General features: G+C 72.1%; 205 protein-coding genes, 1 tRNA gene, 3 pseudogenes and 1 riboswitch (1 of these 210 cut by a window edge). Of the genes and pseudogenes, 120 read left to right on the plus strand and 89 right to left on the minus strand.

Annotated features, from left to right (window positions below):
- Positions 1–666, minus strand: a pseudogene (locus tag APR04_RS03535) (HNH endonuclease); the annotation flags it as partial.
- Between the two features lie 288 nt (positions 667–954).
- On the opposite strand from APR04_RS03535, the gene APR04_RS03540 reads away from it, so the two are divergent.
- Entirely contained in the window at positions 955–2,856 is a 1,902-nt protein-coding gene (locus tag APR04_RS03540; protein ID WP_253868025.1) for a glycoside hydrolase family 76 protein, read from the plus strand.
- Positions 2,857–3,052: 196 nt separating this feature from the next.
- Here the strand turns inward: APR04_RS03540 and APR04_RS03545 are convergent, their stop codons facing one another.
- A complete protein-coding gene (locus tag APR04_RS03545) occupies positions 3,053–3,430 on the minus strand; it encodes an ANTAR domain-containing protein (protein ID WP_253868027.1) in 378 nt (125 codons plus the stop codon).
- Between the two features lie 126 nt (positions 3,431–3,556).
- Here APR04_RS03545 and APR04_RS03550 point away from each other — a divergent pair, with 126 nt between their 5' ends.
- Positions 3,557–4,045, plus strand: a complete 489-nt coding sequence (locus APR04_RS03550) for a heme-degrading domain-containing protein (protein ID WP_253868028.1) — start codon at positions 3,557–3,559, stop codon at positions 4,043–4,045.
- 47 nt (positions 4,046–4,092) lie between these two features.
- Here APR04_RS03550 and APR04_RS03555 read toward each other — a convergent pair whose 3' ends face one another.
- The 3 genes from APR04_RS03555 to APR04_RS03565 form a co-directional block, all read right to left on the minus strand.
- Positions 4,093–7,767, minus strand: coding sequence for a glycoside hydrolase family 97 N-terminal domain-containing protein (locus tag APR04_RS03555; RefSeq protein ID WP_253868029.1), 3,675 nt, complete (start codon positions 7,765–7,767; stop codon positions 4,093–4,095).
- A gap of 150 nt (positions 7,768–7,917) precedes the next feature.
- Positions 7,918–8,580 carry an RICIN domain-containing protein gene (locus APR04_RS30915; protein WP_253868030.1) on the minus strand — a complete coding sequence of 221 codons (663 nt, stop codon included), beginning with the start codon at positions 8,578–8,580 and terminating at the stop codon, positions 7,918–7,920.
- 84 nt (positions 8,581–8,664) lie between these two features.
- Positions 8,665–9,309 (minus strand): hypothetical protein, encoded by a 645-nt coding sequence (locus APR04_RS03565; RefSeq protein WP_253868031.1) that lies wholly within the window; start codon positions 9,307–9,309, stop codon positions 8,665–8,667.
- Between the two features lie 88 nt (positions 9,310–9,397).
- On the opposite strand from APR04_RS03565, the gene APR04_RS03570 reads away from it, so the two are divergent.
- Entirely contained in the window at positions 9,398–10,663 is a 1,266-nt protein-coding gene (locus APR04_RS03570; protein ID WP_253868032.1) for a hypothetical protein, read from the plus strand.
- A 96-nt stretch (positions 10,664–10,759) separates the two neighbouring features.
- Here the strand turns inward: APR04_RS03570 and recQ are convergent, their stop codons facing one another.
- Entirely contained in the window at positions 10,760–12,610 is a 1,851-nt protein-coding gene (recQ, locus tag APR04_RS03575; RefSeq protein WP_253868033.1) for a DNA helicase RecQ, read from the minus strand.
- A 103-nt stretch (positions 12,611–12,713) separates the two neighbouring features.
- Between recQ and APR04_RS03580 the strand changes: the two genes are divergently transcribed.
- Positions 12,714–15,302, plus strand: coding sequence for a DUF1963 domain-containing protein (locus tag APR04_RS03580; protein ID WP_253868034.1), 2,589 nt, complete (start codon positions 12,714–12,716; stop codon positions 15,300–15,302).
- Between the two features lie 5 nt (positions 15,303–15,307).
- On the opposite strand, the gene APR04_RS03585 is transcribed toward APR04_RS03580, so the two are convergent.
- Positions 15,308–16,825, minus strand: a complete 1,518-nt coding sequence (locus tag APR04_RS03585) for a serine hydrolase domain-containing protein (RefSeq protein ID WP_253868035.1) — start codon at positions 16,823–16,825, stop codon at positions 15,308–15,310.
- Positions 16,826–17,189: 364 nt separating this feature from the next.
- Here APR04_RS03585 and APR04_RS03590 point away from each other — a divergent pair, with 364 nt between their 5' ends.
- Entirely contained in the window at positions 17,190–17,897 is a 708-nt protein-coding gene (locus APR04_RS03590) for a helix-turn-helix transcriptional regulator (RefSeq protein ID WP_253868036.1), read from the plus strand.
- 143 nt (positions 17,898–18,040) lie between these two features.
- A complete protein-coding gene (locus APR04_RS03595; protein ID WP_253868037.1) occupies positions 18,041–19,390 on the plus strand; it encodes an MFS transporter in 1,350 nt (449 codons plus the stop codon).
- Positions 19,391–19,447: 57 nt separating this feature from the next.
- On the opposite strand, the gene APR04_RS03600 is transcribed toward APR04_RS03595, so the two are convergent.
- From APR04_RS03600 to APR04_RS03610, 3 genes are all read right to left on the minus strand, one after another.
- The gene (locus tag APR04_RS03600) at positions 19,448–20,710 is read right to left on the minus strand and encodes a prolyl oligopeptidase family serine peptidase (RefSeq protein ID WP_253868038.1); all 1,263 of its coding nucleotides are present in this window, start codon (positions 20,708–20,710) and stop codon (positions 19,448–19,450) included.
- Positions 20,711–20,826: 116 nt separating this feature from the next.
- The gene (locus tag APR04_RS03605; protein ID WP_253868039.1) at positions 20,827–22,842 is read right to left on the minus strand and encodes an MDR family MFS transporter; all 2,016 of its coding nucleotides are present in this window, start codon (positions 22,840–22,842) and stop codon (positions 20,827–20,829) included.
- Between the two features lie 200 nt (positions 22,843–23,042).
- Positions 23,043–24,122 carry an NADH:flavin oxidoreductase/NADH oxidase gene (locus APR04_RS03610; RefSeq protein ID WP_253868040.1) on the minus strand — a complete coding sequence of 360 codons (1,080 nt, stop codon included), beginning with the start codon at positions 24,120–24,122 and terminating at the stop codon, positions 23,043–23,045.
- A gap of 178 nt (positions 24,123–24,300) precedes the next feature.
- Here APR04_RS03610 and APR04_RS03615 point away from each other — a divergent pair, with 178 nt between their 5' ends.
- Positions 24,301–24,606: an ArsR/SmtB family transcription factor gene (locus APR04_RS03615; RefSeq protein ID WP_253868041.1), complete on the plus strand. Its 306-nt coding sequence runs from the start codon at positions 24,301–24,303 to the stop codon at positions 24,604–24,606.
- A 138-nt stretch (positions 24,607–24,744) separates the two neighbouring features.
- Here APR04_RS03615 and APR04_RS03620 read toward each other — a convergent pair.
- A tRNA-Leu gene (locus APR04_RS03620) sits at positions 24,745–24,829 on the minus strand.
- A gap of 180 nt (positions 24,830–25,009) precedes the next feature.
- Between APR04_RS03620 and APR04_RS03625 the strand changes: the two genes are divergently transcribed.
- The 3 genes from APR04_RS03625 (at position 25,010) to APR04_RS03635 (ending at position 28,010) form a co-directional block, all read left to right on the plus strand.
- Positions 25,010–25,576, plus strand: coding sequence for a GNAT family N-acetyltransferase (locus APR04_RS03625; RefSeq protein ID WP_253868042.1), 567 nt, complete (start codon positions 25,010–25,012; stop codon positions 25,574–25,576).
- 84 nt (positions 25,577–25,660) lie between these two features.
- A complete protein-coding gene (locus tag APR04_RS03630) occupies positions 25,661–26,845 on the plus strand; it encodes an AI-2E family transporter (RefSeq protein WP_253868043.1) in 1,185 nt (394 codons plus the stop codon).
- Positions 26,846–26,849: 4 nt separating this feature from the next.
- Positions 26,850–28,010, plus strand: coding sequence for an AI-2E family transporter (locus tag APR04_RS03635; protein WP_253868044.1), 1,161 nt, complete (start codon positions 26,850–26,852; stop codon positions 28,008–28,010).
- Between the two features lie 27 nt (positions 28,011–28,037).
- Here APR04_RS03635 and APR04_RS03640 read toward each other — a convergent pair whose 3' ends face one another.
- Complete coding sequence (locus tag APR04_RS03640; RefSeq protein WP_253868045.1) at positions 28,038–30,338, minus strand: MMPL family transporter; 2,301 nt, start codon at positions 30,336–30,338, stop codon at positions 28,038–28,040.
- A 131-nt stretch (positions 30,339–30,469) separates the two neighbouring features.
- Between APR04_RS03640 and APR04_RS03645 the strand changes: the two genes are divergently transcribed.
- From APR04_RS03645 to aroB, 12 genes are all read left to right on the plus strand, one after another.
- Positions 30,470–31,867, plus strand: a complete 1,398-nt coding sequence (locus APR04_RS03645) for a replication-associated recombination protein A (RefSeq protein ID WP_253868489.1) — start codon at positions 30,470–30,472, stop codon at positions 31,865–31,867.
- 212 nt (positions 31,868–32,079) lie between these two features.
- Positions 32,080–32,706 carry a 30S ribosomal protein S4 gene (gene rpsD, locus APR04_RS03650; RefSeq protein ID WP_253868046.1) on the plus strand — a complete coding sequence of 209 codons (627 nt, stop codon included), beginning with the start codon at positions 32,080–32,082 and terminating at the stop codon, positions 32,704–32,706.
- A gap of 261 nt (positions 32,707–32,967) precedes the next feature.
- Positions 32,968–33,378, plus strand: a complete 411-nt coding sequence (locus tag APR04_RS03655) for a DUF948 domain-containing protein (RefSeq protein ID WP_253868047.1) — start codon at positions 32,968–32,970, stop codon at positions 33,376–33,378.
- Positions 33,375–33,629: a hypothetical protein gene (locus APR04_RS03660; protein ID WP_253868048.1), complete on the plus strand. Its 255-nt coding sequence runs from the start codon at positions 33,375–33,377 to the stop codon at positions 33,627–33,629. The genes APR04_RS03655 and APR04_RS03660 overlap by 4 nt, the downstream gene beginning before the upstream one ends.
- Before the next feature lie 169 nt (positions 33,630–33,798).
- On the plus strand, positions 33,799–36,513 hold the full coding sequence (gene alaS / locus APR04_RS03665) for an alanine--tRNA ligase (RefSeq protein ID WP_253868049.1): 2,715 nt from the start codon (positions 33,799–33,801) through the stop codon (positions 36,511–36,513).
- A gap of 5 nt (positions 36,514–36,518) precedes the next feature.
- Positions 36,519–37,064 carry a Holliday junction resolvase RuvX gene (gene ruvX / locus APR04_RS03670; RefSeq protein ID WP_308292318.1) on the plus strand — a complete coding sequence of 182 codons (546 nt, stop codon included), beginning with the start codon at positions 36,519–36,521 and terminating at the stop codon, positions 37,062–37,064.
- A gap of 36 nt (positions 37,065–37,100) precedes the next feature.
- A complete protein-coding gene (mltG, locus tag APR04_RS03675; RefSeq protein WP_253868050.1) occupies positions 37,101–38,237 on the plus strand; it encodes an endolytic transglycosylase MltG in 1,137 nt (378 codons plus the stop codon).
- A 284-nt stretch (positions 38,238–38,521) separates the two neighbouring features.
- Complete coding sequence (gene mltG / locus APR04_RS03680) at positions 38,522–39,622, plus strand: endolytic transglycosylase MltG (RefSeq protein WP_253868051.1); 1,101 nt, start codon at positions 38,522–38,524, stop codon at positions 39,620–39,622.
- Positions 39,623–39,764: 142 nt separating this feature from the next.
- Positions 39,765–40,631: a shikimate dehydrogenase gene (locus tag APR04_RS03685; RefSeq protein WP_253868052.1), complete on the plus strand. Its 867-nt coding sequence runs from the start codon at positions 39,765–39,767 to the stop codon at positions 40,629–40,631.
- A 101-nt stretch (positions 40,632–40,732) separates the two neighbouring features.
- Positions 40,733–41,968 carry a chorismate synthase gene (aroC, locus tag APR04_RS03690; protein WP_253868053.1) on the plus strand — a complete coding sequence of 412 codons (1,236 nt, stop codon included), beginning with the start codon at positions 40,733–40,735 and terminating at the stop codon, positions 41,966–41,968.
- Positions 41,969–41,985: 17 nt separating this feature from the next.
- Positions 41,986–42,555 carry a shikimate kinase gene (locus APR04_RS03695; RefSeq protein WP_253868491.1) on the plus strand — a complete coding sequence of 190 codons (570 nt, stop codon included), beginning with the start codon at positions 41,986–41,988 and terminating at the stop codon, positions 42,553–42,555.
- Complete coding sequence (gene aroB, locus APR04_RS03700; RefSeq protein ID WP_253868054.1) at positions 42,552–43,709, plus strand: 3-dehydroquinate synthase; 1,158 nt, start codon at positions 42,552–42,554, stop codon at positions 43,707–43,709. Before APR04_RS03695 ends, aroB begins: the two co-directional genes overlap by 4 nt.
- A 26-nt stretch (positions 43,710–43,735) precedes the next feature.
- Here aroB and APR04_RS03705 read toward each other — a convergent pair whose 3' ends face one another.
- From APR04_RS03705 to APR04_RS03715, 3 genes are all read right to left on the minus strand, one after another.
- Positions 43,736–44,452, minus strand: a complete 717-nt coding sequence (locus tag APR04_RS03705) for a hypothetical protein (protein ID WP_253868055.1) — start codon at positions 44,450–44,452, stop codon at positions 43,736–43,738.
- Positions 44,453–44,513: 61 nt separating this feature from the next.
- Positions 44,514–45,287, minus strand: a complete 774-nt coding sequence (locus tag APR04_RS03710; protein ID WP_253868056.1) for a glycerophosphodiester phosphodiesterase family protein — start codon at positions 45,285–45,287, stop codon at positions 44,514–44,516.
- Between the two features lie 22 nt (positions 45,288–45,309).
- Positions 45,310–46,320, minus strand: coding sequence for an alpha/beta hydrolase (locus tag APR04_RS03715; RefSeq protein ID WP_253868057.1), 1,011 nt, complete (start codon positions 46,318–46,320; stop codon positions 45,310–45,312).
- Positions 46,321–46,419: 99 nt separating this feature from the next.
- Here APR04_RS03715 and APR04_RS03720 point away from each other — a divergent pair, with 99 nt between their 5' ends.
- Together APR04_RS03720 and APR04_RS03725 are read left to right on the plus strand one after the other, a co-directional pair.
- Positions 46,420–47,757, plus strand: a complete 1,338-nt coding sequence (locus APR04_RS03720) for an alpha-hydroxy-acid oxidizing protein (protein ID WP_253868058.1) — start codon at positions 46,420–46,422, stop codon at positions 47,755–47,757.
- Between the two features lie 82 nt (positions 47,758–47,839).
- Entirely contained in the window at positions 47,840–49,249 is a 1,410-nt protein-coding gene (locus tag APR04_RS03725) for an MFS transporter (protein ID WP_253868059.1), read from the plus strand.
- 48 nt (positions 49,250–49,297) lie between these two features.
- Here the strand turns inward: APR04_RS03725 and APR04_RS03730 are convergent, their stop codons facing one another.
- Positions 49,298–50,407, minus strand: a complete 1,110-nt coding sequence (locus tag APR04_RS03730) for a sigma-70 family RNA polymerase sigma factor (protein WP_253868060.1) — start codon at positions 50,405–50,407, stop codon at positions 49,298–49,300.
- 130 nt (positions 50,408–50,537) lie between these two features.
- Between APR04_RS03730 and APR04_RS03735 the strand changes: the two genes are divergently transcribed.
- Positions 50,538–50,894, plus strand: a complete 357-nt coding sequence (locus APR04_RS03735; RefSeq protein WP_253868061.1) for a YrdB family protein — start codon at positions 50,538–50,540, stop codon at positions 50,892–50,894.
- Positions 50,895–50,982: 88 nt separating this feature from the next.
- Here APR04_RS03735 and APR04_RS03740 read toward each other — a convergent pair whose 3' ends face one another.
- On the minus strand, positions 50,983–52,173 hold the full coding sequence (locus APR04_RS03740; protein ID WP_253868062.1) for an alcohol dehydrogenase catalytic domain-containing protein: 1,191 nt from the start codon (positions 52,171–52,173) through the stop codon (positions 50,983–50,985).
- 112 nt (positions 52,174–52,285) lie between these two features.
- On the opposite strand from APR04_RS03740, the gene soxR reads away from it, so the two are divergent.
- Both soxR and APR04_RS03750 read left to right on the plus strand, forming a co-directional pair.
- Positions 52,286–52,774 carry a redox-sensitive transcriptional activator SoxR gene (soxR, locus tag APR04_RS03745; RefSeq protein WP_253868063.1) on the plus strand — a complete coding sequence of 163 codons (489 nt, stop codon included), beginning with the start codon at positions 52,286–52,288 and terminating at the stop codon, positions 52,772–52,774.
- Positions 52,775–52,810: 36 nt separating this feature from the next.
- The gene (locus APR04_RS03750; RefSeq protein WP_308292319.1) at positions 52,811–53,269 is read left to right on the plus strand and encodes a type II 3-dehydroquinate dehydratase; all 459 of its coding nucleotides are present in this window, start codon (positions 52,811–52,813) and stop codon (positions 53,267–53,269) included.
- Between the two features lie 38 nt (positions 53,270–53,307).
- On the opposite strand, the gene APR04_RS03755 is transcribed toward APR04_RS03750, so the two are convergent.
- The gene (locus tag APR04_RS03755; protein ID WP_301312085.1) at positions 53,308–53,766 is read right to left on the minus strand and encodes a Pycsar system effector family protein; all 459 of its coding nucleotides are present in this window, start codon (positions 53,764–53,766) and stop codon (positions 53,308–53,310) included.
- Between the two features lie 368 nt (positions 53,767–54,134).
- Between APR04_RS03755 and APR04_RS03760 the strand changes: the two genes are divergently transcribed.
- The 14 genes from APR04_RS03760 to pyrF all read left to right on the plus strand — a co-directional run bounded on the left by APR04_RS03760 (position 54,135) and on the right by pyrF (position 68,185).
- A complete protein-coding gene (locus APR04_RS03760; protein WP_253868065.1) occupies positions 54,135–54,914 on the plus strand; it encodes a hypothetical protein in 780 nt (259 codons plus the stop codon).
- 16 nt (positions 54,915–54,930) lie between these two features.
- Positions 54,931–55,452 (plus strand): hypothetical protein, encoded by a 522-nt coding sequence (locus APR04_RS03765; protein WP_308292320.1) that lies wholly within the window; start codon positions 54,931–54,933, stop codon positions 55,450–55,452.
- A 134-nt stretch (positions 55,453–55,586) separates the two neighbouring features.
- Complete coding sequence (efp, locus tag APR04_RS03770; protein ID WP_253868066.1) at positions 55,587–56,150, plus strand: elongation factor P; 564 nt, start codon at positions 55,587–55,589, stop codon at positions 56,148–56,150.
- 56 nt (positions 56,151–56,206) lie between these two features.
- Positions 56,207–56,623: a transcription antitermination factor NusB gene (gene nusB / locus APR04_RS03775; protein ID WP_253868067.1), complete on the plus strand. Its 417-nt coding sequence runs from the start codon at positions 56,207–56,209 to the stop codon at positions 56,621–56,623.
- 24 nt (positions 56,624–56,647) lie between these two features.
- On the plus strand, positions 56,648–57,913 hold the full coding sequence (locus APR04_RS03780; protein WP_253868068.1) for an MFS transporter: 1,266 nt from the start codon (positions 56,648–56,650) through the stop codon (positions 57,911–57,913).
- Between the two features lie 134 nt (positions 57,914–58,047).
- On the plus strand, positions 58,048–58,521 hold the full coding sequence (locus APR04_RS03785) for an SRPBCC domain-containing protein (protein ID WP_253868069.1): 474 nt from the start codon (positions 58,048–58,050) through the stop codon (positions 58,519–58,521).
- The gene (locus APR04_RS03790) at positions 58,515–58,862 is read left to right on the plus strand and encodes an ArsR/SmtB family transcription factor (RefSeq protein ID WP_253868070.1); all 348 of its coding nucleotides are present in this window, start codon (positions 58,515–58,517) and stop codon (positions 58,860–58,862) included. Before APR04_RS03785 ends, APR04_RS03790 begins: the two co-directional genes overlap by 7 nt.
- Positions 58,863–59,014: 152 nt before the next feature.
- Positions 59,015–59,632 (plus strand): bifunctional pyr operon transcriptional regulator/uracil phosphoribosyltransferase PyrR, encoded by a 618-nt coding sequence (pyrR, locus tag APR04_RS03795; RefSeq protein WP_253868071.1) that lies wholly within the window; start codon positions 59,015–59,017, stop codon positions 59,630–59,632.
- Positions 59,629–60,681, plus strand: a complete 1,053-nt coding sequence (locus tag APR04_RS03800) for an aspartate carbamoyltransferase catalytic subunit (RefSeq protein WP_253868072.1) — start codon at positions 59,629–59,631, stop codon at positions 60,679–60,681. The genes pyrR and APR04_RS03800 overlap by 4 nt, the downstream gene beginning before the upstream one ends.
- The gene (locus APR04_RS03805; RefSeq protein WP_253868073.1) at positions 60,678–62,036 is read left to right on the plus strand and encodes a dihydroorotase; all 1,359 of its coding nucleotides are present in this window, start codon (positions 60,678–60,680) and stop codon (positions 62,034–62,036) included. The genes APR04_RS03800 and APR04_RS03805 overlap by 4 nt, the downstream gene beginning before the upstream one ends.
- The gene (locus tag APR04_RS03810) at positions 62,033–62,644 is read left to right on the plus strand and encodes a PH-like domain-containing protein (RefSeq protein WP_253868074.1); all 612 of its coding nucleotides are present in this window, start codon (positions 62,033–62,035) and stop codon (positions 62,642–62,644) included. Before APR04_RS03805 ends, APR04_RS03810 begins: the two co-directional genes overlap by 4 nt.
- An 8-nt stretch (positions 62,645–62,652) precedes the next feature.
- Complete coding sequence (gene carA, locus APR04_RS03815) at positions 62,653–63,903, plus strand: glutamine-hydrolyzing carbamoyl-phosphate synthase small subunit (RefSeq protein WP_253868494.1); 1,251 nt, start codon at positions 62,653–62,655, stop codon at positions 63,901–63,903.
- The gene (carB, locus tag APR04_RS03820; RefSeq protein ID WP_253868075.1) at positions 63,903–67,277 is read left to right on the plus strand and encodes a carbamoyl-phosphate synthase large subunit; all 3,375 of its coding nucleotides are present in this window, start codon (positions 63,903–63,905) and stop codon (positions 67,275–67,277) included. Before carA ends, carB begins: the two co-directional genes overlap by 1 nt.
- Positions 67,274–68,185, plus strand: coding sequence for an orotidine-5'-phosphate decarboxylase (pyrF, locus tag APR04_RS03825; RefSeq protein WP_253868076.1), 912 nt, complete (start codon positions 67,274–67,276; stop codon positions 68,183–68,185). The genes carB and pyrF overlap by 4 nt, the downstream gene beginning before the upstream one ends.
- An 81-nt stretch (positions 68,186–68,266) precedes the next feature.
- On the opposite strand, the gene APR04_RS03830 is transcribed toward pyrF, so the two are convergent.
- Positions 68,267–70,438 (minus strand): SGNH/GDSL hydrolase family protein, encoded by a 2,172-nt coding sequence (locus APR04_RS03830; RefSeq protein ID WP_253868077.1) that lies wholly within the window; start codon positions 70,436–70,438, stop codon positions 68,267–68,269.
- 472 nt (positions 70,439–70,910) lie between these two features.
- On the opposite strand from APR04_RS03830, the gene mihF reads away from it, so the two are divergent.
- The 7 genes from mihF (at position 70,911) to APR04_RS03865 (ending at position 77,891) form a co-directional block, all read left to right on the plus strand.
- Positions 70,911–71,222 carry an integration host factor, actinobacterial type gene (gene mihF, locus APR04_RS03835; RefSeq protein WP_253868078.1) on the plus strand — a complete coding sequence of 104 codons (312 nt, stop codon included), beginning with the start codon at positions 70,911–70,913 and terminating at the stop codon, positions 71,220–71,222.
- Between the two features lies 1 nt (position 71,223).
- Positions 71,224–71,823, plus strand: a complete 600-nt coding sequence (gmk, locus tag APR04_RS03840) for a guanylate kinase (RefSeq protein WP_372496066.1) — start codon at positions 71,224–71,226, stop codon at positions 71,821–71,823.
- A gap of 95 nt (positions 71,824–71,918) precedes the next feature.
- Complete coding sequence (rpoZ, locus tag APR04_RS03845) at positions 71,919–72,254, plus strand: DNA-directed RNA polymerase subunit omega (protein ID WP_129788923.1); 336 nt, start codon at positions 71,919–71,921, stop codon at positions 72,252–72,254.
- Between the two features lie 71 nt (positions 72,255–72,325).
- Positions 72,326–73,561, plus strand: a complete 1,236-nt coding sequence (coaBC, locus tag APR04_RS03850) for a bifunctional phosphopantothenoylcysteine decarboxylase/phosphopantothenate--cysteine ligase CoaBC (RefSeq protein ID WP_253868080.1) — start codon at positions 72,326–72,328, stop codon at positions 73,559–73,561.
- A gap of 76 nt (positions 73,562–73,637) precedes the next feature.
- Positions 73,638–74,828, plus strand: a complete 1,191-nt coding sequence (gene metK, locus APR04_RS03855; protein WP_253868081.1) for a methionine adenosyltransferase — start codon at positions 73,638–73,640, stop codon at positions 74,826–74,828.
- Positions 74,829–75,006: 178 nt separating this feature from the next.
- Positions 75,007–77,244, plus strand: a complete 2,238-nt coding sequence (locus APR04_RS03860) for a primosomal protein N' (protein ID WP_301312120.1) — start codon at positions 75,007–75,009, stop codon at positions 77,242–77,244.
- Positions 77,241–77,891 carry an HAD family hydrolase gene (locus APR04_RS03865; protein ID WP_253868082.1) on the plus strand — a complete coding sequence of 217 codons (651 nt, stop codon included), beginning with the start codon at positions 77,241–77,243 and terminating at the stop codon, positions 77,889–77,891. The genes APR04_RS03860 and APR04_RS03865 overlap by 4 nt, the downstream gene beginning before the upstream one ends.
- Before the next feature lie 19 nt (positions 77,892–77,910).
- Here the strand turns inward: APR04_RS03865 and APR04_RS03870 are convergent, their stop codons facing one another.
- Positions 77,911–78,648: a hypothetical protein gene (locus APR04_RS03870; protein WP_253868083.1), complete on the minus strand. Its 738-nt coding sequence runs from the start codon at positions 78,646–78,648 to the stop codon at positions 77,911–77,913.
- Between the two features lie 120 nt (positions 78,649–78,768).
- On the opposite strand from APR04_RS03870, the gene fmt reads away from it, so the two are divergent.
- Both fmt and APR04_RS03880 read left to right on the plus strand, forming a co-directional pair.
- Complete coding sequence (fmt, locus tag APR04_RS03875) at positions 78,769–79,737, plus strand: methionyl-tRNA formyltransferase (RefSeq protein WP_253868084.1); 969 nt, start codon at positions 78,769–78,771, stop codon at positions 79,735–79,737.
- Positions 79,734–81,314 carry an RsmB/NOP family class I SAM-dependent RNA methyltransferase gene (locus APR04_RS03880; RefSeq protein WP_253868085.1) on the plus strand — a complete coding sequence of 527 codons (1,581 nt, stop codon included), beginning with the start codon at positions 79,734–79,736 and terminating at the stop codon, positions 81,312–81,314. The genes fmt and APR04_RS03880 overlap by 4 nt, the downstream gene beginning before the upstream one ends.
- A gap of 13 nt (positions 81,315–81,327) precedes the next feature.
- Here the strand turns inward: APR04_RS03880 and APR04_RS03885 are convergent, their stop codons facing one another.
- The 3 genes from APR04_RS03885 to APR04_RS03895 all read right to left on the minus strand — a co-directional run bounded on the left by APR04_RS03885 (position 81,328) and on the right by APR04_RS03895 (position 83,215).
- Positions 81,328–81,621: a hypothetical protein gene (locus APR04_RS03885; RefSeq protein ID WP_253868086.1), complete on the minus strand. Its 294-nt coding sequence runs from the start codon at positions 81,619–81,621 to the stop codon at positions 81,328–81,330.
- A 28-nt stretch (positions 81,622–81,649) separates the two neighbouring features.
- Entirely contained in the window at positions 81,650–82,636 is a 987-nt protein-coding gene (locus APR04_RS03890; RefSeq protein ID WP_253868087.1) for a DUF3592 domain-containing protein, read from the minus strand.
- A 150-nt stretch (positions 82,637–82,786) separates the two neighbouring features.
- Positions 82,787–83,215, minus strand: coding sequence for a DUF1761 domain-containing protein (locus tag APR04_RS03895; RefSeq protein ID WP_253868088.1), 429 nt, complete (start codon positions 83,213–83,215; stop codon positions 82,787–82,789).
- 67 nt (positions 83,216–83,282) lie between these two features.
- On the opposite strand from APR04_RS03895, the gene rpe reads away from it, so the two are divergent.
- The 11 genes from rpe to APR04_RS03950 all read left to right on the plus strand — a co-directional run bounded on the left by rpe (position 83,283) and on the right by APR04_RS03950 (position 92,765).
- Positions 83,283–83,945 carry a ribulose-phosphate 3-epimerase gene (rpe, locus tag APR04_RS03900; RefSeq protein ID WP_253868089.1) on the plus strand — a complete coding sequence of 221 codons (663 nt, stop codon included), beginning with the start codon at positions 83,283–83,285 and terminating at the stop codon, positions 83,943–83,945.
- A 144-nt stretch (positions 83,946–84,089) separates the two neighbouring features.
- Complete coding sequence (locus APR04_RS03905; protein WP_253868090.1) at positions 84,090–85,391, plus strand: sensor histidine kinase; 1,302 nt, start codon at positions 84,090–84,092, stop codon at positions 85,389–85,391.
- Entirely contained in the window at positions 85,388–86,098 is a 711-nt protein-coding gene (locus APR04_RS03910; protein WP_372496060.1) for a response regulator, read from the plus strand. The genes APR04_RS03905 and APR04_RS03910 overlap by 4 nt, the downstream gene beginning before the upstream one ends.
- A gap of 88 nt (positions 86,099–86,186) precedes the next feature.
- On the plus strand, positions 86,187–86,855 hold the full coding sequence (locus tag APR04_RS03915; protein WP_253868091.1) for a DUF2306 domain-containing protein: 669 nt from the start codon (positions 86,187–86,189) through the stop codon (positions 86,853–86,855).
- Between the two features lie 69 nt (positions 86,856–86,924).
- Positions 86,925–87,059: riboswitch (FMN riboswitch) on the plus strand.
- 119 nt (positions 87,060–87,178) lie between these two features.
- Positions 87,179–88,336, plus strand: a complete 1,158-nt coding sequence (gene ribD, locus APR04_RS03920) for a bifunctional diaminohydroxyphosphoribosylaminopyrimidine deaminase/5-amino-6-(5-phosphoribosylamino)uracil reductase RibD (RefSeq protein ID WP_372496061.1) — start codon at positions 87,179–87,181, stop codon at positions 88,334–88,336.
- Positions 88,336–88,977, plus strand: coding sequence for a riboflavin synthase (locus tag APR04_RS03925; protein WP_253868092.1), 642 nt, complete (start codon positions 88,336–88,338; stop codon positions 88,975–88,977). The genes ribD and APR04_RS03925 overlap by 1 nt, the downstream gene beginning before the upstream one ends.
- The gene (ribB, locus tag APR04_RS03930) at positions 88,974–90,401 is read left to right on the plus strand and encodes a 3,4-dihydroxy-2-butanone-4-phosphate synthase (protein WP_253868093.1); all 1,428 of its coding nucleotides are present in this window, start codon (positions 88,974–88,976) and stop codon (positions 90,399–90,401) included. Before APR04_RS03925 ends, ribB begins: the two co-directional genes overlap by 4 nt.
- On the plus strand, positions 90,398–90,877 hold the full coding sequence (gene ribH, locus APR04_RS03935; protein ID WP_253868094.1) for a 6,7-dimethyl-8-ribityllumazine synthase: 480 nt from the start codon (positions 90,398–90,400) through the stop codon (positions 90,875–90,877). Before ribB ends, ribH begins: the two co-directional genes overlap by 4 nt.
- 202 nt (positions 90,878–91,079) lie before the next feature.
- The gene (locus APR04_RS03940) at positions 91,080–91,343 is read left to right on the plus strand and encodes a phosphoribosyl-ATP diphosphatase (protein ID WP_253868095.1); all 264 of its coding nucleotides are present in this window, start codon (positions 91,080–91,082) and stop codon (positions 91,341–91,343) included.
- A gap of 55 nt (positions 91,344–91,398) precedes the next feature.
- On the plus strand, positions 91,399–92,262 hold the full coding sequence (gene hisG / locus APR04_RS03945; protein WP_253868096.1) for an ATP phosphoribosyltransferase: 864 nt from the start codon (positions 91,399–91,401) through the stop codon (positions 92,260–92,262).
- 5 nt (positions 92,263–92,267) lie between these two features.
- Positions 92,268–92,765, plus strand: coding sequence for a PH domain-containing protein (locus APR04_RS03950; RefSeq protein ID WP_253868097.1), 498 nt, complete (start codon positions 92,268–92,270; stop codon positions 92,763–92,765).
- A 122-nt stretch (positions 92,766–92,887) separates the two neighbouring features.
- On the opposite strand, the gene APR04_RS03955 is transcribed toward APR04_RS03950, so the two are convergent.
- Complete coding sequence (locus APR04_RS03955; RefSeq protein ID WP_253868098.1) at positions 92,888–94,891, minus strand: DEAD/DEAH box helicase; 2,004 nt, start codon at positions 94,889–94,891, stop codon at positions 92,888–92,890.
- 362 nt (positions 94,892–95,253) lie between these two features.
- On the opposite strand from APR04_RS03955, the gene clsA reads away from it, so the two are divergent.
- The 10 genes from clsA to APR04_RS30920 all read left to right on the plus strand — a co-directional run bounded on the left by clsA (position 95,254) and on the right by APR04_RS30920 (position 102,663).
- Entirely contained in the window at positions 95,254–95,808 is a 555-nt protein-coding gene (gene clsA / locus APR04_RS03960) for a cardiolipin synthase ClsA (protein WP_253868099.1), read from the plus strand.
- Positions 95,805–96,689 carry a DUF881 domain-containing protein gene (locus tag APR04_RS03965; RefSeq protein ID WP_253868100.1) on the plus strand — a complete coding sequence of 295 codons (885 nt, stop codon included), beginning with the start codon at positions 95,805–95,807 and terminating at the stop codon, positions 96,687–96,689. Before clsA ends, APR04_RS03965 begins: the two co-directional genes overlap by 4 nt.
- The gene (locus tag APR04_RS03970) at positions 96,686–97,018 is read left to right on the plus strand and encodes a small basic family protein (RefSeq protein WP_253868101.1); all 333 of its coding nucleotides are present in this window, start codon (positions 96,686–96,688) and stop codon (positions 97,016–97,018) included. Before APR04_RS03965 ends, APR04_RS03970 begins: the two co-directional genes overlap by 4 nt.
- A gap of 2 nt (positions 97,019–97,020) precedes the next feature.
- Entirely contained in the window at positions 97,021–97,848 is an 828-nt protein-coding gene (locus APR04_RS03975) for a DUF881 domain-containing protein (RefSeq protein ID WP_253868102.1), read from the plus strand.
- A 222-nt stretch (positions 97,849–98,070) separates the two neighbouring features.
- Positions 98,071–98,544, plus strand: a complete 474-nt coding sequence (locus APR04_RS03980; RefSeq protein ID WP_253868103.1) for an FHA domain-containing protein — start codon at positions 98,071–98,073, stop codon at positions 98,542–98,544.
- Complete coding sequence (gene ftsR / locus APR04_RS03985; RefSeq protein ID WP_253868104.1) at positions 98,541–99,335, plus strand: transcriptional regulator FtsR; 795 nt, start codon at positions 98,541–98,543, stop codon at positions 99,333–99,335. The genes APR04_RS03980 and ftsR overlap by 4 nt, the downstream gene beginning before the upstream one ends.
- A 146-nt stretch (positions 99,336–99,481) precedes the next feature.
- Positions 99,482–99,985 carry a bifunctional nuclease family protein gene (locus APR04_RS03990; protein WP_253868498.1) on the plus strand — a complete coding sequence of 168 codons (504 nt, stop codon included), beginning with the start codon at positions 99,482–99,484 and terminating at the stop codon, positions 99,983–99,985.
- Positions 99,986–100,084: 99 nt separating this feature from the next.
- Entirely contained in the window at positions 100,085–100,675 is a 591-nt protein-coding gene (locus APR04_RS03995; RefSeq protein ID WP_253868105.1) for a MerR family transcriptional regulator, read from the plus strand.
- Positions 100,676–100,791: 116 nt separating this feature from the next.
- Positions 100,792–101,472 carry an MBL fold metallo-hydrolase gene (locus APR04_RS04000; protein ID WP_253868106.1) on the plus strand — a complete coding sequence of 227 codons (681 nt, stop codon included), beginning with the start codon at positions 100,792–100,794 and terminating at the stop codon, positions 101,470–101,472.
- A 105-nt stretch (positions 101,473–101,577) separates the two neighbouring features.
- Positions 101,578–102,663: a mechanosensitive ion channel family protein gene (locus APR04_RS30920; protein ID WP_253868107.1), complete on the plus strand. Its 1,086-nt coding sequence runs from the start codon at positions 101,578–101,580 to the stop codon at positions 102,661–102,663.
- A gap of 4 nt (positions 102,664–102,667) precedes the next feature.
- Here APR04_RS30920 and APR04_RS04010 read toward each other — a convergent pair whose 3' ends face one another.
- The 3 genes from APR04_RS04010 to APR04_RS04020 form a co-directional block, all read right to left on the minus strand.
- The gene (locus tag APR04_RS04010; protein ID WP_253868108.1) at positions 102,668–103,978 is read right to left on the minus strand and encodes a phospholipase D-like domain-containing protein; all 1,311 of its coding nucleotides are present in this window, start codon (positions 103,976–103,978) and stop codon (positions 102,668–102,670) included.
- Positions 103,979–104,020: 42 nt separating this feature from the next.
- On the minus strand, positions 104,021–105,061 hold the full coding sequence (locus APR04_RS04015) for a tyrosine-type recombinase/integrase (RefSeq protein ID WP_253868109.1): 1,041 nt from the start codon (positions 105,059–105,061) through the stop codon (positions 104,021–104,023).
- Between the two features lie 225 nt (positions 105,062–105,286).
- The gene (locus APR04_RS04020) at positions 105,287–105,859 is read right to left on the minus strand and encodes a TetR/AcrR family transcriptional regulator (RefSeq protein ID WP_253868110.1); all 573 of its coding nucleotides are present in this window, start codon (positions 105,857–105,859) and stop codon (positions 105,287–105,289) included.
- Positions 105,860–105,913: 54 nt separating this feature from the next.
- Here APR04_RS04020 and APR04_RS04025 point away from each other — a divergent pair, with 54 nt between their 5' ends.
- Together APR04_RS04025 and APR04_RS04030 are read left to right on the plus strand one after the other, a co-directional pair.
- On the plus strand, positions 105,914–107,032 hold the full coding sequence (locus tag APR04_RS04025) for an FAD-dependent oxidoreductase (protein WP_253868111.1): 1,119 nt from the start codon (positions 105,914–105,916) through the stop codon (positions 107,030–107,032).
- Positions 107,033–107,105: 73 nt separating this feature from the next.
- On the plus strand, positions 107,106–108,152 hold the full coding sequence (locus APR04_RS04030; RefSeq protein ID WP_253868112.1) for an alcohol dehydrogenase catalytic domain-containing protein: 1,047 nt from the start codon (positions 107,106–107,108) through the stop codon (positions 108,150–108,152).
- Between the two features lie 615 nt (positions 108,153–108,767).
- Here the strand turns inward: APR04_RS04030 and APR04_RS04035 are convergent.
- Positions 108,768–109,346: a TOPRIM nucleotidyl transferase/hydrolase domain-containing protein gene (locus APR04_RS04035; RefSeq protein WP_253868113.1), complete on the minus strand. Its 579-nt coding sequence runs from the start codon at positions 109,344–109,346 to the stop codon at positions 108,768–108,770.
- Between the two features lie 565 nt (positions 109,347–109,911).
- On the opposite strand from APR04_RS04035, the gene APR04_RS04040 reads away from it, so the two are divergent.
- Complete coding sequence (locus tag APR04_RS04040; RefSeq protein ID WP_253868114.1) at positions 109,912–110,859, plus strand: NAD(P)-dependent oxidoreductase; 948 nt, start codon at positions 109,912–109,914, stop codon at positions 110,857–110,859.
- 52 nt (positions 110,860–110,911) lie between these two features.
- On the opposite strand, the gene APR04_RS04045 is transcribed toward APR04_RS04040, so the two are convergent.
- Positions 110,912–111,295, minus strand: a complete 384-nt coding sequence (locus tag APR04_RS04045) for an MmcQ/YjbR family DNA-binding protein (protein WP_253868115.1) — start codon at positions 111,293–111,295, stop codon at positions 110,912–110,914.
- A 109-nt stretch (positions 111,296–111,404) separates the two neighbouring features.
- Between APR04_RS04045 and APR04_RS04050 the strand changes: the two genes are divergently transcribed.
- Positions 111,405–112,736: an ATP-binding protein gene (locus APR04_RS04050; protein ID WP_253868116.1), complete on the plus strand. Its 1,332-nt coding sequence runs from the start codon at positions 111,405–111,407 to the stop codon at positions 112,734–112,736.
- The gene (locus APR04_RS04055) at positions 112,733–114,796 is read left to right on the plus strand and encodes a CocE/NonD family hydrolase (RefSeq protein ID WP_253868117.1); all 2,064 of its coding nucleotides are present in this window, start codon (positions 112,733–112,735) and stop codon (positions 114,794–114,796) included. Before APR04_RS04050 ends, APR04_RS04055 begins: the two co-directional genes overlap by 4 nt.
- Here APR04_RS04055 and APR04_RS04060 read toward each other — a convergent pair.
- On the minus strand, positions 114,793–115,452 hold the full coding sequence (locus APR04_RS04060) for a DNA-binding response regulator (RefSeq protein WP_253868118.1): 660 nt from the start codon (positions 115,450–115,452) through the stop codon (positions 114,793–114,795). The genes APR04_RS04055 and APR04_RS04060 overlap by 4 nt on opposite strands.
- Before the next feature lie 96 nt (positions 115,453–115,548).
- Between APR04_RS04060 and APR04_RS04065 the strand changes: the two genes are divergently transcribed.
- Both APR04_RS04065 and APR04_RS04070 read left to right on the plus strand, forming a co-directional pair.
- Positions 115,549–116,508 (plus strand): oxidoreductase, encoded by a 960-nt coding sequence (locus APR04_RS04065; protein WP_253868119.1) that lies wholly within the window; start codon positions 115,549–115,551, stop codon positions 116,506–116,508.
- 72 nt (positions 116,509–116,580) lie between these two features.
- Positions 116,581–117,477, plus strand: coding sequence for an NmrA family NAD(P)-binding protein (locus APR04_RS04070; RefSeq protein WP_253868120.1), 897 nt, complete (start codon positions 116,581–116,583; stop codon positions 117,475–117,477).
- A 20-nt stretch (positions 117,478–117,497) separates the two neighbouring features.
- Here the strand turns inward: APR04_RS04070 and APR04_RS04075 are convergent, their stop codons facing one another.
- Positions 117,498–118,586, minus strand: coding sequence for a fatty acid desaturase family protein (locus APR04_RS04075; RefSeq protein WP_253868121.1), 1,089 nt, complete (start codon positions 118,584–118,586; stop codon positions 117,498–117,500).
- A gap of 62 nt (positions 118,587–118,648) precedes the next feature.
- Positions 118,649–119,953, minus strand: a complete 1,305-nt coding sequence (locus APR04_RS04080) for an ATP-binding protein (protein WP_253868122.1) — start codon at positions 119,951–119,953, stop codon at positions 118,649–118,651.
- A 92-nt stretch (positions 119,954–120,045) separates the two neighbouring features.
- Here APR04_RS04080 and APR04_RS04085 point away from each other — a divergent pair, with 92 nt between their 5' ends.
- Positions 120,046–120,735: a response regulator gene (locus APR04_RS04085; RefSeq protein WP_253868123.1), complete on the plus strand. Its 690-nt coding sequence runs from the start codon at positions 120,046–120,048 to the stop codon at positions 120,733–120,735.
- A 21-nt stretch (positions 120,736–120,756) separates the two neighbouring features.
- On the opposite strand, the gene APR04_RS04090 is transcribed toward APR04_RS04085, so the two are convergent.
- The 3 genes from APR04_RS04090 to APR04_RS04100 form a co-directional block, all read right to left on the minus strand.
- Positions 120,757–123,213, minus strand: a complete 2,457-nt coding sequence (locus APR04_RS04090) for an ATP-binding cassette domain-containing protein (protein ID WP_253868124.1) — start codon at positions 123,211–123,213, stop codon at positions 120,757–120,759.
- 219 nt (positions 123,214–123,432) lie between these two features.
- Positions 123,433–123,852, minus strand: coding sequence for a VOC family protein (locus APR04_RS04095; protein ID WP_253868125.1), 420 nt, complete (start codon positions 123,850–123,852; stop codon positions 123,433–123,435).
- Between the two features lie 10 nt (positions 123,853–123,862).
- Positions 123,863–124,342 (minus strand): helix-turn-helix transcriptional regulator, encoded by a 480-nt coding sequence (locus APR04_RS04100; protein ID WP_372496062.1) that lies wholly within the window; start codon positions 124,340–124,342, stop codon positions 123,863–123,865.
- A 303-nt stretch (positions 124,343–124,645) separates the two neighbouring features.
- Here APR04_RS04100 and APR04_RS04105 point away from each other — a divergent pair, with 303 nt between their 5' ends.
- Positions 124,646–125,350, plus strand: a complete 705-nt coding sequence (locus tag APR04_RS04105) for an AAA family ATPase (RefSeq protein ID WP_253868126.1) — start codon at positions 124,646–124,648, stop codon at positions 125,348–125,350.
- On the opposite strand, the gene APR04_RS04110 is transcribed toward APR04_RS04105, so the two are convergent.
- Complete coding sequence (locus APR04_RS04110; RefSeq protein ID WP_253868127.1) at positions 125,347–126,135, minus strand: GAF and ANTAR domain-containing protein; 789 nt, start codon at positions 126,133–126,135, stop codon at positions 125,347–125,349. The genes APR04_RS04105 and APR04_RS04110 overlap by 4 nt on opposite strands.
- 111 nt (positions 126,136–126,246) lie before the next feature.
- Here APR04_RS04110 and APR04_RS04115 point away from each other — a divergent pair, with 111 nt between their 5' ends.
- Positions 126,247–126,423 carry a hypothetical protein gene (locus APR04_RS04115; protein WP_253868128.1) on the plus strand — a complete coding sequence of 59 codons (177 nt, stop codon included), beginning with the start codon at positions 126,247–126,249 and terminating at the stop codon, positions 126,421–126,423.
- Between the two features lie 146 nt (positions 126,424–126,569).
- Here the strand turns inward: APR04_RS04115 and APR04_RS04120 are convergent, their stop codons facing one another.
- Entirely contained in the window at positions 126,570–127,946 is a 1,377-nt protein-coding gene (locus tag APR04_RS04120) for an NAD-dependent malic enzyme (protein WP_253868129.1), read from the minus strand.
- A gap of 126 nt (positions 127,947–128,072) precedes the next feature.
- Between APR04_RS04120 and APR04_RS04125 the strand changes: the two genes are divergently transcribed.
- Positions 128,073–128,645: a GNAT family N-acetyltransferase gene (locus tag APR04_RS04125; protein WP_253868130.1), complete on the plus strand. Its 573-nt coding sequence runs from the start codon at positions 128,073–128,075 to the stop codon at positions 128,643–128,645.
- On the opposite strand, the gene APR04_RS04130 is transcribed toward APR04_RS04125, so the two are convergent.
- The 3 genes from APR04_RS04130 to APR04_RS04140 form a co-directional block, all read right to left on the minus strand.
- Positions 128,617–129,369: a tyrosine-protein phosphatase gene (locus APR04_RS04130; RefSeq protein ID WP_253868131.1), complete on the minus strand. Its 753-nt coding sequence runs from the start codon at positions 129,367–129,369 to the stop codon at positions 128,617–128,619. The two genes, APR04_RS04125 and APR04_RS04130, sit on opposite strands and share 29 nt — an antisense overlap.
- A gap of 255 nt (positions 129,370–129,624) precedes the next feature.
- A complete protein-coding gene (locus APR04_RS04135; protein WP_253868132.1) occupies positions 129,625–130,587 on the minus strand; it encodes a ribonuclease Z in 963 nt (320 codons plus the stop codon).
- An 80-nt stretch (positions 130,588–130,667) separates the two neighbouring features.
- The gene (locus APR04_RS04140; protein ID WP_253868133.1) at positions 130,668–131,006 is read right to left on the minus strand and encodes a hypothetical protein; all 339 of its coding nucleotides are present in this window, start codon (positions 131,004–131,006) and stop codon (positions 130,668–130,670) included.
- Between the two features lie 205 nt (positions 131,007–131,211).
- Between APR04_RS04140 and APR04_RS04145 the strand changes: the two genes are divergently transcribed.
- A complete protein-coding gene (locus APR04_RS04145; protein WP_253868134.1) occupies positions 131,212–132,474 on the plus strand; it encodes a hypothetical protein in 1,263 nt (420 codons plus the stop codon).
- 43 nt (positions 132,475–132,517) lie between these two features.
- Here the strand turns inward: APR04_RS04145 and galE are convergent, their stop codons facing one another.
- Positions 132,518–133,540, minus strand: coding sequence for a UDP-glucose 4-epimerase GalE (gene galE / locus APR04_RS04150; protein ID WP_253868135.1), 1,023 nt, complete (start codon positions 133,538–133,540; stop codon positions 132,518–132,520).
- Between the two features lie 96 nt (positions 133,541–133,636).
- On the opposite strand from galE, the gene APR04_RS04155 reads away from it, so the two are divergent.
- From APR04_RS04155 to APR04_RS04170, 4 genes are all read left to right on the plus strand, one after another.
- The gene (locus tag APR04_RS04155; RefSeq protein WP_253868136.1) at positions 133,637–134,311 is read left to right on the plus strand and encodes a LysE family translocator; all 675 of its coding nucleotides are present in this window, start codon (positions 133,637–133,639) and stop codon (positions 134,309–134,311) included.
- A 105-nt stretch (positions 134,312–134,416) separates the two neighbouring features.
- Positions 134,417–135,937 (plus strand): tyrosine-type recombinase/integrase, encoded by a 1,521-nt coding sequence (locus tag APR04_RS04160; RefSeq protein WP_253868137.1) that lies wholly within the window; start codon positions 134,417–134,419, stop codon positions 135,935–135,937.
- A 151-nt stretch (positions 135,938–136,088) separates the two neighbouring features.
- A complete protein-coding gene (locus APR04_RS04165) occupies positions 136,089–136,505 on the plus strand; it encodes a YciI family protein (RefSeq protein ID WP_253868138.1) in 417 nt (138 codons plus the stop codon).
- 34 nt (positions 136,506–136,539) lie between these two features.
- Positions 136,540–137,724: an RNA polymerase sigma factor gene (locus APR04_RS04170; RefSeq protein ID WP_253868139.1), complete on the plus strand. Its 1,185-nt coding sequence runs from the start codon at positions 136,540–136,542 to the stop codon at positions 137,722–137,724.
- 20 nt (positions 137,725–137,744) lie between these two features.
- Here APR04_RS04170 and APR04_RS04175 read toward each other — a convergent pair whose 3' ends face one another.
- The gene (locus tag APR04_RS04175; RefSeq protein WP_253868140.1) at positions 137,745–138,554 is read right to left on the minus strand and encodes a MerR family transcriptional regulator; all 810 of its coding nucleotides are present in this window, start codon (positions 138,552–138,554) and stop codon (positions 137,745–137,747) included.
- A gap of 72 nt (positions 138,555–138,626) precedes the next feature.
- Between APR04_RS04175 and APR04_RS04180 the strand changes: the two genes are divergently transcribed.
- Entirely contained in the window at positions 138,627–139,880 is a 1,254-nt protein-coding gene (locus APR04_RS04180; protein WP_253868141.1) for an erythromycin esterase family protein, read from the plus strand.
- Here the strand turns inward: APR04_RS04180 and APR04_RS04185 are convergent.
- Entirely contained in the window at positions 139,816–140,817 is a 1,002-nt protein-coding gene (locus tag APR04_RS04185) for an AraC family transcriptional regulator (RefSeq protein ID WP_253868142.1), read from the minus strand. The genes APR04_RS04180 and APR04_RS04185 overlap by 65 nt on opposite strands.
- A gap of 82 nt (positions 140,818–140,899) precedes the next feature.
- On the opposite strand from APR04_RS04185, the gene APR04_RS04190 reads away from it, so the two are divergent.
- Complete coding sequence (locus APR04_RS04190) at positions 140,900–141,736, plus strand: NAD(P)H-binding protein (protein ID WP_253868143.1); 837 nt, start codon at positions 140,900–140,902, stop codon at positions 141,734–141,736.
- A 48-nt stretch (positions 141,737–141,784) separates the two neighbouring features.
- Here the strand turns inward: APR04_RS04190 and APR04_RS04195 are convergent, their stop codons facing one another.
- Both APR04_RS04195 and APR04_RS04200 read right to left on the minus strand, forming a co-directional pair.
- On the minus strand, positions 141,785–142,528 hold the full coding sequence (locus tag APR04_RS04195; protein ID WP_253868144.1) for a class I SAM-dependent DNA methyltransferase: 744 nt from the start codon (positions 142,526–142,528) through the stop codon (positions 141,785–141,787).
- Positions 142,529–142,603: 75 nt separating this feature from the next.
- The gene (locus APR04_RS04200; RefSeq protein ID WP_253868145.1) at positions 142,604–143,776 is read right to left on the minus strand and encodes an epoxide hydrolase family protein; all 1,173 of its coding nucleotides are present in this window, start codon (positions 143,774–143,776) and stop codon (positions 142,604–142,606) included.
- Between the two features lie 102 nt (positions 143,777–143,878).
- Here APR04_RS04200 and APR04_RS04205 point away from each other — a divergent pair, with 102 nt between their 5' ends.
- Positions 143,879–144,454 (plus strand): CGNR zinc finger domain-containing protein, encoded by a 576-nt coding sequence (locus APR04_RS04205; protein ID WP_253868146.1) that lies wholly within the window; start codon positions 143,879–143,881, stop codon positions 144,452–144,454.
- 28 nt (positions 144,455–144,482) lie between these two features.
- Here APR04_RS04205 and APR04_RS04210 read toward each other — a convergent pair whose 3' ends face one another.
- Complete coding sequence (locus APR04_RS04210) at positions 144,483–145,568, minus strand: DUF5937 family protein (RefSeq protein WP_253868147.1); 1,086 nt, start codon at positions 145,566–145,568, stop codon at positions 144,483–144,485.
- A gap of 100 nt (positions 145,569–145,668) precedes the next feature.
- Between APR04_RS04210 and APR04_RS04215 the strand changes: the two are divergent.
- Positions 145,669–146,841: pseudogene (locus tag APR04_RS04215) on the plus strand (MFS transporter); the annotation flags it as partial.
- A 33-nt stretch (positions 146,842–146,874) separates the two neighbouring features.
- Here the strand turns inward: APR04_RS04215 and APR04_RS31245 are convergent.
- Complete coding sequence (locus APR04_RS31245) at positions 146,875–147,312, minus strand: DUF6463 family protein (RefSeq protein WP_372496067.1); 438 nt, start codon at positions 147,310–147,312, stop codon at positions 146,875–146,877.
- Between the two features lie 251 nt (positions 147,313–147,563).
- Here APR04_RS31245 and APR04_RS04220 point away from each other — a divergent pair, with 251 nt between their 5' ends.
- The 4 genes from APR04_RS04220 to APR04_RS04235 all read left to right on the plus strand — a co-directional run bounded on the left by APR04_RS04220 (position 147,564) and on the right by APR04_RS04235 (position 151,044).
- Entirely contained in the window at positions 147,564–148,412 is an 849-nt protein-coding gene (locus APR04_RS04220) for an oxidoreductase (RefSeq protein ID WP_253868149.1), read from the plus strand.
- Positions 148,412–149,053, plus strand: coding sequence for a TetR/AcrR family transcriptional regulator (locus APR04_RS04225; RefSeq protein WP_301312087.1), 642 nt, complete (start codon positions 148,412–148,414; stop codon positions 149,051–149,053). Before APR04_RS04220 ends, APR04_RS04225 begins: the two co-directional genes overlap by 1 nt.
- 550 nt (positions 149,054–149,603) lie before the next feature.
- Positions 149,604–150,557, plus strand: a complete 954-nt coding sequence (locus tag APR04_RS04230; protein WP_253868151.1) for a DNA-binding protein — start codon at positions 149,604–149,606, stop codon at positions 150,555–150,557.
- Positions 150,558–150,624: 67 nt separating this feature from the next.
- Positions 150,625–151,044, plus strand: coding sequence for a VOC family protein (locus APR04_RS04235; RefSeq protein ID WP_253868152.1), 420 nt, complete (start codon positions 150,625–150,627; stop codon positions 151,042–151,044).
- A 102-nt stretch (positions 151,045–151,146) separates the two neighbouring features.
- Here the strand turns inward: APR04_RS04235 and APR04_RS04240 are convergent, their stop codons facing one another.
- The gene (locus APR04_RS04240) at positions 151,147–151,941 is read right to left on the minus strand and encodes a helix-turn-helix transcriptional regulator (RefSeq protein WP_253868153.1); all 795 of its coding nucleotides are present in this window, start codon (positions 151,939–151,941) and stop codon (positions 151,147–151,149) included.
- 147 nt (positions 151,942–152,088) lie between these two features.
- Here APR04_RS04240 and APR04_RS04245 point away from each other — a divergent pair, with 147 nt between their 5' ends.
- A complete protein-coding gene (locus tag APR04_RS04245) occupies positions 152,089–152,637 on the plus strand; it encodes a nuclear transport factor 2 family protein (protein ID WP_253868154.1) in 549 nt (182 codons plus the stop codon).
- 143 nt (positions 152,638–152,780) lie between these two features.
- Here the strand turns inward: APR04_RS04245 and APR04_RS04250 are convergent, their stop codons facing one another.
- The 4 genes from APR04_RS04250 to APR04_RS04265 all read right to left on the minus strand — a co-directional run bounded on the left by APR04_RS04250 (position 152,781) and on the right by APR04_RS04265 (position 156,277).
- Complete coding sequence (locus APR04_RS04250; RefSeq protein ID WP_253868155.1) at positions 152,781–153,326, minus strand: hypothetical protein; 546 nt, start codon at positions 153,324–153,326, stop codon at positions 152,781–152,783.
- A gap of 310 nt (positions 153,327–153,636) precedes the next feature.
- Positions 153,637–154,326: a hypothetical protein gene (locus APR04_RS04255; RefSeq protein WP_253868156.1), complete on the minus strand. Its 690-nt coding sequence runs from the start codon at positions 154,324–154,326 to the stop codon at positions 153,637–153,639.
- Positions 154,327–154,463: 137 nt separating this feature from the next.
- Positions 154,464–155,123, minus strand: coding sequence for an FMN reductase (locus APR04_RS04260; RefSeq protein WP_253868157.1), 660 nt, complete (start codon positions 155,121–155,123; stop codon positions 154,464–154,466).
- Positions 155,120–156,277 carry an LLM class flavin-dependent oxidoreductase gene (locus APR04_RS04265; RefSeq protein ID WP_253868158.1) on the minus strand — a complete coding sequence of 386 codons (1,158 nt, stop codon included), beginning with the start codon at positions 156,275–156,277 and terminating at the stop codon, positions 155,120–155,122. Before APR04_RS04265 ends, APR04_RS04260 begins: the two co-directional genes overlap by 4 nt.
- A 338-nt stretch (positions 156,278–156,615) precedes the next feature.
- Between APR04_RS04265 and APR04_RS04270 the strand changes: the two genes are divergently transcribed.
- Complete coding sequence (locus APR04_RS04270; RefSeq protein WP_253868159.1) at positions 156,616–156,960, plus strand: RNA polymerase-binding protein RbpA; 345 nt, start codon at positions 156,616–156,618, stop codon at positions 156,958–156,960.
- Positions 156,961–157,065: 105 nt separating this feature from the next.
- Here APR04_RS04270 and lnt read toward each other — a convergent pair whose 3' ends face one another.
- The 8 genes from lnt to APR04_RS04310 all read right to left on the minus strand — a co-directional run bounded on the left by lnt (position 157,066) and on the right by APR04_RS04310 (position 167,503).
- Positions 157,066–158,766, minus strand: a complete 1,701-nt coding sequence (gene lnt / locus APR04_RS04275) for an apolipoprotein N-acyltransferase (protein WP_253868160.1) — start codon at positions 158,764–158,766, stop codon at positions 157,066–157,068.
- 62 nt (positions 158,767–158,828) lie between these two features.
- Entirely contained in the window at positions 158,829–160,652 is a 1,824-nt protein-coding gene (locus tag APR04_RS04280) for an amidohydrolase (protein WP_253868161.1), read from the minus strand.
- Positions 160,653–160,707: 55 nt separating this feature from the next.
- Positions 160,708–163,722 carry a DEAD/DEAH box helicase gene (locus tag APR04_RS04285; protein ID WP_253868162.1) on the minus strand — a complete coding sequence of 1,005 codons (3,015 nt, stop codon included), beginning with the start codon at positions 163,720–163,722 and terminating at the stop codon, positions 160,708–160,710.
- A gap of 73 nt (positions 163,723–163,795) precedes the next feature.
- Complete coding sequence (gene tatC, locus APR04_RS04290; RefSeq protein ID WP_253868163.1) at positions 163,796–164,536, minus strand: twin-arginine translocase subunit TatC; 741 nt, start codon at positions 164,534–164,536, stop codon at positions 163,796–163,798.
- 37 nt (positions 164,537–164,573) lie between these two features.
- On the minus strand, positions 164,574–164,882 hold the full coding sequence (gene tatA, locus APR04_RS04295; RefSeq protein WP_253868164.1) for a Sec-independent protein translocase subunit TatA: 309 nt from the start codon (positions 164,880–164,882) through the stop codon (positions 164,574–164,576).
- A gap of 183 nt (positions 164,883–165,065) precedes the next feature.
- A complete protein-coding gene (locus APR04_RS04300) occupies positions 165,066–165,398 on the minus strand; it encodes a hypothetical protein (protein WP_253868165.1) in 333 nt (110 codons plus the stop codon).
- Between the two features lie 46 nt (positions 165,399–165,444).
- Entirely contained in the window at positions 165,445–166,437 is a 993-nt protein-coding gene (locus APR04_RS04305) for a helix-turn-helix transcriptional regulator (RefSeq protein ID WP_253868166.1), read from the minus strand.
- Positions 166,430–167,503 carry a helix-turn-helix transcriptional regulator gene (locus APR04_RS04310; RefSeq protein WP_253868167.1) on the minus strand — a complete coding sequence of 358 codons (1,074 nt, stop codon included), beginning with the start codon at positions 167,501–167,503 and terminating at the stop codon, positions 166,430–166,432. The genes APR04_RS04305 and APR04_RS04310 overlap by 8 nt, the downstream gene beginning before the upstream one ends.
- A gap of 34 nt (positions 167,504–167,537) precedes the next feature.
- Here APR04_RS04310 and APR04_RS04315 point away from each other — a divergent pair, with 34 nt between their 5' ends.
- The 7 genes from APR04_RS04315 to APR04_RS04345 are packed head-to-tail and all read left to right on the plus strand — an operon-like array spanning position 167,538 to position 173,501.
- Complete coding sequence (locus APR04_RS04315) at positions 167,538–168,758, plus strand: DUF3866 family protein (RefSeq protein ID WP_253868168.1); 1,221 nt, start codon at positions 167,538–167,540, stop codon at positions 168,756–168,758.
- Positions 168,755–169,498: a DUF4129 domain-containing protein gene (locus APR04_RS04320; protein ID WP_253868169.1), complete on the plus strand. Its 744-nt coding sequence runs from the start codon at positions 168,755–168,757 to the stop codon at positions 169,496–169,498. Before APR04_RS04315 ends, APR04_RS04320 begins: the two co-directional genes overlap by 4 nt.
- Entirely contained in the window at positions 169,495–170,004 is a 510-nt protein-coding gene (locus APR04_RS30350; protein WP_301312089.1) for a hypothetical protein, read from the plus strand. Before APR04_RS04320 ends, APR04_RS30350 begins: the two co-directional genes overlap by 4 nt.
- Positions 169,997–170,983, plus strand: coding sequence for an AAA family ATPase (locus APR04_RS04330; protein ID WP_253868170.1), 987 nt, complete (start codon positions 169,997–169,999; stop codon positions 170,981–170,983). The genes APR04_RS30350 and APR04_RS04330 overlap by 8 nt, the downstream gene beginning before the upstream one ends.
- Positions 170,980–172,341 carry a DUF58 domain-containing protein gene (locus APR04_RS04335; protein WP_253868171.1) on the plus strand — a complete coding sequence of 454 codons (1,362 nt, stop codon included), beginning with the start codon at positions 170,980–170,982 and terminating at the stop codon, positions 172,339–172,341. Before APR04_RS04330 ends, APR04_RS04335 begins: the two co-directional genes overlap by 4 nt.
- Complete coding sequence (locus tag APR04_RS04340; RefSeq protein WP_253868172.1) at positions 172,338–172,949, plus strand: hypothetical protein; 612 nt, start codon at positions 172,338–172,340, stop codon at positions 172,947–172,949. The genes APR04_RS04335 and APR04_RS04340 overlap by 4 nt, the downstream gene beginning before the upstream one ends.
- Positions 172,950–172,988: 39 nt before the next feature.
- Positions 172,989–173,501 (plus strand): Dps family protein, encoded by a 513-nt coding sequence (locus APR04_RS04345; RefSeq protein ID WP_253868173.1) that lies wholly within the window; start codon positions 172,989–172,991, stop codon positions 173,499–173,501.
- 80 nt (positions 173,502–173,581) lie between these two features.
- Here APR04_RS04345 and thpD read toward each other — a convergent pair whose 3' ends face one another.
- The 4 genes from thpD to ectA all read right to left on the minus strand — a co-directional run bounded on the left by thpD (position 173,582) and on the right by ectA (position 176,947).
- On the minus strand, positions 173,582–174,511 hold the full coding sequence (gene thpD / locus APR04_RS04350) for an ectoine hydroxylase (RefSeq protein ID WP_253868174.1): 930 nt from the start codon (positions 174,509–174,511) through the stop codon (positions 173,582–173,584).
- Positions 174,508–174,909 (minus strand): ectoine synthase, encoded by a 402-nt coding sequence (locus APR04_RS04355; RefSeq protein ID WP_253868175.1) that lies wholly within the window; start codon positions 174,907–174,909, stop codon positions 174,508–174,510. The genes thpD and APR04_RS04355 overlap by 4 nt, the downstream gene beginning before the upstream one ends.
- Before the next feature lie 117 nt (positions 174,910–175,026).
- A complete protein-coding gene (gene ectB, locus APR04_RS04360; RefSeq protein WP_253868176.1) occupies positions 175,027–176,310 on the minus strand; it encodes a diaminobutyrate--2-oxoglutarate transaminase in 1,284 nt (427 codons plus the stop codon).
- A 118-nt stretch (positions 176,311–176,428) separates the two neighbouring features.
- Complete coding sequence (ectA, locus tag APR04_RS04365; protein ID WP_253868177.1) at positions 176,429–176,947, minus strand: diaminobutyrate acetyltransferase; 519 nt, start codon at positions 176,945–176,947, stop codon at positions 176,429–176,431.
- Between the two features lie 220 nt (positions 176,948–177,167).
- On the opposite strand from ectA, the gene APR04_RS04370 reads away from it, so the two are divergent.
- Complete coding sequence (locus APR04_RS04370; protein WP_253868178.1) at positions 177,168–177,809, plus strand: GNAT family N-acetyltransferase; 642 nt, start codon at positions 177,168–177,170, stop codon at positions 177,807–177,809.
- On the opposite strand, the gene APR04_RS04375 is transcribed toward APR04_RS04370, so the two are convergent.
- Positions 177,806–178,411, minus strand: a complete 606-nt coding sequence (locus APR04_RS04375; RefSeq protein WP_253868179.1) for a tyrosine-type recombinase/integrase — start codon at positions 178,409–178,411, stop codon at positions 177,806–177,808. The two genes, APR04_RS04370 and APR04_RS04375, sit on opposite strands and share 4 nt — an antisense overlap.
- 61 nt (positions 178,412–178,472) lie before the next feature.
- On the opposite strand from APR04_RS04375, the gene APR04_RS04380 reads away from it, so the two are divergent.
- From APR04_RS04380 to APR04_RS04405, 6 genes are all read left to right on the plus strand, one after another.
- On the plus strand, positions 178,473–179,132 hold the full coding sequence (locus APR04_RS04380) for an IMPACT family protein (RefSeq protein ID WP_253868180.1): 660 nt from the start codon (positions 178,473–178,475) through the stop codon (positions 179,130–179,132).
- 129 nt (positions 179,133–179,261) lie between these two features.
- Positions 179,262–180,698, plus strand: a complete 1,437-nt coding sequence (locus APR04_RS04385) for an ABC transporter substrate-binding protein (RefSeq protein WP_253868181.1) — start codon at positions 179,262–179,264, stop codon at positions 180,696–180,698.
- Entirely contained in the window at positions 180,695–181,618 is a 924-nt protein-coding gene (locus APR04_RS04390) for a carbohydrate ABC transporter permease (protein WP_253868182.1), read from the plus strand. Before APR04_RS04385 ends, APR04_RS04390 begins: the two co-directional genes overlap by 4 nt.
- A gap of 10 nt (positions 181,619–181,628) precedes the next feature.
- A complete protein-coding gene (locus APR04_RS04395; protein WP_253868183.1) occupies positions 181,629–182,477 on the plus strand; it encodes a carbohydrate ABC transporter permease in 849 nt (282 codons plus the stop codon).
- Positions 182,474–183,907 (plus strand): Gfo/Idh/MocA family protein, encoded by a 1,434-nt coding sequence (locus APR04_RS04400; RefSeq protein WP_253868184.1) that lies wholly within the window; start codon positions 182,474–182,476, stop codon positions 183,905–183,907. Before APR04_RS04395 ends, APR04_RS04400 begins: the two co-directional genes overlap by 4 nt.
- A complete protein-coding gene (locus APR04_RS04405; protein WP_253868185.1) occupies positions 183,904–186,285 on the plus strand; it encodes an alpha-N-acetylglucosaminidase TIM-barrel domain-containing protein in 2,382 nt (793 codons plus the stop codon). Before APR04_RS04400 ends, APR04_RS04405 begins: the two co-directional genes overlap by 4 nt.
- Positions 186,286–186,362: 77 nt before the next feature.
- Here APR04_RS04405 and APR04_RS04410 read toward each other — a convergent pair whose 3' ends face one another.
- From APR04_RS04410 to APR04_RS04420, 3 genes are read right to left on the minus strand one after another with little or no spacing between them, the layout of a single operon-like run.
- Positions 186,363–187,784: a UTP--glucose-1-phosphate uridylyltransferase gene (locus APR04_RS04410; RefSeq protein ID WP_253868186.1), complete on the minus strand. Its 1,422-nt coding sequence runs from the start codon at positions 187,782–187,784 to the stop codon at positions 186,363–186,365.
- A gap of 57 nt (positions 187,785–187,841) precedes the next feature.
- Positions 187,842–188,462, minus strand: a complete 621-nt coding sequence (locus tag APR04_RS04415; protein WP_253868187.1) for an L-threonylcarbamoyladenylate synthase — start codon at positions 188,460–188,462, stop codon at positions 187,842–187,844.
- A gap of 10 nt (positions 188,463–188,472) precedes the next feature.
- Positions 188,473–189,474, minus strand: a complete 1,002-nt coding sequence (locus tag APR04_RS04420) for a threonine ammonia-lyase (RefSeq protein ID WP_253868188.1) — start codon at positions 189,472–189,474, stop codon at positions 188,473–188,475.
- 95 nt (positions 189,475–189,569) lie between these two features.
- Between APR04_RS04420 and APR04_RS04425 the strand changes: the two genes are divergently transcribed.
- Positions 189,570–190,490, plus strand: a complete 921-nt coding sequence (locus APR04_RS04425) for a LysR family transcriptional regulator (RefSeq protein ID WP_253868189.1) — start codon at positions 189,570–189,572, stop codon at positions 190,488–190,490.
- Between the two features lie 48 nt (positions 190,491–190,538).
- Entirely contained in the window at positions 190,539–190,997 is a 459-nt protein-coding gene (locus APR04_RS04430) for a hypothetical protein (protein ID WP_253868190.1), read from the plus strand.
- A 3-nt stretch (positions 190,998–191,000) separates the two neighbouring features.
- On the opposite strand, the gene APR04_RS04435 is transcribed toward APR04_RS04430, so the two are convergent.
- The gene (locus APR04_RS04435; RefSeq protein ID WP_253868191.1) at positions 191,001–191,564 is read right to left on the minus strand and encodes a DinB family protein; all 564 of its coding nucleotides are present in this window, start codon (positions 191,562–191,564) and stop codon (positions 191,001–191,003) included.
- Positions 191,561–192,466: a class I SAM-dependent methyltransferase gene (locus tag APR04_RS04440; RefSeq protein WP_253868192.1), complete on the minus strand. Its 906-nt coding sequence runs from the start codon at positions 192,464–192,466 to the stop codon at positions 191,561–191,563. The genes APR04_RS04435 and APR04_RS04440 overlap by 4 nt, the downstream gene beginning before the upstream one ends.
- 131 nt (positions 192,467–192,597) lie before the next feature.
- Between APR04_RS04440 and APR04_RS04445 the strand changes: the two genes are divergently transcribed.
- Entirely contained in the window at positions 192,598–193,608 is a 1,011-nt protein-coding gene (locus tag APR04_RS04445; protein WP_253868193.1) for a DUF1851 domain-containing protein, read from the plus strand.
- 23 nt (positions 193,609–193,631) lie between these two features.
- Here APR04_RS04445 and APR04_RS04450 read toward each other — a convergent pair whose 3' ends face one another.
- On the minus strand, positions 193,632–193,946 hold the full coding sequence (locus tag APR04_RS04450) for a DMT family transporter (RefSeq protein ID WP_253868194.1): 315 nt from the start codon (positions 193,944–193,946) through the stop codon (positions 193,632–193,634).
- A gap of 304 nt (positions 193,947–194,250) precedes the next feature.
- Here APR04_RS04450 and APR04_RS04455 point away from each other — a divergent pair, with 304 nt between their 5' ends.
- Entirely contained in the window at positions 194,251–196,227 is a 1,977-nt protein-coding gene (locus APR04_RS04455; RefSeq protein WP_253868195.1) for an HNH endonuclease signature motif containing protein, read from the plus strand.
- 151 nt (positions 196,228–196,378) lie between these two features.
- On the opposite strand, the gene APR04_RS04460 is transcribed toward APR04_RS04455, so the two are convergent.
- On the minus strand, positions 196,379–197,059 hold the full coding sequence (locus APR04_RS04460; RefSeq protein ID WP_253868196.1) for a pyridoxamine 5'-phosphate oxidase family protein: 681 nt from the start codon (positions 197,057–197,059) through the stop codon (positions 196,379–196,381).
- A 91-nt stretch (positions 197,060–197,150) separates the two neighbouring features.
- On the opposite strand from APR04_RS04460, the gene pdxR reads away from it, so the two are divergent.
- Complete coding sequence (gene pdxR, locus APR04_RS04465) at positions 197,151–198,500, plus strand: MocR-like pyridoxine biosynthesis transcription factor PdxR (protein ID WP_253868197.1); 1,350 nt, start codon at positions 197,151–197,153, stop codon at positions 198,498–198,500.
- On the opposite strand, the gene APR04_RS04470 is transcribed toward pdxR, so the two are convergent.
- The 7 genes from APR04_RS04470 to APR04_RS04500 are packed head-to-tail and all read right to left on the minus strand — an operon-like array spanning position 198,489 to position 211,271.
- Entirely contained in the window at positions 198,489–200,348 is a 1,860-nt protein-coding gene (locus APR04_RS04470) for an ABC transporter ATP-binding protein (protein WP_253868198.1), read from the minus strand. The two genes, pdxR and APR04_RS04470, sit on opposite strands and share 12 nt — an antisense overlap.
- Complete coding sequence (locus tag APR04_RS04475; protein ID WP_253868199.1) at positions 200,345–202,219, minus strand: ABC transporter ATP-binding protein; 1,875 nt, start codon at positions 202,217–202,219, stop codon at positions 200,345–200,347. The genes APR04_RS04470 and APR04_RS04475 overlap by 4 nt, the downstream gene beginning before the upstream one ends.
- A gap of 58 nt (positions 202,220–202,277) precedes the next feature.
- Positions 202,278–203,057: a dimethylargininase gene (ddaH, locus tag APR04_RS04480; protein WP_253868200.1), complete on the minus strand. Its 780-nt coding sequence runs from the start codon at positions 203,055–203,057 to the stop codon at positions 202,278–202,280.
- Between the two features lie 9 nt (positions 203,058–203,066).
- Positions 203,067–205,730 carry a GNAT family N-acetyltransferase gene (locus APR04_RS04485; RefSeq protein WP_253868201.1) on the minus strand — a complete coding sequence of 888 codons (2,664 nt, stop codon included), beginning with the start codon at positions 205,728–205,730 and terminating at the stop codon, positions 203,067–203,069.
- A gap of 44 nt (positions 205,731–205,774) precedes the next feature.
- The gene (locus APR04_RS04490) at positions 205,775–208,282 is read right to left on the minus strand and encodes a GNAT family N-acetyltransferase (RefSeq protein ID WP_253868202.1); all 2,508 of its coding nucleotides are present in this window, start codon (positions 208,280–208,282) and stop codon (positions 205,775–205,777) included.
- The gene (locus APR04_RS04495; RefSeq protein ID WP_253868203.1) at positions 208,279–209,685 is read right to left on the minus strand and encodes a lysine N(6)-hydroxylase/L-ornithine N(5)-oxygenase family protein; all 1,407 of its coding nucleotides are present in this window, start codon (positions 209,683–209,685) and stop codon (positions 208,279–208,281) included. Before APR04_RS04495 ends, APR04_RS04490 begins: the two co-directional genes overlap by 4 nt.
- On the minus strand, positions 209,682–211,271 hold the full coding sequence (locus tag APR04_RS04500; protein ID WP_253868204.1) for a pyridoxal phosphate-dependent decarboxylase family protein: 1,590 nt from the start codon (positions 211,269–211,271) through the stop codon (positions 209,682–209,684). The genes APR04_RS04495 and APR04_RS04500 overlap by 4 nt, the downstream gene beginning before the upstream one ends.
- 279 nt (positions 211,272–211,550) lie before the next feature.
- On the opposite strand from APR04_RS04500, the gene APR04_RS04505 reads away from it, so the two are divergent.
- Positions 211,551–212,051 carry a hypothetical protein gene (locus APR04_RS04505; protein ID WP_253868205.1) on the plus strand — a complete coding sequence of 167 codons (501 nt, stop codon included), beginning with the start codon at positions 211,551–211,553 and terminating at the stop codon, positions 212,049–212,051.
- Positions 212,052–212,087: 36 nt separating this feature from the next.
- Here the strand turns inward: APR04_RS04505 and APR04_RS04510 are convergent, their stop codons facing one another.
- A complete protein-coding gene (locus APR04_RS04510; RefSeq protein ID WP_253868206.1) occupies positions 212,088–213,512 on the minus strand; it encodes an Nramp family divalent metal transporter in 1,425 nt (474 codons plus the stop codon).
- 79 nt (positions 213,513–213,591) lie between these two features.
- Positions 213,592–215,064: a serine hydrolase domain-containing protein gene (locus tag APR04_RS04515; RefSeq protein WP_253868207.1), complete on the minus strand. Its 1,473-nt coding sequence runs from the start codon at positions 215,062–215,064 to the stop codon at positions 213,592–213,594.
- Positions 215,065–215,156: 92 nt separating this feature from the next.
- Between APR04_RS04515 and APR04_RS04520 the strand changes: the two genes are divergently transcribed.
- Positions 215,157–216,044 (plus strand): tetratricopeptide repeat protein, encoded by an 888-nt coding sequence (locus APR04_RS04520; protein WP_253868208.1) that lies wholly within the window; start codon positions 215,157–215,159, stop codon positions 216,042–216,044.
- Positions 216,045–216,248: 204 nt separating this feature from the next.
- Entirely contained in the window at positions 216,249–217,556 is a 1,308-nt protein-coding gene (locus tag APR04_RS04525) for a DUF4241 domain-containing protein (RefSeq protein WP_253868209.1), read from the plus strand.
- A 116-nt stretch (positions 217,557–217,672) separates the two neighbouring features.
- Here APR04_RS04525 and APR04_RS04530 read toward each other — a convergent pair whose 3' ends face one another.
- Entirely contained in the window at positions 217,673–218,191 is a 519-nt protein-coding gene (locus APR04_RS04530) for a DUF1877 family protein (protein ID WP_253868210.1), read from the minus strand.
- Between the two features lie 333 nt (positions 218,192–218,524).
- A complete protein-coding gene (locus tag APR04_RS04535) occupies positions 218,525–219,715 on the minus strand; it encodes a transposase (RefSeq protein WP_253868211.1) in 1,191 nt (396 codons plus the stop codon).
- A 148-nt stretch (positions 219,716–219,863) separates the two neighbouring features.
- Between APR04_RS04535 and APR04_RS04540 the strand changes: the two are divergent.
- Positions 219,864–220,004: pseudogene (locus APR04_RS04540) on the plus strand (IS5/IS1182 family transposase); the annotation flags it as partial.
- A gap of 205 nt (positions 220,005–220,209) precedes the next feature.
- Here the strand turns inward: APR04_RS04540 and APR04_RS31425 are convergent.
- The 6 genes in view from APR04_RS31425 to recC are tightly spaced (at most 36 nt apart) and all read right to left on the minus strand, a layout consistent with a single transcriptional unit that may run on beyond the window.
- Positions 220,210–220,689, minus strand: coding sequence for a hypothetical protein (locus APR04_RS31425; RefSeq protein WP_504967642.1), 480 nt, complete (start codon positions 220,687–220,689; stop codon positions 220,210–220,212).
- A 10-nt stretch (positions 220,690–220,699) separates the two neighbouring features.
- A complete protein-coding gene (locus tag APR04_RS04545; RefSeq protein ID WP_253868212.1) occupies positions 220,700–221,749 on the minus strand; it encodes a hypothetical protein in 1,050 nt (349 codons plus the stop codon).
- The gene (locus tag APR04_RS04550) at positions 221,701–222,354 is read right to left on the minus strand and encodes a hypothetical protein (RefSeq protein WP_253868213.1); all 654 of its coding nucleotides are present in this window, start codon (positions 222,352–222,354) and stop codon (positions 221,701–221,703) included. Before APR04_RS04550 ends, APR04_RS04545 begins: the two co-directional genes overlap by 49 nt.
- Positions 222,355–222,390: 36 nt before the next feature.
- On the minus strand, positions 222,391–224,217 hold the full coding sequence (gene recD, locus APR04_RS04555; RefSeq protein ID WP_253868214.1) for an exodeoxyribonuclease V subunit alpha: 1,827 nt from the start codon (positions 224,215–224,217) through the stop codon (positions 222,391–222,393).
- Entirely contained in the window at positions 224,214–227,597 is a 3,384-nt protein-coding gene (locus APR04_RS04560; RefSeq protein WP_253868215.1) for a UvrD-helicase domain-containing protein, read from the minus strand. Before APR04_RS04560 ends, recD begins: the two co-directional genes overlap by 4 nt.
- Positions 227,597–228,676, minus strand: partial view of an exodeoxyribonuclease V subunit gamma gene (gene recC, locus APR04_RS04565; protein ID WP_253868216.1) — the 3' end only. Its footprint extends 2,283 nt past the window's final position; the window shows 1,080 of its 3,363 coding nt (coding positions 2,284–3,363); its start codon lies off the right edge, out of view; the stop codon is at positions 227,597–227,599. Before recC ends, APR04_RS04560 begins: the two co-directional genes overlap by 1 nt.

Below are 228,676 nucleotides of genomic sequence, written 5' to 3' on the forward strand. Positions count from 1 at the left end.
GAATGCGAGCATCCGGGTCTGCAGCCACTTCCACGTCCGGCGGGGTGCCTGGGGAAGGAACCGCTCGATCGCCTCGGCCCGCTCGGCCAAGGTCAGCTGCGACGCCGAGCGCAGCAGGGTGTGCGCTTTACGGACATCGATACGGCCGGTGATCAGTGCGGTGATCACGGTGGGGTGCTGGGCACCGGACTCCCCGCGGATCACGACCTCGGCGGCCTCGCTCTCGGTGATCACGAGCTCGCTGGTGACCTGTCCGACCAGCGAGGCGTGCGCGAGCGCGTGGGACTCCCGGGCGGCGCGTTCGGCCACGACCCGGGCCTGCACGCCTGCGGCCCAGGACTGCAGCCGCCCACACGCCGTGACCAGATCACCCAACGCGTCATCGGGCAGGTCGGCCAGGAGATCGGGGTCCATCTCGGTGGCCCGGTCCGTGGCTTCGGCGACGATCCGGGCCAGCTGCGCGCCCGGCGCACCGGTCAGTGCCTGCTGAAGGACCTCTACCGGCCACAAGATGACCGGCACGACGGAAGGCGGCCAGTCCGGTCCTGCGCTGGGCTCGAAGTCGGGCGGCGGGCCGCCCGCCAGGTCGGTCTCCAGCTCGGCCGGCAGGTCACCCGGTGCAGCGCCGTCAGGCATCCCGCGGCCGTAGGACCGTCCTGCGTACATGCCAACCACCCCCGTCTTCCTGTCACCAGTGCGACCAGTGCTAACCCTGCGGACCTGTGTTCGACTCTAGCCGCCACCACTGACACGACACCCAGCAATCTGCCCACCGCAGAAGAGCGAGCGGAAGTGGGAGTCGACCGGTATCGAGCCCCCGGCCCGACGGCCTGAGCGATCATCGCTGAGGTCCGCGTGAGGTCTCCGCACAGGTGGGTGCATTTCACCCTTTTGTAATGTAAGTTTTGTCCTGAATCCGGGATGCAACGTCGCGCCCGGGGGAGGAGCTCATCGATGACGATGCTGCGTCGCATCCGCCTTGTCCTGCTCAGCCTCGTCGTGCTCGTCGGCCTGCAGCCGGTGGTCGCGGTCCAGGCGGCCCCACCTCCACAGAATTCAGCGTCCGCCGGGGCGACCGAGGTCGCCCGTGCACGGGTCGCCACCGAGGTCCTGCTGGACTCCTACGACGAGGAGAAGGCCTGGTTCCCGTCGAGCTGGTGGAACTCCGCGGTCGCACTGCAGACCATCGGCGACTACATGAAGCGCACGGGCGACCGGAGCTATGTCGACGAGCTGGACCACAGCTTCGAGACCAACAAGGGCCCGTTCCCGGCCGGCGAGCGGTCCACGGACGAGATCTACGGCAACTTCACGAGCCGGGCCATCGACGACGCCGGCTGGTGGGCGCTGAACTGGGTCACCGCCTACGACCTGACGGGTGACCAGAAGTACCTCGACATGGCGGGCACCATCGCCGACTTCATGCACGGCTTCTGGGACCCGAGCACCTGCGGCGGCGGCATTTGGTGGAACGAGGAGCGTACGTACAAGAACGCCGTCACGAACGGTCAGTGGGTCCGCCTCACGGCCGAGCTGCACAACCGGATCCCCGGCGACACCGCTTGGCTGGAGCGGTCCCAGGAGGCCTGGGACTGGTATGTCGGCAGCGGGATGATCAACGCGGAGGGCCTGGTCAACGACGGCCTGACCGACGACTGCGCCAGCAACGGCGACACGGTCTGGAGCTACAACCAGGGACTGGCGATCGGCGCCCCCCTTGAGCTGTGGCGGGCGACCGGTGACCCGGAGCTGCTGGCCGCCGCGCAGCGGTTGGCCGACGCCGCGCTCGAGTCGGACGAGCTGGTCACCGACGGCGTGCTGACCGAGTCGTGCGACCCGCTGGGCCGGACGTGCGACGACAACCAGAAGCAGTTCAAGGGCATCTTCATGCGCTACTTCACGGAGCTTGCCGACACCACCGGTGCGCCGCGCTACGAGGAGTTCGTGGACCGTCAGGCCGAGACCATCTGGGCGAACGACCGCGACTCCTCCGAGCGGCTCGGCCTGCGCTGGACCGGGGCGAGCAGCGAGGCGTCCCCGAACGTCTTCGACTGGCGCACCCAGGCCAGCGCGCTCAGCGCACTGATCGCCGACGTCCCGCAGGAGACGCCTCGCCGGTCCCTGTCGGCGACCATGTCACCGACGCAGCTGGTCATGATGCCCAGCCCGGGCGTCGAGTCGTCCGTGCGCACCGAGGTCCAGGTGGCGGCGACGTCCCCGGGCCGGCGGCCGGTCCGCGTGGACGTGCGCGCCAGCGGTCCGGACGGCTGGACCGTGGACCCGGTGCGGGACAGGGTCGTCCTGGATCCGGCAGGCGACAGCACCCCCGCCAGGACGAGCGTCCCGCTGGACGTCTCGGTGCCTCCGGACACCGAGGACGGCAGCTATCCGGTGACCGTGACGGTCACCGCGAGGCCTGGGCTCAGCTACACCACCCGGGCCACGATCCAGGTGGCGAGCGCCATCGACTTCGACGCCGGGTCGACGCAGGAGCTCGCGTGGCTCTGGGACGCAGGCGGTTCGGGCCTGAGCCACGTCGGCAGCCGGTTCGCCGACGGCACCAGCCACTTCGTCTACAAGTTCCCGTTCCCCGCTGAGGCCACCTCGGCCGAGGCGACCCTGACCATCGACAACCAGTACGTGGTCGACGTCGGGCCGGACGGGGAGAGCTGGACCACGGTCCTGGCCGAGGACGAGCAGATCCGGGACAGCTCCAACAAGGCCGACCACACCCTTGACCTGACGCCCTACCTCGGGCCCGACAACGCGGTCTACCTCCGCATGACCGACGCCTTCACGGAGGACGGCTGGGGCGGCGGGGTCTATCACGTCTCGGCCCGGTTCGGGACGTCCTGACCCGGCGTCCTGACCAGGGCCGGCCGGCGCCGCCGCGCGGTGCCCGGTAGGTTCCTGCTCATGCGACTCGAGGGCAGGCCGGTACTGGTCGACCGCCGTCGACCCCGCGCCCGACGGATGGGTCGAGCCGATCCCGCTCGGCAGGTACGGCCGGAGCGACGAGGTCGCCGAAGCCGCGGTGTAGCTTTCGGTCCGGTCAGGCGGCCTGGTCGGTCGACGGTCCACTCGGCAGCGGGTCCTGGCCTCGCGGGCCTTCCACGGGCCGGACTGAGCCCAGCGCGTGTGCCAGCGAGTCCTGCGTGATGCCTGCGCGGTCGTCGTCGGCCTGCAGCGCGCTCATGACCTGGTCGGCGGCCATCCGCACCGGGATGTGGGCCTTGCTGGCGGCGTCGAGCAGAATCTGTGCGGCCTGGTCCTCGTCGCACCGCCGGGCCACGACCACAACGGTCTTGGCCCGTTCGATCATCGTCTCGCCAAGGAGCGCCGGGGACACGGCCTCGTCCGCCTGGTGGGCGCCGATGGCACCTGGGGGGTCGTCCGCGGATACGCCCCGAGGCTGGTAGATGGATGGCACGTGAACCTCCCAGATCCGTTACGGACCTGGAGCCGCTTCCTGACTCCCCGAATTTCTGAGTCTAAAGCAGTTCGGACGATTCGGACAGGCCCTCCTTCGATCGTTCAGTCCGGGCAGGATGGGCGCATGAGCGAATCCGATGTCACCGCAGCCGTCTCCGAGGTCGAGGCCCAGGAGGCCGAGCTCGTCCTGACCGCGTTCACGCACGACCAGGCCTGGCACCTCGGCGTGCGGCTGGTCGAGCTGGCGACCGAGCGCGACCTCCCCGTCGCCGTCGACATCCGCAAGGGCACGCAGCAGGTCTTCCACGCCGCACGGCCAGGCACGACGCCTGACAACGACTCGTGGATCGAGCGCAAGGTGCGGGTCGTCTACCGGTTCGGAGCGTCGTCGTACCTGGTGGGCCTCCGTGCGCGGGCCAAGGGCCGCGACTTCAACGCCGACCACGGCCTTGCGTTCCAGGAGTACTCCGCACATGGCGGAGCCTTTCCCGTGCGCGTCTCGGGGGTGGGAATCGTGGGCGTCGTCACCGTCTCGGGTCTGGCCCAGCAGGACGACCATGCCCTGGTGGTCGAGGCGCTTCGCGAGCTGGCCGGGTCGCAGCCCGCAAGATAGCCCGTCGCTACGGGCATGACCCGTAGCGACGGGCGTCCCCGGTGGCGTCAGCCGACCGGCCGCCAGGGGCCGTCGGCGCCGCCGGGTTCCTGGTGCCGGGTCCACCACCTCGCCTCGTACAGCGCACCGTCGTGCAGCACGAAGTCGCCGTCGTCGAAGATCCGCGACGGCGTCCACACAGCGGTGCCGTCGAAGGTCTCGGTGATTTCTTGCCACGGCCCGTCCGCCGAGCCGCCAGGCGCCTGGTCTCGCGTCCACCACGACGCGTCCCAGAGCGAGCCGTCGAACGAGACCAGGTCGCCCGCGGTGTAGGCCGTTCCGGCCGCCCAGGCCTCGACCTTGCCGTTCGGCAGGACTCCCGGCGTCGCCGTGACCCGCAGATGGTCGAGGTTGACGTGGCCGGTGTCGCCGGCGGCGTGGTGCAGCAAGATCTCGTGCCGGCCGGGCTCCAACGTCATCGGCAGGCCGGGGGAGTAGGCCCAGCGACGCCACCGGTCGGCGTCCTGCCCCAGGTTCGGGAACGCGACCTGCCGCGCAGCTCCGCCGTCGACGGATACGGAGAGCTGCCGGTCGAGCGGGGCGACGACCATCCCGTTGGCGTACCGGAACGAAAGCTCGACGGTCGTCGGCACGGCCGCCTCGTACGTGAACCGCACGCCGGCGCCCGCTCGGGTGAGGTCCCGGACGAACCCGGTGCCCGTGTACCCGGGGTGTTCGGTGGTCGTCCGAGCGCCCCCCACGAGCGCGCCGGCCTCGGCCTCGCCGACGTGCTCCGCGCTCTGGGCCTCGACGGCCGCGAGCAGCGTCGCGAGAGTCTCCTCGTCCCCCTCGGCGGTCTCGATCCGGCTCGCCAGGTCCTGGAGGGCCGCGGCCAGAGCCGCGGAGTCCCCGGTGCGTGCGTGGGTCGCCGCCGCTGCGGCGGGCTCGCGCAGCGCTGCCGCGACAGCTTCGTCGACGGCGCCGGCGCGCTCGGCGTCGCGGACCAGGCTCAGGATGCCGAACAGTCCAGCGGCCTCGCCGAGGAACGGTTCGACCGCTCCCTCGATCTCGGTAGCAGGCTCCACAGGGACGTCATCGGCGCTCGACGTCAGCGTGACGTGGCGGATCGCCTGCATCGCCCGGCGGGTCGCGGGGAAGTCGCCCTCCTCTGCCGCGGCGAGGGCCTGCTCTGCGTGCTCCACGAGGAGGGCTGCCCTGGCGGGCGCCAGGTGCCGGGTCTGGCGCTCCAGCAGGTCGAGCAGCTGGCCGTCGGGGCGGGGAAGCAGCTCGGCCGTGGTGGAGCCGCCGGAGTTCCCGTCGGCATCGACGACGCTCAGCTCGTTCGCGCCCCGGTAAGGGACCGCGTCGGCCGGCATGTCGAACGTGGACGTCCCGGTTCGGCCGCCGCCGATGCGTGCGGTGGCTTCCGGCACGACGTCACCGTCCACGGCGACAGCGGCCTGGCCCACGGTCGTCCCGTCGTTGCGGACGGTGACCGTGACGGTCACGGTGTCGGCGACCGGGTCGTAGGAGACCTCGGGCGTCCCGTCGAGCGCGAAGGACGAGGCAGCGTAGTCGGGCAGCTCCTCAAGGTCTGCCGCGGTCGCCTTCCGCAGCTTCACCGCCTGCCCGCCGGCACCGACCATGGAGGCTTCGAGCGTGTCGGCGGAGTCGACCAGAGCGTGCGTCACCTCGACGGCGGTCGGGTTCCCCTTCCATGAGGTGTCCGCGGCGTCGGAGTAGATGTCGGCGACGTAGGTGGTACGGCGGTCCAGGAAGGTGAGCGGAACCCGCACGGTACGGTTCTGCTCGTCGGTGATCGAGCCGAGGTACCAGGTGCTCCCGTTCCGGCGGGCCGTCACGATGTGATCCCCGATCGCGGCGTCGAGCACGTGGGACTCGTCCCACCGGGTGGGCATGTCCTTGAGGTAGGCGAAGGCCTCGGCGTGCTCGGCGTAGTTCTCCGGCGTGTCGGCGAGCATCTGGAGCGGGCTGGAGAACGTCGGGTAGAGCGCGAGCTGGTTCGTCGTCGTCGACTGCACACGGGTACCGAGGTCGGCGGGATCCCACGTGACGGCGAGAACGCCGGGGGTGTAGTCGGCAGGGCCGCCGATCCAGCGTGTGAAGGGCAGGATCGTCGCCTGCTCGGGCGGGTTGCCGTTCGCCCCCTTGTAGTTGTGCTGCTCCATGCCTGCGACGCCCTCGCCCGTCATCATGTTCGGGTAGGTGCGCGACAGGCCGGTCGGCTTGATGGACTCGTGGGCGTTGATCGTGATCTTGTGCCGGGCTGCGGTCTCGATCACCCGCTGGTAGTGCTGCACCGCCTCCTGGTCGTAGTGGCTGCGGCCAACGCCCCCGAGCTCGAACCGGGTCGCGTACCCGGTCTTGATCGCGTGGATTCCCCACTCCTCGTACTGGGCGAAGATCTCGTCCATGTGCTCGTCGTAGTAGTCGACGTAGCCGCGGGTCTCGTTGTGCGCCATGAAGCCGACACCGTTCTCCGCGGCGTAGGCCAGCACCTCGTCGAGGTCGACGTCGGCCTGGGGCGTGACGAAGTCCTGGTTGGTCCAGCTGCCGCCGGCGTTCTCGTTCCAGCCCTCGGCGAGGACGTACTTCGCGCCTGCCTCGACGGCCAGGTCGACGTACTCCTTGATGCGTTCCGTCGTCGCGCCGTGCCTCGGCCCCGCGTCCCAGGTCGTGTGCCGGCGCTGGAGCTCCCACCACACACCGACGTACGTCCCGGGATCGATCCAGCCGGTGGTGTCCGCCGTGCCGTCGCCGTCGCCGTCGACGTCGCAGAGGGCGCACGGGTCGTTGAGGTTCTCGACGAGATGGGACTCCGCGAGGGCGCCCGCGCTCCGCCCGACGGTGACGGTGCGCCACGGTGTGCTGAAGCCGTCGGCGCCGACGTCGATCACCGCCTTGTCCCCGTTCGGCAGAGCGATGAGGTCGGCGACCAGCGTGCCGGGCGCGCCCTGGCCGCGCAGGGTCATGCTGGGAAAGTCGGTGAGGTCGGCCTCGTGCACCGCCAGGAAAAGGTCGTCCGGGGTGCGCGAGAGGGTGATCGGGGTCTGTGCGGAGGCGACGTCGGGCAGCGGCTGGGTGCGGTAGTGCCTCTCGTCCGCGTTCTGCGCGGTGCCCGCCGGGATCGAGTACGCGGCGAGGTCCGTGGGCAGGGCGAACTCCGTGGTCTCGTCCGCCACGACCACGTCGTCGCCGAGGGCATCCTGCCCGGGGAAGTGGTACCGGAAGCCGACGCCGTCGTCGAACACCCGGAACACCACGTCGAGCTCGACGCCCGACGCCTGGTGCTCGGCGTGCACGGTGAGCTCGTTGGCGTGGTTGCGGATCCGCGCGTCGTCGCCCCAGGCGGGCGTCCAGGTCTCGTCGACGACGCTGCGCTCGACGGACGTGATGGTCAGGCCCGTCGTCAGGTCGAGCGCGGGCTCGCGCAGGCGGAACCCCAGGCCCGACGGCTCGAGCACCGTCGTCCTCCCGTCGCGCACCACCTCGTACGTCAGGGTCCCGTCGACCGCCTCGACACCGACCTCGATCGACCGGTCCGGCGAGGCCACCTGGTAGCCGTCGAGGGCCGCTGCCGGCTCCTGCGCATGAGCGGGGGAGCCGCCGGTCACGGCGGCCGGGACGAGCAGCACGACGGCGGTGGCCGCTGCGGTCAGCGCCGACCCCCGTCCACGCCGGACCCGTGGCCCGTCGGTGTGGGCGCGCGTACGTCGAATCACAGTTCCTCCTGGACGTCGTTGTCGCTGCTGTCGACGAGTATCAACCCCGCGGATGGGGCATGGGCGCACCGTCCACGGGTCGGGAGTACCTGGTACGCCACGCCGGTGGCTCGTCGTCACCGACGCCGACCCAGTACTCCACCGACGAGATCACGAGGCCGACCACCTCTGGTTGTCCCCGGCATGGCAGTCGTACACGAGCACCGGCGTCGCGTTGTCGGTGGCCACTCCCGAGACGTCCAGGCACAGCCCCGTGGCCGCGTTGCGCACGGTGCCGTCGGCCTGCGGTGCCCACTGCTGGTTCGCGCCACCGTGGCAGGTCCAGATGCTGGCCGGCGCGCCGGACTCTCCGCCGCTCGGGTCGTCGAGGCACATCGTCCCCAGCGTGCGCAGCTCTCCGGAAGCGGACGCGGTCCACTGCTGGCCTGCGGCCCCCGTGCAGTCGTAGATCTGCAGCGCAGCACCATCGACAGCCGCACCACCGGGCACGTCGAGACATCGCCCGGAGGCGGCACCCCGCAGGGCGACGACGGTCGGCGGTGCCGGTGCCGGCGTCGGCGTCGGTGTGGGGGAGGCGGACGGGGAGTCCGTCGTCGGCGACGGGTCCGGGTCGGCAGGGGCGCTCACCCGGCTCGCCTCGGGTGTCCCCGCGGCCGGCGGAGTGCTCTGCCCGGCCTGTGCCTGCGAGCCGGACAGGTCGCGGGTCAGCACCCAGCCCGTGCCGACCACTGCGGCGAGCGCCAGCAGGACGGCCAGCGCCCACACGAAGATGCTGAGCGGCGAGCGCCGGCTTGACGTGACCTGGTCGTACACCCTTGCGATTCCCTTCGTGCCCGACGGCGACGGCGCGTGCGAACCGCACCCTACCGGTGGACCTGCCACCCCTCCCGTCCGGGGTCAGCCCTCCGCGCCCGCCACGACGTCCCGCACCCACGCGGAACCCTCGGGACGGAAGCCGACGCCGCGCAGGTAGGCGCGGTCGCTCCCGCCCGCCTGCGGTACGACGACGCGGTCGAACCCCTTCGCCGCGAAGATCCCGCTGCGGCGGTGCACGAACTCGCCGGGCGTGAAGTCGCGGAACCGCTTGGTCACCCAGTCGAGCTCGACGACGCCCCCCCCGTCCCCGGCGTCGCGCACCTCCACCACGCCAACGGTCTCGTCGCCGCGCTGCACCAGGAACGCCGAACGCTCCTCGCCGGGCTCGGGCACCGGCGCGAACCGCGGGGCAAACGTCGCGATGTCCGCGGCGTGGGTGCGCAGCACGTGCAGCAGGTACGCGTCGTCGGGAGCTACCTCGACCACCTCGTACACGGCGGCGTCGTGGCGCTCGCGGTTCAGCCGCCACAGCCAGTAGGTGTTGATGAGGCTGATCGCGGCGTTCATGGCGACGAACGGCCAGATCCCGAGGATCGCGTTGTAGGCGGTCGCGACGAGGGAACCGGTGAGGTTGAGCCAGCGGAAACGGAGCACACGCGCCTGCGTGAGGGAGAGCACGATGAGGGCGGAACCTAGCCACCCTCCGATCTCGAGCCAGGGGAACATGCCCTGACCTTATGGCTCCTGGTGCGAGCCACCATAGAACTGTGGATAAAGCCGCCTGTTCGTGTTGATGATGTCGGATGATCATCGTATGGAATCCACGACCGAAGAGACACGACCTGAGCTGCGCCACGCGTCGGAGCTGTACGCGAGGCTCCTGGAGTACGCGACGAGCCCGCCGTTCGCGGAGCGCACCGCTGCCAACGTGCGCCGCCTGGCCCAGATGCACGGGCCTCGCGAACCCGGGACGTGCACGCACCATCACGGCGACCGACGGGTGCTCCAGGCCGTGGCACAGATCGTCTTCGACGTGCCGCCGTACGGGATGCGCCTGATCGACCGCTACGCCGACTGGTCCGCAGACCTGACCGATCAGGATCGGCGCCTGCTCGAGGCGTGGCGCACAGGTGGTGCCCACTGCGTGTTCGAGATCCTGCGCCGCACCGGTGCAGGAGTACGGGCACGCTGTCTCGGGGACGACCTGGAGTACACGCTGTACGCCGACCCGAGGACGCCGCTGGGCCGCGCGGACCTGCGGACGGGGCGGTACGTCGCCGGACACGTCCTCCCGGTCGGCGACGCGTGGATGCTGGCGGGTGACATCGACGTGTACGCGGCACGAGAGCGGCAGGCGATGCTCGGCCTGATGGCCGAGCTGGTGCGCGGCGCGCCGGCTCTGCCGTTCCGCAATCCGGCGATCGTCGAGCAGGCACGCGCGACGCTCCAGGTACAGCACCGGAAGTTTCTGCGCCTGTTCGGGCGGAACGGCGCGCCCGTGTCCGGCGCCCGGCTGGTCGATCTCCTCGACGAGCTCTGGGAGTCGTCGGAGCTCTGGGACGCCTGGTGGCCCGGTCTGTCGCTGGAGCGTGACCTGTGTGACCTGCGTGAGGCCCTGGACCAGCCATGGCCGGACGGCGAGCCACGGCCCGACGGCGGGACGTGGTATCCCGTGCACGACCCGGTCCACGGACTGCGCCTTCTCGCGGCTCCGTACGGGATGCTCGGGAAGCTGCACCGGTCGACGGCACCGGTCGACGCGTCGGCGGTGCGCGAGGTGTCCGCGCTCCTGGACGCGGGACAGGTGCCGGACTTCGCTCTCCGGGACCTTGCGGAACGGCACCCGGTTCGCGCGGGCGAGATCTATCGTGCGGCCCTCGGACGGCCGGGTTTCACCTGGGTGGGGGAGGGTGCCGCCTGGCTCAAGGACCGGGCCGGCGACGGCCCCGTGCACCCGGCACTGGTGTGGCTACCTGGGCGCACGGCTCCCGCCGGGTCCGGGAAACCAGACCGCTCGATCCTGGTGCCGCACCCCCTGGTGGTGACGTTCCCGCCGCTGCCGGCCATGCCAGGGACCTGACGCGGCAGGACCACGACACCGGGCGGGCCGAGGTGGCGTTGCGGGCGCCGGCCGCCGCCACCTCCGCCACCGCCTCCGTGACGACCGATGCCGTGGTCACTCCTGAGCGTGCAGCGCCGCCAGGATGCCCTCGCCGTACCGGTCCAGCTTGGCCTGGCCGACGCCGCTGATCCCGCTCAGGGCGTCCAGGTCCGCCGGACGCTCCGCGGCCACGGTCCGCAGCGTCGCGTCGTGGAACACCACGTAGGCGGGCACGCCCTGCTCCTTGGCGGCCGAGGCCCGCCAGGCCCGCAGCCGCTCGAAGACCGGCTGGTCGGCGTCCGACAGCGGTGCCGCCTCCGGGCGGGTGCCGCCGGAACGTGCGGGCTTGCGTGCGCTACGTGTCGTCGGGGCCGGGTCACGCCGCAGCCGCACCTCGCGCTGCCGGCCCAGGACCTCCGTGCTGGCCTCCGTGAGCAGCAGCGTCCCGTGGTTCGAGTCCACCTCCAGCAGGCCCAGCGCCAGCAGCTGGCGGGCCACGGACCGCCACTCGGCCTCCGACAGGTCCTCGCCGACACCGAACACGGTCAGGTTGTCATGCGCCCACTGGGTGACCTTGGGCGTGGCCTTCCCGCGCAGGATGTCGACCACGTGCCCCACGCCGAACCGCTGGTTGCGCTCGCGGTCCAGCCGGAACACCGCGGACAGGAGCTTCTGTGCCGGGACGGTGCCGTCCCAGGCCTCGGGCGGGTTCTGGCAGGTGTCGCAGGCGCCGCAGCTGCCGGGGTGGTCCTGGTCGAAGTAGCGCAGGAGCTGGGCGCGGCGGCACTCGACGGTCTCGCACAGCGCCAGCATGGCGTCCAGGTGGGAGGAGAGCCTGCGGCGGTGGGTGGGGTCGCCGTCGGACTCGGCGATCATCTTGCGCTGCTGGACGACGTCGGCCAGGCCGTAGGCGAGCCACGCCGTGGACGGCAGGCCGTCCCGCCCGGCGCGACCGGTCTCCTGGTAGTAGCCCTCGACCGACTTGGGCAGGTCGAGGTGGGCGACGAACCGGACATCGGGCTTGTCGATGCCCATGCCGAACGCGATGGTCGCGACCATGATCACGCCGTCCTCGCGCAGGAACGTGGACTGGTTGGCCGCCCGCACGTGGGCGGGCAGGCCCGCGTGGTACGGCAGGGCACGGATGCCCTGGTCGGTCAGCTGCTGGGCGGTCTTCTCCACCGACGCGCGGGACAGGCAGTACACGATTCCGGCGTCACCCGGGTGCTCCGTGCGCAGCAGGTCCAGCAGCTGCCTGCCAGGGTTGTCCTTGGGGGCCACCCGGTAGGTGATGTTGGGCCGGTCGAAGCTGGCGACGAAGCGCCGGGCCTCGGTCAGGCCCAGGCGGACGGCGATCTCCTCGCGCGTGTGCTGGGTCGCTGTGGCGGTCAGCGCGATGCGCGGCACGCCGGGCCAGCGCTCGGCCAGCTCGCCCAGCCGCAGGTAGTCGGGGCGGAAGTCGTGACCCCACTGGGACACGCAGTGCGCCTCGTCGATCGCGAACAGGGCGATGGTGCCCTGGTCGAGCAGCCGGGCGGTGGACTCGACCCCGAGCCGTTCCGGGGCGAGGTACAGCAGGTCGAGCTCGCCCGACCGGTAGGCCTGCTCCACCGCGCGGCGCTGGTCCGGGTCCTGCGTGGAGTTGAGGAACCCGGCCCGCACGCCGAGCGCGTCCAGCGCGTCCACCTGGTCCTGCATGAGCGCGATCAGCGGCGAGATCACCACGCCCGTGCCGTGCCGGACGAGCGCAGGGATCTGGTAGCACAACGACTTGCCGCCACCGGTGGGCATGAGCACGAGGGCGTCACCGCCGTCGGCGACCGTCTCGATGATCTCCTGCTGGTCGCCGCGGAACGCGTCGTAGCCGAAGACCTCACGGAGCACGTCGAGGGCGGGCGCGGTCAGGGCGGCGTCCGGGATCGTCATGGCGGCCAGTGTGCCAGGGGTCGGTGACACGGGCCGTCCGCCAGGCCTGCCGGCGTCCGCGAGGCCGGACGGACGTGTCAGACGCTGTCCATAGAATCCCGGTATGTACCAATCTGACGACGAGAGAACTGATCGCGGCGACACCACGGAGCGCCCGCCCCTGGTGGCGGCGATGCGGGAATGTCTCGCACCGCTGCGGCTGTCGGACGTCTTCGAGCCGGCGGTCGAGCACGTGCTGCGCGGCACCCGGCCGGAGGTCCTGGCGACGCTGCGCGCGCAGCCCCACGGCGCCGAGGCGGTCGCCGGACCGGACGGCTACTGGTCGACCAGGCTTGCCGACGCCGTCGCCGGCCTGCATCCCGGATGGACCCGGCCGGGCGCCGACGCCGCCCGCCGCACCGTCTACGGGACCGCGCCGGTCGACGTGCTCGCCCGGTTCGGACAGCTGCTGCACGCGGCCTCCGGCCGAGCCCCTGAGCAGGCGCAGCCGTCGTGGCTCCTCGTGCTGGCCGACGACGTGGCGCGGGCGAGCGACGCCGACGACACCGACGCCGACGACACCGACGCCGACGACACCGACGACACCGACGCCGACGACACCGACGCCGACGGCGCCGAGTCCGGCCGGCGGTGGAGCCCCGACGTCCTCATGGAGGTCGCCCGAGCCGGCGACGCTCCCGGACGGAGCGTCGTGCACGCCACCCTGACGGCCCTGCTGCACGCGGACAACAGCTACCCGGCGCACCGCAGGCGCCGGCTCCTGGAGACCGACGCGGGCGTCGCGTTCCTCGCCCGGTACGCCGACGAGCTGGCGGCAGTGGCTCCCGGGCTCGAGTTCTACGTCCGAAAGTACGTCGCGCTCGCGTGCGCGCGCAGCCCCGAAGCGCATGCGGGACTCGCTGCCGAGCTGGCGGTCGACGCCGACGGCGGGGTCCGCGCCGACGCGCTGGCCGCGCTGTCCCGGCTGGACGGGCCCGGGCAGGTCGCCGTGCTGCGTCAGCACCTGCGGACCGCGTCGCCCGACCGTCTGCTGGACGCCCTGGCCCGCCTGGCCGACCTCGACGGCGGCGCCGTGGCGATCGAGGAGACCCTGGCCGACGGCGACGGCGACGGCGGGCCGCTCGGCCCCGAACGCGAGCGGCTGCTGCGCCGGGTGGTGTTCCGGGTACGCGTGCTGCGCTCGGTGGAGACCGCCGTCCCCGCGCCTCCCGTCGCGATGCCCCATGACGCGGACCTCGCGGAGGAGCTGCGGGCACTGCGGACCCTGCGGCCGGGTAGCGGGCCCGAGGTGGACCGTACCTGGAGCATCGCCGAGTCTCGGGTGACGCGGCTTCCGGACGTGCGCGCCCTGCGGGACGTGCGCCGGGCAGCGGGTGCGGCCGACGCGGACCGGTGGACCGCCGGGCTCCTCGTCACCTGCACGACCTCCAGGTATCGGAAGATCGGTGCCGTCCTGACGCCGCAGGACGCCGAGCGCTGGTGGCCGCTGTTCGCCGAACGCCCCGACCTCGCGGACGAGTACCTCGACGGAGGCGACGGGAAGCGGCACCCGGACCAGTACGCCGTCGACACGCGGACGATGATCCTGACCATCCTCGAACGGTTCCCGGCAGTCCCTGAGGCGCTGGTCCCGCGGCTGACCGCGCTCGCGCTCGGCGCGAACCGCCACCGTCTGTCGGCCCGGCGGGTGCTCGGTGACCACCCGGGCGCCCGTGCCGCCGCGCTGGACGCACTGGTCGGTCTCGACGATACGGCACGCTCGTCCGCGGCGGAGTGGCTCGCAGACCTCGGCGAGCCGGAGGTGGTCGGGCCGGAGCCGGGATGGGAGTTCGGTGCGGGCGTGCTGCACCCGTCGGCCCGGACCTTGCCCGCGTCGACGCTGTGGTGGTTGGACCGGTTCCGGGAGCAGGCGCTCGACCAGGGCATCCCGACGGACGACGTCGACCGGTGGCTCGGTCTGGCCCGCCCCACCCTGCGCACGGCGGCCGACGGCGGCGGCCCCGTCGTCGGCCGGCTCGGCAGCCCGCTGATGCTCCCGCCGGACATGCCCACCCCTGCCGCGACGTACGACCACTACGACCCCGACGACCCCTATGAGTACCAGCTCATCGTGACGCTCGACCTGGCGGCGATCCCGCCTGGCGCCACGGACCTGCCGTTGCCGCCCGACGGTCACGTGCTCCTGTTCGCGAACATCGAGCTGGAGGACGTGCTCCTGCCGGGCGGCGCCGTGTACGTCCCCGCGGGGACGCCGGTCGAGGAGCGGGAGGTCTCCCTGGACTACGAGCCCTACGGGTACGACTCGCCCGAGGCCCTGGACGAGGACCTGCGGCACACCGGTGACCTGCGGCTGGTCCCCGGTGTGTCGCTGCCTTCCTGCGCGCTCGACGACGAGACCCGTGCCGAGCATCCGCACGCACGAGCGCTGCAGGAGGTGTGGTCCGAGCAGTCCGACGAGGGCGGTCGGTGGCAGCTGGGCGGCTACGCCTACGACTTCGACGGCTACGGGGACCCGGCACGGGCCTCGGCGGTCCCGGAGCCGGGCGAGATGTTCTCCCGCCCGGAGGACGGGGCGGTGCTCGCCCAGTGGGTAGGGGTCCCGATGGGGATCCTGTACTGGACGATCAACCGCCAGGACCTCCAGGCGCGGCGCTTCGACCGCGTCGTCGTGCAGATGTTCGCCAACCCCTGATCGGCTCAGCGCGCTGGCGCGCGGCCCACCGCGTAGAGGCGGGCCGCGCGCAGCGCCACGACGGCGATACCCGTGGCCGCGTACAGGCCGAGCCAGACGACGGCGACGGGGCTCACGTGGAACAGGAGCTCGTACGGCGCCGTCCGCCCCGTCGCCCAGACCTGCAGGGCCGGGAGTCCGGCGAACACGGCGGCGGGCAGGAGCCACGGCAGCATCCGGAGCACGGTGAGGACGCCGGACCGGCCCGAACGGCGTCGTGCCCAGTGCCGCGCCCGGGCCAGTGCCACGACGCCGAGGCCCACGGTGACCAGCGCGACGCCCGTGAGTATCCAGTCGGTGCGGCCGCGGTCGGCGCCCGAGGTCAGAGGCGGGATCACGGGGTCGACGTCGTGCAGCAGGTTCTGCGCGACGACGCCTGGGTCGGGCGAGGTGAGCCCAGCGCCGCTGTTGATCAGGACGACGACGGCGTAGCCGGAGTCGACGAAGATGCCCTGGTAGGCGCCGAAGCCCGCCCCGGCGCCGGAGTGCGAGATGCGCACGGGCGGCCCTTCAGCGGACTCGGCCCGATACCACCCGAACCCGTAGTCGTCGGTGTGCTCGCCCGGGGTGTGCATCGCAGCGACGGACTCCGGCGTCACCACCCGGGTGCCGTCCATGGCGGTGCCACCCGACTGCTGCATCGCTATCCAGCGGGCCATGTCCGCAGCGGTGCTGACGACTCCGCCGGATCCCTCGGTGAAGTAGTCGGGCCCGGTGGCGGCGAACGGCCGGCCCCACGCCAGGAGGTGCCCCGCGGCCATCTCCGGTACCCGGGCCCCGGCGGTCGGGACCGAGCTGGTGTCGGCCATGCCGAGCGGGTCGAGGACCTGCTGGTCCAGGTACTGGCTGAACGGCTGGCCGCTCACTACCTCGACGAGCCGGCCTGCCACGTGGTAGTTCGGGTTGTGGTAGGCAGCCGCGGTACCCGGGTCGGTGGCGAGCGTCGCCGGTTCCAGGCGTTCCACGGCGTCCTCGAGCGTCCGGACGTGCTCCTCGTAGAGGGACGGGGCAGTGGGGTCCGTCATCCCGGACGTGTGGTACAGCAGCTCCCGCAGCGTGATCGCGGTGGCCCGGGTGTCGTCGAGCGTGAGCTCAGGTAGCTGGTCGACGACCGGCTCGTCCAGGTCCAGCTTGCCGGCCTCCACGAGCTGTAGCACCGCGAGTGCGGTGAACGACTTGGACAGCGACTCGACCCGCATGGGCGTCGCTGTCGTCATGGCTCCGCCGTTGCCGTCCGACCCCGCCGCGGCGAGCGCGAGCAGCTCGCCGTCGCGCAGCACCGCTGCCTGGATCCCGGGCGTCCCGTGCTCCGCGACGAACCGGTCGAGCGACTCCTGGACCGTTGACTGCGCCGGGCTGGTCGGCGGCGTCGGTGCTCCGACGCCGGACGCGGACGCCGTCGGGCCCGTGCACATCGCTGTCGCAGCGGTGAGCAGGAGCAACGGGGCCAGACGGCGCATCAGGACAGGGGGAGCCGTGAACATGGTCGACACCCTGTCAAGCACGGTGACGCAGCACCATGGGGCATCGACCTGAACAGACCCTGAGCGCCGGCCTGACGGCTCGGGGTAGGCTTGACCACATACTTCCGGCGCCCGCGGGTGCCGGCGGGTCCGAATGAGACAGCGGACTGCGAGCGGCTTCCCACATCCACAGCGGGGAGCCGCTCGTGCTGTCCGTCCGAACGAGGGTGGACACCGTGGTTCCTCTGGTTGCGGGCAGTCAGGCACCGGTGCAGACTCGACGGCGGGTCCCGCGCCCGCAAGGCCGAACGCCTTGTCGGTCGCGGGACTCGCCACGAGACCGGGCCACGTAGGATCTCGCACGGTACGACCGGGCGGAGCGCTGATGGCAGGCACGGAGGACGCGGACGATCGGTTCCGCGCAGTGGTGACGGAGGGCCGTTTCGAGAGCATCGAAGCGGCTCATCTGGTGCTGGACCCGGTCATGCGCGCCATCGCGTCCGCGGTCGGCGAGCACTGCGAGGTCGTGCTGCACGACCTCAGCCAGCGCGACCTTGACCACACCATCTACGCGATCATCAACGGCCATGTCACCGGACGGACGGTCGGCGGGCCGTCCACGAATCTTGGCCTCGAGGCGGTGCGGGACGAGGACGCGGAGCACAACGAGTTCGGCTACTCGGGTCGCACGGCGGACGGTCGTGAGCTGCACTGCTCGTCGGTCTACTACCGGGACGCGTCGGGGCGGATCGTCGCCGCGCTCTGCATCAACGTCGACCTGACGCCGCTGCAGACCGCGCAGAACCTCCTCAGTACCCTGCTGCCGTCGGCGGCCCCGGAGAAACGCGACCGCGAGCTCCACACGCACGACATCGCGGGGCTGCTCGACACCATGATCACCGACGCCGTCTCGGCGGTCGGTCGTCCGGTGGCGATGATGGACAAGCCCGACCGGATCGCCGTGCTGCGGATCCTCGACGGACTGGGCGCCTTCCACGTCAAGCGTTCGGTCGAGACGGTGGCGAAGCGCCTGGGGATCTCCAAGGTCACCGCCTACGCCTATCTGGACCAGATGCGGTCGGAACGGGGCTGACCCCGTCCTCCAGGGCATGCCCCGCGACGGCTTCGCCGGCGGGAGCCAGGTTTAACTTGAACGAAACGTCTGAGGCATAGACGTTGTGTTCAGTCTGTCGTCAGACTGTGCCGGACCGTCGATCTGACTATCCGGAGGTTCTCGTGGCTGGGACGGCTACAACGCCGCTGAGCGGCACACAGAAGCGCACGATCGCCGGTGGCGCGATCGGGACGCTCATGGAGTACTACGACTACTACCTGTACGGCCTGGCGTCCGCCGCGATCTTCCCCGTGGTGTTCTTCACCGGCGAGGACCCGATCGTCGCGCAGCTCTCGTCGTTCGCGACGTTCGCGGTCGGCTTCTTCCTCCGCCCGGTCGGCGGCCTGGTGTTCGGCCCCATCGGCGACCGCGTCGGACGCAAGACGGCGCTGATGATCACGGTGGTCGGCATGGGCATCGCCACCGCAGGCATCGGGCTGATCCCCCCGGAGGCGTCGATCGGCATCGCCGCCCCGCTGCTGCTGATCTTCTTCCGCATGTGCCAGGGCTTCTTCGTCGGCGGCGAGATGGGCGGAGCCGCGACGATGGTCGTCGAGCACGCCCCGGTCGGCAGGCGCGGCATGTACGGCGCGTTCCTCATCAGCGGTGCGGGCATCGCGAACGTGGCGTCCGCGGGCCTGATGGCCGGTCTGGGCCTCGGTCCGGAGTCCTGGTTCCTGACCTGGGGCTGGCGCATCCCGTTCGTGCTCGGCCTCGTGCTCGCCATCATCGCGCTCGTGCTGCGCAGCAAGCTCGAGGAGTCGCAGGAGTTCAAGGACGTCAAGCAGGCGCAGGCGGACGCCGGTGTGAAGAGCAACCCGATCAAGGAGGTCTTCCGCCACCCGAAGAACGCGATCATGGGCATCCTCATCGGACTGCCGCAGAGCATCGCCGGATACGTCGTCCTCACGTTCGGCATCGCCTACATGGTCAACCAGAACGACATCCCCGCCTGGCAGGGCTTCGCAGGCACCATGATCGTCGGCGTCCTGCAGATCTTCGTCGCCCCCGCCTACGGCCTGCTGTCCGACCGGATCGGCCGTCGGAAGGTGTACATCGCGGGCTGTATCGGCTTCGCGCTGCTGGTCTGGCCGACGTTCCTGCTGTTCGGCACGAGCAACCTGCTCCTGATCTGGGCCGGCATGATCCTGGGCTTCGTGATCCCCGGCGTCGCCATGCAGGCGACGCTGCAGACCATGCTGGCCGAGATGTTCGACCCGGAGGCCCGCACCACCGGTGTGAACATCGGCTACCAGATCTCCAACACCCTCGGCGGCGGGCTCGCGCCCTTCATCTGCACCGCGCTGGTCGCGCTGGTCGGCGGCCAGATCTGGCCCGTGGTCGTGTACTGCGCGGTGATCTGCGTGATCGGTGCGATCGCGACCGCCACCGCGAACATCAGTACCGACGGCTCACGCCTGCACGAGCTGAAGACCGTGCCGGGCGCGAGCCGCCTGACCCGTAGGGCATGAGGGCTCGATCTCCTACCTGCCCCGCGTGCGCGCGGGGCAGGTTCCCTCTCGCGCGGCTCAGCGCTTCGTGGTCGCCATCCACTCCCAGACGCTCGCGCCGTCGTGCTGCGGGTCGTTGCGCGCGACGTAGATCCACGACCAGTGCCCCGGGTAGGTGATCCCGTCCCAGGTGACGTTGTCGTACAGGCTCATGATCGAGCCGTTGATGCGCTCGTGGGCGTGGACGGTGTTGGCCTGGGCATCCAGCGTCGTGTCGTCGGCCGAGTGCACGAGCCACGTCGGCGTCGTCATCGCCGCGAGCTCGTCGTCCGAGACGAAGTAGGTGTCGGAGCCGTCGCGGGCGCCGATCCCGCAGCAGATCGGCACGGAGCTCGCGAACGTCTCGGGGTGCTCGGCGACCATCTTCAGCGACATGTACCCGCCGTTCGAGCAGCCGACGACGTGGATCCTGCTTACGTCGATCCGGTGCGCCGCGACGACCTCCTCGATCGCCTCCAGGACGAGCGGCGCGAAGCCGTCGCCGTCGAGCATCCAGGCGGAGGTCGCCTGCGGCGCGAGCACGTAGGCGCCACCGAACAGGTCCTGCGCCTCCGGCGTGGCGAACCCGAGCGCGCCACGGTTGGCCCGCAGCTGCGCCTCGTTGTCGTAGTAGGCGTACCCGTCGGTCAGCAGACCGCCCTCACCACCGCCGTGCAGCCAGACGACGAGCGCTGCCCCCTCACGCCCCCGCCCCCGCTCACGCCCGGGGGAGAACAGCCGGTAGTTCAGGCCCGACGCGGACGTGTGGTGGGCGAACGCGTCGACCTCCGGATCGGACAGCCGGCCCTGCCGGAACGAGTCGAGCACGACCGCGCCGGACCCACCCCTGCCGCGCAGGGGCTCGACCTGCGTGATCACGTAGTCGAGGTCCAGGACCACGTTGCGCCCGTGCTCGCCCATGTACTGCAGGGTGCCGCCGCCGTCCACGCCCCACCCGTGCTCGAGCTCCAGGGCGATCGCGCCGCGGCGCGTCCAGCTCGCCGCGGTCACCAGACGATCCTGCTCGTAGGCGACCTCGCCGCTGAGCGGGTTGGTGGCAGTGACGTGCACGGTGAACGTCGACGCGGTGAGCGACGACCGCTCCACGCGGCCCAGAGCACGGGCGGACAGCACGAGCGAGGTCACCTGCTCACCGCCGTCGAGGACCTCGGCGATCGGCGTCACCAGTACGTCGCCGTGCTCGACGGCATCGGCGCTCGCGGCCGGTACGCCCAGCAGGGCCGAGGCGCCGACGGTGGCGCCGGAGACGAGCAGGGTGCGGCGGGTGATCGGGGTGGGCATGGCGGAACTCCTTCGTTCGGGGCCAAGAGGCCGGCACGTGCGAAGAAGCGCAGCACCAGCCACCCGGAGGCTAGTGAAAACTAGCCTGGTCGCGCCAGCCTCGGCGACCGTACGTGTCACAGCCTCTCGGCGTGGTCGATCTCGTCGACCAGCAGGTCGTGCGCCACCTGGTCCACGAGCTGGGCGACCTCCGGCTCGTCGCCGTCGGGCCACTGTGCGACGTAGCGCCGCAACCGCTCTCGCTCCGCCTCCCGGATCGACTCGGCGACGGCGTCCGCGGTGGGCAGGGCTCGCACCGTATCGCCGTCGACCTCCACGAGGCCTCGGGCCGCGAGGGATGCCGCTACCCCCTGCACGGTGCCCTCCGGGCTCGCGGTGCGCTCAGCCATGAGGCGAACGGAACGGGTGCGCTTGAGCGAGACGCGAGTGACCATCCACGCCTCCTCGGGAGACAGGCCGACGTCCTGCCCCACGACCTCGTAGACCCGCAACGGGTCCCGCTTGCCCACGCGGCGCCACAGCACCATGCGCAGCTCCTCGAGCGAGGTGCGCGACGACGGGAGGGCGAACGATTCCCCGGCCGCGTGCCCCGCCGTGGCGCCGTCGCCGCCACGGGTCGCGGTGCGCAGCTCGATCTCGGGCAGCAGCCAGGTCAGGAGGAAGGCCAGCACCGCCACCGGCACCGCCCCCAGGAAGACGACGTGCAGGGCGCCGGCGTAGGCGTCGAGGAACCAGTCCTGGACCTCGGGCGGGCACTGCGCGAGCGCCTGGCCGGCCGCCCCGAGCGAGCCCGGCCCGCACGGACCCTGGGCGGAGTCCGGGACGCCGGTCGCCAGCTCGCCCGTGAGGCGGTTGGCGAAGACCGTGCCGAAGACGGCGACGCCCACCGACGAGCCGATGGTGCGGAAGTACGTGGTGCCCGACGTCGCGGTGCCGAGGGCGCGATAGCTCACGGCGTTCTGCACCGCGATGACCAGCACCTGGGTGACCATGCCGAGCCCCGCACCGAGCACGAACATGCTCAGTCCGGACTGGAGCGTCGTGGTGTCCCGGTCCATGAGGGAGAGCAGGTAGAGCCCGACGGCGGTGACCGCCGTGCCGAGGATCGGGAAGATCTTGTAGCGCCCCGTGCGGGAGATGAGCTGCCCCGACCCGATGGACGTGATGAGCAGCCCGAGCATCATCGGCGTCATCTCGAGCCCGGACTCGGTCGGCGTCGAGCCCTTGACCGTCTGCAGGTACAGCGGCAGGTAGGTGATGGCGCCGAACATCGCGAAGCCGACGGCGAAGCCGATGACCGCCGCGACGGAGAAGACCTTGTTGCGGAACAGGGACAGCGGCAGCACCGGCTCGGGGGCGCGCCGCTCGACCATGACGAAGGCCACCAGGGACGCTGCCGCGAGCGCGACCATGGCGTAGACGGGTCCCGAGCTCCACGCCCACGTGGTGCCGCCCAGGCTGGTGACCAGCACGATCGCCGTGGAGATGGTGGCGAGCAGGATGATGCCTGCGTAGTCGATGCGCGGCTTGGTTCCCGCCTCGATGTGCGGCAGCACGGAGGCGACGACGATCAGCGCGACGACCCCGACGGGGATGTTGATGTAGAAGACCCAGCGCCAGTCGAAGTTGTCGACGAAGAAGCCGCCGAGCAGCGGGCCGGCGACCGAGGCGACACCGAAGACCGCGCCGAACAGGCCCTGGTACCTGCCGCGCTCACGCGGGGGTACGACGTCGCCGATGATCGCCTGCGAGAGCACCATGAGCCCGCCGCCCCCGACGCCCTGCACGGCACGCCAGGCGATGAGCTGGCCCATCGTCTGGGACGTGCCGGACAGGATCGACCCGACGAGGAAGATCAGGATGCAGGCGATGAACAGTGCCTTGCGCCCGTAGAGGTCGCCGAGCTTGCCCCAGAGCACCGTGGTGGCGGTGCTCGCCAGCATGTACGCCGTCACGATCCAGGACAGGTGCTCCGCGCCGCCGAGGTCGGAGACGATGGTGGGCAGCGCGGTGGCGACGATCGTCTGGTCGAGGGCCGCGAGCAGCATCGCGAGCATGAGCCCGGCGAAGACAGCCCAGACCTTGCCCTGTGGTAGCGCCTGCGGTGCGGCCTCTGCGCTCGGTGTGGACATGCGGCGCCTCCCGGCGTCCGGCGGACGATGAGGTCTGCGCGGTCGTGCACGCGTCCCGTGAGGACACTTTCACGGCCCGTTCAGGTCGGCACGGGGAACCCCGCCCGACCCCATCGCCGAGCGGGATCCCGAACGGGCTGGCCGGCTGGCCGGCGGCCATGCGCGCACGGCGCATCCACCTCGTCGGCCGACGGTCCGGGTCAGCGGTACGCGCGCTCGTACTGGGCGGGTTTGTACGGCAGGTCGTAGCGGAGGGCCTCGGCTGCGCGGATCGGGAAGTTGGGATCGCGCAGCGACTCACGGCCGACGAGGACGACGTCTGCCTGCCCGAGCGCGACGATCTGCTCCGCCTGGAACGGGTTGTCGATCATCCCGACCGCGGCGACCGGTAGCCCGGTCGTCTGCTTGATCGAGGTCGCGAACGGAAGCTGGTAGCCGGGTCCGACCGGGATCCGGGCGTCGGCGACGTTCCCGCCGGTCGAGACCGAGATGAGGTCGGTGCCGTGCTCGCCGAGCCACGCTGTCAGACGTTCGGTCTGCGGCAGGTCCCAGCCGCCCTCGACCCAGTCGGTGGCGGAGAGGCGAACGACGAGCGGGACGTCTTGCCCCACCTCGGCACGGACGGCGTCGACGGTCTCGAGGAGCACGCGGGAGCGGTTCTCGAGCGACCCGCCGTACTCGTCGGCGCGCTGGTTCGACAGCGGGGAGAGGAACTCGTGCAGCAGGTAGCCGTGAGCGCCGTGGATCTCGAGGATGTCGAACCCGGCGTCGACGGCGCGGCGTGCCGCCGCGGCGAAGGCATCGACGACCTCTCGGATGCCGTCGGTCGTGAGCTCGGTGGGTACGGCGAGCCCGCTGAATGCGATGGGGGAGGGGCCGACGGGCTGCCAGCCGCCGTGCTCGGCGGGGACGTTTCCGTCGGTGCGCGGGCCCCACTCGCGCCCGGTGGACGCCTTTCGGCCGGCGTGCGCGAGCTGGATGCCGGCCTTGGCGCCCTGGGAGTGGATCAAGTCGGTGACGCGCTGGAACGCGTCGCGCTGGGTGTCGTTCCACAGGCCGAGGTCCTGGGGGCTGATGCGCCCCTCGGGGACGACGCCGGTGGCCTCGACGATGACGGCGCCCGCGCCTCCGCGAGCGAGTGATCCGAGGTGCATGAGGTGCCAGTCGGTGGGGATGCCGTCTTGCGCGTCGACGGCGTACTGGCACATCGGCGGGATCCAGATCCGGTTGCGGACCTCGAGTCCGCGGATGGTGATCGGGTCGAAGAGTGCGCGAGTCATGTGCTGCTTCCTGGTTGCGGTGGGGGGTGCTCGACGAACGGGTCGCGCGGTGCAACTCACGGTCGCGCACAGGGATCGTCGGTCGGCCGACTTGTACGGCAGTAGCCGTAGTACGTTAGATGTCGTAGTACGATAGGTACCATACCAAGGAACCTTTCGGCGAACTGAGGAGGACATGGTGGTTCGGAGCCTGGAGCACCCCGAGCGCGACGCGATCACGATCGACGGCGTGCTGTCCGCCCTTGCCGACCCTGTCCGGCGCTCGATCGTGTCGCAGCTCGCCGACGGGCACTCCGAGCAAGCGTGTATCGCGTTCGATCTGCCCGTGACGAAATCGACGTCCACCCACCACTTCCGGGTCCTGCGCGAGGCGGGGGTCATCACACAGCGCTACCGCGGCACGGCGATTCACAATGGCCTGAGAAGGGAAGACCTCGACTGGCGGTTCCCTGGACTCCTCGACTCGGTGCTCATGGCGGGCTGAGCGCACGGACGCCCGGCGGGTGCACGGCAGGTCGAGAGCCGCGGAGAGATCCTGCGGTTCGGGCAGGCGCATCGCATCAAGCTCAGAAAAAAAAATCGTCACGCCCCCCGGGTATCCCGAGGGGCGTGACGATAAGAGTGTCCGGAGGGGGACTTGAACCCCCACGCCCGATAAAGGGCACTAGCACCTCAAGCTAGCGCGTCTGCCATTCCGCCACCCGGACAGGTGGACCGATCCCGGCGTTCCCGCCGTTCCGGTGCGGGGAAAAACATAACACGCACGACGGGCCGATTCCGAATCGAAAACCGTGTGACCTGGGTCGCGGGCTCGGCGGGTCGCCCCGGCGCGCCAGCCCGCCACCGCACGTGTCCCCGCCCACGAGCGGCTGGCACACTCGTGAAGCGTGACGACCCCGCACTGGCCCCTGACCACCGAACGGCTCGAGCTGCGTCCGGTCACCCCCGAAGACGCCGCCGCGTTCCTCGTCTGGCGCTCGCGGCCGGAGGTGGCTCGCTACATGTTCCAGCCCCCATGGACGCGCGAGCTCGCCGAGCGCAAGCTGGTCGACTGGTCGGGCGCCCCGTTCACCATGTCTGGCGACGTGCTCGTGCTCGCGGTGGTCGACCGCGCAGGCCGTCAGGTGATCGGCGAGGTGCTCCTGAAGTGGGCGCCCGGCACCGGGCAGGCAGAGGTGGGCTACGGGTTCCGCCCGGACGTGGCGGGCGCCGGGTACGCCACCGAGGCGGTCCGCGCAGCGCTCGGCCTCGCGTTCGGCACCTACGGCTTCCACCGGGTGTTCGCACGCCTCGACGAGGAGAACACGCCGTCGGCCCGGGTGTGCGAGCGCCTCGGCATGCGGCTGGAGGCACGCCTGGTCGAGAGCGACATCCGGCCCGACGACGACGCGTGGGCCACCGAGCTGAACTACGCGATCCTGGCGAGCGAGCTCGGCTCCGGCTCGTGGACGTAGGCTCCGGTCGCGCGCCAGTTGTCGTGAGCCGCGACCTGCCGCTAACGTCCGCTTGGACAATTCGCCCAAAACAATAGTGGGAGCATGGCGATGACTGCTGACGCGCCGACGGTAGCGCCGACGACAACGGCGGAGTCGCCGACCACCACCCAGCCGGCGGTGCCCGATCCGGGAGCCCCGCAGGTCTCGCCGGGGACCACCTTCGGCGCACCCTGGATCCGGTCCACCGGTGACCTGGCGTGGCGGCTCGTCGGCATCGCGGCCGCCGTGGCCGTGGTGTTCTACGTGGTGGGCCTGGTCCAGCTCGTGTTCGTCGCGCTGTTCCTCGCCCTGGTCTTCACGACCGTGCTGCTGCCGCTCGGGGACCTGTACGACCGCGTGATGCCCCGCGGGCTCGCCATGGCCGCCTCCCTGCTGACCGCGGTGCTCGCCGTGGGCGGGCTGGTGACGTACGTGGTCTCGTCGGTGGTGAGCCGCTGGGACGAGCTCGCCACCCAGTTCGGCACCGGCCTCACCGACCTCGCCGGGCTGCTCACCGACATCCCGGCCCTGGCCGGCCTGGGCGGGCCCGAGGAGTGGCTCGCCGACGGCGGCGCCTGGCTCCAGGAGAACGGCGGAGCCTACGCGGGCACCGCCGCCGAGAGCGCCGGATCGATAGCAGAGGGCGCCACCGCCGTCGTGCTCGCGATCTTCTGCACGGTGTTCTTCCTGACCCAGGGCAGCCGGATGTGGCAGTGGGTGCTGTCCATGGTCCCCACCGACCGGCACGACCGCTGGCAGACCGCGGCGACCGCCGGCTGGACGGCGTTCTCCGGGTTCACGCGCGGCATGTTCTTCGTCGCGCTGGCCGACGGCGCCATGGCCGGGATCTTCCTGAGCGTCGTGGGCGTGCCGCTCGCGCTCCCGCTGTCCGTGGTCGTGTTCCTGGGGGCGTTCGTCCCGATGATCGGCCCCGTCGCCGCGATAGTGGTCAGCGTGCTCGTCGCTCTGGCCGCCAAGGGTCCGGTGCTGGCGCTGGTGGTGCTGATCGGCATGGTGGTGGTGGCGCAGATCGACGCGAACGTGCTCCAGCCGCTGATCACCGGCAAGCAGGTCTCGCTGCACCCCGTGGTGATGGCACTCGTCGTCGCGGGCGGCTCGGTGCTGGGCGGCCTGCTCGGCGCCGTCGTCGCCGTGCCGCTCACCGCGGTCACCTGGGCCGTGTTCAGCACGCTCCGCAGGACGACGGCCGCAGCGCAGGGCACAGCGGTCACCCATGGGGCAGACTGACTCGGTGCCTGACCCCGCACCGCCCGACCCAGCACCACGCGCAGCCGCCGCACGCAGCGACCTGCTGCGCGGCGATCCCGTCCCGCCGGCCTGGCTGCGCACCTCAGCGGGCTGGTCGTGGCGCCTGATCGTGCTCGTCGCAGGGGTGGCTCTGGTGTTCTGGGCGGTCACCCAGGTGCTGATCGTCTTCGTGGCGGTGTTCCTTGCGCTGGTCCTCACCGCCGTGCTCAACCCGCTCACCGATCTGTACGACCGGGTCATGCCCCGCGCCCTGGCCACGGCCGCCGCCATCCTGTCCGGCGTGCTCGTGGTCGGCGGCCTGCTGACCTACGTCGTCGTCTCGGTCGCCGGCCAGTGGGAACGGCTGGCCGGGCAGTTCAACACCGGCATCGACCAGATCGTCGACCTCATCGAGAACAACCCGCTGCGCGTCGACGTCGACGTCGACACGCGCGACCAGTGGATCGACGACGCCGCCGACTGGCTCCAGCAGAACGCCGAGAGCCTCGTGGGCCGCGCCGCCGAGAGCGCCGGCTCGATCGTCGAGGGCGTCGCGGTGCTGGTGCTCGCGATCTTCTGCACCATCTTCTTCGTCGCGTCGGGCGCCTCGATGTGGCGCTGGTTCATGACCCAGGTGCCGGTCCGCACCCGCGACCGGTGGCACGCCGTCGCCGGCGCGGGCTGGTACACGTTCTCCGGCTACACCCGCGGCATCGTCCTGGTCGCGATCACCAACGGCATCCTGGCCGGCATCTTCCTGTCCATCGTGGGCGTGCCACTGGCCGCGCCGCTCGCGGTGCTCGTCTTCATCGGTACGTTCATCCCGCTCATCGGCGCGCCCCTGGCCATGATCATCGCGGCGGTGGTGGCGCTCGCGGCCGACGGGCTGCTGGCGGCGCTCGTCGTCACGCTCGGCATCGCGGGCATCGGGCAGCTCGAGGGGCACGTGCTGCAGCCGCTCATCATGGGCAAGCAGGTATCCCTGCATCCCGTGGTGGTCGCCCTCGGCGTGACCTGCGGCACCGTGGTGGGCGGCATCTTCGGCGCGGTCGTCGCCGTCCCGCTGATCGCGGTGGCATGGTCCGTGTTCAGCACGCTGCGCACGGTGCCCGACGACGGTCTGCCCGACGACGGTCTGCCCGACGACGAGGCAGCAGCTCCGTGACCCCGCGGTCGTAGGTCCGGCCCGGCGTCAGCCGAGGCGGGCGTAGGCCGAGCGCACCACCGGCGGCGCCCACCAGGCCCGGCGGCCCAGCACGGCAAGGGCGGTGGGCCACAGCAGGGCGAGCACCAGCAGGTCGACCAGCGCGGCGACGGTGACGGCGAACCCGGTCTCGTTGATGACCAGCCCGCCACCGGCCATGAACGCGGCGCACACCACCACGACGACCAGGACGGCCGCGAGCACCGACCGCCCCGAACGGTGCAGGCCACGGCGGACCGCCTCGGCGTCGGGCGTGCCGCCGGCGCGCAGCTCGGCCACCCGCGACGTCACCAGCAGCGTGTGCGCACACCCCAGCCCGAACGCCAGGGCGGCGACGGTGGCGAGCACGTTCACCTCGATGCCGCCGACCGAGGCCACCCCCAGCGGCAGCGTCAGCGCGCCACGCTGGAAGGCGAGGACCAGCACACCGAGGGAGACCCCGAGCGTCAGGCCCCCTGAGACGACGGCGGCGGCGGCCACCGCCACCGAGCCCGTCGCGAGCAGCACGAGCAGCGCCGTCACGACGGCTACGGCCGCGGCGGCGGGCCACCCGCGCTGCGCGAGCGACCCGGCGAGGTCCACCTGCGTGGCGGCCCGGCCCGTGACCAGGACCTCGTAGGGCGCCTCCAGCCCGCGCACGGCACGCACCACGTCCTGGACCTCCCGGCTCGTGGCGTCCGCCGCCCCGGTGTGCACGCCCATCACCGCGTGGCCGGCCTGCAGGGTCCCCGACCCGCCCGGGCCGAGGGTGCGCGGCCCGTCGACCCGGGTGACGCCGTCAAGCTCCCCGATCTCGGCGGCCAGCGGCCCGACGTCGTCGGGGGCCGCCCGGGCGAGGACCGTCACCTCCGCGCCGTCGCTGGCCGGGTAGGAGGCGGCGAGGATCTCGACGAAGCGGCGCTGCTCGGCGTCGTCGGGCAGCAGCTCGATGGCGCTCGTCGAACGCACCTGCAGCGCCACGGCGGGGGCCACGAGCCCGGCCAGCACGACCAGGCAGCCGACGGCGACCGCCCACCGGCGTCGGCGCAGGAAGCGGGCGACCACGCGCCGTGGACGCGCTGCCCTCTCCCGCGCTTCCCGGTACCGCTGCTGCCCCAGCAGCCCCACCGCCAGGTGGAGCGCATCCGGACGCACGAGCCGGCGCTCGGTGAGGGCCAGCAGCGCCGGCACGAGCGTGACCGCCGCCAGCAGCGCGAGCACGGCCGCCGCCAGGGCGCCCGCCCCTGCCCCGAGCACGACGGCGGGGGAGAGCACGAGCAGGCCGGCCGTGGCCGCCACCAGCACAAGAGCCGAGAGCGTGACCGCCCGGCCCGCCGTCGCGGTGGTCCGGGCCACCGCCTCGACCACCACCACGTCGCGCCGACGCCGCCGCAGCAGACGCGCCTCGCCGGCCAGGCCCGCCAGGGCGAGCAGCTCCTCCCGGAAGCGCGCCGTCAGGAACAGCCCGTTGCCCAGCGTGATCCCCGTCGCGAGCATGGCGACGACCGCGGGCAGCGAAGCATCGACGACGACGGCCTGGGACGGCAGGTACGTCAGCACGTACAGGACGCCGAGCCCCGTGCCGAGCGCCGCCACCGCCGCCGCGAGCGGGACGGCCCCCGCCAGCAGCCCGCCCAGCGCGAGCGCCGCCACGAGCAACGCCACCGGCAGCGCGACGAGCGTGCCCGTCCGCAGGTCGTCCCTCGCCTGGTCGCGCACCGCGTCGTCCACCAGGTCCGTGCTGGTCACCAGGCCGGACGCCGCCGCGGCGCCGTCGCCGGCCTCCCGGCGCAGCGCTGCGGGCACGGCTTCCAGCCGGTCCACCACGGCGTCGTGGACGACGGCGCGCCCCGCCTCCGCGTCGCTCCCGGTGCCGTCCTCCAGCAGGACGTAGGTGACGAACCCGTCGCCGTCCTCCGACACGAGGTCCTGTGCAGCGGGGTTGGCCGGCCCGCCGTCGAGCACGTACGGGTTGACGACCGTCGCCACGCCGTCGAGATCGGCGAGCTCTGCGCTCAGCGTGCCCATCGTCGACGCCACGGCGGAGTCGGCCGGCTCGACACCCCGCACCACGAGGGAGGCTGCGCCGCCGCCCGGAACCGCATCGCCCAGCACGGCGTCCCCCGTCGCGCTGTCCGAGCCAGGGGCGGACGACGTGGTGACCTCGACCCGGTCCAGGAGGCTCGGTCCGCCGAGCCCGGTGGCAGCCGTGAGGAACCCGGTGGCGGCCAGGACGAACCAGACGGCGACTGTCGTCAGCGGACGGCGAGCGATGGTGCGGCCCAGCGCGTCGAACAGCGAAGTGAGCACCGAGCGACCATCTCACCGTGCCCGTCCTCGCGCGCGCCGAGCGGGAGAGCGCCCCCGAGGAGTGCCCCTGACCGGCATCAGCGCCCCGCGTGGCCGGGCATGTCGGTGAGCGTCCGTAGGCTGGGGGCATGGTGGACCTCTTCGATGCCGCGACGACCGACACGGCTGGTACCCCGGCCGCGCGGGCGTCGTCCCCCCTCGCCGTGCGCATGCGCCCGGCGACGATCGACGAGATCGCCGGACAGAAGCACCTGCTGGTCCCCGGGTCGCCGCTGCGCCGGCTCATCGAACCAGGAGCCGGCGGGCGCGCAGCACCGTCGTCGGTCATCCTCTGGGGCCCGCCGGGCACCGGAAAGACCACGCTCGCCTATCTCGTCGCCACCCTGTCCGGGCGCCGCTTCGTGGAGCTGAGCGCCGTCACCGCCGGCGTCAAGGACGTGCGCCAGGTGGTCGAAGACGCCCGACGCAGGCTCGCCACCGGCGGTGACGAGACAGTCCTGTTCGTTGACGAGGTCCACCGCTTCTCCAAGTCCCAGCAGGACGCGCTCCTGCCCAGCGTCGAGAACCGCTGGGTCACCCTCGTGGCCGCCACCACCGAGAACCCCAGCTTCTCCGTGAACTCCCCGCTCCTGTCCCGCTCGCTGCTGCTCACCCTCCGCCCGCTGGAGACCGAGCACGTCCGCGAGCTCGTCCTGCGCGCGGTGGCCGACGACCGCGGCCTCGGCGGAGCGGTCGAGCTCGCCGACGACGCGACCGAGCACCTCCTGCGGCTGGCCGGCGGCGACGCCCGCAAGGCGCTCACCATCCTGGAGGCCGCTGCGGGCGCAGTCCTGTCGGACGAGGCCCCGTCAAGCTCGACCGGCGAGGACACCGACGCCGTGCCACGCATCGGCCTGGCCGACGTCGAGCGCGCCGTCGACGTCGCCGCCGTCCGCTACGACCGCGACGGCGACCAGCACTACGACGTCATCTCCGCGTTCATCAAGTCCATCCGCGGCTCCGACGTCGACGCCGCGCTGCACTACCTCGCCCGCATGGTGGCCGCCGGCGAGGACCCCCGGTTCATCGCCCGGCGCCTCGTCATCTCCGCGGCAGAGGACGTCGGCATGGCCGACCCCTCGGCCCTCCAGACCGCCGTCGCCGCCGCACAGGCGGTACAGCTCATCGGCATGCCAGAGGGACGCATCGTGCTGGCAGAGGCCGTCGTGCACCTGGCCACCGCACCCAAGTCGAACGCCGCCTACCTCGGGGTGGACGCGGCGCTCGCGGACGTGCGCGCAGGCCGGGTCGGCACGGTGCCGCCGCACCTGCGCGACGCGCACTACGCGGGAGCGAAGGAGATGGGGCACGGCGACGGCTACCGCTACGCGCACGACTGGCCGAACGGCGTCGCGCCGCAGCAGTACCTGCCGGACGTGCTGGCGGGGTCGCGCTACTACGACCCCAGCGACCGCGGCTACGAGCGGCAGGTCTCGGAGCGACTCGAGCGCATCCGGGGGATTCTCGGCAGCGAGGACGGCCGGCGGTGACGAGCCCCACGGCGGGCCGGAGCGCTGACGTGCGCTAGGATGTTCAGGTTGCCCATGGCAGCCCCTGGGACCTCGGCCCCGCGAACGTGGTGGTCCGATCACTGATCTGATCGCCGCGCTCCATCGGCTGGTCCCGCACCCGGTGTGGTCTCCCTCTGCGGGAGAGCCGTGTCCGGGTGTGACCTTCACTTACTACAGGACAGGACCTCACAGTGACTTCTGTGACCCGTGCGCGCCGTCAGGTGCGCCTGAGCCGCAAGCTGGGCCTCGCGCTCACGCCCAAGGCCGTCAAGCACTTCGAGAAGCGCCCCTACCCGCCCGGTGAGCACGGCCGTGCCCGCAAGCGCACCGAGTCGGACTACGCGGTGCGTCTGCGCGAGAAGCAGCGTCTGCGCGCGCAGTACATGCTTCGCGAGAAGCAGCTGCTCAAGGTGTACGAGAACGCCCGCAAGCAGGCCGGCCTGACCGGTGAGGTCATGGTCGAGGACCTCGAGACGCGTCTCGACTCCGTGGTGCTGCGCGCCGGTTTCGGCCGCACCATCCTGCAGGCGCGTCAGCACGTGACGCACCGCCATATCCTCGTGGACGGCAAGATCGTGGACCGCCCGTCGTTCCGCGTGAAGCCGGGCCAGACCATCCAGGTCAAGGCGAAGAGCCAGGCCACCGTGCCGTTCCAGGTCGCAGCCGCCGGTGCGCACCGCGACGTGCTGCCCGCCGTGCCCGGCTACGTCGAGGTCCAGATCGAGAAGCTGACGGCCACGCTGACCCGTGCGCCGAAGCGCGCCGAGGTCCCCGTGACCTGCGACGTGCAGATGGTCGTCGAGTTCTACGCTCGCTGATCCGCATCGCTCAGCAGTCCAGGACGCCCCGTCCGCGCTTCGGCGCGGGCGGGGCGTCCTGCTGTGCCGAGTGCGGCCCGGCGAGAACGGGCTTGTGCGCGGACACGGGCCCCGCAGGGACATCACCGCGTTCTCGCGGCGCGCTGGTGTCGGGGCGGCGCCGGCGGGGGCGTCCGGGATAGGGTGACGAACGGTTCCGTGCAGACAGACCAGGCCGGACACCAGCTGACCTCCAGCGGACCTTCAGGTAGGAGCTTGCGCATGACCTTCGGCGACCTCGGAGACGTGGCGGGACTGATCGCGGCGATCGCGTTCGTGCTCCTGGTGGGCTTTCTCGCCGTTCCCCTGTGGAAGCTGGGCAAGCTCCTCGACGAGGCGCGATCGAGCGTCCGTGACGTCACCGAGCACTCGGTGCCGATCCTGGACGAGGCCGCGAGCACCGTCGCGTCCGCGAACACGCAGCTCGTCAAGGTCGACACGATCACCACGTCTGCGGCGTCGGTCAGCGAGAACGTGTCCGCGCTGACGGGCCTGTACGCCGCGACGCTCGGCAAGCCCCTCGTCAAGGTCGCCGCCTTCTCCTACGGCGTGCGACAGGCCTTCGGCCAGGCCAAGGGCCGGGCCGGCAAGCACACCGGGCCGAGCGCCGGCGCCACCGGGACCGGCGCATGATCCGCCGGCTGTTCTGGGTGGGCGTCGGGGTGGCGGCCACGGTCGTCGTCATCCGCAAGGGCCGCCAGGTCGTCGCGCGCTACACGCCGGAAGCGGTGAGCGAGCGCGCCGCGGCGGCCGTGGACGACGCAGGCGTGCGGCTGAACCGGATGGCGCTCTCGTTCCGGTCGGACTTCACCTCGGCCCGTGCCGAGCGCGAGGCCCAGCTCATGGCGTCCCTGAGGGGCGAGCTCCCGCGGCACGAGCGGTAGCGTCACCGCTTCGTCGTCCAGCCGGATCGTCCGGCTTCCGATCATTCAGTTTCCGTCTGCCCCGCTACCGGCGGCAGAATAGGACCCGCGCGAGCTGCGTAAGGAGCCTTACGCACCGTCTCTCGCGCGCCCCGTTCCCGTACGACCGAGAAGAAGGACCACTGACCTCATGCGCACCGCCGAGATCCGCAAGCGTTGGCTCGACTACTTCGAAGCTCAGGGTCACGCGGTGGTGCCGTCTGCGTCGCTGATCTCCCCTGACCCGTCGACGCTGTTCACCATCGCGGGCATGGTGCCCTTCATCCCGTACATGACGGCGCAGCAGACGCCGCCGTGGAAGCGCGCCACGAGCGTGCAGAAGTGCGTGCGCACGCTCGACATCGAGGACGTAGGCAAGACGACGCGCCACGGCACGTTCTTCCAGATGAACGGCAACTTCTCGTTCGGCGACTACTTCAAGGCCGACGCGATCCGCATGGCATGGGACTTCCTGACCGGCTCGCTGGACGACGGCAGGCTCGGCATCGACCCGGACCGGCTGTGGGTCACCGTCTACCACGAGGACGACGAGGCCCGGCAGCTCTGGAAGGACATCGTCGGCCTGCCCGACGAGCGCATCCAGGGGCTCGGCAAGAAGGACAACTACTGGTCCACCGGCCAGCCCGGCCCGGCCGGCCCGTGCTCGGAGATCTTCTACGACCGCGGCGCCGCCTACGGCCCGGACGGCGGGCCGCTGATCGACGAGGGCGGTGACCGCTTCGTCGAGATCTGGAACCTCGTGTTCATGCAGTACGAGATCGACGATGTGAAGTCCAAGGAAGAGTTCCGGATCCTCGGGGAGCTCGAGAACAAGAACATCGACACCGGCATGGGTCTCGAGCGTGTTGCCTTCCTGCTGCAGGGCAAGGACAACATGTACGAGATCGACGAGGTCTTCCCCGTCATCGAGGCCGCGGAGAAGCTCAGCGGCAAGACGTACGGCGAGAACCGCGAGGACGACGTGCGCATGCGCGTCGTCGCCGACCACGTCCGCTCGTCGCTGATGATCATCGGCGACGGCGTCCGCCCGTCCAACGAGGGCCGCGGCTACGTGCTGCGCCGGCTGCTGCGCCGCTCCGTGCGCGCGATGCGCCTGCTCGGCGTGGACGGGCTCGCCCTGCCGTCGCTCGTGCCGGTCTCGAAGGATGCCATGGCGCCGTCCTACCCGGAGCTCGCGGAAAACTTCGAGCAGATCTCCGCCGTTGCCTATGCCGAGGAGGAGGCCTTCCGGCGCACGCTGGTCTCCGGCACGACGATCCTGGACAACGCCGTGACGAACCTGAAGCGGCGCGCCGCCGACCAGGGCGGCACGGGCGACCGGGGCCTTGTGCTGCCGGGTGAGGCCGCCTTCCAGCTGCACGACACCTACGGCTTCCCGATCGACCTCACCCTCGAGATGGCCGCGGAGCAGGGCGTGCAGGTCGACGAGCACGCCTTCCGCGCGCTGATGCAGGAGCAGCGTTCCCGCGCCCGTGCCGATGCCCTCGCCAAGCGCACCGGCGGGGCCGACGTCGCCGCCTACGAGGCCCTGCAGAAGGAGCTGACGGCGCCGCCCGAGTTCCTCGGCTACACCCAGACCGACGCCTCCGTGCGCGTCACCGGGCTGCTGAGCGGCGGCGTTCCCGCCCCGGCGCTCACCGCCCCGGCCGAGGTCGAGGTGATCCTTGACCGCACCCCGTTCTACGCCGAGGCCGGTGGTCAGCTCGCCGACCACGGCACCATCGTGCTCGACGCCGGCGCGACCATCGAGGTCGACGACGTGCAGCGCCCGATCAAGGGCCTGAGCGTGCACCGCGGCCGCCTGATCGAGGGGACCGTGGCGCTGGGCGACCCGGGCACCGCGCAGATCGACACGGCGCGGCGCAAGGCCATCAGCCGTGCCCACTCGGCCACGCACATGATCCACAAGGCGCTGCACGAGCTCGTGGGGCAGGACCGCACGCAGGCCGGCTCGGAGAACGCCCCCAGCCGCATCCGGTTCGACTTCCGCTCGCCGTCGGCCGTGCCGGCCTCGGCACTGTCGGAGATCGAGGAGCGCGTGAACGTGCGCCTCGCCGACAACCTCGAGGTGACCGACCAGCTCATGCCGATCGCCCAGGCCCGCGAGGCCGGCGCCATGGCGCTGTTCGGCGAGAAGTACGGCGACGTCGTGCGCGTGGTCTCGATCGGTGACGACTGGTCGCGCGAGCTGTGCGCCGGTACGCACGTCAAGCAGACCGGTCAGCTCGGCCGTGTGACGCTGCTCGGCGAGGCGTCCATCGGCTCCGGCGTGCGCCGCGTCGACGCCCTCGTTGGCGACGGCGCCTACGGCTTCCAGGCCAAGGAGCACGCGCTGGTCGGGCAGCTCACGGGTCTGCTCAACACGCGGGCGGAGGAGCTTCCCGACCGCGTGGGCTCGCTGGTGTCCCGGCTCAAGGAGGCCGAGAAGGAGCTGGCAGCGGTGCGTCAGGGCCAGCTCCTGGCAACGGCGGGCAAGCTCGCCGCCGAGGCGCCCCGGGTGGGCGACGTCCGCGTCGTGGCGCACGACGCCGGGGAGGCTCAGGCGGACGACCTGCGTGCCCTCGTGCTCGACGTGCGCTCGCGCCTCGGCGAGGCCGAGCCGGTCGTCGCTGCCGCCGGCGGCGTGTCGGGCGGCCGGCCGGTCGTGGTGATCGTGACCAACGCCGCCGCGCGCGCAGCGGGCCACAAGGCCGGCGACCTGGTCCGCACGGCGGCCCAGACGCTCGGTGGCGGTGGCGGCGGCAAGCCGGACATGGCCCAGGGCGGCGGCACCGACCCGGCCAGGCTGGGCGAGGCGCTGGCGGGCATCGCCGAGAGCGTCCGCCTGGCCGCCGTCGGCGCCTGACGCCCGTGCCTCTGCCGCTCGAGCCTGTCGACACCGAGCCGGGCCTCCCTCGTGGGGCCCGGCTCGGGGTCGACGTCGGCATGGCCCGGATCGGGCTGGCCGCCAGCGACCCCGACGGCCTGGTCGCCACCCCGGTGGAGACCGTGCCGCGGGTGCTCAAAGGGCGGGGCACCACCGCCGACGTGGCCCGGATCGTCGCCGAGGCGCAGGAGCGCTTCGCCGTCGTCGTCTACGTGGGCCTGCCCCGGCACCTGTCCGGCAAGGAGGGCGCCGCGACGGCGGACGCACGGGCCTTCGCGGCCTGCCTGGTCGTCGCCCTGGCGGCTGCGGGCGAGGTCGCGGAGGTTCGTCTCGTGGACGAGCGGATGACCACCGTCTCGGCCCATCAGGCGCTCCACGCGGCGGGCCGGAAAAGCAAACGGCACAGGTCCGTGATTGATCAGGCCGCAGCCGTTATCATTCTGCAATCTGCACTCGACGCGGAGCGGGCGAAGGGGGAGCGCGCCGGCGAGCTCGTCGAGGCGCGGACGGTGCATGACACGCACGACTGACCCTGCGGCCCCCCAACGAAGGACAGTGAGTCTCCGGTGACGGACCTCTTCACGGCGCCCCCGCGTAGCCAGGCAGACCCCGCGTTCCCCCAACCGAGATCCAGCAGGAGAGCCCAGCGCCGACGCCGGCGTACCCGGCACGGGCGCTCCATCGTCGTGCTCCTGGTGGCCCTCGTCCTGGTCGGCGGGTCGGGCTACGCGGTGTGGATGAACCTCGAGTCCCTGACGGGCCTGACGAACCCGCTCGAGTCCAAGGACTTCGCAGGCCCAGGCGGCGACCCGGTCGACGTCGAGATCCCTGAGGGTGCCACGGGCACCGCCATGGGCGAGTCGCTCTACGAGGCCGGTGTCGTCGCGAGCGTGTCGGCGTTCGCGAAGGCGTTCGAGGCCAACCCGGACTCGGTGCTGATCCGGCCGGGCACCCACACCATGCTCGAGGAGATGCCGGCGCAGGACGCGGTCGCGCTGCTCGTGAAGAACGACACCGTGGACCTGCGGCTCACGCTCCCCGAGGGCTACACGGTCGAGCAGATCGTCGACCGTGCCGTGCAGGTCACGGGGCTGCCCGCCAAGGACTTCCGGGCCGCGCTGAAGGATCCGGCCGAGCTCGGGATACCGAAGCAGGCCGACGGCGAGGTCGAGGGCTGGCTGTACCCCGACACGTACGTGCTGAAGCCGGACGACACCGCCGTGAGCCTGCTGTCGCAGATGGTCGGCCGCACCACGGCCATGCTCGGGAAGAAGGACGTCCCCGCCTCCGGCTGGCAGGCGGTGCTGACCAAGGCGTCGCTCGTGGAGCGCGAGGGCCTGCACGCCGAGGACAAGCCCAAGATCGCGAGGGCCATCGAGAACCGGCTGGACGACGACACGTTCCTCGAGATCGACGCGGCGGTCGCGTACGGTGCGGGCAAGCCCGGTACCGAGCTGACGCGGGACGACCTCAACGACGCGAAGAACCGGTACAACACGTACGAGCACACGGGTCTGCCGCCCGGCCCCATCGCCAACCCGGGTGAGGTGGCGATCGACGCGGTCCTGAACCCGGCGCCCGGCGACTGGAAGTTCTGGGTCACGGTCAACCTCGACACCGGCGAGACGAAGTTCGCCGAGGACTTCGAGGAGCACCAGCGGTACGTCCAGGAGCTGCGTGACTGGCAGGACGCGAACGGGTGAATTCGCAGGTCGGGCGGGCTCCTGACGGTCCGGCGCGGTGAATCCCGGGAGTTGGCCGGGAACGTACCGATCGGGGTAGCGTTCGCGGCACCCGGGCTGTGATGTGATCGTGACATGCGATCGCGGTGCCGTGCGCCCGGTCGGTGACCAGGCGTGGATCGACCAGAGATCCAGGCAGTGCAGAGGATGGAGCGAGCGTGACCGAGGCCCTGCCCGGAGTGAATTATCAGGGGCCACCGCGGCACGCCAGTGGCTCCCGCGGGGGACGAGGGGATCATCGGGACGTGCAGACCAGCCGGCGCGACAGGCGGCCGAACAGGCGCTCGAAGCGGTCCAGGCGCCCGCTGATCGTCGCCGCGGTGGCCGTCCTGGTGGTCCTCGGCGCGCTCGGCGCGTGGACCGTGAAGAACGACGGCTACCTCTTCGGCCTCCGCACGCCGCTGGCCGCCGCCGACTACGAGGGCACGGGCGGCGAGCCGGTCACGGTCGAGGTCCCCTCGGGCAACGGCTACACGATCGGTGCGGAGCTCGCGGAGCAGGACGTGGTCGCCAGCGCCGCCGCGTTCGTGCACGCCTTCAACGCCAACCCGGACGCCGCGGCCATCCAGCCCGGCACCCGGGAGATGAGGCTCCAGATGAGTGCGGCGTCCGCCGTGGAGCTGCTGGCGCAGAACGAGGTGGACCGGAGCGGTTTCACCGTGCCAGAGGGCTACACGGTCGACCAGATCAAGCAGAGCCTGATCGACCAGGGATGGCCCCAGGCGGACGTCGACGCGGCGTTCGAGGACATCGCCTCGCTCCTGCCGCCCGAGGCCGACGGCGAGCCAGAGGGCTGGCTGTTCCCGAGCACCTACGCGGTCAAGCCGGACCAGACCCCGGCAGCCGAGGTCGTCCAGCAGATGATCGCGGAGACGACCAGTCTTCTGGACGCCCTCGAGGTTCCTGCCGATCAGCGTGAGACCGTCCTGATCAAGGCTTCCCTCATCGAGCGCGAGGCCCGTATGGCCGAGGACCGCCCGATCATGGCTGCCGCCATCGAGAACCGCCTGGCCGTGGACGAATGGCTCGGCATCGACGCGTCGCTGCTCTACGGCCTGGGCCGGACCAGTGGTGGACTGACGAGCGCCGAGCTGGCAGACGGATCCAACCCGTACAACCTCAGCGTGCGGGGCAACAAGGGCCTGCCGCCCACTCCGATCGCGTCGCCGAGCCGCGCCTCGATCGAGGCGGTGATGAACCCGGCTGACGACCCGGAGGTCTTCTTCTGGTGCACGGTGAACCTCGAGACCGGCGAGACGAAGTTCGCGAACACCCAGGCCGAGCATGACGAGAACGTGGCAGAGCTGCATGCGTGGATGGAGGCCAACCCGGGCTGGAACGGCTAGGCCCGATCGTGGTGCCTGATCGGCACTCGGCACGTACGCGACGGCCTCCTCCCAGGACGGGAGGAGGCCGTCGTCGTTGCACGACGTCCGCATGTTGTGCGTCTGCCGCTGACACCCCGTGGTCCTACGGCATGATCTCGGTATGAACGTTCCCCTGCGCCGCGCTGCCGTGCTCGGCCACCCCGTGGCCCACTCCCTGTCCCCGGTCCTGCACACGGCGGCCTATCGGGCGCTGGGGCTGGACGGGTGGGAGTACGGCGTCCACGACGTCACGGAGGACACCCTGCCGGGATTCCTGCGGGGTCTGGGACCGGAGTGGGCCGGCCTGAGCCTGACCATGCCCCTCAAGCACGCGATCATCGGGCTGCTGGACCACGTGGAGCCTCTCGCGGAGGCGGTGGGCGCCGTGAACACGGTGCTGTTCTCCACGGTCCGCGGATCGGTCACCACCACGGGCACCAACACCGACGTGCACGGCATCGTCGCGGCGCTGCGCGAGGGCCTCGGCGCCCGTCGGGTGACGGACGCCGCGATCCTGGGCGGGGGAGCCACCGCGGCGTCGGCCCTCGCGGCGGTCGCGGAGCTCGGCTGTGCCTCGCCGCGGGTCTTCGTCCGGTCCCTGGACCGGATCGGGCCGCTGCGCGAGGCCGTGGCGCGGATGGGGGTGAGCCCGTCGTTCGAGGTGTTCGACGAGCACGCGACGACGTCGGCCCTGGCGACCGCGGACGCCGTCGTCTCCACGACGCCGAAGTACGCGGCCGACGCCTGGGCGCCCCTGCTGACCGACCTGTCGACGGGCACGGGGGAGAAGCCTCGCGGCGTGCTGCTCGACGTCGTCTACGACCCGCGCCCCACCGCCCTGCAGGCCGCGTGGGCCACCCTCGGGGCCGACGCCGTGGGCGGGGAACGCATGCTGCTGCACCAGGCGGCCGAGCAGGTGCGTCTGATGACAGGACGTCCGGCGCCGCTCGCTGCGATGGACGAGGCGCTGCGGTCGGCGCTCGGCTGAGCCTGAAGCGAAACCGCAGGCTCAGCCGATACCCATGGAGTCTGACGCCGTCCTGTGGACAGCGGGCGCCGACCGCGCGACACGCGTGAAACAATCGCGCCATGCTGCGTTGGTTGACATCGGGTGAGTCGCACGGTCCAGCCCTTGTGGGGGTGATGGAGGGTCTGCCCGCTGGGGTGGAGCTGACCACATCGGACATCCAAGGCGCGCTCGCGCGCCGTCGCCTCGGCTACGGCCGCGGGGCCCGGATGAAGTTCGAGCAGGACCAGGTGCGGGTGCTCGGTGGTCTGCGCCACGGGATCACGCAGGGCGGCCCGCTGGCGATCGAGATCGCCAACACCGAGTGGCCAAAGTGGACCGACGTGATGTCGGCGGACCCGGTGCCGCCGGAGGCGCTCCTGGTCGACGCCGGGACCGGTGACGAGCGCGAGGTGGCCCGCAACCGGCCGCTGACGCGCCCCCGCCCCGGGCACGCCGACCTGGTGGGCATGCGCAAGTACGGCTTCGAGGACGCCCGGCCCGTGCTGGAGCGGGCCTCGGCGCGCGAGACGGCGGCCCGCGTCGCGCTCGGCGTGGCCGCCGCGCAGTTCCTGGAGCAGGCCCTCGGCATCCGCCTGGTGTCGCACGTGGTCGCCATCGGCGAGACCGCTGCGCCCGACGACGCCGTGCTGCCGACCCCCGACGACCTCGCGGCGCTCGACGCCGACCCGGTGCGCTGCCTCGACGCCGCGTCCTCGAAGCTCATGGTCGAGGAGATCGACCTGGCCAAGAAGGACGGCGACACGCTCGGTGGGGTCGTCGAGGTCCTGGCCTACGGCGTGCCCTCCGGCCTGGGCACCTACGTGCAGGGCGACCGCAGGCTCGACGCGCGCCTCGCCGCCGCCCTCATGGGCATCCAGGCGATCAAGGGCGTCGAGGTCGGTGACGGCTTCCGCACCGCGCGCCGCCGCGGCACGGCCGCCCACGACGAGATCGTGCGGGACGCCGGGGCGCAGGGTGCCGGGCCGGGCAGGATCCACCGCACGACCAACCGCGCCGGCGGCATCGAGGGCGGCATGTCGAACGGCGAGGTCGTGCGCGTGCGCGCCGCGATGAAGCCGATCTCGACGGTGCCCCGGGCCCTGCCGACCGTGGACGTCGCCACCGGGGAGCCCGTCGTGGCGCACCACCAGCGGTCCGACGTGTGCGCGGTGCCGCCCGCCGCCGTCGTCGCAGAGGCGATGGTCGCGCTCACGCTGGCCGAGGCCGCGTGCGAGAAGTTCGGCGGCGACTCCGTGGCCGAGGTGCGCCGCAACGTGCAGTCCTACGTCGCCGCGATCCCGGAGCTGCTGCGGTGAGCGGGCCCGTCGCGGTCATGATCGGGCCGCCCGGGTCCGGCAAGTCGAAGGTCGGCCGCATCCTCGCGGCGGGCCTCGGCGTCACGGTCCGGGACACCGACACGGACATCGAGGCGGCCGCAGGCAAGCCCGTGAGCGAGATCTTCGTGGACGACGGCGAGCCCCGGTTCCGCGAGCTCGAGCACGAAGCGGTGCTGGCAGCCCTCGCGGAGCACGACGGCGTGCTGTCGCTCGGCGGAGGCGCCATCATGAACGCCGCCACCCAGGACGCGCTCGAGAAGTACGCGGCGGACGGCGGCCACGTCGTCTTCCTGGACGTGCCGCTGGCGATCGCCGCTCAGCGCGTCGGCATGAACCAGGCGCGGCCGCTGCTGCTGGGCAACCCGCGCGCGCGGTGGCAGAAGCTGATGATGCAGCGGCGGCCCACCTACGAGCGGCTCGCGACGCTGACCATCGTGTCGAGCGAGCGGCCCGGCGAGCAGGTGGCCACGGAGATCATGGCGGCCCTGGGCCTCGACCAGGAGGTCCCTGAGCTGGTGGACCCCAAGCGCGGCCCGCACGAGAGCACCAAGGAGAGCACCACGTGAGCACCGAAAGAGCCGCCACACGGATCACCGTGCGGGGAGAGGCACCGTACGACGTCGTCATCGGCCGCCACCTGCTGGGTGAGCTGCCGTCGCTGGTGGGCGCGGCCCGCAAGGTCATGGTGATCCACCCGGCCGCGCTGTCCGCGACCGCGGACACGATCGCCGAGGACCTGAAGGCCGGCGGCTACGAGGCGTTCGTCGCCGAGGTGCCCGACGCCGAGGAGGCCAAGACGCCCCAGGTCGCGGCCTTCCTGTGGGGTCTGCTCGGCCAGCTGGACTTCACGCGCTCGGACGCGATCGTCGGCGTCGGCGGGGGAGCCACCACGGACCTGGCCGGTTTCGTGGCCGCCACCTGGCTGCGCGGGATCCGCGTGGTGCACGTGCCGACCACGCTGCTCGCGATGGTCGACGCGGCCGTCGGCGGCAAGACGGGCATCAACACCTCCGAGGGCAAGAACCTCGTGGGCGCGTTCCACCCGCCGGCCGGTGTGCTGTGCGACCTGGCGGCCCTCGGCTCGCTCGACAAGTGGGACCTGGTGGCAGGCCTCGCGGAGGTCGTCAAGACCGGCTTCATCGCCGACCCGGTGATCCTGGACCTGGTCGAGGCCCACGTCGACGAGCTGCGGAACTGGGCGGGCGCCGACGCGTCCGACGAGACCTGGGCCGTCGTGGCCGAGCTCGTCGAGCGGTCGGTCCGGGTCAAGGCCCAGGTGGTCGGCGAGGACCTGAAGGAGGCCGGCCTGCGAGAGATCCTCAACTACGGGCACACGCTCGGCCACGCGATCGAGCTGGCCGAGCGCTACCAGTGGCGCCACGGCGCCGCGGTGAGCGTCGGCATGGTCTTCGCGGCGGAGCTGGCCCGCATGGCGGGCAAGCTGTCCGACGACGTCGCGGACCGGCACCGCGCGCTGCTGTCCTCGCTCGGGCTCCCGGTGCACTACCGGGGCGACCGCTGGGACCAGCTGCTGACCGCGATGCGCCGGGACAAGAAGACGCGCGGCGACCTGCTGCGGTTCGTCGTGCTGGACGACATCGCCAAGCCGGTGCGCCTGGAGGGCCCCGACCCGACGCTCCTGGCCGCCGCCTACGCGGAGGTGTCCAAGGAGCCCCCGGCCAAGGGCCCCGGCACGCCGGTCACGCTGACGCTGGGCTGAGCGCGTGTCGGCGGCACCGCTTGTGGTCAACTGCTGCCGGTGAACGCGATGACCTGTCCCGTGACCTCGACGGTGATCGGTACGTCCGTGCGGTCGAGGGCGGTGGCGATGTCGTGACCGACGTCCTGGAGGGTCTGCCCGGCGGGAAGCTCCGAGATGCCGAGCTGGAGGCCGGAGCCGTCGTTCTCGGCGCCGCCGGTCGTGACCTGGATACCGGGCACAAGGCCGGGCTGCATCGACTCCCGCACGAGCTCCTGCAGCTCAGCGGGCCGGAAATCGGCGGCCTGGACGACGACCCGTAGCTTTGCGGGGGCGGCGTCGATCTGCTCCCGCAGCGTCGCGCTCGGGTCGCCGAACCAGGTGAGCGTGACCGTAATGCGGTCCTCGGAGATCGCGACGGAGCCGAAGTCCGGGTCGTCCCGCACCGCGTTCTGGAGGTTGGTGATCCAGTCGGACGTCGCGGCATCAACCGGGGCGTTGAGGAGCTCCTCCGGACTCAGGCTGTTCTCCGGTCTCGGGACAAGGACACGCTCCGGCTGCACCAACGGCAGGGACGGTGTTGCGAAGGGCTGCAACGGTGCGGCTCCGCCCCACGGCGTGGTGTCGTGCGCCGTGGCCGCGAACACGACCCCTGCTGAGGCGAGACCGACAGCGACCGATACGGCGACGAGCAGCACGGTGCGCCGACGACGTCGCGGCGTGCGCGGCGCCGACTCGCCGGATTCGCCGTCTGGGCTGCTCACCGTCCCATTCTCGACAGGACGCGACACCCGCGCAAGCACCTGACCAGGTCGGCGTCCGCGGCTACTCCCAGATGCCCCTCTCGACCAGGAGGTCCTTGAGCAGGTCGGCGCGGTCGGTGATCAGGCCGTCCACGCCCTCGTCGATCAGCCGGGCCATCTCGTCCGGGTCGTTGATGGTCCAGACGTGCAGCTTCTTGCCGAGGGCGTGCGCGGCCTCGACCGACGCGGCGTCGACGACCGTGACGGACCTCTCGCGCACCGGCACCTGCAGCGCGTCGACGTCGCGCAGGGCGCGGCGGGCCAGCGGCCGCACACGGAGCCGCACCCCGGCGAGGAAGGCCCTGATCTCGCTGCGGCCGGCCGACGTCGCCACGGGGTGGGACAGCCGGTCGAGCGTCCCCCGGCGTCGGACGGGGTCGAAGGACGTGACGCATACGCGACCCCACGAGGCTGTCCGTTCGATGGCCCGGGCGACGGCTCCCACGCCGGAGACGTGCTTGACGTCGATGTTGACGCGCAGCTGCGGCCATCCGGCCAGCAGGTCCTCGAGCAGCGGTACCGGTTCTATGCCACCGATGCGCGCCTCGCGGACCTCCGACCATGGCAGCTCGGCCACGAGGCCTGCGCCGTCGGTGGTGCGGTCGAGCGACTCGTCGTGCAGGGCGACGGCCACGCCGTCGGACGTGCCGTGCGCGTCCGTCTCGACGTAGCGGTAGCCGAGGTCGACGGCGGCGCCGAACGCTGCCAGCGAGTTCTCCAGACCCTCGGTGCCTGCCGAAGCGTGTGCGAACCCGCGATGGGCGAGGGCTTGGAACGGCCCCTCGAAGTAGGTCACTGGCTGTCCCTCATGTCTCGGTCTACGTCATGTCCCGGGCACCGACCGCGGTACCTACCCGGCTGTTCGTCCATTCCAACATGCCGTCGAGGTAGGCCTCACGCGGTCCGTCGGCCGACAGCGTCAGGTCGTGGACGCTGCCCGGGACGACGAGCTCGGTGACGTCGTCGCCGAGGCACGGCACGAGCGCGGCCATCTGCCGCACGTCCAGCACGGTGTCCTGCGCGTCGAGCAGCGGGTTGTCGGGCGTGTCGGGGCCGGACGCGTCGGACCGGGCGAGCAGCACGGGGCACGCGATGTCCAGCCCTGCGGCGACGCGCGCCTGCCCGCGCCGCACGGCGACGAACCAGCCGACGCGGCTGGGCACGCCCTCGGGTCGCTTGAGCGTGGTGTCGAACGCCCAGCGCCCGCCGTTGGCGGCGAGCAGGTGCTCCGCGTACCGGGACGGGCCCTCGTTGACGACGGCGGTCGCGGCGAGATGACCGACGGTGTCCAGCACCCGCGTCCCGAAGGTGCGCTTCCAGTGCGGCGCCCGCAGGTCGAGGAACGGTGAGTCGAGCACCAGTACGTCGGGCCCGGCGTCGGCCCCCGCCGCGTTCCGGTGGGCGTGCGCCCACAGTGCTCCGGTGAGCCCGCCCGTCGAGTGCGCGTGCACGACGAGCGGCAGCCCCGGCTCCAGCCCGCGCACCGTCCGGGCCGCGGACGCGATGTCGGTGGCCTGCTCGCGCAGGTCCATCACGAAGTGCGGGATCTGGTCGGGCTGCAGCGACCGTCCGGCGGCCCGCAGGTCGACGGCGTAGAACGCGTAGCCGGCCGCCGCGAAGGCGTGGGCCAGGTGCTCCTGGAAGAAGTAGTCGTTGTAGCCGTGCACGTGGATGACGGCGGCGCGGGGCGGGGGAGCGTCGTCCGGGCGCGGGTAGCGCACCAGGGTCGCGGGCCCGAGCGGGGTCTCCTCGAACGGCTCGCCGAGCAGGCGGTCGGTGCGCCAGCGGAGCGTGACCTGCTGCGACTCGGGCAGGGGCGGTACGGGCACGAGTGGATCGTAGCCCGGTCCGGTGCCGGTGTGCGGAACGACGAGCCGGTCAGGTGGACCTCCTGAGCCGGCGGGTGCCCGCGTGGCAGGATGTCCGGCATGCGCAATATCGGCCGGACAGTGCAGTCGTCGATCTACCGCAGCGGGGTGTACGGCCACCGGCCGGTCGTCCCCACCAGTCCTGATGCGCTCGCCGACGCCGCCAGACGCCGGATGAGCCGCACCGCCTGGTCCTACGTCGCCGGGGGTGCGGGCGCGCAGCGCACCGTGGAGGCGAACCGGGAGGCGTTCGGCCGGTACCGGATCGTCCCGCGGCAGATGGTCGACGTCGGACAGCGGTCCCTGACCACCACCCTGCTCGGGCGCGAGCTGCCGGCGCCGGTCCTGTTCGGGCCGGTCGGAGCGCTGGAGCTCGCGGTGCAGCACCAGCGCGGCCGTGGAGGCCGAGGCGCCGCACCCCGGAACGCCGAGCCCGCGCTCGCCCGCGCCGCCCGCGACCTGGGCCTGCCCGTCGTCATCTCCTCCCAGGCGTCCACGCCCATGGAGGACACCGCCGCGACGCTCGGCGACAGCCCGCGCTGGTTCCAGCTCTACTGGTCGTCCGACGACGCCCTGGTCGAGTCGTTCGTCACCCGCGCAGAGGCCAGCGGCTGCGAGGCGATAGTCGTCACCCTCGACACCCACGTGCTCGGCTGGCGCACGATGGACCTCGACCTCGGCTACCTGCCGTTCGCCCGCGCCGAGGGCATCGCCCAGTACCTGAGCGACCCCGCGTTCCAGAAGCTCGTCGAGGAACGGGTCCGCGCAGCGACACCGCCGGGAACGACGTCGGCCCGCCCCACCATCGCCGCCGTCCGCTCCCTGCTGTCCATGGCCGCCCACCACCCCGGCCCCACCCTGCGCAACCTCACCCAGCCCTACGCGCGCGCCGCCGTCGAGACCTTCCTCGACGTCTTCTCCCGCTCCACCCTCACCTGGGCCGACCTAGCCTGGCTGCGCGAGCGCACCACCCTGCCCGTCCTCGTCAAGGGCATCCAGCACCCCGACGACGCCCGCGCGGCCCTCGACCACGGAGCCGACGGCATCATCGTCTCCAACCACGGCGGACGGCAGGTCGACAACGCCGTCGCGTCCCTCGACACCCTCGGCCCCGTCGTCGACGCCGTCCGCGCGCACTCGGGCGCCGACCCGGCAGGCCCGCCCGTCCCCGTCCTGTTCGACTCCGGCATCCGCACCGGCGCCGACGTCTTCACCGCACTCGCCCTCGGCGCCGACGCCGTCCTCCTGGGCCGTCCCTGGGTCTACGGCCTCGCCCTCGCCGGAGCCGACGGCGTCCGCGCCGTCACCGAGCACGTCCTGGCAGAGCTCGACCTCACGATGGCGCTCGCGGGCGTGGCGGAGACCGGACAGATCGGGCGGCACAACCTCGCCGGCTGACGGGCCCCGGACGCGGAGGGTCGGTATGAGATCGTGACCGGCCCAGCACCCACGATTCACACGACGCGGGCAGACTGCGGCCATGACCGACGCCCCCCACCGACCTGACACGCCGGACTCCGGCTCGACGAGCGCCCCGCCGCCGCCGACGACAGGCCTGGAGCTGCAGGACGGCGCGCGGATCCCACGCCGCCAGATCTTCTCGTGGGCGCTGTGGGACTGGGGGACGCAGCCGTTCAACACGGTGATCCTGACGTTCGTGTTCACGGCGCTGTACCTGACGACGGAGTCGTTCCTGGACCCGGACGTCGCGGCGCTGGGGGAGGGCAGCCAGGCCTACCAGAGCGGGCTCGCCGAGCTGACCAGCGGCCTGGGCTTCTGGAACGCCCTCGCCGGGGTGCTCATCTTCCTGCTCGCCCCGGTGCTGGGGCAGCGCGCCGACGCGACCGGCCGGCGCAAGGCATGGCTCGCAGGTGCCACCGCGGGCATGGTGCTGTGCATGCTCTCGCTGTGGTTCGTCGAGGCGGACCCGGCCTACTTCGTGCTCGGCGCCGCCATGATCGGCCTGGGCAGCGTGCTCAGCGAGATCGCCGGGGTCAACTACAACGCGATGATGGTGTCGGTCGCGACGCCCAGGACGGTCGGCAAGGTGTCCGGGCTCGGCTGGGGCCTCGGCTACGTCGGCGGCATCCTCATGCTGGTCCTCGTGGTGGTCGCGAACAGTGCCGACTGGTGGGGCATGCCCACCGACAACGGCCTAGCCTTCCGCGTCATCGCGGTGGTCTGCGCGATCTGGGCCCTGGCGTTCGCCTGGCCGATCTTCGCCTTCGTGCCGGAGCTTCCCCCCACCAAGGACCGGCCGAAGGTCGGCTTCTTCGCCGGCTACGTCGTGCTGTTCCGCGACATCCAGGCCCTGTGGCGCACCTCCCGGCGCACCTTCTGGTTCCTGGCGGCCAGCGCCGTGTACCGGGACGGGCTGAGCGGCGTGTTCGCGTTCGGCGCGATCATCGGCAGCGTCAGCTTCGGGTTCTCCGCCGACCAGGTGATCATCTTCGGCATCGCCGCCAACCTGGTCGCCGGGGTGAGCACCGTCCTCGTCGGCCTGGCCGACGACCGGTTCGGCCCCCGGTCGGTCATCCTCAGCGCCCTCAGCATCATCGTCGTCGCCGGGCTCGCCGTCGTCGTCCTGCGCGATCTCGGACCCATCGTCTACTGGGTCGGCGGGCTGACCCTGTCCGCCTGCGTCGGCCCCGCGCAGGCAGCCTCCCGGTCCTACCTCGCCCGGGTGACACCAGCGGGCAAGGAGTCCGAGATCTTCGGCCTCTACGCCACCACCGGCCGCGCGACATCGTGGCTGTCGAGCACCCTGTGGACCATCGCTATCGTCGCGACCGGCGCGACCATCTGGGGCACCCTCGGGATCGTCACCGTCGTGCTCGTCGGCCTCGTGCTCCTGTGGTTCGTGCGAGACGCGCCGGTCGCCGACGCGTGACGGCCGCAGTCCGTTGACGGCGCGGCCGGCTGACCGCTGTGCCCCGCCCTACCGCGCCCGCCGGCGCCGCCCGGGACCCCTCAACCACGCCTGGATCCGGTCGAGGTCGGCCAACGGCCCCAGGTGCCGCAGCTTCTCCGGGTTGATCACGCCCCGGACCGCCGCGAGCTTCCCGTCACAGACCTCGAACGCCCAGGTGCCGATCAGACCGCCACCCATGGTCTCGTCCGCCATGATGAGCAGGCCCGGCTCGCCGCCGACCAGGGCACGCTCGAAGCGGAACGGCCCCCCACGACGCATGAAGCCCGCCAGCAGACGCGCCACCGGGACCCGCCCCGCGACCGGCCGCGCGATCGACATGCCCTGCGGCACGTTCCCGCCGCTGTCACCGGTGAGCACGACGTCCTCGGCCAGCACCTCCAGGAACGAGTCCACCGCACCCTCCTCGCACGCCGCCAGGAACCTCGTCACCAGCTCGTCGGCCCGCGCCCGCCTGGCCCGGTTGAGCGCAGTTCTCTGCGGTGCCGGTGCCTCAGAGGCCGAAGCCACAGGGGCCGATCCCTCACGGGCAGGGCCGGCGGCCCCGCGTGCCGTCTCGCGCCCGCGGCTGATCCGCCGTCGGGCCCGGGACGCCAGCTGCCGCGCCGCGACCTCGCTCGTGCCGATGACCTCCGCCGCCTCACCGTGCGGAAAACCCAGCACGTCGTGCAGCAGGAACGCCGCACGCTCCGCCGGGCTGAGGGTCTCCAGCAGCACGAGGAAAGCCGTCGACAGGTCGTCGGACAGCTCCGCGTGCGCCGCGGCGTCCGCCGGCAGGGCCGCCATCGCGACCGGCAGGCTCGACTGCACCGGACCGACCAGCGGCTCCGGCAGCCACTCACCCACGTACGATTCCCGCCGCACCCGGGCCGAACGCAGCACATCGATGGCGATCCGCGTCGTCACGGTGGTCACGAACGCGTCCGGGTTACGCACACCCTCCGCCTGGGAGAGCCGCGTCAGCGCCTCCTGCACCACGTCCTCCGCCTCGGTCACGCTGCCGAGCATCCGATAGGCCACCGTGAACGCCAGAGGACGCAGCCGGTCCAGGGCAGGGCCATCGAGCCGAGCGCCGTCGGCCCCGGTGCTGCCCCTCGGCGAGCTCTCAGGATCTGCCACGTGGACATGGTCTCGCGTCATACCCCGACGACGAACGCGAGGCACCAGACGTGACACCAGCACGCCGTCCCGGCAGCACCGTCCCCACAAACCGCTGTACGACCCCCGCCGGCCTCCGTACCCTGCGCTCGTGAGAACAACCGCGCTCCTGCTGCGCTTCCTCCTCGAGCTCGCCCTCATCGCGGCCGCCGCCTACACCGGCTGGACCCTGGCCGACGGCGGCTGGCCCGGCGCGGCCCTCGCCGTCCTCGCCCCCGCCGTGGTCATCGCGCTCTGGGCCACGTTCCTCTCGCCCAAGGCCCGGGTCACCATCCCACCGCCGGCCCGCGTCGCGCTCGAGGCCCTGCTCTTCGGCGGCGTCGGCTACGCGCTCTGGCAGGCCGGAGCCCCGGCGGCGGGGACGGCGCTCGCGGCGGTGTGGGTCCTCGACCGGGCCGTGCTGGCACTGACCGCCGACGCCCACAGCGTCCTGGAGCAGGCGCCGTGACCACGCCGGCCCGTCGACAGCGACCCCTGCACGCTGCATGCCATCACCGGCGTGTCGCGTGCAGGGTGTAGGGGTGGACAGGTCGCGGTCAGACCAGCACCACCTTGCCCGTGGTGCGGCGCTCCTCGAGCTCACGGTGGGCACGGGCGGCGTCGGCGAACGGCACGCGGTGCGTCACCACCCGCCACCGGCCCGACGCCGCCCGGGCCAGCGCGCGTTCCTGATACGGACGCTGGTCCGGCATCGGGGGAGCATCGGGACCGACGGCGTAGCGCACCTCGACGGCCGACTCGATCTGCTCCGCTCCGGCCCACGACGTATAGCGGTTGGGCGCACCGGACGCCCAGCCGTACGCGACGAGTCGCGCCGGCGCCGACCCGGTGCGGCCGACGCCGCCTGGGTCGCCGACGCCGCCGGGCCCTGTGCCGTCGGCCGGCTCGCCGTCGGCCGGCTCGCCGGCCGTGCTGCCACGTCCGCCCAGCAGCGCGGTGGCAGCCGTGCCGAGGTCTCCGCCCACGCCGTCGAGCACGAGCGTCGCCGGGGAGCCCGCGAGGGCCCTCCGTGCGGCGTCGATCCAGTCGGGGGCGGTGTAGTCGACGAGCGCGAGACGGGCGGGGCGAGGGAGCGGGTCGGCCACGTCGACCGACCGGGCGCCGTGGGGCGCGTCCGGCCCGCTGTCGCGCAGGGCGTCCGGCAGCAGCTCCTGGAGGATCCTCAGCTTCGCCGAGCCGCCAGCGAGCGCGACGACGCGTGCGCCGGCGTTCAGCGCCTCCTGCACAAAAAGTGTGCCAAGCCCGCCGGCCGCGGCCGTCACCACGACGACGTCGGCGGCCGTCACTGCCGCGATGTCGAGCGTGTAGACCGCCATCCGGCCGGTGCCGATCATGGCGATCGCGTCGGCCGGTTCGAGGGGAGTGCCGTCGGGGCGGTCGGGGATCGCGTGCAGCTGCCCGGCGGCTACGGCGACCCGCCGGGCATAGCCGCCGCCGTCCGGCACGCGGCCGAGATGGGCTGCCACGCGCTGTCCGACCCACGAGGCGTCGATCCCGGGGCCGACGGCGGTGACCGTGCCGGCGATCTCGCGGCCGGGGACCGTCGGGAGGGCAGGCAGGGGGAGCGGCGGGCCGGCCTCGCCACGGCGGAGGCTGGCGTCGAGGAGGTGCACCCCGTGTGCGACCGCGTCGACGAGCACCTCGCCCGGGCCGGGAACGGGGTCCGGGACTCGCTCGAGCGTGAGGACCTTCGGTGGGCCGAAGGAGTGGTGTCGGATGGCGTCCATGCCGTCATCCTTTAACCTGGACCAAAGTTGAGGTCAACCGTGACCTGTTCCGGTCGGTCGTCCCGGTCGGCGACGGACGGCCGGAGCTCTCGAGAGCCGCTGGAGGCAGCACGTGGAAGCAGTCAACCCCAACGTCCCGTGGGACCGCGACGAGCTCACCGTCGGCGACCTCGCCGCGCGGAGCGGGGTGTCGGTGTCCGCACTGCACTTCTACGAGCGCAAAGGGTTGATAGCCAGCCGGCGCACGTCGGGCAACCAGCGGCGCTACCGGCGCGAGACGCTGCGGCGCGTGGCGTTCATCCGGGTGTCGCAGCGCGTCGGGATCCCGCTCGCGGACATCGGCGCGGCGCTCGACACCCTCCCCGGCGACCGCACGCCGACCGCCAAGGACTGGCGCCGCATCTCGCAGGCGTGGCACGACGACCTCGACGCGCGGATCGAGCAGCTCTCGCGGCTGCGCGACCATCTCACCGACTGCATCGGGTGCGGATGCCTCTCGCTGCGCCGGTGTGCGCTGACCAACCCGCACGACGAGCTCGCAGAGACCGGCCCGGGCCCACGGACGCTGCTGGTGGACGGGCTGGAGCCGGACGGCGCGTGACGGCGGCGGGGCGCGCCGCCCGCTAGGCTCGCGGCCATGGCTTCTGCACTGCCCCGTGTCCTGGTGCTCAACGGACCCAATCTCGGCCGGCTCGGTGTCCGCGAGCCCGAGATCTACGGCCACGCCTCCATGGCGGACCTAGAGATCGCCGCCGCGAGGTGGGGTGCGGAGCTCGGTCTGGAGGTCGAGGCGCGGCAGACGGACGGCGAGTCTGAGATCGTCGGCTGGCTCCACGAGGCCGTCGACGCCGGTGCCCACGTCGTGCTGAACCCCGCGGCGTTCACGCACTACTCCTACGCGCTGCGCGACGCGGCTGCCCAGGTGACCACGGCAGACCTGCTGCTCGTCGAGGTGCACCTGTCCAACCCCGCGACGCGCGAGTCGTTCCGGCACTACTCGGTGGTGGCCGGTATCGCGACGGGTACGGTCGCGGGGTTCGGGTTCGACTCGTACCGGCTGGCACTCTCGGCGATCGCCGGGAAGCTGGGGGCGTAGCCCGGTCAGCGCGCTGACCGTGGGCCAGAATCCGGTCCCTAGCCGCTGACCGTGCTCGCGAGAGCGAGGATCGCTCCGGCGACGGCGAACCCCATGGCGAAGCGGATCCGGCGGAACTTCCGGGCGACGACGTGAGACAGACGCCAGAGCTGATGCCTTGTGCGAGCGACATGGTCGATCTGTTGCGTGTCGAGCGTCTCGGTCAACGCCGCGAGCGTGGTGAATCGCGCGGCGTGGCCCCAGTAGTGCACACCGTCGTTCACGTCGACCGACGTGTACCGGGGCCAGACTGCGGATCCGGCGAAGTAGACGGCAAGGGCGCCGGCGGATAGTCCACTCCACCACATCGCTTGGCTCCAGGGGGCGAGCGTGTCGGGGCGCCACTCTCCGGCGACCAGGCCGGACAGCGCAGCGCCAAATCCGAGGCCCAGCACTGCGAGGATCACCGATGCTTTCTGATCGGCCGGGATCACTTCGTCTCGGGCCTCCTGCAGCATGAGCCATTCGACCTCGCCCGGTTCCCTCGCCGCAGGTTCCGCACGGACCTTGTCACGTTCGGTGGACGCTCGTCTCCGCGCTTGATGCCGTAGCCGGTGAGAAGGATGCACGGGCCTCCGGGTCTCGGTCTGATCCGCTGGAATCCAGATACTGTTGCGTATCCGCAACGGTACAGGTGAGAGGGTTTACGACGTGATCGCTCGGGCAACCGTCGCGATGGGCGCGGGCGTTGGGTTCAGCTCCTACCGGTTAGCGCTGTCGGTGATCGGACGGTAGTTGAAGGGTTGAACTCAAGCCTCTGGGCTTGAGGAGAAGTACTAAAGCCTGACGCGTTGAATGTGTCCACTAAAGCCTCTAGACTTAACTAATGATCGTCATGACCGTCGACCAGCGAGGCTCGACCTACGCGGCCGACCGGGTTCCCGAGATCCTCGCCGAGCTCGCGCGCCTGACCCGCGGCCACGAGGGGCTCGTGGTGCCGTTCGAGCGCACGGTTGGCGACGAGGTCCAGGGAATCCTCGCGGCCGGGGGCGCGGGCGCGCAGCTCGCCGTCGACCTCGCTCTCTACCTGCTGCGGGGCCAGGGCTGGAGCATCGGGATCGGCGTCGGTGAGGTCGACGTCCCGCTGCCCGCCGTGTCGCGCGAGGCACGCGGGTTCGCGTTCTACCGTGCCCGCGACGCCGTGGAGCGGGCCAAGACCCGGAGCAAGGGCATGTCCGTAGCGGTGGAGGGCCCGCCGCCGGACGCACCGGACCGGATCGCGCAGGACCGGATCGCGCCGGACCGGCCCGCCGCAGAGGACGCCGCACAACCGGACCTGGTCGCCGAGGCCGAGGCCCTGCTGCGTCTTCTCGCCGCGATTCGTGCGCGCCGGACTCCCCAAGGGTGGGAGGTCGCCGATACGCTCGCCTCGCTGCAGGACAAGCCGGGGCGGCAGAGAATCGTCGCCCGGTCCCTGAACGTCAGCGAGCAGGCGGTGAGCCAGCGGGTGCGGGCGGCCCTCTGGCACGAAGAAGAAGCGGTACGTCCGATAGTGGTGCGGCTGCTCGCTGAGCTGAGCAGCTCTGTGATCGTCGAGCCGGATGCCGTGACCGGGCCTGTTGCCGAACCTGGCAAACGCAAGAAGATGAAGCGCGCGAAGAGCTGAGGGGAAACGTCGCACCGTGACCTGGGAAATGCTGGAGAACATCGACGGGTGGCGCTGGGTCGCGGCGGTAGCGATCTGGCTGGTCACCCTGCTGCTGAGCGTCGTCGTGGGATCGTGGGTGGTGCCCTGGGTGCTGCGCCGGGCCAGCGGGGGAGACCTGCCCTGGGCGCGCTACGAGCCGCCGATCCTCCCGCAGGCGTTGGAGTCGGGCGATGACGGCGGGGTCTCCCTGCCGGGAGAGTCGGGTGACGGCGGCGAGCCGCCGTCGGGCACCATGAACCCGCACGCCATGGCGATCCTGCGCGGGGGCGCATGGCTCGGGCTGCTGGAACGGCTGGCGATCACCGGAGCCCTCCTCGCCGGCTACCCCTACGGGATAGCGGTGGTGGTGGCGATCAAGGGCCTGGGCCGCTACGCGGAGCTGCGCGACCAGCCGATCGCGTCGGAGCGATTCGTCGTGGGCACGCTCGCCTCGCTCATCTGGTCGGTCGCGATGGGCCTCCTGGGGCTCGTGGCGATCAATGCGCTGGTGGTCTGACCGGTAGGCCGGCGTGCTCGCCGCCGTCCGTTAGACTTGACCGCTGCTGCTTGACACCTTCGCTTGATCACCCCAGCCGCCGGCTCCCTGTCGGCGTGCCCTGGGTACACCTTCACCGACACAGGAAGACGAACGTGGCTACCTCCAACGACATCAAGAACGGCACCGTGCTCCGGATCGACGGCAACCTCTGGTCGGTCATCGAATTCCAGCATGTCAAGCCGGGCAAGGGTGGAGCGTTCGTCCGAACGAAGATGAAGAACGTGCTGTCCGGCAAGGTCGTCGACAAGACGTTCAACGCGGGCATCAAGGTCGAGACGGCCAACGTCGACCGCCGCGACTTCCAGTACCTGTACATGGACGGTGAGGACTTCGTCTTCATGGACACCGACACGTACGACCAGGTGAACGTGTCCTCGGCGACCGTCGGCGACGCGAAGGACTACATGCTCGAGGGCATGAACGTCATGCTGGCCTCGAACGACGGCACGCCGCTCTACATCGAGCTCCCGACGTCCGTCGTCCTGCAGATCACGTACACGGAGCCGGGCCTCCAGGGCGACCGTTCCACCGGTGGCACCAAGCCGGCGACCCTCGAGACGGGCGCGGAGATCCAGGTCCCGCTGTTCCTCGAGCAGGGTGTCAAGGTCAAGGTCGACACCCGCACGGGTGACTACCTCGGCCGCGTCACGGACTGACGCGCAGCAGCCCTCCAGCAGGTTTCGTAGCAGGCTTTTCGTAGCAGAGAGAGACCATGGGCGCACGCACCAAGGCGCGTAAGCGCGCCGCCGACATCCTCTTCGAGGCGGAGCAGCGGGGTATCGACCCGTTGAAGCTCCTCGCCGACCGCGTGGCCGTTCCGCACACCGAGGCGGCCGTGCCGCAGTACACGGTCGACATCGTCGAGGGTGTGGTCGCCAACCGCGACCGCATCGACGAGGTGCTGGAGACGTACTCACAGGGCTGGACCCTCCAGCGCATGCCCGCGGTCGACCGCGCGCTGTTGCGGATCGGCTCGTGGGAGGTCCTCTTCAACGACGAGGTGCCCGACGCCGTCGCGCTGGACGAGGCGGTCGACCTCGCCGGCGACCTGTCGACGGACGACTCGCCGGCCTTCGTGAACGGCCTGCTCGGCCGGGTCAAGGACCTGAAGCCGACCCTGCTGGCATGAGCGCGGCCTAGGCCGACAGTACGCGTGAGCACCGGTCCCGGCGCTGAACGGTTCGACGAGCGACGTCTGCTCGTGGCTCTGTTCGGCGCCGGGACCGCTGCGTTCGCGCAGCTCTATGCGCCGCAGTCCGTCCTGCCCGACGCCGCCCGCGAGCTCGCGACGTCGGCCTCGGCGACGGCGCTGCTCGTCTCCGCCGCGACCCTTGGCCTCGCCGCGGGTGTGCTGCCCTGGGCGTGGGTGGCCGACCGTATCGGACGTGTCCGGGCGATGACCGTGGCGATGCTCGGCGCGACGGTCGTCGGGCTCGCGGTCCCGTTCGCTCCGTCGTTCGGCCTGATCGTCGCCGGGCGGGCCGTCGAAGGGCTGCTCGTGGCGGGCGTCCCCGCCGTCGCCATGGCCTACCTGACCGAGATGCTGCCGGCGTCCGTGGTGCCGCGCGCGGCCGGGACGTACGTGGCGGGCACGTCGATGGGTGGCCTGCTGGGTCGGCTGGTCTCGGGCGGCGTCGCAGAGCTCTTCGGTTGGCGCGCTGGGGTGGGGGCGGTCGCTGTCGCATGCCTGCTCGCCGCAGGGTTGTTCATCTGGCTGGCACCACGGGATCCCGTGCGGCGGGACGGCGGGCCGGGTCGCCGTGGCGCAGCGGCCCCTGGCGCAGCGGCCGGACCCGATTCCGCAACAGGTTCCGAACCGGGTACGGGCGCAGCGCACGCAGCCGGACCCGCGGGACGGGCGGGCCGGTTCCGGGCCTTGCTCAGTCCGCGCCTGCTCGTGCTCGACGCACAGGGCCTGCTGCTCATGGGCGGCTTCGTCGCGGTCTACAACTACCTCGGCTTCCGCCTGACCGACGAGCCGTTCGGGCTGTCGTCCGGCGTGGTGAGCCTCGTGTTCCTTGCGTACCTGGCCGGGACGTGGTCGTCGGCGCGGACGGGGCGCCTCGTGGTCCGGTACGGGCGGCGCCGGGTGCTGATCGTCTCGACCGGGGTCATGGCGCTCGGGGTGGTGGCCACGCTGTCGGGCTGGCTGCCGCTCGTCCTGGCGGGCCTGGTGGTGCTGACCGCCGGGTTCTTCGGTGCGCACGCGGTGGCGAGCGGCTGGACGCCGGTCGCCGCGCCGCAGGCCCGGACCCAGGCGGCCGCAGTCTACAACCTGGCGTACTACGCGGGGTCGAGCGTGTTCGGCTGGCTCGGCGGCGTCGGCTACGCCCTGGCCGGCTGGCCCGGGACGGTGGGGATGGTGCTCGCGCTGGTGGCCGTCGCCACAGGGCTGGCGGCAGCAGTGCTCCGGGACTGACGCCGGCCGGGCGGTGCCGGGACGGCCGCCGCCTGGCACCATCAAGTGCAACCCAGAGGTTGCGCATATGCCCACCCCTGGTGCATGATAAACCTGCAACCGATCGGTTGCGGAACTGTCTATCGGAGGAAGCCATGACCACCACACAGCCCGGCGCTACCGTCGACCTCGACGCACGATCCATCACCCGCACCGTCCGGGTCGCCGCCCTGCCGGAGGCGGTCTGGCGCGTACTCTCCGAGCCCGAGCACGTCGCGGGCTGGTTCGGGGACGAGTGCGAGACCGACGACGGCGGTCCGCTCGCCGTCGGCACCAAGGGCCGGCTGCACTTCGAGGGCTACGGCTGGTCCGTCTTCGAGGTCACCCGGGCCGAGCTGGGTCGACTGCTCGCCTATCGCTGGGGTCAGTCGGCCGACGAGCCCGAGCGCATGACCGAGGCCGAGTTCACCCTGCGGCCCGACGGCGACGGCACCTACCTCACGGTGCACGAGACCGGTTTCAGCGGCGACACCGACGACGCCGTGCGCGCGGCCCTGGAGGGCAACCGGGGGGGCTGGGACGCCGAGCTGGACGAGCTGGTCGAGTACGTCGAGTCGCGCGCGTGGTGAGCCCGGGCGCCTCGGCGGGCTCGCCCGTCGCGGCGTTCGCCGCGCTGGCCGACGAGACGCGCTGGACGGTGCTGGAGACGCTGGCGCAGGACGACGGCGCGACAGGTCTGACGGCGTCGGCCCTGGCGGATCGTCTGCCGGTCACCCGGCAGGCGATCGCCAAGCACCTGGCGGTGCTCGAGACGGCCGGGCTGGTCGAGTCGCAGACGGTGGGCCGCGAGCGCCGCTACCGCGCCCTGGGCGCCGCGCTGACGGCGCTGGGCCGGCGGCTGGAGCGCATCGGAGACGCGTGGGAGACCCGCCTGGCCCGCATAGCGCGGATAGCAGAAACCCTCACGTGACCGGTGCGCGAGGCGGCGCGGGTGTGAGAAAGGCCGCCTTCGCACCGGCATCCGGCGCGTGTCCAGCAGGTTAAGGTGGTGGCTGTCAGACTCCCTTTAATCCCGTCCCGTGAGGCGGAGAAGGAGGTCGCCAGATGAATCCTGGCAGCCGCATGCCCGAATCCAGTGCCCTGCCGAGCCAGGCGAGCACAGCCCCGAGCACGGACCCCGGCGTCGCCGCCGAGCGGACGGTGCTCGGCGAGGCCGACATCGCCCGGGCCCTGACCCGCATCGCCCACGAGATCGTGGAGCGGAACAAGGGCGCCGCCGACCTCCTCCTGCTCGGCATCCCGACGCGCGGCGTGCAGCTCGCCCACCGGCTGGCGGAGCGCCTCACGCAGATCGAGCCCGCCTTCGACGGTGAGTACGGCACGCTCGACGTCACGATGTACCGCGACGACCTGCGCAGGCAGCCCACGCGCGCCGTCGGCCAGACGGTCCTGCCGGGCAGCCTGGACGGCACCATCGACGACAAGGTCGTGGTCCTGGTGGACGACGTCCTGTTCTCCGGCCGCACCATCCGTGCGGCGCTCGACGCCCTGAACGACCTGGGCCGCCCCCGTGTGGTGCAGCTCGCCGCCCTGGTGGACCGCGGGCACCGCGAGCTTCCCATCCGCGCGGACTACGTGGGCAAGAACCTGCCCACGTCGCGCAGCGAGCGTGTGCGGGTCCGGCTGGCCGACGTCGACGGCGGAACCGACTCCGTCGTGATCAGCGGGGTGGCGCCGTGAAGCACCTCCTGACCACCCAGGGCCTGTCCAAGGACGACGCGATCCTGCTGCTGGACACGTCCGCGCAGATGGCGGCCACGCAGTCCCGCGAGAACAAGAAGCTGCCGACGCTGCGCGGACGCACCGTCGTGAACCTGTTCTACGAGGACTCCACGCGCACCCGGATCTCGTTCGAGACGGCGGCCAAGCGGCTGTCCGCGGACGTCATCAACTTCTCGGCCAAGGGGTCGAGCGTGTCAAAGGGCGAGTCCCTGAAGGACACGGCGCTGACCCTGCACGCCATGGGCGCCGACGCCGTGGTGGTGCGCCACTCGGCCTCGGGCGCCGCACACCAGCTGGCGCACGCCGGCTGGCTCGACGCCGGTGTGCTCAACGCGGGCGACGGCATGCACCAGCACCCCACGCAGGCGCTGCTGGACGCGTTCACGATCCGGCGGCACCTGGTGGGAAACGTCGGCACGGGCGTGCCCGGGAGCAGGCAGAGCACCGACACCTCGGCGGGCGCCGACCTGTCCGGGCTCCGCATCGCGATCGTGGGGGACGTGCTGCACTCGCGCGTCGCCCGCTCGAACGTGTACCTGCTGCGCACCCTGGGTGCCGAGGTGACGCTGGTCGCGCCGCCGACCCTGGTCCCGGTGGGCGTTGAGACGTGGCCGTGCCGGGTCTCGTACCACCTGGACGAGACGCTCGAGCAGTGGCAGCCGGATGCGGTCATGATGCTGCGGGTGCAGCGTGAGCGGATGTCGGGCGGCTCGGGCTCGTTCTTCCCGAGCCCGATGGAGTACAGCCGTAAGTTCGGGTTCGACGCCCGTCGCCTCGCGGTGCTGCCCGACCATTCGATAGTGATGCACCCCGGTCCGATGAACCGCGGTCTGGAGATCTCGGCCGCCGCCGCCGACCACCCCCGCTCCGTGATCGTGGAGCAGGTGGCCAACGGCGTCGCCGTCCGGATGGCCGCCCTGTACCTGCTGCTGGCCGGAACTGACGAGACCGGCACTGAGAAGACCGGCACCGAGAAGACCAGCACCGACGAGAGGAACACTCTGTGAGCGCCCCTTCAACCACGACCTACGTGCTGCGTGGGGTGCTTCCCTACGGCACGGACGCTGTCGACGTCGTCCTGGCGGACGGAGTGATCGCCGCGATCGGGGCTCCCGGCACCGTCGAGGTGCCCGAGAGCGCCCGCGAGGTCCGCGCGGAGGGGCACGTGCTCCTGCCCGGGCTGGTCGACCTGCACACGCACCTGCGCGAGCCCGGCCGGGAGGACGCCGAGACGGTGTTCTCCGGCACCCGGGCCGCCGCCGCGGGCGGGTTCACGGCCGTGCACGCCATGGCGAACACGACGCCGACGCAGGACACCGCGGGTGTTGTCGAGCAGGTGTACCGGCTGGGCCAGGAGGCCGGCTGGGTCGACGTGCACCCCGTCGGCGCGGTGACCGTGGGCCTGGGTGGCGAGAAGCTCGCCGAGCTGGGCGCCATGGCCGACTCCGCCGCCCGCGTCCGCGTCTTCTCCGACGACGGCAAGTGCGTGCACGACCCGGTCCTGATGCGCCGCGCGCTGGAGTACGTCAAGGCGTTCGACGGCGTCGTGGCCCAGCACGCGCAGGAGCCGCGGCTGACCGAGGGCGCGCAGATGAACGAGGGCGTCGTCTCCGCGCAGATCGGCCTGACGGGCTGGCCCGCGGTCGCGGAGGAGTCGATCATCGCCCGCGACGTGCTGCTCGCCGAGCACGTGGGCTCGCGCCTGCACGTGTGCCACCTGTCCACCGCCGGGTCCGTGGAGATCATCCGCTGGGCCAAGGGCCGCGGCATCGACGTGACCGCCGAGGTGACGCCGCACCACCTGGTGCTGACCGACGACCTCGCCCGGGACTACGACCCGGTGTTCAAGGTCAACCCGCCGCTGCGTACCGCCAAGGACGTCGAGGCGGTCCGCGCGGGCCTTGCCGACGGCACCATCGACATCGTCGCCACCGACCACGCCCCGCACCCGGTCGAGGACAAGGACTGCGAGTGGTCGTCGGCCGCGTTCGGCATGACCGGCCTGGAGACCGCGCTGTCCGTCGTGCAGCAGACCATGGTCGACACCGGCCGCATGACCTGGGCCGACGTCGCCCGCGTGCTGTCGGAGAACCCGGCCCGCATCGGCCGGATCACCGGGAGCCAGGGCCGCCCCGTCGCCGTCGGGGAGCCCGCGAACCTGACCCTGGTCGACCCGGCCGCCACCCGCGCGATCGAGGGCCGTACCCAGGTCACGGCCAGCGACAACACGCCGTTCGCGGGCATGGAGCTGCCGGGCCGCGTGGTCGCCACGTTCCTGCGCGGCCGCGCGACGGTCCTCGACGGCACGGTCGTCGACGGCACAGCGATCGACGCCAAGAGCCTCGAAGGAGCCACCCGATGAAGATCCTCGCCGTCGCCCTGCTGGTCGCCCTCGCGATCTTCCTGGTGCTGTACGTGACCCTCATCGGCCGACGTCGGCTCGCGCAGCGCACCACCGCCCTCGTGCCCCGGCCGCCGGCGGCGCCCGGCGCGGACCAGGTGGGCCCTGTGCAGTTCGGTCCCCTCGAGGCGGTCTACGTGTCCACCACGCTGCACGGCGACTGGCTCGCCCGCGTCGGCGCGCACGGCCTGGGCGACCGGTCGAACGCGCTCGTGACCGTGCACGGGAACGGCTCTGGGAACGACGGCGGTGTCCTGGTCGAGCGCGACGGCACCGAGGACCTGTGGGTGCCCGTGACCGCGATCCGCAGCGCGGGCCTCGCCCCGGGCATGGCGGGCAAGTACGTCGGCGCCGACGGCCTCGTCGTCCTCACCTGGGCAGTCCCAGCGGCCGACGACGTCGCGGCGGCCCTCGTCGACACCGGGCTGCGCACCCGACGCGCCGAGGACCGCGGCGCGCTCGTCGACGCGGTCCGACACCTGCTCGCCGCTCAGCAGCCCACGCAGTCACAGCAGCACCCCCAGCAGGAACCGCACCAGCAGGACCCGCACCAGCAGGAGGCCCGGTGACCATCCCGATGACACCCGCAGCTACGTCCGCAGCCACACCCGCAGCACTGGTACTCGAGGACGGCACCACGTACCGCGGCCGGGCGTACGGAGCCACCGGCACCACGTTCGGCGAGATCGTGTTCTCCACCGGCATGACCGGCTACCAGGAGACGCTGACCGACCCGTCGTACCACCGGCAGATCGTCGTCATGACGGCCCCGCACATCGGCAACACCGGTGTCAACGACGAGGACCTGGAGTCGGGTCAGATCTGGGTCTCCGGCTACGTGGTCCGCGACCCCGCGCGCCGCGTGTCGAGCTGGCGTGCGCAGCACTCGCTCGGCGAGGAGCTCGCCGAGCAGGGCATCGTCGGCATCTCCGACGTCGACACCCGGGCCCTGACCCGTCGCCTGCGCGAGGAAGGCGTGATGCGCGCAGGCATCTTCTCCGGCGACGACCTGGTCCGCGGCGGCTACCCGCGGCCCGTCGAGGAGCTCGTGGCGCAGGTGCAGGCCTCCCCGCAGATGGCGGGCGCCGACCTGGCCAGCGAGGTCTCCACGACCGAGGCCTACACGGTGGAGCCGACGGGCGAGTTCGAGGGCAAGGCCCCCGTCGCCACGGTGGTCGCCGTCGACCTCGGCATCAAGACCATGACACCGGTGCGCCTCGCCGAGCGCGGCGTGCGCGTCGTCGTCGTGCCGCAGTCCTCCACCGTCGCCGACGTCGAGGCTGCCCTGCCCAGCGACGGCACGCCCGCCGGTGTGTTCTTCTCCAACGGCCCCGGCGACCCGAGCGCGTCGGGCCACGAGGTCGAGCTGCTGCGCGCCGTCCTGGACCGCAAGATCCCGTTCTTCGGCATCTGCTTCGGCAACCAGCTCCTGGGCCGGGCGCTGGGCTACGGCACCTACAAGCTCGGCTACGGCCACCGCGGCATCAACCAGCCGGTGCTCGACCGCACCACCGCCAAGGTGGAGGTCACCGCCCACAACCACGGCTTCGCCGTCGACGCGCCGCTCGACGACGAAGGCTCCACCGCCCCGCACGACGGCGGCCGCTACGGCCGCGTCGTCGTCTCCCACATCGGGCTGAACGACCGCGTCGTCGAGGGCCTGACGTGCCTCGACCTGCCTGCCTTCTCGGTGCAGTACCACCCAGAGGCCGCCGCCGGCCCGCACGACGCCGCCTACCTGTTCGACCGGTTCGTCGGCCTCCTGACGAACCCGGCGGCGTGGCCGCCCGCTCTCAAGACAGCTACCACCACCGAGGAGAACCACTGATGCCTCGCCGTTCCGACATCTCTTCGGTCCTGGTCATCGGGTCCGGCCCGATCGTCATCGGCCAGGCCTGCGAGTTCGACTACTCCGGCACGCAGGCCTGCCGGGTGCTCCGTGAGGAGGGCCTGCGGGTCATCCTGGTCAACTCCAACCCGGCCACGATCATGACCGACCCCGAGTTCGCGGACGCCACCTACGTGGAGCCCATCACCACAGAGGTCCTCACCACGATCATCGCCAAGGAGCGTCCCGACGCCCTGCTGCCCACCCTGGGCGGGCAGACGGCGCTCAACGCGGCCATCGCGCTCGACGAGGCCGGGGTGCTCGAGAAGTACGGCGTCGAGCTCATCGGCGCGAACATCCCCGCCATCCAGAAGGGCGAGGACCGCCAGCAGTTCAAGGACGTCGTCGCCAAGTGTGGCGGCGAGTCGGCCCGCTCCGAGATCGTGCACACGATCGACGAGGCTCTGAGGGCCGCCCAGGTCCTCGGGTACCCGATGGTCGTGCGCCCGTCGTTCACCATGGGCGGCCTCGGCTCCGGCCTCGCCTACGACGAGGCGGACCTGCACCGCATCGTCGGCCAGGGCCTGCACTACTCGCCCACCACGGAGGTGCTCCTCGAGGAGTCCATCCTCGGGTGGAAGGAGTACGAGCTGGAGCTGATGCGCGACAAGGACGACAACGTCGTGGTCGTCTGCTCCATCGAGAACGTGGACCCCGTCGGCGTGCACACCGGCGACTCGGTCACCGTGGCCCCCGCGATGACGCTGACGGACCGCGAGTACCAGAACCTGCGCGACATCGGCATCGCCGTGATCCGCGAGGTCGGCGTCGACACCGGTGGCTGCAACATCCAGTTCGCCATCGACCCCGCCGACGGGCGCGTCATCGTCATCGAGATGAACCCCCGCGTGTCCCGCTCGTCCGCGCTGGCCTCCAAGGCGACCGGCTTCCCGATCGCGAAGATCGCCGCCAAGCTCGCCGTCGGCTACACGCTCGACGAGATCCCGAACGACATCACCAAGGTCACCCCCGCGAGCTTCGAGCCGACGCTCGACTACGTGGTCGTGAAGGTCCCGCGGTTCGCGTTCGAGAAGTTCCCCGCCGCCGACGACACCCTCACCACGACCATGAAGTCCGTCGGCGAGGCGATGGCGCTCGGCCGCAACTTCACCGAGGCGCTCGGCAAGGCGCTGCGCTCGATCGACAAGGGTGGCGTCACGTTCCACTGGGACGGCGCCGCCCCGGCCGGCGAGGAGCTGGCGACGCTGCTGAAGGAGATCGAGCGGCCGACCGAGCAGCGGCTCGTCCAGGTGCAGCAGGCGCTGCGCGCCGTCGCGACCGGCGACGCCACGCTCGAGCAGGTCTTCGACGCCACCAAGATCGACCCGTGGTTCCTGGACCAGATCCAGCTCGCCAACGAGGTCGCAGCCGAGGTCGCGGCGGCGCCGACCGTCACGCAGGACGTGCTGCGCCACGCCAAGCGGCACGGCCTGTCCGACGCCCAGATCGCGCGGCTGCGCGGCATGGGCTCCTCCGGCGAGGTCACGGTCCGCGAGCTCCGGCACGCCCTCGGCGTCCGCCCGGTCTACAAGACCGTGGACACCTGCGCGGCCGAGTTCGAGGCCAGGACCCCGTACCACTACTCGAGCTACGACTCCGAGACCGAGGTGGCGCCCCGCGAGCGCGAGGCCGTGATCATCCTCGGCTCCGGGCCCAACCGCATCGGGCAGGGCATCGAGTTCGACTACTCGTGCGTGCACGCCACCCTGGCGCTGAAGGACAAGTACGAGACCGTCATGGTCAACTGCAACCCGGAGACCGTCTCGACGGACTACGACACGTCCGACCGGCTCTACTTCGAGCCGCTGACCTTCGAGGACGTCCTGGAGGTCTACCAGGCCGAGCTCGCCGCCGGACCCGTCAAGGGCATCATCGTGCAGCTCGGCGGGCAGACGCCGCTGGGTCTCGCGCGGCGTCTGGCCGAGGCCGGGCTGCCGATCCTCGGCACCAGCCCCGAGGCGATCGACGCCGCGGAGGACCGCGGCATCTTCGGGCAGGTCCTGCTCGACGCCGGTCTGCCCGCGCCGGCCTTCGGCACCGCTCGGTCGCTCCCGCAGGCCCGCGAGATCGCCGACCGCATCGGCTACCCGGTGCTCGTGCGCCCGTCGTACGTGCTGGGCGGTCGCGGCATGGAGATCGTCTACAGCGAGGACCAGCTCACCGGGTACGTGGAGCGCGCCCTGGAGGCGGCAGCCGCCTCCCACGCCGACTCCGGTGCGTCCGGCACGCTGGCGGCGCCGCTGCTCATCGACCGGTTCCTCGACGACGCCATGGAGATCGACGTCGACGCCCTGTTCGACGGCGAGGAGATGTTCCTCGGCGGCGTCATGGAGCACATCGAGGAGGCGGGCATCCACTCGGGCGACTCGGCGTGCGTGCTGCCGCCGGTGTCGCTGAGCGAGGCGGAGATCGCGCGCATCCGCCGCTCCACCGAGGCCATCGCACGCGGCGTCGGGGTGCGTGGCCTGCTGAACGTCCAGTACGCGCTGGTGAGCGACGTCCTGTACGTCCTGGAGGCCAACCCCCGCGCGTCGCGCACGGTGCCGTTCGTCTCCAAGGCGACGGGCACGCCGCTCGCCAAGGCGGCGGCGCGCGTGATGGTGGGCGACTCGATCGCCGACCTGCGGGCCGAGGGGATGCTCCCCGAGCACGACGGCGCGACCCTCGACCTCGGCGCTCCGCTGGCGGTCAAGGAGGCCGTGCTGCCGTTCAAGCGCTTCCGCACCCGTGAGGGTCTGGTCGTCGACTCGGTGCTCGGCCCGGAGATGCGCTCCACCGGCGAGGTCATGGGCTTCGACAAGGACTTCCCCCACGCGTTCGCGAAGTCGCAGGCGGCGGCGTTCGGCGGGCTGCCGACGTCGGGCACGGTGTTCGTGTCGGTGGCCGACAGCGACAAGCGGCACGTCGTCTTCCCGGTCAAGCGCCTGGTGGAGCTCGGGTTCAAGGTCCTGGCGACCGAGGGCACCGCCACCGTGCTGCGGCGCAACGGCATCGAGGCCACCGTGGTGCGCAAGCACACCGAGGGCCGCGGGCCGGACGGCGAGCTCACGGTCGTCGGGCTGATCACCGAGGGGCAGATCGACCTGGTCGTGAACTCGCCCTCCGGCCAGGGCGCCCGCGCGGACGGCTACGAGATCCGGGCGGCCACGACGGCGGCCGACAAGCCGATCGCGACCACCGTGGACCAGCTCGCCGCCGCCGTGCAGGGCATCGAGGCGGTGCTCGCCGGCCCGTTCGAGGTGGCGAGCCTCCAGGAGCACCAGGCGGCGACGGTGGCTCGGCGGGCGGCGGCCAAGGCGCCGGCGAACGCATGAGCGGCGTCGAGGCAGGGCCCGTCGCACCCTTCGGTGCGCGGCTCGCCGCCGCGATGGACGCCAACGGTCCTCTGTGCGTCGGCATCGACCCCCACGCCTCGCTGCTGCAGGCGTGGGGCCTGCCCGACGACGTCGACGGCCTGCGCGAGTTCTCCCTCCGGGTCGTGGACGCGCTCGGGGGCAAGGTCGCGGCGTTCAAGCCGCAGTCGGCGTTCTTCGAGCGGCACGGCTCGCGCGGGCTCGCGGTGCTGGAGGAGGTCGTCGCGGCGGCCCGAGCCGCGGGCTCCGGCAGCACGGGAACGCTGACGATCGTGGACGCGAAGCGCGGCGACATCGGCTCGACGATGAGCGCCTACGCCGAGGCGTTCCTCGCGGACGGCTCGCCGCTGGCGGGCGACGCGCTCACGGTCTCGCCCTACCTCGGGTTCGGCTCCCTGCAGCCGGCGGTCGAGCTCGCCGCGGCCACGGGCCGTGGGCTGTTCGTGCTGTGCCTCACCTCCAACAAGGAGGGCCTCGAGGTGCAGCACGCGCGCACCGGCGGCCCGGAGGGTGCTCTGGACCGCGCGGTGGGCGGCACCGTCGCGGCGCTCATGGCCGCGCGCGCGGCGGTGCTCAACGCGGGAGCCGAGCCCATGGGCTCCGTCGGGCTCGTGGTGGGCGCGACGATCGGCGACGCCGTCCGTGCCACGGGAACCGATCTGGTGGCCGTCAACGGCCCGCTGCTCGCCCCTGGTGTGGGCGCCCAGGGCGCGGGGGAGCGGGAGCTCGCCGCGACGTTCGGCGACGCCCGGCGGAACGTTCTCGCGTCGTCGTCCCGTGCGGTGCTCGGCGCCGGACCAGACCCGGACGCGCTGGTGCGCGCGGCGCGCGCCGCCGCGCGCGAGGCGCAGGCGGCCCTGCGGTCCTGACCAGCGCCCCGGCGTCGTCCTCGACGACGCTCTCCCGGCCGGGCCGAGCAGGTCCGGCCGGGAGAGCCGTCGGGATCTCGGCTACGGCGCCGTCTGCTCCAGGGTGAGGGCGAAGATCTTCAGCCTGGACTCGTCCGGCAGGGTGAGGGTGGCCGCCGTCCGGGACGGGTCGAGCTCGCTCGCGCGGCTGAAGATGCTGACCGCGGGACCATCACGCCCCACCCCGGCGCGCAGCCGGTACGGGGCTCGTACCGCCACCTGCTCGCCGCTCTGGGCGCCCTGGGCCCAGTCGCTGACGGCGAGCGAGACCGTCTCGGTGCTGCCGTCGGTGTACGTGACCGTCGCGGTCTCGTTCACCGAACCGTTGCCGGCGGCCGCCAGCACGTGCAGCCGGTCCGATCTCAGGTCGGGGAGGTCGACAGTCTTCCCGTCGGCCACGACGGTGTTGTCGTCGCCGTCGGCGCCGCTCGGGAACGCGTACGCCATCTCGGCCAGCAGGGTCGTCCCGGGTGCCGGCAGGGTCTCCGCCGCGTAGCTCCACCCCTGCCCGTCGAAGTTGCCGTCGCTGTCGTCGGCCGCGCTGGCGATCGAGTCGTGGTCGTGGTCGAGCTCGACCGGGCAGACGTCGTCGTCCTGAGCGCAACCGACGCCCACCAGCTCCAGCTGGGAGGTCGTGACGGCCCGGCCGACACCTTCCACGGCGAGCTCGAACCGGACGGTCCTGGTGCCGGGGGCGGCGTCTTCCGGCAGCCGTACCGCCGGGCTGAGGTCGACCTGGGTCAGCCGACCGCCGCTGGTCGCCTCGAACGGGGTCACGGTGCGCTCGCCGTCGACGACGGTGGTCAGGGTGCCGGTGACGGAGCCCGGCTTCTGGACGACGGCCCGGACGCGGAAGTCGACCTCGGCGGGTCGCCCCGCGAGGGCCACGGCGGACTGCGGGGAGCTCGCGACGCCGACCGAGCGCTCCACCGGTGCGGGCTTGCCGGGGCGGACCTTGCCCGGCGTGCCGAGCACCGACAGGTCGACGGCGCCCGCCATCGCCGCCAGGCCCGCCTCGCCGGGATGGAGGTGGTCGCCGCTGTCGTAGCGCGGCAGCATCCGCTGGGGATCCTCGGGGTCACGGATCGTCTCGTCGAAGTCGACGACGGCATCGAGCTCGTCGCTGGTCCGGACCCAGTCGTTCACCGCCTGTCGGGTGGCCTCCTGCTCGGGGCTGTAGCTGTACCAGCCCTTGAACGGGGTGATGGTGCCACCGATCACCGTCAGACCGGCGTCCCGGGAGTCGCGGGCGATCTGCCGGAGGCCGGCGATGATCTTGTCGGCGTCGAGCTGGTGGGGGTCCTGCTGGATGTCGTTGATCCCCAGCAGCACGATCACGCTGCTGGCACCGGCCCGCTGCAGGACGTCGCGCTCCACGCGTTCGGTCGCGCGCACCCCCGCACCGTCGAGCAGCACCCGGTTCCCGCTGATGCCGGCGTTCAGCACGCCGATCCGCGCCAGGTCGCCACCTTCCGCGCGCAGCCGTGCCGCGAGCACGTCGGGGTAGCGGCGGTTCATGTCCTTTCGTGAACCCACTCCGTCGGTGATCGAGTCCCCAAGTGTGACGACGGCGCCCGGGCTCCGCCCCGGCTCGACGTCGACCTCGGTCACGTAGTGCAGCGCGGTGGTGGTCTCGGTCAGCGCGCTCCCGTCCACGCTGGCGGCATGGTCCGTGCCGTCGGTGGCGAAGTACGACGTCGCGAGGCCCTCGGCGTGGTAGGTGACCGGCCCCGAGGGTTCGGGGGTGAACGTGGTGACGAAGAGGTCGGACGCGGCGCCGAGGCGGAGCGCGACCGGATCGCTGTAGATCTCGGCGCCGGCGGGGATCGTGACGGCCGCGGTCCCGTCGAAGGTGACGTCGCGCAGGGTGCCCTCGGCGACGGCGGCCGACCCGGGCAGCCGCTGGATGCCGACAGTGGTGTGCTCCACCAGGACCGGCTCGGTGCCGAACGCGTTGGACAGCTTCACCCGGACGCGGTCGCCCCCGACGCTGGTATGCACGAGGTTGCGGATCGTGAACCCGGCGTACCCGTCGGGGCTGGTGCCGCCGTTGGGGGCCGCTGACCAGGTGCCGACCCAGGTCGACCGGTCGGCAGAACCCGGAGGGTCCTGGGCCAGCGCGGGGAGCGGGCCGGCCGGCCCGCCGACGGCGAGGGCGGTGGAGAGGGCGAAGGCTGCGGTAAAGGTTGCGGTGAGCGAGGCGAGACGATTCATCGATCTGCTGCTTCGGGGCACGCGGCACTCCTCTGGCCATGACATCGGTGTCAGTGTCGATGGACGTTACGGTGACGGTCGATCCTGCGTCAATGGTCTGTCCAGCTCGCCGCCGACAGGTCACCCGCTGGCGGCGGGCAGGACCGAAGCCAGGACGGGGCGCGGTGCGGGTCCGCGAAGGCCAGGCAAGGTGGTCGGAAGTCCCGGGTCCGTTCAGTGCTCTCGCGGCCTCAACGGTCGCAAATGGGGGTCTTTTCGTGCGTTATATGTTAAATGGCTGATCGCGGTTCTGCATGAATTTTCACGAAGTGGGGTTCTGCGATTGCCGACCACTGACGCGGTGGCTACTTTCGATGCAGCAGTTCACACCAGACCGGTTGCGGACCAGGTCACGGACTTGGGCATCTGGCCCGAGCGAGGACCAGGGGTGTCCGAGCCAGGAGACCGGTCGAGACACGAGTAGGTGACTTGCGTGGCACTACCTCCACTCACACCCGAGCAGCGTGCGGCAGCACTCGAGAAGGCAGCCGAGGCGCGACGCGCGCGGGCAGAGATCAAGAACAAGCTCAAGCACTCGCAAGGGTCTCTCAAGGAGGTCATCGAGCAGGGGCAGCAGGACGACGTCGTCGGCAAGCTCAAGGTCGTCTCGTTGCTCGAGTCGCTGCCGGGGGTCGGTAAGGTTAAGGCCAAGGCGATCATGGAAGAGATCGGGATCGCCGAGACCCGCCGCGTCCGAGGCCTCGGACCGCACCAGTCGGCGGCGCTCATCGAGAGGTTTGGCTGAGATCAGTACGACACAACCCGCACGGCTGACCGTGCTCGCAGGCCCCACAGCAGTGGGCAAGGGCACGGTCTCCGCTGATGTGCGGGACCGTTATCCGCAAGTCTGGCTGTCCGTGTCGGCGACCACCCGGTCGCCACGCCCGGGCGAGGTGGACGGAGTGCACTACCTGTTCGTGTCGCCGGAGGAGTTCGACCGCATGGTCGCCGCCGGGGAGATGCTCGAGTGGGCAGTGGTGCACGGTCGCAACCGCTATGGAACGCCACGTCGCCCTGTCGAGCAGAAGCTCGCCGCAGGGGTGCCCGTCCTCCTGGAGATCGACCTCCAGGGTGCGCGCCAGGTGCGTTCCGCTGTCACGACCTCGGGCCTGCAGGCCCGATTCGTCTTCCTCGCGCCGCCGAGCTTCGACGAGCTGGTACGCCGGCTCGTGGGCCGCGGCACGGAGGACTCCGAGGAGCGTGAGCGTCGGCTCGCGACCGCCCGGGTCGAGCTCGCGGCGGAGGAGGAGTTCGACGTCACGATCGTGAACGACAACGTCCACCGCGCCACCGACGAGCTCGTCTCCGTCATGGGTGTGGGTTCCTCCACACCTGTCGCCGGCTAGGGCGGGCATCTCGCCCGACATCTCCGAGCGGCAGAGCAGGTAGACTCTTCCTTCGGACTTTCTCCCACTCACCTTAAGACTTCTGGAGCTTCATCATGGCCGGAACCGTCGCAGCCCCCGAGGGCATCACCGACCCGCCGATCGACGAGCTGCTCGAGCGCATCGACTCGAAGTACGGCCTCGTGCTGTACGCGTCCATGCGTGCCCGTCAGATCAACGCTTACTACTCGCAGCTCAACGAGGGCCTGCTGGAGAACGTGGGCCCGCTCGTCGAGACCCGCAACCAGGAGAAGCCGCTCTCCATCGCGATGCGCGAGATCACCCAGGGCCTCCTCACGATCGAGGAGGTCGACCCGGCGGAGGTTCAGGCCCAGGCCGACGCCGCGGCGGCCGCGAAGGCCGAGCAGCCGCTGCCCGAGTTCCCGGCCTGACCGGGGCTTGACCCGCGGTACCCGAGCTGTCAGATGAGCGTGCCGTCGAGCGTGCCGAAGGGCGACCACCGATGAGGATCCTCCTCGGCGTGAGCGGGGGGATCGCCGCGTACAAGGCGGTGCTCCTGCTGCGCCTGCTGCGCGAGCAGGGGCACGCCGTGCGGGTCATCCCCACGCGTGCCGCCCTCGAGTTCGTGGGTGCCCCGACCTTCGAGGCGCTGTCGGGCGAGCCGGTCAGCACCGAGGTGTTCGACGACGTGCCCGGCGTGCAGCACGTGGCGCTGGGCAAGGGCGCCGACCTCGTGATCGTCGCCCCTGCGACCGCCGACTTCATGGCGCGCGCCGTGCTCGGCCTTGCCGACGACCTCCTGACCACGACTCTGCTGGCGGCCCGCTGCCCGGTGGTGTTCGCCCCGGCGATGCACACCGAGATGTGGGACCACCCCGCGACACGGGCGAACGTCGCCACCCTGCGCGAGCGGGGCGTGCACGTGATCGAGCCGGCGGCGGGCCGGCTGACCGGCACCGACACGGGCCCCGGCCGGCTGCCCGAGCCGGAGGACATCGCGCGCGAGGCGCTCTCGCTCGTCGGGCCCGTCGGGACCCCGCCCCAGCCCCAGGACCTGGCGGGGCGCCACGTCGTCGTCTCGGCGGGCGGCACCAGGGAGCTGATCGATCCCGTGCGGTTCATCGGCAACCGGTCGAGCGGCAGGCAGGGGGTCGCGCTCGCCCAGGCGGCCGCTGCGCGCGGCGCCCACGTGACCCTGGTGGCGGCGAACCTCGCGCAGGACGTGACCGACCAGGTCCGGACGGGCGAGCGGCCCTGCGCCGTCGTGCAGGTCGAGTCGACGGCTGAGCTGCGTGACGCCGTGCGCGCCGCGGGTGCGGACGCGGACGTCGTGGTGATGGCCGCCGCGGTGGCGGACTTCCGCCCGGCCGCCACGCCTGACGCCAAGATCAAGAAGGTTCCTGGCCAGGGCCCCGCGCCGATCGAGCTGGTCGAGAACCCGGACATCCTCGCGGAGCTCGCCCGCGTGCGGCTGCGGTCCGGTCAGGTGGTGGTGGGCTTCGCCGCGGAGACGGGCGACGCCTCCGGGACGGTGCTCGAGCACGGTCGCGCCAAGGCCCGGCGCAAGGGTGCCGACCTGATCGCGGTCAACGCCGTCGGCTCCGGTCGCGGCTTCGGTACGGACAGCAACGAGGTCACGGTCCTGGACGGGGCCGGCGACGTCGTCGGGCAGGCCGCCGGGTCCAAGCGCGAGGTGGCGGACGCCCTGTGGGACGCCGTCGTCAAGCTGCTGCCGTAGCTCTCGGCTCGACCGTGACCCCCGTCTCACCTTTCAGGATCGACTGTTCGCTGTGCGAGACCGTAGGCTGGTACCCATGAGCGAGCTGCGCCTTTTCACGTCCGAGTCCGTGACCGAGGGTCATCCGGACAAGGTCTGTGATCAGATCAGCGACGCCATCCTCGACGCCCTGCTGGAACAGGACCCGGCGTCGCGCGTGGCGGTCGAGACCATGGTCACCACCGGTCTGGTGCACGTCGCGGGTGAGGTCACGACCGAGGCCTACGTCGAGATCCCGCAGATCGTGCGGGACGTGGTGCGCGGGATCGGCTACACGTCCTCGGCCATCGGGTTCGACGGCGACTCGTGCGGTGTCTCCGTCTCGATCGGCCAGCAGTCGCCCGACATCGCACAGGGCGTCGACAAGGCCCTGGAGATGCGGAACGACACGGGTGACCTCGACCCCATGGACGCGCAGGGTGCGGGCGACCAGGGGCTCATGTTCGGCTACGCGTCGGACGAGACGCCCTCCCTGATGCCCGTGGCCGGATGGCTGGCGCACCGCCTCTCGGAGCGCCTGGCCGCCGTGCGCAAGTCGGGCGAGCTGCTGGGCCTGCGCCCGGACGGCAAGACCCAGGTGACCGTCGGGTACGACGGCGACCGCCCCGTCGCGATCGACACGGTGGTGCTCTCCACGCAGCACGACGCCGACGTCCAGCAGGAGAAGCTGCACGTCGAGGTGGCCGAGACCGTCATCGCCCCCGTGCTGGACGCCGCGGGCCTGGACTGGTCCGGCGCGCAGCAGTTCGTGAACCCGACCGGCAAGTTCGTCATCGGCGGGCCGCAGGGCGACGCCGGCCTGACGGGCCGCAAGATCATCGTCGACACCTACGGCGGCATGGCGCGGCACGGTGGTGGCGCGTTCTCGGGCAAGGACCCGTCCAAGGTGGACCGGTCCGCGGCGTACGCCATGCGCTGGGTGGCCAAGAACGTGGTCGCGGCAGGGCTGGCGAGGCGCTGCGAGGCGCAGGTCGCCTACGCGATCGGCAAGGCGCACCCCGTGGGCCTGTACGTCGAGACCTTCGGTACCGAGACCGTTCCCGTCGAGCTGATCACGTCGGCGATCCGTGAGGTGTTCGACCTGCGCCCTGCCGCCATCGTGCGCGACCTCGACCTGCTGCGGCCGATCTACCGCGCGACGTCGACGTACGGGCACTTCGGGCGCGACCTGCCCAACTTCACGTGGGAGCGCACGGACCGCGTCGAGGACCTGCTGAGCCTCTTCTGACGGCTGCTGACCGGCACCTTGCCTCGAGGTCGGCTCTCTGCCTCGAGGTGTCGGTGGCGCGTGGTGGGATAGGGACGTGAACGGGGACGTGGGGCAGGCGGTGTCGCCAGACGAGGCGGTGCAGAGCGAGGCCGTGCAGGACGAGGCTGTGCAGAGCGAGGCCGCGGAGCACGACGAGCTGCCGGACGGCGCACTCCTCGCGCTGGACGAGGTGGGCGCGGCGCCCGCCCGTGGACGCGGCCGTGGCGAGAACCCGCTCGACAAGGCGGAGACCAACGGCATCCCGATCAGCGCGACCCTTCCGGTGGCCCGGGTCGTGCTCGACCTGCAGCCCGCGCACCTCGACCAGCCGTACGACTACCTGGTCCCGGCCACTATGGCCGAGGAGGCCCAGCCCGGCGTCCGCATCAAGGCGCGGTTCGGGCGGCAGGACGTCGCCGGGTACGTCGTGGCACGCCAGGAGACCTCCGACCACGACGGCCGCCTCGTGCCGCTGCGCAAGGTGGTGTCCGGCGAGCAGGTTCTGACGCCGCAGGTGCTGGAGCTGTGCAGGGCGGTCGCGGACCGGTACGCGGGCACGCTCGCCGACGTGCTGCGCCTGGCGCTGCCTCCCCGCCACGCGCGCGTGGAGAAGGAGCCGGCGGCCGAGCAGCCCGCGACGGACGGCTCCACGACGCCACCGGGGTCGTCCGCCTGGGCCCCGTACCGCGGGGGAGAGGCGTACCTGCGCCGCATCCAGGCGGGCGAGGCGCCGCGGGCCGTCTGGTCGGCGCTGTCAGGCGTGGGCACGGACACCAGCACGGACACGAGCACGGACACGAGCCCCGCCTCCGGCCGCGCGGGCAACGGCACGCCGCACTGGGCCGCCGCCGTCGCGCAGGCGGTGCGGGCGTGCACCGCCGGCGGGCGCGGGGTGCTGATGGTCGTGCCGGACGCCCGGGACGTCGCGCGAGTGACCGCCGCGCTGGCGGGCGCGGGGCTCGATGAGGACGACGTCGTGCGGCTTCTCGCCGACGACGGGCCCGCACCTCGCTACCGCGCGTTCCTGCGGGCGCTGCGCGGGACCGCGCGGGTTGTGGTGGGCACGCGGGCCGCGATGTTCGCTCCGGTCGCCGATCTCGGGCTGGTGGTCCTCTGGGGCGACGGCGAGGAGACGCTCGCCGAGCCGCACGCCCCCTACCCGCACGCCCGCGAGGTGCTGGCGCTCCGTGCCGAGCGGGAGGGTGCGGCGTTCCTGCTGGGCTCACCGGGCCGCACGGTGCAGGCGCAGGCTCTGCTGGCCTCGGGCTGGGCGCGCGAGCTGGCGGCTACCCGGGACGTGGTGCGCTCTCGTGCGCCGCGGGTGCGGGCCCTGACCTCCGTCGAGCTCGCGCGGGACGGCGCCGCGGCGGCGGCCCGCCTGCCGTCGGCCGCCTGGAAGGCCGCCCGGGACGCCCTGGAGCACGGTCCCGTGCTGGTGCAGGTGCCACGGTCCGGCTACCTGCCCGTCGTGGCGTGCTCGCGGTGCCGGGTGGCAGCCCGCTGCGGGCACTGCCACGGCCCGCTGGGCCTGCCGCACGCCGACGGCGCCCCGCAGTGCACCTGGTGCGGGCGGCTCGCGGGCGGCTGGCACTGCGAGGAGTGCGGCTGGACGGGCCTCCGGTCGGTCCGCGTCGGGTCCGCACGCACCGCCGAGGAACTCGGGCGCGCGTTCACGGGCGTGCCGGTGCGGCTGTCGTCGGCGTCGGCCCCCGGCGGGGTGCTCGACGCCGTCCCGGCCACGCCGGCGCTCGTCGTGGCGACGCCCGGTGCCGAGCCGGTCGCCGAGACCGGGTACGCCACGGCGCTCCTGCTGGACGCCGCGGTGATGACGGGCGGAACAGGCCTCGCCGCCGGCACGGAGGCGCTGCACCGCTGGCTGGCGGCCGCGTCGCTGGTGCGTCCAGGGCCGCGGGGGCAGGTCCTGCTCGTCGGCGACGGCGCACCGGGACCGACCCAGGCCCTGGTGCGCTGGGACCCCGCGGGCTTCGCGGAGCGCGAGCTGGACGAGCGGGCCGAGCTGCACCTGCCCCCTGCCGTGCGGGTCGCCGCAGTGACCGGGGACCGGACGGCGGTCGACGCGGTCGTCGCGCGAGTCGGGCTGCGGGAGGACCCGGGAACCGGTTCGGGCGTGCTGGGGCCGGTCGAGGTCGACCCCGACGCCGCGGGGCGAGGACCGGCCGGCCGGGGCACCGGAGCACCGTCGGGCGGCAGAGGCAGCGGCGCGGGCCGAGCCGCGGTCCAGGCCTTGGACCTGCCCGTACGGACGGTGCTGCGCGTACCGCTCACCCAGGGCGACGAGATGGCCCGTAGGCTCAAGGCAAGTCTTGCCGTCCGCTCCGCACGTCGCGAGGGCGGCACGGTCCGTGTCCAGCTCGACCCCAAGGAGATGCTTTGACGACCAGCCCCGTGACCCAGCCCGCCGCAGAAGATGGTCCGGCGATCGACACCGTCGTCTACGACTTCGGCAACGTGCTGATCGGCTGGGACCCCTTCGGCCCGTACGTGGGCCGGCCACGGGCCGAGATCGAGGCGTTCTTCGAGGCTGTGGACTTCGCCTCGATCAACCACGCCGCCGACGCAGGGACGCCCTACGCGGTGCTGCTCGAACGCGTGGAGCGGACTCGCCCCGACCTGGTCGAGGACCTGCGCCGGTACGTGGAGCACTACGAGCTGTCGCTCATCGGGCCGATCGACGGGTCGGCCGAGCTGGTCGCCGAGCTCAAGGGGCTCGGGCTGCGGCTGTACGGGCTGACGAACTGGCAGGCCGAGACGTTCCACAGCGCCGAGCCCGCCGCGCCCGCGATCGGGCTGATGGAGGACGTCATCGTGTCCGGCCGCGAGGGCATGGCCAAGCCAGACCGCCGCATCTTCGAGCTGGTCGTCGAGCGGTTCGGGGTCGACCCGGCCCGCGCCGTGTTCATCGACGACAAGGACGTGAACGTGGACGCGGCGCGCGGCGTCGGCTTCCACGGCGTGGTCTTCACGACCACCGAGGCCCTCCGCAAGGACCTGCGCGCCCTGGGACTCCCCGTCGCGGAGTAGCTGGGGCTGCCGGGCCGCATCAATGCGTGGAGAGATCCACGGTGCGTTCCTCCGCGGCCGCCGCCCGGAGACCGTCGAGCGTGCCTGCGTCGGCCTCGGGGTGGTGGTCGGCGGCGTTGTTCGCCGCTATCGCCTCCGCGACGGGCCACGTGATCGCGCCGTCGCCGTGCACGTCGCCAAGGAAGGCGCCGTCGAACACGATGACCCACTCCGGCGGCGGCCAGGGCTCCGGACCCACGTGGTTCAGGAACAGGACCAGGTCGTCCAGCCCGAGGAGCTCCTCGGCCACCCGGTCGACGTCCGCGCAACCGTCGATGCTGACGTGCACCGTGACCGTGCCGCCCTCGAGCACCGTCAGGTCGCCCAGGGAGTCGACGACCTCGTCGACCTCGAACGTCAGGTCGATCTCCTGGAGGCTCGGATGAGCCGGATCGCCGGGTGCCCAGCCGGTGAACCGGCCGACAGCGGCCAGCTCGGAGGCACGCGAGTCCCCTGCCCCGTCGCCGGTGTACGTGACCGATGGCAGGGCGGCGGTCACCGTCCCCGGGTACCAGGCGTAGTCGGCGGTCGGCGCGGGCAGGGCGAGCACCTCCGCGAAGCCGGCATCGCCAGCACGTGCCCCTGCGCCGCTGCCGCAGCCACCAGCGCTCCCCGGACCGGCGGCGCACCCCGCCAGCAGCCCACCGGCGAGCAGCACGAGCACCTGGGGGACGAGCCCGTGTGGGACGAGCCGGGTCCGCCGCACGGTTCGACGCATCATGGTCCTCCGACCGGAAAGGCGCTGGTAGCGCTGGTACAGCGACTCTGTGCCGAGGACCACGGCCCTTGCACCCCGCGCGAGAACCCGCGTGCGGCGTGCCGAACCTAGACTGGCCCGGTGCGTCTTCTCTTCGCAGGAACCCCCGAACCCGCCGTCGCCTCGCTCGAGGCACTGATCGGCTCGCGCCACGAGGTCGTGGCCGTCCTGACCCGCGCCGACGCGCCGTCGGGCCGCGGCCGCAAGCTCACGCCGAGCCCCGTGCGCGTCCGCGCAGAGGAGGCAGGGATCCCCGTCCTGACCGACGTCCCGCGCGGCGACGAGTTCATCGCACGCCTGCGCGAGCTGGAGATCGACGCCGCCCCCGTCGTCGCCTACGGGCACATCCTGCGGCCCGCCGTGCTCGCGGTGCCCCGCCTCGGCTGGATCAACCTGCACTTCTCCGTGCTCCCCGCCTGGCGCGGAGCCGCCCCCGTGCAGCGCGCCGTGATCGCCGGCGACGAGGTCACGGGCGCCACCACGTTCCTGCTCGACGAGGGCATGGACACCGGCCCCGTGCTCGGCACGGCCACCGAGACCATCCGTCCCACCGACACGTCGGGCGACCTCCTCGGCCGTCTCGCCGTCTCCGGCGCCGAGCTCCTCGTCGCCACCCTCGACGCCCTGGAGGACGGCACCCTGCAGCCGCAGCCCCAGCCCGCCGACGGCGTCTCCGTCGCCCCCAAGCTCACCACCGACGACGCCCGCGTCGCCTGGACGGCACCGGCGCTCGCGGTCGACCGCCTCGTGCGGGGCTGCACGCCGGCTCCCGGCGCGTGGACGGTGCTGCCGGACGGCTCCCGGCTGGGGCTCGGTCCCGTCGCGGTGCGGCAGGAGGTCACCGACCTGCGGCCCGGCGAGGTGCGTGCGCTGAAGCACGAGGTCCTGGTCGGGACGGCCACGCACGCCGTCGCGCTCGGCGAGGTACGACCCGTCGGGAAGAAGGCGATGCCCGCACCCGACTGGGCCCGTGGCGCAGGGCGCCCGCTCGTCGAGGCGGGCCTCGAGCTGGGCGGCTCCATGACGGGCGCGACGGAGGTGTCGGCATGAGCGGGTACGAGGGAGACGGCGGCAACGCTGGATCGCAGGACGGCGGACCGCGCGACGGCGGCCGGAGCTTCGACGACGACCGCCGCAACTCCTCCGGGCGCCAGCGGTCGGCATCGCGGTCCCGGGGCGACGACCGGTCACGCACGTCGCAGGCGCCGTCGGAGCGTCGCAAGCGCACCGACCCGGCCCGGATGGCCGCGTTCGACGTGCTGCGTGAGGTCGACGAGTCGGACGCGTACGCGAACCTGGTGCTGCCCCCGCTGCTGCGCGAGCGGCACATCCGCGGGCGCGACGCCGGGTTCGCGACCGAGCTGACCTACGGCACGCTGCGCCTCCGCGGCCGGTACGACGCGATCCTTGCGACCTGCGTCGACCGCCCGCTGCCCGGCCTGGACCCGGCCCTGCTCGACGCGCTGCGGCTCGGCGCGCACCAGGTGCTCGGCATGCGCGTCCCCGTGCACGCCGCCGTCTCCGAGACGGTGGGCCTGGCACGCAACCGCGTGGGCGCCGGACCCGCACAGATGGTCAACGCGGTGCTGCGCCGGGTCTCGGAGCGTCCGCTCGACGAATGGCTGTCGATTCTCGAGAAGGAGGCACCGGACGCGCTGACCGGCCTCGCGGCCACCGAGTCGCACCCGCTGTGGATCGCCCGGGCCATGCGCGAGGCGCTGGCGGGCAACGGGCGCGACGCCGACGAGATCGGCGACCTGCTGGCAGCGGACAACGTGTCGCCGCGCGTCACCCTGGTGGCCCGGCCCGGCCTTGTCGACGTGTCCGACGAGGCCGCCTGGGGCGACGTCGACCTCGTCGCAGGCCGCTGGGCGTCCACCGCACTCCGACTGGAGGGTTCCGACCCGTCCGGGATTCCCGCGGTCCGAGAAGGGCTTGCCGGCGTGCAGGACGAGGGCTCCCAGCTCGTGACCCTCGCGCTGGCCGGCGCGCCTCTGGAGGGCCGGGACGAGCGCTGGCTGGATCTGTGCGCCGGACCGGGCGGCAAGGCGGCCCTGCTGGCGGCGCTGGCCGCGCAGCGCGGCGCGACGCTGGTCGCCAACGAGGTGGCGCCGCACCGCGCCCGCCTGGTGGAGAAGACCCTCGCCGCGCTGCCCGACGGCGCGGTCGAGGAGGTCCGGACCGGCGACGGGCGCGAGGTCGGCGCCGACGAACCGGGCGCCTACGACCGCGTGCTCGTCGACGCGCCGTGCACCGGGCTGGGCGCGCTCCGCCGTCGGCCCGAGAGCCGGTGGCGGCGCACGCCGTCGGACCTCGGTGCGCTCACCGCGCTCCAGCGCGAGCTGCTCGCCTCGGCGCTGGACGCCGTGCGACCCGGGGGAGTGGTGGCCTACGTGACGTGCTCTCCGCACCTCGCCGAGACGCAGCTCGTGGTTTCCGACGTGCTGAAGAAGCGCGACGACGTCGAGCGCCTCGACACGCCCGCCGCCGTGCGGTCGGCAGTGCGTGCCGGCGGCGGCGCCGACGAGATCCCGCTGTCGGACCGCGACGACGTACAGCTCTGGCCGCACGTCCACGGGACGGACGCGATGCACCTGACGCTGCTGCGGAAGATGGACCGACGCTGACCCGGTGCCGTCGTCAGCCCGCGCCCGGACCGTCGGCCGTGACCGGGGCCGCACGGGCTCGACGGGCGCGTCGCACCAGCTCGGCGACAGCCACGGGGACAGCCACCGTTGACCCGACAGCACACACGACGAAGGCGCCGACGACGAGCCGTGCCTGGATCTGCCAGCCGGGATCACCGGTCACCTGAACGTTGCGGGGTGCGTCGGGCTGGTAGAGGACGTCCAGGGTGTCGCCCTCGAAGGAGACGCGGTCCTGTGGCGTGACGCTGGTCCTTACCTGGGTGCCGTCCGGCAACGAGAACCGCACGTCGAGCCCGTGGCCGCCGGCACGTGCTTCATGGCCGGGCCGCGTCGGTGCTGGCCCGGGACCGGGCCCTACGGACGAGCGCACCGACAGCTGTCGGGACGGTCACGGCCGTTGCCGCAGCGACCGCGACGAAACCGGTGACGTGGACCCACGGCGGCGAGCCCCCGCTGTTCGGTCCGACCAGCCGGGCGTCGGCCGGGTCGGCCGGCTCGTGGACCACATCGACCGAATCGCCCTCGTAGTAGCCGTTGCCCCGCACCGCGACCTCCGCGCTGCGCTTCGTGCCGTCCTGGATCGGGAACCGGACCTCGAGCCTGCCCCCGCCGTCCCAGACGCTCTTCACGACGACCGCCCGGACGGCGACGCCGGAGCGCCGCAGCGCCGCCGCGTCGCTGACGGCGCTCGCGGCCAGCAGGCCGGCGACCGCCGTGCAGAGAACGGGAGTGATGACCAACAGGAGGACGATCCGGGGTGCCTTCCATCCGGTCAGGAGATCCTGCAGTCCGGTACGGAGACGAGGTCGCGGGCGTGCGGGAGGATCGTCACGTCGGGGGACGATGTCTCCAGGCCGCAGTGCCCGTGCACGCCGGCGGAGCTCGCGGCCCACGACGAGCCCACGGAACAGCAGGTAGAGGGCGACCAGGTCGAGGCCTGCGAAGAGCAGTACCTGGCTGTCGACCAGCGGTTCGTCGACGGCGACGATCCGACCCGGGTGGCGGGGGTCGAAGACGACGTCGAGCCGATCGTTGAAAGCGATGTCGCCGGGCCACCGGTTGAGCGTCGCCTCGAAGTACGGCGGGTCGTCGGGTCGCACGACCACCGTGTCCCGGGCCTTGCGCGCGTGGTCGTAGGCAACCACCCAGGCGTTCACCTCCACCCCACGCTCGGCGAGGATCAGCCGGTCCTGGACGTACTGGAACGTGGCGTAGGCGGGAAACGCGGAGAAGGCGATGGCCACGCAGATCGTGAGGACGAGGCCCCTCGTGCTGGAATCTCTGACCGCTCGGAGGTTCATCCGCACTCCACCCGGCCTCCGCTGCTCTGCCACGGCGTGAGGCTAGCGGCGCGTCCCGATGCGGTGCCGCGATCTGTGGGGTGTGACGCGGGTGAACTTCGCAAGGGCTGTCGGCCGCGCTGTCAGACGTGCGCCTCCAGGAGCGGGCCGTCAGACGCCCGCCGGCGGCCACACCCCGATGATCACGGCCATCACCAGGATCGTGACCAGCTCGTGCGCCAGGTTCAGTGTCGTGAGCGCGGGCGGGCGGCCCTCGAAGGCATCGTGCGTGATCATGCGAGCGGCCGTGAACCCGATCCAGAGCAGGACGGCAGTCACGACGGCAGCGGTGAAGAAGCTGCCCTCGTAGAACTCCCAGGAGATGTAGACGGCACCGGCGAGCACCCACGCGGTCAGGAAGCTGACCACCACGGTCGTGACGATAGGCCAGATGCCCGCGGCCGCGGCCGCCTTCGGGTCCACCTTCGCCAGCCGCATCCAGCGGGTGCCGAACACCTTGGGCGTGTACCAGACGGAGCCCACGACCAGCGTGGACAGCGTGGCGACGAGCACTGCCCAGTAGTTCACCTCGGGGATCATCATTGCTCCCTGTCCGAAGAGACCGCGCGGTTCGGTGGTGCGGGGAGCCGCGCTCTAGGCTGGCATCATGGCAGCCCTCATCGCCCCGAGCATCCTCTCCGCCGACTTCGCGAACCTCGAGCGCGACCTCGGCCGGATCGCCGACGCCGACTACGCGCACGTCGACGTCATGGACAACCACTTCGTGCCGAACCTGACGCTGGGGCTGCCGATCTTCGAGCGGCTCGCGAAGGTCTCGCCGATCCCGCTCGACGCGCACCTCATGATCGAGAACCCCGACCGGTGGGCGCCCGAGTTCGCGGAGGCGGGGGCTGCGTCGGTCACCTTTCACGCCGAGGCGGCGCAGGCGCCGGTGCGTCTGGCGCGGGAGCTGCGCAAGCTCGGCGCACGCGCGGGTGTCGCCCTGCGGCCGGCGACGCCGGTGGAGCCCTATCTGGACCTGCTCGCAGAGATCGACATGATCCTGGTGATGACGGTCGAGCCGGGATTCGGCGGGCAGTCGTTCATCGAGGGAACCCTGCCGAAGATCCGCCGGGCACGGGAGGCCGTCAGCGAGTCCGGCCTGGACGTGTGGATCCAGGTCGACGGGGGGGTGTCCCGCGACACCATCGAGCGGGCGGCCGACGCCGGCGCGAACGTCTTCGTGGCGGGCTCGGCGGTGTACGGGGCGGAGGACATCCCGGCCGAGATCGCGACCCTTCGCGAGCTGGCGGCCAAGCACACCCACTAGACCGCGTCGAGTCCCTGCGACGTCGCCCTCAACAGCTCACTCGATATAAATAGTGTGCCAAGCGGTTTCACCACACTCGTACTTTCGCCCGGTACGGTCACCAGCACGGCCCCATAGGCTGGGGCCGTGTCCTCAGGTCCCCCCGTGACAACGCGCCGGACCCCGTTCGCCCGAGCACGCCGAGCCTGGTCCGCGGTCTGGGACGAGCCGCCACCCGCTGATCCGCCGCTGCGCGTCTGGCGGGACTGGGCGCTGGTGGGAGCTCTGGTCCCGGCCGTGGTGATCGAGGGGATGGTGCGGCCCGACCTGCCGGGCCGCTGGCTCCAGGTGGCTGCCGCGCTGCTCCTGATCCCCACGCTGCTCTGGCGCCGGACGCACCCCCTGCTGCCCGTGGTCGCCACGACGGTGGTCACGACCGTGGTGATGCTGGTCATGGGGCGTACCGGGGACCTGGTCACGGCGGTGTTCGGCGTCGTACTGATCTACGCGCTGTTCCGGTGGGGGAGCGGGCGGAACATCGTCGTCGGCGCCGGCCTCCTGGCCGTCGCCCTCGGCCTGCCCTGGGCTCTGGGGCACGACACGGGCGGCGACGCGCTGGGTGGGGCATCGGTCGTCGCGGCGCTCGGCGCCACCGGGCTGGCGGTCCGCTTTCGGGCGGCTGCCCGGCAGCGCGCGCTCGCGCAGGCACGGTCGCAGGAGCGGGAGCGCATCGCGCGGGACATGCACGACGTCGTGGGACACCACGTCTCGGGCATCGCGGTGCGAGCGCAGGCAGGCCTCGCTCAGGCCGCTGCCCGGCGAGGTCGCTCCGACGGCGGCGACGGCGGCGACCCGCTCGAAGCGGCGCTGCGCGTCATCGAGACCGAGGCGAAGGACACGCTCGTGGAGATGCGTGCCCTGGTCCGCACCCTGCGCGAGGACGAGCCGGGCGCGGACGGCCCTGTCACGCCCGACCCTGTCACGCCCGACCCTGTCACGCCCGACCCTGTCACGCCCGACCCTGTCACGCCCGACCCTGTCACGCCCGACCCTGTCACGCCCGGCAACCGCCCCGTCGAGCACGGCCCGCAGGCCGCCGACGTCGTCCGGCTGGCCGCCGGGCCGCCGTCACCCGTGATCGTCACGGTCCGGGGCGAGGTCGGTGGCGTCCGGGCCGACGTCGGCGCGGCGGCCTATCGCATCGCGCAGGAGTCGGTCACCAACGCGCGCCGCCATGCGCCTGGACGGACGCGGGTCGAGGTCGCTCTCACGGTCGGGGCCGAGGTGCTCCGGCTGCGCGTCTGGGACGACGGCGGGCCGCCGAGCTCGCCGTTCGCACCCGGAAACGGGATCGCCGGGATGCAGGTGCGTGCTCGGGAGCTGGGCGGCGACGTCACCGCGGGCCCGGAGCCGGCGGGCGGATGGGCCGTTGCGGCGGTCCTCCCGCTGACGGGCGGGCGCTCGTGACGGCCCCGACACCAGGGCCGGGTCCGGAACGCCCGGCGGGCCGCGCCCTGACCGTGCTGGTCGCCGACGACCAGGAGATCGTCCGCACGGGCCTCAGCATGATCCTCGCCGTCCAGGACGGCATCGAGGTCATCGGTGAGGCGGCCGACGGCGCAGCCGCGGTCGAGCTCGCCAGGCAGCTCCGGCCCGACGTCTGCCTGTTCGACATCCGGATGCCCGTGCTCGACGGGATCGAGGCGACCAGGATGCTGGCAGGCCCCGGAGTCGCCGACCCGCTCGCCGTCGTCGTCATCACGACGTTCGACCTGGACGAGTACGTCTACGCGGCCCTCCGTGCGGGCGCGCGAGGCTTCCTGCTCAAGGACGCGGGCCCGGCCCTCCTGGCCCAGGCCGTGCGCGCCGCCGCCGTCGGCGACGCGCTCATCGCACCGAGCGTCACGACACGCCTGCTCAGGGCCTTCGCCGACGCCGGGCTCGCCGCGCCGCCCGCACAACCCCTCGACCCGCTGACCGCACGCGAGGAGGAGGTGCTGCGCGCGGTGGCACGCGGCCGGACCAACACCGAGATCGCGCACGAGCTGTTCGTCACCCTGAGCACCGTCAAGTCGCACGTCGCGAACGTCATGACGAAGGTCGGCGCGCGCAACCGCGTCGAGGTAGCCCTCTGGGCGTACGACACCGGGCGGGTGCGGACCGGACGGCCCTGACATCTCACCGGGCAGGTCGTACTTTCGGCCGGGCCAGGCCGGCCGGACGGCCGATGACGCGGCCGTGCCCGGCCGCGACGCTCGGTACATGACAACGTCCAAGGCAACAACGTCCAAGGCGATGAAGACCCGGGCCGGGAGCAACGAGTGGCTCGTGCTCGCGGGACTGCTCCTGCTGACGATCGTCCCCTCGATCGGCGGCGCCGTCCGCGTGAGCGAGCTCGCCTCCGACCCAGCCGTCACGGCGGAGAACGCCCGGTTCGTGACCCAGCCCCTGCCGGTCCTGGTCCACATCGTCTGTGTGACGGTGTACGGGATGCTCGGCGCTCTCCAGTTCGCGCCAAGCCTGCGGCGGCGCAGCTGGCACCGTCTGGCCGGGCGGGTCCTGGTCCCTGCGGGCCTCGGCGTCGCGCTGACCGGGCTCTGGATGACCGCGTTCTACGACCTGCCGGCCAAGGACACGGTGGTCGTCAACGGGGTGCGCTACGTGGTCGGCACGGTGATGGTCGTGGCGATAGTCCTGGCAGTGCGGGCGGTCCTGCGGCGCGACTTCATGACCCACTCGGCGTGGATGACGCGTGCCTATGCGCTGGCCATGGGGGCCGGTACCCAGGCGGTCCTGCTGGGGCCGTACACGCTCGTCGTCGGCACCCCGGGCCCCGTGTCCTTCACGATCCTCATGACCGCCGCATGGGTCATCAACGCGGCCGTCGCCGAGCTGGTGATCCGGCGGCGCCGGGTGCGCGGCAGCGTGTGACGGGTCTGTGACGCACACCATGCCGTCCGCCCCGCGAGATATGGCATGCTGGCAAGAAGCAGTACGCACACACGTGCTCCGGGGTCGGTGTAATTCCGAGCCGGCGGTAACAGTCCGCGACCCGCGTCCTCCGCAAGGGGGACCGGTTGATCTGGTGGAACTCCAGGACCGACGGTGAAAGTCCGGATGGGAGGAAGCACGTGCGGCGTCGCCGTCCCCTGGGACGTGCGTCGCCGTGACGTCGTGCGCGCGGGCTGGGTCCGAGAGGTCCCGTCCGCGTACCCGTCGTCCACCCCGGAGCGCCGAAGCTCGGGGAGGACAGCATGACCAAGGCACCGCAGGGCAGTGCCGCGCCGCAGCAGACGGCGCAGCGCACGGTGCGACCCGCCGTCTCGACCGCGGTCGAGAGCGCCATGCGCCGCGCCCTCGCACTGGCCGCGCAGGGCCCGCCCCACGGCCCGAACCCGCGCGTCGGCTGTGTGCTCCTCGACCCGGACGGCCGCCCGGTCGCAGAGGGCTTCCACCGTGGCGCCGGCACCCCGCACGCGGAGGCGGCGGCCCTGGCCGCGGCCCGCTCGCGCGGCGTCGACCCGCGCGGCACGACGGCGGTCGTCACGCTCGAACCGTGCGCCCACCACGGCCGCACCGGGCCCTGCGCCGACGCCCTGGTCGACGCAGGCGTCGCCGCCGTGCACCTGGCGGTCAGCGACCCGAACCCGGTCGCGGCCGGGGGAGCGGCCACGCTGCGAGCCGCGGGGATCGAGGTGACCACAGGCACCCTCGCGGACGAGGGCGAGGAGCTGCTGCGGCACTGGCTGCACGCGGTTCGTACCGGCCGGCCCTACGTGACCCTGAAGCTCGCCACCAGCCTTGACGGCAGGGTCGCCGCAGCGGACGGGACGAGCCGCTGGATCACGGGCCCGCAGGCACGTGCCCACGCCCACACGGTCCGTGCGCAGGTCGACGCGATAGCCGTCGGCTCGGGCACCGCACTGACCGACGACCCGTCGCTGACCGCCCGGACGATCGACGGCGGGCTCTTCGAGCACCAGCCGCTCCGGGTGGTGCTCGGCCGCAGCGCGGTGCCCGGCGACGCCCGCCTGCGCGGGCCCGGCGGCCCCCTGCTGCACCTGCCCGAGCACGACCTCGCCGTCGTGCTCGGCCTGCTCGCGGAGCGCGAGGTGCGCCACCTCCTCGTGGAGGGCGGCCCGACCCTTGCGACCGCGCTGCTGGCGGCCGACGTCGTCGACGAGCTGCACGCGTACGTCGCGCCTGTGCTGCTCGGCGCGGGGCCGACCGGCGTAGGGGATCTCGGCGTCACCACCATCGGCGCGGCAGCGCGCTTCACCACTCACGACGTGACCCGGCTCGGGGACGACGTGCTCATGGTCGCGCGCCGCACACAGCCCGTCACGAACCCGCAGCCTGCTCACGCACGCCAGAACGGTCGGCCCAGCCGGCCCACCAAGGAGGAGATCTGATGTTCACCGGAATCATCGAGGAGCTCGGCTCCGTCGTCGCCCTCACCCGGCCCGACGGCGACGACGGCTCCGACGCCGTCCTGACGGTGGCGGGCCCGCTCGCCGCGTCGGACGCCGGCCCCGGCGACTCGATCGCCGTCGACGGGGTGTGCCTCACCGTCACCTCGGTGGCCGACGGCGCGTTCGTGGCCGAGGTGATGCCGGAGACCCTGCGCCGTAGCTCGCTCGGCGGCCTCGTCCCGGGTGCGGCGGTCAACCTCGAGCGTGCGATGCCCGCGAACGGCAGGCTGAGCGGGCACGTGGTCCAGGGGCACGTCGACGGCGTCGCGACGCTCGTGCGGCGCACGCCCGGGCCGCGGTGGGACGACCTCGCGTTCGGCGCGCCCGCCGCGCTGACCCGGTATGTCGCCGAGAAGGGTTCCGTGGCCCTCGCGGGGGTCGCGCTCACCGTGACCTGGGTGTCGGACGAGGGGTTCGGCGTGTCGCTCATCCCGACCACGCTCGCCGCGACGACGCTCGGCGGGCTCGCCACTGGCGACCTGGTCAACGTCGAGGTGGACGTGCTCGCGAAGTACGTCGAGCGGCTGATGGCGGCCGGCACGCAGGTTCCCGCGGTGCCGGCGACGGAGGTCGCGCGATGAGCGCCGGGCTCGTGGAGCAGGCCCTCGCCGAGCTCGCCGCCGGCCGACCGGTCCTCGTGGCCGACGACGCGGGCCGGGAGAACGAGGTGGACGTGGTGCTCGCCGCGAGCACGGCGACCGCGGAGTGGGTGGGCTGGACGGTGCGGCACTCGTCGGGTTACCTGTGCGCCCCGATGCCCGCCCACCGGGCCGACGCGCTGGAGCTGCCGCCGATGGTGGAGCATAGCGAGGACCCCCGCTCCACCGCCTACACGGTGTCGGTGGACGCAGCGGTGGGCGTGACGACGGGCATCTCGGGTGCGGACCGGGCACGGACGCTGCGGGTGCTGGGCGACCCGGCGTCGGGCCCGCGGGACCTGATCCGGCCGGGACACGTGCTGCCGCTGCGTGCGCGGCCGGGCGGCGTGCTGGAGCGTGCGGGCCACACCGAGGCAGCGGTGGACCTGGTACGGCTCGCCGGCGGCGCCGGCCGGGACCTTGGCGAGGTGGGCGCGATCGCCGAGCTCGTCCGGGACGACGGCGACGTGCTGCGCCTGTCCGAGGCGCGGGCCCTGGCCGCCGAAGCCGGGCTCGAGGTGCTGACGGTCGCGGACCTGGTGGCGTGGCGCCGTGCGCACGACCCCGCGCCGCTGCCGGGCGACCCGCTGCCGGGAAGCCCGGCGCCCGACGCCGCCCCGGCCGTCCGGGTGCGCCGGGTCGGCGAGGCGTCGCTGCCGACCCGGCACGGCGACTTCCGGGTGGTGGCGTACCGGGACCTGCGCTCGGGTGCCGAGCACCTGGCGCTGACCCCGGTGGCACTGTCCGGACCGCGGCGCGAGGGCTCGGCACGCGGGGTCCTGGTGCGCGTGCACTCGGAGTGCCTGACCGGCGACGCGCTGGGCTCCCTGCGGTGCGACTGCGGCCCGCAGCTGGAGGCCTCCCTGGCGGCGGTGGCGGCAGAGGGCGGCGCCGTGGTGTACCTGCGGGGCCACGAGGGCCGGGGGATCGGTCTGGCGGCGAAGATCCAGGCGTACGCGCTGCAGGACGGCGGCCGGGACACGGTCGAGGCGAACGTGGACCTCGGGCTGCCGGTGGACGCGCGGGAGTACGGCGCGGCGTCGGCGATGCTGGCGGATCTCGGGCTGGACGGCGTGACCCTCCTGACGAACAACCCGGAGAAGGTGTCGGGCCTGCGGGAGGCGGGTACGGACGTCGTCGGGCGGCGGGCGCTCGTGGTGGGTCGCGGGGTGCACAACCACCGCTACCTGGAGACGAAGCGCACCGTGCTGGGGCACCGCATCGCGAAGCTGGACCTGACGGAGCTCGGCTCGACCGAGCTCGGCGGGGCAGCAGCGGACGTGACCGGCAGGAACGGTGGCAGGCATGCGGAGATGAGGCTGGCGATGAACCCGGTAGTGAACGAGGACGAAGGAGCATGCGCATGAGCGGCGCTGGAGCACCGAAGGTGACTGTCGACGGGACCGGCCTGCGGGTCGTGGTGGTGGCGGCGAGCTGGCACGAGCAGGTGATGGACGGTCTACTGGCCGGGACCCGCAGGGCGCTGGCGGAGTCCGGCGCCGACTGGACGGAGGTCCGGGTGCCTGGCTCGTTCGAGCTGCCGGTGGCGGCTGCGCGTGCGGCCGCCGGGGGAGCCGACGCCGTCGTCGCGCTGGGCGTGGTGATCCGTGGCGGGACGCCGCACTTCGAGTACGTGTGCTCCGCCGCGACGACGGGGCTGACCGACGTGAGCGTGCGTACGGGCGTCCCTGTCGGGTTCGGCGTGCTGACGTGCGACGACGAGGCGCAGGCGCTGGACAGGGCCGGGCTGGAGGGCTCCCGCGAGGACAAGGGTGCCGAGGCGGCCGAGGCGGCGGTCGCCACGGCGGTGACGCTCAGGGACCTGGTGCCCGCGCCGCAGTGACCTGTACCGGGCGCCGCCACCCTTCCTCGGTGTCACTCGGATTAATAGTGTGCCAAGCGCTTCAACCGCACCCATAGTCCGCTGAAACACGCACCACCGCCAAGAAGGAAGGGGGCGGGAGCGGCCCGCGCCAGGGGCGCGACATGGCCAGTACGTGGGACGGCGGCGGGTGGTGACCCCGGAGCCCGACTAGGCTGGGCCCGTGAAGACCTTCGAGACCCTGTACGCCGAGCTGACCGAGAAGGCCGAGACCCGTCCAGCGGGTTCAGGCACCGTGGCCCAGCTGGATGCCGGCGTCCATGCGATCGGCAAGAAGGTGGTCGAGGAGGCCGCCGAGGTGTGGATGGCAGCCGAGTACCAGTCGGACAGCGAGACCGCGGAGGAGATCTCCCAGCTCCTGTACCACCTGCAGGTTCTGATGGTCGCCAAGGGACTGACTCTCGAGGACGTGTACACGCATCTGTAGCGAGGCCCGAGCCTCGCACCCAGATCCGACGTACACCCAGAGAGGAACCAACCACATGCTGCGCATCGCCGTCCCCAACAAGGGTGCCCTGTCCGGCCCCGCCTCCGAGATGCTGCGCGAGGCGGGCTACCGCCAGCGCCGCGACACCCGCGAGCTCGTGCTCGCCGACCCGGAGAACGACGTCGAGTTCTTCTTCCTGCGTCCGCGCGACGTCGCGGTCTACGTGGGCACCGGAACCGTCGACGTCGGGGTCACCGGCCGGGACCTGATGCTCGACTCCGGCGCCGACGCGGTCGAGCACCTCGGCCTCGGGTTCGCCCGGTCCACGTTCCGGTACGCGGCGCCCGCCGGGCCGGGCCAGGCCGACCCCGTGACGCAGGTGAGCGACATCGCCGGGCGGCGCGTGGCGTCGTCGTACACCACGCTCGTGGCCCAGCACCTCGCGAAGCAGGGCATCGAGCCCGCCGCGATCGTGCACCTGGACGGCGCCGTGGAGTCGAGCGTGCGGCTCGGCGTCGCGGACGTGATCGCCGACGTCGTGGAGACCGGCACCACCCTGCGGGCCGCGGGCCTCGAGGTCTTCGGCGACCCGATCCTGCGCTCGGAGGCGGTGCTGATCCGGCAGGCGGACGTCGAGCAGCCGGCCGGCCTGAACATCCTGACGCGGCGGCTCGAGGGCGTGATCACCGCCCGGGAGTACGTGCTCATGGACTACGTGGTCCCCGCTGCGCGGCTCGAGCAGGCCGTGGCGATCACGCCGGGCAAGGAGTCCCCGACCGTCTCGGCGCAGCACCACAGCGCCGCCTGCGCGGTGCGCGTCATGGTGCCGCGCAGCGAGACCAACCAGATCATGGACGCGCTGTACGACGTCGGTGCGCGCGCCATCATCGTGACGTCGATCCACGCCTCCAGGCTGTAGGCCTCATGGGCGCGGAGACCGGCAGCAGCGCCCCCGGCACCGGCCGGGGCGGGAACCGCTTCCGTGCCTTCCGCGGCCGCTTCGGCACGCCGACGGCGTACGGGCTGGCGCTGCTCGTCGCAGGGGGCTGCACGTTCGTCGCGCTGGCCGCGGACAACGCCGACACGGCGAACCGGGCGGGGATCATCGTGTTCGGTCTGCTGGGCGCCGTCATCGCCTGGCGGTTCGGTGCCGTGCGCGCCCTCCCGGACCCGACCGGCCTGACCGTCGTGAACTACGCCAAGCGCCGCCGGCTGTCCTGGGCCGAGATCGTGAGCGTGCGGTTCGGGCCGAACGACCCGTGGGTGCACCTCGACCTGGCCGACGGCGACGTGCTCGCCGTCATGGGCATCCAGCGCGCCGACGGCGAGCACGGCATGGCCGAGGCCCGCCGGCTGGTGGCGCTCGTCGCCGAGCTCGGCGAGGCGCCAGAGCCCGACCGGGACGAGCCCGACCAGAAGTAGCAGCCGCCCACCCCGACAGCAAGACACCCGGACAGCAAGAACGGCGGTCGAGCCTGCCGAGACCTGGTCTCGGCAGGCTCGACCGCCGTCGTCATGCGACTGCTCGTCGAGCGTCAGCCGGGTCAGCGGCTGGTGCGCGCGTCCCAGTGGGGTGCGGTGCGGGCACGGGGGCCGCGCTCACCGTCCGGGCGGCGGTGGTCGCCACCGCTCCGGGGCGCACGGTCGCGGTCGCCGCCGGTGCGCGCCGCGGGGCCGCGGTCGAGCGTGATGCGCAGCGGCTTGCCGGCCACGCGGGCACGGGCCAGGCGGTCGAGCGCGTCGTTGTCCAGCGGCGCGATGATGTCCACCAGCGAGAAGCTGCCGAAGATGTCGATCTTGCCGACGTCGGCGCCGGTGATGCCGCCCTCGCCCGTCAGCGCACCGACGATCCCGCCCGGCTGCACGCCGTGCGTGTGGCCGACGGCGATGCGGTAGCGCGTGCCACGGGCCGGACGGCGGATGCCGCGCTCGCCCTCGGAACGGGCGCGCGGGGACCGGTCACCGGACCGCTCGTGGCGGTCGCCGTCGCGGGTGTTGCGCCGGGCCGCGGCCGACTTGGCCTCGGTCCGCTCACGCTCGTACTCCTCCTGCTCCGCACGGGCACGGGGACCGTCGTCGCCCACCGCGAGCGCCGCCATGGCGGCTGCGATCTCGACGGGGTCGGTGCCGGACTCTTCGGCGTAGGTGCGGATCATCTCGGTGTACATGTCGAGGCGTCCGGCTTCGCGGCGTGCCGCGACCTTGCCGAGGGCGCGCTTGACCTGGTGGGCCGAGACGTCGCGGGGGGAGGGGATCTCTACCTCTTCGAGCGTGGCGCGGATGGTGCGCTCGATGCTGCGGAGCTTGCCGCGCTCGTGGGGGGTGACGAAGGTGAGTGCTTCGCCGGTGCGTCCGGCGCGGCCGGTGCGGCCGATGCGGTGGACGTAGGCCTCGGGTTCTCCGGGGACGTCGAAGTTGACGACGAGGCCGATGCGGTCGACGTCGAGGCCGCGGGCTGCGACGTCGGTGGCGACGAGGACGTCGAGGGCGCCGGAGCGGAGTCGCTCGACGATCTTCTCGCGTTCCTTCTGGGCGACGTCGCCGGAGATGGTGGCGGCGGAGATGCCCTTCTCGATGAGGGCTGAGCCGACGTCTTCTGCGGCGCCGCGGGTGCGGGTGAAGACGATCGCGGCGTCGGCGTCGGACGTCGACAGGACGCGGGCGAGGGAGCCGACCTTGTGGCGGAAGGGCACGACGGCGTAGGTCTGGCGCACCGCGGTGACGGTGGAGGCCTGCCGGGTGACGGCGATCTGCACGGGGTCGGTCATGTGGTGGTCGGCGACCTTGCGGATGGCCGGGGGCATGGTCGCGGAGAAGAGGGCGACCTGGCGCTTGGCGGGTGCCTGGCCGAAGATCTCCTCGACGTCCTCTGCGAAGCCCATGCGGAGCATCTCGTCGGCCTCGTCGAGGACGAGGAAGCGGATGTCGTCGAGGCGGAGGGCGCCGCGGTCGAGGTGGTCCTTGATCCGGCCGGGGGTGCCGACGACGACGTGGACGCCGTCGCGCAGGGCGCGCTGCTGGGGGATGTACGGGGCGCCGCCGTAGACGGGGAGCACGCGGACGTCGTCGAGCTCGGACGCGAACGACTCGATGGCGTCGGCGACCTGCATGGCGAGCTCGCGGGTGGGGGCCAGGACGAGGGCCTGGACCTTGCGGAGCTTGGGGTCGACGGCGGCGAGCAGCGGGAGGCCGAACGCGGCGGTCTTGCCGGTGCCGGTCTGGGCGACGCCGGTGATGTCGCGGCCGGAGAGGAGCTCGGGGATGGCGCGGGCCTGGATGGCCGAGGGGGTGACGAAGCCGAGCTTGTTGACCGCTGCCATGAGGGGCGCGGGCAGGTTGAGGCTGGCGAAGGTCGGGCCGGTGGGCTCGGGGGCTTCGACGGGCTCGGGGGTGGTCTCAGCCGTGGTGGCCGCCGGGGTGGTTGCCTCGGGGGCCGTGGGCTCGGAGGGGGTGACTGCCTCGGGGGCCGTCTGGTCGCCGGTGTCGGCGATGTCCTGCTCGGTGTCCTGCTCAGCAGGCGCGATCAGGTCATGGGTGTCGATAGACATGCAGTGCTGCACCGTTCGTCGTCGCGGGCGGAGTCAGGGCCGAGGTGAGGGCCCTCGCGTCGCTCGCTCCCGAAACACCTTCCCCGCAGCCAAGGCTGCGGGCCTGCCTCGCACGTTATGTGCACACACGGGAAGACGACGAACTCCAAGGGGATGTGCACCACCCTATCGGCTGCTGGGGGCTTCGGCACAGGTGTGGGGAGCGTGACGTGCAGCACGGGGGGTGATGTCGTGCGTGGTGGGGGGCGTGGTGGGGTGGTCGGACGGCGCGCCAGTGCGGATACGCAACGGCCGCCGCGTAGGATGGCAGCCGAGACGAACCGGCGTGAACAAGGGCGGTGTACGTGTCTGCTGGGGCGGAGATGAGCTCCCGGGTCCTGACTGTGCCCAACGTGATCAGCCTGGTGCGGCTGGCGCTCGTGCCGGTCTTCGCCGTGCTGATCGTGCTGGGCGAGGACGGTTGGGCGTTGCTCGTGCTCGCGGTCTCGGGCGTGTCGGACTGGCTCGACGGTGTGCTGGCCCGTCGCCTGAACCAGGTCACCCGGTTGGGGCAGGTGCTGGACCCGTTCGCCGACCGCCTGTTCATCTTCGTGACGCTGATCGGCCTGGCCTGGCGTGAGGTGGTCCCGCTGTGGCTCTTGGTGGCGATCGTGGCGCGCGACGTGCTGCTGGCGCTGACGGTGCCGGTGCTGGCCCGCCTCGGGTACGGCACGCTGAACGTGACCCTGGTCGGCAAGGTCGCGACGTTCGCCCTGTTGTACGCGTTCCCGCTCCTGCTGCTCGCGGAGGTACCGGGCTGGCTCGGTGCCGTCGCCCACGTGGTGGGCTGGGCCTTCACCTGGTGGGGTGTGGGCCTGTACTGGCTGGCGGGGCTGCAGTACGTGGCGCAGGTACGCCGGCTGGCGGCCGGGGCATGACCGCACCGGGTCCGTCGGAGGGTGCAGCGGGTCGCCGCCCGGACGAGTCGATGACCCTCCTGCGTGAGGTCACGGAGCGTCCGTTGGACCCCGGGTACGCGCAGATGGCGCAGCGGCGCGCGCAGGCGGGGGAGACGACGTCGCGGCGCGGCGTGGTGAGCGTGGTGACGTGGCTGCTGGTGGCGGTCCTGCTCGGCGCGGCGACCGCGATCGCGGTACGCGAGCTGCGAGCGCCGCAGCCGTCGGTGGCGAAGGGGCGCACGGTGCTGATGGAGCGGATCCAGGAGCGTGGTGCTGCGGTGGAGGGGTTGTCGCAGCGGTCGGTGGAGCTCGCTGCGGAGGTGGACGGGTTGCGGGACGGTGGGTTGCTGCCGTCCGCGTTGGTGGAGGTCAACGAGCTGGACCGGTGGGTGAGCGGTGCGGTGCCGGTGCGGGGTCCTGGCATGGTGGTGCGGCTGACCGACGGTTCGGGTGGCGGGCTGGTGGATCCGGGTGATGCGCCGGCGGACTCGCGGGTGCGGGACGCGGACGTGCAGTTCGTCGTGAACGAGCTGTGGGCGGCGGGTGCGGAGGCGATCGCGGTCAACGATGAGCGGTTGACGTCGTTGTCGGCGATCCGGAACGCGGGTGACGCGATCCTGGTGGATCTGCAGCCGTTGAACGGGCCCACGTACACGGTGGAGGCCGTGGGGGACGCGAAGGACATGCAGGCCGAGTTCGCGCGGTCGGCGGGGCTGGGGTTCCTGCAGCTGCTCAGCGCGGAGTACGGCATCGAGAACGAGGTGACGACGAGCGAGGGGATGTACCTGCCGGGTGCGGGTTCCCCGACGCTGCGGTTCGCGCGGACGACAGAGGACCGATCCGAGGAGGACGACGGATGATCGCGATCGTGGGGCTCGTGGTGGGGGTGGTCGCCGGCCTGGTGCTGCAGCCGACCGTCCCGTTGATGCTGCAGCCGTATCTGCCGATCGCGGTGGTGGCGGCGTTGGATGCGCTGTTCGGGGGTCTGCGGGCGATGCTCGACGGGTTGTTCGACGACAAGGTGTTCCTGGTGTCGTTCCTGTCGAACGTGGTGGTGGCCGCGTTCATCGTGTTCCTCGGTGACCAGCTCGGTGTGGGTGCGCAGCTGTCGACGGCTGTGGTGGTGGTGCTGGGTATCCGGATCTTCTCGAACGCTGCCTCGATCCGTCGGCACATCTTCAAGGCGTGAGCATGGGCGACGAGCGTGACAGGGGTCCGGACGGGGCCGAGGACCAGGTCGAGGAGCGGCCCGGTGAGGCTGGTGCGCCCGGGAGCGCCGAGCAGGTCGATCAGGTGCCGCCGGCGTCGGGCTGGAGGCGGGTGGCGCGGCTGCTGCGGCCGCGCGGTACGCGTTCGGAGCTGCTGACGGGTCTGCTGTGCCTGCTGCTGGGTTTTGCCTTGGCGGTGCAGGTGGGGCAGTCGACGGGGGACCAGCTCAGCGGCTTGCGTCAGGACGAGCTGGTGCGGCTGCTGGACGAGGTGACGCAGCGTGCGGACCAGCTCGACGCGGAGGTGGCGAACCTGGAGGAGATCCGGGACGAGCTGCGGTCGGAGGACGGTCGGGACCAGGCCGCGCGGGACCTTGCCGAGAGGCGTGCGGAGCAGGAGGGCATCCTCTCGGGCAGGCTTCCGGCCGTCGGACCTGGGGTGCAGGTCCACGTGACCGACGGTGACCGGCCGCTGGAGGCGCAGGTCCTGTTCAACCTGCTCGAGGAGCTGCGCAATGCGGGGGCGGAGGCGATCCAGGTCAACGGGGTGCGGCTCGTCACGACGAGCTATTTCGTCGACTCGGGTGGCAGTGTCGTGCTGGACGGGTCGGCGATCAGCTCCCCGTACGAGTGGACGGCGATCGGTGATCCCGAGACGATCGACCGTGCGCTGGAGATCCCCGGTGGTGCGCTGCCGCGGATCCGTGAGGAGGGTGGTGAAGCGACCACCACGGTCTCCGACCAGGTCAGGGTGGATGCGCTGCGGATTCCTGGCGAACCGGAGCATGCTGAACCGGCCGAGGAGGAGTGACCGCTGCCACGTTCTGGGTCCGGATCGGGGGCGTGGCGGGACGAGCTGTGGAAACTGGCATGCGGAACCGCCGTGACGTGGGTAGTTTTATCCGGGTTGGTTCCCAACTTTGGTTCCCGTGTCCATCATGGTCGGGGTAGGTTGAGTGGAACCCGGACACGGTCCCAGCCGTTGTCAGAGCGTAGTAACCCAGCACATCATCACCGCACCCGAGGAGACCTGATGACGGACCCCAGCGCCCATCCGGTCGGGCCCGATACCACGGCCAACCTGGGTCGCATCGCGTTCCCGACGTCCGACGAGCAGGCGCCGCGCACGGCGCTCAGCCCGGAGGAGGCTGCCGCCGTCGCCGCGCTGCCGCGCCACTCCGCGCTGCTGATCGTGCAGCGTGGACCAGGATTCGGTGCACGCTTCCTCCTGGACACCGGCCGCAGCGTCGCCGGGCGGAGCGAGCAGGCCGACATCTTCCTCGACGATGTCACGGTGTCCCGCAAGCACGCGGAGTTCGTGCGTGAGGGCGACTCGTTCGTCGTCCGTGACATCGGTTCCCTGAACGGCACCTACGTCAACCGCGGGCGTATCGACGCCGCCACGCTGGTCACCGGTGACGAGGTGCAGATCGGCAAGTTCCGGCTGACCTTCCATGCGAGCCCGCAGTCGTCGGCGCAGCGGGGCGCGGGGACGCCCGCCCTGTGACGGCCGGCGCCGCGCGCGATCATCGTGGGGTCCCCGGTACCGCCGTCCCGCGTCACGACCGCGCTCAGGACCTTGAGCACGGTCAGGACGAGGGTGACGTCGGGGCGCCCTGGCCCCGTGGCATCTCCCGCCAGGCCACGATGCGCATCAGTGACGTGCTGCGTGCACTGGGCCAGGAGTTTCCCTCGGTCTCGCACTCCAAGCTCCGCTTCCTCGAGGAGCAGGGCCTGATCGAGCCGGTGCGCACGCCGTCGGGCTACCGCCAGTACAGCCAGGCCGACGTCGAGCGCCTGCGGTTCGTCCTGACCGAGCAGCGCGACAGCTACATGCCGCTGAAGGTGATCAAGGAACGTCTCGCCGCGATGGACGCCGACCCGGACTCGGCGGAGCACCCCGCGCCACGCCTGGCCGGTGCGGGCTCGCCCGCGCGGCGGCGCTGGTCGGCGCAGTCGGTGGCCGACGCCGCGGGCGTGACCGAGGAGTTCGTGCAGGACCTGGCCCGGGCGGGCCTCCTGCCGGCGTCGGGCAGCACGTTCGGGTCGGGTGCCGTCGACGTCGCCCGGACCGCCGGCGCCCTGGCCGAGTTCGGAATCGAGCCCCGCCACCTGCGCTCCTTCCGCACCTCCGCGGACCGGCAGGTCGCGCTCGTCGACCAGGTCGTCGCACCGCTGCGCAGCCAGCAGGCCAGCGCGGCACGCGGCCGCGCCGCGAGCATGGCGAGCGACATGGGCGAGCTGTTCACCCGCCTGCACGCCGCGTGGGTCCGGCAGGGCATCGACGACCTCGGCTGACCGGAGTCCGCGCACCACACCCGCGCGCGAGGATCGCCCGTCCTTTCCGCCGGGCGACCGGTCGGTGACCAGGAACTTGTGCCGAGCGCGCGACGAGTGGCCACGAGAAGCCGTACGGTGAAAGCGTGAGGCCGGACGACGTACCGATGGTCCCCGTCGAGATCATCGGTGTTCGACAGCAGCAACGCGATCAGGAGATCGTCGTGCTGCTGCTGGACAGCGCCGCCGACCTGGCCATCCCGATCGTCATCGGCGCACGTGAGGCCAGCGCCATCGCCATGGCTCAGGCAGGCCTCGCCACACCCCGCCCCATGACCCACGACCTCCTGCGCGACGTGCTCGGCGCCGTCGGCGTCACGCTCGAACGCGTGGAGATCGTCGCCCTGGAAGGCGGGATCTACTTCGCCGAGCTCGTCCTGAGCAACGGCGTGCACCTCGACTCCCGGGCCTCCGACGCCATAGCGCTCGCCGTGCGCACCGGCAGCCCCGTCCTGTGCTCCGCCGAGATCGTGGCACTGGCCGGCGTGGAGATCGTCGACGTCGACCAGCAGGCAGAGGTCGAGCGGTTCCGGGACTTTCTCGACCACGTCACCCCCGAGGACTTCCTCGGGCCGCCCGGCGGCTCCCAGGGCGGTGGTCGAACCGGCTGAAACTGGACCAACTCGCGACACGCCGAATCTTTCCCGGCGCGCATCTTTGAAATCACCTTCGACGCGCCATAGCGTGGTCACGACACCCCAGGAGGCACAGTGAACACCAGCGGTGAGAGAGCCACACGCGCTACGGTCCCGCACGGCGCGCAGGGTCTCCTCTTCGGTGAGGACCTGACGGAGCAGGACGCCACGACGGGCTATCGCGGCACCACGGCATGCCACATCGCCGGCATCACCTACCGTCAGCTCGACTACTGGGCGCGCACCGGCCTCGTCGAGCCGAGCATCAAGCCGGCCACAGGATCCGGAACACACCGGTTGTACAGCTTCCGCGACATCCTCGTGCTGAAGGTGGTCAAGCGCCTCCTGGACACCGGTGTCTCCCTGCAGCAGATCCGCACCGCCGTCACCGCACTGCGCGAGCGCGGCGTCGACGACCTGGCGCAGATCACCCTCATGTCCGACGGTGCGAGCGTGTACGAGTGCACCTCACCCGACGAGGTCGTCGACCTCGTCGCCGGCGGACAGGGCGTGTTCGGCATCGCCGTCGGCCGGGTGTGGCGCGAGATCGAAGGCACCCTCGCCCAGATGCCGACCGAGACCCTCGACCCGGGCGAGCCCGGCGACGTCCCCGTCGTCGAGGGCGACGAGCTCGCGCAACGCAGGGCGGCACGGTCCGCCGTCTGACCGCGACCGCCACCACACCGCATCACTCAGCCGTCTGGGACGGGGCCGCGACGGACCCCGACCAGGCGGTCTCCCGTGTCGCTGCTGGATGCTGCGGGCAGGCGTAACCTGCCAGCATGCAGCTCACCTTCCACGGTCACGCATGCGTCAGCGTCGCCCTGCCCGACGGCGGCGGCACGCTCGTCATCGACCCCGGAACCTTCTCCGACACCACGGCCGCGCTGAGCGGAGCCACCGTCGTGCTGATCACGCACGACCACGCCGACCACCTGGACGCGGAAGCTGTGCTCAGGCACCTCGGATCCATGACCGACGCCCACGTGTGGGGCCCGCGCTCGGCCATCGACGACCTGCTCTCCGGCGGCGCGCCCACGGAACGCGTGCACGAGGTCGCGCCCGGTGACGTCCTGGAGATCGCGGGCACCCAGGTCACCGTCGGCGGGGGAGCCCACGCCGAGATCCACCCCGACGTCCCCCGGCTCGCCATGAACGTGACCTACCACGTCAAGACGCCCGGGCGCGGGATCTACCACCCCGGCGACTCCTACACCGCACCCGAGGCGCTGCCCGACGACGGCCTGGACGTGCTCCTGGTGCCGGTGTCCGGACCGTGGGTCAAGCTGGCCGAAGCCATCGACTTCACGCGCGCGGTCCCCGCAGCCGTCGTCGTGCCGATCCACGACGCACCGCTGTCCGAGGTCGGCCACACCCTGACCGCACGGTGGCTGGACACGGCGCGTCTCGGCGGGAAGTACACCTACACCCGGCTGTCGGCCGGGCAGTCGCTGACCATCTGACGCTGCCACCACGCCCGCCGCACCTCCACGGCCACCAGGGTGAATTCTGCAATGTCCCGGTTGCGGAGTTTGCGGCCTGCGGCACCGATGGGCGACGCTGTGCCCGTGGCAGAGGAAGAGATCGAACAGGCAACCAACCTCGCCGTCACGCTCGGGTGGGTGGCCCTCGCGATCACCGTGGCGTTCTTCGCCGTGATGCTCGCCTCGAAGCTGGTGCGGTACGCCGCACGCAGCAACGAGACGGTCCGGGAGATCGCCGTACGGATGCGCAAGCCCGCCCACGCCACGTTCATGGTCCTGGGCATGTGGATCGCCGTGTGGTCGACCGCGAACCGCGGTGACCACTGGTTCCCCGTGCTGGAGCACGTGGTGGTCGTGTCGGTGATCCTCAGCTCGGCCTGGATGGTCGCCACGATCGCGCTCGTGATCGAGGACCGGGCGCTGCACCGCGTCGGCCACAGCATGGTCGGTCGCGACGCCCGCCGGCTACGCACCCAGATCATGGTCGTGCGCCGCCTGACCATGGGCCTCGTGTCGGTGGTGGCCTGCGCCGCCGTCCTGTTCACCTTCCCGGAGGCGCGCGCGGCCAGCGCCAGCCTGCTGGCGTCAGCGGGCGTGCTGTCCGTGGTCGCGGCCCTCGCGGCGCAGTCGTCGCTGGGCAACGTGTTCGCCGGGCTGCAGATCGCGTTCAGCGACGCGGTGCGGGTCGGCGACGTCGTCGTCGTCGAGGGCGAGTGGGGCACGATCGAGGACATCACCCTCGCGTACGTCGTCGTGGCGATCTGGGACGAGCGCAAGCTGATCCTGCCGTGCACCTACTTCACGTCGACGCCGTACGAGAACTGGACGCGCAAGTCGTCCGAGGTGATGGGCACCGTGGAGATCGACGTGGACTTCCGGACGCCGTTGGAGCCGATGCGCACGGAGCTGCGGCGCCTCGTCGTGGAGTCACCGCTGTGGGACGGGCGTGTGGTGAGCCTGGAGGTCACCTCGGCGCTGGCCGGGGTGCTACGGGCCCGGGCGACGATCAGCGCGGCGGACAGCTCGGCGTTGTGGAACCTGCAGTGCCTGGTGCGTGAGGGCCTGGTGACGTGGCTGCAGCGCGAGGCACCGGACGCCCTGCCCAGGACGCGGTGGGAGCACGTCGCGACCGGCGCTGTGGTGCGAGCTGCCACGGAGGCCGCGGTCTAGGGGGCTACAGCAGGGGACGCAGCGGGGTCAGGAGGTACTCCCCGATCTTCGCGAGCGCCCCGCGTCCCTCCCACTGGGCGAGCGTGAGCTCCTGGGCGTTGGACAGGTCCATGGCGAAGATGTCCTCCATGCGGCCGGCCAGGCCGGGATCGACGACCTCGAGGTTGATCTCGTAGTTGCCGGTGAGGCTGAGGCGGTCGATGTTGGCGGTGCCGATCGTGGTCCAGCGGCGGTCGATGGTGGCGGTCTTCGCGTGCACCATGGCGCCCTGGTACAGGAAGATCCGCACGCCGCCGCGCAGCAGGGACGCGTACTGGCCCCGGGCGAGCCAGTCGGCCACCACATGGTTGGAGCGGTGCGGCACCAGGACCCGGACATCGACGCCGCGCGCGGCTGCGGCCAGCAGCCCGGCGTGGATGTCGTGGTCGGGGATGAAGTAGGCCTGGGTGATGTAGACGTGGCTGATGGCCCGGTCGATGGCGTCGAGGTAGATCCCGCGGATGGGGAAGACGAGCTCGGACGGCGCGTTGCGCGCGGCCTTGAGGTGGGGCAGCCAGGTCCCGGAGCCGACGTCGGCCAGGATGGGGTGACGCGGCTTGCGGTGCCGGTTCCAGAAGTCGACGAACGCGTTGCGCAGCTCCCACGCGGAAGGCCCCTGGAGGCGGACGTGGGTGTCGCGCCAGTGCGTGGCGTACAGGGAGCCGATGTTGTACCCGCCGACGAAGCCGATCTCGTCGTCGACCACGAGGATCTTGCGGTGGTCGCGCCCGGAGGTGCGGATGTTGAGGTAGGCCATCCCGGGGCGCAGCACGGGGAAGCGCAGCACGTGCACGGCCGGCGGGAAGCGGAAGAACGAGTACGGGACCACGAGGTTGGCGAAGCCGTCCACGATGACGTAGACCTTGACCCCGCGCGCCGACGCGTCGATGAGGGCCTGCTTGAACTGCTGGCCCACGTGGTCGCTCTTCCAGATGTACGACTCGAGCATCACGGTGCTGCGAGCGCCGCGGATCGCCTCGAGCATCGCCTCGAACAGGTCGGCACCGTAGGTGTAGACCGTGGTCGCGGTCTGGTCGATGTGCTCGGTGAGGGGCTTCTCCGTGGGGAACTTCGCCGTGAGCGGGTGCAGGCGCCGTCGGACCATGTCGGTGACGGTGAGCGCGACCGCTGCCCCGACCGGTACCGCGGCCGCGATGATCGCGGCCCGGGTCGCGATCGTGCGTGCCCGCTGCACGAATCCGACCGGGACGTCGAGCGTGAGCTGGGGGAGGTTGCTGAGCTGGGGAAGGTTACCGGGGACCTTGCGAGACGCCACGGGCTCACGGTACCCGGTCTCGGAGGCCCGGCATCGGATTTTCTACGGGCCGTCAGCGATCGACGCCGCCAGGGGGTGGGACCGGATGGCGGCGGCGAGCTCGCCCTCGATGCGGTCGAGGTAGACGCCGGTGGTGGCGATCGAGGCGTGTCCGAGCAGCTCGGCGACGACCTTGACGTCCCACCCGTCGGCCACGAGCAGGGTCGCGGTGGTGTGCCGCAGCGCGTGGGGGGTGGCCTCGCGCTGGTAGGGCGCGGGCATGCGGGACACGGCGCGGGACAGCAGCGCCCGGATCGCCTGGGTGTCGATGCGGCGCCCGCGCCAGGACAGCAGGAGGGCGCGCTGTGCGTCGGCGTCCTGGGGCCGCTTCGTGGCGAGGGTGGGGCGCAGGCGGGTGAGGTAGTCCTCAAGGGCACGGGCCAGGGGCGGTGACAGGGTCACGGTGCGGGTGTTGCCACCCTTGCCGCGGATGCGCCACGTGGTGCGCTCGGGCTCCCGGGCGACGTCGTCGACGTCGGTGCGGGCGAGCTCCGACACGCGCGGGCCGAGGACGAGCAGGAGCGCGACCACCAGCCGGTCGCGCAGGGCGAGGTCCTGGTCGGTGCGGGCCGGGGTGCTGGACGGCGCGGTGGTCAGCAGGCTGCGTGCCGCGCCCGCCGACAGGGCTGTGCGGGCGGTGCGCAGGGTGCCGCGGACCTTGGCGGGCGGGGCGGCCCACTGCATCGGGTCGGCCTGTACCCAGCACTCGCGGGCCGCGTACGCGAAGAACCGGGTGACAGACTGGCGGAACCGGTTGACGGTGGCGGTGCTGCGCCCGGGGCCGGGCTTGCGGCCCGGGTCGGTGTACCGGGCGTCGGGCGCGGACTGGTAGCGCACCAGGACGCTGTCGACGTCGGGTCCGGTCACGTCGTCGAGCACCCGGTCGCGGCCCGTGAGCCGGCCGAACTCGGTGACGTCACGCGTGTAGCTGCGTGCCGTGGCGGGGGACAGGACCCCGCGGATCGTCTCGACCTCGACCGTCGCGAGATAGCGGCGGGTGGCTTCGGCGACGGTGATGCGCTCGAGGCGCGGAGGAGCGACCATGACCGTCACCCTAGGCGGGACCACTGACACTCCCGATATGCCGGAATGTGTCGCTGACCTGCGAAGCGACCGGCACCTCTCGACAGGTCGCCCAGGTGGCTCAGGTCAGGTCGCGCCGGCGCATCCCCGCGAGCACCCCACGGTGGCGCGCCGGGGTGGGGTCCTGCGTCCGTCCGGGAGCGGCAGTCGTGTACGCAGGCTGACGCAGACGGACGCCCGTCGAGGTCAGGCGCCCGTCGGGACGAGGGCACGCAGGAGGGTCGTCAGGCCGGCCGCGGCGTCGTCCGACCCCGGTGGAGTCCCGGGGAACGCGAGCCGGTGCAGCACCAAGCCGTCCAGGTGCGCCATGACGAGCGCAGTGTGCGTGTCCGGGTCGCGGGAGCCGGCCGCCGCCAGCCACTCCCGGCCGATGGCGGCCACCCGCCGCGCGCCGCGCCCCATCTCGGCCTGCAGCGACTCGTCCCGCGCCGCCTCCATGAACAGCGTGTACCGCGCGACCGTCAAGGTGCGCAGGGGGCCGGTGAGGGTCTCGACCATGGTTCCCAGGGTCCCCGCGAGCGCCTCAGGTGTGGTCGGGGACGCCGCACCGGCCAGGCGGTCCCAGCCCGCGACCTCGGTGTCGATCATCCGCACGACCATCGCCCGCAGCAGGGCCTCCCGGGTACGGAACAGGTTCGACGCCGAACCGGTGGGCAGGCCGGCCGCGGCATCGACCGCACGGTGGGTGAGAGCACGCAGGCCATTGGTGCCGACCGCACGGATCGCGGCGTCGAGCAGGGCCTCTGAACGGGTGGGCATCCCCACACACTACGGCTGTAGTCAACGCACTACACCTGTAGTACCGTCGCCGGCATGCCCCACGCCACCATCATCGGAGCCGGGATCGCAGGCACCGCAACCGCCATCGGCCTCACCCGCACCGGCTGGCACGTCACCCTCCACGAACGCACCGACCACCCCGAGACCAGCGGAGCAGCCCTCGGCATCTGGCCCACGGCGCTGGCGGCCCTGGACGAGCTCGGCGTGGGGGACGCCCTGCGCGCCGTCGCCACACCCCAGGCGGCCGGCAGCATCCGGCGGCCCGACGGCGCGGTGCTGGCCGCGCTCAGCGCCGAACGCGCCACCCGCCGCCCGGGGGACCACGTCCACCTCGTCGCCCGGCGCGACCTGGCCACGCTGCTCGCGGCGGCCCTGCCTCCGGACGCCGTGCGCTACGGCTCCCGGATCGCCCCCGCCGGACCTGGTCTTGGCGGCCTCGATGACCACCTCGACGGTGGCGCCGACGTCGTCGTCGTGGCGGACGGCGTCTTCAGCGCCCACCGCACGGCGCTGCTCGGCCGGCGGTACCAGGCCCGCTACACCGGGCAGAGCGGCCTGCGCGGACGTGTGGCGGTCACGACGCACGAGGTGACCGAGACGTGGGGGCCGGGGCGGAGGTTCGGCATCACGCCCTACCTCGACGGCACCACCAACTGGTACGCGTCGCTGGACGCACCGCCCGGAGAACGCGCGGCCGGGGGAGATGTCGCCATGCTGCGCGAGCTGTTCGCCGGCTGGCACGACCCGATCGGGCAGGTCCTGGACGTGCTCACCGAGGACGACGTCATGCGCCACGACCTGTACGACGTCCATCCGCACCTGCCCACCTACATCGTGTCGGGCGGTTCCGGGAACGCGGTGCTGGTCGGCGACGCGGCCCACGGCATGACCCCCGACCTCGGTCGCGGTGCCTGCGAAGCGCTCGTCGACGCGGCCACCCTGGCTCGCTGCCTCGCGCCGCCGGCCGCCTCGGGCTCGGGAAACGCGTTGGGGAGCCCGTCCGGGAGCGTGGCCGCGGGGCTGGCCCGCTACGACCGCCTGCGCCGCCGACCCACCCAGCTCCTGCAGACGCTCGCCCGCGGCGTGGGCCGGACGGCGCACGCCCGCCACCTGACCGGGATGCGCGACCTCCTGCTGCGCGTCGCACGCTGACGGGCCTACCAGACTGCGCCAGGGGCGGGGGCGGGGGCCATCGCGAGGTCGGCGGCCATGATTCAATCCGGTGGTGCGTGCCATCCTCTTCGACGAGTTCCGAGGTCCCGCCGGCGTCCGTGAGGTGCCTGGTCCCAGCGCCCCCGACGGGGGAGTGGTCGTGCGGGTGCACGCCACGGGCCTGTGCCTGAGCGACTGGCATGCCTGGGCCGGGCACGACGCCGACATCACCGCCCTGCCGCACGTCCCTGGCCACGAGCTCGCCGGCACGATCGCCGAGGTCGGTGCCGGCGTCACGAGCTGGCGGGTGGGTGACCGGGTGACCGTGCCGTTCGTCAGCGGCTGCGGTACCTGCCAGTGGTGCCGCGGAGGTCAGGCACAGGTGTGCCCCGACCAGACCCAGCCCGGCTTCACCCACTGGGGCTCGTACGCGGAGCTCGTGGCGCTGCACGCGGCCGACGCCAACCTGGTCGCCGTCCCCGACGACGTCTCCTTCGAGACGGCGGCCGGCCTGGGCTGCCGCTTCGCGACCGCCTACCGGGCGGTGGCCGGGCGTGCGCAGGTCCGGGCAGGGGAGTGGGTGGCGGTGGTCGGCGCGGGCGGCGTCGGGCTCAGCGCGATCATGATCGCGGTGGCCCGTGGGGCGCGTGTCGTCGCGGTCGACCGCTCCACGGTGGCGCTGGACGCGGCCCGGCGTGCTGGGGCCGAGCGCACGGTGCTCGCCGACGGCCTCGACGTCCCGGCCGTCGTGCAGCAGGTGACCGACGGCGGCGCGCACGTCACGGTGGACGCCGTCGGGAGCGAGCAGACGTGCGCCGACGCGATCGGGAGCCTGCGCCGCCGTGGGCGCCACGTCCAGGTGGGCCTGTTCCCGCCCGTCGACGGTGGCCCGCGCGTGCCCATGGGCCGGGTGATCGCCTGGGAGCTCGACGTGCTGGGCAGCCACGGCATGGCCGCCGCCGACTACCCCGAGATGCTCGACCTGGTCGCCTCCGGGACGCTGCGGCCCCAGGACCTGCTGGACCGGGTGGTCGGCCTGGCGGAGGCGGCAGCGCTCCTGCCGACGATGGACACCGCGCCGCGCGCCGGGATGGTCGTGCTCGACCCGCGGCAGGCGTGACAGCCGCCATGGGTCGGCCTGTGCGCGGGTTCGTGCGGCTTCGTGCGTGGCGAGGTTGCGGTCTGCCTGGTTGCGGTCTGCCCGCCCGGGTCATCATCCTGGATGCGGGACGGTCGACGGTTGCTGTCACACCGGCAACGGTTCAGTGCAGCGGCTTGGTACGGCATCGGTCCGAGATGCGGCACCGAGCCGCAGCTTACGCGTCAACCAGCCCGAGGACGGGGCGCCGAACCGCAAGTTACGCGTCAACCGGCCCGGGGACAGGCGCCGAACCGCAACCTGATGGTGGTCTTGGACGCCGAACCGATGCCAACACGTCACGGGGCACCCCTGTAGACGCGGACCTTGCGGCTCGGCATCCGTATCGACGCGGACCTTGCGGCTCGGCGGCCGTGGGCTCGGCAACTATGGACCCGGCGCCTATGGACCCGGCGGTCATGGGCCCGGCGCCTATGGACCCGGCGGTCGGGACGGCACGATGGTCGGGTCTGAGTCCTGCCCGAGCAGGTTCGGCTACCGGCCCGTGCCAGTAGCGCACGTCTGGTCGGTGTTCGCCGACTCCCGGTGTGCGCTCCCGCGCGGCTGACCGGCTCCCCGGAAGCCGCCCCAGGTGGCTCAGGCGGCCCAGCGCAAGAGCGCGTCGAGCGGGGCCGGCACCCGGTCCAGCGGCAGCACCTGTGCCAGGCGGCGCCCGTAGCGTTCCTTGCGTCCGCCCTTGGAACCGATGAAGCGGTGCAGCTGCTGGGTGGTGGTGCGCTCACGCTGCGCCGGCTGTCCCTGCAGCCGCTCGAAGCTGCGCAGCTCGCCCTCCGCTTCGATCAGGGCGAGGAACCCGTCGATGCCGATCGCCCGGATCAGCTCGTCCTCGAGGTCCCGGTCGCAGCGGAAGAAGCCGACGTCGGCCAGGGGAGTCGTGGCCGCGAACGGACGCAGCCCCACCCGGTCCAGGCCCTTGACGACGAAGCGCTCCTCAGCGGCGTCGTACAGGCCGCCCAGGCGAAGGTCCTGGTCACCCAGCGCTACGAGGTGATGCCCGATATTGGTGATCCCGCCCATCGCGAGGACCTGCACCCCGAGGTTGGCCAGGGGGAGGCCCAGGCGGGCGGCGAGGGTCTCCACGGCTGCTCGGTCGCTCTCACCCTCCACGAGCACCGCGGTGCTCGTGGAGGCGGCGAGCACTCCTGCGAGGTTCATGGTCTCGGATCGTATGCCTCGGCACCGGGGACGGGCCGCAGATTTCCCGGCCTGCTACCGTGTTGACCTGACTTCATCGTGGTTAACCGTTGTGTTGCGCTATACACAATGCTTTAGATGTGTTGGCACCGGACGAGCGGGGTAGTGGGGCGGCCTGGGTGCCGTCAGGGTCCGACGCCGACGTCGCTGCGCCTGCCGTATCCGCTGCCGGGTTGTCGGGTCGCAGAACCCTGAGATCGGTCAGATGCGCTGCGCGACCCTGAGTTCGGTCGCTTGTCATGAGATCGGTCCATCGACGGACCGATCTCATGACAACGGACCGGAATGGCGTTCACGGCCATGCCAAGCCGACCAACCGAAACGGCAGGCGGTCCATCGAATAGCGGGCGCGGACCTCCGGCAAGGTGTGCGGGCACGGTGTCATGCGGGGTGCGGTTCCGGACCGTTCCGAGCGCCGTAATGACATAATGTACATTATCGGTTCTGCGTCCGAGTGTGTGCTGCGACGTGTGCTGCAGCCCGTCCTGGCACAAAGCCAGCACCCGCACCGGGCAGAATCGCACCGGTGACCTCCGAACTCACGATCCACGACCTCGCCGGTGTGCTCCGCACCCGCCCCACGGTCCACCTCGGCGACGACGTCGTACCAGGCTGGCGCGGCGCGCTCGCCACCTGGGCGCTCGCGCACGGCCTGGAGATTGCCGAGCGCGACGCGACGCTCGCGATCACGGCTCGTCCCGACCGCACGGCCGGTGCCGCCTGGGTCCACTCGCCCTATGCAGGTATAGAGCACCTGGCGTCCGCGCTGCCGGACGACGTGCTGCTGACCCGAACGACCGGGACCATGCCGCAGCGCATCGCCGAGTACGTGCTGGCCTGGGTCCTCGCCGAGCGATGGCAGACGGCCCGCTACCTCGCCGACTCGGCGTCAGGCACCTGGGACCCGGCCGACCCGCCCGCACCACCAGGCCGCAACGGGGCGGTCGTCATCGGCACGGGCACCATGGGTCAGGCGATCGCCCGGGCGCTGGCCGCCACCGGCCACCGGGTCACGGGCCTGAGCAGGAGCGGACGTCCCGACGACGCCTTCGACGACGTGCTCCCCTTCGCCCAGGCGCACGACGCGCCCGCGCCCGGCGGCTCGGGCACCGACGTCGTCGTGCTCGCACTCCCCCACACCGCACAGACCGCCGGCCTGATCACCCCGCAGCTCCTGCGAGCGTTCGACGGCGTGCACCTCGTCAACATCGGACGCGGCTCAGCGATCCGCACGGACACGCTGCTGCACGCGCTCGACACCGGCCGGGTACGGCACGCGACCCTCGACGTCACCGAGCAGGAGCCCCTCGGCCCTTCCTCTCCCCTGTGGCGCCGGCCCGACGTCACCATCACGCCCCACATCTCCGGTCGCACGCTGCCGTCCGACGTCGTGGCAGCCCTCGACGAGGCGCTCACACAGATCCGGGCCGGCGTCCGTCCGGCGTCGGCGGCCGCACGCGACCGGGGCTACTGATCCGTGTCCGCGAGCGCCGGTGGCCTCAGGGCGGGTGGTGCCGGTGTCGAGGCTACTGAGCGGGGTGCGGGGTCGGGCGGTCTACCTGGGCTGCGAGGTCCTGGGGTGCCTGGATGCAGTAGGAGTCGGTGAGCAGCTCGGTCAGCTCGTCCCAGTCGGTGTGCTCGTCGAGCACGATGCCGACGACGTTGGTGCCCCAGCTTGTCTTGAAGTACTGGGGGCCGAGGTGCTGGAAGGCCTGGACCTCGTCGGGTTCGGCGCGGAAGGTGATCCGGATCAGGCCGTCCTCTCCCCCGAAGACGTGGCCTACTGTCGCGTCGCGGGTCTTCCAGGCGATGCCGGTCCAGGCGTCGTGCTCCTCGCACTCCGGGAGGCGTTCGAGGATGGCGGCGATCCGGTGGATCGTCTCGGTCGGGACGGGTGCTCGTTCGCTCACGTCGTGAGTCTTGCACCTGCCACTGACACGGGGTCGGGCACGGGGACCGGCACGGTGCCCGTGGCATGCGTCGTTGCGAGCTGGTGGGGCTCGTGGTTGCGTCGGTGGCATGAGCAAATCCGACGAACGGACACGCAACGTCTTCGTGCTGGGCATGACGGACCTGCAGCGGGAGGAGCTGGCGAGCATGCGGAATGCTGGGCGCTATACGTTCCGCTCGCTGCTCGACTACGCCACGCTCGTCCGCGACACGGACTACGACTTCGATGCGCTGCTCGGCCAGGCGCGTGCCCAGCTCGCCGACTTCTCGGGGTCGATCGACGCCATCGTGTGCCACTGGGATTTTCCGAGCTCGCTCCTGGCGCCCGTCCTGTCCCACGAGCACGGCATCCCCGCTCCGTCCGTGACGAGCATGCTCAAGTGCGAGCACAAGTACTGGAGCCGGTTGGAGCAGCAGCAGTCGGTTCCTGAGGTGGTGCCGGGGTTCGCCGCGTTCGACCCGTTCGCCGATGACGCTCTGGACCAGGTGCACCTGCCGTTCCCGTTCTGGGTGAAGCCGGTCAAGGCGCACTCGTCGAACCTGGGGTTCGAGATCCACGACGAGAGGGAGTTCGCGTCGGCCCTGGACGAGATCCGGGCGGAGATCACCGACGTCGGTGACGCCTTCAACCAGGTGCTGAGCCGGGTGGATCTGCCGGAGAGCCTCCGCGGAGCGGGTGGGAACACCTGCCTCGCCGAGGAGGTCATCACCGGGATCCAGGTTGCTCCTGAGGGCGTGGTCGCGCAGGGCAGGTTCAGCGTGCACGGCATCGTCGACATGCACCGGGACCCTTCCGGGCACAGCATCGACCACCTGGACTACCCCGCCGTGACCGTCCCGGCCGAGGTGCAGCAGCGGATGGTCGACACCGCGGAACGGTTCATGCACCACATCGGTTACGACGACGGGGCCTTCAACGTCGAGTACATGTGGGACCGGGAGAACGACCTCCTGCGGCTCATCGAGGTGAACACGCGCATCTCCCAGTCCCACACCGAGCTCTTCCTCAAGGTCGACGGCACGTCGAACCATGAGGTGGCCATCGACGTCGCGCTGGGCGAGGTCCCTGAGATGCCGCACGGGCAGGGCCGGTTCGCCGTCGCCGGCCAGTGGCACGTCTTCCACGACGCCGACGCGGTCGTGCGCAGCGTCCCTGGCGAGAAGGAGCTGGCCGCTCTCGAGAGTGCCCTCCCTGGCACGAAGGTCACCCTGCAGGTGGCGCCCGGCGACCGTCTCTCCGACCTGCCGCACCAGGACAGCTACCGGTTCAAGCTGGGCAGCGTCTACCTGGGCGCCGACGACCACGGCCAGCTCGCCGACCGGTTCCGCCAGGCGGTGGACCTGCTGCCCTTCGAGCTCGATCCCGTCACCGATCCTGTCACCGAGGAGGTCCCTGGATGAGGACAGCCACCGACCTGCCGCACGAGGTCGAGACCGTCGAGAACGTGTTCATCCCGTTGCGTGACGGTCAGCACGTGGCCGCGCGGATGTGGGCCCCGGTCGACGCCGCGGCGAGTCCGGTGCCCGCGGTCGTGGAGTACATCCCCTACCGCAAGCGGGACGCCACCCGCGGCCGGGACGCGTACAACCACCCGTACATCGCCGGGCACGGGTACGTCTGCGTGCGGGTGGACCTCCGCGGCAGCGGTGACTCCGACGGCGTGCTGGTGGACGAGTACCGCCCCCAGGAGCTCCATGACGCCGAGGACGTGATCGCCTGGCTCGCGGAGCAGCCGTGGTGCGACGGAAACGTCGGGATGATGGGCATCTCCTGGGGTGGCTTCAACAGCCTCCAGGTGGCCGCCGGTGCTCCACCCGCGCTCAAGGCGGTCATCAGCGCGTCGGCCACCGACGACCTGTACGTCGACAACATGCACTACATGGGCGGCTGCCTGCTCGCGGACAACCTGTCGGAGGCGACGGTGATGTTCGCGTTCAACAGCCTGCCACCCGACCCCGCCGTCGTCGGCGACCGGTGGCGCGCCATGTGGCACGAACGGCTCGAGGGCAGCGGGCTGTGGCTGGAGACCTGGTTGCAGCACCAGCGCCGGGACGACTACTGGAAGCCGGCGTCGGTCTGCGAGGACTACTCCAGGGTGCGGTGCCCGGTGATGGCCGTCGGTGGCTGGGCCGACGGCTACACCAACGCCATCTTCCGGCTCCTGGAGAACCTCGACGTCCCCCGCAAGGGCCTGATCGGCCCGTGGGGGCACCGCTACCCGCACCTCGGCGTGCCCGGCCCGGCCGTCGGCTTCCTCCAGGAGATGGTGCGCTGGTGGGACCACTGGCTCAAGGGGGTCGACACCGGCCTCGAGGACGAGCCGATGCTGCGCGCGTGGATGCAGGACAGCGTCCCACCCAGTGCCTCCTACGAGGACCGGCCCGGCCGCTGGGTCGCCGAACCGAGCTGGCCGGCCCCGGGGGTCGTGGACCGGGAGTACCGGTTCACGCCCCACCATCTGTCACCGACGGGCGGCGGCCAGGTGGCACCGGAGAACGTCGAGGCCGACGGGCAGCAGGTGAGCCTGCGCTCTCCGCTGAGCGTCGGGATGTTCGCCGGCAAGTGGGCGTCCTACTCGGCGCTGCCGGACCTGCCGTACGACCAGCGCGAGGAGGACGGCGGCGCCCTCGTGTTCGAGACGGAGCCGCTCGCCGAGCCCCTGGAGCTCCTCGGGCTGCCCCGCGTGGCACTGGAGGTCTCGTCCGACCGCCCGGTGGCACAGCTCGCGGTCCGGCTGTCCGACGTCGCCCCCGACGGGGAGGCGACCCGTGTGACCTACGGGGTGCTGAACCTGACGCACCGCGAGGGCAGCGAGCGCCCGCAGGCGCTCGAGCCCGGCCGTGCCTACCCGGTGACGGTGCAGCTCAACGGCGTCGCCCAGTCCCTGCCCGCCGGCCACCGGCTGCGGGTGTCGATCTCGACCTCGTACTGGCCGTTGATCTGGCCGGCCCCCGAGCCTGCGACCGTGACGATCACGACCGGCAGCAGCGCCCTGCACCTGCCGGTGCGCCGCCCTCGCCCCGAGGACGAGGACCTGCGGCCCTTCGGGGCCCCGGAGGCCGCCGAGGAGGACGCGACGACGGTGCTGGCCACCGGGGAGCACTCGTGGCGCGTCACGCGAGACCTGGCCACGGACGTCTCGACGCTGGAGATCATCAACGACCAGGGCACCTTCCGGCTCGAGGACACCGGCACGGTCATCCACCGCGACACCCGCGAGTGGTACAGCTTCCGATGGAACGACGTCACCTCGGTACGCGGTGAGACCCGTACGGTCCGCCGGCTGGAGAACGGCGACGACTGGCGCGTCGAGGTGGTCACCCGGACCGTCCTGACGTGCACGGCGACCGACTTCCTTGTCAACGCGCAGCTCGACGCGTACGAGCTGGACGACAGACAGGGCGATCCGCGCGTCTACTCGCAGAACTGGCAGCGACGGATCGCCAGGGACCTGGTCTAGACGAGGCCGAGCTCGCGGGCTCGTACGCCGGCCTGGAACCGGGACTCGGCGCCGAGGGCGTCCATCAGCTCGGCGACGCGGCGGCGGTAGGTGCGTACGCCGAGACCGAGCGTGCGGGCGGCGGTCTCGTCCTTGACGCCCTGGCCGAGCAGGTCCAGGACGTGGGGTGCGAGCTGGCGGATCTCGGCGATCTGGGTGTCGTAGACGGACAGGTCGGTGGCCGAGCGCCAGGCCGCCTCGAACAGGGAGGTCACTCCCTGCACCGCTTCGGGCTGGGTGATGATGCTGAAGCTGCGCCGGCCGGCGCTGAGGTTGCCGGCCAGGATCACGAGCCGGCGGTCGAGCACTATCGTCTCGTTGATCTCTTCGCTGGTGATGCGGATCTGCGCGCCGTGGTGGTCCCGGGCCCGCGCCAGGGTCTGTGCCGCCACCGGGTCGAGGAGCATCCCGGACCGGTAGACCTTGCGGATGCGGGCGTCGCCGGGTCGCTGACGGCGGTACAGCTCGCTGAGCTCGTCCGCCATCCGTGCCCCGGCCCACGTGAAGAGGTCGTTGGCGGCGCACGCGACGTCGGTGGCGGCCGCGAACAGGTGCATCGTCCGCTCGACCAGCTCCTGCTCGCCGTGCACGATCGTGACAGCCTCGCCCGTCTGCATGGCTCAGAGTCTGCCCGCCGGGGCACCGTCGCGCCAGGCTCGGCAACAACCTGCCAACGTCGTGGGAACGGCCGGGCCCGGCGTGATGCTGGCTGCATGACGACGAACACGACGACGAACACGAACACCATGACGACGACCCCGGACGCCGCGGCGGCGGGCACCTGGCAGCTCGGCGACCGCACGGTCCACCGGCTCGGCCTCGGCGCGATGCGGCTCGTGGGCATGCCCTGGGACACGACGCCGCGGGATCGCGACGCCTCGGTCGCCGTGCTGCGGCGCGCGGTCGAGCTCGGCGTGAACCACATCGACACCGCCGCGTTCTACTTCACGCCCGTCCGCTCGGCCAACGAGCTGATCAGCACGGCCCTGCAGCCCTATGGGGACGACCTGACGATCACCACCAAGGTCGGCCCGGCCCGGTCACGGAACGGCGACTTCGAGGAGATGGCACGGCCGGAGCAGCTCCGCGGCCAGGTCGAGGAGAACCTCCGGCAGCTCGGCCGGGACCACCTCGACATCGTCAACCTGCGCTGGGGCACGCGGATGGCCGGCGAGGGGCGCGAGCCCGAGTCGGTGGCCGAGCACTTCGGGGCGCTCGCGGAGCTGCGCGACGCTGGCCTGGTCCGCAACCTCGGCATCTCGAACGTCCTCCCGGAACAGCTGACCGAGGCGATGACCGTCGCGCCCGTGGTCTGCGTGCAGAACCAGTACGGCCTGACCAGCCGGGAGGACGACGCCGTGCTCGCCCTGTGCGGTGAGCACTCGATCGCGTTCGTGCCGTTCTTCGCGGTCGGGGCGGCCGTTCCGGGTGCCTCGCCGCGGGGCGGCGCCGACGAGACCGGCCAGGCCGAGGTCGCCGGCGTCGCCGCGGCGCACGGCGTGACCCCCGCTCAGGTCCGGCTGGCCTGGACCCTGCACCGCGGCCCGCACGTCCTCGCGATCCCCGGGACCGGCAGCCCGGTGCACCTGGAGGAGAACGTCGCCGCCGGCGCGCTGCGCCTGACCGACGAGGAGCTCGCGCTGCTCGACGGGATCGCGCCGGCCGCCGGCTAGGGGCAGCGCGTCACGGGCGGTGCCCGTGGCGACTGCCGAGGCCGTCACAGGCCCTCAGGTAGCCTGACCTGCGTGAGGATCGCGGTCACCGGTTCGACCGGCACGCTCGGCAGTCAGGTCGTCGGCCTCCTCGCGGCAGGCGGCCTGACCGCGTCGCCAGGGGCCGAGCACGGCGGGCACGAGGTCCTGGCGCTCGCCCGCCGTCCGGACGCGGTGCAGGCGGCGGTGGGTCCGGCGGCGTGGGGCGCCGGCGTCGTGCCTGTGCGGGCCGACTACGACGACGGGCCATCGCTGGCGTCGGCGTTGCGCGGCGTCGACGTGCTGGTGTTCGTCTCGAGCGACGGTGACGCCGCGCGCATGATGGTGCACCACCACAACGTCGTGCGGGCGGCCGTCGGGGCCGGGGTGGGGCACGTCGTGTACTTGAGCGGTGTGGACGCGGACCCGGGCTCGCCGTTCTGCTACGCGTTCACCAACGGGTACACGGAGGGTCTGCTCAGGCGCAGCGGGTGCGGTTTCTCGTTCGCGCGGGCGTCGTTGTTCACCGAGTTCTTCGCGGCGTTCCTGCGTCCGGCGCTGGTGTCCGGCGCGTTGCGGGTCCCGGGCGGCGAAGGGCGGGTCGCTCTCGTGTCCCGGTCCGACGTCGGGCGGTGCCTGGCCGCCCTCGCTCTGCTGCCGCCGAGCGGCCGGCACCACGACCTGACGGGGCCCGCCACGCTGACGTTCGACGGCGTCGCGGGTGTGCTGAGCGAGGTGGCGGGCATCCCGGTGAGCTACACGGATATCCCGCCGGAGGTGCAGGTCGAGGAGCTGGCCCGCGCCGGGGAGGACCCCTGGTGGACGTACGCGTACTCGACGATGTTCGCGTCCGTCCGCCAGGACCGGTGGAGCACCGTCTCCGACGAGGTGCTCCGGCTGACCGGGCGGGCCCCGGTGTCCGTGGCGGACGCCGTGCGGCCCGCCCCCTGACCGGCGGCGGGCCGTACCGGCTACCGGTACTGCGCGGCTACCGGGCAGTCCATCGGGTTGGCGTGGCCGAGCCCGACGCGGTTGAGGTAGTCGACGATGATGCCGTAGGACTCGAACAGCCCGGTCTCGGTGTACGGGATGTCGCGCTCGGCACAGAAGTCCCGCACGAGCGGGCGCACGTGGCGCAGGTTCACGCTGGGCATCCGCGGGAAGACGTGGTGCTCGACCTGGTAGTTCAGGCCGCCCATGGCCCACTCCACGAACCGTCCGCCGCGGATGTTGCGCGAGGTGAGGACCTGTCGGCGCAGGAAGTCGATGGAGTTGTCCTTGGGGAGCAGCGGCATCCCCTTGTGGTTCGGCGCGAAGGTGGCGCCCATGTACACCCCGAACACGGCGAGCTGCACGACCAGGAACGCCGCGCCGAGGGCCGGGCCGAGCGTGAGGAGGACGAGGGTCGGGAACCCGATGAGCCGGACGGCCAGGAGCGCGCTCTCCGCCGCGCGGTGCTTGACCTGCGGCATCGTGGCGAGCGTCTGGACGGAGTTGTAGTGCAGGACCGGGCCGAACAGCGCCAGCATCGGGAAGAACAGCCAGCCCTGACGTCGGGTGACCCAGCCGAGGAACCCGGTACGCCCGGCCTCCTCCCCCGGTACGAACACGAGCGCCCCGGTCGCGATGTCGCCGTCCTTGCCGATCACGTTGGGGTTGCCGTGGTGCCTGTTGTGCTTGCGGTTCCACCAGCCGATGCTGAGGCCGACCACCAGGTTGCCGATGATGCGCGCGAACCACTCGTTGCGGCCGCTCGTCTGGAAGACCTGCTGGTGCCCGCCGTCGTGGGCGAGGAACGCGAACTGCGTCAGGACGACGCCGAACAGCGCGGCCACCGCGAGCTGCCACCAGGTGTCCCCCAGGGTGAGCAGCAGCACGAACGCGAGCGCCAGGCTCGCGGTCAGGACGACGGTGCGGCGGACGTACCAGCCGACGCGTCGGCCCATCAGGCCTGCGGCGTTGGCACGCTCGACGAGGTCGAAGTAGTCGTTCGTCTGCTTGTTGCGGGCTGACCGGGCCGGGCGGGCCCGGTGTGGCGGTGCGTCGGTCGTCGTCGTCATAGATGTCAACCTAGGAACCAGGTCGTGCTTCGCGCGTCCCCCGCGGGAGCCAACCTCACCCCCTACGTGAGTAGTGGTTGGTCGGTGTCGGCGACGGGCAGGGTCGCGGCGAGCTCGAAGCCGCCGTCCCGCGTGCGGCCGGCGGTGACGCTTCCGCCGAGGGCGGCAACGCGTTCGCGGATGCCGGCCAGGCCGAGCTGGGCGCCTGGTGTGGGTTCGTCGCTGCGTTCGGGGGGCGAGTTGGTGACGCGGACCAGGAGGGCGTTCCGGTCGTCGGTGATCGTGACGGTGACGGCGGACCCTGGGGCGTGCCGCAGGGCGTTGCTCAGGGCTTCCTGGACGACGCGGAAGCCGGTGAGCCCGACGGCGTCGGGCACGGTGGCGTCGGTACCGGCGTAGGCGATCTCGACGCCGGAGGCGCGGGTGGACTCGACGAGCCCGGCGACGTCGGACAGGCCGGGCAGGGGTGCGGTGGGTGCGGTGTCGTGGCCGCGCAGGATGCCGAGCAGTCCGCGCATCTCGCCCAGTGCGCGGCGTGAGGAGGCGGCGATCTCCTCGAACTCCTGCTGGATCGCCTCGTCGAGGCCGGGTTGGCGGTAGCGCGCGGTGGAGGCCTGGACGGTGATGACCGACATGCTGTGTGCGACGACGTCGTGCAGCTCGCGGGCGATCCGGTTGCGTTCCTCGAGCTCTTGGCGGCGGCCTGTCTCCGCGGCGGTGAGTCGTTCGGCTTGTTCCGCGCGGACGAGGCTGAGGATCCACAGCCGGACGATGATGCCGACCAGGGCGAAGCCGCCGCTCAGGGAGACGAGCACGACGCCGTTGGCGAAGGTGGTCTCGCGCGGGCCGTCGAGGAGCATCGTTGGCACGAGGACGGTCAGCATCGCTCCGGCCGACCAGAGGGCCGCCGCCCAGTACCAGGCGTGCCGCAGGGCGAGCACGAACACGGTGAGGCAGTGCGCGAGGAGGACGGTGACCGGCCACGGCCAGGGCCAGTCGGGGGCGGCGTCGGCGGTGACGACCATCAGGCCCAGCGCTCCCGCGACGGACGCCGGGAGCCCTGCCCAGGCCCAGCGCACGGCCAGGATCGCCGCGGCGCAGTGCACGAGCGTCCAGGCCATGGCGGCTGCCGGGTGGGTGCCGTACCCGGAGGCGGTCAGCGGCCACCCGACGGCGACGAGCGCGACCGCTGCGATGGAGACCAGGCTCCACATCCAGACGACCTCGCGCCGGGCGATCGAGACCGTGGGGACGTCCAGCCGGGTCAGGGAGCGCAGCACACGGGGCAGCCTTCGCCAGCGGCGCTCGCTACGGCCGGGTGCGGTAGCGGAGTGCGGCACCGGCGGAGCGTCATGTGGGTGGTCCATTCTCTGCAGGTTATGTGGTCGGGTGCGTGCGCCGCGTCACTCCTGAGGGCTAACCGGCGTGATACCTGGGGTCGGTCCGATAGTTTGGTCTCATGCAGCCAGCTCCCGATGTCGCCAAGGACGCGATCCGGGTGCTGATCGTCGACGACCAGTCGATGATCCGTGCTGGCTTCGCGGCGCTCCTGGATGCGCACGAAGGAATCACGGTAGTGGGCACGGCCGACGACGGCGCGGGAATTTCCGAGGTCGTACGCCGTACCCGGCCGGACGTCGTGCTGATGGACATCCGGATGCCGAAGGTCAATGGCCTGGACGCGGCCCGCACGATCATCGGCATGCCGGGTACCCCGCCGAAGGTGATCATGCTGACGACGTTCGACGCCGACGAGTACGTGTTCACGGCGTTGCGTGTGGGGGCGAGCGGCTTCCTGCTGAAGGACTCGCCTCCGGAGGAGCTGACCCAGGCGGTCCGCGTGGTCGCAGCGGGCGAGGCGCTCCTGTCGCCCAAGATCACCCGGGCCCTCATCGCGGACTATGCGGCGCGCCCGGCGTTGCCCGCCTCACCCGACGCGACCCTGTCCGCGCTGACCGACCGTGAGCTCGACGTCATGAAGCTCGTCGCCGCGGGGCGGTCGAACGCGGAGATCGCCGCCGAGCTGCACCTCGCCGAGCAGACCGTCAAGACGCACGTCTCGCGCGTCCTGAACAAGCTCGACCTGCGCGACCGCACGCAGCTGGTGGTCTGCGCGTACGAGTCGGGGCTGGTCCGGGCCGGGCGCTGACCGCCCGGCCCGTACCGCTGCCTACGCCCCCACGTACTGCGCCAGGTGCTCCCCCGTCAGCGTGGAGCGCCCCGCCTGGGCCTGGGCGACAAGGTCGGCGGGGGTGCCCTCGAAGACGACGGTGCCGCCCTCGTTGCCCGCCCCCGGGCCGAGGTCGACGATCCAGTCCGCGTGCGCCATGACCGCCTGGTGATGCTCGATCACGATGACCGACTTGCCTGACTCGACCAGGCGGTCCAGGAGGCCGAGCAGGTTCTCGACGTCGGCAAGGTGCAGGCCGGTCGTCGGCTCGTCCAGCACGTACACGCCGCCGTCGCGCGCCATCTCGACGGCGAGCTTGAGCCGCTGCCGCTCGCCCCCCGACAGGGTGGTCAGCGGCTGCCCGATGCCGAGGTAGCCCAGCCCGACGTCGGCCAGCCGCTGCAGCACCTTGTGCGCGGCGGGGACCGGTGCGGGCCCGTCCTTGGCGAAGAACGCCTCGGCCTCCGCCACCGGCATCGCGAGCACCTCGCTGATGTCCAGGCCGTCGCCCGCGCCGGGAACCGTCTCGCCAAGGGTGTACACGAGCGCCGAGGCGTCGAACCGTTTGCCGCCACAGTCCTCGCACGTGGTCGAGACGGTGTCCATGAACCCGAGCTCCGTGTAGATGACGCCGGCGCCCTTGCACGTGGGGCACGCGCCCTCCGAGTTGGCGCTGAACAGCGCAGGCTTGACCCCGTTGGCCTTCGCGAACGCCTTGCGGATCGGGTCCAGCAGGCCCGTGTAGGTTGCGGGGTTGGACCGCCGAGACCCCTTGATGGCGCCCTGGTCGACGGTCACGACGCCCGCGCCGTCCGGGAGCGAGCCGTGGATGAGCGAGCTCTTGCCCGAGCCGGCCACCCCGGTGACGACGGTCAGCACCCCCAGCGGGACGTCGACATCGACGTCCCGCAGGTTGTGCGTGCTCGCCCCGCGGATCTCCAGCGCGCCCGAGGGCGCCCGCACCGCCTCCTTGAGCCGTGCGCGGTACCCGAGGTGGCGGCCGGTCAGGGTGCCGCTGGTGCGCAGCTCCTCGACGGTGCCCTCGAACTGCACCGTGCCACCAGCGGACCCTGCGCCGGGCCCCAGGTCGACCACGTGGTCGGCGATGACGATCGCCTCCGGCTTGTGCTCCACGACCAGCACGGTGTTGCCCTTGTCCCGCAGCTCGACCAGCAGGTTGTTCATCCGCTGGATGTCGTGCGGGTGCAGACCGATGGTCGGCTCGTCGAAGACGTAGGTGACGTCCGTCAGGGCCGAACCGAGGTGCCGGATCAGCTTGGTGCGCTGCGCCTCTCCCCCGGACAGCGTGCCCGACGGCCGGTCCAGCGACAGGTAGCCCAGACCGATCTCCACGAACTTGTCCAGCTGGTGGCGCAGGTTGGTCAGCAGCGGTCCCGCCGACGCAGCGGCGCCGGACGCGGACAGCTCACGGACCCAGACCGCCAGGTCCCGGATCTCCATGGCGCACGCGTCGGCGATGCTGACACCGTCGATCCTGGCCGACCGCGCCGCCTCGGCCAGCCGGGTCCCCGCACAGTCGGGGCACGTCACGAACGTGACCGCCTGCTCGACGAACGCCCGGATGTGGGGCTGGAGCGAGTCCACGTCCTTGCTCAGCATCGACTTGCGCACCTTGGGGACCAGGCCCTCGTAGGTGATGTTGATGCCCTTGGCCTTGATCTTCGTGGGCTCCTTGTGGAGGAAGTCCTGCCGCTCCGTCTCGGTGTACTCACGGATCGGCTTGTCCGGGTCGAGGAACCCCGACTCGCTGTAGCTGCCCACCATCCAGCCGCCGGGGGTGTACCCAGGGATCTTGATCGCGCCGTCGTTGAGCGACAGCGAGTCGTCGAAGAACTGGCTCAGGTCGAGGTCGGAGACCTGGCCGCGCCCCTCGCACCGCGGGCACATCCCGCCGTGGTAGACCTGCTCGCGGACGATCGTCTTCTCGCCCGTCGCCGACGTCAGCACGCCGCTCGCCTTACGCGCCGGCACGTTGAACGAGAACGCGATCGGCGGCCCGATCTGCGGCTGCGCGAGACGGCTGAACAGGATGCGCAGCAGCGCGTTGGTGTCCGTCACGGTGCCGAGGGTCGAGCGAGGGTTGGCCCCCAACCGCTCCTGGTCGACGACGATCGCCGTGGTCAGCCCGTCCAGCCGGTCCACCTCCGGCCGGTCCAGCGACGGCATGAAGCCCTGCACGAACGCGCTGTACGTCTCGTTGATCATCCGCTGCGACTCCGCGGCGATCGTCGCGAACACCAGCGAGCTCTTGCCCGACCCCGAGACCCCCGTGAACACCGTGAGCCGGCGCTTGGGGATGTCGAGGCTGATGTCCTTGAGGTTGTTCTCCCGCGCACCCTGGACACGGATCAGGTCGTGGCTGTCCGCCGGGTGCGGCGCCGCAGAGGCGTCCCGCTCCGGCCGGGTGCTCGTCGTGGCTGTGCTCGCCGTGCTCATGCTCGACCTTCCATGACGGTCACGCGAGGCGCGGACCAGGTTTCCGGCTCCGACACGTCCGGGGCGGCAGGACCGAGCCGGGCGACGGGCTGTGCGGTACGGGCGGGCCCTGGGACGGGGGCCGGGGCAGGGCCCAGGGCAGGGCCCGGGGCAGGGGGTGCGGCGGGCCGCGCGGCCGCCCGGGCGCTCGCGGTCAGGCCAGGGATGCACATGGCCGGATCAGAGCTGCTTGATGCGGACCGTGTTTCCGGCGGGGTCGCGGAAGGCGCAGTCACGGAACCCGTAGGGCTGGTCGACCGGCTCCTGCATGACCTCGGCGCCGCTGGCCTGGACCCGCTCGAAGGTCGCGTCCAGGTCCTTGCTGCCGAGGATGACCGCGCAGTAGGTGCCCTTGGCCATCATCTCCGCGACGGTCTGCCGCTCGGCGTCGGTGACCCCTGGGTCGGCGGCGGGCGGCGTCAGGACGATCGAGGTGCCGGGCTGGCCCGCTGGACCCACGGTGATCCAGCGCATGGTGCCCTGGCCCACGTCGAGGAGGACCTCGAAGCCGAGGGCGTCACGGTAGAACGCGAGCGAGGCCTCTGGATCGGTGTGCGGGAGAAACGTCTGGTGGATGGTGATGCCGGTGTCTGTGCTCATGGCAGTCACGCTAGATCCTGCCCTGGGGTGTGCGCTTCTCGATTCCTGACCGGCCGGGGGTGGTCCTGACCGGCCGGGTGACCTGTTTGGCGATACAGGCAGGGAGCCCGGCGGTGTCGATCGCCTCTGCGGCCACCAGCGGGTCGTTGCGGTAGACGCTCGGCGGGACGCCGACCAGCTCCGTGAAGCGGGTGCTGAACGTGCCCAGCGACGAGCAGCCGACAGCGAAGCAGACCTCCGTGACGCTGAGCTCGCCGCGGCGCAGCAGCATCATGGCGCGCTCGATGCGCCGCGTCATGAGGTAGCTGTACGGGGACTCGCCGTAGGCGGCCTTGAACTGGCGTGAGAAGTGCCCCGCCGACATGTGCACCCCGGCCGCGAGCGCCTGGACGTCGAGCGGCTGGGTGTACTCGCGGTCCATGCGGTCGCGTACGCGGCGCAGGAGGGCGAGGTCGCGGAGGTGGTCGGGGTCGGCGGTGATGCTCGTCACGTAGGTGATGGTGCCATGGGGTGTGGGCTTCTGGCGCTGGAACTGTGCGGGTGGGGGTCATCGGTGCTCCGACCTGCCAGGACTCGTGTCCTCGACCGGGAACAAACGTGACCGTTTCCTCCGTTCAAAGGGGTGGAATGAGTATCTGTCCGACGTCGTGAGCCGGGGCTGGCGCCCTGTGCCCGTCGTCGTGGTTCGTTCCGGTCCGTGTGCCGGGTTCAGCGCCCTTCCAGGGTGTTCCCGGCAGTTCTGGATCGGCTCGCGCGATGCTGCTCACCCGGCCCCCTACGGATGGAGGACCACGTGACCACACCCGCACTACGGCCCAGGCGCAGTGCTGTCGGCGGCGCTGCTGTGCCCGATGATGTGCCTGATGCGTCCGACACGCCTGACGGTGTGCCTGATGGTGTGCCCGACGGTGTGCCCGACTCGCCCGATGCGGGTCCCGGTCCGTTGATGATCGTGGTGGGCGGTGTGCCGGGGGCGGGCAAGAGCACTCTCCTGGCCCGGATCGCCGACGACGTTCCTGGTGGCCTGGTGCTCGACCCCGACCGGTACCGGCGTCGGATAGCGAGGCGGGTGCCGTCCTGGGTGCCGTACAGCGCCTACCGGTGGGCGGTGCACACGCTGCATGCCGTCGTGACGGTGTGGCGCATCCTGCGTGGGCCGCTGTCGGGTGTCCCGCTCCTGGTGCACGACACGGCGACCCGTGGGCGTCGGCGGGAGGCGCTCGGGCTGCTGGCGCGGTCGAGGGGGTGGGACCCGGTGCTGGTGGCGGTCGACGTGTCCCTGGCCGAGGCGCTCGACGGGCAGCTGGACCGGGGCCGGGTGGTGCGGCCGGAGCAGTTCGTGCGGCACTGGTCGCGGTGGACGGCGCAGCGGCCGGCGTTCGCCGTGGCCGACGGCGGTCCGCGTGGCCCGTGGTCGGGTGTGTATCTGATGGCTCGGTGTGACGCGTTCCGGCAGGTGCGGGAGCTGGCCAGGCGGCGGGTGGCGGCGCTGGTCTAGGCCGTGCCCAGTGCGGAGAAGACCAGCCGGCGTGCGAGGACGTCGTCCACGACGGACTCAAGGGTCGAGGCACGCGCGAAGGCGTGCGCGCGCAGGACGGCCAGGGCGTCGGCGGGCGCGATCCCGAGCTGCGCGACGACGACCCCTGTGGCCTGGTGCACGAGCGCCTGCTGCGGCCACGCCGGCTGGGAGCTGAGGTCCGCGGTGCCGGGGTCGCCGAGCAGGGCGGCGCCTGCCGCGTCGGCGAGGAGCTCCGCCTCCTCCAGCGGGCGCGACAGGTGCCCGCCGCTGAGGTAGGCCGAGAGGACTCCGACGACGTGGCCGCTGGGCCGCATCGGGACGGCATAGACGGTCAGCGGTCCGTCGCCGGCAGCCGCCAGGGTCGCGAACATGGGGAACGCGGCGGCGTCCGTGTCGTGGCCGTCGAGGTGGGCGACGACGGTGCGGCCCTCGGCGAGCGCGAGCTCTGCGGGGCCTTCCCCGAGCACGACCTGCAGGTCCTCGATCTGGGCGACCGCGGACCCGGCGGACTCGGCGGTACGCACCGTCAGGCGCTCGGCGGCCGAGGTGAGGGTCAGCATGACGGCCTCCGCGCCAAGGATCTCCGTGCACGCTTCGCACAGCCGGGCCGCGAGGTGCCCTGTTCCTCGGCCTGTGGTCTGCCCCTGCGCCAGCGTGCGTGCGAGGAGCGCCAGGATCTCGGCACTGTCCATGGCGGTCGGTGTCCTCCTTGCCCGCAAGTGTCCCATCGGCGGCTCCCACTCGCGCCCGGCGAGGTTCTTCATGCCGGCCTCAGCCCTCCCGGGGCACGTGCCCCGTCCCGGGCCGCAGGAACGTTCCCTAACCGTTATCGGTACCCGGGCATCGTTTCGCGGCTCCCGAGCGTCTCTATCAGTGTGAGCAACAGTGTGAACAACGAGAACGCCTTCCGTCCCAACAGCTATACCCAGCAGGAGCCCGTCCGCTGGTGGATCCCCCTCGTGGCCTCCACCGGTGCACTGCTCGTCCTGGTCCTCGGCACCGCCGCGCTGGTCAGCAGCCTGGTGAACACCACGATCAGCGGGATCGGCTGAACGCTGAACCGCTAGCGGTCAGGGCTCCGGCACCGATCAGGTGCTGTCCCTGACGACCAGCTCGTCGGCAGCGTGCGCAACGACGCCACGCGGCCGCCGAGCAGATCAGCCGTCCGCGTCAGGACCGGCGTCGATCACGAGAGACCTCACGCCTGCCTGCGTACCGCGTCCGCGACGGCCTCGGCGACCCGGTGGTCGAACACCCCCGGGATGATGTACGCGCTGTTCAGCTCCTCCGGTCCCACGACCTCCGCGATCGCGACCGCCGACACCCGCAGCAGCTCCGTGGTGATGTCCTTGGCACCCGTGTCGAGCAACCCCCGGAACAGGCCAGGGAAGGCGAGGACGTTGTTGATCTGGTTCGGGTAGTCGCTGCGCCCGGTGGCGACGACGGCGGCCGTCTCGGCCGCCTCCAGCGGGTCCACCTCGGGCGTCGGGTTGGCCAGCGCGAACACCACCGCACGGTCGGCCATCTGCGCCACGTCCGCGCCCGACAGGATCCCCGCCGCCGAGACGCCGATGAACACGTCGGCTCCCTTGAGGCCCTCCTGGAGCGTGCCGGCGAACCCGTCGACGTTCGTGTTGTCCACGATCCAGCGCCGGTGCGGGTCCTCGGTCGCCACCCCCGGGTGCAGGGCCCCGTCGCGCCCGAACGCCACGATGTGCCGCGCGCCCTGCGCCTTGAGCAGCCGGATGATCGCGTTGCCTGCTGCCCCCACGCCGGACACCACGATCCGCACGTCCGCCAGCTCCTTCTCGACCACCTTGAGCGCGTTGACCAGGGCGGCGAGCACCACGATCGCCGTACCGTGCTGGTCGTCGTGGAACACGGGGATGTCGAGCTCCGCACGCAGCCGCGCCTCGATCTCGAAACAGCGCGGCGCCGCGATGTCCTCGAGGTTCACACCCCCGTACACGGGCGCGATCGCCTTGACGATGCGCACGATCTCGTCGGTGTCGGTCGTGTCGAGGCACACCGGCCAGGCGTCCACCCCGCCGAACTCCTTGAACAGCGCGGCCTTGCCCTCCATGACGGGCAGCGCGGCGGCCGGACCGATGTCGCCGAGGCCCAGCACCGCGGTCCCGTCCGTGACCACCGCCACCGTGTTCCGCTTGATCGTCAGCCGCCGCGCGTCCTCAGGGTTGTCCGCTATCGCCAGGCACACCCGCGCCACACCCGGCGTGTACGCGCGAGACAGGTCCCGGCGCGTCTTGAGCGGCACCTTGTTCGTGACCTCGATCTTGCCGCCCAGGTGCATCAGGAACGTCGAGTCGCTCGACTTGAGCACCTCCGCACCCTCGACCGCGTTCACCGCCGCCACGACCCGCTCACCGTGCTCCGCGTCGATCGTGTCGCACGTGACGTCCACGACCAGGCCGTGCGACGTCGAGTGCGCGATGTCCACCCCCATCACCGCACCACCGGCGTCGGCTACCGCGGCTACCACCGTGCTCGTGGCGCGCTGCGAAGCGGCCACCTCCACGCGCAGGGTGATCGTGTAGCTCGGGCTGGGCAACGACATCGTGGTCTCCTCGGTCACGGGCGCGGCAGTCCGCGCACGAGGAGATTCCTACCGCCGCAGCGTGACGTGCGCCACACGGGCCCGCGATGCGGACGCAGCGGCCGCCCGGCGCGGAAAAATAGGGCCGTGCGCATCGCCATCGACTCCCCCGCCCACGACGACGTCCGCCGCCTCCTGGACGAGCACCTCACCGACATGTTCGCCACCTCCCCGGCCGAGAGCGTGCACGCCCTCGACCACTCGGCGCTGCTCGCCCCCACGCTCACCTTCTGGACCGCCCGCGACGACGACGGCGCCCTGCTCGGCTGCGGCGCCCTGAGCGAGCTCGACGTCCCCGGCGACCCGTCCGACGCCCGGCCGCGCCACGGCGAGATCAAGTCCATGCGCACCGCCGCGCACGCCCGGGGCCGTGGCGTCGCGTCAGCCCTCCTGGAGGCGATCCTGACCGAGGCGCGACGACGCGAGCACACCCGGGTCAGCCTGGAGACCGGGTCACAGGACTTCTTCGCCCCCGCACGCCGGCTGTACGCCCGGCACGGATTCACCGGGTGCGGTCCGTTCGGGAGCTACACCCTGGACCCGCACAGCGTCTTCATGACCCTGGAGCTGCCGGAACAGCAGCCCGCCGGGCGGACCACGCGCCCGGCAGCGCAGCCGGCCGCGCACCCGGCTACCGCAGGCGGCCCCGCAACTTCTTGACACGCCCCTCGTCCAGCCCGGCGTACCGCAGGTAGGCGACCGGGTCCAGCTCCGCCAGCCACCCCAGGAGCGCCGCACGGCGCTCGCGGACGCGCACGTCCAGCTGCTGGGCCGTCCAGGTCTCCCCCGGGTGCTGGACCCAGGCGCCCTGCTCGACGTCGTAGGCGACGCCCCCACCGCGGTGGGCCGTGCCGCGGTAGGCCTGCACGTAGTCCTCGGCGATCGCCCCGTGCTCGACACCGGTCAGGGACAGCAGCATCGCGGTGACCATCCCGGTCCGGTCGCGGCCGGCGGCGCAGTGCACCAGTACGGGGCCGGCCGCGTCGGCGAGCGCCCGGAAGACGCCGCCGATCAGGTGCGGGTACATCGCGATGTTGGGCGCGTAGGAGCGCGGATGGTCGAGCCACGGCCCGCACGCCTCCAGGAAGTGCGGGTCGCCCGGGTCCTCGGTAGGGGTGTTGCGGGTGACGAGCTCGCTCGGCGGTGCGGCGTCGGGCATGCGGTCGCGGGCCTGCTTGACCTCGGCGGGGTTGCGCAGGTCGACGACGGTCGTGAGCCCGGCGTCGAGGGCCTCGGCCCAGCCAGTGGACGTCGTCGTCTCGGGCGCACCCGAGCGCCAGACACGCCCCGACGCGGTGGTGCCGCCGTCGTCGAGCGGCAGGTCGCCCAGGTCATGGAGGTTGACGGCGCCGTCCCAGGCCCGGAGGTTCACCGGAATGCTCATGGGCGGCATCGTGGTTCGGGTCCAGGGGCAGGTCAACGGGGAGAACTGCCCCTGGACACCGATTGCGGAGTCCCAGACGGGCCGCTCCGACCCAGCATGTCTCGAGCGTGGCCGCCCAGCGGCCCGAACCAAGTCAAGAAATGCCTAACGGCCCCCTCAGTGAAAACTGAAAGGGCCGCGGCCAAACTATTAACCGGGAGACCTGCCCCGGCTTTCGTCAACCAGCCTAGACCGCTCGCAGCACCAGCGCCACCGCTACCCCTCACCCCTCCGCGGCACCGGCACCCGGTCCAGGTCGGCCGCCACGGTCAGGTCGCCGTCGAAGACGGTGCGCGCCTCCTTCTCGAACTCCGCCGGGTCGCTGTAACGCTGCGAGAAGTGGGTCAGCACGAGGCTGCGCACGCCGCTCTGCGCGGCCACCGTCGCCGCCTGCAGCGCGGTCAGGTGCCCGTGGTCGCGCGCCAGGCCCCGGTCGCGGTCCAGGAACGTCGACTCGATGACGAGCAGGTCGACGCCGTCGGCGAGGCTCCACACCGCGTCGCACATGCGGGTGTCCATGACGAACGCGAACGACTGTCCCGGGCGGGGGTCGCTGACGTCCTCGACCTGGACGGTGCCGTGCGGGGTCCGCAGCCCGCCCTCCTGGACCAGCCGCCCGACGTCGGGCCCGGAGATGCCTGCGGCGGCCAGCCGGACCGGGTCCATGCGCCGGCCGTCCGGCTCGTCGAGCCGGTACCCGTACGCCTCGAGGGAGTGGTCCAGCCGGGCCGCGCGCAGGGTCGCCGAGCCGTGCAGCTCACCAGGGACGCGGGGCACGACGCCGTCGCGCGACAAGCCCTGCAGCGCGAGGTGCTCCTGGTGGTAGTACGCGGTGGAGTCGCACAGCGCCTCGACCCACCGGCGGCCCGACGCCGGGAACGTCACCGGCACCGTCTGCGGCACGCCGTCGAGGCTGATCCGCTGGACCACGCCCGCCAGGCCGAGGCTGTGGTCGCCGTGCAGGTGGGTGATGGCGATGCGGGTCAGGGCCGTCGCGGAGATCCCGGCGTGCAGCATCTGGCGCTGGGTCCCCTCGCCGGGGTCGAACAGGATGACCTCGTCGTCCCAGAACAGCGCGTAGCCGTTGTGGTTGCGGGTCCGCGTGGGTACCTGGCTGGCGGTGCCGAGGGCAACGAGCTCACGGCTCGAGGCGCGGTGGTTTGCGGGGGTCCGGAACACGCTCGCATTGTGTCCTGAAGCCACCGGAACCGGCACGAGGAAAACCGGTACGGCGGCTATGACACGCCATTTTCAGAAGATCACCCGCACCCGGGCAGCACGTTCAGCGGATCGCAGCCGTACTGCGCCTGTACCAGCACCAGAACGGCCCAGGCGAAGGCCAGCAGCATCGCTCCCCCGACAAGGACGTTCAGAACCGGGTAGGTTCCATCCTGTAGCACCGGCGCTAGTGCAAGGGCTGCTCCTGCCAGCAGGCAACCCAGTGTCACGATCGTGATCGGGCTGGTCAGAGCACCGGAACTGGATAGTTCGAGCCATCCGAACCGGTCCCCCAGGACCACCAGCGCCACGTACGGCAGAGCGAATCCGAGCGCCGCGATGGCGCGCCAGTCCATGACCGAAAGCTTCGACAACACCATGACCTCCCTTTTTAACCCACCCCGGACGGTGGCCAAACACCCACGACAAGTGTTAATAATCGGGGGGCGGTCCGCTAGTTCCGGTAGTGATTTTCACAGAATCCGACATATTCGTACTATCTCCACTTTCAGGACTCCCGCGCAGATGGCACCCTGTGGCGCGTCGTAGCGCCACCGGCGGCACGGCTGTCGAGAAAGGACGCGCATGGCGAGGGACGAACGCGTAGGCAAGCCCGCGTACGCAGCGGTGTCGACGCGAATCACCGGTATCCAGGTGGCGCGTGCGCGCCTGCGTGAGATCGCCGTCGTGCGGGTCGACGAGCGTGGCGGGATCGTCGACGAGTGGTCAGCGGTGCTGCACCCGGACGGCGCCTGGATCGCGCTCGCCGACGTCGCCGCGACCCTTCGTCAGCGGCTGTCACAGATGGCGATCATCACCCACAACGGACGGCTCGGCATCGAGGTGCTGCGGGCAGAGCTGGCCCACCTCGGCTGGCGGCTGCCCGCGTTCGCGCAGCTGACGACCATCGACGCGAGCTACCACTACCTGCCGAACCTGGTGCACCGCCGGCTGTCGGACTGCTGCACCGCCGCAGGGGTCCCGTTCGAGGGCGGCGGCATCCCGCCGAACTCCAGCCCGGTGAACGAGGCACGCGCCGTGGCCGGTCTGCTGTCCCGGTTCATGCAGAGCGTCGGCGGGGTACCCGACCTGGCAGAGCTGCTGCAGGTCACCCTGCGGGCGTGGGTCTACCCCTGGCCCGAGACGCCAAGCCGGGTGGCCGACGCCCCCCGCCCCTGGCCGGGGCGCCGCGGTCCGGGCATCCTCACGACGCTCGCCGGACAACCGCTCGCCGACGCGATCTCCGCCGTCGCGGACGTGCGCACCCACGGTTATCTGGCGCTCATCGCGGAGACGCTGCACGACGGGCGGCTGACGCCCCAGACGGCGGCCGGGCTGGCCGACGCCGAGCCGCTCTACCGGCTCACGCCCGAAGCGGCGTCCGACGCCCGCAGGCGGTTCTTCGACGCCCTGGTGCACCAGGCGATCGAGGCCGACCGCTACCACCTGGAGGCACGCCAGGAGCTGTGGCGCGTCGCCGACACGCTCGGCTGCCCGCGCGATGCCGTGATCGAGCCGATCGTCGAGGCGACGCCCGTCGAGTTCCCCAAGCTGGACGACGAGACGGGGACCAAGAAGCCGACCGACGGCCGCAGCGTCGCCACCCCCGCGCAGATGCGCGCCTGGGCCATCGCCAACGGGTTCGACGTCGAGGGCTACATCAGGCTGCCCTGGTCGATCGTGCGGGCCTTCGAGGAGGCGCACGCGGAGCCCGTCGACCGGACGGCGCGCCCGGCCGGACACGACCAGCTGTCAGCTCGAACCCGCGAGCCGGACCTGGACGACGGCGTGCCCCAGCTCGAGTTCGACCGGCTGGAGACGCCGCCCATCGGCAACCCGCTGGTCTGACGCCCGGCCGGGTCGGCCCTGGCACTCGCCAGGGCCGACCGCCTCAGGCGTCCGGGAACCCCTTCGGGTTCTTCGACTGCCAGCGCCAGGTGTCGGCGCACATGTCGTCGATCGTCTTGGTCGCGTGCCAGCCCAGCTCGCTGTTGGCGCGGGCCGGGTCCGCCCAGAACGCCGGCAGGTCACCAGCCCGGCGCGGACCGAACTCGTACGGCAGCTCACGGCCGACCGCCCGCTCGAACGCCTGCAACAGCTCCAGCACCGAGGTGCCCGTGCCGGTCCCCAGGTTGAACGCCCGCGCCGGCTCGGCCATGTCGTCCAGGTGCTCGAGCGCCGCCACGTGCCCGGCCGCGAGGTCGGTGACGTGCAGGTAGTCGCGCTCGGCCGTGCCGTCCGCCGTCGGGTAGTCGTTCCCGAACACGGTGAGCTTGTCGCGGCGTCCCACGGCGACCTGCGCGATGAACGGCATCAGGTTGTTCGGGACGCCCTGCGGGTCCTCGCCGATGTCGCCGCTCTCGTGCGCGCCGACCGGGTTGAAGTACCGCAGCAGCGCCACCTTCCACCCCTCGGAGATCTGCGCGATGTCCGACAGGACCCGCTCGATCATCACCTTGGTCTGCCCGTACGGCGAGGACGAGGACAGGTGCTCGTAGTCCTCGCGGTACGGCACGGGAGCCTTCTCGCCGTACACAGTGGCCGACGACGAGAACACCAGCCTGGTCACCCCGTACTTCTGCATCGACGTCGCCAGCGCGAACGTGGAGTCGAGGTTGTTGCGGTAGTACTCCAGCGGCCTGGTCACCGACTCCCCCACCGCCTTGAACCCGGCGAAGTGGATCACCGCGTCGATCTGCTCGTGCGCGAACAGCGCCTCCGTCTTGTCGGCGTCGGTCAGGTCGAACGCATGGACCGGGATCGCCCGGCCCGCGAGCGCCTCAAGGCGGCCCTGCACCGATGGCTTCGAGTTGGAGAAGTCGTCGACCACCACGACGTCGTGACCAGCGGCAACAAGGGCGAGGACGGTGTGTGAGCCGATGTAGCCGGCACCACCGGAGACGAGAACGCGCATGGTTCCAAACTACCGGGTGGCACAGCACGGTCCGTGCGGCGTTCCGCGTCCGAAGTCGCTCGCCCGAGTGGTGCGCCGGTCGGTAGCCTCACGCGCATGACGGTGCCCGAGGCCATGTTCCTGTTCGCGCTCGTCGCGATCCCCCTGACGCTCATGCCAGGTCTGGACAGCGCGCTGGTGCTGCGCACCGCCGTCGTGCACGGCAACCGGCACGGCTACGCGACCGCGCTCGGTATCGGCGCGGGAACGCTGGCGTGGGGTGTCGCCGCGGCAGTGGGTGCGACGACGGTCCTCGCCGCCTCCGAGACCGCCTACCGAGCCCTCACCCTGGCCGGGGCCGCCTACCTCGTGTGGCTCGGCGGCCAGATGCTGTGGTCCAGCTTCCGCCCAGGCCGCTACGACGCCCTGCCCGACGAGGTCCGGCTCAGCTCCGCGCACGTCGCGGCACGGTCCCCCTGGCGCTCGTTCGCCGTCGGAGCCGGCACCAACCTCCTGAACCCGAAGGTCGGCGTCTTCTACCTCGCCACCATCCCCCAGTTCCTGCCCGACGACGTACCCCACCTGCTCATGGGCGTGCTGCTGGCCGTGGAGCACAACATCCTCGGTCTCGCCTGGCTGACCCTCCTGATCAACGCGGCGGGCCTGGCCAGGCGCTGGCTGTCCGGGCGCGCGATCGCCCGCGTGACCGATCGCGTGACCGGAGTCGTGCTGCTCGCGTTCGGCGGCCGCATCGGATGGAACGCACTGACCGGGCAGGCCCGCGTGATCTGAGCCGAGGGGCCCGCCCGCCCCTGCCCACCTCCTGCCCCGGACTGCCGTGGCGACACCGACGCCACGCTCCCTGACCTGCGCCGTCAGTCCCGATACCCTCGCCTCGTGGCGTACACCGAGCAGCGCACCGACTCCGACGGCCGCACCGGCTACATCGGCCGGTTCCGCGTCGACGGGCGCCTGCGCAGCACCCGCCGCTTCACCGCGAAGCGGGAGGCGCTCGCGGAGGCCCGGCGGCAGGAGGAGGCCGGCAAGCACGCCGAGTGGGTCGACCCCGCCACCGGCCGGGTCACCGTCGCCGAGTGGTTCGCGATCTGGCAGGAGTCCCGCGTGGACCGGGCGCCCCGCACCATCGAGGCGGAGCACGAGCGGTTCCGTTCCCTGGTCGCGCCGGCGTTCGGCGGTCGCCCGCTGCGGCAGGTCACGCACGAGGACGTCGCCCGCTGGGCGGCGACGATGACCTCCCCGACGACCGGCGAGACCGCGTCGCCGGCCCGGCGCCGGGACGCGGCCCGCCTCCTGGTGGCCCTGCTCGACGCCGCGGTCGACGCGCGGCGCCTGCGCACCAACCCGGCGCGGACGCCGTCGGGCAAGGTGCCGGCCCTGCCGCGCGCGCCGAAGACGAAGCCGCACCGTTATCTCTCCCACGAGCAGCTGCGGCGCGTCGCGGACGCCGCGCGGTCGAGGCAGGCCCGCACGCTCGTCCTGCTCACCGCGCTGACCGGCCTGCGCTGGGGCGAGGTCAGCGCGCTGACCGTGGCTGACGTCGACCCGCTGCGCCGCCGGGTGCGCGTCACCAAGGCGTACACCCGGCTCGACGACGGCACGCTCCTGCTCGGCGACACCAAGACCCACGCCCGGCGCGAGGTGCCACTGCCCGGGGCCCTCGTCGCGGCGGTGGCGGAGCAGGCGGCCGGCCGGACGCCCGCGGACCTGCTGTTCACCGGGACGCGCGGCGGGCCCCTGCGGCGCGAGAGCTTCGACCGGTCCGCGTTCCGGCCGGCCGTCCTGGCCGCCGGCCGGGCCGTCCGCACGCTGCGGGAGGCCCTGATGCTGCGGGCCTCCGGCCTGTACGACGACGGTGTGGTCGCCGCGGTCCGGCGTCTGCAGTCCGACGGCGGGCTCGCGCCGACGGGCGTCTGCGACCCGGCGACCTGGGCTCTGGTGATCACCGCGGACCGCGCCCGCCGGGACGGACCCGGCGCCCCCGGGGAGCGCGGGACGGTGCCAAGGATGACCCGCGGCGACAAGGTCAGCCGCACCCGGCTGCTCGCCGCGCTGTCGGGGACCACGCTCGGGCCGGGTGCCGAGGACTTCGACACGCTCACCCTGCACGACCTGCGGCACACGGCCGCGTCGCTCGCGATCTCGGGCGGGGCGACGGTCAAGGCGGTGCAGCGCATGCTGGGCCACGAGTCGCCGGTGCTGACCCTGTCGACCTACGCGGGCCTGTTCGAGGACGACCTCGACGCGCTGGGCGACACGATGAGCGCGGCGTTCCAGGCGTCCGCCGTCGTCGGGGGACCTGCTCACGGTGACCCGTCGAACGGCAGGTCCGACGCCACGGTGAGCGGCACCGCGGAGGTCATCGCGATCGGTACCCCGCGGGCCGTGGCCGTGGGCTGACGACGAGCTGGGGCCCTCGTCCGATATTTTTTCGGCGGATCACGGATCCTGATGTCGAGAACGTGAGACCGGCTCCGTCCTAGGGTCGAGGGCGCGAACCGCGTCCACGACCCGGGGCCTCGTGCGGGGCCCCCGACCCAGGGAGAGAATCATGGCGAAGTACCTGCTGCTGAAGCACTACCGGCACAGCGGACCGAAGCCCGTGCCCGGCACCGAGGCGATGATGGACCAGTGGACGCCCGACGAGATCACGGCACACATCGAGTACATGGGCCGGTTCGCCGAGAAGCTGACCGAGAGCGGTGAGTACGTCAGCGGTGACGCGCTCTCGCCCGAGGGCACCTTCGTCCGGTACGACGGTGCGGGCCGGCCGCCCGTGACGGACGGACCGTTCGCGGAGACCAAGGACCTGATCGCGGGCTGGATGATCATCGACGTCGAGTCCCAGGAACGGGCCTACGAGGCGGCGGCCGAGCTGTCCGCGGCGCCCGGTGCGGGTGGACGCCCGATCCACGAGTGGCTGGAGGTCCGTCCGTTCCTGGCCGACCCGGGGGCCACGGCCGAGTGACCGAGCGCGGGACGAGCACGAACGAGGGTCTGGTGTGGACCACGACGCGGTGAACGACCTGATGCGGACCCTCGCGCCGCAGGTCCTGGGCGCCCTCGTCCGTCGCGGAGCAGATTTCGCGACGGCCGAGGACGCAGTGCAGGAGTCCCTCATCGAGGCGGTGCACCACTGGCCCGACGATCCTCCCGACGACCCGAAGGCGTGGCTCCTGCGCGTCGCCGGCCGCAAGCTGATCGACGCGCAGCGCTCCGAGGCAGCCCGACGACGGCGGGAGGAACGGGTCCACGACGAACCCCCGCCCGGACCTGCCGAGCAGTCGGACGACACCCTGCTCCTGCTGAGCCGCTGCTGTCATCCGGCGCTGAGCCCGGCGTCGGCGGTCGCCCTGACGCTGCGGGCCGTCGGCGGGCTCACCACCGCGCAGATCGCACGCGCGTTCCTGGTGCCCGAGGCCACCATGGCCCAGCGGATCTCCCGAGCCAAGCGCACGATCACCGGCGAGCGGTTCGACACCCCCGGCGACGTCGGGGCGGTGCTCCACGTGCTGTACCTGATCTTCAACGAGGGATTCACCGGCGAGATCTCGCTCGCCGGTGAGGCGATCCGGCTGACCCGCCAGCTCGCGGCCGCGACGTCGGCCTCCGCAGGCACGGCAGGCCCGGAGATCGCCGGGCTCCTCGCACTGATGCTGCTGCACCACGCCCGCCGGGACGCCCGGCGCACCGCCTCGGGCGAGCTGGTGCCGCTGGACCAGCAGGACCGGTCACGGTGGGACACGGACATGGTGGCCGAGGGCGTCGACGTCCTGCAGGACGCCCTCGCCCGCGACCGGCTCGGGCAGTACCAGGCACAGGCCGCCATCGCCGCCCTGCACGACGACGCCCCCACCGCACAGGAGACCGACTGGTCGCAGATCCTTCAGTGGTACGACGAGCTCGCCCGCCTCACGGACAACCCGGTCGTCGCGCTCAACCGCGCGGTCGCCGTCGGACAGGTCGACGGACCCCGCGCGGGACTGGCCGTGCTGAACGGCATCGACCCCGGGCTCGCACGGTGGGACGCCGTGGCGGCCCACCTCTACGAACGAGCCGACGAGACCGCCGAGGCGATCCGGCACTACACGGTCGCCGCGGACCGGGCCACCAGCTCGGCCGAGCGCAACCACCTCATCAAGCAGGCGGCACGGCTGCGATCCCACGGGAGTCGTCCCCCGGCCTGACGGCTCGTCAGGGCCCCTGCTCAGCCATGCTCCCGTTCGTCCGTGCTCCCGAGGTAGGCCTCCAGGGCGGCCGCCCCGGCCAGCAGCGCCCGCCCGCGTGCGGTCAGCCGGCCGGTCCAGCCCTGCAGCGTCGCCTCCAGCGGTCCGAGGCCGCCGGCGGACCGCACCTGGGCGATCAGCGGCGCGATCTGTTCCAGGAGGTACCCGCCGCGGCGGAGCTGGTGGGCCAGCTCGGCGTCCCGCACAGCGGCTTCGTCGTAGACCCGGTACCCGGTGCGCTGGTCGCGCCGCGGGTGCACGAGGCCCACCCGTTCCCAGGTGCGCAGCGTCGCGGGCCGCAGGCCGAGCCGCGCAGCCAGCGGGCCGATGAAGGTCTCACGGGGCACTGGCTCCGACGTCGGCGCTGCGCTGCGCCGGGACGCCCGTCGTACCGCCGGCCCGGTCCCCGTGAAAGTCCCCGTGACGGTCCCGGTGCTCGACGACGCCTCCAGGTCCCGGAGGGCATCTGCCACGGCACGCAGGGTCCGCCGGTCGTCGAGAAGCTGGGCGTGACTCTCGTCGACGAGCCGGAACGCCTCCTCCGGCGCGCCCTCGTTGACCGCCCGCATGATCGCCGTCGCCGTCCGGTGACCGTGGCCGGGCGCGAGGGCGAGGAACGCACGCAGCGCCCGCGCGTGCGACGACGTGTAGGTGCGGTAGCCCTTGGCCGTGCGGACGGCGGCCGGGAGGATGCCGGCGTCCTCGTAGTTCCTGATCGCCTGCGTGGACAAGCCGTGCTCGCGGGCCAGGTCGATCGGCCGGAGCCGCAGGTCGTCTTGAAGGTCTGGCACCGTCGATCCACCTATCTCCTGGCTGGATCGCGGCCAGGTCTCAACCGGGGCTTCAACGATACCGTGGAGGGAATGGTGACCGAGATCAAGGACCTGACCCATCCCGTCGACGCCGCAGCGGTGCTGCGGCTGCTCCCGCACCGGCCACGGCTGCTGGCACTGGGCGAACCCACCCACGGCGAGGGCACTCTGCTCGACCTGCGCAACGAGCTCTTTCGGCAGCTCGTCGAGCAGGAGGGCTACCGCACGATCGCCCTCGAGAGCGACTGCCTGGCCGGCCTCGTGGTGGACGACTACGTCACCGCCGACGCCCCCGACCTCGGGCTCGACGACGTCATGGAGCGCGGGTTCAGCCACGAGTGGGGCGCCTTCCCTGCCAACCGCGAGCTCGTGCGCTGGATGCGCGCCTACAACGAGGGCCGGCCCACGCACGACCGGCTCCGGTTCGCCGGTGTCGACGGCCCGCTGGAGATCACCGGCGCCGCGAGCCCCCGGCTGGTCCTCACCGCGCTCCACGGGTACCTCTCCGCCCGGCTCGACGCGCACCTGCTGCCCTGCACCGCCGAGGTGCTCGACAGCCTGCTCGGCGCCGACGACCGGTGGACCGAACCCGCCGCGATGATGGACCCCGCACGGTCCGTTGGACGGTCCGCCGGGGCCAGGGAGCTCCGCCTGCTCGCGGACGATCTGGCGGCGCTGCTCGACGCGCAGGCGCCGCACCTGGTCAGGACGTCGTCCCCGGACGAGTGGGACCGGGCGCGCCTGTACGGGCGCACTGCCGCCGGCCTGCTGCGGTACCACTTCTGGATGGCCGACACCGGACCGGGCCGCATGACGTGGCTGCTCGGCGTGCGGGACTCGATGATCGCCGCCAACCTGCTCGCCGTCGGGGACCGGGGCCCGACGCTCGTCAACGCGCAGAACGGCCACCTGCAGCGCGGCAGGAGCACGATGCGCATGTGGGACCACCCGCTGCTGGAGTGGTGGGGAGCCGGCGCGCTCGTCAGCACCCGGCTCGGCGCGGAGTACGGCTACCTGGCCACGGCTCTCGGCACGATCCAGCACCAGGGTGTGGACGCCCCGCCGTCGGACACCGTGGAAGGGCTGCTGTCCGCGCTCGGGGAGGACACCTGCGTCCTCGACGCCCCGCGGCTCGCCGAGCTGCTCGGCGAGACGCCGCTCGCGGCCCGCGTGTCCCCCTGGTTCGGGTACGCACCGCTGGACCCGGCCCACCTGGCGGAGGCCGACGGGATCGTGTTCGTCAAGGACGTCCGGCAGGAGCAGGCACCGGGCCGGACGTCCGGGTGGCCCAGGCACTCGGGCTGATGCCCCTGGTGCGTTTGAACGCGGCGCTGAAGGCGAACGCGTCGGAGTAGCCGACGGCGTGGGCGACCTCGGCGACGGTCGCCGTGTCGCGCTCGGTCAGCAGGTCCGCCGCGAGCGTCATCCGCCACCGGGTCAGGTAGGTCAGCGGCGGTTCGCCGACATGGTCGGCGAACCGCTTCGCCAGGGTGGAACGCGAGACGCCGGTCCGGTCGGCCAGCGCTCGTACGGTCCAGGGTGCCGCCGGCTCCGCGTGCAGCAGCCGCAGCGCGTCGCCGACCACGGGGTCCCGCTGGGCGGCCCACCAGGGCGGAGGCTCCCCGCCGGGCCGGTCGAACCACTCGCGCAGCGTGCAGACCAGCATCCAGTCCAGCAGCCGGTCGAGCACCACCTGCTGGCCCGGGGTGTCGACGGCGGCCTCCGCCGCGAGGTGTTCCAGCACGGCGTCCCCGCTGCCTCCGGCGCCCACGCGCAGCACGACCGGCAGAGCGTCCAGCAGCCGCCGGCTGATCTCGCCGCGCACCGGGTAGGCGCCGACGATCAGGGTGGTCGTGCCGCGGCGGGCGGGGTCAGCTGCCGCTCCCTGGTCCACACCCGCTCCACAGGCGGGGTCGGGGTCGTGCCAGCCGAGCCGGTGCCGGGTCCCGCCCTGCTCGGGCGTCGCGCAGTCCTCGCCGCACGCGACCGGCTCGGCCGTGGTGCCGACCTCGTCGACGAAGGTGAAGGTCTCCGGGCCGCGGACGACGATCGTCTCGCCGGCGCGCAGCGGCACGGCGGGCCCGTGCTCCGGCACGATCCACCCGTCGCCACCGAAGACCGTGCACAGGGTCAGCGGCGCGCCGTCCACGAAGTGCAGGGCCCATGGTGGGGACAGGGTCGAGGTGCCGAACAACGAGCCGTGGGCCCGGACTCCCCGGATCAGGTCACTGAACGCGTCCATCCCACCGAGATTAGACGATGACACAGGCAATCCGGTCTTCTACCCATGGATTCGTCCGAGCGGACGGCGTTGAATCGCTGACATGAGCAACGACACCACCCTCGTCCTCGGCGCCACCGGCAAGACCGGCCGACGGGTCGCCGCCCGGCTGCGACTCCGCGGCACGGACGTGCGCACCGCGTCGCGATCCAGCCGCGTGCGCTTCGACTGGTCCGACCCCAGCGGCTGGGACGCGGTGCTGCGGAACGTCGCCACCGTCTACGTGGTGCCGCCGCCCGTACCTGGGCCGGCCCACGAGCTCGTGACGCGGGCCGAGGCTGCCGGCGTGCGGCGTCTGGTCCTGCTGTCCGGTCGCGGTGCTGACACCTGGGGCGACTCCGCGTTCGGGCTCGACATGCGCTCGGCCGAGGACGCCGTGCGCGGCTCGGCGCTCGAGTGGACGGTGCTGCGGCCGTCGAACTTCGACCAGAACTTCGACGAGGCCCTCTTCCACGCCCCGTTGGTCTCCGGTGAGCTGGCGCTCCCGGCCGGCACGGTCCCTGAGCCGTTCATCGACCTGGAGGACGTGGCTGACGTCGCAGCCGCGGTGCTGACCGAGCCGGGACGGCATGCCGGGCGGACCTACGAGCTGACCGGTCCGCGCGCCCTGACCTTCCCTGAGGCCGTCGACCTGATCTCACGCTCCTCCGGGCTGCCGATCACCTACCGGCAGGTCTCCCCCGCCGAGTACACCGCGGCGCTCGTCGAGGAGGGCTGGGCCGACGACGACGCCCGCAACGTCGCCGCCATGTTCGTGCTGATGGAGCGCGGTCTGATGGCCGAGCCGACGGACGGCGTCGAGACCGTGCTGGGGCGCGCGCCGCGCGGCTTCGAGGACTACGTCGTGCGAGCCGCGGCCGCGGGAGCCTGGCGGTCGTGAGCGTCCCGCCCGTGGACGTCCAGGTGCTGACGGACGGGGCGCCGGGGGCTACCGCGTCGGCGGGATCCGGTAGACGGAGACGTGCGAGCGTGACTCGGCGGTGAACTCCGCGCCGGCCCAGTCCGCGTGCCTGGTCTCCAGCTCGAGTCCGGCCAGCTGGGCCATCAGGTCGAGCTCTGTGGGCCAGACATAGCGGTGCGGGCTGCGGAACAGCTCTGCCTGCTTGCCCTCGTCGAACCGGAAGTGATGCGACACGACGTGCTGGCGCAGGACGTCGACGGTGTCCAGCCCGATGTAGCCGGGTTCGGACTGAAAGACGGTGGCCGACTGGCCCGGGGGCAGCTTGCGCAGGTCCGGCACCCAGAGCTCGACCACGAACCGGCCGCCGGGCTCGAGGTGACGCGCGGCGTTGCGGAAGCACGCGACCTGCTCGGCCTGGGTGAGCAGCATCGAGATCGCGTTGTAGACGATGTAGACCAGGGCGTACCTGCCGGGAGCCTCTGTGGTCGCCATGTCACCGATGACCACGGGGATCGTCGCCTCGTCGACCTTGGTGCGCAGCTGTTCCACCATCGGCGGTGACAGCTCGATGCCGACGACCGGAACCCCTCGCGCGGCGAGCGGGACGGCCACCCGGCCGGTCCCGATGGCGAGCTCGAGCGCCGGTCCCTCCCCCGCCAGGTGCGCGAGACGTTCCACAGCCGGGCCCAGTACCTCCGGCGCGAACATCCCTGACTCGGGCGTGTCGTAGTGCTGGGCGACATCAGCGTCCCAGACTTCCTCCTGCTGCATGCCGGCAACCCTGACCGTTGCTCGAAGGGTGTGTCCAGGCAATATGCACACGGCCGGAGCCCTGCCCAGCCGCGTTCACCGATGTGCGGCCAGCACTGCCCCGAGGCCCTCTTGTAGGTCTCTGACGAAATACTCGGGAACCTCCAGCGACGGGAAGTGCCCGCCGGCCTCGGGCGTCCTCCAGCGAACGATCTGTCGGTACCGCTCCTGCGCCAAGGGGCGCGGGCACTTCTCGACGTCGCGCGGATACATGGTGAGCGCCGACGGGACGTCGACCCGGAGCTCGGGATCGAGCGAGCTGTGGCTCTCGTAGTAGATGCGGGCGGCCGATGCGCCGGTCCGCGTCAGCCAGTACAGGGTCACGTCGTCAAGGATGCGGTCCCTGGAGATCGTCTCGAACGGGCCGTCCTCGGTGTCCGACCACTCGGCGAACTTGTCGAGGATCCAGGCGAGGAGCCCGACCGGCGAGTCGACGAGCGAGTAGCCGATGGTCTGCGGCCGCGTCGCCTGCTGCTTCGCGTACGCCGCGCGCTTGCCCCAGAAGCCGCGGGTCTCCTCGACCCACCTGCGCTCGACCGTCGTCAGCCCGTCCGTCGTCGTCCCAGGTGGCGCCTCCGCGAAGGTGGTGTGGATGCCGAGAACGTGCGCCGGGAACCTGCCGCCGAGAACCGTGGTGATATTGCCTCCCCAGTCGCCGCCGTGGGCCACGAACCTGCCGTAGCCGAGCCGTCCCATCAGCTCCACCCATGCGGCCGCGATCTTCTCGGTCCCCCACCCGGTGGTGGCCGGCCGGTCGCTGTAACCAAAGCCCGGCAGCGACGGGACCACGACGTGGAACGCCGGCGCGTCGGGATCCTTCGGGTCGGCCAGCTCGTCCACGACATCGATGAACCGAGCGATGCTGTCAGGCCAGCCGTGCGTCAAGATCAGAGGAGTGGCATCAGTGCGCGCGGACCGGCGGTGCAGGAAGTGGATTCCCAGACCGTCGATGGTCGTGCGGAACTGACCGATCTGGTTGAGGCGATCTTCGAACGGCCGCCAGTCGTACCCGGTGCGCCAGTAGTTCACGACGTCCACGAGGTCGGCGAGCGGAACGCCCTGTTCCCACCGGCGCGGGTCGGGTGCGGCGCGATAGACCGTCTCTGCCTCCGGTAGCCGCGCCGTGGCCAGTCGTGCGCGCAGCTCGTCGAGGTCGGCGTCCGGTGCGTGAGCTTCGAATGCGTGCACGTCGCTGGTTGGACTGGGCATGAGACCTCCTGGCCATCGTGGATCCGGCTGCGACCGTTGCGAACCGGCTATGACGGTTCTAACAGTTCTCCGGGTCACGCCGCAACCGTCTATGGTGGTTCCATGCACGCTGGATTCCCTGACTTCCGCCTCGGTAGCGTGCTGGCGACCAGCTTCACGGGGACTCTGACGGAGCGGCGCGGCGACGCCGTGGAGCGCATCCCCACGCCGCAGCGGCTCATCGACTGGCTGGCGGAGTACGGCCTCGCCGTGGACTCCTGCACCACCGCTCAGCTCGACCTCGCTCGAGAGCTGAGGGAGTCGATCCATGCCGCAGCGACAGCGGCCGCGATCCAGGACGCTCTCCCTGCATCCGCGCTCCACGTCATCAATGACCGCAGCGCTCAGGGTCGGGCCGCGGCAGCTCTGACACCCGAGGGTGAGCGGCGATGGCAGCTCGGCTCGGCCTCCCCCGTGGAGGATGCCCTCGGCGTGATCGCCGCCGACGCGATCAGCGTCATCGCGGGCGAACGAGACGGAAGGTTGGCCCTGTGTGCGTCACCGACCTGCCAGGCCGCCTTCTTCGACACCAGCCGGAGCCGCACGCGCAGATGGTGTGACATGAACACGTGCGGGAACCGGCAGAAGAAGGCGCGCTTCACCGCCAACCATCGCGAGAACCCCAGCTCGGCCCGGTGATCCGGGTTCCCACTAGCGCCGAAGTCCTTCAGCGCAGCACGGCGGAGAGCAGGTCCCCGCCCAGCGTCGTCATCGCGGACCGGTCGAGGGCGTAGTGGACGTAGCGACCGCGCCGCCGGGCCGTGAGCAGCCCGGCGTGGCGCAGGACGGCGAGGTGGCGGGATACCTCCGGAGGTGAAAGCTCCCAGGCGTGGGCCAGCTCGCCGGTGGTGTGCGGGCCGCGGGCCAGGGTACGCAGCAGCCGTAGCCGTACCGGATGCGCGAGTGCCCCCAGCCGGAGCGTGACAGTTTCCAGCGATACCGCCTCTGCCGGACCTGCCTCGGCCACAGGGTACTGCACCACCGGCTGCCACCCGGCCGCGTGGACCACCGTCAGGTGCGGGCGCCCGAAGACGCTGGGGAGGAAGGTGAGCCCGGTGCTGTGGGCGGCGGTCGCGTTGTCCTGCAGCTGGTCCACGATGATGCTGTCGCCGTCGGGTGCCAGGGTGACCACGTCGGAGACCGATGCGAGTGCCGCCCCGGTGCCCTGGCGCTTCAACAGGTCGTTCTTCAGGCGCAGGTCGGTGGCGAGCTGCACGGCGACGCTCGTCCAGGCGGCATCGAAGAAGGCGTCGGCGCACTGTTCGAGGGTGCTGCGCACCCGTGCCCGCACGGCGGCTGGATCTGCGAGCAGCCGTTCTGCGAAGGCCTCTTGCAGCGGGCCGCGAGCCTGGGCCAGGTCAAGGGCCCGCTCGCGCGCAGTCGCGTCGGCGAGCGGCGACGGCGCGGCGAAGTGGACCCGGTTGCTGCCGCACGTGGTAACGAGCGCGGACGTCACATACGTCTCGTCGTCGATCCGGTCCACGTCGTCCAGCTCCTCGACGAGGGTCGGCCGGGGACGCGCGGGGACCAGGAAATCGGCTCGTGAGGAACGCCAGAGGAACTCCGCCTCCCGCAACCGCTCGGCCAGCTCCGGCCGCAGCCCGGCCCAGACGTCCCCTGCCCAGCCGGCGAGTCGCGGATGATGCCCGGGTTCGGCCAGCACGTGCAGCATCGCGGTCAGCTCGGCCAGCGGGGAAGCGGCGAACCGCAGCCGCTCGGACGGCAGGCCGCTGATGTCGATCCTCAACGTCACGCCCTCATCATCACCGACCGCACGGCCGGTGACGGCGCCGATTGACGAAGTCCGTCAACCGACGTGCCCGGCCCCGGCCGTCGACCGCACCGTTGGCGCCATGGCAACCACCACCAAGGTCCGGCTCCGCGACCTCGTCCGCGCGTCCGGCGGCCCGCGCTACGCCACCGCTCTGGCCGTGGACGCGCTCGGCACCGGTCTGATGCGGCCCTTTCTGCTCATCTACGGGGTGACGGTGCTGAGACTGTCCGCGCCGGCCACCGGCATCGCCATGACGGTCGGCATCGTCGTGGGTCTTGTGTGCATGCCCGTGGTCGGCCGATGGCTGGACCGGGGCGCACGCAGCACGGTCGTGGCGGCGTCGATGCTGGTGCGGGTGCTGGGCGTGGCCCTGCTGCTGGCCACCCCGCCGGGACACACCTGGCTGTTCGCGACGGCGGTGCTCTTCCTCGGCATCGGCAACCAGGCCTGGCCGGCCGCCCACGCGGCGCTCGTGGCCACGGTCGCCCACGGCCGGGAACGTGACGCCGCTCTCGCAGCAGGCCGTGCCCTGCGCAACGCCGGCCTGGGCATGGGCGCCCTGATCGCCACCGTATGCCTGGCGGGCGGCGCCATCGCACTACAGGTGCTGGCATTCGCCACCGGGCTCGCCTACCTCACCGCTGCGGCCTTGGCGTGGTCCGTCCGCCTGCGCGCCGATCCGGCCGCCGGCCAGGCCAGGGGTGGGAACGACGGACCGCCACCCCGGATGCGCGTGCTGCTGGCCGCCAACGTGGTCTACGCCTTCTGCCTCAACGTCCCCGAGATCGCGCTCCCCCTGATCCTGGTGACCCAGCTGGACGCGTCCCCCGTATGGTCGGGAGCCATCTTCGTGGCCAACACGGTGCTGGTGATCACGCTGCAGGTTCCGGTCACCGTCCTGCTGTCCCGCTACTCCCGGCGAGCCGTGCTGGCTCTCGCCGGCGTGGTGCTCACCGCGTCCTACCTCGGTTTCCTCGTGGCCGCCTCGCTGGGGGACGGCTGGGCGGCCCCCGCCGTCGTCGCGGTCTCCGTGGTCTGCACCCTCGGCGAGATCGTCTATGCAGGCAGCGCCACCGCGCTCGTCACCGCCCTCGTCCCGGCGCATGTCCTGGGACGCGCCCTCGCGCGGTTCCAGATCTCCACGGGGTTCGGCCTCGCCGTCTCCCCTGCGGTCATCACGGCGCTCGCACCCCTTGGCCCGGTCGCCCTCTGGGGCAGCCTCGCCGCCGCGACGCTCCTGTCCACCTTCGCGGTCGCGGCCGAGAAGGATCCGGTACAGAACGACCTACCGCCGCGGCTGAACGGCCGCAGGTGCGCCGGAGCTCGCCCTACGAGCCCGCACGTCGGCGGCCACCAGCAGCACGGCCGGGACCAGCGCGAAGGTGAACCCGCTCGCAGGGCCCAGCAGAAAGACGCAGAAACCGATCCAGGCCAGCATCGTCCAGCCGACGTAGGTAGGCAGCCGCTCGCCCTGGTTCGCGGTCCGTACGGTGAGGAGGCCCAGCAGCAGCACGACAGCCGCGAACCCGCCCGGCTGCGCCCAGAAGAAGGCCACGGAGTCGGCGCTCGCGCTGCCGTCCCGCAATTCTCCCGCGAGCCAGTCGGGCCAGTGAGGGCCGTTGGTGAAGACGACGTGCACCACGGCGATCAGGATCATCAGGATCCCTCCGGCGCGGGTGAGCGCGGAGCCGGGCGTTCCAGGGGTTCTCGTCGAGGTTCGCATGGGTCCAGCGTGTCGTCGCCCCAGCGGGCGGACCTCCCCTGACCAGGTGAATCGCCTCCCCCGCCCGGGGGAGGCGCGGCGCCCGGGCGGGCCAGGTCCTTGATCGCCCGCCGGTCGAGCATCGCCGTGGGGTGGTTGGCGGAGCCGTAACGTGCCGCCAGAATCTGCATGGCGATGAGCAAAATCGACGCCGTGTAGAATTTGAGGTGAGGGAGCGACCAGGCTCCTTCCAGGTCCTAGCTGGAGGAACGATGCAGGAACAGAAGTGGCTCATCACCGGCGTCAGCACGGGCCTCGGACGTGCCTTCGCCCAATCGGCCCTTGCCGCAGGGCACACCGTCGTCGGTACGGTCCGCTCAGAGAAGGACCTGCGGGCCTTCGAAGAGCTCGAACCCGGGCACGCTCACGGCCGCATCCTGGACGTGACGGACGGCGACGCCGTCTCGAGCGTGATCACAGAGGTGGAGCAGAGCGTCGGAGCTTTGGACGTCGTCATCGCCAACGCCGGCTACGGCCTGGAGGGCACCTTCGAGGAGACGCCGCTGGCCGAGGTGCGGCGGCAGTTCGAGGTCAACGTATTCGGGGCGGTGGCCACCCTGCGGGCAGCACTGCCCCACATGCGCCGGCGCCGCCGCGGACACCTGATGGCCGTCACCTCCATGGGTGGGCTCATGGCCGTGCCCGGCATGTCCGCCTACTGCGGCAGCAAGTTCGCGCTGGAAGGCATTCTTGAGGCGCTGGGCAAGGAGGTCGCGCAGTTCGGGATCCACGTGACGGCGATCGAGCCCGGCTCCTTCCGCACCGACTGGGCCGGACGGTCCATGACGCGCGCCGCGCAGTCCGTCGACGACTACGACGAGCTGTTCACCCCCATCCGCGAAGCGAGGCAGAAGGCAAGCGGGAACCAACTGGGCAACCCGGCCAAGGCCGGGGACGCCGTCGTGCACATCACGTCAGTAGACCAGCCGCCGGCCCACCTCGTCCTGGGCTCGGATGCGCTGCGACTGGTCACCGCCGCGCGCACGGCCGTGGACGAGGACATCCGCGCATGGGAGACGCTCTCCCGTACGACCGACTTCGCGGAGGGCGCTCAGTTCTGATGCCCGGCCACCACCCCACGCGAAGCCGACGCAGCACCGAACGCAAGGGCGATGTCCGGGAGCGGGCCATTCTGGACACCTGCGAAGCTCTGCTGGCGCAGAAGGGTTACGACGCCATGACCGTCGGCGACATCGCCCAGGGCGCCGGTATCACACGCGGCGCCCTGTACTTCTACTTCGGTTCCAAGCAAGAGGTGGTCACGGCGCTCGTGGCCCGGACGGTCGAGCACCTGTGGGAGCGGTCCAGGGTCACCGCGCAGGCCGATGAGCCGCGCCAGGCCATCGAGGCAGCCATGCGGCGCACGGTCGAGCTGTGGAACGAGCATGGCCTGGTCATGCGCACGGCGATCGATCTGTCACGGACCGTGCCGGAGATCGGCGAGCTGTGGAGCCGTACAGCTGACTTGTTCAGCACAGCGATCACCGCTGTCCTGGAACGAGCCGGCATCCAGGCTGGCAGCGAACCGGAACAAGCGTCGGCGATGGCGCGAGCCCTGTGCTGGATGGTCGAGCGGACCTTCTACCACGCCTCGCAGGAGCCCCGCGAGAGCTTGGAAAGGGCATCCTCGACCTGCGAACACATCTGGCTGGTCAGCGCCGGCCTGACCGCCGATACATCTGGCCTGGACGGTGGAGCATAGGAACCGGGCCTCGCGATCTCGGCCAGAGCTCCTGTACCTGGACCTCCACATCAGGTTCTGGACTCCAGCACGGGTGGCTGCCAGGAGGTTTCCGGCAGAAGACCGGCGGCGCCCGGGGAAACGCCGGGCTCGAACCACACGTCGACCTGCGTCCCGTTGAGCCCGGAAGATCAAAAACGCTGACGACCACACCCCAGATCCGGCACAGAGAACTACTTGTCACTTCGCGTAGCTCCGGGAGAACCGGGCCTGGTTCGAGCGGGCGGACGGGGACCGGTTCTTCGACCAGCAGGTGAGGCGAGGGCGCCGCCCGACGCCGTCGCACCCGTGCAGTTGATGCTCACCATATGCTCTTCGCAGCCCACTCAAGGGCACCCCGATCGCGCAGAATCCGCATCATTTAGCCGATCTCTCCACCTCTACGCACCCGCTTCAGGAAAGCGGGTGCGTACTTTGTGGAGTACCAAGTAGGAGTAGTATTGCGCGACTACTAGGACTCCTACGAGCGGTACGACGACGATCGACGATGACCGACTGATCGGGGAACAACGTGCGGGACAAGGAACGGGTCTTCCAGGCTGCCGAGGCGCTGACGGCTGAGGGTGCGGCGGTCACGGTGACGAACGTGCGCGAGCGCGCCGGCTGCTCCAACGCCGCGGCGACGAGGTACCTGCGTGAGTGGCGAGACACGACGGCTGCGGAGGACGAGGCCCGACAGGCGCTCCCGGACCTGCCCCCCGCCGTCACGGCGCTGGTGGACCGTGGCCTCGACGCCCTGTGGGGCGCCGCGGTCGAGGTGGCGCGGGCCGAGCACGAGGCCGCCACCGCCGCGCAGGACGAGGCGCTGACCGCCGTCGTCGGTGAGGCGGACGCCCTGGCCGCGCGCGTGGACGAGGCGGACGCGGAGCTCGCGCAGTTCCGCGCGGTCCTCGAGACGGCGCGCGAGTACGCACGGTCCGCGGAGGAAGAGCGCGCCGCCGCGGAGAAGGAACGGGCGGACGCCGTGGCGGCGTCGGCCCGCCTGGAGGCCGACCTGGCCGCCAGGCGGCAGGCGCTCGACGCCGCGCGGGGCGAGCTCGCTCAGGAACGGACCGCCACGGCGACTGCCGAGCGCGCACGGTCCGACGCGGAGGCGGCCCGCGCGCAGGCGGAGGGCGCCGCCGTCGGGCTGCGGGAGTCCCTTGCCGATGTTCGGGCGGCGCTCGAGGCCGCGCGGTCCGACGCCGGTCAGGCCCACCGGGACCGCGCGACGGCAGAGGCCGCCCGCTCCGCCGCGGATGCGTCGGTCGCCCGGCTCGAGGGCGAGCTTTCCACACTGCGTGAGGGGTTGGAGTCGGCCCGGGCGCAGGCTGCCGAGTCCGAGCGTGCGCGCGTGGTCGCTCTGGCCGCGCAGTCGCAGGCTGAGGGAACGGCGGCCGGGCTGCGGGAGGCGTTGGCGGCAGCCGGGACGACGGCGGCCGACCGGTCGAGCCGCGAGGTGCCTACCGAGATGTCGGGCGGCTGATGCGGTGCCGGCGCCCCGGGATGCCCCGGGGCGCCGCAGTGTCAGTGGGTGGTGCTGTGATGGCCTGATGAACCTTCGAGGATTCGCCACCATCAACTACTGGGCCGACGACGTCGCCGCGGCCGCCGCCTGGTACACCGAGCTGCTCGGTGTCGAGCCGTACTTCCAGCGTCCCGGCCCGGACGGTGCACCTGCCTACGCCGAGTTCCGGATCGGTGACAACGAGGCCGAGCTCGGCCTCGTGAGCCGTGCGTTCGCGCCGCCGGGTCTGCCCGCCGAGCCGGGAGGGGCACTGATGTACTGGCACGTCGACGACCTGGAGGGCATGGTGGCGCGCCTGCTGGAGCTGGGCGCCACCGAGTTCCAGCCCGTCACCGCGCGCGGTGACCTCGGTTTCGTCACCGCCTCGGTGGTGGACCCGTTCGGCAACGTGCTCGGGGTGATGTACAACCCGCACTACGTCGAGCAGTTCGGGTCCCGGCGGTAGACCCGTCGCTCGGGTCGGCCGCGCGAGACAGTGGCGATGCTGCGGTTGTGACAACCCTGAGTCAGCACGGCTCCCTCTTCCGGGCGCCCGATGTGGCCGAGATCAGGCGTCGTCGCGGGGTGTGTAGAGCATGACCCAGTGGTCTCGGTCCGGGTCGTGCAGGAGCTCGATGTCGAAGCTGACCCGGCCGTAGGTGGAGTGGTGCAGCTGTTTGGTCGCCGACCGCGACGCGATGACCTCGCCGCGCTCCCAGTAGTCGCGGAAGACCGGGCTGGTAGCGGTGAGCTCCGCGAGCATGCTGCGGAGGTAGTCGTCCTCGGGGTATCGGCTCAGCGCGGTGCGCAGCTCAGCGGCCGCGACGCGCAGGAACTGCTCAGCACTGTCACCGAGCAGGTCGGTGAGTACGGTGGTCGCGAAAGCCTGGTATGCGAGGTTGCGCGCGAAGGGCCCGGTCCCGTCGGCGGGCGGCAGCAGCTCGGCTGCGCGCTTGTTGCGGGCCAGGAGGTCGAGCCGACCGTCATGGACGGTGACCGGCATCGTCTCGTCCAGTCCCTCGAGCATCCGCAGCAGGCCCGGGCGGACGACCGAGCCGGGGGTGGGTAGTTCAGGCGGAGACTCGCCTCCCAGCCGGAACAGGTGGCCGCGCTCCGGCCCGGTCAGAGCGAAGCCTTGCGCCAGAGCCGTGAGGATCTCACGCGACGGTCGAGGAGCTTTGCCCTGTTCCAGACGGGTGTAGTACTCCACGGAGATCCCCGTCAGATCGGCCATCTCCTGCCTGCGAAGCCCTGACACGCGCCGCCGGGAACTTCTGGGCTGACCGTGCAGGTCCGGCGGCGTCATCGCCGCCCTGCGCTGTCTCAAGTAGTGCGCCAGACCGCTCCGATCATTGCTCGCCATGGGCCCATTCTTCCCCAGGACGGACACCTCCCTCCTCCGTGGTGACCCTGGCAGTACTAGTTTCAGCGCGGCATTCCTCCATGTCGCGGAGCCTTGCATCCTCGATGGTGTACCGCTTCCCGCGGCACCAGGACCATCGGAGAAGACATGACCGGTACAGCGACCACCCGCTCGACGCTGGAGACTGCCAAGGAATTCATCCGGGCCGTCGAGGCGAAGGACATCGACGCCGTCGAGGACACCCTCAGGGACGACGCCGAGCAGCTCTTCATGCACTCGAACGCGGTGACCAGCGACCAGGGTGTCGCGGACATCATCGCCAGCCGTCGCAGGGGACTCTGCGTCGCAGATGTGAGTGGCCGGGAAGAGGTGCTCGGGTACACCAGGGGAATCTTCGACAAGTTCGACCCGCTGGTCTGGCGCGACCACCGGTGGACCGTCAGCCCCGACGGTCGCGAGGTCTTCTTCCTCGGCACCGGTGACATGGTCGTCGCCCGCACCGGCGCGCCCTATCGCAACACCTACCTGACTCGGTTCGAAGTCACCGACGGCAAGATCGTGCGCATGGCCGAGTACGGCAACGTGATGCTGTACGCCCGGCTGGGCGTCCGCCCCAACCGCGCCGAGCTCCGGTCACTTCTCCGGGCCGTCGGGCGCATGCTCTCGCTGACGCGGTCCTCTCGATCCGGCCGATAGCCAGGGGGTACTCGCGGACCGGGGTATCCGGCACGAGCTGCGGGTGTACGACGACGAGGGCCACGGCCTGGCCAAGCGTGCGAACCGAAAGGACGCCTACCCGGCGGCGATCGAGTTCCTCGCCAGAACGGTTCGGGTACGGGTCAGGACCGGCCGATCACGCTGGTGCCGAGGGCTTCCCCGGCCTCGCCGAGCTGCACCTCGAGCTCCCCGGGCGTGGTCACCTGCGGGATGGCCGCGGGGACACAGGCCAGCGTCGCCGCGTGCAGGGTCAGGCTGGCTCCGAGCGTGTCCGCCCGCCACACGCCGGGGCCGACCACCTCGAACTCCCCCGCCTCGGTACGGTGCAGGACGACCACGTACTCCTGACCCTCCTCCAGGACCGCCGACAGGCCGGCTCCTGGCGGTGACGACGTGGACCCGACCTGGGTGACGGCGAGGCCTGCGTTCTTCGCCACCGCGCCGAGCAGCACCTCGCGCAGCTGGAGCTCGGTGCGGGTGTACGGCACCCGGTCGACGACGTCGACGCTGGCGTCGCCCGCCTGCACCACTGCGACGACGTCGGCGTCGGCGACCAGCTGCTCGACCGTGCCGTACTTCTCGGGTGCGGTGATGCTGGCGGCGCCCGCGTCGGTCGTGCAGCCGCTGAGGAGCCCGACCACGCCGAGCACGCCGAGGGACGACCTCACCCGACGTCGCATTGCCGGACCTGCCTCCCTCGTCCTGGTCGCCAGGTGCCTCGTTCGGCGCCCCTCATGGAGAGGGCGACAGGACGTAGCGCGTGGTGCACTCGCTTGACGAACCCCGCGGTTCGCTCGTTCGTGCAACGAATGTTCCCCCGTTGCACCCGGTCGGTACAAGGGTCTACGCGGACGAACTGCTCCCCGGCAGGCAAATGATTTGCCACGATGTGAAAACCCTTCGGGACGCGCAGGAACAGCCCGACGACCTGCCCAGGAAGGACTGGGCCTCGCCGGGCTCAGGCCGGCCGGAGCTCCGTCAGGCGGCGTGCGCCTTGCCGATCGCACGGACGAGGCCCGACGTGGAGATCGAGCCCTTGCGGTAGCGCTCCACCGCGGCGACGAGCGCCTCGCCGACCTCGCGCGGAACGCGCGAGGACTGGGCCACGGGATACCAGATCTCGCGCTCGAACACGCCGGTCCGCCGAGCCGGACCCCGGTAGAGACGTCCGGCGAGTGCCGGTGGTGCCGGGACGGGGCCCGGGACCGCGCCCCCCACCACCGCGCCGTGCGCGGTAGGAGGGGCCGGTGGGGCCGGGGGAACGGGCGCGTGCACGGGGCCGGGCCCGGCAGAGGGAGCCGGCGGCGCCTGCAGCGCGGCACGGTTCGCGAGGCGCGACGCGCGGTAGCGGGACCCAGGGTTCCAGCGCAGGGTGGGTACCGGCGGCTTGGCCGGCCGGACGCCGCTGGTCTCACGGCGGGGCGCGGGCGGGTCCAGGATCTCCGCGGTGTCCGCCGTGTCTCCCGTGCCTGCGGTGGACACCGTCGGGGGCACCGCGGGAGCGGCTGCCGCCGTGGCGCTCGCCGCTTGTTCCGCGTGCGCCGTCCGCAGCGCCGCCACGATACGGGCGACGCGTCCTGGGTCGACGTTCGGGTGGTGCGTATGCGTTCCCTGAGGGCTGTCTGCGCTCGAACCGTCCGAGACCTGGCTCTCCGTGCCGTCCGCCATGACCGCGCTCCCTCACCATCGACCCCGGCCACGACCTGCGGCGACCGCTGTCCCATATGTTCCCTGCCCTGACCTGGGCGTGCAAGCCCCGGGTCGCGAGGTGTGGGCGGCGGCGCGGCCTCAGCTTCCGTCGAGCCTCATTGTCCGCCGAGCAGGTCCAGGAAGCTCGGGGTGCTCGAGAACGGGTCGGCAGGCTTCCTGTGCTCGCCCCGGGCGAACACGAGACCGGCGAGGGACCGGCCCGCGCGCTCGATGCGCTGCGGCAGGGAGCTGCCTTCGTTGTCGCGCCCGCTGGTGTCCGCGGCCTGTGCCCAGTCGTCCGTCGCGGCGAAGACGGACGTCGTGACGACGTCGGCCCGCAGGTAGGTGAACAGCGGCCGCATCGAGTACTCGAGCGCGAGCGAGTGGCGCGGGGTGCCGCCGGTGGCGCCGAGCAGCACGGGCATGCCCGTGAGCGCTTCCTTGTCGAGGATGTCGACGAACGACTTGAACAGCCCCGAGTAGGTGGTGGTGAACAGCGGGGTGACGGCGATGACGGCGTCGGCCTGGGTGACCGTCTCGATGGCCCGGGCCAGCTCGCCCGTCGGGAACCCGGTGAGCATGGCGTCGATGATCGCGTGGCCGTGGTCGCGCAGCTCGATCACCTCGACGGTCACGTCGTGCCCGAGGGCCTCGAGCTCGGCCGCCGTGGCGCCCGCCATGCGGTCGGCGAGCAGCCGTGTGGACGAGGGCTGGCCCAGCCCGGCGTGGACGACGGCGATCGTGCGGTGGTCGCGCTCCTCGGTGGACTCGGTCATGACAGCACCTCCTCGGCCCGCTTGCCGGTGTACTCGTCCCCGCCGTCGCCGACGTGCGTGGCACCTGTCTTGCCCTGGGCCTGCGCCGCGGCGACGCGCTCGGCGTGCGTGGGCGGGTTGGCCGGCACGTCCTGCGGCCGCTTGGCCTCGGCGATCTTGCGCAGCTCGGGCACGACGTCGGAGGCGAGCAGGTCGATCTGTTCGAGGACCGTCTTGAGCGGCAGGCCGGCGTGGTCCATGAGGAACAGCTGGCGCTGGTAGTGGCCGACGTCGTCGATGAAGGACCCGTAGCGGTCGACGACCTGCTGCGGGGAGCCGACGGTCAGCGGGGTGTCCCGCGTGAAGTCCTCCATGCTCGGGCCGTGCCCGTAGACGGGCGCGTTGTCGAAGTAGGGACGGAACTCGTCCCAGGCGGCCTGGCTGTTCTTGCGCATGAACGCCTGACCGCCGAGGCCCACGATCGCCTGGTCGGCGCGGCCGTGGCCGTAGTGCTCGAAGCGCTGGCGGTAGAACTGCACCATCTGCTTGGTGTGGGTCATGGGCCAGAAGATGTTGTTGTGCAGGAACCCGTCACCGTAGTAGGCGGCCTGCTCGGCGATCTCGGGACTGCGGATCGAGCCGTGCCACACGAAGGGCGGTACGCCGTCGAGCGGGCGCGGGGTCGAGGTGAAGCCCTGCAGCGGGGTGCGGAACTTGCCCTCCCAGTCCACGACGTCCTCGGTCCAGAGCCTGCGCACGAGCGCGTAGTTCTCGATGGCGAGCGGGATGCCCTGGCGGATGTCCTGCCCGAACCACGGGTAGACGGGGCCGGTGTTGCCGCGGCCCATCATGAGGTCCATCCGACCGTCCGAGATGACCTGGAGCATCGCGTACTCCTCGGCGATGCGGACCGGGTCGTTGGTCGTGATCAGCGTGGTCGCCGTGGACAGCGTGATGTTCTTCGTGACGCCGGCCAGGTAGCCGAGCATCGTCGTCGGGCTGGAGGCCACGAACGGCGGGTTGTGGTGCTCACCGGTGGCGAAGACGTCCAGTCCCGCCTCGTCGGCATGCCTCGCGATCGTGAGCATCGCCCGGACACGTTCGGTGTCGTCCGGGGTGTGCCCCGTGGTCGGGTCGGTCGTCACGTCGCTGACACTGAAGATCCCGAACTGCATGATGCGGCGCTCCCCTGGTCGTGGTCTTGATGATGCCCGGTTCCGAATGATGCCCTGTTCCGAGCTGTCCATGCAGATGCATGCACCTCCGCGTCAACCGGCTGCTAGTCTCGATTGTTCCCACCCGGTCTGTTCCCACCAGCCGCGACGCACGTGAGATCGCGCACATACGCGCCCATTTTGCCCGGAGTGCGCTTGCGAGCGCACCTCCGGCGCGTAGCCTGATCAGACGGCTGGAAAAATGACGGCTGGAATGGCTGGAACATCACAGAGGGTCCCCGCGTTGCCACTACGGACCTTTTTCCGCCACCTATCCCGACAACCCTCTGGAGGACATCGTGCCCGACCGGTCCCTGCGCGGTATGAGCATCGGTAGTAAGAGCATGGAGTCCGACGAGGGCGTGGACTTCGCCCCTCGGTTCCAGGCCTACTACGACTGCCCCAACGGCCACACCATCATCCTGCCCTTCGCCACCGACGCGGACGTCCCCCCGGTCTGGGAGTGCCGCTGCGGCGAGGAGGCACTGCTGCGCGACGCCGAGAGGCCGGAGCCCAAGGCGAGCAAGCCGCAGCGCACCCACTGGGACATGCTGCTGGAGCGCCGCACGGTCAAGGAGCTCGAGGACCTGCTCGACGAGCGCCTCGAACTCCTCCGTGCCGGCAAGCTCCGCCGCTCCGCCTGACGGTCCCGCACCAGCGGTCCCCGTGACCGGCAGCAACGGCCGGCAGCAGAAGAACGACCGTCGGGTCCAGGCCAGCTGGCCTGGACCCGACGGTCGTCTCTGCGTCTACCGCCGTCGCAACCCACCCACGACACCCGCCACCACCAGCACCACCGCGAGACCACCGACCACCCAGCCCGGCCAGTACCCCGCCGCCACCGCCGGCGTGACCGACGACCGCAACGGCAGGTTCGCCACGAACACGTCGTCCGTGAACAACCCCGTCCGCCGCACCACCGTGCCGTCCGGTGTGATCACACCCGACACCCCCACCGTCGAGATCTGCACCGTCGCCCGCCCCGTCGTGATCGCCTGCATCCGCGACATCGCCAGCTGCTGTGTCGACTCCGCCGTGAACCCGAACGACGCGTTGTTCGTCGGGACCACCAGCACCTGCGCCCCCTCCAGAACCGCGTCCCGGACGATCTCGTCGTACGCCACCTCGAAACAGATGACCGTGCCCATCCGGTAGGCACCCTGCCCCAGCCGGCTCGGCACCTCCACCACCGGCGGACCGACCCCCGCGATCATGTCCGTCCTGACCCGGTCCACCTGGTCGGAGAACAACCGCAGGACCGACCGCATCGGGATGTACTCACCGAACGGCGCCGGATGCTGCTTCACATACCGCCCGATCACCCCGCTGCCCGCCTGCCACAGCAACGACACGTTGTACCGCCCGCCCGACTGAGGGAACTCCTGCGCCCCCACCAGGATCGGAGCGCCCACCGCCGTGGCAGCCGCGTCCAGACCCCGCGCGACATCCGGCGTCGTCTGCGGGTCCAGGTCGCTGCCGTTCTCCGGCCACAGCACCACGTCCAGCTCACCCGCATAGTCCTCAGCCAGCGTGTACGTACCCTCCAGGTGGTTGTTCAGCACCTCCGCCCGGTTCGCGAACGCCCCAAGACCCGGCTCCCCCACGTTGCCCTGGACCGCACCAGCCCACAGCTCACCGTCCTGGGCCAGATCACTCCCAGCGTCGTACACCTCGTTGCCCTCGGGCGTCTCGACAGGACCGGCGCTCGCGGACGTGGGCAGCGGCAGCGCGAGCGGCAGGACGGCGACCGCGGCCCCCAGCGCGAGGGCCCCGACGGCGCGGCGCACGTCGCGTGCCCGTCGGGGGCGCGCCTGTGCAGCACCGCCAGGTGCTCGGCCTGCCGGTGCTGGGCCTGCCGGTGCTGGGCGCTCCGGGGCGGCGCTGCGCCGGGCCGCGCGGACCAGGCCCGCCACAGCCAGGGCGAGCAGCACGCCCGCGAACGCGACGAGCAGGCTCACCGCGACGGTGCCGCCCAGCCAGGCGGCGCGCCCGGTCGGGGTGCCGGACATCGACCACGCGAGGCGGCCCCAGGGGAATCCGCCGAACGGGATCTCGGAGCGCCACTGCTCCACGGCGACGAAGAGGACGGAGAACGCGGCGGCGAGCCGCCAGCCACGCCGGCGCAGGAACCGTGCCCGGCGCACCCAGGTCCACAGCGCGCCGAACGCGGCGAGGAAGAGGGCCTCCACGGTCGAGATGGCGATCCATGGCGCGGTCTCGGTGGACTCGTGCGCCCACCACAGGTGGGGCAGGAAGAACGCGAGGCCGAACAGGAGGCCGATCAGGAAGTTCCACCAGGCGCTGTCCCGGCCGAGCGACCAGTACAGGGCGGCCACGGCGACGAAGGCTGCGGGCCATACCCCGGCGTCCGGGAACGCGGCCCAGAGGACGAGGCCGCCGGTCACCGCGAGGAACAAGGACAGCAGCCGTGACGGCTGAGGCAGACGCACACCAGCAGCCTACCGGCGCCGGCCTCCGTGGCTGTGGGGGTGGTGGCGGTACGGGTGGGCGGTCAGAACGTGTCGTGGAGGACGACGCCGTCGCGGAGGGTGTGCAGGCACTCCGGCTCGACGGCGTCCGGTGAGAGGTCCGGGAGCAAGGGGGTACCCGCGCGGGCTTCCTCGCTCCAGGAGCTGAGGCGGCCGGGGGCGGCCTGCACGCCGAGCTGTTCGGCCCGCCAGACGGCGAGGTGTGCCGGCGCGCCGACCCGGAGCTGCCCGGCGCCGGTGTGGTCCAGCCCGGCGAGGCGCCAGCCGCCACGGGTGTGGGCGCGGAACGCGGCGCCGGCGGAGATCCGCTGGGCGGGGTCCTCGTGGCGGGTCGCCGCGCGCACGCCCTGCCAGGGGTCCACCGGCGTGACCGGGGTGTCGGAGCCGAACGCGAGCGGCACGCCGGCCTGTGCGAGGTCGGCGAACGGCATGAGGGAACCGGCGCGCGGGGCCCCGAGCCGGGAGGCGTAGACACCCTTGCTGCCGCCGAAAGCCGAGTCGAACGCCGGCTGGACCGACAGGCCGACGCCCTGCACCAGCAGCGCGGCGAGGGTGACGGCGTCCACGAACAGGCCGTGCTCGATGCGGTGGTGCCCGGCCCGCACGGCGCTCTCGCTGGTCAGCTGGGCGGCCAGCTGGAGCCCGAGCACCATGGTGTCCATGGCCCGGTCCCCGATGACATGGAACGCTGCCTGCACACCAGCCTGTCCGCGCGCACCCTGCACCGCGGCCAGGTGGTGGGCGATCTGCTCGGCCGACAGGTACAGGTTGCCGGTCCAGGGGGTGCCGTCGGGGTTGGTCAGTGCGCCGGTGAAGCTGCCGGACGACGGGTCGACGGGCAGGTCCGCGTACGGGCCGCGCAGGGCGGCGGTGCGTGAGCCGATCGAGCCGTCGACGTTGAGGTCGCCGCCGATGCCGGTGAGGAACGGCAGCTCGGCGAGCAGCGCGCGGGCGTCGTCGGTGGTCTGGCACAGCTCGCCGCGGTAGGCGGCCAGGTGCGGCAGGGCGGGCACGCCGTCGTCGGACAGGGCCTCCGCGGTCATCGAGCCGGCGGTCATGGCGTACAGCTCGGCCAGGCCCGCACGGGTGTCGAGGTGCTCACCGCTCATCTCGTGCACGGACACGATGCCGCGGGCGGCCCACGCGGCGAGGGTCTCGCGGTAGAGGCGGGTGCGGCGTTCGGGGGACAGCGCGTGGGCGACGTCGCGCACGGTGTGGTGCAGGTCGGCGGTGACGATCCCCGTGTCGGCGGGGGCGTCGGACCAGCCGGAGCCGAACATGCCCGTGCCGGTCCAGGCGGGGTCGCGCTCGATGCCGGCGCGGGCGGCCATCGACGTGGAGACCACTGCCGAGTGCACGTCGACGCGGGCCGCGTACACGGGACGCCCGTCGCAGGCGTCGTCGAGCTCCTGCCGGGTGAAGGTGCGCTGCTCGGGCCAGGCCTGCTCGTCCCAGCCGAAGGCGAGCAGCACCTGGTCGCCGGACGGGTCGGCGGCCGCCAGACGGCGGGCGCCGTCGTGCAGGGCGGCCAGAGCGTCGGCGAGGCAGTGCACTCCCCCGGCAGGTGTGAGGTCGACGGCGTCGCTCGACAGGCCGGTCTCCAGCACGTGGGCGTGCGCGTCGACGAACCCGGGGGTCACCAGCGCGCCATCCAGGTCGATGACCCGGTCGGCGCGCGCGGCGAGCCCCGCCGCGGTGTCGTTGGCACCCAGCCACGCCACGACACCGTCGTCGACGAGGATCGCCTGGGCGTTGGGGTCGGCCGAGGAGTGGATGACTCCGTTGCGGTACAGGATCGATCGAGCGGCGTGGGACGGGACGGCGCTGGACCGGACGGGCTGGCTCACGATGGGAACTGTATGCGATCCCCCGGCCTGGTGCCGATGTCAGTGGGGGTGTCGGTCAGAGGCTGGAGTACGCCACCACTCCCCGCAGCACCGCGTCCTGTGCCTGGCGGGCGGTCGCCCGCAGCTTGCCCGACGGCGCCGCGCCGCCGAGCTGGTCCAGGACGTCGATGACCTGCTTGCACCAGCGCACGAAGTCGCCCGCGGCGAGGTCGGAGCCGCGCAGCACGCTGTCCAGCCCCTTGCCGGACGCCCAGCGGTACATCGCGCCGACCAGCCCGAGGTCGAGCGGTCCGGTGGCCTCGATGCCGTGCGCCTCCTCGAGGTCGTCGACCTCTGACCACACGCGCTGCGTGTCGTCAAGGACGCCGGCGAGGCGCCCCGTGGGCCCGCCGGGGACGTAGGGGTCGGGGGCGTCGTCGCGCCGGCTCTGGTAGACGACCGTGGAGACGACTGCCGCCAGGCCGGCCGGGTCGAGCCCGTCCCAGACACCGCGGCGCAGGCACTCGGCGAGCAGCAGGTCGTTCTCGGCGTACAGGCGGCGCAGCCAGCGGCCGTCGTCGGTCACACGGATCCTGCCGGGTCCCTGGACGGCTCCTCCCTGCCCCGCGGCCCCCGGCTCGACGCCGTCGGGCCCGTTCCCCGTCCTGGTGCGCTGCAGGTAGCCGAGCGTGAGCAGCACGTCGAGCGTGCGGTCGAAGGTGCGGGCGATCGAGCCGGTACGCCCCTCGACGCGGCGCACGAGCTGGTCGTGCTCCCGCTTGAGCTTGTTCCAGCGTTCGGCCCAGCGCGCATGGTCGTCGCGTTCGGGGCAGGCGTGGCACGGGTGCGCCTTGAGGGCCTTGCGCAAGCGGGCGAGCTCGGCGTCGGTCGAGGCGTCCGGCCGGCGTCCGGCCAGGGCCTTGCCGCCGCGTGCGGCGCTCGCTGCACGCCGGCCTGCCGGGCTGCTCGTCGAGTGGGCGGCGGGGACGTCGTCGGCCAGGGCGCCCAGCGCGTTGCGCATGGAGGAGACGAGGTCGCGGCGGGCGTCGGGCTTGCGGGGGTTGAACGCCTTGGGGATCTTGACGGTGGTGACGGTCTCCAGGCCGGCGGGTGCGTCGGCGAGGGTCAGCTTCTTGACCTGGCGTTCCTGGGTCAGGACGGTGGGGCGGGGTCCGTCGAACCCGCCGGGCTCACCGGGGTCGAGCACGAGGACGTATCCGCGCCGCCGCCCGGTCGGTACCTCGACGACGTCGCCGCGGCGCAGCTGTTCCAGGGCGGCCACGACCTCGGCCCGCTGGGCGCCGGACGCCGCACGGGACAGCTCCTTCTCGCGGTCCTTGATGGCGCCTCGCAGGTCCATGTACGCGCCGAAGTCGCCTTCGGTGCAGGACATGGCCTTGGCGTACCCGTCGAGGCCCTCGGCGTGCGCCTGGGCCTGCTTGGCCAGGCCGACGACGCCGCGGTCGGCCTGGAACTGCGCGAACGAGGTCTCCAGGACCTCGCGGGCGCGGTCGCGGCCGACCTGCGCCACGAGGTTGACGGCCATGTTGTACGTGGGCCGGAAGCTGGACTTGAGCGGGTAGAGGCGCTTGGACGCGAGGCCGGCCAGCGCCACGGGGTCCAGGGCGGGGTGGTCGACGACGACGGCGTGGCCCTCGATGTCGATGCCGCGCCGCCCGGCGCGGCCGGTGAGCTGGGTGAACTCGCCGGGGGTGACGGGTACGTGGCTGGTGCCGTCCCACTTGACGAGCTTGTCCAGGACGACGGACCGGGCGGGCATGTTGATGCCGAGCGCGAGGGTCTCGGTGGCGAACACGACCTTGACGAGGCCGCGGGAGAACAGGTCCTCGACGGTCTCCTTGAACACGGGCAGCATGCCGGCGTGGTGGGCGGCGACGCCGCGGGCCAGGGCCTGTGACCAGGACCAGTAGCCGAGCACGTCCAGGTCCTCGGGCGGGATGGCGGCGGTGCGCTCCTCCACGACGGACCGGATGGTCGCTTCCTCCTGCGGGGTGGTCAGCCGCAGCCCGGCCTTGAGGCACTGCTCGACGGAGGCCTCGCAGCCCGCGCGGGAGAACACGAAGTAGATGGCGGGCAGCAGGGCGGCCGCGCCCAGGGCGTCGACGACGATGAACCGTGGTGGGGTGCGCCGGCCCTGCCCGATGCCCTGCCCGACGCCCCCTGAGCTGTCCCCGGTGCGTCGCCCGCCCGCGCCGCGGTACCCGCGGTCGCCGCGTCCACGAGCGGCGGCGCGGCCGCGCCGTCCGCCTGGGCCGCCGCGGTAGTCGCCGGGGCGGTTGCCGCCGCGCCCGGACCGGAAGGCTGCGGACAGGTCGGGGTTGATGGGCGGGCTGGTGCCGGGGTCGGTCGGGTCGACGTGCCCTGCGTACAGGTCAAGGAGGCGCGGTGTGCCGCGCGGCTCCGGTGAGGACATCAGGACGTGCTGCCACAGGGGTACGGGGCGGCGCTCGGAGACGATGACGGCGGTGTCGCCGCGCACCATCTCGAGCCAGTCGCCGAACTCCTCCGCGTTGGACACGGTCGCGCTCAGCGAGACGAGCTGTACGTCGTCGGAGAGGTGGATGATGACCTCTTCCCAGACGGGGCCGCGGAAGCGGTCGGCGAGGTAGTGCACCTCGTCCATGACCACGTACGCCAGCCCGTCCAGGGTGGGGGACCCCGCGTAGAGCATGTTGCGCAGCACCTCGGTGGTCATGACCACTACCGGTGCGTCGCCGTTGAGGGTGGTGTCGCCGGTCAGCAGGCCGACGTTGTCGGGTCCGTGCCTGCGCACGAGGTCGGCGTACTTCTGGTTGGACAGGGCCTTGATGGGCGTGGTGTAGAACGCCTTGCGGCCCGAGGCCAGGGCCAGGTGGACCGCGAACTCGCCCACGACGGTCTTGCCCGCCCCGGTGGGGGCCGCTACCAGTACGGCACGGCCCTGTTCGAGGGCTTCGCAGGACTGCACCTGGAAGTCGTCGAGCTCGAACCCGACGACCTCCCGGAAGCGGGTCAGCTCGGGGTGCTCGGCCGCTGAACGGCTCTGTGACCGGAAGGCCGTGTACCGCTCGGCGGGGCTCAGGTCGCTCATGGGCACAGCCTACGGTCACTGTCCGACAGGCCCTGTCCGACAGGCCCGGGCGCGACGGGCCCGGGCCTGTCGGTCAGACCTCGGCTTCGGCGAGCCGCTTCTCGACGCGCTTGTCGTGCAGGACCGAGACGCCGACGGCGCCGAAGTACAGCACGCAGATCGGCAGGGCCACGAGGATCATCGTGAGCGCGTCCGGCGTCGGCGTCATGATCGCGGCGAACGTGAACGCGACCAGGATGGCCCACCGCCAGCCGGCGAGCAGCGCCTTGGCGGACATCAGGCCCGCGAAGTTGAGGCCCACCAGGAGGATCGGGGACACGAACGCGAGCCCGAAGGCGAGCAGGAGCCGCATCACCAGGCTCAGGTACATCTGGGCGTCGGTGAAGTTGGTGGCGTCGTCGGGCAGGAACCCCGTCAGGATGCCGACGGCGTGCGGGATGACGAGCCACGCCATGTAGGCGCCGCCGACGAACAGGGGCACGGAGGCGCCGACGAACCCGTACGCGTAGTGCTTCTCCTGCTTGTTGAGCCCTGGCGTGATGAACGCCCACACCTGGTAGAGCCACCAGGGGCAGGACACGAACACGGCCAGGAACAGCGACGCCTTGATCTTCAGGTCCAGCGCCGATGCCGGACCGGTGAAGTTCAGGGTGACGTCGTTGCCCGTGGCCTCCGCGGCGGACTCCAGGGGTTGCTGGAGCGCGACGAGCAGTGGCTCGTACAGGATCCAGCCGAGGATGGCCCCCAGCAGGAGCCCTGCCGCGATGAGGACAAAACGCTTGCGTAGTTCGAGCAGGTGCTCGAGCAGAGGCATGCGGCCGTCGGACGGCCGCCCCGTTCGTGCCACCGGTTCAGGCCTTGGGGATGTCGCGGTCCCTGTTGTTGATCAGCCCAGGCACCTCGTCCGTTTCTGAGCGCGCCGTCCCCGTGGTCGAGCCCGTGGTGGACGTGGTCGAACCGCCCGGCGCGTTGTCGGCGGCCCGGCTGTCCCTGCTGTCTCGGCCGTCGGAGTCGTCCTCGCGCAGGTCCTTGATCTCCTTCTTGAAGATCTTCATCGACTGCCCGACGCTCTTGGCCAGTCCCGGCAGGCGGGTGGACCCGAAGAGCAGCAGGACGACGACGAGCAGGACGATCCAGTGCCACGGCTGCATTGCGCCCATGGTGACTCCTTACGGTGCGGTGCTAGTACGCGATGTGATGCGGATATGCCCGATCCTACGCGGACCGGCGGGGCACAAAGGTAGCCCCCTGGTGGACGGAAGGTGGCGGCGGGCCGGAACTCACGCAAGAACAGCGCGAATCCGGGCCTGCGGGCCGGTTCGGCGCGGTCAGTTCCGCGGCCGTCAGTCGTTGAAGTGCTTCCACTTCTGCCACGTCACCACGTGCCTCGCCCGGCGCGTGTCCTTGCGCAGGCCGCGGGCGGCCCGTTGCGCGCTGACGCGCTGGTAGTGGATGGTCACGTCGTCGAACAGGCTCGGTCCGGCGTGCTGCGAGGCCGCGGCCTCGCGTGCGCGGTCGGACAGCTCCTGGAGCCGGTCGGCCGACTCGCCGATACGGCGCGACGCTCGTCCCAGCTCGTCCATCAGGCCCATCGCCGACCGCCAGAGATGGCGGGCCAGAAAGAACGCTCCGACGAGGCTGCCTACGATCAGCAGGGTCCACACCCAGAACCACATGGTTGCCAACCCTAGTGCCGAATTGCCGATGTGGCTGCGTCCGGGGTCATCGGATCGGCGTCGGGTCTGTGTCGTAGAGGGCCAGCGCGTCGCCGGCGGCGCCCGCTACGTCGTCGGCCAGGCTCTTCGGGGACACCGACCGGACGTACGGCGCGAGCTGGATCAGGGTGCTGCGCAGCCAGCCGGGGTTGGTGACCCGCAGGGTGACCTCGAAGTCGCCGTCGGGCAGGTTGCGTACCGACTCGACGGGGACCTCCTCGGCGAACCACCGCGCCCGTGGCGCGAACCGGATGGTCGCCAGCGGCGAGGAACCGCCGGCGAACAGGGCGGCGAAGTCGATCTCGGCCGACGGATCGCCCGCCCCTGGGTGGGACTGGACGGGCACGTCCGTCTCGGTGGCCTCCAGGATGCGGTCCACGCGGAACGTGCGTGGCGCGGCCGCCCGGTAGCACCAGGCGGCGAGGTAGGCGAACTCGTCCTGCGTGTGCAGGCGCACGGGGTCCACCTCCCGTTCGCTCACGACGTCCGACGACGTCACGTACCGGATCCGCAGCCGGTGGCGGGCCGTCAGCGCCGACGTGATCGCCGCGACGACCTGCCGGTCGCCGCCCGGAGCGAGCCGCACGTCCACCGCGTTCGCGGCCTCGCCGGTGGCGGCGGTGAGCTTGCGCAGCGCGGACTGGACGACGGCGGACCGGGCCGGGTCCGCCTGGACGGCGCCGGTGGCCTTCATGGCACGCAGGGCAGCGACCAGCGCCACCGCCTCCCGGGTCCCGAGCCGCAGCGGCCGGGTCATGCCCCGCGCCTCGGTCAGGTGCACGACACCACGGTCGATGGACGCCGCGTCGAAGTCGATCAGGTCGTCGGGCCAGTACCCGGGGGTGCCGGACACCCACAGGGCGTCGACGTCCTTCTGGATCTGTGCCGGTGTCGTGCCGAACCGCCTGGCGAGGTCGGCGACGGACACGGGCCCGGCGCCGTCGAGATAGGCGACGATGCCCAGCAGGCGCAGGAGCCGGTCGTCGGCGCGCTCAGCCACGAGACACCTGCCCAGCACCCAGTGCCGCCGCGGCGGTGAGCCTGCGCAGCGTCTCGGTCCGCACGGGCTCCGGTTCGAGCACGACCAGGGCCGCCCCGTACCCGGCCGCCTCGGACGCCATGCCGCTCATCGACCGGTACGGCACCTGAAGGATGTCCCAGCCCGCCCGGTCACCGGCCGAGGCCCCCGCCGGGTCGGGCAGGCGCTCGCTGTAGGTCTGGCGCTCGCCGTCGGGCACGGGTTTGGCGCGGGCGCGCAGGGCTCCGGCGCGTTCGGGGCGGACGGCGACCACTGCCTGCCTGATCTCGCCGTGCGCCTTGCCGAGCATGACGTCGGTCTCGAAGTCGGGGATCTGGTAGGCGCCGGCCGGTCCGGTGATGCGTACGCGTGACTCGATGCGTGACATGCGGAACACGCGGGGGGCCTGCCGGTCGCGGTCGAAGCACATGAGGTACCAGCCGCCGTCGCGTGCCGCGATGCGCCAGGGCTCGACGTGCCGGGTCAGGACCGTCCCGTTGTACGCGGCCCGGTAGCTGAAGGTGACCACGCGGCGGGCCTCGATCGCCTCCATGAGGGGCCCGTACGCGTCTCCGACGGCGCGCACGGACGGCGCGAGCCCGGCCAGGGCGTCCGCGGACGGATCACCCGCGCCGGCGGCGCGGAGCTTGACCATGGCGCGGTTGATGTCGGTCTGCAAGGTCTTGTCCTGCCAGAACTGGGCGGCCAGGGACAGCACACCGAGCTCCGCGGGGGTGAGGTCGATCGACGGCAGCGCATAGGCGTCCTGGTCGATCCGGTACCCGAGCGCGTCGGTGTGCCCGCCGGTCCCGACCGTCACCACCGGGATGCCCAGGGCGCGCAGCATGTCCTTGTCCCGCTCGAACATCCGCTCGAACGCGTCGTCGCTGGGCGCGTCGGCGTACCCGGCCACGGCGGTGCGGACCTGCTGCTTGGTCATGGCCGCGTTCGTGTTCACCAGCGCGATGACAAGGTTCAGGAGCCGCTCGGCGGGATTCAGGCCGGGTGACGGGACGGGCTGCTGCGTGGGGGGCGGATCGATGGGCATCAGGACAACGGTAGCGTTCGGTAGCCTCCACCCTGTGATGACGTGGCGGATCGGGACCGTGATTTCCACAGGCAGGTCGTGGCGGGGGGCGCGCGAGCTCGAGGTGACCCTCGACCGGCCCCTACCAGGGCATCGTGCCGCGGCAGGGGACGACGTGGGCGGTGACGGCACGGCAGGCCCCGTGACCGTGCGGGCCCTCGCCTACACCGACCTGGTGGGCGACCCCGGGCCCGGCGACGCCGTGCTGCTCAACGTGTCCGCCCTCGCCCGCGGGCTCGGCACCGGCGGGTACGCGCTCGTGGTCGGGCCCGCCGCGGCAACCACCCACCTGCCCCCCGACCCCACCCCCGGACCCGGCCACCTCGTCAAGGCCCGCTACACACCGCTGCAGACCATGGTCCTCGGCGTCGACGAGCAGGAGTCGCCCCACCACGCGACCCTCGCCGACGCCGACAGCCTCGACGGCATGCCCGTCGTCGTCGCCGACCTGCACTCCGCGCTGCCCGCGGTCGTCGCAGGGCTACGGCACGCCGCCGGCACGTCCGCCGCCAGCCTGAAGATCGCGTACATCATGACCGACGGCGGTGCCCTGCCCGCCGCGTTCTCCCGCACCATCGCCGCCCTGCGCGACGCCGACTGGCTCACCACCTGCATCACCGTCGGACAGTCGTTCGGCGGCGACCTCGAAGCCGTCACCGTGCACACCGGCCTCCTGGCAGCCCGGCACGTCGCCGGGTGCGACATCGCCGTCGTCGCCCAAGGACCCGGCAACCTCGGCACCGGAACCCGCTGGGGCTACTCCGGCGTAGCCGCCGGCGAAGCGGTCAACGCCGCCGCCACCCTCCACGGACGCCCCGTCGCCTCCCTGCGCGTCTCCGGAGCCGACCCCCGAGACCGCCACCTCGGCATCTCCCACCACTCCCTGACCGCCTACACCAGGGTCGCCCTCGCACCCGCCGACGTCCCCGTCCCCGTACCGACCGCCGACGTCGAGAACCTGCCCGCCTGGGGCACCCCCCTCACCCGCCGCATCCGCGAACAGGCACACACACTGACCCGACCCGCAGGCACCCCCCGGCACACCCTCGTCGACATCCCCGCCGACACCACCCTCCTCGACACCCTGCGCACCTCCCCCGCCGGGCTACGCACCATGGGCCGCACCCTCGACAGCGACCCCGCCTCCTTCGTCACCGCCGCCGTCGCAGGCATCCACGCCCACCAGCTCACCGCCGACACCACCCAGCCCGCATGACACCCACCACCCGCCTGACCAGCACCCTCCTGCTCCTCACCGTCGTCGTGCTCGGGGTAGCCACCGCCACACCCTGGCGCTTCAACCCACCCCAGCTCGCCACCACGGAGCCCCCCGTGCCCGAACAGCTCCTGCCCGCACAGACGAGCAGCCCCAGCCCGCTCGCGGCACCCCCCACCAGCCCACCCGCCGACATCCGCTGGCTCGGCATCATCGCCGCGATCCTCCTCGGGCTCCTCATCGCCACCATCCTCACGCTCGCCATCCGCAAGCTCCTCGCCCTCCACCGCGCACGCACCACCACCACACCCGACAAGCTCACCGGCGGCACCACCACCACCGGCACCCTCGCCGACGACGTCGACCTCCCCGAGCTCCAGGACGCCGTCTCCCGCGCCCTCGCCCACCTCGACGGACACGCCCGCCCCCGCGACGCCGTCGTCGCCGCCTGGGTAGCCCTCGAAGACGCCGCAGCCCGCGCCGGCGCGCACCGCAACCCCGCCCAGACCCCCACCGAGTTCGCCGGCGCCGTCCTCGCCACCACCCCCGCACCACCAACCTCCGTCGCCCGCCTGCGCACCCTCTACCAACGCGCCCGCTTCACCGACCGGCCCATCGACCGCACCACCGTCAACCACGCCCGAGAGGCGCTCGCGGACATCGCCCGAAGCCTCGACGTCGACGACCTCACGCCCGACGACGAGACCCCACGCGACACGCCACGGCAGGAAAACACGTGAGGACCTGGAACTGGCGCCGCATCAGCGCCGTCACCGTCCTCGCCGCACTCGCCGCCACCGCACTCGTCATCTGGCAGATCGTCGACCTCTGGCACGCCACAGCAGCCGCCACCCTCGCCACCGCGACAAGCATCCTGTGGTCCGCCACCGAACCCACCACCGGACAGACCACCAGCGACCCCGAATGGCCCCGCACCCCCGTCGAAGCACGCGCAGGCGGACGACACGACGTCTCCGACCTCGGCTGGTCCGTGTTCGGCCGCGACGGCCACGTCACCGACCGGGTAGTCCGCCGCATCCGAACCCTCGCCGCCGACCGGCTCCGCGCCCACGGCATCGACCCCGCAGACCCCGCAGCAGAACCCGACGCCGAACGCCTGCTCGGCGCTCGCGTCCTGCAACAGCTCAAGTCCCGCCAACCCCCCACCGCCCGCACCGTCAAGACCTGGCTCGATGCGATCGAACGCCTCGGGGCCGCACCCACCACCGAGGAGCACCGTGCCTGACCAGAACACCCCAGCACCCCTGCCCGTCGCCGACGTCGCAGCGCTGGGCGAACGAGTCCTCGCCGAGGTCGGCACCGCCGTCGTCGGCATGCGCGACGCCCTCCAGGTGGCCCTCGCCACCATCCTCGCCGGCGGGCACGTCCTGTTCGAGGACGTACCCGGCCTCGGCAAGACCCTCGCCGCCCGCTCCCTCGCCACCGCCCTCGGACTCGACTTCGCGCGCCTCCAGTGCACCCCCGACCTGCTGCCCGCCGACATCACCGGCTCCTCCGTCTTCGACCCCGCCACCCGCACCTTCGAGTTCCGCCCCGGACCCGTCTTCACCGGCCTCTTCCTCGCCGACGAGATCAACCGCACCGCCCCCAAGACCCAGTCCGCGCTCCTCGAAGCCATGGCCGAACGACAGGTCTCCATCGAAGGCACCAGCAGGCCCCTGCCCAACCCCTTCCACGTCCTGGCCACCTCCAACCCCGTCGAGTACGAAGGCACCTACCCCCTGCCCGAGGCACAGCTCGACCGCTTCATGGTCCGCCTCGCCGTCGGCTACCCCGACCGCACCCAGGAGACCGAGGTCCTCACCCGCCGCCTCGCCCGCAGACAAGAAGCCGCCCCCGTCAACCGGGTCGTCGACCCCGCGACGGTCCGCGCCATGCAGGCAGGGACCGAAGCAGTCCTCGTCGACCCCGACGTCGTGCGCTACTGCGTCGACCTCGCCGCAGCCACCCGCGGCCACCAGGCCCTCGAGGTCGGCGCCTCACCCCGCGGCTCACAGAACCTCGTCCTCCTCGCCCGCGCCATCGCCGTCCTCGACGGACGCGACTACGTGCTGCCTGAGGACGTCAAGCGCGTCGCCGTCGCCGTCCTCGCCCACCGCATCACCCTCAACCCCACCGCCTGGGCCTCCGCCACCCGGCCGGAGACCATCGTCGCCGACCTCCTGCACACCGTCCCCACCCCCGCAACGGTCCCCACCCGATGACCGTCGGCGGCATCATCGTCGCCCACGGACGCACCTCCCAGGGCACCCCCACCGACGGAAACCACTGGCGACCCACCTCAGCCCACACCGCCGCCATCGCCACCGGCATCCTCCTCCTCGCCACCAGCGTCATCGCCGGCCGCGCCGATATCGCCCTCATCGGCATACCCAGCCTCCTCGCCGCCACCTGGGCCCACACCAACCGACCCACCACACCCCCACCCGCAACACTCCACGAACCACCCGGCACCGCCACCCCCGGCGAGCTCACCGCCACCCTCCACCTCCCCAGCACCCCCACCACCGCCGACATCATCCACCTCCGCATCACCGCCACCGGCCACCGCGACACCCACCTGGCGCTCGCGGCACACCCGCACGAACGACACGTGCCACTACGCCTCTCCTCCGTACGCACCGGACCACAGGAGACGTTCACCATCGACCTCCGCGGATCACGGCACCACATCTGGGAAGAAGAACCCATCCAGGTCGGCGGCACACCACGGCTCGTCCTCCCCGCCTCCGCACCACTGGGCCGCCTGCCCCTGCCACACCGCCTGCGCGGCCTGACCGGACCACACTCCGCACGCCGCCTGGGCGACGGCGCCGAGCTGCGCGACATCCACCCCTTCACCCCCGGCGACCGGCTCCGCAGGATCGACTGGCGCACGACCGCCCGCCGCTCCCCCGAGCTCGACACCCTCTACGTACGCCGCACCTACGCCACCGCCGAAGCAACAGCAGTGCTCGTCGTCGACTCCCGCGACGAAGTAGGACCAGACGTACGCACCTGGCGCGGCTACGGCACCCTCCGCGTCGACGAACCGACCTCGCTCGACCTCGCCCGACACGCCGCAGCCTCCGTCGCCCACGCCCTCGTCGAAGCAGGCGACCGCGTCGGCCTCGAAGACCTCGCCCGCCGACGCCGCCCGCTCCCACCCGCCTCCGGCCGCCGCCACCTACGCCGCCTCGTCCACGGACTCGCCCTGGCACACCCCAAGGACCGCGCCTCCGTACACCGCGTACGCCCGCCCCAGCTCCCCGCCGACGCCATCGTCTACCTCTTCACCACCCTGCTCGACGACGAACCACTGCACCTCGTCCGCACCTGGCGCGCCACAGGCCACCCCGTCGTCGTCATCGACACCCTCCCCGACGTCCACCCCGTCATCGAGAACCACCTCGCCATCGCCTGGCACATCGCCCGCCTCGAACGCGAGAACCGGATCGCCACCCTCGACCGCGAGGGCATACCCGTCATCAGCTGGGCCGGATCCGAACGCGACCGCGCCACCGTCCGGTTCGAAGCCCTCGCCCGCGCAGCACAACGCCACGTACCCGGACGCGTCCCATGAACCCCATCACCGAGCTCACCGCACAGCTCCACCGCCTCAGGCTCCGCCTCACCGACCCCGCCCACCGACCACTGCCCGACATCACCACCCAGACCGGCCCCACCCTGCGCGGCTGGGTGCTCCGCCTCGCCCTCCTCGTCCTCACCCCCCTCCTGCTCCTCACCGCAGCCGCCCGCACCCCCGACATCCCCGACGGCGTCACCTGGACCATCGCCGCACTCAGCACCGGCCTCCTCCTCGCCCGCCCCACCCCGACCACGGCCGGCGGCATCACCGTCGTCGCCGCAGTGCTCCTGTGGGGCTTCACCACCGAACCGCTCGACCCCTGGGCACTCGCCGTCGCCCTCCTCGCCTACGCCCTCACCCGCACCACCTGGTGGGCAGCACACGTCCCGTTCCACGGACGCGCCGAGATCTCAGCACTGCTCGTCGGCTGGCGACGCGACCTCGTCGTCCTCGCCACCACCGGCCTCCTCGGGGCGCTCGCGATGCTCGCGTCCGGCGCGACGGTGCCCGGCGCCGTCCTGCTCGCCGCGCTGGCGATCGTCGGGATCGCGTTCCTCGCGCTGGCGACCGGCGGCTCCCCGCGTGACGATGGACGCGGCTGACCTACGCCCGAACCCCGTCGCCGCACGAGAGGACCCCTCATGTCCCGGAAGCTGCCCCGCTACACGGTCCCGTCCCTCACCCCTGAGCAGGGGGCCAAGGTCGCGGAGATCCTCCAGCAGCGGCTGCACGCACTGAACGACCTGCACCTCACGCTCAAGCACGTGCACTGGAACGTGGTGGGCCCGCACTTCATCGGCGTCCACGAGATGCTCGACCCGCAGGTCGACGCCGTCCGCGCGATGGTCGACGAGATCGCCGAGCGCATCGCCACGCTCGGCTCCGCGCCGGTCGGCACCCCGGGCGCCCTCGTCTCCGCGCGCAGCTGGGAGGACTACAAGCTGGGCCGTGCTCCGGCGATCGAGCACCTGGGGGCGCTCGACGACGTCTACGACTCCGTCATCACGGTCCACCGCAAGGCGGCCGACGACACCGCCGACCTGGACGACGTGACGAACGACCTGCTCATCGGCCACCTGCACAAGCTCGAGCAGTTCCACTGGTTCGTTCGCGCGCACCTGGAGTCGTCGTCCGGGGCGATCCCGGAGACGTGACGGCTGACGAGAGACGTGTCAGGCGCCCAGGCCACTCAAGTGACCTGGGCGCCTGACACGTTGCGGGGTGGCCCCCTGGATCAGCCGACCGGGGTGAAGTCCCGGGTCCCGAGGAACGTCGGCCGCGCCGAGTTCGCCGCGAACGGCTCGACCGCCGTGTTCTCCACGCTGTTGAACACGAGGAAGATGTTCGACCGCGGGTACGGCGAGATGTTGCCGTTCGACCCGTGCATGCAGTTGCAGTCGAACATGATCGCGCTCCCGGACTTGCCCGCGAGCACGTCGATGCCGTGCTCGTCGGCCATCCGCGTCAGGATGTCCTCGTCGGGGGTACCGGCGTTCTGCATCACGAGCGACGCCTTGTAGTTGTCGTTCGGCGTCTTGCCGGTGCAGGAGACGTACGTCTTGTGCGTCCCGGGCATGATCATCAGCGGACCGTTGAACGAGTAGTTGTCGGTCAGCGAGATCGAGATGCTGACCGTCCGCATCCGCGGAAGACCGTCCTCGGCGTGCCACGTCTCGAAGTCCGAGTGCCATGCGAAGTCACCGCCGCCGAACCCGGGTTTGAGATTGACGCGGCTCTGGTGGATGTACACGTCCGAGCCGAGGATCTGGCGGGCCCGGCCCACCACCCGCGGGTCGCTCGCGATCCGGGCGAAGACCTCGCTGGACCGGTGCACCTCGAAGATCGTGCGGACCTCCTGCGAGGCGCTCTCGATGATGGTGCGCTCGTCAGCGCGGATCACCGGATCGGTGGACATCCGCCGGAGCTCCGCCCGGAACTCCTCGACCTCCGCCGGCGTCACCAGGTCCTCGATCGCGAGGTATCCCTTCCGGTCGAAACCGTCCAGGTGTTCCTGCTCCAGCGGGCCGTCGGCCGCACTGCCCCAGACGACCTTGTCCTGGCGCGGGATCTCGGACGCCGGCCCCTCGACCCGCGTCGGGTACAGGTCGGCGGGCTGGTCAGTGGCGGGCTGGGTCTGGGTCTTGCTGATTGCATCCGTCGTCATACGGCGGCCTCCTCTTCCTTGATCAGCGGGTAGACGCCATCGGCGTCATGCACCTCCCGCCCGGTCACCGGTGGGTTGAAGGTGCAGATCAGGCGCAGATCGGTCGTGGGACGCATCGTGTGCTTCTCGTTGCCGTCCAGGAGATACATCGTGCCGTCCGAGATCTCATGGATCTCGCCCGTCTCCCGGTTCTCGAGCTGTCCGGTACCGCCGACGCAGTACACGGCCTCGAAGTGGTTGGCGTACCACATCTCGGTCTCGGTGCCCGCGTACATCGTGGTCTCGTGGAACGAGAAGCCGACGCCCTCCTTGGCGAGCACGAGCCTCCGGCTGCGCCAGTTCTGGGACTTGACGTCGCGGTCGGTGCCTTCGAGATCAGCCAGTCGGGTGACGATCATTTGGTGTTCCTTTCCTCGGGGGCGATCTCGCCCCTGCAGTCCGGGGTCCACGTCGCGGGACCCCGCGCCGCAGGGCCCCGCGACGCAGCGAGCTGCGTCACGGAGCCCTGCGGAGTCCTACTTGGCGACGGCGAGATCCGCGACGGGCGCGCCGAGCACCTCGGTCGCCGCAGCCGCGATGATGTCCACGCCGGAACGCAGCTCGTCCGACGAGATCGTCAGGGCGGGCATCGTCTTGAGGACCTCGTCCTCGGGTCCGGACGTCTCGACCAGCAGGCCGCGCTGGTACGACGCCGCGGCGATCTTGGACGCGGCCGTGGTGTCGGGGAACTTGATCCCGGTCAGGAAGCCACGGCCCTTGACGATGGCGCCCTCGTACCCGTTGGCGATCCGGCTCAGACCGTCGTGCAGCTCGGCGCCTCGCTCCCGGGCCTCCTCGACGAACACGTCGTCGGACCAGAAGTGGTTCAGCGCGGCGGTCGCGGTGACGAACGCCGGGTTGTTGCCGCGGAACGTGCCGTTGTGCTCGCCGGGCTCCCACTGGTCCAGCTCCGGGCGGATCAGGGTGAGCGCCATCGGGAGCCCGAAGCCGGAGATCGACTTCGAGAGGCACACGATGTCCGGCGTGATCCCGGCCTCCTCGAAGCTGAAGAAGTCGCCGGTGCGGCCGCAGCCGGCCTGCACGTCGTCGAGGATCAGCAGGATCTCGTGCGCGCGGCACAGCTCGGACAGCGCGCGCAGCCACTCGGGCCGTGCGGCGCTGAGGCCGCCCTCGCCCTGGACCGACTCCACGATGATCGCGGCGGGCTTGTCGACGCCGGAACCGCTGTCGCTGAGCACGCGCTCGAGCCACAGGAAGTCCTCGGTGGCGCCGGAGAAGTAGTCGTCGTACGGGATCTTCGAGCTGTTCGTGAGGGGCAGGCCGGCGCCGTTGCGCTTCATCGAGTTGCCGGTCACGGACAGGGCGCCCAGCGTCATCCCGTGGAACGCGTTGGTGAACGACAGGATGTGCTGACGGCCGGTCACCTTGCGCGCGAGCTTGAGCGCGCTCTCCACGGTGTTCGTCCCGGTCGGCCCGGGGAACATGACCTTGTAGTCCAAGTTGCGCGGCGCCAGGATCCGGTCCCGGAACGTCGTCAGGAACTCGCGCTTGGTCGCGGTGTGCATGTCGAGCGAGTGCACGATCCCGCCGCTCCGCAGGTACTCGATCAGCGCCTCGAGCAGCACCGGGTGGTTGTGCCCGTAGTTGAGCGCACCTGCCCCGGCGAAGAAGTCGAGATAACTTCGGCCGTCCTCAGCGTGCATGGCGCTGCCCGCGGCGGTCGTGAACGTCGCGGGCCAGTTCCGGCAGTAGCTGCGGACCTGGGACTCGAGCTCGTCGAAGATGCTGGTCGAGGACATGCCAGTAGGCATAGCGGTATTCGGGCGCATGGCTCCTTCCACGGTCCGGTCTCGGTGACCGGACTCGGCTGTGGTAGATCGGTTTTCTGCAGTTATGTGGGTTTTGACCTGAGCGCGGTCAGGAGAGCGGGCCGATGCGGAACACCAGCTCCGCGTCGTGGCCGTCCGGGAACGCTTCCGTGGGAAACACGGTCCGTACGTCGACGGGCGCACCCTGGGCCGACGCGAAGGACATGAACAGGGCGATGGACGCCGTGTTGTCCGAGGTGATGGTCGTCTCCACGTGAGTGCACCGGGGGTGCCGCTCGGCGAGATGCGCGAGCATCCGGGAGGCGAGCCGCTGTCCACGGTACGCGTGGTCCACGGCCACCTGCCAGACCATCAGCGTGGTCGGCTCGTCGGGCCGGATGTAGCCCGTGACGAACCCACCGGGTTCGCCGTCGACGCTCACGATCACCGAGGTCCGGGCGAAGTCTCGAGCCCAGAGGAGATACGCGTAGGACGAATTCAGGTCCAGCGTCTTGGAGTCGCGCGCAAGGCACCACATCGCTGCTCCGTCTGCGACGGTGGGCTCCCTCAGCGCCACCGTGGTTTCGGTCGGATGGATGTGCTTGAGTTCCTCTTCGAGGTTCTGCATGACAAATCGACCGTAACGAACTTGCGCGGAGATTGCACATTGCGATCCTGTGACGATCCCGTTACTGGCGTGTTCGCGCGGCAAATGCGCGGTAACGCCAGAGGGCCCGATCTGCCGCTGACCAGCACCAGCACGCGGCTCACGCGGGGTCAGCGCATGACCGAACGACAGTCATGTCACAGCACGGTCACATTCTGAGACGGCAGGCTAGTGTGCCGGGGTGACCGAGCCATTCATCCGCCCGTACCGCACCGCCGACCGCGCCGACGTCGCCGAGATCTGCGTCCGCACCGCCGCGGCCGGAGGAGATGCGCGGGGCGTCTACTCCTCCGACCTGCTCATGCCCGACGTCTACGCGCTGCCGTACGTGGACCACTCCCCCGACCTCGCCTGGGTCGTCGAGCACGAGGGCCGCGCCACCGGGTACATCATCGGTGTTGCCGACACCGCGGCCTTCGTCGACTGGTGGGCCCGCGAGTGGACGCCGGGCTTCGTCGCCCGCCACCCCGCGCCCGGTCCGGCGACCGGCCGGAACCCCGGCTACACCGAGGCCCAGCTCGTGCACGACGGCGCGGACCCGGAGCGCATGGTCCGCGGCCTGCGCCACGGCGAGCTGACGACGCACCCCGCCCACCTGCACATCGACCTGTTGCCGGTCCTGCAGCGCCGTGGCCTGGGCTCGCGCCTCATCGACACGCTCCGTGGCGCCCTCGCGGAGCGCGGCGTGCCGGGCGTGCACCTGGGCTACGCGGCCGAGAACACCGCCGCCCGGCTCTTCTACGACCGATACGGGTTCACGAGGCTGCCGTCCTCGACGCCGCAGGCGCCGCTGGTAGGCATCCGGACCGCGCTCAAGGGCTAGTCCTCGCGGGATGCCTCCGTCCACGCCCGCCGGACCTGCTCGAAGCGGGTGGGCAGCGGCGGGCGCAGCGCGCCGTAGCGCGCGTTCGTCCGGTGCACGAACCGGCGCCACGACAGCACCAGCCCTTGCCGGGTGATCGGCAGACCGGACGCGACGGTGGTGCCGTTGTCGTGGGTGTGGTGCACCGTGAGCAGCAACGCACGCGGCACCGAGCCCTCCAGCTCGGCAGCCAGCTCCTCGCGCACCACCATCCAGTGCTTCAGCAGGACCACGAGGTCCGCCGGCAGCAGGTGACGGCGCGGCGTGCGGTGCTTCCCGTGCCGTACCAGCACGGTGCCCTCCGCCGCCCGGGCACGCGCCGGCCCGAGGTCGATGTCCTCGACGCGCACCCGCAGCAGGTCGCCGTACCGCGTACCCGTCGCCCGCACCAGCCCCGTGATCACCGCCAGCCGGACCGTCTCCGGCTTGGCCCCTGGCCGCATCGCCTCGCCGGCCAGCTCGCGCCAGACCCACTCGGCCTCCTCGAGGCTCACGGGCGGCCGCGGGTAGCGGTCGAGCTCCCCGCTCCGGGCCTGTGGTGAGGGTGCGTGTTCACTGGTCATGGTGTGAATCTACGCTTGGCACACTATTAATGGAAGAGGAAGCGCCGCGTACTCTCGTGCGGTGGACCTCCCCCGTACCATCGCCCGGCCCGTCGACCACGAGGTGGTCATCAAGAAGTCCCGCTTCCTGGCCCACCTCGCCCCCGCCGGCAGCGTCGCGGAGGCCGACGCCGTGATCGCCCGCCTCCGCAAGGAGCTGTGGGACGCACGCCACCACTGCGTGGCGATGGTGCTCGGCACCCGGGCGGACCAGGCCCGCTCCTCCGACGACGGCGAGCCCAGCGGCACGGCGGGCGTCCCCATGCTGGAGGTGCTGCGTCATCGGGGCGTCACGGACGTGGTCGCCGTGGTCACCCGCTACTTCGGCGGCGTGAAGCTCGGGGCCGGGGGGCTCGTCCGTGCCTACTCGGGCACCGTGGCCGCCGCCCTCGACGTCGCGGCCGGCTCCGGGGCGATGCTCCGCCGCGAGCTGCTGTACGAGGTCGAGGTCCCCGTCCCCCATGGAGACGCCGGCCGCATCGACAACATGCTGCGCGACTGGGCCACCGGCCACGGCGCGGTCATGGAACCACCCGCCTACGACGCCGTCGCGCACCTGCGCCTGCTCGTCCCCCCGGAGCAGCTGGACGCCCTGGCCGCCGACGTCGCGGCCGCCTCGTCGGGGGCCCACTCCCCCACCTTCGGCGACTCCCGCGTGGTGGACGTGCCGATCCGTCCTTAGCGACACCGACCTCCACCAGGCAACCGGCGCGTCGGCCTTGACTGGCTCCCCGCACGGGTGAAGTGTCTGGGACACCTCAAGGGGCACGCCAGGGGGCGTCCCACAGGACACCAGCACCGAGGAGGGACCATGCATCGTCGCATCCGCTCGTCCGCCGTCGTCGTCGCACTGACCGCCGTAGCCACCCTCCTCGGGGGCTGCGGCGGCCCCGCTGAGCAGGAGGAGCAGGGGGGATCCATCACCTTCTGGACGCCGCAGTCCACACCGGAGCGGGTGGCCGCACAGGAAGCGGTTGCGGCGCGGTTCACCGAGGAGTCCGGGATCGAGGTCGACGTCGTCCCGCTCGCGGCAGCCGACCAGGACCAGGCCCTGGTCACGGGCGCCGCGTCCGGCGAGGTGCCTGACGTCATCCTGGCCGGCGCGTCGCAGATCACGTCCTGGCAGGCCCAGGGGCTGCTCGACACCGACGTCGTCCAGCTGGCCATGGATGCGCTCGACCCCACCACGTTCAACCAGAGCGCGCTGGACGCCGTCACCGTGCAGGCCGAGGAGGGCGCCACAGAGGAGGGCACAGAGGGGGGCACCGTAGCGGCGGTCCCCAGCGACGGCTGGGTGCACCTCATCGCCTACCGGACCGACCTGCTGGAGGAGGCAGGGGTCGAGGTGCCCACCACGGTCCCCGAGCTCGCCGAGGCAGCGACCACCGTCAAGGAGGAGCTGGACGTCACGGGCATCGCGCTCGGCACCCAGTCCGGCACCGCCTCGGGCACGGAGGGCATCGAGTCCGTCTTCCAGTCGGCGGGCTGCCAGCTGGTGTCCGACGGCGAGGTCACCATCGACGCGCCCGAGTGCACAGAGGCTGCCCAGCACTTCAAGGAGCTGCGCGACTCGTCGGTGGCCGGTGACTACGACGTCGAGTCCGCGCGCGCCGCGTACATGGCGGGCGACGCGGCCATGCTCCTCTTCTCGACGCACATCCTCGACGAGCTGGCGAACCTCGACGAGGCGGTGCCGCCGTCGTGCGAGCAGTGCGCCGACGACCCCGCCTTCCTCGCGGAGAACTCCGGGTTCATCACCGTGCTGAAGCCGTCGCACGGTTCGTCGTCCGGGTCAGCGCCGAGCCCCGCCCAGTTCGGCGCCACCCTCGCCTACGCGGTCCCCGCGCACGCGAACAGCGAGGAGGCACGCCAGTACATCGAGTACGTCATGAGCGAGGGCTACGCCGACACCCTCGCCGTCGCCACGGAGGGCCGCCTCCCGCTGCGCACCGGGACTCCCGAGAGCCCGACGGAGTACCTCGACGCGTGGGGCGGCCTGGGCTTCGGACCGAAGGTCGAGTCCTCGGTCGCCGAGGTGTACGGCGACGAGCTGGTCGACGCCATGGGCGACGGCATGGCCGCCGTCTCCCGCTGGGGCCAGGGCACGCCCGACGCCACCCTTGCCGGCCTGGTCGCCACCCAGGGCACGCTCGCCCAGCAGCTCGACCCGCTGTACCGGGGCACCGCTCCGGCAGAGGTGACCGAGCAGATGGCCGCCGAGGTGGCGGTGCTGCAGCAGGTCCAGTGACCACGACGGCGGCCCAGCGCGAGAACCGCTCGGGGTGGCTGCTCGTCTCACCGTCGCTCCTGGTGGTGGGTCTGGTGGTGCTGCTGCCGTTCGCCCTGGTGGTGGTGTTCGGGTTCTCCGAGATCCGCCTGGTCGACATCCCGTTCCTCGGGACGGAGCCGATCGAGTGGACCCTGGACAACTTCCGGCGGGCCGTCGCGTCGCAGGCGTTCTGGGGCGCCCTGTGGACCACTGTGCTGTACGCGGGCCTGACGGCGGCCGGGTCGCTGGCCGTCGGCCTCGTGCTGGCGCTGGCGCTGCGGCGGCCGTTCCGCGGGCGCGGCCTGGTGCGCGCCCTGCTGCTGGTGCCGTACGTCCTGCCGGTGGTGGCGGCGGCCACCATCTGGAAGACGGCGCTCAACCCGCAGTACGGCGTGGTCAACGCGTTCGGCCGCGCGTACCTGGGCTGGGACACCCCTGTCGGCTTCCTCAGCACGACGTCGGCCGACGTCTTGGGTATCCCCGTGCCGGTAGCGCTGCTCGTCGTGGTCGTGTTCGACGTCTGGAAGTCGGCGCCGCTCGCGTTCCTGTTCCTCACCGCCCGGCTCCAGTCGGTGCCCGGCGAGATCGAGGAGGCCGCTGCGCTCGACGGCGCGAACCGGCGTCAGGCGCTGCGGTTCATCCTGCTGCCGCAGCTGCGCGCAGTGGCCCTGCTGCTGCTCCTGCTGCGCTTCATCTGGTCGTTCCAGACCTTCGACGACGTCTACCTGCTCACCGAGGGCGCCGGGAGCACGCAGGTCATGGCCATCCAGGTGTACACGGAGCTCGTGACCAAGGCCGACATCGGCAGCGCCGCCGCGTTCGGCCTCCTCATGAGCCTGATCCTGTGCGTGCTCCTTGCGGGGTACGTGCTGCTTTCCCGACGGGCCGACGAATCATGAGAGGGCAGTCATGAGCGGCGTCCGCCCCACCCGTGCCGCGCGTGCCGGTCGCGCGGTGCTGGTCGCGATCGCGCTCGTGTGGTCGCTGGGCCCGGTCGCGTACGGCGTCGTGCTGTCCGTGCGGCCCTACGCGGAGGTCACCAGGGACCCCCTGGGGCTGCCGTCGCAGCTCGACCTGTCGGCGTTCGCCACGGCCATGCGGGACGAGTCCGACGGCGGCTTCGGGCTCGGTCGGTTCGTGCTCAACTCGCTCGGCGTCGCCCTGGGGACCGTGCTGCTGAGCATCCTGGTCTGCATCCTCGGCGCCTACGCCGCAGCCCGCCTGCGGTACCGCGGCCGGGCCCTCACGAACGGCATCATCCTGGCGGTCTACCTGTTCCCGGGGATCGTGCTGGCCGTGCCGAAGTTCGTCATCCTGTCCCGGCTCGGGCTGACGAGCACCCTGGTGGGCCTGCTGATCGTCTACGTGGCGGCCACGGTGCCCGTCGCCCTGTACATGATGCGGAACTTCTTCCTGGCGCTGCCGCAGAGCGTCGAGGAGGCGGCGATCATGGACGGCTGCACGCTCGGCCAGCTCCTGGTCCGGGTGGTGCTGCCGATCGCGGTCCCCGGCGTGGTCGCCACCGCCATCTACGTGTTCATGATCGCCTGGAACGAGTACTTCTACGCACTGCTGTTCCTGGTGCAGCACCGCGACCGCTGGACGGCGCCGCTCGGGATCGCGCAGCTCGGCGACTTCCAGGTGCCGGTAACGGTGCTCCTCGCCGGATCGATAGCGGTGACCGTGCCCGTGGTGATCGTCTTCTTCCTCGCGCAGCGGTACATCGTGTCGGGTCTGGTCCAGGGGGCGGAGAGATGATCGCGCCTCCCGTCCGCCCCCCGGTCCGGCTCGCCGTCCTCGGCGCGGGCGGCCGAGGCGCCGACGCCTACGGCCGCTGGGTCCGGGCGCACCCGGACCGTGCCCGGATCGTGGCGGTCGCCGAGCCGGACCACGCCCGCCTGGGCGCCCTGGCCGGCACGACGGCTGCCCGCTACCCCGACTGGCGTGACCTGGTCGCGGACCTCGGGCGACTGCGGCCCGACGCCGTGGTCGTCGCGCTCCCGGACGCGCTCCACGTCGCCGCCGCGGCGGCCGTGGCCGACGCCGGGCTACCGCTGCTGCTGGAGAAGCCGGCCGCCCCCACGCTGACCGGTCTCACCGAGCTGGCCGGCGTGGTGCGCAGGACGGACGCCCGGATCGCCGTCGGGCACGTGCTGCGGTTCGCGCCGTTCTGGCGGGCGGTGCGGGCCCTCGTCGAGGCGGGGACCCTCGGCGACCTCGCGACGATCGAGGTGCGCGAGAACATCGGGTTCTGGCACTTCGCGCACTCGTTCGTGCGGGGGAGCTGGCGCAGCGCCGCCGAGTCCAGCCCGATGGTGCTCGCCAAGACGTGCCACGACCTCGACCTGATCCGCTGGCTCGCCGGCGCGGCGCCCCGGACGGTCTCGAGCGAGGGGTCGCTGCTGCACTTCCGCCCGGAGAACGCGCCGGACGGCGCCCCCGCCCGCTGCACCGACGGCTGCCCCGCCGCCGCGGACTGCCCGTTCTACGCGCCGCGCTACTACCTGGACGCGCTGCGCGACGTCACGGACCACCCGGTGACGATGCTCGGCGCCGACCTGTCCCCCGCCGGACGCCTCGCCGCCCTGCGGCGCGGGCCGTACGGGCGCTGCGTCTACCACTGCGACAACGACGTGGCCGACCACCAGCAGACGCTCCTGCGCTTCGGTTCCGGGCTCACCGCCACGCTCACGGCCAGCGCGTTCACCGCTGAGAACACGCGGCACCTGGCGATCACGGGCACGCGCGGGCAGCTGCACGGCCACATGGAGTCGGGCGAGATCCGGGTCGACCTGTTCTCGCCGTCGGGCCGGCTGCCGGACGTCCTGCTCGGCCCGGACACCCCGCCCGACGTCGAGCTGGTCGCGTCCGGCACGGACGGACCGCTCGGGCACGCGACCCACACGCTCGTGGCCCGCCCGATCCGGGACACCCGGCCGGAAACCGGGCCGGATGCCGGACCCGCCGGCCGCTCCCGTCACGCCGGCGGCGACGACGGGCTCATGGACGCCTTCTGCCGTGCGGTGGTCGACGGCACCGTCGGTTCGGGCGAGCTGTCGTTCGCCACCGCGCTGGACAGCCACCTCATGGCGTTCGCCGCGGAGGAGTCCCGCGCGGGCGCCGGCGTGGTGGACTTCGGGCCCTGGACCGCCACGGCGCTCGATCCGGCGGGCCGGGGGTCGCAGTGAGCGGGCCGGGCGGGGGTCCGGCGCCCGGCCCGGCGTCCGAGCCGGCTCCCGCCCCGTGGGCCGACGCCGTCGGTGGCGTCGCCGGACGGGCCGGCCTGGACCGGCGGCTGGTCACGGTCGAGCGGCTGCCCACGGGGCGGCCGGGCGCCGCGCCGCACTGCACCGCCGACTACCGGGCCGAGGCGGGGTGGCTCACGGTCCGCGGGACCTCCGCTGTGGCGGCGTCTGTCGCGCTGGCCCGGTATGTCCGGAGGTACCTGGGCACGCGACTGACCTGGCAACGGCCCCACGTGAGCCGGAGCTCGCTGCCAGACGCACCCCGCACCACCCTCTCGTCGCCGCACGAGGTGCGGTACTACCTGAACGTCGTGACCTTCGGGTACTCGACACCCTTCTGGGGCTGGGACCGCTGGGAGCGCGAGATCGACTGGATGGCGCTGCACGGCGTCACGCATCCGCTGATGCTGGTGGCGCACGAGGCGGTACTGGCGGAGACGTTTCGCCGGGCCGGGCTGCCCGACGCCGAGACCGCCGGGTGGCTGGGCGGTGCCGCGCACCTCCCGTGGACGTTCATGGGCGGGATGCACTCGTTCGGCGGTCCGCTGCCGGCGCGCTGGGCCGAGCGCCGCGTGGACCTGGCCCGGCGTGTCCTCGGCCGCATGCGCGAGCTCGGCATGACGCCGGTGCTCCCGGCGTTCGGCGGGCACGTCCCTCCGGCCCTCGTGCTCGCGGCGCCCGACGGCGAGCACCCGACCGGCGAGCACCCGGCCGGCGAGCACCCGCCCGGCGAGATCGAGTGGCAGGGCTGGCGCACTCCGGTCCTGCACCCGGGGTCACGGCGTTTCCAGGAGCTGTTCGCGACGTTCGCACAGGTCCAGCACGAGCTCCTCGGCCAAGGGTCCGGGTACTTCGCCGTCGACCCGTACATCGAGTCGGTGCCGCCGTCGGGCGACATCGAGTACCTGCGGGCCGCGGGACGTGGGACGTACCGAGCCCTCGCCAGCGCCGATCCCGACGCGGTCTGGGTGCTCCAGGGCTGGCCCTTCCACTACCAGGGCGCGTTCTGGACGCCGGACCGCGTGGCTGCGTACCTGCGCGACGTGCCCGCCGACAGGACGCTCGTCCTGGACCTCTGGGGCGAGCACGCGCCGCTGCACACCGCGCTCCTCGCCGACGGCGCCCCGCTCGCCGGGCGGCCCTGGGTCTGGTGCGCGCTGCACAACTTCGGGGGCAGGCCCGCACTCTTCGGCGACCTGCGCGGCCTCGTCCGGGACGTCCGCGCCCTGCACGACGGCGTCCCGCACCTCCGCGGCGTCGGACTGGCCCCGGAGGCGATCGAGAACAACGAGGTCTTCTACGAGCTCGCGACCGATCTCGCCTGGGACGACGCGCCACGCTCCCCCGCGGACCTCGACGCCTGGCTCGACCGTTTCGTGCTGGACCGGTACGGGCTGTCGCGGAGTGGGCCGTCCGGGCAAGGGGACGCGGACGCGCAGGGCGACGCCGACAGGCGGGGCGAGGACGGCGGAGGGCCGGACGGCGTGCCGTCGGGGCTCGCCGGTGGGCACATATCAGACCCGGCTGGGCTGGCGCTACGCGCTTGGCACACTATTACTTCCACGGTCTACGGCGCCGGCCGCACCCGCTCCATCCCGACGCCGGTCATCGCCCGCCCCTGGGCAGCCGCTCTCCCGTTCCCCGCCCAGCGCGCTGCGGGCGAGGCGGTCGACGACGCGCCGCCCACGCCGTCGTCCGACGTGGATGCCGAGAACGACCCGGCCGCCGACGCCGCGCTCCCCCGCCTCGCCGAGGCGGTGCGGGACCTCACCGAAACCCTCGACACGATGCCGGGCACCGCGCCTGGACACGCCCGGGACGTCCTGGCCGCCGACGTCGCCGAGCTCGCCGGCCACGTCCTCGCGCAGGGCACCCGGGTGCACGTGCGCGGCATCCTGGCGGCGGCGCGCTCCGGCGACCCGGACAGCGTCCGCGCCCACATGGGCCGCCTGCGCACCGACCTGCTGGCGCTCGACGACCTGGCGGGCGCCCGGCCCGAGACCCGGGTCGCCACCTGGGTCGACGCCGCCCGCGCCTGGGGCGACACCGATCTGGAGCGGGATGCGATGGAACGCGAGGCGCGGAGCCTGGTCAGCGTCTGGGGTGAGCAGCACAACGGCCTGCACGACTACTCCGGCAGGCACTGGCAGGGCCTCGTCAGGGACCTCTACCTGCCGCGCTGGCACGCCTGGGCGGACTGGCTGGCCGACGCCGCGGCGTCGGGTCCGGTGCCGCCCGACGCGAACCCGAGCGCGCTGCGCGAGCGGATCGTCAGCATCGAGGAGGCGTGGCGAGGCGGGGTCCGGCCCGGGACCGAGTAGTCGGCAAGAGGTCAGGTGGTCGGCACCTCGGAATGCCGACCACCTGACGTTCTACCGACCACGCACTCGCCCAGGGCTCAGAACCCGTCCGGGCCCACCGTCGCGCCGTCGGGCACCGTGCCGCCGTCGCCCGCGAGGGACGCCTTGCCCTCGACCCGCACGCCCGGACCGAACGTCCAGTCGCCCTGGACGGTCAGCGAGTCCGCGTCGCGCAGCGACGGCGCGCCAGCGGCGAACCGCTCGGTGAAGGGCTCGATCAGCTTGTAGTACCTCTTGTCGAGGTCCACGAGCGGCGCGAGGGCCTGCGCCTCGAGCCGGTAGTCGGACGTCAGGTCGTAGACGTCGGAGCGCAGCACGAGCAGGTCGTTGGTCGTCTTGACCGGCAGGAACCGGGACCGCTCCACCTCGATCGCCGTCGCGCCCTCGAAGACGGCGACCGCCGCACCCATCGCGGACTCGATCTGCACCACCTCGGGCGACGTCGCGTCGGCCGGGTCGACCGTCTTGTCGTTGCGGATCAGCGGGAGCTCCAGCACGCCCGACGTCCGCTCGAGCTCGGCAGCCAGCGCCTCGAGGTCGAACCAGAGGTTGTTCGTGTGGAAGAACGGGTGACGGGTGGCGTCGAGGGAGATGGCGACGTCGTCGGGGTGGGTCTGCGCGGTCTCGCGCTGGACGATGCGGCCGTCGCTCTTGCGGACCACGAGCTGGCCGCCCTTGACGTCGGCCGGCGTCTTGCGGCAGAGCTCGGCGGCGTACGGGGCGCCGGAGGCCGCGAACCAGCCGGCGATCGTGGCGTCCGGCGTCGCGCCGAGGTTGTCGGAGTTGGAGACGCACATGTACCGGAAGCCCGCGTCGAGCAGGGCGACGACGACGCCGGAGGCGTGCAGCGCCGGGTACAGGTCACCGTGGCCCGGCGGGCACCACTCGAGATCCGGGTCCTGCTCCCAGGTGACCGGCGTGAGGTCCGCGCTGAGGAGCTTGGGCTCGCGGTTCTGCAGGAAGTCGACGGGCAGCCCGTCGACGGCGAGGTCCGGGTAGCGCTCCAGCGCCGCGAGGGAGTCGTCGCGGGTGCGGAACGAGTTCATGAACAGCAGCGGGAGGCGCGCGCCGGTGGCCTGCCGGGCGGCACGGACCTGTCCGACGATGATGTCGAGGAACGTGAGCATCTCGGGCTCGGCGCCGGGTTCGCCGCTGGTAGGTGCGGACCGCACCGGCAGCAGCGACTTCGCCTGGTCCATGCCCATGGACGTGCCGAGCCCGCCGTTGAGCTTGAGCATCGCGGTCCTGCCGAGGGCGGCGGCCGCCTCGTCGTCGCCGATCGCCAGCTCCGCGCGGTTCGGGATGTCGACCAGCGGGTCGATGTCACCCTCGCGGATCAGGCCGGTCTCACCCGCCTGGAGCAGGTGATAGAACCGCGTGAACGTCTCGATGGCGGCGGGTGCCACGCCGGCTTCGGTCATCTTGGTGCGGGCCTGCTCGAGCCCGGTGGGGTCCGTCATGGGCACAGGCTATGCGAAGCCGGGGCCGCTCGAAGCGCGCGGTCGCGCGACGTGCGGCTACTCGAAGCGGGAGGTGTCGCCCGCGCCCTCGCGGACCACCTGCGGGTAGCCGTCGGACCAGTCGACGACCGTGGTCGGCTCGGTCCCCGCGTCCCCGCCGTCGACGACGGCGTCGAGCAGGTGGTCGAGCTCCTCCTTGATGGTCCAGCCGTCGGTCAGCGGCTCGGTCTGGTCCGGCAGGATCAGGGTGGAGGACAGCAGCGGCTCCCCGAGCTCGCGCAGCAGCGCCTGCGTGACGGCGGAGTCCGGGATGCGCACCCCCACCGTCTTCTTCTTGGGGTGCGCGAGCCTGCGGGGCACCTCGGCGGTGGCCGGGAGGATGAACGTGTAGGGCCCCGGCGTGGCCGCCTTGATGGCCCGGAACGCCGAGTTGTCGAGCTTCACGAGCTGCCCGAGCTGTGCGAAGTCCGAGCACACCAGCGTGAAGTGGTGCTTGTCGTCGAGCTTGCGGATGGTGCGGATGCGGTCCGCGCCGTCGTGGTACTCCATGCGGCAGCCCAGCGCGTAGGAGGAGTCGGTCGGGTAGGCGACCAGGGCGTCGTCGTGCAGCATGGCGACGACCTGCGCGATGCTGCGCGGCTGGGGGTCGACGGGGTGGACGTCGAAGTAGCGGGCCATGCGGCCGAGCCTAGTCGGGTAGTCGGACGAGGGCCCGCCGCAGCTCGTCCGCACTGGCGTTCCCGCCCGTGCAGACGACGCCGACCCTACGGCCGGCGAACCGCTCGGGGTCGGCCAGGACCGCCGCGAGCGCCGCGGCGCCCGCACCCTCGGCGACGGTGTGCGCGCCGGTGAGGTACAGGTGCTGCGCCGCGGTGATCTGGTCGTCGCTGACGAGCACGAAGTCGGCGAGGTGCTCGCGCATCAGCGCCTGCGTGACCTCGAACCCGCAGCCGACGGCGAGGCCCTCCGCGCGGGTGGCGTTCGCGCGTTCGACGAGCGTCCCGGTGTGCCAGGAGTCGTGCGCGGCGGGCGAGGCCGCGGACTGGACGCCGATCACCTCGGTGTGCGGGGCGACGGCGGCGGCGACGAGGCTCGCGGCGGCCGCGCCGGACCCGCCGCCGACGGGCACGACCAGCACGTCGAGGCCGGGCGCCTGCTGGAACAGCTCGAGGTAGAGGGTGCCGACGCCTGCGATGATGGCGGGCTCGTTCGCCGCCCCCACGAGGCGGGCCCCCGAGTCCTGGGCGAGCGCCGTGGCCTGGGCGCGGGCGTCGTCGAAGGTGGCGCCGTGCAGCAGCACGTCGGCGCCCTGGTCCAGCACGGCCCGCAGCTTCACCGGGTTGGGGTCGTCGGGCATGACGATGGTGCACGCGGTGCCGGTCAGGCGGGCGGCGTAGGCGACGCCCTGGGCGTGGTTGCCCGTGGAGTAGGCGACGACGCCGCGGGCGCGCTCGGCGTCGGACAGGGAGAGCAGGAGGTTGCTGGCGCCGCGGGCCTTGAAGGCGCCGGTGCGCTGCTGGTTCTCGTGCTTGACGACGATCGCGGCGTCGGTGGCGCGGTCGAGCTCCGCGTACTCCCCGACCGGGGTGCGGACCACCGTGCCGTCCAGGCGGGCCTGGGCGGCGAGCACGTCGGCGATGGTCGGGTGGGTCGCTGACGAGAGGAGGGCTGGGAGCGTCGCGAGCGTCATGAGACCAGCGTGACCCGCACATGACCCATAGGTCCAATACCTGTTACGGAGACTTTCTATCAATAGCGCCTATCTTTCTGCGTTAGCCTGGAGACATGACCGCAGAGCTCGACCTCACCCGGCTGCGTGTCCTCGCGGCGGTGGCCCGTACCGGCTCCGTCACGGCGGCAGCGAAGGAGCTGCACTACGCGCAGCCCTCGGTGAGCCACCACCTGTCCCGCCTGGAGGCCGACGCAGGCCTCCCCCTGCTCCAGCGTCACGGCCGCGGCGTCCGCCTCACGGAGGCCGGGCGGCTGCTCGCGAACCGCGCCGAGGAGATCCTCGGCCGTGTCGAGGGTGCCCGCCGCGAGCTCGACGCGCTCGCCGGCCTGCGCGCTGGCCGCGCCCGCCTCGCCTCGTTCCCCTCCGCCCTGGCCACCGTGGTGCCCGACGCCGTCGCCCGGCTCCAGCGGGAGCATCCCGGGCTCTCCGTCGGTCTGGTCGAGCACGAGCCGCCCGACGCCATCGCCGCGCTGCAGTCGGGTGCGGTCGACGTCGCGCTGGTGTTCGAGCACATCGACGTCCGCCACGCCCGCTCGATGGAGGACCTGTCGCGCTACGAGACGACGACGATCCTCGACGACCCGGTCCACCTCGTGACCGCTGCCGACCTCGACGCGGCCCCCGTCCCTGGGTACGTCCCGGACCTGAGGCTGCTCGACGACGCGGAGTGGATCGCCGGCTGCGAACGATGTCGGGCCGACATGGTGGCCCGCTGTGCGGCCGTGGGGTTCGCCCCGCGTATCGCCTTCGAGACCGACGACTACGTGGCGGTGCAGGCCCTGGTCGCCGCCGGTGCGGGCGTGAGCCTGCTGCCCGGGCTCACCCTGCGCGCCCACCGGCACCCCGGGATCGCGACGGCTCCCCTGCCGGGCGCGGTCCGCCGGGTCAAGGCGCTGACCGTCGGCCCGCCCGCACCGCCCGCCGAGGCACTGATTCGGCAGCTCGTCGCCGCGGGCGCTAACGTCCCGCTGTGACCGACGCCGCCCCTTCGAGCCCCGCTCGCTGAGAACAGAACCTGCCCGATGCTCCTGCTGTCCACCTTCTTCTACTCCGCGGGCGCCGCCGTCGTGGCCTTCCTGGCGCTCGAGGCGTACCTGGCGGTCGCCGCGGTCGACGACACCTACCCCAGCGTGGTCCTGGCCGCAGTGGCCGCGGCGGGCCAGGTCGCCGGCAAGCTGCTCTGGTACTGGGCCGGCGCAGGGACCACCCGGCTGCCGTGGCTGCGCGGCAAGCTGGAGTCCCCCAAGGTCGCCGCCGCGATGACGCGCTGGCGCGACCGCACCGACGGCCGCCCGGTCTACACGGGGCTCGTGCTGCTCGCCTCCGCGTTCGCAGGGCTCCCGCCGTTCATGCTCATGTCGGTGGTCGCGGGCGTGCTGCGGGTGCGGATGTGGCTGTTCCTCGGCACCGGCCTGGTGGGCCGGTTCTTCCGGTTCTGGATCGTGCTCGAGGCCGCCGACTACGCGTGGTTCCTGCTCTGAGGCTCAGAGGTCGGTGGCGCCGTCAAGGGCCTCGCGGAGCAGGTCGGCGTGGCCCGCGTGCCTGCTGTACTCCTCCACCATGTGCACGAGGATCCAGCGCAGGGAGATCTGCCCACCGCGCCCTTCTCGCGCGGCGATCCGGTCCAGGGCGTCCGTCCCGGGCGCCGGCGTCTCGGCGAGCACCGCACCAAGGATCCGCTCGGAGGTCTCGACCGCGCCGTCGAACAGGCTGGTGAGCTGCTCGGGCGTGTCGGTAAGGGCGCTGTGCCAGTCCCAGTCGCCGTCCGCCGACCAGTCGACCGTGTCCCAGGGCGGGGCGGGCTCGTTGCCGGCCAGCCGCACGTTGAACCACACGTCCTCGACGTACGCGAGGTGCTTGAGCATCCCGGCCAGCGTCATCGTGGCCGGCGGGTGCGGTGTGCGCAGCTGGTCCGGCGTCAGGCCGTCGCACTGCAGCCGGATCGTCGCGCGGTAGAAGTCGATGAACGACCGCAGCATCGTGATCTCGTCGGCGACCAGCGGCGGGTCGGTCCTGGGCACGGGGGCGGTGTCGGGCTGTGAGCTCATGGCGAGACAGTACCGATCGCCAGGATGTGCTGGCTCATGTCCGGCACCCCGGGGACTGTCGACAGCGACCGGGCGAGCGTGAGGGCCGCATCGATCAGCCCTGGCGCCTCCGGGTCGTCCAGCGCGACCCGCTCCAGCGCCCCGCCGGCGGGTCCCTCGATACCGTGCACGACGACGTCGGACAGCCCCGCGTCGGTCGCCTCGGCGGCGAGCTCCGCGGCGTCGTGGAAGTGGGCTGCCGGGAACGCGATGCCGTCCGGGGCCACGCCATGCTCCAGCACCGCCTGCCAGGCCGGCGGGCCGAACAGCTCGTAGCCGCCGCCGACCAGGGCCGCGAGCCGGGTGATCGCCGCAGCGACCACGGTGCCGCCCGGGCGGGTCACGCGGACTGCCTCGCGAAGAGCCAGCAGCCGGTCCTCGCGGGTCGCGAGGTGGTAGAGCGGGCCCAGCAGGAGCACGGCGTCGAACGTGCCGTCGGCCAGCTCGAGGCCCGCCCCCGCCAGGTCCCGGGCGTCGCCGACACGGGCATCGAAGGTGCCGTGCTCGGTGGCACGAGCGACCTGTCCGGCGACCGGGTCGACCAGCAGGACGTCGTAGCCGTCGGCCGCCAGCGGCGCTGCGTGCACCCCGGTGGCGCCGCCGACGTCGAGCACCCGAGCACCCGGGGCGAGCCGCTGCCGGACCAGCTCCTGGGTCCTGATGTGTTCCACCGGGCCCTGCGCCGTGCGGGTGGTGAGCCGGGCGTGCTCGTCCCAGCCGGTTCGCCCGGCGTAGTACTCCTGGACCCGCAGGTCGACCGTGCGCTGGTCGGTCGTGCGGTGGCCGGTCGTGCGGTGGTCCGCTGCCGGTCCCCCTGACTGCTGCCCGGTCCTGTCGTCGTCGTCCTGCCCCCTGTGCGCCATGGCGAGACCGTAGCGGCGGCGCCAGACCAGCCGCCACGTGTTTCCGGCAGGAAAACACTTGGGGATTTCACCCGAGCCGAATCGTTACGTGTCCAGTACGCCTCTTTTGCTCGGAGTGTGAGCATGGCAACATGCGCAGGGTGCACCTGATCCGAGAGTTCGCACCTGACGCCTATGAGTTCGCGCTGTCGTCCTGGTCGTGGATCGGGACCGGTGACAAGACCCCGCGCTTCGCGTCCTGCTTCGGCGACATGTTCCTCGAGTCCCCCGACGGCTGGTGGTTCCTCGACACGGTCGAGGGCACGCTCGAGCGCCGCTGGAGCTCCATGGATGCCATGTTCGCGGATCTCGAGGGCGAGGACGGGCGCGCCGAGTTCCTGCTCGAGGAGACCCTGAACGCCGCGCTCGGCCAGGGCCTGCTGCTCGGCGAGGACGAGGTCTTCGCGTTCCTGCCGCCCCCGGCTGTCACTGGCACCATGTCCGTGGACTCCCTCGCGCCGCTGCGCTTCGCCATCGCCGCGAACCTCGCCGGGCGCATCCACGGCGAGCTGAACGGCGTGCAGCCCGACGCCGGTGCGTCCGCGCTGTTCGCCGCCCAGCAGGCGGCGGCGCAGCAGGCCGCGGCACTGAAGTACGCGGAGCAGACCGCCGCCGCTCAGGGCGCCGCCCCCACGTTCGACGCGCCGAACCCCCAGACCGACCGGTGGGAACCGTCCGCCCAGCAGGTCAACACCGGTGCCTATCCGGCCTACCGGCCCACCCCGGTACCGGGCTACGTGGACGCGCGGCACGAGAGCGCCGGGCACGGACGGGCAGGATACGAGCGGGCCGGATACGAGCGGGCGGCACACCAGGCCAGTCACGAGGTTCAGTACGCCGCGGGGTCGGAGCTGGACTACGGGTCCGGCCAGCCAGATGCCTACGGCTCAGGTGGCTACGCGGCCACGCCGGGCGGGCACGGCGGACATTCCGGGTACTCCGGGTACGACTACGTGGACAACTCGCACACCGCCGACTCGGGCCAGTTCAGCCAGTACATCGCCGACCAGTACAACACCGGCCAGGTAGCTGCCGTCGAGTACGGCGCGCCCGCCCCGGCACAGCCGAAGCCCCACCAGGACGGACGCTGGTCCTACGCCTGAGGCGTGGTCCGGCGAACACTGTCTCATCGGCCAGGCTCTTCCGGCCGGCCCTGGTCGTCAAGCCCCGCGACAGCGGCCAGGATCAGCACCGCCCCGACGATTCCCGTCGGCCCGAGCCGCTCCCCCAGCACGACGGCTGCCGCGATCGCCGCCGTCACCGGCTCCAGCAGCGTCGCGACCACCGCCGCGCCGCTGCGCGTGGTCCGCAGGCCCGCGTAGAACAGCCCGTACGCCACCGCCATCGTGAAGATCCCGAGATAGGCGAGGGTGCCGAACGTGGTCGGGTCGCTCGTGAGGAACGGTCCCCCACCGAGTAGCCCTGTTCGAGTGGATGACATGTGTGCTCCTGGCCGGACGAAGCGCGCCGGCCTGTTCCGAGAGACGGGGGATCGTCGTGGAGCACACCCCTGGACCGGCCTGCAAGGCCGGTCGTGGTGCCGCTCCGGTCAGGCGACCGGGGGCGGCAGGACGGAACGGAGGGGAGTCACGATCGGGATGCCAGCAGCGCTGCGCCGGGTCCACGGGCTATCCACAGCTTCGGATCTGGGGGTGCGGAGACAGTCGACCGAACATATATTCGAGTGGTAGACGATGTCTCCTATCGTGGAGAGTCACATCGGTGCCGCCGGAAGGGGTGCAGACATGATCGAGAGGGCCGACGCGAGCCACGCCCTGACGACCGTGCTGGAACAGTCGCTGGGCCGTGCCCTGGGCTCGTCAGCCGCCCTGCTCTCTGATTCGGCGACCCGTAGTGCGCCGATGATGTCGTCGCCGCCCACCTGCAGCTGGGGTTCGGTCTCCTTCGACGGGGAGGGCGTGCTCCCGACGGCGACCGTGTCATGGCGTGGTCACGGCCCGGCCGTCGCGGCTGTGACCACCGGCGGCACCAGCACGGCTGCCGGCGCTGCCACCGTCGGCGTGCCGATCGCGAGCTCGCGGACGGCGGAACGTCCGACGGCGGGGCTCGACGGTCTTGTCGTCGGTGCGGGTCTGGTCGAGGTGTTGGCGAAGCTCGAGGTGGCTCACCTCGGGGACGACGTGCTGCTGGACGTGGCGGCCCACTGGCAGGAGGTGGTCTCCTGGGCGACCGCCATGCAGTCTCGGGCCCTGGGCGAGATCGCTCGACGCAGGTCCTGGACCGAGGAGCACAACGCTGCCGCTGCCGAGATCAGCGCCCGGCTACGCGTACCGCAGACCGAGGCGAACAAGCACCTGGCCCGGGGTGCCGGCCTGGCGGAGCATCCCCAGGTCCTGACCGCCCTGCACGACGCGGCGATCGATACCGCGAAGGCCGACATCCTGCTGCGCAGCGGGAACCCGTTGAGCACCGAGGAACGCGAGGAGGCGATCACCCGGTACCTGCCGCAGGCGCCGGACCACACCCGACGGTGGCTGCGGGACAAGATGAACCAGTTCGCCATCCGTCTGCACGGCAAGACGGAAGTGACCAAGCAGGCGATGAAACGCCGTGCGGTGTTCCTGGACCCGGCCGACAACGCGATGGCGTGGATCAGCGCGAACCTGCCCGCGACCGACGCCGCAGCGGTCTGGGACGCGATCGAGCAGGCCGCCCACGCCCTGCGCCGAGCCCCGGGAGCCACCCGAACCCTGGCTCAGGCTCGGGCCGATGCGCTGGTCGCGATCACGACCGGCCGCCTCATCGTCCCGCCCGAGCCCCGCTGCGGGCCCACCCCTACTGACAGCGGCGGTAGCAGCGGGAACGGGAGCAGCCAGAGCGGGAGCGGCGGGGCCGCTGTCGGTGGTGCTGCGCCGGAGGATCCGGCGCTACCGCGCACGACCGTGCCCGCAGCGGGTTGCACCTGTGGCGGGTGCTCCTGCGACGGGGCCAGCGTGCGAGTCATCCCGGTCAAGCCACAGATCCGCATTACGGTCCCGGCGAGCATGCTCCTGGGTGCCGATGACACTCCCGGACACCTGGACACCTACGGGCCGATCCCGGCCGACCTCGCCGCACAGATCGCCGCTGACGCAACCTGGCAACGACTCGTCACCGACCCGATCACGGGGATCTTGACCGACTACTCCACCACCACCTACCAACCCGGCAAAGTCCTCCGCCAGGCCGTGATCGCCCGGGACCAGACCTGCGGCTTCCCGCAGTGCGACCGGCATGGCCGCTGGGCCGACCTGGATCACATTGTCCCCTTCGACCACGGTCCCGACCCGGCCACTCAACCACCGGGCACACCCGGACAGACCCGCGCGCAGAACCTCCAGCCCCTCTGCCGGGCACATCACCTGGCCAAGACCCACCACGGCTGGTCCCCCATGCATGACCCCGCGACCGGCATCACGACGTGGACCGCACCCACCGGACACCTGTACACCCGCCCGCCCACGATCACCGATCCGACAGACGGGCCCGAGACCACGGCGCCCGCCCACCCTCCCGCGCAGGCCGCCGGAACCACGGCGACCCGACCTGACCCGACCGGACGCGTCAACAACGACATCACCAGCCTGACCGACGACACTCGGGCACGCCTCGGCCAGCGCTCACTCGCCATCGGCGACCACGCCACAGGGGCAGCATCACCCCCGAGCAAGCCGACCACCGGGGAGCAGGGGCGCCTCTTCCCCGATGAACCGCCCTTTTAAGGAGAGGCGGCGAGCGATCACGCGAACGCGCCCCGTCCGGCGATGGGCTGGACCGTCCATAGCTGACCGACATTCACGCGAGCCGCGTTCGGCCAAGGGGCGCCCGGTGGCGCCGCAGGTCGTCGGCGTCTACCCGGCGACACCGGTCCCGTCACGCCCGCCCGATCTCCGCCACCCGCCGCAGCACCGACTCCGGCACCGGATCGGACACGTAGTCCTCGGTGACGGGCGCGTCCGCGACCCGCCGCAGCGGCACGTGCCCGGCCCATCCGGTGAGCTCCAGGTCGCCCGGCTCGAGCGACGCACCGCCCGCACGCTGCTTCATCGAGGCTTCGGCCAGCGGCAGCGCCAGCACGGCCGTCGCCGCGAGCTCCTTGCGCGTCGCCGCCGGGATCGTCGCGGCCCGGCCCGGCATCATGTGGTCCACGATCAGGTCGAGCGCCCGACGCCGTTCCTCCTGGTCCGTCACCTGGCGCGGCCGCCCGATCACGACCGCCGACCGGTAGTTCATCGAGTGGTGAAAGCCGGTCCGGGCCAGGACCAGGCCGTCCAGCTCCGTCACGGTGACGCACACGTCCTGCTCCAGGGTCGGCCGGAGCCAGCCCGCGGCGACCGACCCGTGCAGGTAGAGGGTGCCGCCGGCATCTGGCCCGTCCGCGTCCACGGCGAAGGCGACAGGCAGCACCACCGGGTGCGTTCCCGCGACGACGCCCAGGTGCGCGACGAGCGCGTCGGTGAGCAGCGCCATGAGCCGACGGCGGTCGTCGACCTGGCGCTTGCTGCCGCGAGTCGGCGTGGTGCGTGCGGTGGGTGAGAGGTGCTGCGTCGTCATGCGGCTAGCCTGACGCTGAAGTGGCCCGTAGGCACGGGCCAGTTCGCCGCGAGTCAAACAAGCCACTTCCGCCACCCCACCGGAGACCGTCATGCTCCCCGTCCACCTCGACCGCACGCGCGCCGAGCCGCTCCCCGCGCAGCTCGCGGCCACCGTCCGCAGGCTGGTGACCGACGGCACGCTCACGACCGGCGACCGCCTGCCCTCCAGCCGTGCCCTGGCCGCGGACCTGGGCGTGGCGCGCGCCGTCGTCGAGCAGGCCTACGACCAGCTCCTGGCCGAGGCCTGGGTGGAGACCCGGCGCGGTTCGGGCACGTTCGTCGCCTCCGGCGAGGCCCTTCCCGCACCCGCTCCCCCGCCACGCCCCGCGCGTCGCGAACCGCAGTACGTCCGCCTCGACGCCGGCACGCCCTGGATCGACCCACGCCACGTCGCGGGCTGGCGGCGAGCCTGGCGCGAGGTCTCCGCGGCCCGGCCGCCGCGGGGCTACCCCGACCCGCGCGGCCTCGCCGAGCTGCGCGACGCGCTCGCCGAGCGGCTCGCCCGCACCCGCGGCCTGACCGTGGAGCCCGACGAGATCCTCGTGACCGCCGGCTCGACGGACGGCCTGCGCCAGCTCCTCGGCGCGCTGGGTCCCGGGGACGTCCTCGTCGAGGACCCCGGCTACCGCGCTGCCGTCGAGACGGTCCGGGCGGCAGGCCGCGGCGTCGTCGACCATCCGGCGCTCGCGCCCGTCACCGGGCTGGTCGGCTGCGCCGCCGCCTACGTCACGCCCGCCCACCAGCACCCGCTGGGCCGCGTCATGCCCGCCGGGGACCGGCTCGCGCTGCTGGCCGCCGCCCGGGACGCCGACGCCGTGGTGGTCGAGGACGACTACGACTCGGAGTTCCGGTACGACGTCGCCCCCGTGCCCGCCCTCGCGGCCCTCGACCGGTCACGCGTGGCCTACCTCGGGACCGCCTCGAAGTCGGTCAGCCCGAGCCTGCGGCTGGGCTGGCTCGTCGCGCCGCCGGCGGTCCACGAGCTCCTCGTCCGACGCCGCACGATCACCCACGACACCCCGCCGTGGCCCGCTCAGCGCGCCCTGCTGACCCTGCTGCGCGACGGCTGGGCCGACAAGGTGGTGCGCACCGCCCGGCGCGTCTACGCGGACCGTGCGCCGCGCGTCGCCGCCGCCATGGCCCCGCACGCCGAGCTCGCCGGGCCGCTGGCCGGGATGTACTCGACCTGGCTCACCGACCCGGCGTCGGCCACGGCGGCGCGGACGGCCGCCCGCGCCGCCGGCTTCGACCTCCCGCTCCTGGCCGACTACTGCCGCACCGCGCGCCGGACGGGGATCGTGCTCGGCTTCGGCGGCGTGACCGACGCCGAGCTCGACCGCGCGCTCTCCGCGATCACCGGTGGTCTGGCCGGCACGCTGGCCGGCCCGTCAGACCAGTGAGTCCTGCCAGGCCTCGTGCAGGCGGGCGTACTGGCCGTCGCCTGCGATGAGCTCGGCAGGCGTGCCGTCCTCGACGATCCGCCCGTGCTCCATCACCAGCACCCGGTCGGCGATCGCCACGGTGGACAGGCGGTGCGCGATGATGATCGCGGTCCGGTCGGCGAGCAGCGTCTGCAGGCCGCGCTGCACGAGCCGCTCGCCAGGCATGTCGAGCGACGACGTCGCCTCGTCGAGCACCAGCACCACCGGGTCCGCGAGGAACGCCCGCGCGAACGACAGGAGCTGCCGCTGCCCGGCCGACACCCGCCCGCCGCGCTTGTTCACGTCCGTGTCGTACCCGTCGGGCATGTCGAGCACGAACTCGTGCGCGCCAACGGCCCGCGCCGCCGCCTCGATCTCCTCCTGGGTGGCGCCGGGCCTACCGAGCGCGATGTTCTCCCGCACCGACCCGCTGAACAGATATGCCTCCTGGGTGACCATGACGACGGCGCGGCGCAGGTCGGCCGACGCCAGGTCGCGCACGTCGACGCCGTCCAGCCGTACCGCGCCGGCCGACGCGTCGTAGAACCGGGTGACCAGCTTCGCGACCGTCGACTTTCCGGCACCCGTGGTGCCCACCACCGCGACGGTCTGCCCGCCGGGGATCGTGAGGTCCAGGTCGGGCAGCACCACCGGGCCGTCGCCGTACTGGAACCGGACGTGGTCCAGCCGCAGCTCGCCCCGCTGGCGGCCGTCCGCCGGCGGCAGCGGAGCCGGGTCGGTGGGCTCCGTGACGGTGGGCTCCTCGGACAGGAGGCCCGACACCTTCTCCAGGGCCGCGGTCGCCGACTGGAACGAGTTGTAGAACATGCCGAGCTGCTGCACCGGCTGGAAGAACCGCTTGCAGTAGAGCAGCACGGCGGTCAGGGCCCCCACGTCCAGCGTGCCCTCAAGCACCCGCCAGCCGCCGACCGCGAGCGCCGCGACGACGGTCAGGTTGCCGATGAGGATGAGGCCGGGCTGGAACCGTCCGTTGACGCCGAAGATCTGCAGGTTGGCGTCGCGGTAGTCCTCGCCGAGCTTGCGGTAGTCGGCCTCGGTGGTGGGCTCGCGGCGGAAGGCCTGCACGGCGCGCATGCCGGTCATGGTCTCGACGAACTTGACGATGAGCCGGGCCGACGCGGTCCGCTGTTCCCGGTAGAACCGCTGAGACATGCGTTGGAACCAGCGGGTGAGCAGCCAGGCGGGGAGGAACGCGAGGGCGAGCAGGAGGCCGGACCGCCAGTCGATGAGCAGCAGGCTGATGAAGGTGAACACCATGAGCAGGAGCGACGAGACGACGCCGGTCAGGCCGCCGTCGAGCAGCTCACGCAGCGCCTCCAGGTCGGAGGTCTGGCGGGAGATGATGCGGCCGGAGGTGTACGACTCGTGGAACTCGAGCGAGAGCCGCTGGGTCTGGCGGAACACGCGGCGGCGCAGGTCGAGGAGCACGGCCTGGGCGATGTGGGCGGCGGCTCGTACGTAGGCGCCCGCTGCGACGCCGCCGAGCACTGCGGCGGCGAGGTAGCCGGCGCCGCTGAGGACGAGTGGCGTGACCGACCCGTCCTGCAGGGCGGGTACTGCCTGGTCGATGGCGACGGCGACGAGCCACGGGCCGGCCACCTGGCCGAGGGTGGAGGCGATGACGAGCACGGCGGCCCAGGCGAGGGCTTTCTTGTGGGGGCGGAGCAGGTCGCCGAGCAGGTGCATGGACCGGCGACGGACGCTGCGGGAGGCCTCCTTGCCGAGGCCTGTCTCGTCGTCCGCGGCGGCGTCGGTGGGCCGACGGCGGTCGGCGGGACCGGTGGTGGGCTCCGTGGTTGCCGTCATGACAGCGCCTCCTGGCTCTGCTGGTCCTGCTCGTGCGCCTCGTAGTCGTCCTCGAGGCTCGAGATGATGTACCGGTAGTGCGGGTCGCTCACCAGGAGGTCGTGGTGCGTCCCGACTGCGGTGATCCGGCCGCCCTGGAGCACCGCGACCCGGTCGGCGAGGGCGACCGTGGAGGGCCGGTGCGCGATGACGAGGGTGGTCGTGGCGACGAGCACGTCCCGCAGGCGGGCCGTGACGGCTTCCTCCGTCGTGACGTCGAGCGCGGACAGCGGGTCGTCGAGCACGAGGACGCGGGGCTGGGCGGCGATGGCGCGGGCCAGGGCGAGGCGCTGTCGCTGCCCGCCGGACAGGGACATGCCCTCCTCGCCGATGCGGGTGCCGACGCCGTCGGGCAGGTCGAGGACGAACTGCGCCTGGGCCACCTCGAGGGCCTGGGTCATGAGGGCCTCGCGCTCGGCCGGCGGGAGGGTGTCGGAGACGCCGAGCAGCACGTTGTCCCGCACGGACGCGGAGAACAGCGTGGGGTCCTCGAAGGCGACGGCTACCCGTTCGCGCACCTGGGCGCGCGTCAGGTCGCGGACGTCGACGCCGTCGACCTCGACGACGCCGTCGGTCACGTCGAAGAGGCGGGGCGGGAGCATCGCGAGCGTCGACTTGCCGGACCCGGTCAGGCCGACCAGGGCGGTGGTGGTGCCAGGCGGCAGCTCCAGGTCGACGTGGTCGAGCACGGGGCGGGCTGCGTCGTCGTACCGGAAGGTGACGTCGCGGAAGGCGACGTGCCCGCCCGACGCGCCGGCGGCGCCGGGTATCACGACGGGCAGGTCGGCCGGTGTCGCGGGGTCGGTCAGGGGGTTGGTGGTGTCCATGACCTCGAAGAACCGGTCGACGGCGGTGCGCGCGTTGAGCGTCATCGACAGCGTCATGCCCAGGTCGACGACGGGGCCGTTGATGACGGCCGCCGTGGCGAAGAACGCGACCAGGGCGCCGATCGTCATGTCACCGGACGCGACCAGGTAGGTGCCGACGACGAGCGCTACCGCCTGGGTGGCCTCGGGGATCACGCGCAGTGCGGTGGTCAGTCCCGCGTCGGTGGTGGCCTTGCGGATCTCGGTGTCGCGGAGCCCCTGGGCCTGGTCGGTGAACTGGTCCAGCGCGTCGGGGCCGCGCCCGAACGCCTTGAGCACGCGGATGCCGTGCACGGACTCCTCGACGGTGGTGGCGAGGTCGCCCGACTGGTCCTGCGACAGCCGCGAGATCTTGCGGTACTTGCGGGAGAACCGGAATGCCAGGACGGTCACGGGGATCGCGCCGCACAGGAAGATGATGCCGAGCCAGCCGCCCGTCGCGACGAGCAGGCCGACGCCCACGACGATGGTGACGAAGCTGACCACGAGCTGCAGGATGCCGAACACGAGCCAGCGCCGCAGGAGGCCGAGGTCGCCCATGATGCGGCTCAGCAGCTGCCCGCCGGGCCAGCGGTCGTGGAACGAGACGGGCAGGTCCTGCAGGTGCTGGAACAGTGCCACGCGCATCGCGGCCTCGACCCGCGTGCCGGGGAACATCACGAGCGTGCGGCGCAGGAGGATCAGGCCCGCCTCCCCCGCGCCGAGCAGCGCGACGAGGACGACGGACCAGGTCAGGCCCGACCAGTCGTGCTCGCGGGCGCCCTCGGCGAGGGGTCCGTCGGTGACCCACCGCAGCACGGCGGGGATGGAGAGCGCCATGAGGCTGGCGCCGAGCGACGCGAGGAGCCCGCCGACCAGGCGTGGCAGGGCCGTGCGGACGTAGGGGTAGAGACGACGGATCGAGGCGAAGGTGCTGCGCTCGGACGAAGGATCAGATCGATTCGAACTGTCGGCTGTTTGAGGCATCGGATCCATTATCGCGCCGACCGCAAGTTGTTAGTTCGGGTAAGCACCTACCCGCGGCTCAGCGCACCCGCACCGACAGGCAGGTCACGCAGCCCTCGAGCTTCTCGAACTCGGTCACGGGCGTGGTGAGCACCGTGAGGCCGCGCCCGCGCAGCAGCTCGGCGGTGGCGGGGGCGGCCGCGGACAGCAGCACCGTGGTCTCGTCCAGCACGACGACGGCGCTGCCTTCCGCCTCGGGGACCGGCAGGAAGGCGGCGAACCTGCTGATGTCGTCGACGACCGGCTCGTAGCCGATGACCGTGCCGTCGGGCAGGGCGGTGACGGCGGACTTCAGGTGCAGCGCCCTGGTCACGGGCACCTCGACGACGCGCCACCCGCGCGGCTCGAGCAGCGCACGGAGCTGGTCCGCGCCGTCGGCGTTCGTGCGCGCGGTGCGCCCCACGTACACGGTGCGACCGACCTTCAGGATGTCGCCGCCCTCGAGCGTGCCCGGCTCCGTGATCTCGGCGATCTCACGCACTGCCGCCTCAACCACCGGCCGCACCGAGCCCACCTCACCGCGCCGGGTCGGCGCGCCCGGCCGGGTCAGGACCGCGAGGTCGTCGAACACGACGACCGCGTCCTCCACGAACACCCCGTCCGGGTGCGCCTCGGCCACCGGCATCGCACGCACGTCCCAGCCGAAGCCCCGGAACACCTCCACGTACCGCTGCCACTGCTCGGCCGCCAGGTCCGCGTCGACCGGGACGCGGTCCAGGTGGGTGAGCTCGCCGTCGGCCAGGCGGGCCGACGGCGGGCGGACGAGCAGCGTGCGGCGGGCAGTCGGTGCAGTGGACATGTCGCGACGCTATCCGACGATCGCGCCGGCGAGCGCCCGCTCGCGTGTCAGGTAGGCCATGCGGGCGTCCTTTGGTCCCTGCGGCGACTGGAACGACACCCGCTCTCCGGCGGTGAACCCCATGGCGATCATGCGGTCGATGGCCTTCTGGTTGTTCGCGTCGGGCTCGCCGACCACGCGGCGGGTGCCCGGCCCGGCGAAGAGGAACTCCCGCATGGCGGGCCCGAGCACGGTCCACGGGTCGCCGGGCGAGCCGTGTCGTGCCGTGGGCCCGCGGCTGCCGAGGAAGAAGTGCATCCCGAGGTCACCTGGCTGCGCGTCGTAGGCGGCGGCGACCGGGTCGTGCTCGGGGAGGTACGCCTGGACGAGCACGACGGGCTCACCGTCCCACCGCACCAGGTAGGCGTGGTGGGTGGGCAGGGACTCGACGAACGCGTAGGTGTCCCGCACCTCGTCGCGCGTGTGCTCGCCCATGCCCCAGAACGCGGCGCGGGCCCGGGTGAACCAGCGGTGCAGAACGTCGGCGTCGGTGTCGGGGTCGAGCAGGTGCACGGTCACGAGCCCGTCGGCGCCGAAGTCGCGGCGCCACACCTCCTGGCCGCGGGCCCCGTTCAGCAGCCGACCGGTCGTGTCGACGGGGTGCAGGCGGTCCCAGTCGGTGACGACGGGCATGGTGCCGGCCTCCGCCCAGGTGGCGTGCTGGTCGTCGAAGTGGGGGCTGCCGGGGCGGCCGTCGGCGCCGAAGGGGACGCCCCAGCGGCTGTTGGCACGGTCCGCCAGGTCCCACACGTAGCGGGCGACGGAGCCGCGGTACGCGGTCGGGGCCACGCCGGGTGATCCACCGGTGCAGCGGACCGACTCGTTGTTCCCCGACACGGACGCGGGCGCCACCCCCGAGGCCGGGTCGGGATCGAGGTGCCCGCCCGGCACCGGGGGCAGCGGGGCGGGGACGTGCAGGTCCCCCCAGGTCGGCTCGTCCGGGCCGGGCGGCTGCCCGACGGCGGTCCGGGTGACCTCGGCCAGCGCCCCGCTCGCCTCTGCGGGCCCGTCGATGCCCAGCCAGCCGGCCGCGAGGATGCGCGCGAGCCCGGCACCGACCGCCGTCGGGACGTCGAGCGCCGCGGCGAGCAGCGGGTCCTGCCCGTGCGGTTCGTGCAAGGCGGCGAGCGCCGGGTGGTCGGCGAGCCGGTGCGCCATGGCGTGCCGCCACCGCATGTACAGGGCCGCGTCGGTGGAGTCCGCGTCCACGTGGGCGCCTGCCGCGACCCAGGCGCGCAGGCGGCCGGCGGCCGCGGAGGTGTCGTCCGCGAGGTGCGCGACCAGGCCGGGCGCGCCCAGGTCGCGGGTGTCGCCGTGGATCCGGGCCTGGGTCTCGGGCGACTCCGGGACGGTCGCCGCGGCGAGCAGCTGCCGGATCCGTTCCGCGCGGTGCGGCGCGTAGGACCAGCCGAGGTCGTGCGCGTCGCGGCCGGGGCGCACGTCGCGCGGGCCGGAGCCCGGTCGGCCGTCGAGCCCGGCAGGTTCCTGGGTCCTGGGCCGCTCGTTGGCGTCGACGGCGACCTGGGTCACGGGCGTCGGCGCCGGCAGGTCGAGATACCCGTCCGCCGGCTTGACGGCGGGCAGCGCGCGGTCGGCGGCCGCGGGGACCTTGCCGGCGGTCATGCTGAGCACGTCGCCCGTGCTGTCCGCGGCGAGCACCCGGTTGACCGGGTCCACCCAGCCGCGGAACGCGGCGGTGACGTCCCGCGCGGTGCGGGCGTGCAGCAGCGCGCGCCAGGACGCGACGCCGACGTCGGACAGCTCGCGCGCCGGCCAGTGCAGCCGCCAGCCGCCCGGCCCTGCGCCGTCCGCGCCGTCGGCCACGACCTCGACGTGGTGCGCCGCCGCGTTGGTGATGCCCCACGCGACGGACGATGCCGCGCCGGAGCTCCCGTCCGTCGACACCGCGTGCCCGAAGTGCGGGATACCCGGCACGCCGGGGAAGGCGAACCCCAGCACGTCGTAGGGGCCGGCCGGGTCGGTGCAGACCAGCCGGACCTGCTGGTACGGGCCGGGGAGCTCGAGCGTGCGGTGCGGGTCGCCCGCCACCAGCGGGCTGCCCGACTCCGTGCCCGAGCCGTGCACCGCCCACGCGTTCGAGCCGGAGGTCGCCCCTGCGTCGGCCGCGAACAGCGCAAGGACCCGCTCCAGCGGGACGCCCGGCACGTGCAGGTGCCTGGCCACGTGCGCGCGCCACAGGATGCCCGGGAACCCGTTGAACAGCACGTGCGTCGCGAGGAAGACCCCGATGGGCGTCCACGGCTCCCACGGCCGGTGCGGCACCCCGGCCAGCTCGGGCACGTCGCGCCCGCCGGCGCGCAGGCCGGCGCTGACGCCGTCGGCGTACGCGGCGAGCCAGGTCCGTTCCGGCCGCTCCAGCGCGTCGTGGATCTCCCGGGCCGTGGCGGCCAGCCGCTCACGGGCGGCGAACCGGTCCCAGGCCGCGCCCGCCGCACCGGCCAGGTCGGCGAACCGTTCCTCCGCCCGCATCCGGTCCGCCTCGATCTGCAGCCCCCGGTCCTGGGCGGTCACCCAGCCCTGGCCGTAGGCCAGAGCGGTCTCGGAGGCGGCCCGCACGTGCGGGATGCCGAGGTCGTCACGAAACAGGTCGAAGCTCTCGGTATGTACTGCCACGTCGCCCATCATCTCTCTGCTCGCCGATCCGTTCACCGGTCCGTTCACCGCACTGCCTGTCGGCCGGCCGGGTTGGCGAGGGTACCCGCGTAGATCAGGGACTCCGACTGGTTGGTCAGGTCCACCATCTGCAGGGTGTTGCGCAGCTGCAGGCGGTTGAGGCACGAGTGCGCGAAGCGGGCGGCCCGCAGGTCGACGCCCGAGGACAGGCCGGGGTGCTCGGCGGCGTGCCGGTCGATGGTCTCGGCCACGAGCGCCCAGAACCGGTCCTCGGCCAGCACCCCGTCCTCGGCGAGGATGCCGGACAGGTGCCGCAGCACGCCGTCGAACACGTCGGTGAAGATCGCGAGCGCCTTCTCGTCGTCGTCGACGACCGCCCGGATCCGCTCGACCCGGTCGGGCAGGGGCCGGTCGCCGAGCAGGACGACCTCCTCGCCGATGTCCTTCATGATCGCGCGCCGGACCACGCCGTCCTGGAGCACGAGCATGAGGTTCTCGCCGTGCGGCATGAATGCCAGCTCGTAGCGCAGGAGGCAGTGCACCAGCGGGTAGAGGTAGGCGTCGAGGTAGGCGCGCAGCCACTGTTCCGCCGGGACGCCGGACTCCCGGACCAGGGCGGTCGCGAACGAGGTCCCGGCGGCGTCGCGGTGCAGCAGGCTCGCCATGGTGACGAGCCGCTCCCCCGCGGCCAGGCGCGGCACGGGCGACTCGCGCCACAGGGCGGCGAGCATCTTGCGGTGCGGGTTCGGTTGTGCCTTGTTCGACGGAGCGCGGTGGTAGACGTCGCCCGTGTAGCCGACGGACGCCACCTCGCGCAGCAGGCTGAACCCGGTGCCGCGCAGGGTCTCGTCCCCGGCGACCAGGTCAGCCACCCAGTCGTTGATCGCCGGGGTGGCCCGCATGTAGGCCGGTGACAGGCCGCGCAGGAACCCCATGTTCTGGATCGCGAGCGCCACCTTGACGTAGTGCCGCTCGGGCCGGGTGCGGTTGAACAGGGTGCGGATCGACTGCTGGGGCTGGTACTCGTCCGACCCGGGGCCCAGCGGCACGAGGTCGCCGCGGGCGACGTCGGCGGCGAACGTGATGGCGACGCGGTGCTCCCACTGCCAGGGGTGTACCGGCAGGTAGAGGTAGTCGGCGCTCTCCAGGCCGCGGGCGGCGAGCCGGTCGGCGAAGGCCGCGCGCTCGGCGTCGGACAGCTCGCCGAGCCGGCCGGGGGCGCCGTAGTGGCCGGTCTCGGTCTGGTCGGCGGCGAGCGCGAGGTGGGTGTGCTCGCGGCGGGCGGCGAGCCACAGCAGGCGCATGCGCCTGCCCCGCTCGGGGGCGTAGGCGCGGTAGTCGCTCAGCGAGAAGCCGATGCGGCCGTTGTTCGCGACGAAGCCCGGGTGCCCCTCGGACATGGCGGCCTCGACCTGCTGGAACGACTCGGCCACCGCACGGGTGCCCGACGCCGTCCGCAGCGCCTCGAGCAGGCCGCGCACCGACGGGGTGTGCCCGTCGGTCTCGCGCTCCCGCTTGGCGGCCGCGGCCGCCAGCGTGGCGGACAGCTCTTCCAGGTAGGTCGCGAGCAGGGCGTCGGGCACCTGGAGCAGGGGCTGCAGCTCGGCGATCAGCTCCAGCGCGTCCACTGGCAGCTCGACGTCGCCCCGCATGCCGGCGGTGGCCGTGCGGCGGACCGACGCCGGGTCGACCACCCAGTGCTCCAGGGCGTACCGGCGGGCGGTGAACCGGTAGGTGACGCCGTCCAGGGCGAGGCGGTAGCCGTCCGGCGGGCTTCCGGCCGCGTCGTCCGGCTCGGGCTGGAACAGGCGCTCGTGCGCGAGCTCGGCGAGCGTCTTGGCCACGAGGTGCCGGTGGGCGGGCTCCATGTGCTCGGGGGTCAGGTGGGTGGCGAGCATGCTGGAGCCGGGCAGCGGCCCGCCGCCCAGGGCGGAGGCCGCGAAGTCGGCGCGCGTGGCCACGCTCAGGGCCGCTCGCTTGGCGTGCGCGCCACGGCCGAGGTCGATCTCGCGCAGCACCCGGAACCCGGCGGCGGCGTTCTTGGCGGCGATCTTCCGGTTGCCGACGTCGGGCTCGACGACGACCCGGGTGGCGCCGAGGCCCGCGCCGGCCTGCCCTCCACCGGCCTGCCCTCCGGCGGCCCGCTCGCCGGACAGGCAGAAGCGCATGACGGCGGTCATGACGGCGTCGGTCAGGCCGTGCCGTGGGGTGGCGGGCGGGGCCACGAGCAGGTGCATGCCGAGGTCGCCGGGCCGGGCGTCGTGGACGTCGGCGAGCACGACACGGGCCGGGTCGTAGGTCTCGGTCAGGAACACCGGCTCGCCGTCGAGGCGGCCGAGCCAGGCGGCCTCGTGGGGACCGGCCTGGACGCCGGCCAGGTACTCGCGCACCTCGTCGACGCGCAGCCCGGCCATCTGCCAGTACGACGCGGCGGGGTGGGAGAGCCAGCCCTGGACCAGCCCGGCGTCGCGCACCGGGACCACCGGTTCGAGCGTGACCTCGCCGAGGCGGGTGGTCGTGGTGAACGTGTGCGCGGTCGTGGGAGCGCTCACCGGGCCACCTCCAGGTCGTCGGTCTCGACGGGCTCGACTTGGGCAGCAGGCTCGGCCCGCGCAGCAGGCTCGGCCTGCGGATCTCCCTGCGCGGCGGGCAGGCCGAACTGCTGGAACGCGATCCGGCGCTCGACCGGGTACGGCTCGCGCCCCGTGACGTCGGCGAGGATCACGGAGCTGCGCCACGGGCCGAACCCGAGGTCCGGTGCGGTGACGCCGTGGGTGTGCTCCTCGCCGCCCACCACGTGGATCCGGCGGTCGTCGTCGACGGTGTAGCCGCGCATGACGGCGTACCGGCCGCGGTGGTCGAGGTTGACCAGGCCGGGCGCGAGGAACTCGGGCACGGACGCGGCGTACCCCGTCGCGGCGACGATCGCGCGGGTGCGGTGCTCCGCCACCCGGCCGAGCTGGGCGTGGCGCAGGGTCAGCACGTACTCGCCGGCTCCCTCCGCGCCGTCGGCGTCGAACCGGGCGGCGACCACCTCGGTGTCGGACAGGAGCGTGGTCGGCACCTCCGCCCCCAGGGCGGACTTGCGGTAGAGGGTGTCGTAGATGTCGTCGACGAGGTCGCCGCTGATGCCTTTGTAGAGGTTGCGCTGCTCGCGGCCCAGCACGTCCCGCTGCTCGATCGGCAGACCCACGTAGTGGTCCGTGTACTCCGGCGACGTCATCTCGAGCGTCAGCTTCGTGTACTCCATGGGGAAAAACCGGGGCGAGCGGGTCACCCAGTCCACCCGGTGCTCCCCCGGGCCGGTGCCGCAGCCGTCCAGCAGGTCGCGGTAGACCTCGGCCGCGGACTGCCCGCTGCCGACCACCGTGACGGAGCCGGCCGCCGCGAGCGCCGCGCGGCGGGGCAGGTAGTCGCTGGTGTGCACCACGGGGCCCGCGCCGTCGAGGCCCTGGAGGTGAGCGGGCAGGCGCGGCTGCGTGCCGGTGCCGAGTACGAGGCGCTTGGCACAGTATTTCTCGACGCCGCCGGGCGTCTCGGCGCTCACCTCGAACAGGTAGCCGCCGGGGGAGCCCGGGTCGGCGACCCGCACGACGCTCGTGACCTGCCGCCCCCAGCGCAGGGCCGGGAGCTGGTCGGCCACCCAGCGGCAGTACTGGTCGTACTCGGCGCGCAGCGGGTAGAAGGACTCGCGGATGTAGAACTGGTAGAGCCGCCCGGTCGCCTTGAGCCAGGCCAGGAACGAGTACTGCGAGGTCGGGTCGGCCATCGTCACGAGGTCGGCCAGGAACGGGACCTGGAGGGTGGTCCCCTCGATCAGCATCCCGGCGTGCCAGGAGAAGCCGTCCCGCTGGTCGAGGAACACGGCCTCGACGTCGTCCAGCGGCTCGGCGAGCGCCGCGAGGCCGAGGCCGAACGGTCCGATCCCGATACCGAGGAGGTCGTAGGTCTTCATCGGGCATCTCCTTCGGTGCGGGCGAGCCGGGGGTGCACGTCGCGGCACGGTGGCTCGTCGGTGCCGGCGAGGGCCTCCCCGGCGAGCAGGCCGTGCGCGGCGGAGCGGACCAGCTCGAGCACGCCCCGGATGTCGGCGAGCGTGGCGTCGGGGTTGAGCAGCGTCAGCTTGAGGCAGGGGCGGCCGTCGATGACGGTCTTGGCGACCAGGGCGCGGCCGGAGTCGAACAGCACGCGCCGCACCTGCGGCACGAGGGCGTCCGCGCGCTCGGCGTCGAGCCCGTCCGGCTGGTAGCGGAACAGGACGGTGGACAGGTCGGTGGTGCCGACGACCCGGAAGTCGGGGTCGGTGGCGAGGTCGTGGCGCACGGCGGCGGCCAGGTCGCAGACGGCGTCGACCATGGCGCCGACGCCGTCGGGCCCGAGCGCGCGCAGCGTGACCCAGAGCTTGAGCGCGTCGAACCGGCGCGTGGTCTGCAGCGACTTGTCGACCTGGTTGATGTCAGGGGTCGGCTCCCCGGATTCTTCGCGCGGGTTGAGGTAGTCGGCGTGCCAGGCCACCGGCGCGAGGTCGCGCCGCTCCCGGACGATCAGCGCGCTGGACGACACGGGCTGGAAGAACGACTTGTGGAAGTCGATGGTCACGCTGCGGGCCCGCTCGATGCCGTCCAGCAGGTGGCGGCGGGTGGTGCTCACCAGCAGGCCGCAGCCGTAGGCGGCGTCGACGTGCAGCCAGGTGCCGACGGCGTCGCACAGGTCGGCGACCGGGCCGAGCGGGTCGATGCAGCCGCGGTCGGTGGTGCCGGCGGTCGCGACGACGGCGATCACCGTGTCGCCGGTGCGCTCGGTGTCGACCAGCGCGTCCCCCAGCGCATCGGGGCACATGCGGCCCTTGGCGTCCACGCCGACGGCGACCACGGCGTCGTCGGGCAGACCGAGCAGCAGCGCCGACTTGGCGATGCTGAAGTGGCTGGCCGCCGTCGCCAGGATACGCATCGACTCCAGGGCGACGCCCGCGCGCCGGGCCTTCTCGCGCGCCAGGAACAGCGCCTGGAAGTTGGACTGGGTGCCGCCAGAGGTGAAGACGCCGTCGGCGCCGTCTCCCCCGCCGACCGCGAACCCGATGCGGCCCGCCGTCCACTCCACGAGGCGACGCTCCATCAGGGTGGCGACGGTGGACTGGTCGTAGGTGTCCACCGACGTGTTGATGGCGGCCAGCATGGTCTCCGCCCCGACGGCGGGCAGGGCCACCGGGCAGTTCAGGTGCGCCGTGTAGGTGGGTTCGTGGAACCAGATCGCGTGCCGCGCGTACAGGTCCGCCGCCTCGCGCAGCGCCTCCCGCGTGCCCGACGGCGGGCCGTCGAGGTCGACGGCGTCCACGAGCCCCTGCAGCTCCGGGCGGCTGGCGCCGGAGAAGGGCTGGGTGACGGAGACGAGCCGGGCGGCGACGTCGTCGGCGACGGCACGGACCGTGTCCGCATAGGTGCTCGCGGTGGCTCCGCGCAACAGGGCCGTCGTGTCGTGGCGCGCACCGGACGATGGCGGGCTGGTCACTGGCTGCGGCACTGCGGGCAGGCGTGAGGGCATGCGGAAGGCTCCTCGTAGAGACGAATCGTAGAGACGAAAGGAACGCCGCCCGGAGCGGACGGCGGAGCGCAAGTTAGGTTTGCCTGACCTAACTTAATCGCTCGCGGACCCGCGTCAAGCCACGGGTGAAACCCAGCTTCGTGGTACACGTCACTACGCGTCACTCCGGAGCGTCCGCGCGGCTGTCGGTGTCCTGGCGACGTGGCCCGTACCCAGATGCGTGGCCGCGCTCGACGGTGCAGCATCGAAGTGCGATGACGCCGAGGAAGTGAGAGAACCATGTCGACGACGAGGAACCGACGGCTCCTGGTGCCAATGCTGCTGGTGGCCATGGTGTGGCCGCTGGCAGCATGCGGCGACGAGGCCCCCGCCCCCGGTGAGAACGTGACCGTCGAGGACGTCGCCGAGGCGGAGATACCAGAGGGCGAGGAGGACCAGGAGCGCGAACCAGGCCTCGGAGGGCGCGTCGTCACCGTCCAGGGGGTGGTCCTGGAGATCCTCGACCCCGGCGCGTTCCTCATCGGCGACCCCGGCGTGCTGGAACCGTCGGTCCTGGTGATGAGCCCGTCGACCGACTTCGTCGACCTGGGGCTGGACGTGACCGACGCGCTCGTCGAGGACGAGACCCTGGTCGGGGTCACCGGAACCGTCCGACGGCTCTCGCTCGGCGAGTTCCAGGAGGACTACGCGATTCCCTACGACGCGGAGGTCTTCGGGGAGTTCGCCGGCGAGTCCATCATCGTCGCCGAGCGCATCGAGGTCAGCCAACCCGTGGAATGACGCCGCAGGCGTATACGTGTCGTCTGCACGGCAGTATCAGCCGGCCGCCGTGGTGACGACGGAGTAGATCCCGAGCGCCATGATGGCGACAGCACTGACGACGAGCGCGACGTGGATGAAACGTCCTCCGCGCAGCTCCGGCTCGATGCGGCTGCGCAGGTAGAGCGCGGAGACCGCGACCGCGGCGAGGAAGATGCCGCCCGCGATGCCGCCGATCATGATCATCACCAGCGGCGAGTTGATCCAGAGGAAGGTCAGCAGCCACACGGTCGGCAGGGCGGCGATGAACACCCGCATCCACCGGTTGCGCGCGCGGCTGTCGGACCAGTCGAAGACGCCGACGATGGACAGCGCGTTGGCCCAGGACCGCGACCACGACGGGATCGCCGCCCAGATCGTCGACCCGAGGGCCGCCAGCGCGCCGATCAGGAACACGATCCGGCCGGTCTCGCCGAAGACGCCCGCGAAGGTCTCGGACAGCGTCAGGATCATCTCGTTGCCCTCGGGGAACAGCCCCTGCGGGTGCAGGACCGCTGCCCCGAGGACGTAGAACGCCGCGGTCGAGACCGTGTAGATGACCCAGGAGACCAGCGCGTCCTTCTGCATGACGGCGATCCAGCCGCGAGCACGACGCCGGTACCCCTCGGAGCCGTCGTTCGGTCCGGACCACCGGGCGTACCCCTTCTCGAGGCACCAGTAGGTGTAGGCGGTGATCTCCTCCGACGCGACACCGGTCAGGCCGAACATCGTCAGGGCGATGCCGACGGCACCGATGGGCAGCTGGAGGCTGAGCCCGGAACCCAGGTCGCCCGCGGAGTAGGCGAAGTCGCTGAACGGCAGCGCGACGACCACGAGGACCGTGACGACCACGAACGCCATGGTCAGGAAGGTGGCGACGTTCTCGATCAGCCCGTAGCGGTTCGCGATCAGGCTCGCGATCGCGATCACCGTCACGACGACCGCCCAGATCGCCATGGCGGCCGGCGAGAGCGGCCCGAGACCGAGGGGCAGGAGGATCGACAGGCCCGCGGCCATGCCGCCGATCAGGCCTCCGGTCTGGATCAGCTTGCTGATCGCCATCAGCGCCCACATGAGGAAGACCCAGCTGACCCGGCCGATCCGCGGCGGGACGCGGTTGTAGGCCTCCATGCCGCCCTCGCCGGTGACGATGGAGTAGCGCGCCATCTCCATCTGGACGGCCACCTTGACGATGGTCGAGACGAACACCAGCCAGAGCAGCACGAAGCCCGCCTGGGCGCCGAGCGAGGTCGCGGTGATGAGCTCGCCCGCGCCGACGACGGAGGCGGAGACGATCAGGCCGGGCCCGAAGAACTTCGAGGAGGCACGCCAGCCGACGGGCGGCTCCTTCACCGCCGCGGCGTCCAGGGCGTACGGATCGCCGCTGACGAAGCGCTCGGGGGGTGTGTTCTCGACGTCGGAGTGAGGGGTGGGTGCGGTCAACGGTGACTCCTGGTCGTGACGGGGCGCTCCGGTGCGCCGAGGGTGCCCAGCACCTTACCCCCGGATCACCCCCGGATTTTCACCCGCGATGGTGCGGGTTAACGGAGCGACCCGCAGGCCGCGTACGCCGCCATCGCGCGGTGCGCACCGCGATGAGCAGGACGCCCACCGCCCCGGCGACCAGCACGAGCGTCGTCGCGGCAGGCCACAGCCCGAACGCGTCCACGGGCGTGGCCGGGTTGTCGCGGCCTGCCGTCAGCCCGAGGAAGAGGACCGCTGCCAGGACCGGCATGATGGCCTGCGGGAGCTGGCGCAGCGCGAACCGCCACACCGGGAAGCCCGCCCGGGAGCCCGCCCACTGCCGGCTCCGCAGGACGCCGCGAGCTCCGAGCCCGATCACGAGCACGGTGAGCCCGGCCAGGGTCAGGTCGATGATCGTCGCGGTCGGAGCCCCCGGATCGGGTGTCCGCCCCTCGGTGAGCTCGATGAGGCCGGTGCTGATCTCGAACGGGTGCTGGAACGTCGGCGTATAGCTGTCGAGCAGGACCACCACGCCGTACCCGCTCGACGGCACGAGATCGACGCGCGCGCTCCACCGGGTCAGGGAACCGTCGTGCCCCACCCGCGGCGGCTCGGCGGTAGACGTGTGCTGCCAGCCGAGCCCGTACGTCCCTGCGTTCGGCTGCACCGTGTGGGACTCCTTCACGAGCTCGGCCGAGAGCAGCCGATCCCCCTGCTCGGTGGTCCCGCCGCGCTGCTGCATCCCCAGCCAGCGGGTCATGTCGCGCGCGGTGCTGACCACTCCCCCGGAGCCGACGACGCTGCCGGCCATCTCGGGGATCCGCAGGCTCGTCCCGTAGGCGGTCACATGGCCCTCGTCGAAGACCTCCGAGCCACCGGAGGTGACGAACCCGCGGGTGTCGTGCATGCCGAGCGGGGCGAAGACCTCGTCGTGCAGGTAGGCGTCGAACGCCTCTCCCGACACGATCTCGACCAGGTACGCCAGGGTCCAGTAGTTCAGGTTGCTGTACCGGTAGGTGGCGCCCGGGGACGACGCGACCGTCAGCTGCGCGATGTGCCCGACGTCGTACGCCAGGTCGCCGGTGGCGGGCACGATCATCGGGTTCGGCAGGCCGGAGGTGTGGTCGAGCAGCATCCGCACGGTGATGTCGCCGGGATCGACCCCACCCACGGAGAACGACGGCAGGTAGTCCGTGACGGGCCCGTCCAGCTCCACCAGGTCGCGGTCCACGAGCTGGAGGACGGCGAAGGCGGTGATGGACTTGGACACCGAGGCGACGGGCATCGGGGTGTCGGCCGAGACACCGCCCGCGCCGCCGACCGTCACCGCCTCGCCGTCCTTGACCACCGCGTAGGCGGCCCCGGGCAGGCCGTGGCGGTCGACGTAGTCACCGACGTACGCGGCCGCCGGTTTGTCGAGGGCGGGGGCGTCGGTACTGGCGCGAGCGGGCGTCGACCAGGCCGTGACCAGCAGGGAGACCCCGAGCACGGCGAGCAGACGGCGGATCCATGGCGAAGAGATGCGGTGCACGGGCTTAACTTACGGTGACGGGCTCAGGGGGCCGTGCTGGGCTGGGCCGAACGGGTCGAGCCAGCGTTACATCGTCGGGCAGAATCGCGGCCATGACCGAGGCGAACGAGATGATCGACGTCAGGCCAGGCTGGCACATCGACCCCGACACGCTCGTCCCCGTGCTCGACGACGAGGCCGGGTTTCGGCAGGCCCATGCCGATGACCCGGCGGTCGAGGTGCTGATAGAACTCTGGTCGGGGCAGCCCGGCCGGGCGGCCGAGCTGCTCGAACCGCTCGTGTCCGACGACCCGACCTGGCGGCTGCGAGCACTTGCGGCGGACGTGATCGGCGCCCGGGGAAATCCGGCGGCGGCGATCACCGTCCTGGAGCAACTCGTCGAACAGCACCGGTACCAGCCGCCCGAGGGGATCCTCGCCCAGCATCTCGGGCTGGCCCACTACGCCGCCGCTGCCTTCCCCGCCGCCGCGTCGTGGTTCCGGCGGGCCCTGGACCTGAGCACCGAGCCCGGCGCGGACTCCGCCCTAGCCGGGTCGGGGCAGTTTCTGGATCGCGCCCTGGAGCGGGTTCCCGAGACCATCTCGCACACCCGCGCCTGGAGCTGGGGCGTCGCGTTCCTGTACGACCCGGTCCACGGCGACGTCGTCGACGTCGACCCTGACGTGCCGGTGACGACCACCCCGACAGGCCTGGACGTCATGGTGCGGCATGCGCAGGAATACGACTGGGCGAACGGACAGGAAGGTCCCGCCGTCACGACCATGCACATCGCACGACCCGACAAGGACACCACGCCGCACCGCGCGGTCGTCGTCGAGGCAACGCTCGAGACCCCGACCCGTTCACTCAGCATCGGTGACGCCGAGGGCCAGATCCTCGTACCGGTGCCAGCGGCACACACCCGGGTGGTCATCAGCCATGGCGACGCCGAATGGTGCTCCCCTGACCAGGTCTGGATCGACCTGTACGCCGGTACCTGAACAACCCCTCTGGGAAGCGCGACGCCGACCTGTGGCTATGGGGACCTGGGGGCACCGCGGACCGGTACGACGTCCGTTCTCAGCCAGCGCCGCGGTTCGAGCCCGGCGCCATGGTCGCCACCGGTCGCCCGAGTTGCACAGTTCCGACCCATGAAAATGAGCGGCGGTCACGGCTGAGGACGATCGTGGTCATGTGTTCGGTCCTTGTCGGCACCTTTCGTGCTGGCGGCCGTACTCCCTGCCGTCAGCGACGCCGCCCGCGCCAGGTTCGGTTGGAGCAATGCCGGGGCACCCGGCCAGAACCCGTCGCACCCGGTCTTCCCGGAGATTCCTGATTCGCCCGGTGGGGAGCCCTGCGCAGCAGAGCGGCGTCCGGTGCCCACGGGGCTGGCCGCGACATACGCGCTGGGCTGGGACGACGGTCTGGTCGGCACCCTAAACCCTGCGCAGGCGCGCGATCGGGACACGGCCGGGCTCCCCTACGTGGCCGTGCTGCACACGAAGGGAGACGCACGGGGCGTGATCCGCGTCGCCTGGGACGAGCGCCGTGCGGAGGTCGACGTGCTCGACGACGCGGGCCACGTCACCTCCAGGGACGCGTTCCGGGTCGACGACGAGTCGCTCTTCCTGCTGCCCCACACCGACGGTGAGCCGATCACGGGCACGACCTCCGAGGAGCACATGGTGCGGACGGTGGCCTACGGGCGGGACGGTCGAGCGGCCTGCGTTCTGGACTACGGGGGCTCGTTCCAGACGCCCGACGATATCTCCCGGCCGCGTGCTGACCGTCCCGACTTCGGCTCCTGGCACGACGTGCTCGCCATCGCAGGTATCAAGGGCGCGGACCTGTCCGGCACGGTCGGAACACCTACGCTCCCGAACAATGACGACGGCGTCCCGTGGGCACCGGGTCATCCGCTGCGCCCCGGTGACCTGGAGGCGATGTTCACGCCGGGTGCGCGTGCCCGGGAGTCCGGCGACCCCGTGGAGATCGAGCTGGTCGACGCCGGCAAGCTCCGGCTCCCCTCCGTCCGGCTCCTGGCCACCGACCCGGACTACCTGACGCAGGAGCTCCCCGCCTGGGAAGGAGCGCTGACGGCGCGGGTCGCACCGGGCACCTACCCCGTGGAGCTGAGCATCGCCCAGAACCTGGCAAACGACTGGGAGACGGTCGCGGGCGCCCGCATCGTCGTGTCCGACGAGCCCGTCGAGTCCTGGGAGCTCGGACTGCGCAAGGACCAGCACGAGATCGACCTCGACGACGGGGAGTTCTACGGGGTCAGCGTCGACACGGGCACTGCGTCGTTCACCGATGTCGAGGCGATCCCCGCCGTGGCGGAACCTGCCCGGGAGGTCTCGGCCGCCCTGGAGGGCTGGCACGGAACCGTCGACGACGGCGGTCTGGTGATGTGGCACGCCGGATACGGCGACGGGTCATACCCCGTGCGGGTGGGACGTGACCGCGACGGCGCGGTAACGGCCTTCGTCGCCGACATGCTGATCCTCGACTGACCGGGCGAGACGACGGTGGCCCTTTTCACCAGCAGCCCTTGCCTCTGTAACAGAGTGCCAGTTCCGAAATAGTCCGGACCAACCGACGACCGGAATCTCTCCGAGGCGCACCTCAGCTACAAGTGCCCGTAGAGACGTTTTGCCACGCAGAATCCCTCCTCAACTCTGATGGCATTATAGAATCCCTGAAGGGCACTCAGCCCGTCGCGCATGGACTCCAAGACACGGCCAGGGACCGCTTCCACAAATTCGCGCATTGAGTCATTCGGGTAAGAGTGCTCAAACTGGCCGACCACCTGCTCGCCGTTACGCACGCTCAACTGTTCGAATGTTACGCCGCTTAGCTCCTCGCGGACCATAACCACCTCCCGTGATTTGAGCAGCATAAGAAGTTGCATCGGCTCATTGAGCGCAATTGTCTTGCCACCAAGGATGGCATTTCCGAGCGGAGGAAACGTCGAATACTGGTCACCAGTAAGGAAGAGATTCAGTGTCGGCCATGAACTGGCGAAACCACGCGACAAGCGTTCCGACACGCCGTCTCTCACGGAGGCGAGTATCGGCTCCAACACTGCGACTCCGCCCGACATTTCACTTCCACTGACCTCAACAAGGCACAACTCCGCATTCATCATGCTCGAACTCCCTTCCAGAAGCTAGAGAACCCATACACCTTTTGATCGCCCACGAGGAGCACACAAAGACCATGGGCAGGAATCGTCAGCCGTCGGATTGGCGCATCGACACTCTCGCACCGGATGTGATCCAAAACGGACCGTGCGTCCGCCCGAGCGATTGATTCAATGACAGAGAGGACCGGCGGTGCCGCTACCCGAAGAGTGGGGAACGGAGAACGTGACCTACAGTGCCAGTCGAGATCGCGATCCGCGAATGCCGTAGCAACAAGTCACAGTCCGCCTCTTCTCAGGTTTCATACCGCCCCCTGCAACGGTCTGCTACGCGAGTCGTTACGCGCTTTCCGGATCATGAATCGTCACTCCTGGGACCACCGCCGGACTTATCCGTCCAACGCTCGCAATCCAATCGTCCCAAGCAGCAGGGTCCGTGGGCTGACCATCAGCCTCAAGCGCTGTGTCCCCTTCCACCCCACCTGCTTTTCCTGCTGTGTGAGCTTCCCGCTCGCCGCGGGCGGTGATCGGGACCCGGCGGGCGACCAGCCGCAGCCCGGTCGGCCACCCGTTCTTGGTGATCCGCCCGTTCAGACCGGTCAGCTCGGCCACGTCGCCGTACTGGTCGAACCCGCCCTCGGGCAGCTTCTGGCTACGGATCGTGCCGTCCTGGTCGAGGTAGGGCTCCCACGCTGTCTCGGGCAGCGCGGCGATGGCGTCCTCGTCGGCCCGTGTGATCGCCCACCCGATCGTGAAGACGACCTGACGGCGGGTGGTGTTCAAGCCGATCAGGTGCTCCACGCTCTCGTGCGACGCGCCGGCGCCGTCGATCCGCACCAGCACACGGGAGTAGCCGCCGGTATCGGGCAGCTGGGCGAACGCTTCGTCCAGCACGAGGACGTGGTCGGCGGCGGTATCCGACCCGGCGTTCCCGTTCCTCAGCAGGCATCGCAGGTTCTCCCCGGTGTTCGTGCACCCCGTCAGCAGCGGATGATGACCGTACCCGCCCTTGAAGTGCCCGGCCGCGCCCTCCTTGTCGGAGTGGGCCTCGACGATCGTGGCGTCCACGTCCACCAGCACCCACCCCACCAACGGTTTGCCCGTCACGGTCACCGTCGGGAAACCCTGGGTGCGGGCGGCGAGCATCGCCCAGACCTTCTTGCGTGCACGAGCCCGCTCCCGCGCGACCCGGACCGCGACCCGGACCGCGACGCGGTCACCACCCATCTCCTGCAACGTGCGCCACACCGTCGTGCCCGACCCCGTGATCCCGAACGTGTCGCGGTGATGGGCCAGCAGTGCCTCGACCTGGGAAAAGTTCGTCGCCCCACCCACGATCACCACCGCGGCAGCCGAGACCACGACCCCGCGGTCGAGCTTGTCGCCCCGACCCGCACGGAACGCGTTGGCCAGACCCGTGGTCAGGCCCGCGATATCGGCCATCTTGCGCGGCAGGACCAGCCCCGCATACCCGACCAGGCCCCGCCCGTCGGCGGCGACTTCCAGACCCGTGTCCCAAGAGATAGTCATACCCACCGAAAAGGTGCTCCGTCCCTGCAGTGAAGATGCGATCTCGACAATCACATCCTCCCCAGTCAGAGCACCTTTTCCCTACCTTGACCCCTCACACAGCCGAATATCCGAGGTCAGCCGCAGCGCGATGATCAACGCGCTATGCGCCCCGGCCGACCGCGCCAACGCGCTACTGAAGGCCACCTGGCCCGCACTACGCCGCGTCACCCTCGACTCCTGGCGCATCACCGAGATCACCGCTGCCGCCCTCGTCCTGCTCCACCTTCAACGACCCATCACCGAATGAGGCGAGAAAACCTCAGTCTCTCGCGTGTCCACTACTCGGGGGGAACTCCCGCCGCCTGACTGGCTAAGCGGTATTGCGGTCGTGCCTCGGGTGGCAACTCAGGGTCGGGTAGCCGGGAGGGGTCTCACCTCCCGGCTACCCGACCCTGCGGCGGACTCAGACCGCAACTACACCCTCAATCCGGATGAGCCGCGAATGATCGAGGCTAGGGAATCGGCGAATCCGCGACGACCCGGACGATTTCCGCCACATACGGCCTTAGCGCCTGGCCGCAAGCCGGACAAGATTTCACCCACCTATGCGCACGCAATCTCTCGGGCGTCACAAACGGATTTCCCGTGTCAGGAACCGCAACTCGAATCTTGAGCCCACAGGACCCGCACCGTGCCCACCGGCACTCAACGACTAGTGCCCGCCCCAGGCGTTCTCCGATCTCACCACCCCCGCGAATAGAATTGTCTAGCCCGTCGAGATCTGTACCGTCAGACCAGTGAAGGAACGAATAGACGCCCGCAGCAGATCCACTGCGCGCCCAGAGCAGGGCTCTTCGCATTCTTGGATGGGCGGAAAGGTCGTTGTCATCGTCGCGATCAAATTGCGGAAGATCTTCACCGCCTTCAATCCGGTCCAGCGAAGTCAAATACCATACCTCACGGCCGTCAAGAATCGCCAGGTAGCCCGTCATGCAACACTCCTCAGACAGCGACCGCCCCGAAGGCGTTTCGGATGAGACTCTCTGCCTCAGCTGCGCCTTCGAGCGTTTGTTCAATCAGTTCGGACCGTGCAACCTGTCCAACAAATACCTCACCACCCTCACCAGCAAAGTACTCGGCTGTTTCGCGGGAAGTCGTTACCGAGACGAGAGACCTCGCACCGAACTCCGCCATCTCTGTGCCGAATGCCCCATGTGCCTGAGCGTAGGGCGGCACCTCGGTCGCCCAGTCCGTGTGCGCCTGGTCGAAGTAGAGCCCCAGATCGGCGTCCGTCACCGTCGAGCCGGCCGGGACCACGTCGTCCAGCTGCGGGAACTCCAGCATCGCCCGCGCCAGACCTCCCCCGGTACGGCCCACCGACAGGCGACTGCTCGTGTAGTACTCCGTGGTCGGCGCCTCCGACAGGATCATCGTGTCCTTCGAGAAGTTCCCCGTCGGCGAGATGATGATCGTCGGGTCCACCGTCACCGGCCACACCCGCGCCTCGTCGGTGAGCCAGTCCAGGTCCGGCGTCACGGTCAGCGTCCAGGCACCGTTGCCCGACCGCTCCAGCTCGTAGGCAACATCCCGGGACACGGCAGCGCCCTGGTCGTCCGGCGCGGACAGCTTGCCGCCCTCGGTGGTCTCCGCCTCGCGCGAGTCCCACATCACACCCGCCGGGATCGACACGGCAGGCTCCGGCTCCAGCTCCCCGTAGAACCCGATCGACCCGTCCTTCTCGAGGCGCGGGGTCAGGCCATCGAGGTCGGACAGCGTGAACACGTACTCCACCGGGCCCGCGTCCTCGTCCGGCGCCTCGGCGAGGATGATCGACTCCTTCACCCGCCCCGGAAGCACCTCGTACGACAGATCCGCCCCGTCCAGCGCCGCCACGTCCTCGTGCGTCACCGTGTCACCGTCGACCCGAGGCAAGGACAGCTCCCCCTTCGCGGCGTCGGGCAGCCCGACCGTCACACCACGCCCTGCGGCATCCTCCGCCCGGACTACCCGGTCCGAGCTCTGGCCGAACCAGGCCCGCGCCGTGTTCGCCACGCTCGCATGCGACCAACCCTGCGATGACGCGGCCTTGCCCGACTTCGAGGACAAACCCTTGGCATCAGCGGCCGCCACCGCTTGCCTGTCGCTGCAACGGTCGTGTCGATCTCCACCAGGCCGTCCCGCGCGGTCTCGTAGAACAACGGCTCACCAGCCACCTCTACCTGCCGCTGACCGTCATCCAGCAGGAACGTCCTGGTGTTCGCCGTCCGCTTGCCCTTCAGCTCCCGCACCCGCTCGCCCGGCTCAGCCGGCGTGGCCGCCTCCGGTCCTACCGGATGCTCCTCCGGTGCCAGCTCCGCATCCGCCGGGACCGGATCCGCCTCGGGGGCATCGTCGCCACCGAACAGGTCCGTGAACCAGTTGCCGCCCTCGTCCTCGATCGCAGCCGGCGGGGCGGCGGCCGCCGCGGCAGCCGCACGGTCCGCCTCCGACAGCGCGCCCTCGCTCGCCGCAAAAACCGGCCCCGCGGGGACCAGATAGACGCCCACCAGAGCCGCCGCGGTGACCACGGCGGTCGCCGCCCGCGACCACCACCGCCCACCCGACATGGGCAACATCGTCGACACCGCGGCCGGGCCGGTCGTCATCCTGCGAGCCATCGAGATCCCCGGCCTCAGCCCGCCGACCGGCCCCGCTCAACCCCGCAACCGCTCCGCCAGCCCCGTCGCCCGCCGCGCCCGCCGGCCGACGGCCGCACGCACCGCGTCCGGCGTGCCGACGACCCGCACCCGGCGCCGCGCCCGCGTGACCGCCGTGTAGAACAGCTCGCGCGTCAGCAGCGGCGAGGTCTCGTCCGGCAGCAGGACCGTCACCGTCTCGGCCTGGCTGCCCTGGCTCTTGTGCACCGTCATGGCGTGCAGCGTCTCGACGTCGCCGAGCCGGGAGACCGCGAACGACGCGCCACCGCTGAGGTGGGCGCGCAGCTTCTCATCCTCGGCGAGCACCACGCCGGTGTCACCGTTGAACAGTCCGAGGCCGTAGTCGTTGGCCGTGATCAGCACCGGCCGCCCGGGGTACCACTCGGCACCGACCGCAGCGCCGAGGTAGGCGCCGGAGGCCTCACCGAGCCAGCGCTCGACCTGCCGGTTCCAGTGCGCCACACCCCACGGACCCTCGCGGTGCGCACACAGCAGCCGGTGCCGCTCGACCGCGGCGAGCGCCCCTGCCGCGTCGCCCGCCAGCGCCAGGCCGCGCACGTCGAGAGCGTGCCGCGTCAGCTCGTCCTGGAGGCCGGTGAGCCCGGCCTCGTCGTCGGGGTGCACGAGCTCCACGGCGCCGTCGCCCGCCATCAGGACCGCGAGCGCCGCTTCCGGGTCTCCGTGCTGGATCGCGGCGGCCAACCGGGTGATCGCGGCGCTCTCCGAGCGGTGGTCGGTGACCAGGGCCGCCACGACGTCGGCGTCGCGCTCCCCGAGCCCGCTGACGAGGTCCGCGAGGACGGCACCGGCCTCGACGGAGGCGAGCTGGTCGGGGTCGCCGACGAGCACGAGCCGCGCGTCGGGGCGTACGGCCTCCAGCAGCCTGGCCATGAGGGTGAGCGAGACCATGGACGTCTCGTCGACGACGACGACGTCGTGCGGCAGGCGGCCCACGCGGTCGTGCCGGAACCGGGTGCTCGACCCGGGCCGCCAGCCGAGCAGCCGGTGCAGCGTGCTTGCCTGGAGCCCGGCGAGCCGGCGCCGGTCGTCGGCGGTGAACTCCGGTCGCCCGGTTTCCGGGCGAGCCCCGAGCGAACCGGCCACCGCCTCCTGCAGGCGTGCGGCCGCTTTCCCGGTCGGCGCGGCGAGCGCGATGCGCAGGCGCCGTCCGCCGGTGTGCTCGGCCTGTTCGGCCAGCAGCGCGAGCAGGCCGGCCACCGTGGTCGTCTTGCCGCGGCCGGGGCCTCCGGTGAGCACGGTGGTCAGGCGACGCGCGGTGGACAGCGCCGCCACGCGCTGCTCGGCGTAGGCGTCCCCGGGGAACAGCCGCGCGGCGCTGTCCTCGAGCAGGGCGTCGTCGACCGCCGGGGCGGGCGCCGCCAGCCGGGCGACGACGTCGTCGCGCACCTGTTGCTCCTCGCGCCAGTACCGGTCGAGGTAGAGCAGGCCGAGGTCGGCCCGCACGACCGACCGCTCCGCGAGCGGACTGGCCGCGACCCGGTCGAGCCATCCGTCGGCCGCGGGCCAGGGCAGCGGGACGTCGCCAGTCCCGGCCCCGCCAGCCCCCACAGACCCGCCGTCGCCGAACCCGCCCAGGTCCACGCAGACCGACCCCTGCCGCACCGCGCGCACGGCGAGCGCGACGGCGAGCCGCACGGTCTCGTCGTCCTCGCCGACGACGTCCGCCGTGCGGCGCGCGACGTGGACATCGGCGGCCGTGAGCACGCCGGCCTCGTTGAAGGTGCGCAGCAGTCCCGTCGCGCCCAGCGCCCGGCGCGCGTCGTGCGGGTCGTCGCTGGTCCAGCGCTCGATCGCCGGGGTCATGCGGCGTCCTGACCCGCGACGCCGTCGAGCAGGTCGGAGAGCGCGACCAGGAGCGCAGCGGGCGTCCGCCACGAGAACACGCCGGCGGGGCTGCCGTCGGCGTCGGGGCTGTCCGGCCCCGCCATGCCGCGCACGAACAGGTAGAGCGCTCCGCCGAGGTGGGTGTCGGGGTCGTAGCCGGCCAGCCGCCAGCGCAGGTAGCGGTGCAGCGCCACGCCGTACAGGAGGGCCTGCAACGGGTAGTGCGAGTGCAGCATGGCCTCGGCCATGCGGGGCCGCGAGTAGTCGGCGACGGCGCGGCCGAGGAAGTTCGTCTTGTAGTCGACGACGAGGAACCGCCCGGTCGGCAGGCGCAGGACGGCGTCGATCGAGCCGGTGAGGTAGCCCCGCAGCGGCTGGTCGCCCAGGGCGGGCTGCCCGAGGCGGTCGGCGTAGGCGGCGAGCGGGTCGTCGGTAAGCAGGTGGGCGCGCAGCAGCGGGCCCAGGTCGCCCAGCCTCACCTCGGCCCGGCCGGCGCCGCCAGGTCGGCCGGGCCCGCGCAGGTCCCCGCCGCTCAGCGGCAGCTCGAACGTCAGCTCGCGCAGCCGGTCCGGCAGGCCGATCTCGCCGAGGGTCAGGCCGTCGGCCAGCGGTCCGAGCGGCGTGCGGTGCAGCGGCACGAGCCCGTCGGCGAGCGCCTCGGGGTCCGCCGGCACCGGCCACCAGCGCAGCTGTTCGGTGACGTGCCCCAGCAGCTCGCCGCGCAGGTCGGGGGCGAACGGATCGGCGTCCTCCAGGACCGCGTGCACCAGCGAACCGAAGGCTGCGCCCCTGGGCAGGTCGGCCATCGGCGACTCAGCGGCGTCGGGCGCGACGGACTCCTCGTCCTCGGCCTCAGGCGTGCCCGGCTCGTCGTCCGTTCCCGCGGCCTCTGGCTCGCTGCTCACGCCTGGCCCGTCGGCGGACGGCGCGCCGTCGGCGGGCTGGATGAGGCCGCTGTAGGACGTCCGGCGCCATGCCGTGTCGACGGCGCGGTCGAACGTGCGCGCCTCGAACGGCACGTGCCGGCTTGCGGGGGCGGGGGCCGACGCCGCCGCGGGCACCGCGAGCTCGGCCGCCGGGCCGCCCAGCTCCTCGAGCAGCCGCAGCACCCGCGTGACGTAGGCGTCGTCCTTGACCGGCTGCGTCCCAGGCACCTCCCGCGTGCCGGGGACGCGACCGAACACCAGACGGTGCAGGCCGCTGGTCGGGGTGCTCGACGTCGGCGCCCACCACGCCACGACCTGCGACCGCGCGCGGGTCAGGGCCACGTAGAGCTTGCGCAGCTCCTCGCCGTCCTCCTCGGCGCGGTGCCTGGCGCCGTGGGCGTCCCAGTGCGCGCCGGAGCCGGAGACGTCGATCGTCCGTGCGCCGCGCTCGTCGTGGTAGAGCGCGATCTCGACCGGGCGCGAGTAGTTGTCGTAGCCGAACGGCAGGTACACCACCGGGTACTGCAGCCCCTTGCTGCCGTGCACGGTGACGATCTGCACGGCCGCGGCGTCGGAGTCGAGGCGGCGGGGCCGCTCGGTGGTGCCGGTGCGCCGTCGCTCGTCGCGGAACCAGGCCACCAGGGCGGTCAGCCCGAGCGACTCGGTGACGCTCAGGTCGTGGAGCAGCTGCCCCAGGTGGCGGACGTCGGTCAGCAGGCGCTCCCCCTCGGTCTGGGCGAGGAGCCGGCCGCTCAGGCCGCGCTCCTCCGCGGCCTCCAGGAGCGCGGCGACGCCCCGGTGACGCGCCAGGAGCGCCCAGCCGTGCAGGGTGTCGGCGTCCCGGGCCGTCAGGTCCTCGCCGCCGGCGTCGAGGTCGGCGGCGGTGCGGCCGAGGAAGCACGTCAGGGCGGCTGCGCGCACCAGGCCGGAGCGGTGGGGTGACTCCAGCGCCTCCAGCAGCGTCAGCCACTCGTCGGCGGCGGGCGTGGCGAACACGTCGCCGCCGGACATCACGGCCGCGACGCCACGCTCGGCGAGCGTGTCCTGCACGAGCCGGCCGTGCGCCCGCGCCGAGACGAGGACGGCGACGTCGCCGGCCACCAGCGGGCGTCCGTCCCACGTCGCGCCCGCGGCGAGGAGCTCCGCGACGTCGGCGGCGAGGTCCGCCGCGACGTGCTGGCGCGCAGCGCCGACCTGGACCAGGCTGCCCTTGACCTTGGGCAGCCCGTCACGGAGCACCTGCCGCAGCCGGAACGGCGCGGGGTGGGGCGCGCCGGCCAGCCGGCTCCCGGCGCTCTCGGCCGTCACCGGGTGCACCACGATCTCGTCATGGCCGAGCGCGGCGCCCGCCAGCAGCACGCCGAGCGTGTCGACCAGCGGGGCGTCCGAGCGCCAGTTGGTGCCGAGCGTCGCGCGGGTGGTGGCGCCTCGGGCGGCATCGAGGTAGGCGACGACGTCGCCGCCGCGGAACGCGTAGATCGCCTGCTTCGGGTCGCCCACCAGCACCATGGCCTGCGCGCGCCCCTCCGGTTGCCCGGCCACCTCCGACTGCCTTGCCACCTCCGGCTGCCCCACGCCGAAGGCCCGCTCCAGCACCTGCCACTGCACCGGGTCGGTGTCCTGGAACTCGTCGACCAGCACGACCTTCCAGCGTTCGCGCATGCGCGCGCCGACGGCACTGCCGCCGTCGGCGGAGGCCGGGTCGAGGGCGTCGGCGAGCCGGCCGAGCAGGTCGTCGTAGGACAGGATCCCGAGACGTCGCTTGCGCCGCTCCATCTCCGTGCGCACCTCGTGCGCGAAGGCGACGCGGGCCGAGCCGACGGCGTCGGCCGGGTCGGCGTCGGCGAGCGTGGCGCGCGGATCCTCGACGGCGGCAGTGGCGACCCTGAGCGCGCAGGCCCGGTCGAACGGCGGCGGCTCTGTGGCGCTGCCGTACCGGAGCAGGTAGAGGTCGTCGACCACCTCGACGGTGAGCTCGGCCAGGGACTCGACCAGCTCGGCGCCGGGCTCGGTGTCCCCCGCGACGCCCAGCGAGCGCAGCACGAGCTGGCAGAACTGGTGGATCGTCGCGATGGTGGCGTGGTCGAACGCGGCCAACGCGTCGGCCAGCCGCCGGTGCCGGGCGACCCGCTCGGCGTCGTCGACGTCGAGCAGCGCAGCGAGGACGGCGTCCACCGGGCTGGTGTCGCGGCCCGCCAGGGCGGCGGCGAAGCTGCGCTCGGCTCCCAGCAGGGCGCCGCGGACGCGGTCGCGCAGCTCCTGGGTCGCGGCGCGGCCGAAAGTCACCACGAGCATCTGGTCGAGCGGTACGACGCCCTCGGCGACGTACCGGGTCACGAGCGCGCCGATGGCGTAGGTCTTCCCGGTGCCGGCGCTCGCCTCCAGCAGCGCGGTGCCCCGCGGCAGCGGCCCGGCAAGATCGAAGACGTCCATCAGTCGCTGAACCTCTCGTTCTCCAGCAGCGGGCTCCACACACGGACCGCCAGCGCGCCGAAGCGGGTCGTCTCCCCCGCCTGCTCCTCGCCCGGCCGCGGCGCCTCGCCGGTCGCGGGCAGCGGGGCGCCCGGCCCGTGGACGCGCACGTGCTCGGGGTCGGAGCCCTCGCCGTCGAACCGCCCGTCGGACCACCTCTGCCCGGCCCGGGACCGCGCGTCGGCGGGGTCGGAGCCGGTCCGGCGCGCGTCGGCGTAGGCCAGCGACGCCTTGACGGGCAGCGGCAAGGGCTCGGTCAGCCCGCGGTCGCGCAGCGCGACCAGGTCGCGCAGGAGGTCGACCGCCGTGTGGTCGAGCGGCCCCAGCCGCGAGCCCTGCCAGGTCTTCGGCGACCGCGGGTTCGCGGGCCGGCCGAGCGCGTAGGCGACCCAGGGGCGGTCGTCGTCCGACGCCGCGAGCGCCAGCAGCCGGACCCACGCCTGCAGGCGCTGTCGGCCGCCGAGCCTGCTGTACGACACCGCGATCGGCCGGTCGCCGTGCACCCCTGGCACGGTGCCGCGCAGGCTGCGCCCGTCGCCCAGGTCGACGTCGACGTCCACGGCTCGCGCGGGGCTGGCGCGCAGCCCTGCGGCGGCCTCGGCGAGCGGGCCCACCTCGTCGGCGATCCCGCGCAGGAGGCGCCAGCCCAGGCGGCCGGGCGGCAGCCGCCCGCGGCGCCACTCCTTCTGGACGGCGTCGGCGAGCGCGGCGCCGTCCAGCACGTCCCGCAGCACCCGCTCCCCCACGGCCCAGCGGTCCAGCCCGTCGAGCTCGACGGGCAGGCCGTCGTCGAGCGGCTCCTCCTCCCAGGCCCGGCCGACGTCGAGACGCTGGGTGAGGAACCCGCGCGCCGGCGAACGGTAGAAGGCAAGCAGGTCGTCGAGGGCGACGACACCGTCGCCCGGGCTCACGGGCTCGGGGAGCGGCTCGGCCAGGAACGGCCCCACCGGGGTCCGGCTGCCTGCCGCTGCGCGGGCTCCGGCCAGAGCGGCGCGGTCGAACGTGAAGGCCGACCCGGGCACGAGGGCGCCGGGTTCGAC

Source organism: Promicromonospora umidemergens (assembly GCF_024171995.1).
Taxonomy (GTDB): Bacteria; Actinomycetota; Actinomycetes; order Actinomycetales; family Cellulomonadaceae; genus Promicromonospora; species Promicromonospora umidemergens.

Excerpts from the sequence above, each read along its gene's own strand:
- tatA (WP_253868164.1), bottom strand. The coding sequence starts at position 164,882 with ATGGGCGCAATGCAGCCGTGGCACTGGATCGTCCTGCTCGTCGTCGTC.
- APR04_RS04560 (WP_253868215.1), bottom strand. The coding sequence starts at position 227,597 with ATGGACGTCTTCGATCTTGCCGGGCCGCTGCCGCGGGGCACCGCGCTG.
- ribH (WP_253868094.1), top strand. The coding sequence starts at position 90,398 with ATGAGCGGCGCTGGAGCACCGAAGGTGACTGTCGACGGGACCGGCCTG.
- APR04_RS04460 (WP_253868196.1), bottom strand. The coding sequence starts at position 197,059 with ATGACGACGCAGCACCTCTCACCCACCGCACGCACCACGCCGACTCGC.
- APR04_RS03565 (WP_253868031.1), bottom strand. The coding sequence starts at position 9,309 with ATGTTCCCCTGGCTCGAGATCGGAGGGTGGCTAGGTTCCGCCCTCATC.
- APR04_RS03810 (WP_253868074.1), top strand. The coding sequence starts at position 62,033 with ATGAAGATCCTCGCCGTCGCCCTGCTGGTCGCCCTCGCGATCTTCCTG.
- APR04_RS04425 (WP_253868189.1), top strand. The coding sequence starts at position 189,570 with ATGACCGCAGAGCTCGACCTCACCCGGCTGCGTGTCCTCGCGGCGGTG.
- APR04_RS03540 (WP_253868025.1), top strand. The coding sequence starts at position 955 with ATGACGATGCTGCGTCGCATCCGCCTTGTCCTGCTCAGCCTCGTCGTG.
- APR04_RS04020 (WP_253868110.1), bottom strand. The coding sequence starts at position 105,859 with ATGCCCACCCGTTCAGAGGCCCTGCTCGACGCCGCGATCCGTGCGGTC.
- APR04_RS04235 (WP_253868152.1), top strand. The coding sequence starts at position 150,625 with ATGAACCTTCGAGGATTCGCCACCATCAACTACTGGGCCGACGACGTC.
- APR04_RS04225 (WP_301312087.1), top strand. The coding sequence starts at position 148,412 with ATGCCCGGCCACCACCCCACGCGAAGCCGACGCAGCACCGAACGCAAG.
- tatC (WP_253868163.1), bottom strand. The coding sequence starts at position 164,536 with ATGCCTCTGCTCGAGCACCTGCTCGAACTACGCAAGCGTTTTGTCCTC.
- APR04_RS04495 (WP_253868203.1), bottom strand. The coding sequence starts at position 209,685 with ATGAAGACCTACGACCTCCTCGGTATCGGGATCGGACCGTTCGGCCTC.
- APR04_RS04200 (WP_253868145.1), bottom strand. The coding sequence starts at position 143,776 with ATGCCCAGTCCAACCAGCGACGTGCACGCATTCGAAGCTCACGCACCG.
- APR04_RS03685 (WP_253868052.1), top strand. The coding sequence starts at position 39,765 with ATGAACGTTCCCCTGCGCCGCGCTGCCGTGCTCGGCCACCCCGTGGCC.
- APR04_RS04475 (WP_253868199.1), bottom strand. The coding sequence starts at position 202,219 with ATGCCTCAAACAGCCGACAGTTCGAATCGATCTGATCCTTCGTCCGAG.
- recQ (WP_253868033.1), bottom strand. The coding sequence starts at position 12,610 with ATGACGATCCCGGACGCCGCCCTGACCGCGCCCGCCCTCGACGTGCTC.
- APR04_RS04205 (WP_253868146.1), top strand. The coding sequence starts at position 143,879 with ATGCACGCTGGATTCCCTGACTTCCGCCTCGGTAGCGTGCTGGCGACC.
- APR04_RS04445 (WP_253868193.1), top strand. The coding sequence starts at position 192,598 with ATGCGCAGGGTGCACCTGATCCGAGAGTTCGCACCTGACGCCTATGAG.
- APR04_RS04530 (WP_253868210.1), bottom strand. The coding sequence starts at position 218,191 with ATGATGAATGCGGAGTTGTGCCTTGTTGAGGTCAGTGGAAGTGAAATG.
- APR04_RS03965 (WP_253868100.1), top strand. The coding sequence starts at position 95,805 with ATGACCGCACCGGGTCCGTCGGAGGGTGCAGCGGGTCGCCGCCCGGAC.
- APR04_RS04055 (WP_253868117.1), top strand. The coding sequence starts at position 112,733 with ATGAGGACAGCCACCGACCTGCCGCACGAGGTCGAGACCGTCGAGAAC.
- ribD (WP_372496061.1), top strand. The coding sequence starts at position 87,179 with ATGACCAAGGCACCGCAGGGCAGTGCCGCGCCGCAGCAGACGGCGCAG.
- APR04_RS04470 (WP_253868198.1), bottom strand. The coding sequence starts at position 200,348 with ATGACGGCAACCACGGAGCCCACCACCGGTCCCGCCGACCGCCGTCGG.
- APR04_RS04260 (WP_253868157.1), bottom strand. The coding sequence starts at position 155,123 with ATGACCGAGTCCACCGAGGAGCGCGACCACCGCACGATCGCCGTCGTC.
- APR04_RS04060 (WP_253868118.1), bottom strand. The coding sequence starts at position 115,452 with ATGCAGACGGGCGAGGCTGTCACGATCGTGCACGGCGAGCAGGAGCTG.
- APR04_RS03725 (WP_253868059.1), top strand. The coding sequence starts at position 47,840 with ATGACCGACGCCCCCCACCGACCTGACACGCCGGACTCCGGCTCGACG.
- metK (WP_253868081.1), top strand. The coding sequence starts at position 73,638 with ATGAGCGAGCTGCGCCTTTTCACGTCCGAGTCCGTGACCGAGGGTCAT.
- APR04_RS04550 (WP_253868213.1), bottom strand. The coding sequence starts at position 222,354 with ATGGCTCGCAGGATGACGACCGGCCCGGCCGCGGTGTCGACGATGTTG.
- APR04_RS04535 (WP_253868211.1), bottom strand. The coding sequence starts at position 219,715 with ATGACTATCTCTTGGGACACGGGTCTGGAAGTCGCCGCCGACGGGCGG.
- APR04_RS04430 (WP_253868190.1), top strand. The coding sequence starts at position 190,539 with ATGCTCCTGCTGTCCACCTTCTTCTACTCCGCGGGCGCCGCCGTCGTG.
- APR04_RS03990 (WP_253868498.1), top strand. The coding sequence starts at position 99,482 with ATGGTCCCCGTCGAGATCATCGGTGTTCGACAGCAGCAACGCGATCAG.
- APR04_RS04385 (WP_253868181.1), top strand. The coding sequence starts at position 179,262 with ATGCATCGTCGCATCCGCTCGTCCGCCGTCGTCGTCGCACTGACCGCC.
- APR04_RS04165 (WP_253868138.1), top strand. The coding sequence starts at position 136,089 with ATGGCGAAGTACCTGCTGCTGAAGCACTACCGGCACAGCGGACCGAAG.
- rpe (WP_253868089.1), top strand. The coding sequence starts at position 83,283 with ATGGCAGCCCTCATCGCCCCGAGCATCCTCTCCGCCGACTTCGCGAAC.
- APR04_RS03590 (WP_253868036.1), top strand. The coding sequence starts at position 17,190 with ATGGCAGGCACGGAGGACGCGGACGATCGGTTCCGCGCAGTGGTGACG.
- APR04_RS04375 (WP_253868179.1), bottom strand. The coding sequence starts at position 178,411 with ATGACCAGTGAACACGCACCCTCACCACAGGCCCGGAGCGGGGAGCTC.
- APR04_RS03600 (WP_253868038.1), bottom strand. The coding sequence starts at position 20,710 with ATGCCCACCCCGATCACCCGCCGCACCCTGCTCGTCTCCGGCGCCACC.
- APR04_RS03660 (WP_253868048.1), top strand. The coding sequence starts at position 33,375 with ATGATCCGCCGGCTGTTCTGGGTGGGCGTCGGGGTGGCGGCCACGGTC.
- APR04_RS03890 (WP_253868087.1), bottom strand. The coding sequence starts at position 82,636 with ATGAACCTCCGAGCGGTCAGAGATTCCAGCACGAGGGGCCTCGTCCTC.
- APR04_RS04415 (WP_253868187.1), bottom strand. The coding sequence starts at position 188,462 with ATGGCCCGCTACTTCGACGTCCACCCCGTCGACCCCCAGCCGCGCAGC.
- APR04_RS04075 (WP_253868121.1), bottom strand. The coding sequence starts at position 118,586 with ATGACGACGACGACCGACGCACCGCCACACCGGGCCCGCCCGGCCCGG.
- APR04_RS04065 (WP_253868119.1), top strand. The coding sequence starts at position 115,549 with ATGACGACGAACACGACGACGAACACGAACACCATGACGACGACCCCG.
- APR04_RS04145 (WP_253868134.1), top strand. The coding sequence starts at position 131,212 with ATGGCGAGGGACGAACGCGTAGGCAAGCCCGCGTACGCAGCGGTGTCG.
- APR04_RS04015 (WP_253868109.1), bottom strand. The coding sequence starts at position 105,061 with ATGGTCGCTCCTCCGCGCCTCGAGCGCATCACCGTCGCCGAAGCCACC.
- APR04_RS04110 (WP_253868127.1), bottom strand. The coding sequence starts at position 126,135 with ATGAAGAACCTCGCCGGGCGCGAGTGGGAGCCGCCGATGGGACACTTG.
- aroC (WP_253868053.1), top strand. The coding sequence starts at position 40,733 with ATGCTGCGTTGGTTGACATCGGGTGAGTCGCACGGTCCAGCCCTTGTG.
- APR04_RS04520 (WP_253868208.1), top strand. The coding sequence starts at position 215,157 with ATGACCGAGGCGAACGAGATGATCGACGTCAGGCCAGGCTGGCACATC.
- APR04_RS03585 (WP_253868035.1), bottom strand. The coding sequence starts at position 16,825 with ATGTTCACGGCTCCCCCTGTCCTGATGCGCCGTCTGGCCCCGTTGCTC.
- APR04_RS03630 (WP_253868043.1), top strand. The coding sequence starts at position 25,661 with ATGGCGATGACTGCTGACGCGCCGACGGTAGCGCCGACGACAACGGCG.
- APR04_RS03695 (WP_253868491.1), top strand. The coding sequence starts at position 41,986 with ATGATCGGGCCGCCCGGGTCCGGCAAGTCGAAGGTCGGCCGCATCCTC.
- APR04_RS04420 (WP_253868188.1), bottom strand. The coding sequence starts at position 189,474 with ATGACGCTCGCGACGCTCCCAGCCCTCCTCTCGTCAGCGACCCACCCG.
- APR04_RS04265 (WP_253868158.1), bottom strand. The coding sequence starts at position 156,277 with ATGCAGTTCGGGATCTTCAGTGTCAGCGACGTGACGACCGACCCGACC.
- alaS (WP_253868049.1), top strand. The coding sequence starts at position 33,799 with ATGCGCACCGCCGAGATCCGCAAGCGTTGGCTCGACTACTTCGAAGCT.
- APR04_RS03980 (WP_253868103.1), top strand. The coding sequence starts at position 98,071 with ATGACGGACCCCAGCGCCCATCCGGTCGGGCCCGATACCACGGCCAAC.
- APR04_RS04095 (WP_253868125.1), bottom strand. The coding sequence starts at position 123,852 with ATGAGCACAGACACCGGCATCACCATCCACCAGACGTTTCTCCCGCAC.
- thpD (WP_253868174.1), bottom strand. The coding sequence starts at position 174,511 with ATGACGACGGATGCAATCAGCAAGACCCAGACCCAGCCCGCCACTGAC.
- pyrF (WP_253868076.1), top strand. The coding sequence starts at position 67,274 with ATGAGCGGCGTCGAGGCAGGGCCCGTCGCACCCTTCGGTGCGCGGCTC.
- APR04_RS03915 (WP_253868091.1), top strand. The coding sequence starts at position 86,187 with ATGACAACGTCCAAGGCAACAACGTCCAAGGCGATGAAGACCCGGGCC.
- APR04_RS03610 (WP_253868040.1), bottom strand. The coding sequence starts at position 24,122 with ATGACTCGCGCACTCTTCGACCCGATCACCATCCGCGGACTCGAGGTC.
- ddaH (WP_253868200.1), bottom strand. The coding sequence starts at position 203,057 with ATGTCCACTGCACCGACTGCCCGCCGCACGCTGCTCGTCCGCCCGCCG.
- APR04_RS04120 (WP_253868129.1), bottom strand. The coding sequence starts at position 127,946 with ATGTCGTTGCCCAGCCCGAGCTACACGATCACCCTGCGCGTGGAGGTG.
- APR04_RS03975 (WP_253868102.1), top strand. The coding sequence starts at position 97,021 with ATGGGCGACGAGCGTGACAGGGGTCCGGACGGGGCCGAGGACCAGGTC.
- hisG (WP_253868096.1), top strand. The coding sequence starts at position 91,399 with ATGCTGCGCATCGCCGTCCCCAACAAGGGTGCCCTGTCCGGCCCCGCC.
- APR04_RS04155 (WP_253868136.1), top strand. The coding sequence starts at position 133,637 with ATGACGGTGCCCGAGGCCATGTTCCTGTTCGCGCTCGTCGCGATCCCC.
- APR04_RS04355 (WP_253868175.1), bottom strand. The coding sequence starts at position 174,909 with ATGATCGTCACCCGACTGGCTGATCTCGAAGGCACCGACCGCGACGTC.
- pdxR (WP_253868197.1), top strand. The coding sequence starts at position 197,151 with ATGCTCCCCGTCCACCTCGACCGCACGCGCGCCGAGCCGCTCCCCGCG.
- recD (WP_253868214.1), bottom strand. The coding sequence starts at position 224,217 with ATGACCCCGGCGATCGAGCGCTGGACCAGCGACGACCCGCACGACGCG.
- APR04_RS04245 (WP_253868154.1), top strand. The coding sequence starts at position 152,089 with ATGACCGGTACAGCGACCACCCGCTCGACGCTGGAGACTGCCAAGGAA.
- APR04_RS04320 (WP_253868169.1), top strand. The coding sequence starts at position 168,755 with ATGACACCCACCACCCGCCTGACCAGCACCCTCCTGCTCCTCACCGTC.
- APR04_RS04085 (WP_253868123.1), top strand. The coding sequence starts at position 120,046 with ATGCAGCCAGCTCCCGATGTCGCCAAGGACGCGATCCGGGTGCTGATC.
- APR04_RS03755 (WP_301312085.1), bottom strand. The coding sequence starts at position 53,766 with ATGCTGCAGGAGGCCCGAGACGAAGTGATCCCGGCCGATCAGAAAGCA.
- APR04_RS04240 (WP_253868153.1), bottom strand. The coding sequence starts at position 151,941 with ATGGCGAGCAATGATCGGAGCGGTCTGGCGCACTACTTGAGACAGCGC.
- galE (WP_253868135.1), bottom strand. The coding sequence starts at position 133,540 with ATGCGCGTTCTCGTCTCCGGTGGTGCCGGCTACATCGGCTCACACACC.
- APR04_RS03970 (WP_253868101.1), top strand. The coding sequence starts at position 96,686 with ATGATCGCGATCGTGGGGCTCGTGGTGGGGGTGGTCGCCGGCCTGGTG.
- APR04_RS03950 (WP_253868097.1), top strand. The coding sequence starts at position 92,268 with ATGGGCGCGGAGACCGGCAGCAGCGCCCCCGGCACCGGCCGGGGCGGG.
- APR04_RS04340 (WP_253868172.1), top strand. The coding sequence starts at position 172,338 with ATGAACCCCATCACCGAGCTCACCGCACAGCTCCACCGCCTCAGGCTC.
- APR04_RS04195 (WP_253868144.1), bottom strand. The coding sequence starts at position 142,528 with ATGCAGCAGGAGGAAGTCTGGGACGCTGATGTCGCCCAGCACTACGAC.
- APR04_RS04185 (WP_253868142.1), bottom strand. The coding sequence starts at position 140,817 with ATGGACGCGTTCAGTGACCTGATCCGGGGAGTCCGGGCCCACGGCTCG.
- APR04_RS03750 (WP_308292319.1), top strand. The coding sequence starts at position 52,811 with ATGGCTTCTGCACTGCCCCGTGTCCTGGTGCTCAACGGACCCAATCTC.
- APR04_RS03955 (WP_253868098.1), bottom strand. The coding sequence starts at position 94,891 with ATGTCTATCGACACCCATGACCTGATCGCGCCTGCTGAGCAGGACACC.
- ectB (WP_253868176.1), bottom strand. The coding sequence starts at position 176,310 with ATGTCCTCGACCAGCATCTTCGACGAGCTCGAGTCCCAGGTCCGCAGC.
- APR04_RS04220 (WP_253868149.1), top strand. The coding sequence starts at position 147,564 with ATGCAGGAACAGAAGTGGCTCATCACCGGCGTCAGCACGGGCCTCGGA.
- APR04_RS04400 (WP_253868184.1), top strand. The coding sequence starts at position 182,474 with ATGATCGCGCCTCCCGTCCGCCCCCCGGTCCGGCTCGCCGTCCTCGGC.
- rpoZ (WP_129788923.1), top strand. The coding sequence starts at position 71,919 with ATGGCCGGAACCGTCGCAGCCCCCGAGGGCATCACCGACCCGCCGATC.
- APR04_RS31245 (WP_372496067.1), bottom strand. The coding sequence starts at position 147,312 with ATGCGAACCTCGACGAGAACCCCTGGAACGCCCGGCTCCGCGCTCACC.
- APR04_RS04130 (WP_253868131.1), bottom strand. The coding sequence starts at position 129,369 with ATGAGCATTCCGGTGAACCTCCGGGCCTGGGACGGCGCCGTCAACCTC.
- APR04_RS04440 (WP_253868192.1), bottom strand. The coding sequence starts at position 192,466 with ATGGCGCACAGGGGGCAGGACGACGACGACAGGACCGGGCAGCAGTCA.
- APR04_RS04140 (WP_253868133.1), bottom strand. The coding sequence starts at position 131,006 with ATGGTGTTGTCGAAGCTTTCGGTCATGGACTGGCGCGCCATCGCGGCG.
- clsA (WP_253868099.1), top strand. The coding sequence starts at position 95,254 with ATGAGCTCCCGGGTCCTGACTGTGCCCAACGTGATCAGCCTGGTGCGG.
- APR04_RS04080 (WP_253868122.1), bottom strand. The coding sequence starts at position 119,953 with ATGGACCACCCACATGACGCTCCGCCGGTGCCGCACTCCGCTACCGCA.
- APR04_RS03895 (WP_253868088.1), bottom strand. The coding sequence starts at position 83,215 with ATGATCCCCGAGGTGAACTACTGGGCAGTGCTCGTCGCCACGCTGTCC.
- APR04_RS04090 (WP_253868124.1), bottom strand. The coding sequence starts at position 123,213 with ATGAGCACGGCGAGCACAGCCACGACGAGCACCCGGCCGGAGCGGGAC.
- pyrR (WP_253868071.1), top strand. The coding sequence starts at position 59,015 with ATGCCCGAATCCAGTGCCCTGCCGAGCCAGGCGAGCACAGCCCCGAGC.
- APR04_RS04050 (WP_253868116.1), top strand. The coding sequence starts at position 111,405 with ATGAGCAAATCCGACGAACGGACACGCAACGTCTTCGTGCTGGGCATG.
- nusB (WP_253868067.1), top strand. The coding sequence starts at position 56,207 with ATGGGCGCACGCACCAAGGCGCGTAAGCGCGCCGCCGACATCCTCTTC.
- APR04_RS04500 (WP_253868204.1), bottom strand. The coding sequence starts at position 211,271 with ATGCCCTCACGCCTGCCCGCAGTGCCGCAGCCAGTGACCAGCCCGCCA.
- APR04_RS03830 (WP_253868077.1), bottom strand. The coding sequence starts at position 70,438 with ATGAATCGTCTCGCCTCGCTCACCGCAACCTTTACCGCAGCCTTCGCC.
- APR04_RS04285 (WP_253868162.1), bottom strand. The coding sequence starts at position 163,722 with ATGAGCGACCTGAGCCCCGCCGAGCGGTACACGGCCTTCCGGTCACAG.
- APR04_RS04410 (WP_253868186.1), bottom strand. The coding sequence starts at position 187,784 with ATGACGGACCCCACCGGGCTCGAGCAGGCCCGCACCAAGATGACCGAA.
- APR04_RS04025 (WP_253868111.1), top strand. The coding sequence starts at position 105,914 with ATGCCCCACGCCACCATCATCGGAGCCGGGATCGCAGGCACCGCAACC.
- APR04_RS04000 (WP_253868106.1), top strand. The coding sequence starts at position 100,792 with ATGCAGCTCACCTTCCACGGTCACGCATGCGTCAGCGTCGCCCTGCCC.
- APR04_RS03580 (WP_253868034.1), top strand. The coding sequence starts at position 12,714 with ATGTACCAATCTGACGACGAGAGAACTGATCGCGGCGACACCACGGAG.
- carB (WP_253868075.1), top strand. The coding sequence starts at position 63,903 with ATGCCTCGCCGTTCCGACATCTCTTCGGTCCTGGTCATCGGGTCCGGC.
- carA (WP_253868494.1), top strand. The coding sequence starts at position 62,653 with ATGACACCCGCAGCTACGTCCGCAGCCACACCCGCAGCACTGGTACTC.
- APR04_RS03570 (WP_253868032.1), top strand. The coding sequence starts at position 9,398 with ATGGAATCCACGACCGAAGAGACACGACCTGAGCTGCGCCACGCGTCG.
- APR04_RS04300 (WP_253868165.1), bottom strand. The coding sequence starts at position 165,398 with ATGTGGTTCTGGGTGTGGACCCTGCTGATCGTAGGCAGCCTCGTCGGA.
- APR04_RS04345 (WP_253868173.1), top strand. The coding sequence starts at position 172,989 with ATGTCCCGGAAGCTGCCCCGCTACACGGTCCCGTCCCTCACCCCTGAG.
- APR04_RS04035 (WP_253868113.1), bottom strand. The coding sequence starts at position 109,346 with ATGAACCTCGCAGGAGTGCTCGCCGCCTCCACGAGCACCGCGGTGCTC.
- APR04_RS03550 (WP_253868028.1), top strand. The coding sequence starts at position 3,557 with ATGAGCGAATCCGATGTCACCGCAGCCGTCTCCGAGGTCGAGGCCCAG.
- APR04_RS03785 (WP_253868069.1), top strand. The coding sequence starts at position 58,048 with ATGACCACCACACAGCCCGGCGCTACCGTCGACCTCGACGCACGATCC.
- APR04_RS03760 (WP_253868065.1), top strand. The coding sequence starts at position 54,135 with ATGATCGTCATGACCGTCGACCAGCGAGGCTCGACCTACGCGGCCGAC.
- coaBC (WP_253868080.1), top strand. The coding sequence starts at position 72,326 with ATGAGGATCCTCCTCGGCGTGAGCGGGGGGATCGCCGCGTACAAGGCG.
- APR04_RS04180 (WP_253868141.1), top strand. The coding sequence starts at position 138,627 with ATGGTGACCGAGATCAAGGACCTGACCCATCCCGTCGACGCCGCAGCG.
- APR04_RS03870 (WP_253868083.1), bottom strand. The coding sequence starts at position 78,648 with ATGCGTCGAACCGTGCGGCGGACCCGGCTCGTCCCACACGGGCTCGTC.
- APR04_RS03720 (WP_253868058.1), top strand. The coding sequence starts at position 46,420 with ATGCGCAATATCGGCCGGACAGTGCAGTCGTCGATCTACCGCAGCGGG.
- APR04_RS04435 (WP_253868191.1), bottom strand. The coding sequence starts at position 191,564 with ATGAGCTCACAGCCCGACACCGCCCCCGTGCCCAGGACCGACCCGCCG.
- APR04_RS03605 (WP_253868039.1), bottom strand. The coding sequence starts at position 22,842 with ATGTCCACACCGAGCGCAGAGGCCGCACCGCAGGCGCTACCACAGGGC.
- APR04_RS03925 (WP_253868092.1), top strand. The coding sequence starts at position 88,336 with ATGTTCACCGGAATCATCGAGGAGCTCGGCTCCGTCGTCGCCCTCACC.
- APR04_RS04450 (WP_253868194.1), bottom strand. The coding sequence starts at position 193,946 with ATGTCATCCACTCGAACAGGGCTACTCGGTGGGGGACCGTTCCTCACG.
- APR04_RS03655 (WP_253868047.1), top strand. The coding sequence starts at position 32,968 with ATGACCTTCGGCGACCTCGGAGACGTGGCGGGACTGATCGCGGCGATC.
- APR04_RS04255 (WP_253868156.1), bottom strand. The coding sequence starts at position 154,326 with ATGGCGGACGGCACGGAGAGCCAGGTCTCGGACGGTTCGAGCGCAGAC.
- APR04_RS04395 (WP_253868183.1), top strand. The coding sequence starts at position 181,629 with ATGAGCGGCGTCCGCCCCACCCGTGCCGCGCGTGCCGGTCGCGCGGTG.
- APR04_RS04455 (WP_253868195.1), top strand. The coding sequence starts at position 194,251 with ATGATCGAGAGGGCCGACGCGAGCCACGCCCTGACGACCGTGCTGGAA.
- APR04_RS04310 (WP_253868167.1), bottom strand. The coding sequence starts at position 167,503 with ATGCCCATCGATCCGCCCCCCACGCAGCAGCCCGTCCCGTCACCCGGC.
- APR04_RS04335 (WP_253868171.1), top strand. The coding sequence starts at position 170,980 with ATGACCGTCGGCGGCATCATCGTCGCCCACGGACGCACCTCCCAGGGC.
- APR04_RS04505 (WP_253868205.1), top strand. The coding sequence starts at position 211,551 with ATGTCGACGACGAGGAACCGACGGCTCCTGGTGCCAATGCTGCTGGTG.
- APR04_RS04190 (WP_253868143.1), top strand. The coding sequence starts at position 140,900 with ATGAGCAACGACACCACCCTCGTCCTCGGCGCCACCGGCAAGACCGGC.
- ribB (WP_253868093.1), top strand. The coding sequence starts at position 88,974 with ATGAGCGCCGGGCTCGTGGAGCAGGCCCTCGCCGAGCTCGCCGCCGGC.
- APR04_RS31425 (WP_504967642.1), bottom strand. The coding sequence starts at position 220,689 with ATGACGGGCTACCTGGCGATTCTTGACGGCCGTGAGGTATGGTATTTG.
- ectA (WP_253868177.1), bottom strand. The coding sequence starts at position 176,947 with ATGCAGAACCTCGAAGAGGAACTCAAGCACATCCATCCGACCGAAACC.
- APR04_RS03740 (WP_253868062.1), bottom strand. The coding sequence starts at position 52,173 with ATGGACGCCATCCGACACCACTCCTTCGGCCCACCGAAGGTCCTCACG.
- APR04_RS03880 (WP_253868085.1), top strand. The coding sequence starts at position 79,734 with ATGAGCGGGTACGAGGGAGACGGCGGCAACGCTGGATCGCAGGACGGC.